Raw genomic sequence first — 230,686 nt, 5'->3', positions numbered from 1 at the left:
TGGAGGTATCAGAAGTGCGAATGCTGACATAAGTAACGATAAAGCGGGTGAAAAGCCCGCTCGCCGGAAGACCAAGGGTTCCTGTCCAACGTTAATCGGGGCAGGGTGAGTCGACCCCTAAGGCGAGGCCGAAAGGCGTAGTCGATGGGAAACAGGTTAATATTCCTGTACTTGGTGTTACTGCGAAGGGGGGACGGAGAAGGCTATGTCAGCCGGGCGACGGTTGTCCCGGTTTAAGCATGTAGGCGGAGGTTCCAGGTAAATCCGGTACCTTGTTAACGCTGAGGTGTGATGACGAGGCACTACGGTGCTGAAGTGATAAATGCCCTGCTTCCAGGAAAAGCCTCTAAGCATCAGGTAACACGAAATCGTACCCCAAACCGACACAGGTGGTCAGGTAGAGAATACCAAGGCGCTTGAGAGAACTCGGGTGAAGGAACTAGGCAAAATGGTGCCGTAACTTCGGGAGAAGGCACGCTGATGTGTAGGTGAAGTCCCTGCGGACGGAGCTGAAATCAGTCGAAGATACCAGCTGGCTGCAACTGTTTATTAAAAACACAGCACTGTGCAAACACGAAAGTGGACGTATACGGTGTGACGCCTGCCCGGTGCCGGAAGGTTAATTGATGGGGTTAGCGGCAACGCGAAGCTCTTGATCGAAGCCCCGGTAAACGGCGGCCGTAACTATAACGGTCCTAAGGTAGCGAAATTCCTTGTCGGGTAAGTTCCGACCTGCACGAATGGCGTAATGATGGCCAGGCTGTCTCCACCCGAGACTCAGTGAAATTGAACTCGCTGTGAAGATGCAGTGTACCCGCGGCAAGACGGAAAGACCCCGTGAACCTTTACTATAGCTTGACACTGAACACTGGTCCTTGATGTGTAGGATAGGTGGGAGGCTTTGAAGCGTGGACGCCAGTCTGCGTGGAGCCAACCTTGAAATACCACCCTTTAATGGCTGGTGTTCTAACGTAGACCCGTAATCCGGGTTGCGGACAGTGTCTGGTGGGTAGTTTGACTGGGGCGGTCTCCTCCCAAAGAGTAACGGAGGAGCACGAAGGTTGGCTAATCCTGGTCGGACATCAGGAGGTTAGTGCAATGGCATAAGCCAGCTTGACTGCGAGCGTGACGGCGCGAGCAGGTGCGAAAGCAGGTCATAGTGATCCGGTGGTTCTGAATGGAAGGGCCATCGCTCAACGGATAAAAGGTACTCCGGGGATAACAGGCTGATACCGCCCAAGAGTTCATATCGACGGCGGTGTTTGGCACCTCGATGTCGGCTCATCACATCCTGGGGCTGAAGTAGGTCCCAAGGGTATGGCTGTTCGCCATTTAAAGTGGTACGCGAGCTGGGTTTAGAACGTCGTGAGACAGTTCGGTCCCTATCTGCCGTGGGCGCTGGAGAATTGAGGGGGGCTGCTCCTAGTACGAGAGGACCGGAGTGGACGCATCACTGGTGTTCGGGTTGTCATGCCAATGGCACTGCCCGGTAGCTAAATGCGGAAAAGATAAGTGCTGAAAGCATCTAAGCACGAAACTTGCCCCGAGATGAGTTCTCCCTGAGACTTTAAGTCTCCTGAAGGAACGTTGAAGACTACGACGTTGATAGGTCGGGTGTGTAAGCGCAGCGATGCGTTGAGCTAACCGATACTAATGAACCGTGAGGCTTAACCTTACAACGCCGAAGCTGTTTCGGCGAAGAGACAGACACGATTTTCAGCCTGATACAGATTAACAGAATTTGCCTGGCGGCTTTAGCGCGGTGGTCCCACCTGACCCCATGCCGAACTCAGAAGTGAAACGCCGTAGCGCCGATGGTAGTGTGGGGTCTCCCCATGTGAGAGTAGGGAACTGCCAGGCATCAATCAGAAAGAACCCCGTACCGGAAGGTGCGGGGTTTTTTGCTTTGTGCACGGAAAAACATGCCGGATGGCGGCTTCCCCTTATCCGGCCTACAATTGTTAAAAGATTTTAACAATGGTGCCGCTTTGACTCGTCCTTTTGATTACCAACAAGATTTTGCAAATATAAATTTTCGCGAACATCCCGAACGGTATCAGGTTGGCCGGGGTGAGCAGGGCGTATTGATGGTCGAGCCTTATAAAAGCGAAATCCTTCCACACTGGCGTTTTAAAAATTCCGAAGTCGCAGCGCGTTCGGCACAAGAGATATACGCTCTCTTTGAAGAGTACCGCAGTAAAAACGATTTTGTAGGCATGGATATGGCGCGTAAATTCATACAAATGGGCTATACCCGCGCCCGGCGATACGCGAATCATAAGGGCGGTAAAAAGTATGATGCGGAACGACAAGTCAAACCCCTCGATCACGATCCAGTGAAAGCAGAAGCAGCCGCAGTCTTCAAAAAGTGGTGGGATAAAATTCGTGCAGACGAAGATTACTTGCAGCGAAAAAAGGCCCACCAGCAGTCCTGGGGATAATTACTGCGTCCGCTAATAATTAGATAGCTGATCGAGTTCACAAAACGCAATGAAACATATTGGAAACATTTTATTTACCTAACGATTCGTTTTAAATCCGGTTTTACTGTTTGTGGGCAAAGGCCCGCAATGTGAGACAGGGGATATTAAAATGACAGAAACCGTAGCCAGTGCAGATACGGATAACACCAATTTGGCAGGTAAGGATACTCGCCGTCGGGTTTGGGCAATCGTTGGGGCCTCATCAGGAAACCTTGTAGAGTGGTTTGACTTTTACGTCTATTCATTTTGTTCACTCTACTTTGCGCATATCTTTTTCCCGTCAGGGAACACCACAACTCAGCTTTTGCAAACCGCAGGCGTTTTTGCCGCCGGGTTCCTGATGCGCCCTATCGGTGGATGGCTATTCGGCAGGATCGCGGACAGGAAAGGGCGCAAGACATCCATGCTCATCTCTGTATGCATGATGTGCGTCGGCTCGCTGGTGATTGCCTGCCTGCCCGGTTATGAGACTATCGGAACATGGGCACCGGCGTTGTTGTTGCTGGCACGTCTGTTCCAGGGGCTATCCGTCGGTGGCGAATATGGCACCAGTGCGACATACATGAGCGAAGTGGCTGTTGAAGGGCGCAAAGGTTTCTATGCATCATTCCAGTATGTAACCCTCATTGGCGGACAGCTACTGGCGTTACTGGTTGTGGTGATCCTTCAACAGATCCTTAGCGATGAAGATTTACGCGCCTGGGGCTGGCGCATTCCGTTTGCCCTGGGGGCAGCCCTGGCGGTTGTGGCGCTGTGGCTACGCCGTCAGCTTGATGAAACCTCCCGACAGGAGGTCAGGGCGCTGAAAGAAGCTGGTTCGATGAAAGGGCTGTGGCGTAACCGCAAAGCATTTTTGATGGTATTAGGCTTTACCGCCGCAGGCTCGCTAAGCTTCTATACCTTCACCACCTATATGCAAAAATATCTGGTCAACACTACGGGCATGCATGCAAACGTTGCGAGTGTCGTCATGACGGTGGCGTTACTGGTCTTTATGCTCATCCAGCCGATTGTCGGCGCGCTGTCGGACAAAATTGGTCGCCGTACCTCCATGCTGATCTTTGGCGGCATGCTCACCCTGGGTACCGTTCCGCTTTTGACGGCGCTACAGCATACAACCTCTCCGTATGCCGCTTTCGCTTTAATCATGGTGGCGCTCATTATTATCAGTTTTTACACGGCAATCAGTGGCATTTTGAAAGCGGAAATGTTTCCCGCACAGGTGAGGGCGCTGGGCGTAGGCCTCTCTTATGCGGTCGCGAATGCCCTGTTCGGCGGTTCGGCGGAGTATGTCGCGCTATCGCTTAAGTCGTGGGGCAGTGAAACGACCTTCTTCTGGTATGTCACCGTAATGGGAGCGCTGGCGTTTATTGTCTCGCTGATGCTGCATCGCAAAGGAAAAGGTATCCGCCTTTAATAATGTGCCATCTGCCAGACGGCGTAGCCGGTTGTTGCGCCGGCTACGTCCCACGCAAAATCTTTCCAGCTCCAGCCACTTCCCGAGGGGCGGCTATCCCAAAGTTCTTTTGATGCCCCCAGGCTGATGGAGAACATCAGGCCTATTGTGGCACTTCGATCCCTGCTATAACCCTGGTGCAGCGCATACTCATTACCCGCAGCGGACATCATTGCAGACGCCAGAAAGTGCTGAGCTTTATCCTGACCCGACCAGTTATCATTAGCCATATGGCTGCAACCTGTCAGCAAAAGAGGGATTATCAGGCAAGGCGTACGCATTAACAGGCTCCATAAAAAAGCCCCGTCGATGACAGGGCTCGTGTATTACAGAATGCGGCTGATGAGGCGATCGATACGGATCCGACGTAGACGGCGAATCAGCTTGCGAACTTTCACCGGGTAATCAGCGATGCTTTGCAGATCGCGATAATGACGAACCACTGTGGTATGCGTGCGTATAAGCTCCAGCTCACGATCGCGTTTTGCGGCTAACGCATGCTGAGGATCGTGAATAAGAATGGCGTTTTCCAAATCCAGACGCCAGGCGCGTGGGTTCAGGTTATTACCGGTCAGCAGCATCCACTCGTCATCAACCCACATTCCTTTGAGATGATAACTGTTATCTTCATCTTTCCAGAGGCGCACGACGAGCTGGTCCGTGTTCACATAGTACTGTAAACGGCTCAGAAAGCGGCGCAGGTTAATCTCATAGAGATAAGGCAGTGCGCCGATGATCTTGAAAGGCTGATCTTCCGGAATGAAAAAGTCGTTTGCCGTTTTATCCCCGACAATGATTTCCACTTTTTTACCATCACGCAGCAACTGAATGATATTACGCACCAGAACGGCGGGAAGGTTGAAGTAAGGGGTGCAGATGGTGAGCTTATGCTCCGCGCACGGCATCAAATGGAAGATAGTCTTGTTCAGGAGGCTGGATTTACCCAGGCCTACCAGAGGCGTAACGGACAGTTCTTCATTATTGGCATCACCCTGGAAACGATAAACCGCATCGCGCAGCTCCTGGCGGAAGGAGCGAACGTCGTTTTTGATTTCCGGGCTTTTCGGGCGATGAGGATCGTCAAGACGGTGCACACCCCGGCCATGAACCAGGTTTTTATCAACCCAGTTGAACATGATGTCGGTCATCTGCGGATTACGGATAAGATGGTAGCGATCGTAACGGTATTTATCGAGCTGATGGAGATACACATCATTCAGACTGGCGCCGCTATAAAGGACGCTGTCATCAATGATAAATCCTTTAAAATGAAGAACGCCAAGCGCTTCACGGGTATTCACCGGTACGCCATATACCGGTATATCAATACCCGGATTTTCCTGGGCCATGCGGCAATACCAGTCAGCATTGGTATTCGAGGCAGCCGCACCAATACGGCCACGCTGAGCACGGTGCCAGTCAACCAGCACGCGAACATCCAGTTCCGGACGCTGACGTTTCGCTTCATAGAGCGCGTTCAGGATCGCACGCCCACCTTCATCTTGTTCAAGATAGAGCGCCACAATGCAAATACGTCGCGTAGCGCTGGCAATCTTTTCAAGAAGCGTCTCCCGGAAATGAGCGGGAGCATAAAAGAACTCTACATCATCAACTGACTGAGAAATCTTCGGTAGTTGAGCAAGGTGTTGTTGATGTTTATTACGCTTAAATTTTGACAACATCACAGTGCGTTTCTTCTCTGTTCATTGAAGGGTTGTCTGTACCAGGCAAACAACATAAGCGGACAATGATACCCCAGTGCCGGGAAAAGTGGGTAACATTTCCAGCAGCTTACTCTTGTTTATCCGTCGAAGTCAGGCTGAGGGACAAAGAGACAATGCCTTCATCCAGCTGGATATCAACGTCAAAACCGAGCTTCCGCGCCAGGGTCACCATACCCCGATTATTTGGCATAGTAATGCCATTGAGCCGTGACAATCCGTGATCGCGCGTATAACCAATGAGTTTTTCGAGCAGCCGTCTGCCCAAACCCAAACCTTTAAGATCGGAACGCACCAGTACGGCAAACTCCGCATCCACGTTATCCGGGTCGGAAATGGCACGCGTCACGCCGAGGATCTCCTCTCCCTCTGCGGAACGGCGGACCGCCACAATCGCCATTTCTCGATCGTAGTCGATCTGGGTCATATTGGCTAAATCGTCGTGGGTAAATTCATTAATTTCGCTGAAATAGCGATAGTACAAATCTTCTTTCGTCACCTGCGAGATGAACGCTCGCAGCAGCGGCTCGTCTTCCGGCAGGATAGGGCGAAACAGTGCCCGCTCTCCATTTTTCATCTCCACCCACTCTTCCAGATGGAGAGGATAAGGACGAATGGCGAGACGGCTTTCCCGTTCACCGACAAATGGCGCAATTTCCAGCGTCACGTCGAGGGCAGTGAAGTCATTTCCGGAAGCGAGGAGCGGGTGGATGTCCAGGCGCTGGATCTCCGCACAGTCAACAATGAGGTTGGAGACCTTCACCAGAAACTGGCTTAACCCGGCGATATCAAGCGGCCTCAGAGCGCTTCTGCCGCGGATTTTTTTACTTTTGATGGCCTGAATAACCAAATAACGCGCCAGGTTCATGTTTAGAGGTGGAAGCGCGACAGCCGCTTGTTCTTCTGGCCGCCATTCAACGCCGCCTTCACCCAGCATAATGAGTGGACCAAAAACCGGATCGTGTTCGACGACCACGCGCAGCTCCTGCGCACCTGCTCGGTTAGCCATGCTCTGCACCAGCAGGCCGTGGATCCGGGCCTGTGGCCACGTCATTTTAACGCGATCGATAATGGCATCCGCGGCCTGTTGTACTTCTGTCGCGGTGCGCAGATACAGCATGACGCCCTGAACATCCGATTTGTGCGGAATATCGGGGGAGCGCAGCTTCAGCGCGACCGGATAGCCAATCTGCTCAGCGATATGTACCGCCTCAGCGCTGTCACCGGCAATCCAGGTCGGCAGTGTTTGCATCCCATAGCTGCCAAGAATGGGTTGCACTTCATGCGTATCAAGCGAAGTGGCGCCCTCTTCGATGGCCTGTTGCAATAAACTGTGTACGTCCACCGAATTTGCTGTGAGGTTGCCCGGTAGGGCAGGCGTTTCACGCAGCTGCTTCTGGTTGCGGCGGTACTCAACCATATGCATAAACGCGGTTATGGTGCCCTCTGGCGTACGGTAGGTTGGCAACCCGGCTTCACTAAACAGACGTCGCGCTTCCTGCGAGGAGAACTCGCCGCACCAGTTGGTCAGCAGGGTGACGTATTTGCCGCGCGGATGCTTTCGGACAGCCTCAATCAGCGTTCGTGCACTTTCGCTGCCTGGCGCAACCGCGCTGGGCGAATGGATAATCATCAGCGCATCAAAGTCCTGGCTATCCAGCAAAATCGTGATCGCCTTAATGTAACGATCGCTGCTGGCATCATCGCGCAAATCGAGGGGATTATCGGGAACAACGCTTCCCGGTAACGCGTCCCGCAGGCGCTGGAGCGTCTCTTCACCCAGCGTGGCTAGCTTGCCGTTGCGTAGCCAGAGCTCGTCCAGCGCCAGGGCGGCGGGAGCGGCTCCGTTGCTGACAATCATCAGCTTTTCACCGCGCAGGGGACGCATGTGGCTCAACGTTTCGACGGCGGAAAAAAGCTCGTGCGTATCCTGTACCCGCAGTAAACCGGCGCGCTGGATCGCTGCATCCCATGCGGGATCCATCCCGGAATGGGAATGCAGCAGGCGCTGAGCCGCGGGGCTGCGCCCGCTTTTGATGACCAGAATCGGTTTATTACGCGATGCGCTACGCGACGCCGACACAAAACGACGGGCGTCGCTCAGGTGTTCAAGGTAGAGCAGGATAGCGCTGGTTTTGCTGTCACGCGCCAGGAAATCCAGCAGCTCATCGACGTCAATGTCCAGGCTGTCGCCGAGGGCGATGAAATAGGAAAAGCCCATCTCACGCTGCTGCGCCCAGTCGAGGATGGTATTGGATACCGCTGCCGACTGTGAAATAAAGGCCAGTTTGCCTTTACGGATCGGAACCGGGGAAAAACTGGCATTCAGCCCTTGCCAGGGCGCAAGCAGACCGAGGCTATTTGGACCAAGAATGCGCATCTGGTAGCGGCTGGCGCAGGCCAGCAGTTCGGGCTGCTGTTCAGGAGGCGAGGAAAGAATAATGCAGGTTTTACAGCCTTTCTGACCGAGCGACTCAAGCAATTCGAGGTTTCGTTTCGCATGCGTACAGAGCACGGCGAGGTCGGGAACAAACGGTAAACTTTGCACGTCCGGCCATGCCAGCACCCCCTGTACCGCTTTATAAGCGGGCGTAACGGGCATGACCGGGCCGTTAAACCCGCCAGCCAGCAGGTTACGCATCATCAGATACCCTGCGCGGTCCGGTTTTATCGAGGCGCCAATAACGGCAATGGATTTCGGACGGAGTAGCGCTTCTAACCCTCTCTGGCTCATGCAGGCCTCCTGTGAATGCAAGCGACCTGATGATTTTAAACGCTTTCTGTCTCTGTTGCTGTGACGCTACCCTTATGAACGGTTTTTCCTGCCAGATAACGTTCGCGGAAGCAGGAGAAGTGGGAGCTTAATGCGCTGGCCGCCTGGGTATCGCCCGCCAGATCCAGTAGCGCAATGGCGACTTCAGCGGTGCAATATTGACCCTCGGCATGCGCTTCTCGTAAGCGATAGGCCGAAACGCGCGACAGATCGACGGAAATCACCGGCAGCGCATCAAGATAAGGGCTTTTGCGAAACATCTTTCTTGCTTCGGTCCAGGTGCCGTCGAGCATAATAAACAGCGGCGGCTTACCGGATGGTGGCGCCGTAAGCACCTGGCGTTGTTCGCCTGCATATGATGCCGGGAAAACGACCATGGGCTGATAGTCCGGGTTTGCCACCAGGTCAAGCAGAGCCTGAGGTGGCTCAGTGCGCGACCACTGAAACGCTGCGGTATTGGGCAGAATATCGGCGATCAAACGCCCCGTGTTGCTGGGCTTCATCGGTTCGGTATCGAACATGACCAGACAAAAACGGCTTTTAGCCTCGCTCGGTGCAAGCGTTTCGCACAGACACACTTTCAGCGGTAAAAGGCAGCGCTGGCAGCGGCGAATACGATTGCCTCGGGCCAGAAAAGGGCGGGTTGCGCGCGCAAGGCGCTCGGCGCGTAATTGAAGTACAGCGTTATCAGTCATGGGCGAAAAGGCAGGAAAAACCCCATTTTCGCAGAGGAGAGAACGGGGCACAAGATGTGCCCCGTGAATGTTACAGGGATTCGTTTAACCAGCTGTCGAAAGGCGCCTTCGGTACTGCACCATTGAGCATGTCGATCACTTCCCCATTTTTGAAAATCATAATGGTTGGAATGCTGCGAATGCGAAAACGGGCGCTGAGTTCACGTTCCGCTTCGGTATTCACTTTAACAAAACGCATTTTCCCGCTGCGCTCTTCAGCCACGTCTTCGAAGATGGGCGCAAAGTTACGGCAGGGGCCGCACCACGGTGCCCAGAAATCGACCACAACCGGCAGATCGTCCTTGAGGAGTTTGTCCAGCGTAGCACCCGTCGCGTTAATGACATCGCCATCAAATAATTCGTGGCCACAACGCCCGCATTTCGCACCGTCATCCATCCGATCGTCCGGAATGCGGTTTAAAGCCTGACAGTTGGCACATACGGTATTCATAACTAACCTCTGATAGAGCCGTGGAACAACGGCAGAACGCCGATAATGTTTCTGATATGTTACATATTATCAGTGAGCCTGTATAAATCGACAACGCGTTTTATTCAATGGGAACAATAGTCACAGGCTTTTGTACGAAATTATGGCTATGAGCTTGCACATCGGGTAATCTGCGCGCTTCGCGCAGCGCTGGTGGAGAAAAGCATGAACGACGAAATGAAAAACAAAAGCGGCAAGGTCAAAGTGATGTATGTCCGCAGTGATGATGACTCTGATAAACGCACCCAAAATCCGCGTACCGGAAAAGGTGGCGGGCGTCCGGCGTCTTCTCGTGCAGACGGTGGCCGTCGCCCCGCCCGCGATGACAGAAATAACCGCGGCGATGACCGCAAACGTGATGACCGTAAGCGTGACGATCGCAAACGCGATGATTTTGTCCGCGACGGTGGATCGCCATGGCGTACCGTTTCTCGCGCGCCCGGTGAAGAGGCGACCGAAAAAGCCGATCACGGCGGTATCAGCGGAAAAAGCTTTATCGATCCGGAAGTGCTGCGTCGTCAGCGTGCGGAAGAAACCCGTGTATATGGCGAGAACGCCTGTCAGGCCCTGTTCCAGAGCCGCCCGGAGTGTATCGTTCGCGCATGGTTTATCCAGAGCGTGACCCCGCGCTTTAAAGAAGCGCTGCGCTGGATGGCGGCGAACCGTAAAGCCTACCACGTGGTTGACGATGCCGAGCTGACAAAAGCGTCCGGGACTGAACACCACGGCGGCGTCTGCTTCCTGATCAAAAAACGTAACGGCACCACCGTGCAGCAGTGGGTCAGCCAGGCGGATGCCGATGACTGTGTGCTGGCGCTGGAAGATGTGGGTAACCCGCATAACCTGGGCGCTATGATGCGTAGCTGCGCGCACTTTGGCGTGAAAGGCGTTCTGTTGCAGGATGCCGCGCTGCTGGAATCCGGTGCGGCAATCCGTACCGCGGAAGGCGGTGCTGAGCATGTTCAGCCGATCACCGGCGACAGCGTGCTGGAGGCTCTTGAGCAATTCCGTAACGCGGGCTACACCATTGTCACCACCTCAAGCCGTGCCGCTACGCCGCTGTTTAAAGCGACGTTGCCGCGCAAAATGGTACTGGTGTTAGGTCAGGAGCGCGATGGTCTGTCTGATGCGGCACTCTCCAGCGCTGACATGAGCGTTTCTATCGACGGCACTGGCAACGTTGAAAGCCTGAACGTATCCGTTGCGACCGGCGTGCTGCTGGCCGAATGGTGGCGTCAGAACAAAGCATAAGCCTTTTATGTGCCGGGCCTGACCCGGCACATTCAAACCCTACTCACTCTCTGCCGGTAACACAGGCATCCAGTCAATCGGCTTTTCGCCACGCTTTTCCAGCCACTCATTCGTCAGAACAAAATGGTTACTGCCAAAGAAACCGCGATGCGCAGACAGCGGCGACGGGTGCGGTGCCTTCAGTACGTGATGACGCTGACGATCGATAATCGCCCCTTTCTTTTGGGCATGTGAACCCCAGAGTAAAAACACGACGCCTTCACGATGCTCATTGATCAGGCTGATAACCTTATCGGTAAAGGTTTCCCATCCCAGACTGGCGTGGGAGTGTGCCTGACCCGCCCGGACGGTTAATACGGTATTCAGCAACAGAACGCCCTGGCGCGCCCAGCTTTCCAGATAACCGTGATTAGGGCGGGTGAAACCCGGAATCGTTCCTTCCAGCTCTTTATACATATTCAGCAGAGAAGGGGGAATGGCCACGCCCGGACGCACGGAAAATGCCAGTCCGTGAGCCTGCCCGGGACCATGGTACGGATCCTGCCCCAGTATAACCACCTTCACGTCGCTCAGTTCGGTGTAGCGAAAGGCGTTAAATACATCTTTCTGCGGTGGATAAATTGTCTGGCCGGCCTGCCGTTCAGCCGCAACGGTACTGAGGGTATTAATAAAATAGGGCTGCTGCTTCTCTTCTGCCAGCACGTCATGCCAGGTTAAAGGTGTTGTCATCTCGCTCTCCTGCGAATTTCATTCTCTGCCTAGCTTACCTGCTAATGCCTGGTGAGCAAAATTACCCGCGGAAAAGCGGCTAAGTGTCTCAATTTATGTTGAAAACCAGGCAGGGTAAGTTGAATTGGTAAATCATTAAAATTGATCTAAAACAAAAAATTCAGACCACACTCTTTATGTGGTTAGTGATTTTGTTGATTTAAATCAATAAATCACCCGGGTCTGAATGTTATATATACACACAACAAACAATGGTTTTACCAATTGGCCGCAAAAGGCCAGCATCAGTTAATGTAGCCTAAGGGAGGCAACACATGATTACAGGTATCCAGATTACTAAAGCTGCAAATGACGATCTGCTGAACTCTTTCTGGCTGCTGGACAGCGAGAAAAACGAAGCGCGCTGTGTAGTAGCGAAAGCAGGTTTTGCGGAAGACGAAATCGTTCCGGTGAGCAAACTGGGCGAAATTGAATACCGTGAAATTCCAATGCAAGTGCAACCAGAAGTGCGCGTGGAAGGTGGTCAGCACCTGAACGTTAACGTCCTGCGTCGTGAAACGCTGATGGATGCTGTTGAGAACCCAGAAAAATACCCGCAGCTGACCATCCGTGTGTCTGGCTATGCGGTGCGTTTCAACTCTCTGACTCCGGAACAGCAGCGCGACGTTATCGCCCGTACCTTTACTGAAAGCCTGTAAGGTTTCAGCTTCGGGGGTGGAATAAAAAAGCCGGGAATGTCCCGGCTTTTTTTTACTCTTCAGTTTTTGTCTCTGGCGCAGCAGAACTTGGCTTACGGCGCTTACCAATATTTTTGGTATCGCGGTGGCGCTGCTTCACGCGCGGCTTCTCTTTTTCTTTCTCTTTTCTCTCAGCACGTTTCGCGAGCGCTTTCTTAGACGGTTTACCCGTCATTTTTTCACTCGGTGCACGTGTCGTCGGACGAAGTTCGTCAATCACACGAGCTTTTAGCGGCTCATCAACGTAGCGGCCAATTTTTTGGAGCAGCAGATGGTCGTGCGCTTCTACCAGAGAAATAGCAATCCCTTTGCGGCCCGCACGGCCGGTACGACCAATACGGTGCAGGTAAGTATCACCGCTGCGCGGCATATCAAAGTTGATCACATGGCTCACGTCCGGGATGTCGATCCCGCGCGCGGCAACGTCGGTTGCAACCAGCACATTCACGCGACCATCGGTCAGGCGCTTAATCCCTTCGGTACGCTTAACCTGTGCCATTTCACCTTCGAGATAGCAGTTGTTGATGCCAGCGTTGCGCAGCATTTCTGCCAGCTCATGCACGCGCTCGCGTTTACGTACGAAGACGATGGTACGGGTTGCTTCTTCCTGCTTCAGCAGATGTTTCAGCAACTCAACCTTATGCTCAAGGTTATCTGCGCGGTAGTACCACTGGTGGATCTTCTTACGCTCACGCGTCGATGGCGTAGCGGACACTTCCACCGGATCTTCCAGCAGACGTTCGGCGAAATCTTTAATGGCATCCCCTTCAAGGGTTGCCGAGAACAGCATTGTCTGGTTACGCCAGCGCGTTTCACCCGCGATGTGTTCGATATCCTGGGCAAAGCCCATGTCCAGCATGCGGTCAGCTTCATCGAGAATCAGCGTTTCCACCGCCCGGCAGTCGAAGTTCTCTTCTTTTATGTATTGCAGCAGACGGCCTGTCGTCGCGACAACGATATCCTGGTTTTCGCTGAACACTTCGGCGTGGTTCATATACGCTACGCCGCCAGTGATGGTCGCGATATCCAGATGGGTGTTCGCCGCCAGCTCACGCGCGTGTTCGGCAACCTGCATCGCCAGTTCACGGGTCGGGGTCAGGATCAAAATGCGCGGCGGCCCTGATTTTTTACGCGGAAAATCGAGCAAATGCTGCAACACAGGCAGCAAGTAGGCTGCTGTCTTCCCCGTGCCGGTTGGCGCAGAACCGAGCACATCGCGGCCCTCAAGCGCAGGCGGAATGGCCGCGGCCTGAATGGCGGTCGGGCGTGTAAAGCCTTTACTCTCAAGAGCATTGAGCAGGCTTTCATCGAGTTCAAGTTCGGAAAAAGTCGTTACAGTCATGTTCTACCTCTGTGTGGGGCGCTGATTATAGACGTTACGGCTGTAATCTTCATCTGTTTGTATGGATATCGCTTTTCGACCACTTCGCTTTCCCCTATGCTACTCCAGTTTCACACAGAAGGTTGCCCTGACATGTCTCAACTCAAAGCGCAGTTGCGCCGCGATGGTTTTACGTTTAAACAATTTTTTGTGGCGCACGATCGTTGCGCAATGAAAGTCGGTACAGACGGTATTTTACTGGGTGCATGGGCCCCTGTCGCAGGTGTAAAACGCATTCTGGATATTGGTACGGGCAGCGGACTTCAGGCGCTGATGCTGGCGCAGCGTACAGAAGAACACGTCACTATCGACGCCGTTGAGCTTGATCCTCAGGCGGCCCAGCAGGCAAGCGAAAACGCTGCCGATTCTCCGTGGGCAGAACGGATCAGGGTGGAATGCGCCGATGTCCTGACCTGGGCACCGGAGCAGACTGCGCGTTACGATTTGATCGTCAGCAATCCGCCGTATTTCACGCCAGGTGTGGAGTGTGGAACGCCGGAACGCGAGCAGGCACGTTACACCGGCTCGCTCGATCACAAGGCGCTACTGACCAGCGCGGCGGAACTCATCTCGGAAGAGGGATTTTTCTGCGTGGTCTTGCCCGAAAGCACGGGTAACACCTTCATTGAGATCGCTCGGGATATCGGCTGGAGTTTGCATCTTCGTACCGATATTTCGGATACGGAAGGTCGCTTACCGCACCGTGTGTTGCTGGCGCTCTCGCCGAAAGAGGGGGAGTGCTTTACCGACAGGATGGTTATTCGCGGGCCAGACCAGCGTTATTCCGAAGATTACACTGCCCTGACCCAGGCCTTTTATCTGTTTATGTGAACCTGCGGCGTCAACACCGACGGGCCGGACGTTTCCAGCGGGTCGGGATAGTCCAGCGTATAATGCAGGCCACGACTCTCTTTGCGCATCATCGCACAGCGTACAATCAGCTCGGCAACCTGCACAAGGTTGCGCAGCTCCAGCAGATTATTGGAAACGCGGAAGTTGGCGTAATATTCATCAATTTCCTGCTGCAACATCATGATGCGGCGTAACGCGCGTTCCAGACGCTTCGTTGTGCGTACAATCCCGACATAATCCCACATGAGAAGCCGCAGCTCGTGCCAGTTATGCTGGATAACCACCAGTTCGTCCGGGTTCTCTACCCGACTTTCATCCCATGCTGGCAGGTGCGTTGTTGGACGTGCATAGGGCATGCGTTTGGTTATATCTTCCGCAGCCGACCACCCATACACAAGACACTCCAGCAATGAGTTTGATGCCATGCGATTCGCACCATGCAGGCCGGTGTAACTGACCTCGCCGATCGCATACAAACCATCCACGTCGGTACGACCATGATCGTCAACCATCACCCCGCCACAGGTATAGTGGGCGGCAGGCACAATCGGCACCGGATCGCGGGTTAAATCGATACCCAGACTCAGCAGCTTTTCATAAATCATCGGGAAGTGCTGGCGAATAAAGTCTGCCGGTTTATGGCTAATGTCCAGATACATACAGTCCACGCCAAGCCGCTTCATCTCGTGGTCAATGGCGCGGGCCACGATATCCCGCGGGGCAAGTTCACCTCGGGGGTCGAAGTCCGGCATAAACCTGGAACCGTCCGGTCGCTTGAGATACGCGCCTTCGCCGCGCAACGCTTCAGTTAACAGGAAGTTACGTGCCTGCGGGTGGAACAGGGCGGTAGGATGGAACTGATTAAACTCCATATTCGCTACGCGGCAGCCTGCGCGCCAGGCCATGGCGATACCGTCTCCGGAGGCGATATCCGGGTTAGTCGTGTACTGGTAAACCTTGGAGGCGCCGCCGGTCGCCAGCACAACGGCTTTAGCCTGGCAGGTTTCCACCTTCTCTTTATTCCGATTCCACACCCATGCGCCGACAACACGGCGCGTGCCGGGCAGGCCAATTTTATCGGAAATAATCAGGTCGACGGCGTTACTGCGCTCCAGCACCCGAATATTAGGATGGCTGAGGGCTTTGCTGACCAGCGTGGTTTCAACCGCTTTTCCTGTTGCATCAGCAGCGTGCAGAATACGGCGATGGCTGTGCCCGCCTTCACGGGTCAGATGATAGCTCTCTTCACCATTAGGCTGAACCTGCGTATCAAACAGCACGCCCTGGTCGATAAGCCATTGCACGCAGTGGCGGGCATTGCTGGCGACAAACTCTGCGGCATGCTCATCCACGATCCCGGCACCGGCAATCAGAGTGTCTTCTACGTGTGAGGCAATGCTGTCCGTTTCATCAAACACGGCGGCAATACCGCCTTGTGCATAGAAGGTGGAACCTTCGCTCATCGGCCCTTTACTCAGCACGATTACGTTCTGATGTTCCGCCAGGCGCAGCGCGAGGGAGAGGCCAGCAGCACCGCTGCCGATAATCAGTACATCACAATGGAGTTCAGGCGTTGTATTCATGATGTTTGTTTAATTTACTAAACATGGTCTGGGCAGAATAGCATTGTGATGCGAGTTATCGCACGTTTTTTTTGAAGCGTGTTGCAATGACTAAACGGATGGCCGGAAGTTAAATCATCGCTAAATGACTGGAATTATTTTGCGAAGCAGATCGTTAGCTTCAGATTTTGTGGTGAAATAAAGCCTGTGTTGCGTTACTCTTCTGACGATAAAGTTAATGATTCTTGTCAGAAAGCGGGTGCGTATCGTGAACAGACTTATAATGAGAGAAAATGAACGGTCTGCGGCGCGATGAACAAAAACAAAGGCGTTACGGAACTTATTGAAGAACAGACGCTCTAATTCGGTGCTTGCTCAAAGTGCAATGTTGTTAGAGTGGCGTTTCGATAACGCGTGGAATTTGGTTTGGGGAGACATTACCTCGGATGAGCGAGCAGTTAACGGACCAGGTCCTGGTTGAACGGGTCCAGAAGGGAGATCAGAAAGCTTTTAACCTACTGGTGGTGCGCTACCAGCATAAGGTAGCGAGTCTGGTTTCCCGCTATGTGCCGTCAGGCGATGTTCCTGATGTGGTACAAGAGTCTTTTATTAAGGCCTATCGCGCGCTGGATTCATTCCGGGGGGATAGTGCTTTTTATACCTGGCTGTATCGTATTGCAGTCAATACGGCTAAGAATTATTTGGTTGCTCAGGGGCGTCGTCCGCCTTCAAGTGATGTTGACGCTATCGATGCAGAAAACTTCGAAAGTGGCGGCGCGCTGAAAGAAATTTCGAACCCTGAGAACTTAATGTTGTCAGAAGAACTGAGACAAATCGTTTTTCGCACGATCGAGTCGCTCCCGGAAGATTTACGCATGGCAATTACGTTACGGGAGCTGGATGGCCTAAGCTATGAAGAGATAGCCGCCATCATGGATTGTCCGGTCGGCACGGTTCGTTCACGAATTTTCCGTGCGCGAGAAGCCATTGATAATAAAGTTCAACCGCTTATCAGGCGTTGACGATAGCGGGATACTGGAAAAGGTATTAGGCATGCAGAAAGAAAAACTTTCCGCTTTAATGGATGGTGAAATGCTGGATAGTGAGCTGCTCGATGAGTTGTCTCATTCTCCCGAAATGCAACAGACCTGGGAGAACTATCATCTTATCCGCGACACTCTGCGGGGTGATACCAGCGATGTTCTCCATTTCGATATCTCAGCACGCGTTATGGCGGCCATTGAGAACGAACCTGTTCATCAGACCACGCCGCTTATTCCTGAAGCGCAGCCTGCACCTCACCAATGGCAGAAAATGCCGTTCTGGCACAAGGTGCGTCCATGGGCCAGCCAGCTCACCCAGATGGGAGTCGCTGCGTGTGTATCGCTTGCAGTTATCGTTGGGGTCCAGCACTATAATACCCAGTCTGAAGCCAGTCAGCAGCCTGAAGCGCCAGTGTTCAATACGCTGCCGATGATGGGTAAAGCCAGTCCGGTTAGCCTGGGCGTACCGGCAGATGCCTCCGCAAGCGGCGGACAGCAACAGCAGGTACAGGAGCAGCGTCGTCGCATTAATGCGATGTTGCAGGATTACGAGTTGCAGCGTCGTCTGCACTCCGAGCAGCTTCAGTTTGAGCAGGCCCAAACCCAGCAGGCTGCTGTGCAGGTGCCAGGAAACCAAACTTTAGGAACGCAATCGCAGTAATGAAGCAACTTTGGTTCGCCATGTCTTTGATGGCGGGTAGCCTGTTCTTCTCTGCTAACGCCTCGGCTGATGTTTCATCCGGGGCGTTGTTGCAGCAAATGAATCTGGCCAGCCAGTCACTCAATTACGAGTTGGCATTTATTAGCATCAATAAGCAGGGTGTCGAATCGTTACGCTATCGTCACGCCCGTCTTGATAATCAGCCGCTCGCCCAGCTTTTACAGATGGATGGCCCGCGTCGGGAAGTGGTCCAGCGTGGGAACGAAATCAGCTATTTCGAGCCAGGCCTTGAGCCGTTTACGCTCAATGGTGACTACATCGTTGATTCCCTGCCATCGCTCATTTACACCGATTTTAAACGTCTCGCCCCCTACTATGATTTTATCTCAGTGGGGCGAACGCGTATTGCCGACAGGTTGTGCGAAGTGATCCGCGTAGTCGCGCGGGATGGGACACGTTACAGCTATATCGTCTGGATTGACGCAGAGACGAAGCTGCCGATGCGCGTTGATCTTCTCGATCGCGACGGTGAAACGCTGGAGCAGTTCCGCGTGATCTCCTTCGACGTGAACGGTCAGGTTGGCAACAGTATGCAGAATCTGGCCAAAGCCAGCCTGCCGCCTTTGCTTTCCGTACCTGCCGGCGATTCTGTCAATTTCAACTGGGTACCTTCCTGGATCCCGCAAGGATTCAGCGAAGTATCCAGCAGCCGTCGCCAGCTGCCGACTATCGAAACACCGGTTGAGTCGCGCCTCTATTCCGATGGGCTATTTAGCTTCTCGGTGAATATCAATCGCGCTACGGCGAACAGTTCCGAACAGATGCTCCGTACCGGTCGCCGGACGGTTAGCACGACGGTACGCGATAATGCGGAAATTACCATTGTTGGTGAATTACCGCCGCCAACAGCAAAACGTATTTCAGACAGCATTAAATTCAGGGCTGCGCAATGATTAAAGAGTGGGCGACGGTCGTATCCTGGCAGGATGGCGTAGCGCTTGTCAGCTGTGACGTTAAAGCATCATGCAGCAGCTGCGCTTCGCGAGCCGGTTGCGGCAGCCGCGTATTGAATAAGCTGGGGCCGCAAACGTCGCACACTATTGCTGTGTCGAGCGATCAGCCGCTGGTGGCAGGGCAAAAAGTGGAGCTCGGCATCGCTGAAGGCAGCCTGCTCACTTCCGCCATACTGGTTTACCTCTCTCCGCTCGCCGGACTGTTTGTGATGGGCGGGGTTTTCCAGATGCTGTTCGGCACAGATTTGGCCGCCATGTGCGGTGCCGCCTTGGGCGGTGTGGGCGGGTTCTGGCTTGCTAAAGGCGTTTCCCCAAGGCTTACCGCCCGGGAAGCCTGGCAGCCCGTCATTCTCAGCGTTGCACTGGCACCCGACCAACTTCGTGTTGAGACGCTCTCTTCTGAGGCCCGGTGATCTGCCGGGCTTTATTATTATTTACATCGCAATAAAGTAAACGCCGTCTCTTCGCGCTATACCTGACTCTAAGTGCATTTCCAGCAGACGAGGTTGTAGTGTAGAATGCTGCGTTTTCGCACTGAAAAACGTCAGGCTAAGAACAGCGGCCTCCAGGAATTCGTAAGGCATAATTATTTAACTATATGAAGAACATACGTAACTTTTCGATCATTGCTCACATTGACCACGGTAAGTCGACGCTGTCTGACCGTATTATCCAGATTTGCGGTGGCCTGTCTGATCGTGAAATGGCAGCCCAGGTTCTGGACTCCATGGACCTGGAACGCGAACGCGGTATTACCATTAAAGCCCAGAGCGTGACGCTCGACTATAAGGCTTCCGATGGTGAAACCTACCAGCTGAACTTTATCGACACCCCAGGGCACGTTGACTTCTCTTATGAAGTGTCACGCTCGCTGGCGGCCTGCGAAGGCGCGCTGCTGGTGGTGGATGCCGGGCAGGGCGTAGAGGCCCAGACGCTGGCAAACTGCTATACCGCCATGGAAATGGATCTCGAAGTGGTGCCGGTTCTGAATAAAATCGACCTGCCAGCCGCCGATCCTGAGCGCGTAGCGGAAGAAATTGAAGACATCGTCGGTATCGATGCGACCGATGCAGTGCGCTGCTCGGCAAAAACCGGCGTAGGTGTTCCGGATGTACTGGAACGTCTGGTGCGTGACATTCCGCCGCCGGAAGGTGACCCGGATGCGCCGCTCCAGGCGCTGATCATCGACTCCTGGTTTGATAACTACCTGGGCGTTGTCTCGCTGGTGCGTATTAAAAACGGCACCATGCGTAAAGGCGACAAAATCAAGGTCATGAGCACCGGGCAGGTCTACAACGCTGACCGCCTCGGCATCTTCACGCCAAAACAGGTTGACCGTACCGAACTGAAATGCGGCGAAGTGGGTTGGCTGGTCTGTGCAATTAAAGACATCCTCGGTGCGCCAGTGGGCGATACCCTGACCGGCGCACGTAACCCGGCAGATAAAGCGCTGCCAGGCTTCAAAAAGGTGAAACCGCAGGTTTATGCGGGTCTGTTCCCGGTCAGCTCCGACGATTACGAAAACTTCCGCGATGCGCTCGGAAAGCTGAGCCTCAACGATGCTTCCCTGTTCTATGAGCCAGAAAGCTCAACGGCGCTGGGCTTCGGCTTCCGCTGTGGCTTCCTCGGTCTGCTGCACATGGAGATCATTCAGGAACGTCTGGAGCGTGAATACGATCTGGATCTGATCACCACCGCCCCGACGGTTGTCTACGAAGTAGAAACCACGTCGAAAGAGGTCATCTACGTCGACAGCCCTTCCAAGCTCCCGCCGCTGAATAATATTCAGGAACTGCGCGAGCCTATCGCAGAGTGTCACATGCTGCTGCCGCAGGAGTTCCTCGGCAACGTGATCACCCTGTGTATTGAGAAGCGTGGCGTGCAGACCAACATGGTGTACCACGGTAACCAGGTGGCGCTGACCTATGAAATTCCGATGGCGGAAGTGGTGCTCGACTTCTTCGACCGTCTGAAGTCTACCTCCCGTGGCTATGCGTCACTGGACTACAACTTCAAACGCTTCCAGGCCTCGAACATGGTTCGCGTGGACGTGCTGATCAACGGCGAGCGAGTTGATGCCCTGGCGCTGATCACCCACAACGATAACGCACCGTACCGTGGTCGTGAGCTGGTTGAGAAGATGAAAGAGCTGATCCCGCGTCAGCAGTTTGACATTGCGATTCAGGCGGCCATTGGTAACCACATCATTGCCCGTTCAACCGTGAAGCAGCTGCGTAAAAACGTTCTGGCTAAGTGCTACGGCGGCGACGTCAGCCGTAAGAAAAAGCTGTTGCAGAAGCAGAAAGAAGGTAAGAAGCGTATGAAGCAGGTCGGTAACGTTGAGCTGCCGCAGGAAGCATTCCTTGCCATCCTTCATGTTGGTAAAGACGGAAACGGTAAATAACCTTAAGGAGTTGGCATGGCGAACATGTTTGCCCTGATCCTGGTCATCGCTACCCTGGTAACAGGTCTGTTATGGTGCCTGGATAAGTTTATCTTCGCCCCAAAACGCCGTGAACGTCAGGCTGCCGCGCAGGCAGCCACGGGCGATACGCTGGACGCGAAAACCCTGAAAAAAGTCGGCCCAAAACCGGGCTGGCTGGAAACAGGGGCATCGGTCTTCCCGGTGCTGGCGATTGTGCTGGTGGTGCGTTCATTTATCTATGAACCGTTCCAGATCCCGTCAGGATCGATGATGCCAACGCTGCTGATCGGTGATTTCATTCTGGTTGAGAAGTTTGCCTATGGCATCAAAGATCCGATCTACCAGAAAACGCTGATCGAAACGGGTCATCCGAAACGTGGCGACATCGTGGTGTTTAAATATCCGGAAGATCCACGGCTGGATTATATTAAACGCGCGGTAGGTCTGCCGGGCGATAAAGTAACCTACGATCCGATAGCGAAGGAAGTGAGGATTCAGCCAGGCTGTAGCTCTGGAACTGCATGTGAAAATGCGCTGCCAGTCACTTACTCCAACGTTGAGCCAGGTGATTTTGTGCAGACCTTCGCCCGCCGTAATGGCGGTGAAGCGACCAGCGGATTCTTCCAGGTGCCAAAAGGTGAAACCAAAGAGAACGGTATTCGTCTGGTTGAACGCAAAGAGACGCTGGGCGATGTCACTCACCGCATTCTGACTGTGCCAATCGCACAGGACCAGCTGGCAATGTACTACCAGCAGCCGGGCCAGCAGCTGGCGACCTGGATTGTGCCGCCGGGACATTACTTCATGATGGGTGATAACCGCGATAACTCCGCGGACAGCCGTTACTGGGGCTTTGTGCCTGAAGCGAATCTGGTCGGTAAAGCAACCGCTATCTGGATGAGTTTCGAGAAGCAGGAAGGCGAGTGGCCGACCGGCGTTCGCCTGAATCGTATTGGCGGAATTCATTAATTTTTGTCAAAAATAACACGTAGCGGCTTTTATTCGCCGCTACGTGAATTATTTCAGCGATAAATCTCTTTGAACTAACGACATCCCCTGTCGTTGCGTATAGAATATTCCCCCGAAGTTTAAGGTTGGCCCTGCAAGGGTGCCACGGCACACGAAACCGCGTTGGTTTTCTCAGGTCGGTTTCGTGTGCTGCATTTTTGACGCATTCATTTATTGGTATCGCATGAACCCCATCGTAATTAATCGGCTTCAACGGAAGCTGGGCTACACTTTTCATCATCAGGAGTTGTTGCAACAGGCATTAACCCATCGCAGTGCCAGCAGCAAACATAATGAGCGTCTCGAGTTTTTAGGCGACTCTATTTTAAGTTTCGTGATTGCAAATGCGCTTTATCATCGTTTTCCGCGTGTGGATGAAGGTGATATGAGCCGCATGCGCGCCACGCTGGTGCGTGGCAACACCCTCGCTGAAATCGCACGCGAGTTTGAGCTGGGTGAGTGTCTGCGTCTGGGGCCGGGTGAGCTGAAAAGTGGTGGGTTCCGTCGTGAATCCATTCTTGCCGATACGGTCGAGGCTTTAATCGGTGGCGTGTTCCTGGACAGCGATATCCAGACCGTAGAAAAGATGATCCTGAACTGGTATCAGACCCGTCTGGACGAAATCAGCCCGGGCGATAAACAAAAAGATCCGAAAACGCGTCTGCAAGAATATTTGCAGGGTCGTCACCTCCCGCTGCCATCCTATCTGGTGGTGCAGGTACGTGGCGAAGCGCACGATCAGGAATTTACCATCCATTGCCAGGTCAGTGGCCTGAGTGAACCGGTGGTCGGCACGGGTTCAAGCCGTCGTAAGGCTGAACAGGCTGCCGCCGAACAGGCGTTAAAAATGCTGGAGCTGGAATGAGCGAAGAAAAAACGTATTGCGGATTTATTGCCATCGTCGGACGTCCGAACGTTGGCAAATCCACCCTGTTGAATAATCTGCTTGGACAGAAGATTTCCATTACCTCACGTAAGGCGCAGACCACGCGTCACCGCATCGTCGGTATCCATACTGAAGGCGCGTATCAGGCGATCTACGTCGATACCCCGGGCCTGCACATGGAAGAGAAGCGTGCCATCAACCGTCTGATGAACAAGGCGGCGAGCAGCTCCATTGGCGATGTAGAGCTGGTGATTTTCGTTGTGGAAGGCACCCGCTGGACGCCGGACGACGAAATGGTCCTGAACAAGCTGCGTGACGGCAAAACGCCGGTGATCCTCGCGGTCAATAAAGTGGACAACGTGCAGGAAAAAGCCGATCTGCTGCCGCATCTGCAATGGCTGGGCAGCCAGATGAACTTCCTGGACATCGTCCCGCTGTCTGCGGAAACGGGTCTGAACGTCGATACCATCGCGGGCATCGTGCGTAAACATCTGCCGGAAGCGACTCATCACTTCCCGGAAGACTACATCACCGATCGCTCTCAGCGTTTTATGGCGTCTGAAATCATCCGTGAGAAGCTGATGCGTTTCCTGGGCGCTGAACTGCCGTACTCTGTGACGGTGGAGATCGAGCGTTTCCAGAGCAACGAGCGTGGCGGCTACGATATTAACGGTCTGATCCTCGTTGAGCGTGAAGGTCAGAAGAAGATGGTGATCGGCAATAAAGGTGCCAAGATCAAAACTATCGGAATCGAAGCCCGTAAAGACATGATGGACATGTTTGAAGCACCGGTTCACCTGGAACTGTGGGTGAAAGTGAAATCTGGCTGGGCCGATGATGAGCGTGCGCTGCGCAGCCTCGGTTACGGCGAAGATCAGTAACCTAAGACGACGAGCATATGGATGGATGGCAGCGCGCCTTTGTCCTGCATAGTCGTCCCTGGAGCGAAACCAGCCTGATGCTGGACGTCTTCACGGAAGAGTCCGGTCGCGTGCGCCTTGTTGCCAAAGGCGCACGTTCCAGACGTTCTAATCTGAAAGGTGCCTTGCAGCCTTTCACCCCGCTGCTGGTCCGCTTTGGCGGGCGAGGGGAAGTCAAAACCCTGCGCAGTGCTGAAGCCGTCTCCCTGGCGCTTCCTCTTTCTGGTATCACGCTCTACAGCGGTTTGTATGTCAACGAACTCATTTCACGGGTTCTTGAACATGAGACCCGCTTCTCTGAACTTTTCTTTGATTACCTGCACTGTATTCAGGCACTTGCTGGCGCAACCGGCACCCCTGAGCCTGTGCTGCGTCGTTTCGAACTGGCGCTGCTGGGGCACCTTGGTTACGGCGTTGATTTTCTGCACTGTGCGGGGAGCGGGGACGAGGTAGAAGACACTATGACCTACCGCTATCGTGAGGAAAAGGGCTTTATTGCCAGTGTCGTCGTCGATAACAGCACTTTTACCGGGCGCCAGCTCAGAGCACTGTATGAACGCGAGTTCCCGGACGCCGACACCCTGCGTGCGGCAAAACGCTTTACCCGAATCGCGCTCAAGCCGTATCTTGGGGGCAAACCTTTAAAGAGCCGCGAATTATTCAGGCAGTTTATGCCGAAACGCTAATGTTTTACCCCTCACCCCAGCCCTCTCCCGGAGGGAGAGGGAGAAGGTAAATGACCAAAAATACCGAGGATTGTCATGGCTGAATTACTGTTAGGCGTCAATATCGATCACATCGCCACGTTACGTAATGCACGCGGTACCGCGTATCCCGATCCGGTTCAGGCGGCATTTATCGCTGAGCAGGCTGGCGCCGACGGCATTACCGTCCACCTGCGTGAAGATCGTCGCCACATCACTGACCGCGACGTGCGCATCTTGCGTCAGACGCTGGACACCCGCATGAACCTGGAGATGGCGGTGACAGAAGAGATGCTGGCGATTGCCTGCGAGACCAAACCGCATTTCTGCTGCCTGGTGCCGGAAAAGCGTCAGGAAGTGACCACCGAAGGCGGTCTCGATGTGGCCGGGCAGCTCGACAAAATGCGCGATGCCTGCAAACGCCTGGCGGATGCCGGTATCCTGGTATCTTTATTTATCGACGCTGATTTCACCCAGATTAAAGCCGCTGCCGACGTGGGTGCGCCATATATTGAAATTCACACCGGCTGCTATGCCGATGCCGAAAACGACGCAGCGCAGGCGAAAGAGCTGGAGCGAATCGCCAAAGCGGCAACCTACGCCGCGAGCCTGGGACTGAAGGTGAACGCCGGACACGGCCTGACCTATCATAACGTAAAAGCCATTGCTGCCCTGCCGGAAATGCATGAGCTGAACATTGGCCACGCCATTATTGGTCGTGCGGTGATGAGCGGCCTGAAAGAGGCGGTGTCCGAGATGAAGCGCCTGATGCTGGAAGCGCGTCAGTAATGGCTATTCTGGGCTTAGGCACCGACATCGTTGAAATAGCCCGCATTGAAGCGGTGATCGCCCGCAGCGGCGATCGCCTCGCAAGACGCGTGCTGAGCGATAACGAATGGGCTATCTGGGAGGCGCATCAACAGCCGGTGCGCTTTCTGGCAAAGCGCTTCGCGGTAAAAGAGGCGGCGGCGAAAGCGTTCGGCACGGGCATTCGTAACGGCCTGGCGTTCAACCAGTTTGAAGTGTTTAACGATGAGCTGGGTAAGCCACGTCTGCGTTTATGGGGCGAGGCGCTTAAGCTGGCGGAAAAGCTGGGCGTGGCGCACATGCACGTAACGCTTGCAGATGAACGCCACTATGCCTGTGCGACGGTGATTATTGAGAGTTAAATTTTGTCCGCATGGTGCATCAGGACAAACTTATCCCACAACTGTTCTTCATTCTCGACGTGTGCCGGATCTTTTAAGATCGTATTGGGAATTGGGCACACCTTCTGGCAGGTCGGCGTTTCATAGTGGCCGATGCATTCGGTGCAGCGGTCGCTGTTAATCTCATAAATGCTGTCGCCCATCGAAATCGCCTGGTTCGGGCATTCGGGTTCGCACATATCGCAGTTGATGCATTTTTTGGTGATTAACAGCGCCATCAGGAAATTCTCAGAAACATCACAAACAGGGCGGGCATTATACGCTCATTCGTTGTTCAAACCAGTTTTTTTACCAGCTCTTCGCTGTGACGAATACGCTCTGGCGCACGCTCCAGATCCTGCTGAACCAGCGCCATAAACAGCAGGTCCGTCAGCATCATCTGCGCACTCGTCGACGAAATCGCCGCGCTGCGAGTGGCCTGTTCCTCGGCAATGGTATACAGGCAGCGGGTTGCCCGTTGCTGAAGCGCATTCGGGCTAAAACCGGTAATCGCCAGAATTTTTCCTCCTACGCGCAGGGCTTCGTCAGTGGCCATATTAATTTCACGTCGCTTGCCGGAATAGGAGATGGCCAGCAGTAAATCGTCAGGATCCATGGCCTGCACGGTCGCCAGCAGCGCGTGCATATCCTGTTCAACGATGGCGTTATAGCCGATTTTTGTCAGCTTCCAGCCAAAGTTACGCGCAACCAGTCCGGAGGCGCCGATCCCGGTCAACACAATACGCCGCGCGTCGCGAAGCATGGCTACGCTTTCCAGCAGCTTCTCTTCCGTGTTTACATCCAGCGTGGCATGCATTGCCGCCACGTTCTCCTTGATCAGCTTTTCGCCCACCAGACGCATCGGATCGTCGCCACGGATCTGGTTATGCACCGGCATTGACTGCGGATTCGGGTTGCTCACCAGTGCTTCACTGATCGCCAGCTTTAGCGCCGGAAAGCCCTTATAGCCTATTTTCTGGGCGAATTTCACCACGCTCGACTGGCTTACCCCGGCTTCGCCTGCCAGCTGCTGGGAGCTGAGGTGTCGCGCGCGATCGGGCTGAGAAAGTAAAAAATCCGCCAGCTTTTTATCACTCTGGGCAAACCCTGCGTAGCGCTGACGAATACGAATTAAACAGTTCATACGGTCTCCTGGCGAAAATGTGATTACCCGCGCAAATACGAATTTTGCTCGCCTGAATGAATTTTATATTCCATTATAGTGCGTTTATTATGAATTAAAAATTCCAGAGGTAAATAACATGAATCTTGGCTCTCTTGTTTCTGAAACGCGTAACCCGCAAACCATGGATCTTGATGCACTGTCCACGCTGGAGCTGGTAAACCGCTTTAATCAACAGGATACCCTCGTCGCGCTGGCAGTCAAAGAGACATTGCCTGAGGTAGCAAAAGCCGTAGACGCCGCTGCCGACGCTCTCAAAGCAGGAGGACGCATTATTTATATGGGAGCGGGAACCAGCGGGCGCCTCGGGGTGCTGGATGCCTCAGAATGTCCGCCGACTTTTGGCGTTCCGCACGGGCTGGTCGTTGGCCTGATTGCCGGTGGCCCCGGCGCGCTGCTGAAAGCGGTAGAAGGGGCAGAAGACAATAAACAGCTTGGGGAAGATGATCTCAGGGCGCTAAACCTGACCGCGCAGGATCTGGTGGTCGGGCTGGCGGCTTCTGGTCGTACGCCGTACGTCATTGGTGGACTGGAATATGCCAGACAGACCGGGTGCACCACAGTGGCCATCTCCTGTAACCCGGGCTCGCCGATTGCGCAGGTGGCCGCCATTGCCATCTCTCCGGTCGTCGGGCCGGAAGCGCTCACCGGCTCCACACGGCTGAAGTCGGGTACCGCGCAGAAGCTGGTGCTCAATATGATCTCCACCGGCGCGATGGTGAAATTTGGCAAGGTCTACCAAAACCTGATGGTGGATATGCAGGCCACTAACATCAAGCTGGTGGACAGAGCGTGTCGCATGGTGATGGAAGCGACAGGCGCCAGTCGTGAAGAGGCGGAAAAGGTGCTTCAGCAGACCGATCACGATGTAAAACCCGCCATTCTGATGATATTAACCGGGCTGGATGCAGCCGCGGCCAGAGCCAGACTCGAAGCCCATCACGGGTTTTTACGGGCGGCATTAGAACACCAATAAGAGGCGTGTATGGACAAAACAGCAGCGCTCGCCAGCGACATCCTGCTCGGGATCGGTGGGGAAAAAAATATTCAGCGTCTTGAGAACTGTATGACGCGTGTTCGCGTCGAGGTGCATAACGACGAACAGCTTGATTTGACGCGCCTTAAGCAGCTTCCCGGCGTGAGCGGGTACGTTAAGCAGGGGCAACAGCACCAGTTGATTGTCGGTCCGGGCAAAGCGGCGCAGGTGGTTGATGCCATGCGCGCCCTGATGACGGTCGGTGAAACGGCTCCCGCCTTTGACGATGCGGAACGCACCAAAGCGCAGGCGAAAGCCAAATACAAAGCCCCTATGAGCGATGCGCTGCGCCAACTGGCTAACGTCTTTATTCCGCTGATCCCGGCGTTTATCGCGTCGGGGTTGATCACCGGGATTATCAATATCCTTAAGCGTCCGGATATTGTCGGGGATTTTGCCACGCAGTATCCGAACCTGCTGGGTATTCTGGCTATTTTCGGCAGCGCGGTGTTTGCCATCATGAACATTCTGGTGGGGGTGAATACCGCCAAAGTGTTCGGCGGCTCGCTGGCGATGGGCGGCGTGATGGCCGGGATCCTCTCCAGCCCGCAGCTGGCGCAGATTACGCTGTTTGGCGAGGCGCTTCAGCCTGGCCGCGGCGGGGTGATTGCCGTGCTGCTGGTGGTCATTCTGATGTGCTGGATCGAGAAAAAGCTGCGCGCGGTGCTGCCAGGCTCGATTGAGCTGATCCTCAACCCGCTGCTGACCACATTGATTACCGGGAGCGTGGCGATTGTGGCGCTGCAACCGTTAGGCGGCGCTATCTCTGAAGCCATCGCCCACGGCGCGTCTCTGGCTATCGATCGCGGTGGGTTATTGGTGGGGGCTGTGCTGTCCGGAACCTTCCTGCCGTTAGTGCTGACCGGTCTGCATCAGGGGCTAGTGCCGATTCACGTCGAACTGGTACAGGCGCACGGCTATAACGCCCTGCTGCCGATCCTGTCGATGGCGGGCGTTGGGCAGGTCGGCGCGGCCATCGCGGTGCTGATGAAAACCCGCAACGCACGTCTGAAAAAGGTCATTAAAGGGGCGTTGCCGGTCGGGTTGCTCGGTATCGGCGAGCCGCTGATTTTCGGCGTTACGCTGCCGCTGGGCAAGCCGTTCCTGGCCGCCTGTCTCGGTGGCGCGGTGGGCGGGGCGTTGATTAGCTACTGGAAAGTGGCGACCGTTATCACCTTCGGGATTTCCGGTTTACCGCTGGCATTAACCATCGTGACCGGAAAAGTGATGCTCTATCTGTTAGGCTATCTGGTAGCGGTGATCGCCGGGTTCCTGTTTACCTGGCTATTAGGATTCAACGACCCAGAGGAGTAAGGTTTGGCAAATCACGAGCGTCGCGTTGTCTTTTTTGATCTGGATGGAACGCTGCATCAGCAGGATATGTTCGGCACCTTTATGCGCTATCTGCTGCGGCGCCAGCCCCTTAACGCGTTGCTGGTATTGCCCCTGTTACCCGTTATTGGCATCGCGCTACTGGTGAAAGGCCGTTCAGCGCGCTGGCCGATGAGCCTGCTGCTCTGGGGATGCACGTTTGGTCATAGCGAAGCGCGTCTTAAGCAGCTTGAACAGGATTTTGCCCACTGGTTTCGCGGGCACGTCGCCGCGTTTCCCGTGGTCCAGGCGCGCCTGACCAGCTATCTCGACGCCAACGATGCCGATATCTGGCTGATTACCGGCTCCCCGCAGACGCTGGTGGAGCAGGTCTATTATGATACGCCCTGGCTGCCGCGCGTAAACCTTATCGCCACGCAGATCGCGCGCGGCTACGGCGGCTGGGTGCTCACCCTGCGTTGCCTCGGACATGAAAAAGTGGTGCAGCTGGAGAAACGCATCGGTACGCCGCTGCGTCTGTACAGCGGCTACAGCGACAGCAAGCAGGACAACCCGCTGCTCTATTTTTGCCAGCACCGCTGGCGCGTCACGCCTCTGGGCGAACTTCAGCAACTCGAATAGTCTTATCTGTACCGGCTGTGTATAATGCCGCCCGCTTTTCGACTGGAGTATCAGCCCTTGTCCAACCCTGAACACAATCATGAATACTGGATGCGCCACGCGCTGGCGCTGGCTCAGCGTGCCTGGGAAGAGGGCGAAGTTCCCGTGGGCGCGGTGCTGGTCCATAACAATCAGGTAATTGGTGAAGGGTGGAACCGTCCGATTGGCCGTCACGATCCTACCGCGCATGCTGAAATTATGGCGCTGCGTCAGGGTGGACTGGTGCTGCAAAACTATCGTCTGCTTGATACCACTCTGTACGTCACCCTTGAACCGTGCGTGATGTGCTCCGGGGCGATGGTGCATAGCCGAATCGGTACGCTGGTGTTTGGCGCGCGGGATGAAAAAACGGGCGCTGCTGGTTCACTGATGGACGTGCTTGGGCATCCGGGGATGAACCACCAGGTGAAAACTATCGGCGGGGTACTTGCACCAGAATGTTCGGGTCTGTTAAGTGACTTTTTTCGAATGCGTCGGCTGCAGAAAAAGCAACAAAAGGCAGAATTGAAACCGCAGGGTGATTAAGCTCGTCCGGTGCGACCACCGGATAGCTTTCAGCCAGCTGTTGCGCCTCGGCCGCCTCTTTTTCTTTCTCCAGCAGATATCCCACCAGGCTTATCTGATACTTACGAATATTTTCCACGTAGGCATACGCTTCATGCCCGCGCGCATAGCCGTACGTCAGCTTCTGGTACCACTGTTTCTGGCTAAGCAGCGGCAGGCGCAGTTTTACATCTGACCAGCTGTCCGGGTTACCTTTGGTTTTTGCCGTCAGCGTCCGCGCGTCGAGCATATGGGCATAACCCATGTTATAGGCGGCCAGCGCAAACCAGATCCGCTCCCCTTCAGGAACCGTCTCCGGCACTTTCGCCATCATATCCTGTAAATATTGCGCGCCGCCGCTGATGCTCTGTTCCGCATCGGTTCGATCGCTAATGCCGAGGCTCTGCGCGGTATTTTTGGTCAGCATCATCAACCCGCGCACGCCCGTGGGGGAGGTGGCCTGAGCATCCCAGTGCGATTCCTGGTAGGAAATTGCCGCCAGTAACTTCCAGTCAATCTCCTGAGCGTACTTCTCGAACAGCGGTTGCAGGTCCGGCAGCACGCTATCCACCGCGCGCAGGAAGGAGCGGGTGTCAACGTAATCAAAATCGTCACCGTGACCGAGATATTTCTCTTCCAGACGCGCCAGGGTGCCGTCTTCATTGATGGAATTAAAGAAATCGAGCATAGCCGCAGAGACGGTTTGATCGTCGTCTAACTGGGTAAACCAGGTTACCGGCTGTTCATCGGTCACATCCAGCGCCACGGCGATTTCAGGATGAACGCGCTGGAAAAGGCTGATCGCCACCGAATCAGCAATGGTATAGGCCAGCTTTTTATCTTTTACCTGCTCCAGCAATTCGGTAGTGCCGAGTTTAGGATCGACCGTCCAGCTGAGGTTCGGGTATTTTTTCTCTTTCAACGCCCGCAGATCGTCAATCACCACATGGCCCGGCGCGATGGTCAATTGCTGGTCGGTAATGTCGGCCAGTGAGCGCGGGCGCAAGCTACCCACACGATAAACCACCTGCTGCGACACAGAGTAATAGGTCGGGCCCGGCTGATAATTTTTGCTGCGTTCGCTGTTGTACACCAGACCTGCGGCGAGAATATCGGCACGGTCATGGTCTAAATCATCAAACAGCTGGTTGATGTTCTGCCGCACGGTGACTTTCAGCTTCACGCCCAGATAGTCCGCAAACAGCTGTGCCAGTTCGTAATCAAGACCAATGGTTTTACCGTTGATATCGTCGTATATAAGCGGAGAGGAGAGGGTACTGACGCGCAACTCCCCCCGCTCCTGAATGGCGGCGATACGGTTTTCGGCTTTGCCGAACCAGGGGATAGACGGCCAGAGGGCCACTGCCAGCAGCAACGTAACAATGCCGATGAGCAGATAATTAATCTTTAATTTTTTCAATTAGTTAATTCTCTGCGACGCCGGTTGCCTCAGTGTGCTGTAGTCATGTTAAGAGTAGAGTTTGCCATTGATTGAGCGGCATTTTGCGCAAAGTAGCGCCAGTTGGCAACCAATTAGAGAGACAGGTCACATCTATTGTTAAACAAAAAGGATGATTTTATTTCGACGCAAACGGTTTCGTCGGCGCTCAGGATTCTCTATAATGACGCCCGTTTTCCCCCCTTGCGCACACTGTAAGCGCCCCGGCGCTTCGAAGACGAGAGACTTATGATGGAAATTCTGCGTGGTTCGCCTGCACTGTCTGCCTTCCGTATTAATAAACTGCTGGCACGTTTTCAGGCGGCCGACCTTCCGGTAAGCAATATTTACGCTGAGTATGTCCATTTTGCTGACCTGAATGCCCCCCTGAATGCAGAGGAGCGCGTACAGCTGGAACGTCTGCTTAAATATGGCCCAAGCCTGAGCAGCCATACGCCGACCGGCAAATTAATCCTCGCCACGCCACGTCCTGGCACCATCTCCCCCTGGTCTTCCAAAGCCACCGACATCGCTCACAACTGCGGCCTGAGCCAGATTAACCGTCTGGAGCGCGGCGTGGCGTACTATGTGGAAGCGTCAACCCTGAGCGACGCGCAGTGGCAGGCCGTCACGGCGGAGCTGCACGACCGCATGATGGAGAGCGTGTTTGACTCTCTGGATGATGCGCAGAAACTGTTCTCCCACCATCAGCCTGCGCCGGTACAGAGCGTGGATCTGCTGGGGCAGGGGCGTCAGGCGCTGATCGACGCAAACCTGCGTCTTGGTCTGGCACTCGCAGATGATGAAATCGACTACCTTCAGGATGCATTCGTTAAGCTGAATCGCAACCCGAACGACATCGAACTGTATATGTTCGCGCAGGCCAACTCCGAGCACTGCCGCCACAAAATTTTCAACGCCGACTGGATTATCGACGGCGAACAGCAGCCGAAGTCGCTGTTCAAAATGATCAAAAACACCATGGAGCAAACGCCTGACCACGTGCTGTCTGCCTATAAAGACAACGCCGCGGTGATGGAAGGTTCCGAGGTGGGCCGCTTCTTCGCCGACCGCGAAGCAGGGCGCTATGACTTCCACCAGGAGCCTGCGCATATCCTGATGAAAGTGGAAACCCACAACCACCCGACGGCCATCTCTCCGTGGCCGGGTGCGGCGACCGGCTCCGGCGGTGAAATCCGTGACGAAGGTGCGACCGGTCGCGGCGCGAAACCAAAAGCGGGTCTGGTCGGTTTCTCCGTTTCCAACCTGCGTATCCCGGGCTTTGAACAGCCGTGGGAAGAAGATTTCGGCAAGCCAGAGCGCATTGTGACCGCGCTGGATATCATGACCGAAGGCCCGCTGGGCGGCGCGGCGTTCAACAATGAATTTGGTCGTCCGGCGCTGAACGGTTACTTCCGTACCTACGAAGAGAAAGTGGACAGCCACAACGGCGAAGAGCTGCGCGGCTACCACAAACCCATCATGCTGGCGGGCGGGATCGGCAACATTCGCGCCGATCACGTGCAAAAAGGTGAGATCGTCGTGGGCGCGAAGCTGATCGTGCTCGGCGGCCCGGCCATGAACATTGGTCTGGGCGGTGGTGCAGCCTCGTCTATGGCTTCCGGCCAGTCTGATGCGGATCTCGACTTCGCGTCCGTGCAGCGCGACAACCCGGAAATGGAGCGCCGCTGTCAGGAAGTGATCGACCGCTGCTGGCAGCTCGGCGATGCCAACCCGATTCTGTTTATCCACGACGTGGGCGCGGGTGGGCTCTCTAACGCCATGCCTGAGCTGGTGAGCGACGGCGGTCGCGGCGGGCGCTTCAACCTGCGCGATATCCTGAGCGATGAGCCAGGCATGAGCCCGCTGGAAATCTGGTGTAACGAATCCCAGGAGCGCTACGTGCTGGCGGTTGCTGCCGATCAGCTGCCGCTGTTTGACGAGCTGTGCCGCCGCGAGCGCGCGCCGTATGCCGTCATCGGTGAAGCGACCGAAGAGCAGCACCTGACTCTCAGTGATACCCATTTCGACAACCAGCCGATCGATCTGCCGCTCGACGTGCTTCTCGGCAAAACGCCGAAGATGACCCGCGACGTTACAACCCGCAAAGCGGCGGGTAAAGCGCTGGATCGTCAGGGCATTATTGTGGCGGAAGCGGTTAACCGCGTGCTGCACCTGCCTGCGGTGGCGGAGAAAACCTTCCTGGTCACCATCGGCGACCGTACCGTGACCGGTATGGTGTCACGCGATCAGATGGTCGGCCCGTGGCAGATCCCGGTCGCTAACTGCGCCGTGACCACCGCGAGCCTCGACAGCTACTACGGCGAAGCGATGGCGCTGGGTGAACGCACCCCGGTGGCTCTGCTGGACTTCGCCGCTTCTGCCCGTCTGGCGGTCGGTGAAGCGCTGACCAATATCGCCGCGACGCAGATTGGCGACATCAAACGCATCAAACTTTCCGCGAACTGGATGGCCGCTGCCGGTCACCCTGGCGAAGACGCGGGCCTGTACGAAGCGGTAAAAGCGGTGGGTGAAGAGCTGTGTCCTGCGCTCGGCCTGACCATTCCGGTGGGTAAAGACTCCATGTCGATGAAAACCCGCTGGCAGGAAGGCAGCGAGCAGCGCGAGATGACTTCGCCTCTGTCGCTGGTGATCACCGCGTTTGCGCGCGTGGAAGACGTGCGTCATACCGTTACGCCGCAGCTTTCCACTGAAGATAACGCCCTGCTGTTGATTGACCTCGGCAAAGGCCATAACGCGCTGGGTGCCACCGCGCTGGCACAGGTTTATCGCCAGCTCGGCGAAAAGCCAGCCGACGTGCGGGACGTAGCACAGTTGAAAGGCTTCTACGACGCAATTCAGGCGCTGGTGGCGCAGCGTAAGCTGCTGGCCTACCACGATCGTTCCGATGGCGGCCTGCTAGTGACGCTGGCAGAGATGGCCTTCACCGGCCACTGCGGCGTTGAAGCAAACATTGCAACGCTTGGCGAAGACCGCCTGGCGGCGCTGTTTAACGAAGAGCTTGGCGCGGTCATTCAGGTACGCGCCGCAGATCGCGACGCGGTGGAAGCGATTCTGGCGCAGCACGGTCTGGCAGACTGCGTGCACTATCTCGGTAAAGCGGTGCAGGGCGACCGCTTCGTGATTGAAGCCGACGGCCACCCGGTGTTCAGCGAAAGCCGCACCACGTTGCGTATGTGGTGGGCGGAAACCACCTGGCAGATGCAGCGCCTGCGTGACAACCCGGAATGTGCCGATCAGGAGCATAACGCGAAGGCGAACGACAACGATCCTGGCCTGAACGTGAAGCTCACCTTCGACATCAACGAAGACATTGCCGCGCCGTACATTGCGACCGGTGCGCGTCCTAAAGTGGCCGTGCTGCGCGAACAGGGCGTTAACTCCCACGTTGAGATGGCAGCGGCCTTCCACCGGGCGGGCTTTGACGCCATCGACGTCCACATGAGCGACCTGCTGGCAGGGCGTACCGGGCTGGATGATTTCCAGGCACTGGTAGCCTGCGGGGGGTTCTCCTACGGTGACGTGCTGGGCGCGGGCGAAGGCTGGGCGAAGTCCATCCTGTTCAACAGCCGCGTACGTGACGAGTTTGAAACCTTCTTCCACCGTCCGCAGACGCTGGCGCTGGGGGTGTGTAACGGCTGCCAGATGATGTCTAACCTGCGCGAGCTGATCCCGGGCAGCGAAGCCTGGCCGCGCTTTGTGCGTAACCAGTCTGACCGCTTTGAAGCGCGCTTCAGCCTGGTAGAAGTAACCCAAAGCCCGTCCCTGCTGTTGCAGGGGATGGTCGGTTCGCAGATGCCAATCGCGGTTTCGCACGGTGAAGGTCAGGTTGAAGTCCGTGATGCGGCGCACCTGGCTCAGCTTGAAAGCAAAGGACTGGTGGCGCTGCGCTTTGTTGATAACTTTGGCAAGGTCACCGAAACCTATCCGGCTAACCCGAACGGTTCGGCAAATGGCATTACCGCGGTCACCAGCGAAAGCGGTCGGGTGACGATTATGATGCCGCACCCGGAGCGTGTCTTCCGTACCGTGAGCAACTCCTGGCACCCGGAAAACTGGGGCGAGGACAGCCCGTGGATGCGCATTTTCCGCAACGCACGTAAACAACTAGGTTAAGTTTCAACGCCCTGACTGTAGGCCCGGTAAGCGCGAGCGCCACCGGGCTTTTTTGTCTCTGTCGCAAAATCGCGACAACTCTCTGGTCTGAGTGTCTCCAAAAGGAGACATTTAACCTGTTGATTTATATGCGGCAGGACAGGTTCCCGTTAAGGTGTTGCTTAATAGCGACACTTAGCCTGAAAATCATTCACGTAACAATCAATACGTTTTGATAATAAAAATATTACTAATCATAAGGATAGCATTAAGTTTTGCAATCTGGCACGCATGTTGCATAATAGTAACCAGTGGCTCATTCACCTTCTTATGTCAGCCCCTTCGGGACGTGCTACATAAACTTCGAATGACGCACAAAAAGGTGCCTGCCGTCCAACTACTGATTATTGCAATGCTTTATCAGGCCAGGGCGAAACGTCGAGTTAGGCACCGCCTTATTCCATGACAAAGCCGGGTTTTTACCCGGCTTTGTTGTATCTGAAGGGCAGACTCAGTTACGCTCTCCTCAAACCCGGATGAAGAGAGTAATGTGTTGAAACGCTGGCCCGCTTTCCCTCGCTCCCTGCGACAGCTCGTTATGATGGCCTTCCTGCTGATCCTGCTACCTTTGCTGGTTCTGGCCTGGCAGGCCTGGCAAAGCCTGAACGCGTTAAGTGCACAGGCGGCCCTGACTAACCGCACCACGCTTATTGATGCTCGCCGTAGCGAGGCGATGACCAACGCCGCGCTTGAGATGGAGCGTAGCTATCGCCAGTACTGCGTGCTTGACGATCGCACGCTGGAGAGGGTCTATCAGAACCAGCGTAAACGCTACAGCGAAATGCTGGACGCCCACGCCGGGGTGCTGCCAGATGACAAACTCTATCAGGCGCTGCGTCAGGATCTGAACGATCTGGCGCAGCTCCAGTGCAAAAACAGCGGTCCTGATGCCGCCGCCGCCGCCCGACTTGAAGCCTTCGCGAACGCCAATACGGAGATGGTTCAGTCCACCCGTACGGTTATCTTTTCCCGTGGTCAGCAGCTCCAGCAGGAGATTGCCGAGCGCGGCCAGTTCTTCGGCTGGCAGGCGCTGGTGCTGTTCCTCGTCAGCCTGGGGCTGGTGCTGCTCTTTACCCGCATGATCATCGGCCCCGTGAAGGGGATCCAGCGGATGATTAACCGCCTGGGGGAGGGTAAATCTCTCGGGGATACGGTCGTTTTTAAAGGCCCGCGCGAGCTGCGCTCGGTCGGTCAACGCATCATCTGGCTTTCAGAGCGCCTGGCGTGGCTGGAATCGCAGCGCCACCAGTTCCTGCGCCATATCTCACACGAACTCAAAACGCCGCTGGCCAGCATGCGTGAAGGTACGGAACTGCTGGCCGACGAAGTGGCGGGGCCGTTAACCCCTGAGCAAAAAGAGATCGTGGCGATTCTGGATGCCAGCAGCCGCAATTTACAAAAGCTTATTGAACAACTGCTGGACTATAACCGCAAGCTGGCGGATGGTGCTGTGGTGCTTGAAAGCGTTGAGATTGAACCGCTGGTGGACATGGTGATCTCCGCCCATAGCCTGCCAGCAAGAGCTAAAATGATGCATACCCAGGTGGAACTCAACGCGCCAGCCTGTCTTGCAGAACCGATGCTGTTAATGAGCGTACTGGATAATCTTTATTCCAATGCGGTGCACTATGGTACTGAATCCGGTACCATTTATATCAGAAGCAATAACAACGGTTCGCGGGTATTTATTGACGTAGCGAATACCGGAAGCCCGATTCCGGATGATGAAAAAACGATGATCTTTGAACCCTTCTTCCAGGGGAGTCATCAGCGAAAAGGTGCGGTAAAAGGAAGTGGTCTGGGGCTGAGTATTGCCCGCGACTGCATACGACGCATGCAGGGTGAGCTTAACATCGTGAGTGATGAACGCGCCGATGTCTGTTTTCGTATCGAACTGCCTCTTGAGCCGGAAAAATCAATGAAATGAATAACAACCTGGTGAGTATGTCACACGTCTTTTACCGCGCACTGCGCGCGGTGTTTTCCAGCAAAAATGTGCGCCTCAGCCTGCCCTGCTTACTGCTGGCAGGCTGTGTAACCCATGCACCGAAAAGTGCAATTAGCCACAAACAGGAAGATAAATGGCCGCAAAAACAGCTGGCTGATTTCCTTTCGACACGTTGCGATGATATCTGGAGCCTGTCGGGGCGTGATGTTGAATCCAATCCTCTGTTCTGGCTGCGCGGAATAGACTGCGCCCAGCGGCTGGCGCCCGCCGAGGCCCGTGCCCAGGCGGCGATGCTGGTGGACGATACCTGGCAGGACGCGTTTAAACGCGGGATCGTGATGGCGGATGCCAGAATCACGCCTGTCGAACGCCGCGCCAACGTGACGCGGCTGGATACTTACGTGATCAATATTCCCCCGCAGGTGCGCCCGGTCTATCAGCTCTGGCGGGATGGACAAACCCTGCAATTACAGCTGTCTGAAGAGCGTTTCCGCTACAGCAAATTGCAGCAGTCAAGCGACAGCGAGCTTGATGCGCTTCGCCAGCAGCAGGAGTCGCTGCGCGAGCAGCTGGAAACCACCACCCGCAAGCTCGAAAATCTGACCGATATCGAAAGACAGCTCTCGACGCGTAAGCCGGCAGGCAGCTATCTGCCTGATGGGTCGAAAGGCAACTCTGCCACGACGCCAGACAGTGAGACGCCGAAACAAGAGGATGTGAAGCCATGACAAGCCGTAAACCTGCCCATCTGTTACTGGTGGATGACGATCCCGGGCTGTTAAAGCTGCTGGGGATGCGTCTGGTCAGCGAAGGCTACAGCGTGGTCACCGCTGAAAGCGGGCAGGAGGGGCTGAAGGTGCTCAGCCGTGAGAAAATCGATCTGGTGATCAGCGATTTGCGCATGGATGAAATGGATGGCCTGCAACTGTTCACGGAGATCCAGAAGCAGCAGCCCGGGATGCCGGTGATTATCCTCACCGCTCACGGATCTATTCCTGATGCGGTGGCCGCGACGCAGCAGGGGGTATTCAGCTTCCTCACCAAACCGGTGGATAAAGACGCCCTCTATAAAGCGATCGACAGCGCCCTTGAGCACGCAGCGCCATCCGGCGACGACGCCTGGCGTGAATCCATCGTGACGCGTAGCCCTGTAATGCTGCGCCTGCTGGAACAGGCGCGGATGGTGGCGCAATCCGACGTTAGCGTGCTGATCAACGGCCAGAGCGGGACCGGGAAAGAGATCCTCGCCCAGGCGATCCACAACGCCAGCCCGCGCAGTAAAAATGCTTTTATTGCCATTAACTGTGGCGCGTTGCCGGAACAGCTGCTCGAATCAGAGCTCTTCGGCCATGCCCGCGGCGCCTTTACCGGCGCGGTGAGCAGCCGTGAAGGGCTGTTCCAGGCGGCTGAGGGAGGCACGCTGTTCCTTGATGAAATTGGCGATATGCCCGCGCCGCTGCAGGTCAAATTGCTGCGCGTGTTGCAGGAGCGGAAAGTACGTCCGCTCGGCAGCAACCGCGATATCGATATCAACGTGCGTATTATTTCCGCCACCCACCGTGATTTACCCAAGGTGATGGCGCGCAACGAGTTCCGCGAAGATCTCTACTATCGACTGAATGTCGTCAACCTGAAAATCCCGGCGCTGGCCGAGCGTGCGGAAGATATCCCGCTGCTGGCAAATCACCTTTTGCGCCAGGCCGCTGACCGCCACAAACCGTTTGTGCGCGCGTTCTCCACCGATGCGATGAAACGCCTGATGACCGCAAGCTGGCCGGGTAACGTACGCCAGCTGGTGAACGTGATTGAGCAGTGCGTGGCGCTGACGTCATCGCCGGTGATCAGCGATGCGCTGGTGGAGCAGGCGCTCGAGGGGGAAAACACGGCCTTACCGACGTTTGCGGAAGCGCGAAATCAGTTCGAGCTGAACTATCTGCGCAAGCTGCTGCAAATCACCAAAGGCAACGTGACCCACGCGGCGCGCATGGCCGGGCGTAACCGTACCGAGTTCTATAAATTGCTCTCACGCCACGAGCTGGAAGCGAACGATTTTAAAGAGTAATACCGCAAAATTCGCCTGAATATGATACTGTGAGCAACCGATTACGAGGCTGCTTACTGGCAAGAGTTTAAGGACCCACCATGAAAAAAATTGATGCGATTATTAAACCTTTCAAACTGGATGATGTACGTGAAGCGCTGGCAGAAGTAGGCATCACCGGGATGACCGTAACTGAAGTGAAAGGTTTTGGTCGTCAGAAGGGCCACACCGAGCTATACCGTGGCGCAGAGTACATGGTGGACTTTCTGCCGAAAGTGAAAATCGAGATCGTGGTGAGCGATGATATCGTCGATACCTGTGTGGATACCATCATCCGCACGGCGCAGACCGGTAAAATTGGCGACGGGAAAATCTTCGTCTTTGACGTGGCGCGCGTGATCCGTATCCGTACCGGCGAAGAAGACGACGCGGCGATTTAACATTCTTGCCGGGTGGCGCTGCGCTTACCCGGCCTACAGAACCCTTCGCAGGTCCGTGCAAGCGCAGCGCCGCCGGGCGATTACAGCACTTTATGCGGGCCGAAACATTCGTAATGAATGTTGTCTTTGTTCATGCCCAGGTCTACCAGCTGCTTCGCGGCATACTGCATAAACGCTACCGGCCCACACACGTAGAACTGCATCCCCGGTGCGCTAAACGCCCCTTCGTGCTGCCCTAAATTCATCAGGCCTTCGCTGTCAAAACGTGCCGCTGCGCGGTCAGCTTCCGTGGGTAAACGATACCAGGTATGCGCGGTAAAGTGTGGCAGACCCGCTCCGAGCGCTTTCACTTCATCTGCAAAGGCGTGCACATCACCGTTTTCGGCCGCGTGGAACCAGTTAACCTGCGCGCTGTGGTTTGATTTTGCCAGCGTATCCAGCATCGCCAGCATTGGCGTTTGACCAACACCTGCGGAAATCAGCGTCACCGGGGTACCCGATTCCACCGCCATAAAGAAATCACCCGCTGGCGCGGCCAGATGAACGATATCACCCACGCTGGCGACGTTATGCAGCCAGCTGGATACCTGACCGCCTTCCTCACGTTTAACCGCAATGCGATAGCCTTTGCCGTCTGGCTTGCGGGTCAGGGAGTACTGGCGAATCTCCTGGTGCGGGAAGCCTTCAGGCTTCAGCCAGACGCCCAGATACTGCCCCGGCTGGTAATCGGCAACTGGCTGGCCGTCCACCGGCTCAAACTCAAAGCTGGTGATCAGTGCGCTGCGCGGGGTTTTCTCAACGATGCGGAAAGCACGCGTGCCTTCCCAGCCGCCATTCTTGCTGGCGTTTTCGCTGTAGATCTGCGCTTCACGGTTGATGAACACGTTTGCCAGCACGCCGTATGCCTTACCCCAGGCATCCAGCACTTCCTGGCCCGGGCTGAACATTTCGTCCAGGGTTGCCAGCAGGTGACTGCCCACGATGTTGTACTGCTCAGGTTTGATCTGGAAGCTGGTGTGCTTCTGCGCGATTTTTTCCACCGCAGGCAGCAGAGCCGGCAGGTTTTCGATGTTGCTGGCATAGGCGGCAATAGCGTTAAACAGCGCTTCGCGCTGATCGCCGTTACGCTGGTTGCTCATGTTGAAAATCTCTTTGAGCTCCGGGTTATGCGCGAACATGCGATCGTAGAAATGAGCGGTCAGTTTAGGACCCGTTTCAACCAGCAGGGGGATTGTGGCTTTCACGGTAGCGATGGTTTGGGGGTCGAGCATAGCAGCTTCCTTCTGATGTTACTTTAATGATGTATTTTATATGCATCTTATAAAAATACCCCTGCAATGTAAATGGTTCTTTGCATCGTGAAAAATATGCATCACAAAGCTGAAAAGAAATCCGTTGAAAATGGCGAGAGCTTTATTGCTCAAACCCTTGCGTGGCGTGGAGGTAAACGTTTGCGTAAAATCGTTTGTCAAGACCTGTTATCGCAGAACTATTCAGTTATACTGTTGCCCGTCGTCCAACAGGACTGCCTTTTCAGGCCAAAAATTTACTTGTTAGCTGAGTCAGGAGATGCGGATGTTAAAGCGTGAAATGAACATTGCCGATTATGATGCCGAACTGTGGCAGGCTATGGAGCAGGAAAAAGTACGTCAGGAAGAGCACATCGAACTGATCGCCTCCGAAAACTACACCAGCCCGCGCGTGATGCAGGCGCAGGGTTCTCAGCTGACCAACAAATATGCTGAAGGTTATCCGGGCAAGCGCTACTACGGCGGTTGCGAATACGTTGATATCGTTGAGCAACTGGCGATTGACCGTGCGAAAGAACTCTTTGGCGCTGACTACGCGAACGTCCAGCCGCACTCTGGCTCTCAGGCTAACTTCGCTGTTTACACCGCGCTGTTGCAGCCGGGCGATACCGTTCTGGGTATGAACCTGGCGCAGGGCGGCCACCTGACTCACGGCTCTCCGGTTAACTTCTCTGGCAAACTGTACAACATCATCCCTTACGGTATTGATGAGTCCGGTAAAATTGACTACGAAGACATGGCGAAGCAGGCCAAAGAGCACAAGCCGAAGATGATCATCGGTGGCTTCTCTGCTTACTCCGGCATCGTTGACTGGGCAAAAATGCGTGAAATCGCTGACAGCATCGGCGCGTACCTGTTCGTCGACATGGCGCACGTTGCCGGTCTGATTGCCGCTGGCGTTTACCCGAACCCGGTTCCACATGCGCACGTTGTGACCACCACCACCCACAAAACCCTGGCGGGTCCACGCGGTGGCCTGATCCTGGCGAAAGGCGGTGACGAAGAGCTGTACAAAAAGCTGAACTCCGCCGTGTTCCCAAGCGCCCAGGGCGGCCCGCTGATGCACGTTATCGCCGCGAAAGCCGTCGCGCTGAAAGAAGCGATGGAGCCAGAGTTCAAGGTTTACCAGCAGCAGGTTGCTAAAAACGCCAAAGCGATGGTGGAAGTGTTCCTGAACCGTGGTTACAAAGTGGTGTCCGGCGGGACTGAAAACCACCTGTTCCTGCTGGATCTTGTCGACAAGAACCTGACCGGTAAAGAAGCTGACGCAGCCTTGGGCCGCGCCAACATCACCGTGAACAAAAACAGCGTGCCAAACGATCCGAAGAGCCCGTTCGTGACTTCCGGTATCCGTATCGGTTCTCCGGCCGTAACTCGCCGTGGCTTTAAAGAAGCGGAAGTGAAAGAGCTGGCGGGCTGGATGTGTGACGTTCTGGACAACATCAATGACGACGCGGTTATCGAGCGCGTTAAAGGTAAAGTGCTGGACATCTGCGCACGCTTCCCGGTGTACGCATAATTTTCTGCGTTTCAGAACTGAAAAAGGCCGCTCATGCGGCCTTTTTTTATGGGCTAACGTCGGTCGAGGGAGATGGCCCCCGGCCCGGTAATCGCCAGCAAAATAAAGGCGCCAGCGATACTCACATTTTTATAGAAGTTAATCATATTTGGCAGGACCGCATCGCCCGTCATATCCCAGTAGTGGTGTCCAATCACCGCCGTTCCCAGCGTATAGAAGACAAAGATCACCGCGAGGGGGCGGGTAAAAAAGCCCAGAACGATCAGAATCGCGGCGGGGATTTCCATTACCACCGCAATAATCGCGGCCAGCATGGGCATGGGGGCGCCGAGCGACGTCATGTACTGAACGGTGCCGCTAAACCCCGTCAGCTTGGGATAACCGAAAATAATAAACAGGACTACGATAGCAATGCGGGCAATTAAAAGCAGGAGAGAACGAGAGGATCCGAAATCGAAATAACGTAAGCTGTTCATGGCAAACGACCTCTTCAGGCGATGTCTTATAAACGTAATACAGTTTTACCGCTCTCGCCATACGCTGTACGGCTGGTGATGATGTTAATTTTTAGTTAATTTATAGCGCGCTAACGACTTGCTAAAGTCAGGGATTAACGCCAGACTATCGCCTCCATTTCGGGAGGGATTCATGGTCTTGCATTCCACGCGCTGGCTGGCGCTCAGCTATTTCACCTATTTCTTTAGTTACGGTATTTTTTTGCCTTTCTGGAGCGTCTGGCTCAAGGGAATTGGTCTGACGCCTGAGACCATCGGCATCCTGCTGGGCGCGGGGCTGGTGGCGCGTTTCCTGGGTAGCCTGCTGATTGCGCCCCGCGTCAGCGATCCCTCCTTACTGATTAAAGCGGTGCGAATTCTGGCCCTGCTGACGCTGGTCTTTGCGGCCTGCTTCTGGGTCAGCCACCAGTTTGCCTGGCTGATGGTGGTGATGGTTGGCTTTAATCTGTTCTTCTCCCCGCTGGTGCCGCTGACGGATGCCCTGGCGAACACCTGGCAAAAGCAGATCACCATGGACTATGGCCGCGTGCGCCTGTGGGGATCGATTGCCTTCGTGATCGGCTCTGCGCTGGTCGGGAAACTGGTCAGCCTCTATGACTATCGCGCCATTCTGGCCCTGTTAACGCTCGGCATCGCCTCGATGCTGCTCGGTATGTTGCTGCGTCCGTCGGTGATGCCGCAGGGCGAAAGCCGCCATCAGGAGAGCGCTGGCTGGCCCGCCTGGCGCTCGCTGGTGGCGCAAAGCTGGCGTTTCCTGGCCTGCGTCTGTCTGCTTCAGGGGGCGCATGCGGCCTATTACGGCTTCAGCGCCATCTACTGGCAGGGGGCGGGCTACTCGGCTTCTGCGGTAGGCTACCTGTGGTCGCTCGGCGTGGTAGCGGAGGTCATTATCTTCGCGCTGAGCCAAAAACTGTTCCGTCGTTTCGGGGCGCGTGACCTGCTGCTGCTTTCCGCCGTTTGCGGCGTAGCGCGCTGGGGCATCATGGGCTGGACGACGGAGCTGCCGTGGCTGATTGTGGCGCAAATTCTGCACTGCGGAACCTTCACCGTCTGCCATTTGGCGGCGATGCGCTATATCGCGGCGCGAGAGGGTGGGGACGTTATTCGTCTTCAGGCAGTCTATTCAGCGGTGGCGATGGGCGGCAGTATTGCGGTGATGACCGTATTTGCCGGTTTCCTCTATCAGCACCTGGGCCACGGTGTGTTCTGGGTGATGGCGCTGGTCGCTTTACCGGCCATCGTCATCCGCCCTAAAGTCGCTGCTCGCACGTAACTAAGATTCGAGCATAACGCGAATATGTTCCTGCTGCTGCGTGTTCAGGGTCTCAACGGCATGAATGAGCGGCGGCGAGAACAGCGGCAGGGCGGTTGGATAAGGCGTAATAACCAGCGCCGCCTCGCGGGGGGCGCCCTCCTTCTTAAACGCTTCCAGGCTAAGATAACGAATATTGAGCGGCAGCAGCGTTAGCTCGCGAAGCTGCTGCTCAATTAACTCCTCGCAGGCTTTATCTTCCCCCGTTAACAGGACCACCTGTTTTTCATGAAGATCGGTTTCCTGCATCAGCCAGGCACCAAAAATCACCGCCACCAGAGCCATCTCTTCACCGGAGAATCGTAGGCCAAATTCGGCTTCCAGCTCAAACAGCGCCTCTTTAGTGGTGCGCAGCAGCCGGGGGTATAGACGGTGGATCTCTTCCGGCAGACTGTTGTCGATGCCGATGTCAAATAAGGAGCGGTCCAGCGCCTGAGCCAGATGAATATACAGCTGATCGGTCAGCCCTTGCTCATCGCTGAAGTTCATCCCGGTTTGCGCCCGGAAACGGGCAATCATACGCACGATGGCCCGACGCAGGCGCTGATCCTGCTGGTGTTTATCCAGTACCGGGTCGGGTGTGCGGAGCATCATAAACAGCAGCGCCAGGAACAGCTGTTCATCACTGTGCGTTCCCTGCGGGACGCGCCGTTTCCAGTGACGGACAATTTCCTGCGCCGTAAAGTATTCCCCTCTCGATTGCGTCCAGCTGCGCTGAACGGGTGAAAACTCCGGCGTATTGCCCAGATGATGCTGAATAAGACAATATTGCAGATAAAGCTGTAAAAACTGTACGTCGCGGGACTCAAACTGGCGCTGAAGCTTGCGCGCGCAAAAGTTGATAAGCGCCCGAAGGTTCGCATCGTCATAAAGCGGGCGGGCAATGCCGTGCTGTTTGAGCGCGGTTTTTAAGGCAGGGGTAAACTGTTGGGCGACAAAATGTGGACACAGCCGAAGCGCCCTGCGCAGCCAGTGCAGCAGGCACAAACGCTGATTCAGGGCGGAGCCCTCAATACGGTAGCAACCGTCATGGTGCGTGACGATATCAAGCCGATGATAGCGCTGGATTTCATCGCGCGTCTCGGCTATATCTTGCCGTGCCAGGACGTCGTCCACGCCGTTGGCAGCGATTATGCTCTGTGCGGTGACGGCAGCATCGGGCAGGTAAAGCATCAAAAGCACCTGGCAACGGCGCTGCGAACTGGAAAGCACAGATGGAATTTCAAGCGTCGTCATCATCTGTCGGGTATCCAGTGTGAATGTTTGATAAGAATAGCTAAAGGATGGGCGCTGAAAAGCGCGCCGGCAGGCCTTTCATTCAGGATTGCTGGCGAACATCACAGAATTTTTGACGTGAGGAATTGATGCAAACAGTTAAACAAAGCGTGACAGCGTTATTTTTGGCGGTTATCACCTCCGCCGCCAGCGCACATCCTCACAGCTTTATCAGCCTGAAAACCGAACTGGTGACGGACGGCACACAGCTTAGCGGCCTGAAGATGCGCTGGACGATGGATGAAATCACCTCCGCCGACCTGCTGTACGATGCCGGAAACGCAAAGCCCGGCGACGAGATCTGGAAAAAGCTGGCGGCGGAAGTCATGGCCAACGTGCTGGGTCAGCACTACTTCACCGAGTTCTGGCACAACGGACAAAAGGTGAAATTTCTTAACCGTCCCACGGAGTACGGTATGACCCGCGACGGCCATCAGGCGGTGCTGACGTTTATCCTTCCGCTGGCGCACCCTCAGCCGCTGGCCGGGCAGAAGTACAGGTTTTCCACGTTTGACCCAACCTACTATGTCGATATGCATTACGCCCAGGACAGCGACGTACAGTTGCCAGAAATATTGCAAAAAAGCTGCAAAATTGCCGTGCACACGCCGACGCCCAGTGAAGAGACGCTGAACTTTGCCGTTTCCCTTGATAAAGAAGATGCGCCTCCAGAAGACATGGAATTAGGAAAACAGTTTGCGCAGGAGGTGACGTTACAATGTCAGTGATCTCCTCCCCCGTCAGTAAGCCGCGTCGCTGGCTGCACCTCTGGCCTCTGGCGCTCTTTTTGCTGTTAGCGTCTGGCGGAGCGCTCTGGTTGTGGCAGGCATGGCCGCAGGTGATGATGAAAAGTATCTTCTGGCAGCGGGAAGTTAATCAGCAGATGAGCGGGCTGCTGAAAGCCGTGGCGGAAAATCCGTCCAAAGCGGGCGGCTCTCTTCTGGCGTTCAGCTTTATCTATGGCGTGCTACATGCCCTGGGGCCGGGGCACGGCAAAATCGTCATCACGACCTGGCTTGCCACCCATCCGTCGAAGCTGAAATCGAGTATCGGCCTGACGCTGGCTTCCTCGTTACTTCAGGGCGGTGTGGCAATTGCGCTGGTCGTGGTCGTCCTTTCGCTGCTACAGCTCCCAGCCCGCCAGCTGCATATGAGCAGCTTCTGGCTGGAGAAGGGAAGTTACGCGCTGGTAGGCGTGTTGGGGCTGATCCTCTGCCTGAGGGCGCTGAAAAAATTGCGCGCGTTGCTGCAAAAACCAAAATTCAAAATCTTTACGCCGCATCAACTTCACCATGAAAACTGCGGGTGCGGGCATCAGCATCTCCCGACGCAGGAACAATTACAGAATGGTGACGACTGGCGTGCGCGCCTGATGATTGTTCTCTCAATGGGGATGCGTCCGTGCTCGGGCGCAATCATGGTGCTGTTGTTCAGCAAAGTGATAGGTGTATTTGGCTGGGGCATGATCTCGGCGCTGGCGATGGCGGCGGGAACATCTCTGACTATCTCTTCGTTAGCCTTGCTGGTGCACAGCTTCCGTCAGCTGGCGGTAAAACTCAGCGGCAATAAAACGCCGGTATTGTGGCGACAGGTTGGCTGGACGACGCTTGCGCTGGCGGGCGGGGTGATTCTGCTGGTGGCTGCGGTCACGATGTGGATGAGCGCGGTGCCGGTGGGAAGGGGGTTGCGGCCTTTTTAGCCATACCTGAGGGGTTTGTAGGCCCGGTAAGCGTAGCGCCACCGGGCTTAACAGACTGGATTAACGCTTCAGCGCATCGCTCAGTTCTTCACGCATGTTTGCCAGCATGGCTTTAACAACGCGCGGGTTACCTGCAACGATGTTGCCGGTAGACATATAGTTATGGCCGCCGGTGAAGTCACAAACAATCGCGCCAGCTTCACGTGCGATCAGCTCGCCCGCCGCGAAGTCCCACGGCTTCAGTGACAGCTCAAAGTAACCGTCAACGCGGCCGGTCGCCACGTAGGCCAGATCCAGTGCAGCAGAGCCGGTGCGACGGAAGTCCGCGCATTCGGTGAACAGTTTGCCGAGGATATTCATATAAGTGGTTGCGTGCTGCTTCGCCTTGAACGGGAAGCCGGTCGCCAGAATCGTGCCGTCCAGATCGCGTGCATTGCTGCAGCGCAGACGGTAGCCGTTCAGCTGCGCGCCCTGACCGCGTGTCGCGGTGAACAGTTCGTTACGCATTGGATCGTAAACAACGGCGACTTCAGTACGGCCTTTGATGCGTACTGCGATAGAAACTGAGAAGTGTGGCAGGCGTTTAACGAAGTTGGTAGTGCCATCCAGTGGATCGATAACCCATTGAACATCCTGATCGGTACCTTCATGTTCACCGCTTTCTTCGGTGATGATGGTGTGCTGCGGGTAAGATTTGCGGATCGTTTCGATAATAATCGCTTCGGCGGCTTTATCGACGTTAGTCACGAAATCATTGCTGCCTTTCTGGCTGGTTTCTACGGAGTCTGGGGTTTCGTAGTGTTTGGCAATTACATTACCCGCCTTGCGCGCTGCGCGCACGGCGATGGTCAGCATCGGATGCATCGGTCTCTCTCACTGGATGTTAAAGAACAGGAAAATCGGCGCAGAGTATAGCAGCGGGATCGGATTATGTCTCTCGTTTATGATAATATGCCCGAATATTCTTCAGACACTGAATCCAGACATCTAAAAATTATGCTGCAAAACATTCGAATCGTGCTGGTCGAAACATCGCACACCGGCAACATGGGCTCTGTGGCCCGCGCTATGAAAACCATGGGCTTAACGAACCTGTGGCTGGTTAATCCGCTGGTGAAACCAGACTCTCAGGCTATTGCGCTGGCGGCCGGCGCCAGCGACGTGATAGGGAATGCACAGATTGTGGACACCCTGGACGAAGCCCTGGCCGGTTGCAGTCTGGTGGTGGGGACCAGCGCGCGCTCCCGTACGCTGCCCTGGCCGATGCTGGACCCGCGCGAATGCGGCCTGAAAAGTATCTCAGAAGCGGAACAGGCGCCGGTTGCGCTGGTGTTTGGTCGTGAACGCGTTGGCCTGACCAACGAGGAACTACAGAAGTGTCACTACCACGTGGCGATTGCCGCAAACCCGGAATACAGCTCGCTGAACCTGGCGATGGCGGTGCAGGTGATTGCCTACGAAGTGCGCATGGCATGGCTGGCGACGCAGGAAAAACCGGTCGAACCTAAAGAAGAGACGGCCTACCCGCTGGTGGACGATCTGGAGCGCTTCTACGGCCACCTGGAGCAGACGCTGCTCTCTACCGGCTTTATCCGTGAAGGCCATCCAGGGCAGGTGATGAACAAGCTGCGCCGTATGTTCACCCGGGCGCGCCCGGAAAGCCAGGAGCTGAACATCCTGCGCGGGATCCTGGCGTCGATTGAGCAGAAGAATAAAGAGTAGTGCCGTGTGTTCGCCGGGTGGCGCTTCGCTTACCCGGCCTACAAAGCCCGTAGGCCCGTGCAAGCGCAGCGCCGCCGGGCAAAAAATACGGCACAGAAGGTTAAATACCTGACTAAAACAGTCAAGTAAATAGTTGACCAATTTAGTCAGGAATGTCAGACTTGGCCCTGCTATGCAATACCCCCATTTTACAATAAAAAACCCCGGGCAGGGGCGAGTTTGAGGTTAAGTAAGACATGAGACTGACATCTAAAGGGCGTTATGCCGTGACCGCGATGCTGGACGTTGCGCTCAACTCCGAAGCGGGCCCGGTTCCGTTGGCTGATATTTCTGAACGACAGGGGATCTCCCTCTCTTATCTGGAACAGCTGTTCTCCAGACTGCGTAAAAATGGACTGGTGTCCAGCGTTCGTGGCCCGGGCGGCGGTTATCTGCTGGGTAAAGACGCGGGCAGTATTGCGGTTGGCGAAGTGATTAGCGCAGTTGACGAATCCGTTGACGCGACCCGTTGCCAGGGCAAAGGCGGCTGTCAGGGCGGCGATAAATGCCTGACCCACGCGCTGTGGCGCGATCTGAGCGACCGTCTGACCGGCTTCTTGAATAACATCACCCTGGGTGAGCTGGTTAATAACCAGGAAGTTCTGGATGTTTCTGGTCGTCAGCACAGTCAGGATTCACAACGCAGCACCCGCACGCAGGACGCCATCGACGTTAAACTGCGCGCGTAATTAAAAAGATAAGTATTCAGAATCAGGCCGGGGTGGTCACACCCCGCGTACTCGGTCGTACATCCAGCCGGTTGCCTGATTCCTTGCATTGAAGCGATGTACGGAGTTTATAGAGCAATGAAATTACCGATTTATCTCGACTACTCCGCAACCACGCCGGTGGACCCGCGTGTTGCCGAGAAAATGATGCAGTGTCTGACCCTGGACGGAAACTTTGGTAACCCAGCTTCCCGTTCACACCGTTTTGGCTGGCATGCTGAAGAGGCGGTTGATATCGCCCGTAATCAGATTGCTGACCTGGTCGGTGCCGACCCGCGTGAAATTGTTTTCACCTCCGGTGCGACCGAATCCGACAACCTGGCGATCAAAGGTGCAGCCAACTTTTATCAGAAAAAAGGCAAGCACATCATCACCAGCAAAACCGAACACAAAGCCGTGCTGGACACCTGCCGTCAGCTGGAGCGTGAAGGGTTCGAAGTGACTTACCTGGCGCCGCAGAGCAACGGGATCATCGACCTGAAAGAGCTCGAAGCGGCGATGCGTGATGACACCATTCTGGTTTCCATCATGCACGTTAACAACGAAATCGGTGTTGTGCAGGACATCGCCACCATCGGCGAAATGTGCCGTGCGCGCGGCATCATCTACCACGTGGATGCGACCCAGAGCGTGGGCAAACTGCCTATCGACCTGAGCCAGCTGAAAGTGGACCTGATGTCCTTCTCCGGCCACAAAATCTATGGCCCGAAAGGGATCGGCGCGCTGTACGTTCGTCGTAAGCCACGTATCCGCATTGAAGCACAGATGCACGGCGGCGGTCACGAGCGCGGCATGCGTTCCGGTACGCTGCCTGTTCACCAGATCGTGGGGATGGGCGAAGCGTATCGCATCGCGAAAGAAGAGATGGAAAGCGAGATGGCACGCCTGCGTACACTGCGTAACCGTCTGTGGGACGGCGTGAAGGATATGGAAGAAGTCTATCTGAACGGCGATCTCGAGCAGGGCGCGCCGAACATCCTCAACGTCAGCTTCAACTATGTTGAAGGCGAGTCGCTGATCATGGCGCTGAAAGACCTGGCCGTTTCTTCCGGTTCTGCCTGTACGTCTGCAAGCCTGGAGCCATCCTACGTGCTGCGTGCGCTGGGCATGACTGACGAGCTGGCACACAGCTCTATCCGTTTCTCTTTAGGTCGTTTCACTACCGAAGAAGAGATTGACTACACCATCAAACTGGTCCGTAACTCCATCGGCCGTCTGCGCGACCTTTCTCCACTGTGGGAAATGTTCAAGCAGGGCGTGGATCTGAACAGCATTGAATGGTCACATCACTAATCGGTACATAAGGAGAATTCAATCATGGCATACAGCGAAAAAGTTATCGATCATTACGAGAACCCGCGCAACGTTGGCTCTTTTGACAACAGCGACGAATCTGTCGGTAGCGGTATGGTTGGCGCGCCAGCGTGTGGCGACGTGATGAAGTTGCAGATTAAAGTCAACAATGAAGGTATCATTGAAGACGCGCGCTTCAAGACCTACGGCTGCGGTTCTGCTATCGCCTCCAGCTCCCTGGTCACCGAGTGGGTGAAGGGCAAGTCTCTGGACGAAGCACAGGCAATCAAAAACACGGACATTGCTGAAGAACTCGAACTGCCGCCGGTGAAAATTCACTGTTCAATTCTGGCAGAAGACGCGATCAAAGCCGCCATTGCGGATTACAAAAGCAAACGTGAAGCAAAATAATTGAGGTTTGAGTATGTCGATTACCCTTAGCGACAGCGCTGCCGCGCGAGTAAGCTCTTTTCTGGCGAACCGTGGTAAAGGCTTTGGCCTGCGACTGGGCGTACGTACCTCCGGCTGTTCTGGTATGGCTTACGTACTGGAGTTTGTTGACGAACCGGCGTCTGATGACACCGTGTTTGAAGACAAGGGCGTGAAGGTGGTGGTCGATGGCAAAAGCCTGCAATTTCTCAACGGCACTCAGCTGGACTTTGTAAAAGAAGGCCTGAACGAAGGGTTCAAATTTACGAACCCGAACGTCAAAGACGAGTGTGGTTGCGGCGAAAGCTTCCACGTTTAACCGCGTTCCGCTGTTATACCGATTAATTCGTGTTGCAGAAAGGCGGCAAGCGAGTGAATCCCCGGGAGCTTACTTAAGTAAGTGACTGGGGTGAACGAGCGCAGACAACGCATCTGCAGCGCGAAGTAAGAAGGTATAACCCCACCGTGGCTTTGCTGCGCGTGGGGTTTGTTCTAACAGGCTACCCCTGAGATTGTTATGGATTACTTCACTCTCTTCGGACTACCCGCTCAATACCCGATTGATCTCCAGGCGCTGACGATCCGTTTTCAGGATCTCCAGCGTCAGTACCATCCGGATAAATTCGCCAGCGGGACGCAGGCAGAGCAGCTGGCTGCGGTATCACACTCCGCAACCATCAACCAGGCCTGGCAAACGCTGCGTCATCCGCTGGCGCGTGCAGAATATCTGCTCTCGCTCCACGGTTTTGATCTGGCGAGCGAACAGCATACCGTGCGCGACACCGCGTTTCTGATGGAGCAGCTGGAGCTTCGCGAAGAGCTGGATGAAATTGAACAGGCTAAAGACGAAGCGCGTCTGGAACGTTTTCTCCAGCGCGTAAAGGGCATGTTCGATACCCGCCATCAGCAGATGGTTGAGCAACTGAACAACGAGACCTGGGACGTGGCGGCAGACACTGTGCGCAAACTCCGTTTTCTCGATAAACTGCGAAGCAGTGCTGAACAACTCGAAGAAAAGCTGCTCGATTTTTAATTTCGGAAGCAATTATGGCCTTATTACAAATTAGTGAGCCAGGCTTAAGCGCCGCACCGCACCAGCGTCGTCTGGCGGTCGGTATTGACCTGGGCACCACCAATTCTCTCGTGGCGACCGTGCGTAGCGGCCAGGCGGAAACGCTGGCTGACGAGCAGGGCCGCCATCTGCTGCCTTCCGTGGTCCACTACCAGCAGCAGGGTCACGCTGTCGGCTTTGATGCCCGCGCCAATGCCGCGCGCGATCCGGCTAACACCATCAGCTCGGCTAAGCGCATGATGGGCCGCTCGCTGGCGGATATCCAGACCCGTTATCCGCATCTGCCGTACCAGTTACAGGCCAGCGAAAACGGCCTGCCGATGATTGCGACATCTGCCGGTCTGCTGAACCCGATTCGTGTTTCTGCTGACATCCTCAAAGCGCTGGCGGCGCGCGCGACGGCGACGCTCGGTGGCGATCTGGACGGCGTGGTAATCACCGTTCCGGCCTACTTCGACGATGCACAGCGTCAGGGCACCAAAGACGCCGCGCGTCTGGCGGGCCTGCACGTGCTGCGTCTGCTGAACGAACCGACAGCGGCAGCCATTGCCTACGGCCTCGATTCCGGTCAGGAAGGGGTGATTGCGGTTTACGATCTCGGCGGCGGGACGTTTGATATCTCTATCCTGCGCTTAAGCCGCGGTGTGTTCGAAGTGCTGGCCACCGGCGGGGATTCCGCGCTCGGCGGCGATGACTTCGACCATCTGCTGGCGGACTACATCCGCGAGCAGGCGGGCATCAGCGATCGCAGCGATGCGCGCGTCCAGCGTGAACTGCTGGATGCGGCCATCGACGCCAAAATCGCCCTGAGCGATGCGCAGTCCGTCAGCGTGGACGTCGCAGGCTGGCAGGGTGAGATCACCCGCGACCAGTTCAGCGAACTGATTGCGCCTCTGGTTAAGCGTACCCTGCTGGCCTGCCGTCGCGCATTGAAAGATGCGGGCGTTGAGGCTAACGAGGTGCTGGAAGTGGTCATGGTTGGCGGCTCAACCCGCGTGCCGCTGGTACGTGAGCGCGTAGGGGAATTCTTTGGCCGCACGCCGCTGACCTCTATCGACCCGGACAAAGTGGTTGCCGTGGGTGCCGCTATCCAGGCCGATATCCTGGTCGGCAACAAGCCGGACAGCGAAATGCTGTTGCTGGACGTCATCCCGCTGTCTCTGGGTTTAGAAACCATGGGCGGCCTGGTGGAGAAAGTCATTCCCCGTAACACCACCATTCCGGTGGCGCGCGCGCAGGAGTTTACGACCTTCAAAGACGGCCAGACCGCGATGTCCATCCACGTGATGCAGGGCGAGCGCGAGCTGGTGCAGGACTGCCGCTCTCTGGCGCGCTTTGCGCTGCGCGGAATTCCGGCGCTGCCGGCGGGCGGGGCGCATATTCGCGTCACCTTCCAGGTGGATGCGGACGGTCTCCTGAGCGTGACGGCGATGGAAAAATCCACCGGCGTCGAATCGTCCATTCAGGTGAAGCCGTCCTACGGCCTGACCGATGGCGAAATCGCCTCCATGATTCAGGACTCAATGAGCTACGCCGAGCAGGATGTGAAGGCGCGTATGCTGGCGGAACAAAAAGTGGAAGCCGCACGCGTGCTGGAAAGTCTGAACGGCGCGCTCGCTGCCGACGCCGCGCTGTTAAGCGCCGCTGAGCGTCAGGTGATTGATGACGCTGCCGCGCGCTTAAGCGCCGTGGCCGAAGGCAATGACGCTGACGCGATAGAAGAAGCCATTAAAAACGTTGATAAACAAACCCAGGACTTCGCTGCTCGCCGCATGGACAAATCTGTCCGCGTCGCGCTGAAAGGCCAGTCCGTGGACGAGGTTTAATATGCCAAAGATTGTAATTTTGCCTCATGCGGACCTCTGTCCGGATGGTGCTGTTCTGGAAGCGAAGACCGGCGAAACCATTCTCGATGTAGCCCTGCGTGCAGGTATCGAAGTGGAACACGCCTGTGAAAAATCCTGTGCCTGCACAACCTGCCACTGCATCGTGCGTGAAGGTTTTGACTCTCTTGCCGAGAGCACCGAAGACGAAGACGACATGCTGGATAAAGCATGGGGTCTGGAGCCAGACAGCCGCTTAAGCTGCCAGGCTGCGGTGACCGATGAAGATCTGGTCGTGGAGTTCCCACGCTACACCATCAACCACGCACGCGAGCATTGATATGGGACTGAAGTGGACAGACAGCCGTGAAATCGGCGAAGCGCTCTACGACGCGAACCCGGATCTCGATCCGAAGACCGTACGATTCACCGACATGCACCAGTGGATCTGCGATTTAGAGGATTTCGACGATGATCCAAACGCATCCAATGAAAAAATTCTGGAGGCGATTCTGTTAGTCTGGTTAGATGAAGCAGAATAAATAACAAAACGGGCTGCCTTCAGGCGGCCCGTTTGCTAGTTGCTAATAAGGAAAAATAAAATGACCGAAGCGATGAAGATTACGCTCTCGAATCAGCCTGCCGACGCGCGCTGGGGCGAGAAAGCCACCTGGAGCATTAATAACGACGGCATTACCCTGCACCTGACGGGCAACGATGATTTGGGCCTGATCCAGCGCGCCGCGCGTAAAATTGACGGCCTTGGCATTAAGCATGTCACTCTGGCTGGCGAAGGCTGGGACACCGACCGCAGCTGGGCTTTCTGGGCGGGTTACAAAGGGCCGAAAGGCACCCGTAAAATTGAGTGGGCGAACCTCGATGAAGCCGGTCAGAAAGAGCTGGAAAGCCGCCTGAAAATTATCGACTGGGTGCGCGACACCATCAACGCCCCGGCGGAAGAGTTGGGGCCTGAGCAGCTGGCGCAGCGCGCGGTTGACCTGCTGTGCGGCGTGGCGGACGACAAGATGTCCTACCGCATCACCAAAGGTGAAGACCTGCGCGAACAAAATTACATGGGTATCCACACCGTGGGTCGTGGCTCCGAGCGTCCTCCGGTCCTGCTGGCGCTGGATTACAACCCAACCGGCGATAAAGAAGCGCCGGTCTTTGCCTGTCTGGTCGGGAAAGGTATCACCTTCGATACCGGCGGTTACAGCCTGAAGCAGAGCGCGTTCATGGACTCCATGAAGTCCGACATGGGTGGCGCGGCGACCATTACCGGCGCGCTGGCGTTCGCCATCACCCGTGGTCTGAACAAGCGCGTGAAGCTCTACCTGTGCTGCGCGGATAACATGGTGAGTGGCAACGCCTTCAAGCTGGGCGACATCATTCGCTACCGCAACGGTAAAAATGTTGAGGTGATGAACACCGATGCCGAAGGCCGTCTGGTGCTGGCCGATGGCCTGATCGACGCCTCTGCGCAGAAGCCGGAGCTGATTATCGACATGGCGACCCTGACCGGCGCGGCGAAAACTGCCCTTGGCAACGATTACCATGCGCTGTTCAGCTTCGACGACAAGCTGGCCGCTCGCCTGCTGGCCAGCGCGGCGGCGGAAAACGAGCCGTTCTGGCGTCTGCCGCTGGCCGAGTTCCACCGCAGCCAGCTGCCGTCTAACTTCGCCGAGCTGAACAACACCGCGAGCGCGGCGTACCCGGCGGGAGCCAGCACAGCAGCAGGCTTCCTGTCTCACTTCGTTGAGAACTACCATGAAGGCTGGCTGCACATTGACTGCTCCGCAACCTACCGTAAAGCGGCGGTTGAGCAGTGGTCCGCAGGCGCAACCGGTCTGGGTGTGCGTACCGTGGCGAACCTGCTGACGGCTGAGTGATCTTTTTTGCCGGGTGGCGCTACGCTTACCCGGCCTACAAAACCCGTAGGCCCGTGCAAGCGTTGCGCCGCCGGGCAATTGTGAAGTAGCCAAACTATGTCAGAAACCAAAAACGAATTAGAAACCCTGCTGGAGCAGGCGGCGACCGAGCCCGCCCACCGTCCGGCCTTTTTCCGCACGCTGCTGGAATCCACCGTCTGGGTGCCGGGCACCGCCGCGGAAGGGGAGCAGGTTGTCGAAGACAGCGCGCTGGATCTGCTGCACTGGGAGAAAGACGACGGCACGTCGGTGATCCCGTTCTTTACCTCGCTCGAGGCCTTGCAGGAAGCGGTAGAAGACGAACAGGCGTTCGTGGTGATGCCGGTGCGCACGCTGTTCGAAATGACCCTGGGGCAGACGCTGTTCCTCAACGCCAAACTGCCGACAGGGAAAGAGTTCACTCCGCGTGAAATCAGCCATCTGATTGGTGACGAGGGCAACCCGCTCAGCACCCAGGAGGTGCTGGAAGGGGGCGAAACGCTGCTACTGTCTGAAGTGGCCGAGCCGCCCGCGCAGATGATTGACTCCCTGACCACGCTGTTTAAAACCATCAAGCCCGTAAAACGCGCGTTCCTCTGCTCCATCAAAGAGAGCGCTGACGAAAAGCCTGTTCTGCTGATTGGAATTGAGGCCGATGGCGATATCGACGAGATCATCCAGGCGGCGGGAAGCGTAGCGACCGACACGCTCCCGGGCGATGAGCCGATTGATATCTGTCAGGTGAAGAAAGGTGAGCAGGGCATCAGCCACTTTATTACCGAGCACATCACTCCGTTCTACGAGCGTCGCTGGGGCGGCTTCCTGCGCGATCTCAAGACCAACCGCATTATCTGATTACGGCGGGGTGACCTTCACCCCGTTGCTTCCAGCAACAGTAAATCCATCAGCAGCACCAGATTCGACTCAAACGACGTCACCCCTGCGGCTTCGGCGGCGAAATGTACCGCTTCGTCATAGAGGGCAAAATGCACGTCGGCCATACCTGCCAGCGTATTGGCCGACGCGCGGGTAAACGCGACGATCGTCATGCCGACGTTTTTGGCGATCCGCGCTTTATCCAGCACCTGCTCCGTTTCGCCGCTGCGCGAAACGGCAATAAATACCTGATAGCGTGCGGCGTTGCTGAGAAAAATATTCCGGCTGTCCCCCGGTCCGGAGATGAACGCGGTTTTTCCCAGCACCTGCAACTTCTTGGTCAGGTACTCGGCAAAAAGATATGAAAACCCGGCGCCGTAGAGAAAGAAGCTCTCTTTCTGGCGCAGCAGGCTGGCAAACTGCTGGCGTTTGTCCTGGGTAACCCACTGGAAGGTCTGCTGATAGTTGGCAATAAACCGGGCAAAAAGCGCGGGCATTTCTGCATGTTGCGCAGACTGTACGGTGATATGCGGCGTGTCAGAAAGCAGCTGCTTGCAGTGCCAGATAAACTCGCTAAATCCGCTGAAGCCCAGCTTCTGGCACAGCCGCATAATCGTCGCGGTGGAAACAAATGTCGCCAGCGCCAGCTCGCGCACCGTGATATTGCCCACCAGCAGCGGATGCTCAGTGAGGTGGGCGAGGACGCGATACTCCGCGCGGGTCAGTGACGACCCGCGTGTTAACAGCGTTGCCAGGCGGTTATCCATTATTTCGCCGGTTCTACCGGCAGATCGTCCCGTGCACCCCATTCACTCCAGGCGCCGTCATACAGCGTCACGTCATTCGCGCCAAGGGTTGCCAGCGCCAGGATCACCACGCAGGCCGTCACGCCGGAGCCGCAGCTGGCAATAACCGGACGATGCAAATCCACGCCCTGACGTTCAAAAATGGCACGCAATTCATCGGTGGTTTTCAGCTCGCCTTCAAACACCAGATCGCCCCACGGCACGTTCAGCGCCCCCGGGATATGTCCGCGCTTCAGCCCCGGACGCGGTTCATCCGCTTTTGCATTGAAGCGCGGAGCAGGACGGGCATCGACGATTTGCGCCGTTTTTTCATGGCTCACGACCAGCACGTCGGTCAGGCGTTTCACCACGTGTGCGTCGAACGTGGCATCGAATTCGCCTTCCGGCAGCGTCACGTCGCCCTGCTGAAGCGGCAGCTCGTCGCGCTTCCAGCCCGCAAGCCCGCCCGCCAGAATCGACACTTTTTCCACGCCGAAGTTTTTCAGCATCCACCACGCCCGCGGGGCGGAGAAGAGGTTACCCTCATCGTAAACAACGAGGTGTTTGTCTTTGCTGATGCCGAGCTCGCGCATCGCCACGGAAAACGCTTCCGGACGAGGCAGCATGTGCGGCAGGGGAGAGGTGTGATCGGAGAGGGCTTCGATATCGAAAAAAACCGCGCCAGGCAGGTGCCCTGCGCGATATTCAGCGGGAACGTCACGATGCTCCTGGCCCGGAGGGGCCATGCGCGCGTCGATAATCTGAACTTCCGGGTCGTCGCCGTGCTCAATCAGCCAGTCGGCGGCGACAAAATATGAGGTGGACATGGTTGCCTCCATTCTTTTCCGTAAAAAAGGATTGTCGGTGTTTTTTCTGACACCGACAAGTTAACCACGTTCAACTCGCGAGCAAGCCCCTATTTTTTCACCGCTTCACCGTCCTGCCATGCCTTTTGCAGCGCTGGCCAGTAGTCGCGGTTGGCTTCGATCATCTCATCCAGAATCGCTTTTGCGTGCTCCATGGTCGGCACGGTGCGGTTCAGGGTAAACGCCTGCAACGCTTTCTCGTAGCTGCCTTCGATGGTTGCCTCCACCAGCAGCTGTTCAGAAGCGAGCTGCTGTTGCAGGAGCGTCTGGTGGAACAACGGCACCTGACCCACGCGGACAGGCTCCGGCCCTTCGGAGGTGATATAGGCAGGTACTTCCACCACCGCATCGTACGGCAGATTGGTAATCGCCCCGCGGTTTTCCATCATCACCAGATGACGTTGGCGCAGGTTGAATGCCAGCGAGCAGGCGACATCGACGATAAATTCGCCGTGAACACCTACGTGGAAGGCGTCCGGTAAGATCCCGCTGCGCTGATACTCTTCGGCGGCGGCAAACAGCTTTTTCTCACGTCCGTTCATCACTTCGTTGGCACGGGTATAGTCCGGGTTCTGATGCTCCACAATCTGGTTCGGCATCAGGTAGTACTGTAGATACGGGTTCGGCAGGTACTCCGGGAAGTTATCCATAATCGGCTTGATGTTGCGCCAGGTTTTCACCCATGACGGATCCGAGTGCTGCGGGTCGGTTTTGGCCGCGTCTTCCGTCAGCAGGCCAAACTTCGCGATATGTTTACGCAGCTCCGGCAGTTTGTCCTCGCCGTCCACCAGCACGCGGGTAAACCAGCCGAAGTGGTTGAGGCCAAAATAGTCCACCTCCAGTTTATGACGGTCCACGCCCAGAATGGCGCCCATATTGCGCATCGCGGCGACAGGCATATCGCAGATGTTCAGCACGCGTGCGTTGGGGCGCAGGCGACGCACGCCCTCAGCGACGATCGCCGCCGGGTTGGAGTAGTTCACGATCCACGCTTTCTCGTGCGCGTAGCGTTCCACCCTATCGATCAGCTCTACCATCGGCAGGATCGTACGCAGGCCATATGCCAGCCCGCCGGGTCCGCAGGTTTCCTGGCCGACCACTCCGTGGCGCAGCGGAATTTTTTCATCCTGCTCGCGCATTTTGTACTGTCCGACGCGCATCTGAGCAAAAACAAAATGCGCGCCGCTGAAGGCCACTTCCGGATCGCTGGTGACCGTGAATTTGATGCTCTGGCTGTGGTCGCGAATGACCTTTTCCACTACGGGCGCAATGGTGTTCTGGCGCGCCTCGTCGATGTCATACAGGCGAATCTCTGCCAGGGGGAAATCGTGCAGGCGTACCATCAGGCTTTTCACTATACCTGGCGTGTAGGTGCTGCCGCCGCCGGCAATCGACAGAATGAATGGGGGTGTTAACATCTTTAGCTCCTTTCAGAGAAACGTCTCAACGGCTTCTCGCATTTTTTTGACATGCAGCCCGTAGACCACCTGAACGTTGTTACCTTGTTTGATAATCCCTTTCGCGCCGGTCGCTTTCAGGCGCGGTTCGTCGATGATGGCGACGTCCTTCACCGTGACGCGTAAGCGGGTGTAGCAGTTATCAACCACCTGAATGTTTTCCCGACCGCCCAGACCGACGACGATCGATTCGCCCAGCCCGTCGTTATTTCCCTTCGCCTGGTATTCCTGTTTGCTGTAGAGGCGCGTCTCCCGATCGTCATCTTCACGACCGGGCGTTTTCATGTTGAAACGCAGGATCAGGAAGCGGAACACCACGAAATAAAGGGCGAACATGATCAGCCCGACCACGATGTACATGGGCCAGTTGGACTTTTCCGTGCCGAGCGGCAGGTTGTAGAGGATAAAATCGATAATTCCGTTGGCGCCGATGGCGTGAACGCCAAACAGGGTGAACAGCATCATGCCAATGCCGGTCAGCACCGCATGCACCACGAACAACAGCGGGGCGACAAACAGGAAAGAGAACTCGATCGGCTCGGTTACGCCGACCAGCAGCGAGGTCAGCGCCGCCGGGATCAGAATGGCTTTCGCAATCGCTTTACGCTCTGGCTTCGCGGTCATGTACATCGCCAGCGCGGCGGCGGGAAGGCCGAACATCTTGCTGATGCCGCGAGCATCCCACACCACGGTGCTGCTGAGCTGCTTCACGTCCGGGCAGGCCATCTCGGCGAAGTAGATATTGCGCGCGCCCTGGTAAGCCGTACCGCACACCTCCTGCGTACCGCCCAGTTCGGTATACAGGAACGGCGTATAGACCAGATGATGCAGGCCCGTCGGCACCAGAATGCGTTCAAGGAAACCGTAGATCGCCACCCCAAACGGACCGGACCCTTTGATCGCCAGCGCCAGGGCGCTTATTCCATGCTGTGCGTACGGCCAGAGTTCGCTCATGACCACGCCGAGCAGCATAGAGACTGGCAACATCACAATCGCGACAAAGCAGTGGCCGGAGTATATCGCCATCGCGCCGTTAAACTGGACACCGGAATATTTGTTGTACAGATAACCGGAGAGCGCCCCGGTCAGGATCCCGGCGAAAACGCCCATCTCCAGCACCTGGACGCCCAGTACCATACTTTGTCCGGCGGCTTTCATCTGCTCCGCAGGGGCCAGTTCTCCCTGAAGCTGTAACGTCACGTTCATGGCATTGATAAACACGATAAAAGTCACCAGCCCAATCAGCGCCGCGTAGCCTTTGTCTCGGGTTGCCAGGCCAATGGGGATCCCGACGGCAAACACCAGCGCCAGGTTGACCAGCACCGACACGGCAGATTTGGCGATCAGCTGGCCGACACTCTGGATCAGCGGATGGCCGAGAAACGGCAGGTACTCGGCCAGATTGCCGTTACCCAGCACATTCCCAAAGGCGATAAACAGACCGACGATAGGTAAGATAAGTACAGGTCCGTAAAGTGATTTTCCGAAATTTTGTAGGGCGTTCACGGCTCGTTTCATGGCTTTCTCTCTTATTGAACCGCGCACTCGGGGTGCGTCATGGTCATAAAACTAGCAGGCATGATGCGAGCTTATCCAGCTATCTTCTTGTTTTAAAAACAAATGACGCGAAAGGTAACATGTTACGTTACGCTGTGTGATCGCGGTTCCACCCTCGCATGCGAGTACGATGCCATTCTGCGAGGCGCTTTCCAGATTATAAAATTGGACTTTTTGTATTAACGAAACTTGCGGATAATACTTATCCGGACGACGACCAACAGGCCCTTCAGGCCAGGGACATAGGATGAAACCGTTTCGCTTAGCTGCGATCTCTCTCGCGCTGCTCACCACCTTTACGCTTGCCGGCTGTGATAACAGCGATGACAAACCTCAGGCCGCTGCCCCCGCAGCGTCTACCACATCAGAACAGAAAACCCCGGCAAAACCGGATCCTGAAAAGCTGGCTGAGCTGGCCGCGCAGAGTCAGGGTAAGGCGTTGACGCTGCTGGATGCCTCTGAAGTGCAACTCGACGGTGCTGCGACACTGGTTCTGACCTTCTCTGTACCGCTGGATCCCAGCCAGGATTTTGCGAAAACGGTGCATGTGGTGGATAAAAAAAGTGGCAAAGTGGACGGCGCCTGGGAACTGGCCCCCAATCTGAAAGAGCTGCGCCTGCGCCATCTGGAGCCGAATCGTAATCTGGTCGTCACCGTCGAGCGTAATTTGCTGGCGCTGAACAAAGCGACATTCGGCATTGACTATGAAAAAGCGATCACCACCCGGGATGTTGAACCGACGGTCGGATTCGCCAGCCGCGGATCGCTGCTGCCGGGTAAAGTGGTGGAAGGGTTGCCGGTGATGGCGCTCAACGTCAACAATGTGGACGTGAACTTCTACCGCGTTAAGCCGGAGTCGCTGGCCTCGTTTGTCAGCCAGTGGGAGTACCGTAACTCGCTGACCAACTGGGAATCTGACAACCTGCTGAAGATGGCGGAACTGGTCTACACCGGCCGTTTCGACCTCAACCCGGCGCGCAACACGCGTGAAAAACTGCTCCTGCCGCTCAAAGATATTAAGCCGCTCCAGCAGTCTGGCGTCTATATCGCCGTGATGAATCAGGCTGGTCACTATAACTACAGTAACGCCGCGACGCTCTTTACCTTAAGTGATATTGGGCTGTCCGCTCACCGTTATCATAACCGCCTGGACATCTTCACCCAGAGTCTTGAAAACGGTGCGGCGCAGTCAGGCGTGACCATTACCCTTCTGAACGATAAAGGACAGACCCTGGCCGAGGCGAACAGCGACGCCGATGGTCATGCGAAACTGGAAACCGATAAAGAAGCCGCGCTGATCCTGGCCAGTAAAGATGGCCAGACCACGCTTCTTGACCTCAAACTTCCGGCGCTGGATCTGGCGGAGTTTGATATCGCCGGTAACCCGGGTTACAGCAAACAGTTCTTTATGTTTGGCCCGCGCGATCTCTATCGTCCGGGTGAAACGGTGATCCTTAACGGCCTGCTTCGCGACAGCGATGGCAAACCGCTTCCCGAGCAGCCGGTAAAACTTGACGTGCTGCGTCCGGACGGCCAGGTAGCGCGTACGGTCGTTGTGCAACCTGAGAACGGCCTTTATCGCTTCAACTATTCGCTTGATAGCGGCGCCCAGACCGGCATGTGGCATATTCGCGCGAATACGGGCGATAACCAGCAGCGCATGTGGGATTTCCACGTCGAAGATTTTATGCCTGAGCGTATGGCGCTGAATCTGACCGGGCAAAAAACGCCGGTTTCCCCGCAGGAGGATGTGGACTTTAACGTTGTGGGCTATTACCTGTATGGCGCGCCGGCTAACGGTAATTCTCTGCAAGGCCAGCTTTTCCTGCGTCCGCTACGTGACGCGGTGCCTGCACTGCCTGGCTTCCAGTTCGGTGATATTGCCGAGGAGAACCTGAGCCGCAGCCTGGATGAAGTGCAGCTTACGCTGGACGAACAGGGGCGCGGACAGGTTACCACCGAAAGCCAGTGGAAAGAGGTGCACTCGCCGCTGCAACTGATTTTGCAAGCCAGCCTGCTGGAATCAGGCGGGCGTCCGGTAACGCGACGCGCCGAGCAGGCTATCTGGCCTGCGGCTGAACTTCCGGGGATCCGCCCACAGTTCGCCAGCAAGGCCGTGTACGACTACCGCACCGATACCACCGTCAACCAGCCGATTGTTGATGAGAACGGCAACGCCAGCTTTGACATCGTCTATGCCGATGCCAGCGGTGCGAAAAAAGCGGTATCTGGTCTGCAGGTGCGTCTGGTCCGTGAGCGTCGCGACTACTTCTGGAACTGGTCCGAGAGCGAGGGCTGGCAGTCTCAGTTTGATCAAAAAGATCTGGTTGAGGGCGAGCAGGAACTTAACCTCAAGGCCGATGAAACCGGTAAAGTCACCTTCCCGGTGGAGTGGGGCTCATACCGTCTGGAAGTGAAAGCCCCTGATAGCATGGTCAGCAGCGTGCGCTTCTGGGCGGGGTACAGCTGGCAGGATAACAGCGATGGCACGGGTGCTGCACGCCCGGATCGTGTGACGCTGAAACTGGACAAGCCATCCTATCAGCCAGGCGATACCATCCAACTGCACATCGCCGCGCCGGCCGCAGGCAAGGGCTATGCAATGATCGAATCCAGCGAAGGGCCACTGTGGTGGAAAGAGATCGACGTACCGGTTAACGGTCTGGATCTCGCCATTCCGGTGGATAAGGCCTGGAAACGTCACGATCTCTACCTCAGCACGCTGGTGGTTCGTCCTGGCGATAAATCTAAATCCGCCACGCCAAAACGCGCGGTTGGTCTGCTGCATCTGCCAATGGGGGACGAAAATCGTCGCCTGAGCATCGCACTTGATAACCCACAAAAAATGCGTCCGAACCAGACGCTTTCTGTGAAAGTGAAAGCCAGCGTAAAAGAGGGGGCTGTGCCACAGAAGGTGAACGTGCTGGTCTCGGCTGTTGATAGCGGCGTGCTGAACATTACCGACTACGTCACGCCGGATCCGTGGGAAGCTTTCTTCGGTCAGAAGCGCTATGGCGCGGACATCTATGATGTTTACGGCCAGGTGATTGAAGGTCAGGGACGTCTTGCCGCACTGCGCTTTGGCGGAGACGGCGATGAACTGAAACGCGGCGGTAAGCCACCGGTGAACCATGTCACCATTATTGCTCAGCAGGCGCAGCCGGTTACGCTTGATGCCAACGGTGAAGGCACCATCACGCTGCCGATCGGTGATTTCAACGGCGAACTGCGCCTGATGGCGCAGGCCTGGACGGAAGACGATTTCGGCAGCAGCGAAAGCAAAATCATTGTGGCGGCTCCGATTATCACCGAGCTTAACACGCCGCGATTCCTCGCAAGTGGCGATACCTCTCGCCTGACGCTGGACCTGACCAACCTTACTGACCAGCCGCAAACGCTGAACATTGCGTTAACCGCAACCGGTAAGGTGTCGCTCGAAGGTGCTCAGCCAGAGCCGGTTAAGCTGCCGCCTGGCGCTCGTAGCACTCTGTTTATTCCGGTGCGCGCGCTGGAAGGCTATGGCGATGGTGAAGTAACTGCTCAGGTGACGGGGCTTCAGCTCCCTGGTGAGACGTTTGCGCCGCAGCAGAAGAGCTGGAAAATTGGTGTACGCCCCGCATTCCCGGCGCAAACGGTGAATACGGGCACGATGCTGAACCCTGGCGAATCCTGGAGCGCGCCAGCACAGCATATCGACGGTTTCTCGCCTGCCACGCTACAGGGACAGCTATTGCTCAGCGGTAAACCACCTTTGAACCTGGCGCGCTACATTCGTGAACTTCAGGCCTATCCATACGGATGTCTTGAGCAGACCACCAGCGGCCTGTTCCCGTCCCTCTACACCAACGCGGCACAGCTTACGGCGTTGGGCATTAAAGGCGACACCGACGATAAACGCCGTGCGGCCATTGATATCGGCATCTCCCGTCTGCTGCAAATGCAGCGTGACGATGGCGGTTTTGCCTTGTGGGATAAAAACGGCCCGGAAGAGTACTGGCTGACCGCCTATGTTACGGATTTCCTGGTGCGGGCAGGGGAGCAGGGTTACAGCGTGCCTGCCGAGGCGGTGAATAACGCCAACAGCCGACTGCTGCGCTATTTACAGGATCCGGGGATGATGTCCATCCGCTACAGCGACGACACCCAGGCCAGCAAATTTGCTGTCCAGGCGTATGCTTCGCTGGTGCTGGCTCGTCAGCAAAAAGCGCCGCTCGGTGCACTGCGTGAAATCTGGGAGCGTCACGCTCAGGCCGCTTCCGGGCTTCCGTTGATGCAGCTGGGCATGGCACTCAAACTGATGGGGGATACACCGCGCAGCCAGCAGGCGCTGGATCTGGCTCTCAAAACACCCCGTAACGACAGCCGAAACTGGATGGCGGATTACGGCAGCCAGCTGCGTGATAATGCCCTGATGCTCTCCCTGCTGGAAGAGTACAAGCTGCTGCCGGATGCGCAAAACAGGCTGTTGAACGCGTTATCTGAAGACGCGTTCAGCCAGCGCTGGCTGTCAACCCAGGAGAGCAATGCGCTGTTCCTGGCTGGACGTTCACTGCAAACCTTGTCAGGCGCGTGGCAGGCAACGACCACCCTCTCTGAACAGACCCAGAGCAGTGATAAAGCGCAGGTAGAAAACCTGAACGGCGACCAGCCTGGTGCCTTGCAGGTGACGAATACCGGCACGACGCCGCTGTGGGTACGACTGGACACTACTGGCTATCCGGAGTATGCGCCCCAGCCATCTTCTCACGTCTTGCAGATTGAACGTCATATCCTGTCGACAGACGGCAGCAGCAAGTCGCTCTCTTCACTTAAGAGCGGTGAGCTGGTTCTGGTGTGGCTGGAAGTGAAGGCAAGCCAGAACGTACCGGATGCGCTGGTGGTGGATCTGCTCCCGGCAGGTCTGGAGCTGGAAAACCAGAATCTGGCGAGCAGCAGCGCCAGCTTGCAGGACAGCGGCAGTGAAGTGCAAAACCTGCTGAATCAGATGCAACAGTCTGATATTCAGCACATGGAATTCCGCGACGATCGCTTTGTGGCCGCCGTGCCGGTCAATGAAGGTCAGCCGGTCACGCTGGTTTACCTGGCCCGTGCCGTTACGCCGGGAACCTACCAGGTGCCTGTTCCTATGGTCGAGTCCATGTATGTTCCGCAGTGGCGGGCAACGGGGGCGGCCAGTGGCCCGCTGATCGTTGTTCCGTAAGATGCAGATAGCACGCCTGATTCGCTCCCGCTGGCTGTGGCTTGCGGGAGCGCTTCTCTTTTTAGGGGGGCTGATTGTCGCCGCTGACCGCGTGTGGCCGTTGCCCCTGAAAGAGGTCAACCCTGCGCGAGTGGTGGTGGATGAGCAGGGTGTTCCGTTGTGGCGTTTTGCCGACAGCGAAGGCATCTGGCGCTATCCGGTTACCATTGAAGAGGTTTCCCCACGCTATCTTGAGGCGCTGATCCAGTATGAAGATCGCTGGTTCTGGGATCACCCTGGCGTCAATCCGCTTTCTATACTGCGTGCCGCCTGGCAGGATCTCACCGCCGGGAGAGTGGTTTCTGGCGGGAGCACGCTTACCATGCAGGTGGCACGTCTTCTAGATCCGCATCCGCGTACCTTTGGCGGTAAAATTCGTCAGCTGTGGCGGGCGATGCAGCTGGAGTGGCATCTCTCCAAGCGTGAAATCCTGACGCTGTATCTCAACCGTGCCCCGTTTGGCGGCACGTTGCAAGGCGTGGGCGCGGCAAGCTGGACTTATCTTGGCAAACCGCCGTCTCAGCTGAGCTATTCCGACGCGGCGCTGCTGGCTGTACTGCCACAGGCACCCAGCCGTCTGCGCCCCGACCGCTGGCCGGAACGTGCCGAAGCGGCGCGGAACAAAGTGCTCGACCGCATGCTGACTCAGGGCGTCTGGTCTGAGAAGCAGGTGAAAGAGTCCCGTGAAGAGCCGGTCTGGCTGGCCCCCCGGCAGATGCCGCAGCTGGCGCCGCTCTTTTCCCGCATGATGTTGAGTAAAAGCCGCGACACAAAAATAGTCACCACGCTGGATGCAGCTTTGCAACGACAGCTTGAAGAGCTGGCAATGAACTGGAAATCGCGCCTGCCTGCCCGCAGTTCACTGGCGATGATCGTCGTGGATCATACATCCATGAAAGTGCGTGGCTGGGTAGGCTCGGTAGATATCAATGATGACAGTCGCTTTAGTCACGTGGATATGGTCAATGCGATCCGATCGCCGGGATCGGTCCTCAAGCCATTCATCTATGGCATGGCGCTGGACGATGGCCTGATCCATCCCGCTTCGTTATTACAGGATGTTCCAAGAAAAACGGGGGATTATCGCCCCGGCAACTTTGACAGCGGTTTCCATGGGCCGGTCAGCATGAGCGAAGCCCTGGTGCGTTCCCTCAACCTGCCTGCGGTGCAGGTACTGGAAGCGTACGGCCCAAAACGTTTTGCAGGCATGCTGAGCAACGCGGGATTACCGCTCATACTCCCCGCGGGGGCGCAGCCCAACCTCTCCCTGATCCTGGGGGGCGCAGGCGCACGCCTGGCTGATATCGCTGCCGCCTACAGTGCCTTTGCGCGGCAGGGGCAGGCGGGCCGGTTGCGTTTACAGCCGGGAGATCCGCTGATCGAACGTCCGCTGCTGTCGCAGGGGGCGGCGTGGATCATTCGTCGCATTCTCGCCAGTGAAGCACAGCCCCTGCCGGACAGTGCGCTGCCCCAGGTTGCGCCGCTGGCGTGGAAAACGGGCACCAGTTACGGCTACCGGGATGCCTGGGCCATCGGGCTGAACGCCCGGTATGTCATTGGAATCTGGACCGGACGTCCGGACGGCACGCCCGTTGCCGGGCAGTTTGGTTTCGCCAGCGCAGTTCCGCTCCTGAATCAGGTCAATAACATGCTTCAGTCCCGCTCGATGGTAGATGAAGCCCGTCTGCCGCGCGATCCGCGTCCTGCAAGCGTAGGACGGGGCGTGATTTGCTGGCCGGGGGGCCAGTCCCTGCCTGAAGGGAACGAAAACTGTCGGCGTCGGCTGTCAACCTGGCTGCTGGAAGGCAGTGAACCGCCTACGCTGCTGCTGCCGGAACAAGAGGGTATTCGCGGGATCCGTTTCCCGGTCTGGCTGGATAAAGAAGGCAAACGCGTCGCAGCGGATTGTCCTGATGCGACAGAAAAAGTGCTGGATGTCTGGCCGCTGCCGCTGGAGCCCTGGCTGCCTGCTGCCGAAAAACGGGCTGCTCGTCTCCCCGCCCGTTCAGCGATTTGCCCTCCGCTGGATAACCATAATGCGGCGCCGCTGATGTTGTCAGGCGTCAGAGAAGGGGCGGTAATTAAACGTCTTCCGGGTGAGAAAAACATGACCCTGTTCGTTTCAACCAGCGGCGGGGAGGGGCAACGATGGTGGTTTTTGAATGGAGAACCGCTGGACGGACATCAGAAGAATTATTCACTGCAATTATATTTACCGGGTAAATATCAGTTAGTTGTATTAGATGAAACCGGACAAACGGCGACGGTCAATTTTGAGTTAGATCGCTAAGTGTTACTCCTCAAGAGTTAGCTTGATAATTATCAATATCCGTTCCTGAAAAAAAACGAGAATGCGTTTTTATTTTAAGGAACGAGCAATGGAAAAAAATAAACATCAGGGAGAGGGGACTATTCCCGCCATATCCCGGCGTCAGTTTATTCAGGCAGGATCGGCGCTCGCCGCTCTGCCTTTTGTCGTCAAAACCGGCAAAGTACAGGCACAGGGCGCGGCGGTTTCAGACACTACGCCTGAAGAAAAAGTGGTGCAAACCTGTAGTACGTTTGACTGCGGCGGCAAGTGTGATATTCGTGCTCACGTCAGTGAGGGCGTTGTGACCCGAATTTCTACGCGTCCGGATAACGCGTTGGATCCGCAAATGCCCATAATGCGCGCCTGCGTGCGTGGCCGGGCTTATCGGAAATTTGTTTACCATCCCGATCGACTGAAATACCCAATGAAACGTGTAGGGAAACGTGGCGAAGGAAAATTCGAGCGTATTACCTGGGATGAAGCCACCACCCTTATTGCGAATCAATTAAAAACTATTACGCAAAAATACGGTGCGGCTTCACGCTATGTTCATGTGGGCACCGCTGTGTCCGGCGGGACTTTTTCCGGCGATAAAATGGTTCGTCGTCTGCTCAACTTAACCGGCGGCTATCTCGAAAGCTATCACTCTGTCAGTATGGGTAACACGGCGGCAGCAACGCCGTATACCTATGGCACCGCTGCCAGCGGCAGCTCTCTTGACACGCTGCTGGACACCAAACTGGTCATCCTCTGGGGACATAACCCGACGGAAACGATCTTTGGTCACAGCAACCACTTCTACCAGAAGATGAAGCAAAACGGCACTCGCTTTATTGTTGTCGACCCTCGCTATTCCGATACGGTTTCCTCCCTGGCCGATCAGTGGATCCCGCTGCTTCCCACCACGGACAACGCCCTGATGGACGCGATGATGTATGTGATCGTCACGGAGAACCTGCACGATCGCGACTTTATTCAGCGCTACACCCTGGGCTTTGACGAAGACACTATGCCAGAAGGCGTTCCGGCCAATGAATCCCTGATGGCTTACCTTAGCGGCGCAAAAGATGGCGTGGCGAAAACGCCCGAGTGGGCAGAGAAAATCACCCACGTGCCTGCACAAACAATTCGGCAACTGGCGCGCGACTACGCAACCACCAAACCCGCTGCGCTGATCCAGGGCTGGGGACCGCAGCGTCATAACTGCGGCGAGCGCACCGCGCGCGGCTCGACGTTGCTGGCTACGCTCACGGGTAACGTCGGGGTGAAAGGCGGTTGGGCAGCGGGCTATGGCGGCTGCGCAAACCGGAAATTTGCCGCCGGACCAGAAATGCCGGACAACCCGGTCAAAGCCAAAATATCGGTGATGAACTGGGTGCAGGCCGCCGACGATGCCTCTCAGGTCACCGCGGACGTCGGCCTGAAGGATGCCGAAAAGCTGGACAGCAATATCCGCATCCTGTTCTCGCTGGCGGGAAATTATCTGGCTAACCAGAACCCGGATCTTCATCAGGCAACCCGTGTCCTGGAAGACGAGTCGAAAATCGAGTTTATCGTCGCAAGCGATCTGTTTATGACGCCGAGCGCCCGATACGCCGACCTTCTTTTGCCGGAAACCAGCTTTATGGAACGCTGGAATATCGGCGAAACCTGGGGCACGGCAAGCTATCTGATCCTGTCAGAAAAGCTCATTGAACCTGAATTTGAACGCCGTTCAGACTACGACTGGCTGCGGGAGGTCGCCGCTAAGCTTGGCGTCGAACCCGCGTTCAGTGAAGGGCGTGACGAAAAAGCGTGGATTGAGCACATCTGGGAGCAGACGCGTCTTTCCATGCCTGACGAAAACCTGCCGGACTTCGCGACGCTACAGAAGACGCGTCAGCACCTTTTCAAAAGCGCGCCGTTCGTCGCCTTTGAAGACAATATTCGCGATCCGCTGAATCATCCGTTCCCGACGCCGTCCGGAAAAATTGAGATCTTCTCGAAGCGTCTGTACGACATGCATCACCCGGAAATTCCGGCGCTGTCGCACTACGTGCCTGCCCATGAAGGGCCGGAAGACGCGCTGGCGAAACGCTTCCCGCTCCAGCTGATTACCTGGAAAGGAAAAAACCGCGCTAACTCCACCCAGTACGCCAACCCGTGGTTAATTGAGGCGCAGCAGCAAAAGCTGTGGATCAACCCGCAGGATGCGCAAAATCGCGGCATTGCGCAGGGAGATACCGTGCGTATTCATAACGCGCGCGGCATTTGCGAGATCCCGGCGGAGGTCACGCCGCGCATCATTCCAGGCGTTGTGGCCATGCAGGCGGGTGCCTGGTGGCAGCCGGACGAGCAGGGTATTGATAAGGGCGGCTGCGCGAACGTGCTCAGTTCCGCACGTATTACCGCGCTTGCGAAAGGGAATTCCCATCAAACCATGCTGGTGGAGGTAGCTAAAGCATGAGTCAGTTTAAACATTACGCACCGGTAAGCGACAAACAGCTGGGTTTTTATATCGACTCTTCTCGCTGCTCGGGCTGCAAAGCATGTCAGGTAGCGTGCAAAGATAAAAACAACCTTGAGGTCGGACGTCGTTTCCGTCGCGTGTACGAAGTTAATGGCGGGAGCTTTATCCCGACCGGGCAGGGTGGCGTCAGCAATAACGTTTTTGCCTACACGCTCTCTATCTCCTGTAACCACTGTGCCGACCCAATCTGCACCAAAAACTGTCCGACCACTGCGATGCATAAGCGTCCGGGGGACGGTATTGTGCGCGTAGATACTGATAAGTGCGTCGGCTGCGGCTACTGCGCGTGGTCATGCCCTTACGGCGCGCCACAGCTCAACGAGCAGACCGGGCAGATGTCCAAATGTGATTTCTGCGTGGATCTACAGGCGAAGGGGGAACAGCCTGTCTGTGTGGCAACCTGTCCTCTCGAAGCGATTAAATTCGGGCCGATTGATGAACTGCGGGCGAAGTATGGTGCGGTCTGTGATGTGAAAGGCTTGCCTGATTCCTCCATCACCAAACCGAACCTGGTGATCAAAGCGCATCAGGGCGCAGAGAAAGAGGGGAAACGTCATGCATGAGTTACCGCTGCTGATTTTTACGCTGTTCCTGCAAGGATCGGTTGGCGTTACGCTGTGGCTGGCCTTCGGAAGCACGCAACGCAGCGCGCTGCTGCCGGCTGCCGGAGCGTTTGTGCTGGCCAGCCTCGGTCTGCTCGCCTCCGCGTTGCACATGGGCTATCCACTTAATGCGTTCAACGCGCTGCGTCACGTATCCAGCTCCTGGCTGAGCCGTGAGATTATCTTTGCCAGTCTTTATCTTGCGGCACTTGGCCTCGCAACGCTGCTGATGTTTGTCAAAAAACCAGGCTGGAAGCCGCTGTTGGTTGTGGCAGGTCTTGTCGGGCTGGTAGATGTGTTCTGCATGGCGCAGATCTACATGCATGCATCCGTGGTGACGTGGCATCACATTAATACCCTGGTGCTGTTTATCGGTTCGGTGGGAATTATCGGTTCAGCCTGCATGGCCGTTGGGGCACGTTCCCAGACTCGCGTGCGAACGGCGATTGTCATTATCACGCTGCTGGTGATTGCACGTCTGGTGATGCAGCCCGTCTGGCTGGCAGATATTACGGCTATGGACAACACCGTTGTGACGTTCCCACACGCACCGTTACAAATGCTGGAGCAACTGCGAACCGTGCATCTGCTGAGCTGGTGCGTTTCCGTTGCGGGTATGCTGTGCTTTGCTGCGGGCGGCTTAAAAGCGGCGCGAGGCACAATGCTGTTGGGCAGCGCCTTGCTGATTGTGGGTGAGCTGATGCTGCGCTTTGTTTTCTTCAGTATTGGCTGATGGGCGGATTAACCTTTGCCCCGGCGATGGACGTGACGCATGCGTGCGTCCGTCGCCGTTTTCGCCACTCTTCCTGCTGCGCCTGCGCGGACGTCTGTCCCGTGCAGGCTTTTTCTTTTACCGACACCGGCGTCTCGGTTGATGACAGCCGCTGTATTGAATGCGGTGACTGCCTGTTTGTCTGCCCCGCTGTAGCCATCACCGGCATCACGCCGCGAAAACGTTTTCTGTGTGGCGATACGCTTGTTGGGCCTTTTACTGACCGTGCGCCAGGGGTGAATGAGCTTCTGCTGTGGCACGCGCAGCACCACGTTCGTTTTATCAGTATCGACGCGGAGCAGAATCCTGACTGGTTGCTGGCGATTGCCCGGCTGAATCTGGCGCTTCGTCGACGTGGTGAAGCAGCGTGGGCGTTTAAACATATACCCGTCAACGAGGTAAATACCGCCCGGCGTGCGCTGATGCACGTTCCCCGTGAGGATGTCCGGGTCTGTTGCGTCGTGCCCGGTCAGCGTGAGCTGCGCAGGGCGTTTTCTGCGTTTAGCGAGGCAGAGATAACTCTCGATACCGAATCCTGCGTACTCTGCGGCGCGTGCTGGCGGAGTTGTACGGAAAACGCGATTCGGTTTGAGAACGCTGAACTGGTCGTGGAAACCGGACGCTGTACGGGGTGTGGCGGCTGCGAAGCGGTATGCCAGCATGCGGCGATAAACGTGACGCAAACAGACGGGACAGCGAAAAGCGTGACCATACCGGCATATGAAGCCGTTTGTTTGACGTGCCACCGGCATTTCTGGTCATTTAGTTCTGATGAAAAGCAGTGTCCGCTCTGTTTTCACCATCAGTACGGCATGCGAAATACGAGCTGTTGCTAATCTTCGTCTCATTTTAAAAAAATGTTATGCATAACCATAGGCAATGGCGCTATTGCTCTTTATAATCCGCGCCACACCATACTCAGGTATGCAAAAACAACAGAACATTTTACAGAGGTTATCAATGGCTATTGAACGTACTTTTTCCATCATCAAACCAAACGCGGTGGCAAAAAACGTTATTGGCAGCATCTTCGCTCGCTTTGAATCAGCAGGGTTTAAGATCGTTGGCACCAAAATGCTGCACCTGACCGTTGAACAGGCTCGCGGTTTCTACGCTGAGCACGAAGGTCGCCCATTCTTTGACGGTCTGGTCGAGTTCATGACTTCTGGCCCAATCGTGGTATCCGTACTGGAAGGCGAAAACGCGGTACAGCGTCACCGCGATCTGCTGGGTGCAACCAACCCGGACAACGCGCTGGCAGGTACTCTGCGCGCTGACTACGCAGACAGCTTCACCGAGAACGGCACCCACGGTTCCGACTCTGTTGAATCTGCTGCGCGCGAAATCGCGTTCTTCTTTGCAGAAGGCGAAGTGTGCCCGCGCACTCGCTAATAATTTCGTAAATGCCGCGTGCAAACGTGGCATCCCTGCGCCAGACTTTGTACAATGCAACGCCCCGGACGAGCAGACTGCTTACCGGGGCGTTTCTTTTCAACCCACCAAGGGCCACAACGTGTAACAACGAGGCCGGAAAAAATTATGTCTGAATTAGTGAATACCTCCGAAGTCGCCATTCCTGCGGTTCCCAATAAAAATGGAAAAATTAACCTATTGGACCTGAACCGTCAGCAGATGCGCGAGTTCTTTAAAGAGATGGGCGAGAAGCCGTTTCGTGCCGATCAGGTCATGAAATGGATGTACCACTATTGCAGCGACAACTTTGATGACATGACGGACATCAACAAAGTGCTGCGCAATAAGCTTAAAGAAGTGGCGGAAATCCGCGCACCGGAAGTGGTGGAAGAGCAGCGCTCTTCAGATGGCACTATCAAGTGGGCCATTGCCGTTGGCGATCAGCGTGTTGAAACCGTGTATATCCCGGAAGACGATCGCGCCACGCTGTGCGTCTCTTCTCAGGTGGGCTGTGCGCTGGAGTGTAAATTCTGCTCTACGGCGCAGCAGGGCTTTAACCGTAACCTGCGCGTATCGGAAATTATCGGCCAGGTCTGGCGTGCCGCGAAAATCGTGGGTGCAGCGAAAGTCACCGGTACACGTCCAATCACCAACGTGGTGATGATGGGGATGGGTGAACCGCTGCTCAACCTGACCAACGTCGTTCCGGCGATGGAAATCATGCTCGACGATTTCGGTTTTGGTCTGTCCAAGCGCCGCGTTACGCTCTCTACTTCCGGCGTTGTGCCTGCGCTGGACAAACTGGGTGACATGATTGACGTTGCGCTGGCCATCTCCCTTCACGCGCCAAACGACGCCATCCGTGACGAAATTGTGCCGATCAACAAAAAGTACAATATCGAAACTTTCCTGGCTGGCGTGCGCCGTTACCTGGAGAAATCCAACGCTAACCAGGGCCGCGTGACCATTGAATACGTGATGCTGGATCATGTTAACGACGGTACCGAGCATGCACATGAGCTGGCTGAACTGCTGAAAGATACGCCATGTAAGATCAACCTGATCCCATGGAACCCGTTCCCGGGCGCGCCGTATGGCCGTAGCTCGAACAGCCGTATCGATCGCTTCTCAAAAGTGCTGATGGAGTATGGTTTCACCACCATCGTACGTAAAACGCGTGGCGACGATATCGACGCAGCCTGTGGTCAGCTGGCGGGTGACGTTATTGACCGTACCAAACGTACGCTGCGTAAGCGTATGCAGGGTGAGTCAATCGCGGTTAAAACCGTCTGATTATTATGCAGACACGGCGCATTTTTTGCGCCGTGAAGCATTAATTTACTGAATAACCAGCCACAATCATCACGACTGATTAATAATTACGGTGCGTTTCATACGACTTTCGGGCAGTATGTAACGACGTAACAACAGTTTAGCGTGAAGGCCTGCCAGCGCTGTCATCTGCGGCCCGACAGTCTTATACTGTTTGTTCCAGGTTAACTGACCTAAAGTTTCGCGGTGCGGGTGGCATTGTGACTCACCGGCACCTGAACCCTTATTTTCACGTACCAGTAGTTGTAGCGAATGAATACTGAAGCCACTCACGATCAAAATGCAGCACTCTCCACTGGCGTTCGTCTTCGCAACGCCCGTGAACAACTCGGACTTAGCCAGCAAGCCGTTGCAGAACGCCTGTGCCTGAAGGTTTCCACCGTTCGCGACATTGAAGAAGATAAGGCACCCGCCGATCTGGCTTCAACGTTTCTGCGCGGTTATATCCGTTCTTACGCCAAACTGGTTCATATTCCTGAAGACGAATTACTGCCGATGATGGAGAAGCAGGCGCCTGTGCGTGCGGCAAAAGTTGCGCCGATGCAGAGCTTCTCTCTGGGCAAACGTCGTAAAAAACGCGATGGCTGGCTGATGAGCTTTACCTGGCTGGTCCTGTTCGTGGTTGTCGGCCTGACGGGCGCATGGTGGTGGCAAAACCACAAAGCGCAACAGGAAGAGATCACCACCATGGCCGATCAGTCCTCCGCTGAGCTTAATCAGTCTGGTACTAACGGCGCGCAAAGCGTGCCGCTGAGCACCGAAGGGGCTGCGACCTCCAGCGAACCTCAGTCGGCAGCAACCAGCACGCCTGCAACCGAGCCAGCGGCGACGCCAGAAGCGACGGCGAATACCGCACCGGCCACCCAGGCCCAGGATCAGAACGCGGTCGTATCACCTTCTCAGGCCAATGTTGATACCGCCCCTGCGGCAACGGCACCGGCAGATAACACCGCGGCGTCACTGCCAACTGACCCGGCTGGCACGGCGGCACCTGCCGTTGACCCGAATGCGCTGGTGATGAATTTCACGGCTGATTGCTGGCTGGAAGTGACTGACGCGACAGGTAAAAAGCTGTTCAGCGGCCTGCAACGTAAAGATGGCACGTTAAATCTAACGGGCCAGGCACCATACAAGCTTAAAATCGGCGCACCGGCAGCGGTACAGATCCAGTATCAAGGAAAACCTGTCGATCTGAGCCGCTTTATCAGAACTAACCAGGTTGCGCGTCTTACCGTTAATGCCGAACAATCAGCAGCACAGTAACAGACGGGCAATGCGGGAGATTTTACATGCATAACCAGGCTCCTATTCAACGTAGAAAATCGAAACGGATTTACGTTGGGAACGTGCCAATCGGCGATGGGGCGCCTATCGCCGTCCAGTCGATGACCAATACGCGTACTACAGATGTAGAAGCGACGGTTAATCAAATCAAAGCATTAGAACGCGTCGGCGCGGACATTGTTCGCGTCTCAGTGCCGACCATGGACGCCGCTGAGGCGTTCAAACTGATCAAGCAGCAGGTGAGCGTTCCGCTGGTTGCCGATATTCACTTCGATTACCGTATCGCGCTGAAAGTCGCTGAATACGGTGTCGATTGTCTGCGTATTAACCCAGGCAACATCGGCAACGAAGAGCGCATTCGCATGGTGGTTGACTGCGCCCGCGACAAAAACATTCCAATCCGTATCGGCGTAAACGCTGGCTCTCTGGAAAAAGATCTCCAGGAAAAGTATGGTGAGCCGACGCCACAGGCGCTGCTCGAATCCGCCATGCGTCACGTCGATCATCTGGATCGCCTTAACTTCGATCAGTTCAAAGTGAGCGTGAAAGCGTCTGACGTCTTCCTGGCCGTTGAATCGTATCGTCTGCTGGCAAAACAGATCGATCAGCCGCTGCACCTTGGCATCACCGAGGCGGGCGGTCTGCGCAGCGGTTCGGTAAAATCGGCAATTGGTCTCGGCCTGCTGCTCTCTGAAGGCATCGGTGACACGTTACGCGTCTCCCTGGCCGCCGATCCGGTGGAAGAGATCAAAGTCGGTTTCGACATCCTGAAATCACTGCGTATCCGCGCGCGTGGGATCAACTTCATTGCCTGCCCAACCTGTTCACGTCAGGAGTTTGACGTGATCGGCACCGTCAATGCCCTGGAGCAGAGACTGGAAGACATCATCACCCCGATGGACGTTTCCATCATCGGCTGCGTGGTGAACGGTCCGGGTGAAGCGCTGGTGTCCACGCTGGGCGTTACCGGCGGTAACAAGAAAAGTGGTCTCTATGAAGATGGCGTTCGTAAAGATCGTCTGGATAATAGTGATATGATCGACCAGCTCGAAGCCCGCATTCGCGCAAAAGCGACGATGATGGACGAAGCGCAGCGCATCAGCGTTCAGCAGGTTGAAAAATAACGTGATGGGAAGCAGGCTGCTTCCCATGTATGATTGAACCCATTCTTTGGGTTCTTTTTTGTATATAGAAAGAGAATAAACGTGGCAAAAAACATTCAAGCCATCCGCGGCATGAACGATTATCTGCCTGGCGAAACCGCCATCTGGCAGCGCATTGAAGGCACACTGAAGCAGGTGCTCGGCAGCTACGGTTACAGCGAAATTCGTTTGCCGATTGTAGAGCAGACCCCGTTATTCAAACGCGCGATCGGCGAAGTAACCGACGTGGTTGAAAAAGAGATGTATACCTTTGAGGACCGCAACGGCGACAGCCTGACCCTGCGTCCTGAGGGGACGGCGGGTTGCGTACGCGCCGGCATCGAACATGGTCTCCTGTACAATCAGGAGCAGCGCCTGTGGTATATCGGCCCGATGTTCCGCCACGAACGTCCGCAAAAAGGCCGCTACCGTCAGTTCAACCAGCTTGGCGTGGAAGTGTTTGGTCTGCAAGGACCAGATATCGATGCCGAACTGATTATGCTGACTGCCCGCTGGTGGCGTGCGCTCGGTATTTCTGAGCACGTATCCCTGGAGCTGAACTCTATCGGTTCTCTGGAAGCGCGTGCGAACTATCGCGATGCGCTGGTGGCGTTCCTGGAACAACACAAAGAGAAGCTCGACGAAGACTGTAAGCGTCGTATGTACAGCAACCCGCTGCGCGTACTCGATTCCAAAAATCCTGACGTACAGGCGCTGCTGAACGATGCGCCAGCGCTGGGTGACTACCTGGATGAGGATTCCCGCGAACACTTTGCTGGCCTGTGCAAGCTGCTTGAAGCGGCGGGCATTGCTTATACCGTTAACCAGCGTCTGGTGCGCGGTCTGGACTACTACAACCGCACCGTATTTGAGTGGGTCACCACCAGCCTCGGTTCGCAGGGCACCGTCTGTGCTGGCGGTCGTTATGACGGACTGGTCGAGCAACTGGGTGGTCGCGCAGCACCGGCTGTAGGCTTCGCGATGGGCCTTGAGCGACTTGTTTTGCTGGTTCAGGCAGTTAATCCGGAATTTAAAGCCGATCCTGTTGTCGATATATACCTGGTGGCCTCAGGTGCGGATACGCAGTCTGCGGCGATGCAGCTTGCCGAACGCGTGCGCGATGCGCTGCCGGACGTAAAGCTGATGACCAACCACGGCGGCGGCAACTTTAAAAAACAGTTTGCTCGTGCCGATAAGTGGGGCGCAAGTATTGCACTGGTGCTGGGTGAGTCCGAAGTGGCCAACGGCGAAGTGGTGGTTAAAGACCTGCGCTCTGGTGAGCAAACTACGGTAACGCAGGATGGCGTTGCGGCGCACTTGCGCACTCTATTGGGCTAAGGAGAAGGACTGCGTGGAAATGTACGAGAACGAACACGACCAGGTTGATGCGGTTAAACGCTTCTTTGCTGAAAACGGCAAGGCACTGGTTGTAGGGGTTATTTTAGGTGTTGGTGCGCTGGTTGGCTGGCGTTACTGGAACAATCATCAGGCTGACTCTGCTCGCGGTTCATCCCTGAACTACGAAAACACCGTTAGCGCAATCCGTGCCGATCAGCCGCAAACGCTGACGGCTGCGGAGAAATTTGCCGCTGACAACAAAAACACCTACGGTGCGCTGGCTGCGCTGGAAGTGGCTCAGCAGTATGTTGATAAAAACGAACTGGACAAAGCCGCTGCGCAACTGTCTCAGGGGCTTGCTGCTGCTAGTGACGAAAATCTGAAAGCGGTGATCAATCTGCGCCTGGCACGTATTCAGGTTCAGCAGAAAAAAGCCGACGACGCGCTGAAAACGCTTGATACCATCAAAGGTGATGGCTTTGCCGCTATTGTCGCCGATCTTCGCGGTGAAGCACTGCTGAGTAAGGGTGATAAAGCGGGCGCGCGTAAAGCGTGGCAAGCTGGCGTGGATAGTAAAGCTTCACCTGCGCTGAGCGAAATGATGCAGATGAAAATAAATAATTTGTCCGTCTGAGAGGGACCCAATGCAATTGCGTAAATTACTTCTGCCAGGACTGCTTTCTGTTACGTTATTGAGTGGTTGTTCACTGTTCAGTGGCGAAGAAGACGTTGTCAAAATGTCCCCGCTGCCGACGGTTGAAAACCAGTTCACTCCGTCCACCGCCTGGGACACCTCCGTGGGTGATGGTATTGGCGATTTTTATTCCAACCTGCACCCGGCATTTGCTGACGGCGTGGTCTATGCGGCCGATCGCAAAGGCACCGTTAAAGCGCTGAACGCTGATGACGGAAAAGAAGTGTGGTCCATTAACCTGGCGGAAAAAGACGGCTGGTTCTCCCGTAAACCTGCGCTGCTTTCTGGCGGCCTGACCGTTGCTGGCGGTCACGTGTATGTGGGCAGCGAAAAAGCGCAGGTTTACGCGCTGAATGCCAGCGACGGTTCGGTTGCATGGCAGACCAGCGTTGCCGGTGAATCCTTGTCACGTCCGGTTGTCAGCGACGGCCTGGTGTTGATCCATACCAGCAACGGCCAGTTGCAGGCGCTGAACGAAGCCGATGGTCTGGTAAAATGGACGGTTAACCTGGATATGCCAGCGCTGTCTCTGCGTGGTGAATCTGCTCCGGCGACTGCATTTGGCGCCGCCATTGTGGGTGGTGACAACGGTCGTGTCAGCGCAGTACTGATGCAGCAGGGCCAGATGATCTGGCAGCAGCGTATTTCCCAGGCGACCGGTTCAACTGAAATCGACCGTCTGAGTGACGTGGACACCACGCCGGTCATCGTTGACGGTGTGGTTTACGCGCTGGCGTATAACGGCAACCTGACGGCGCTGGACCTGCGTAGCGGTCAGATCATGTGGAAACGTGAGCTGGGTTCCGTGAACGATTTCATTGTCGACGGCAACCGTATTTATATGGTGGATCAGAACGACCGTCTGCTGGCGCTGAGCACCGAAGGTGGCGTGACGCTGTGGACGCAGAGCGATCTGCTGCACCGTCTGCTGACCGCACCGGCACTGTATAACGGCAGCCTGGTGGTGGGCGACAGCGAAGGCTATATGCACTGGATCGATCCAGAGAATGGCCGCTTCGTGGCGCAGCAGAAAGTGGACGGCTCAGGCTTCCTGACCGACCCGGTTGTGGCTGACGGCAAACTGCTGATTCAGGCAAAAGACGGCACGCTGTACGCGATCACGCGTTAATTACACGGCGGTTGTAGTATACTAAACGGCTCCTGTTCACTCAGGAGCCGTTTTGACATTTTTAAAAACGCTGCGAAAGCGACGTTATTTTGAATTTTATGAGGCTTCAAACATGGTACCTGTGGTCGCGCTTGTCGGGCGCCCTAACGTTGGAAAATCCACTCTTTTTAACCGTTTAACACGCACCCGTGATGCGCTGGTTGCGGATTTCCCGGGGCTGACGCGTGACCGTAAGTACGGTCGTGCAGAGGTGGAAGGACGCGAGTTCATCTGTATCGATACCGGGGGTATTGACGGTACGGAAGACGGCGTAGAAACCCGCATGGCAGAGCAATCTCTGCTGGCTATCGAAGAAGCGGATGTGGTTCTGTTTATGGTGGATGCGCGCGCTGGCCTGATGCCCGCGGATTCTGCTATCGCTAAACATCTGCGTTCACGCGAAAAGCCAACCTTCCTGGTGGCGAACAAAACTGACGGTATCGATGCCGATCAGGCCGTTGCGGATTTCTGGTCTTTAGGTCTGGGTGATATTTATCCTATCGCGGCCTCGCATGGCCGTGGCGTCACCAGCCTGCTGGAAACCGTTCTGCTGCCGTGGGTTGATGAAGTAAACCCGCCGGAAGAGGTGGACGAAGACGCCGAATACTGGGCACAGTTTGAAGCCGGAGAGGAAGGCGAGGAAGAGCCGGAAGATGACTTCAACCCGCAGGATCTGCCGATTAAGCTGGCTATCGTTGGTCGCCCAAACGTAGGTAAGTCTACGCTTACTAACCGTATTCTGGGCGAAGAGCGCGTGGTGGTTTACGACATGCCAGGCACAACGCGCGACAGCATTTACATTCCAATGCAGCGCGATGAACGTGAGTACGTACTTATCGACACAGCAGGGGTGCGTAAGCGCGGGAAAATCACCGATGTAGTGGAAAAATTCTCGGTGATCAAAACCCTTCAGGCGATTGAAGACGCCAACGTGGTGCTGCTGGTTATTGACGCACGTGAAGGTATCTCCGATCAGGATCTCTCTCTGCTCGGCTTTATCCTTAATAGTGGGCGCTCACTGGTTATCGTCGTCAACAAGTGGGATGGCCTGAGCAATGAAGTACGCGAACAGGTGAAAGAGACGCTGGACTTCCGTCTGGGCTTTATCGACTTTGCCCGCGTTCACTTCATCTCTGCCCTGCACGGCAGCGGCGTAGGCAACCTGTTCGAATCCGTTCGTGAAGCCTATGACAGCTCTACCCGCCGCCAGAGCACGGCGATGCTGACCCGTATCATGAACATGGCTGCTGAAGACCACCAACCGCCGCTGGTGCGTGGCCGTCGCGTGAAGCTGAAATATGCCCACGCCGGGGGGTATAACCCGCCTATCGTGGTGATCCACGGTAACCAGGTGAAAGACCTGCCGGACTCCTACAAACGCTACCTGATGAACTACTTCCGTAAGTCGCTGGACGTGATGGGTACGCCTATCCGTATTCAGTTCAAGGAAGGGGAAAACCCGTTTGCGAATAAACGTAATACCCTGACGCCGAACCAGATGCGTAAGCGTAAGCGTTTGATTAAGCACATTAAGAAAAGCAAATAATTCTTACCGAACTCACTAAAACCCGCGCCTGTCGCGGGTTTTTTTCGCTCATTCAAAAGGTCTGCCTTCCCTGTGTGATGTCAATCACTATTCGCTTTTAACCATGTTTATATCTAAGAAAGTAGACAATCGTCGAATTTTCATCTTAAAGTCCAGGGTTCGGTACTAGACAAAACTAGCGCCTGGTTATCAAATGGTTAACCAACATTTCGCCGCATGTAAAAAATCGATCGGATACGTAACCGTTCGGCGTACATGCTGGTGTTTACAAGCACGACACATACCTTTCGGGAGAATTATGCAATCCTCTGTTAATCAAAAAGAGAGCCGAACCTTCTTCGGCCATCCTTATCCGCTCGGTTCGCTGTTCTTCACCGAGATGTGGGAGCGTTTCTCGTTTTACGGTATTCGCCCGCTATTGATCCTGTTTATGGCCGCCACCGTGTACGACGGGGGGATGGGCCTGGCGCGTGAAAACGCCTCGGCGATTGTCGGCATCTTCGCGGGCACCATGTACCTCGCCGCACTGCCGGGCGGCTGGCTGGCGGATAACTGGCTCGGCCAGCAGCGGGCCGTCTGGTACGGTTCGATTTTGATTGCGCTTGGGCACCTGTCGATTGCCCTGTCGGCCATTATGGGCGACAACCTGTTCTTCATCGGCCTGATGTTCATCGTACTCGGCTCCGGCCTGTTCAAGACCTGTATCTCGGTCATGGTCGGTACCCTCTACAAAAAGGGCGATGCGCGTCGTGACGGCGGTTTCTCGCTGTTCTATATGGGCATCAACATGGGCTCGTTCATTGCTCCTCTGATTTCCGGCTGGCTGATTAAAACCCACGGCTGGCACTGGGGCTTTGGTATCGGCGGTATCGGGATGCTGGTCGCCCTGATTATCTTCCGCGTGTTTGCCGTTCCGGCCATGAAGCGCTACGACAGCGAAGTCGGTCTGGACTCCACCTGGAACAGTCCAGTAGTGAAACGTAACGGCGTGGGTGCCTGGCTGCTGGCGCTGGCTGTGGGTGTTGCAATCATCGTCACGTTGATTGCCCAGGGCGTGATTGTGATTAATCCGGTCGCGGTGGCCAGCGTGCTGGTATATGTGATTGCCGCCTCCGTCGCGCTCTACTTCATCTACCTGTTCATCTTCGCCGGGCTGAATCGCAAAGAGCGCGCAAGGCTGCTGGTATGCTTTATTCTGCTGGTATCCGCCGCGTTCTTCTGGTCCGCGTTCGAGCAGAAGCCAACCTCCTTCAACCTGTTCGCCAACGACTACACTAACCGCATGATCGGTGATTTTGAGATCCCGGCGGTGTGGTTCCAGTCGATTAATGCCCTGTTCATCATTCTGCTGGCACCGGTATTTAGCTGGGCATGGCCGAAGCTGGCGAGCAATAATATTCGCCCGAGCAGTATCACCAAGTTCGTGATCGGTATTTTGTGCGCGGCTGCGGGCTTCGGCCTGATGATGCTGGCGGCACAGAACGTGCTGAGCAACGGTGGAGCAGGGGTTTCTCCGTTCTGGCTGGTGGGCAGTATCCTGATGCTGACGCTCGGGGAACTGTGCCTGAGTCCGATTGGTCTGGCAACCATGACCCTGCTGGCGCCGGAAAGAATGCGCGGTCAGATGATGGGCCTGTGGTTCTGCGCCAGTGCGCTGGGTAACCTGGCTGCGGGCCTGATTGGTGGTCACGTGAAGGCCGACCAGCTGGATATGCTGCCAGACCTCTTTGCCCGTTGCTCCATCGCGCTGTTGATTTGTGCTGCGGTGCTGATCGTCCTCATTGTTCCGGTGCGTCGCATGCTGGAAAATGTGCAGACAAAACCGGCTACCGAAGCCTGATACTATTCAGCCTGCCGGGGCAGTTATCCAGCCCCGGCCCAACTCAACAGGAGAGAGCATGTCGATAACCTGTCCGGATTGCCACGCAGCGCTCGAGCCGCAAAACGGTATCGCGCACTGCGACAGCTGCAATAACGATATTCCCCTCGAAGCGCGCTGCCCTGATTGCCATCAACCGCTTCAGGTACTCAAGGCCTGCGGTGCGGTGGATTACTTTTGCCAGAACGGCCACGGTCTTATCTCTAAAAAACGCGTGGAGTTTGTTCGGGCTGAAGGTTAATCGCACACGCAGCCTTCACCTTTCTGCCACAGTTCCACCAGCGACTCGGGTGCTTCCTGCTCGGGTACCAGCACGATGATATCGGCGTAGTGCGCCTGATTTTGGCCGGTCCAGATAATCTGGATGCGGAAATAGCGCTGGTCACCTCTGCCGGGGGAAGAGGCTTGCCCGGGCGGCTGGCCGCGCGGAAAAGCCTGCTCCAGAATGCTCACCAGGCGCTGGCGCTGGGCCTCATTAAGCGAGGAGAGCGCAATGGTGCGCTGGCCGCTCAGCTTAGGGATAAAAGCGACGCCGCCTTCCCGGGCCAGCTCAACCACGGCGTCATCCGTCAGTTCCGGAACCTGCATTTAAAGCACTCCTACCTGTTCCCAGGCTTGTTTTATAGCCGCCCCAACGTCGCTACCGGAGCGTTTCTCGCCGTGCGCTATCGTCAGTTTTGCAAAGGCATCAAAATCCGCATCCTGTGCCAGGTTGCGATCGCAAACCGTGTCGTACCAGGCATAACCCGCTTTTTCCCAGGCGTAGCCACCGATCGCCGTTGCGGCCAGGTAAAACGCGCGGTTGGGGATACCGGAGTTAAGGTGTACGCCGCCGTTATCCTCGCGCGTTTTGATGAAATCTTTCATATGCCCGGGCTGCGGATCTTTACCGAGCAGCGGATCGTTATAGGCCGTGCCGGGTTCAGACATGGAGCGAAGCCCTTTCCCGTTGATGCCCTCCGCCAGCAGCCCTTCACCAATCAGCCAGTCTGCTTTATCGGCGGTTTGCTTAAGATGGTATTGCTTCACCAGCGAACCGAACACGTCGGATAACGACTCATTCAGCGCGCCCGATTGTTCAAAGTAGATGAGTCCGGCTTCGGTCTCCGTCACGCCGTGGCTAAGCTCATGCGCTACCACGTCGATGGCAATGGTAAAGCGGTTGAAGATTTCCCCGTCGCCATCGCCAAAGACCATCTGCTGGCCGTTCCAGAAGGCGTTTTGATACTCACGGCCATAGTGCACGGTGCCGGTGAGGATCAGCCCTTTGTTATCGAGCGAATCGCGCTGATATTCTTTCCAGAAGAAATCATGGGTAATACCCAGATAATCGTACGCTTCATCCACCGCCACATCTCCGTTGGAGGGCTGGCCTTCATAGCGTACCTGGGTACCCGGCAGCTCCTGGGTCTGTTTCGCATCGTAGATGTCACGCTCAAGCTGACCGGCTTTATTCACATGCGGCGCGGCGGGTTTGCCCGGCATATGGGCCATCAGCGTCTGGACGTGGGTTAAGGTCTGACGGGCGCAGCGCTGCTGCGGCTCAGAACCGCTTTCGATAATACGGCGAAGAATATACGGAGGGATGACGCTATGTAGATGGGGCATGCTGCTCTCCTTATTAAAAAAGGCAATAGCAGCAGTATAGTTTGTAACCGGCGAAGATTTATCCGCTTTTACGCTGACGCGTTTTTTTCACCGGTTTGATCTCTTTCACTTCACTCTCGACCCAGCCGTCAGAAAGCCGGGTGGTGAGCACATCCCCTGCTTTAACCTGCTTCGTCTGCTTCAGCACTTTGCCGTCCGTCGCGGTGGTCACGCTATAGCCGCGGGCCAGCGTGGAGAGTGGGCTGACGGCTTCCAGATGGGTGACCGCATTGCCAAAACGCTCGCGGGTGGCGCTCAGGCGTGAGCGGATATTTTCCGCGAGGCGGAACTCAAGCTGCTGGATCCGCGTTTGTGCGCGATAAATCTTTGGCTGCGGATTCTGCTGGTTCAGACGCTGAGTCGTGCGCTGCTGGCGCGATATCGCTTTCTTAAGCTGGTTATCCAGCGCGAAGTTCATCCGCTGACGCAGACGCTCCAGTACGGTTTGCTGACGCGCCAGACGCAATTGCGGATGCTGCTGTTGCAGACGATGATGAAGCTGGGTAAAGCGGCGGGTACGGTTGGCGAGGAAGTAGTCCATCGCCATCTCCAGGCGCTGCTGCCCGTTCTGGATCTGGCGCAGCAGCTCCTGCTGATTACGGCTGACCACCTCTGCCGCCGCGGACGGCGTGGGCGCGCGTAAATCCGCGACAAAATCGGCTATCGTCACATCCGTTTCATGGCCGACGGCGCTCACCACAGGGATAAGGCTGGCAAAGATTGCCCGCGCCACGCGCTCGTCGTTAAAGCTCCACAGGTCTTCCAGCGAGCCGCCGCCGCGCCCGACGATCAGGACATCGCACTCCTGACGCGCATTCGCCAGCTCAATCGCGCGCACGATCTGCCCCGGCGCATCGTCACCCTGAACGGCAGTTGGGTAGATAATGACGGGCAGGGAAGGGTCACGGCGCTTCAGGACGTGCAAAATATCGTGCAGCGCCGCGCCGGTTTTCGAGGTGATAACTCCAACACATTGGGCAGGTGAGGGCAGGGGCTTTTTAAACTGCTGGTCAAACAATCCCTCAGCCGAAAGCATGGCTTTTAACTGCTCGTACTTCTGCTGCAACAAGCCTTCACCAGCGGGCTGCATGCTCTCGACGATAATCTGATAATCGCCGCGCGGCTCATACAGGGTAATGTTGGCGCGAACCAGAACCTGCTGGCCATGCTGAGGGCGGAACGTCACGCGACGATTGCTGTTGCGGAACATCGCGCAGCGCACCTGAGCGGTGTCGTCTTTTAGCGTAAAGTACCAGTGACCGGAAGCAGGCTGCGTGAAGTTAGAGATTTCACCGCTGATCCAGACCTGTCCCATTTCCTGCTCAAGCAGCAAACGCACCGTCTGATTAAGGCGGCTGACAGTATAAATTGAGGGGGATTGAGAGGATAACATGTGAGCGGGATCAAATTCTAAATCAGCAAGTTATTCAGTCGATAGTAACCTGCTGAGAGGCGATCGCAAGCATTTTTTTCAAAAAAGTGTAGATGCAATCGGTTACGCTCTGTATAATGCCACGGCAATATTTAACCACCCAGGTCAGAGATATTGCCCATGCTACGTATCGCTAAAGAAGCACTGACGTTTGACGACGTCCTCCTCGTTCCCGCTCATTCCACCGTTCTGCCGAATACTGCCGACCTCAGCACGCAGTTGACGAAAACCATTCGTCTGAACATTCCTATGCTCTCCGCAGCAATGGACACCGTGACTGAAGCGCGTCTGGCTATCGCTTTGGCACAGGAAGGCGGCATTGGCTTTATCCACAAAAACATGTCTATCGAGCGTCAGGCGGAAGAAGTTCGCCGCGTGAAGAAACATGAATCCGGTATCGTGTCCGATCCTCAGACCGTTCTGCCAACCACCACCCTGCACGAAGTGAAAGCGCTAACCGAGCGTAACGGCTTTGCAGGTTACCCGGTTGTGACCGAAGACAACGAGCTGGTGGGCATCATCACCGGTCGTGATGTGCGTTTCGTGACTGACCTGAACCAGCCTGTCAGCGTCTATATGACGCCAAAAGAGCGCCTGGTGACCGTTCGCGAAGGCGAAACCCGCGACGTGGTGCTGGCGAAAATGCACGAAAAACGTGTTGAGAAAGCGCTGGTTGTGGATGCGAACTTCCACCTGCGTGGCATGATCACCGTTAAAGATTTCCAGAAAGCAGAACGTAAACCGAACGCCTGTAAAGACGAGCATGGCCGTCTGCGCGTCGGCGCTGCGGTTGGCGCGGGCGCAGGTAACGAAGAGCGCGTTGACGCGCTGGTTGCCGCGGGCGTTGACGTGCTGCTGATTGACTCCTCACACGGCCACTCCGAAGGCGTTCTGCAACGTATTCGTGAAACCCGTGCTAAATACCCGGATCTCCAGATCATCGGCGGTAACGTGGCTACGGGCGCAGGTGCTCGCGCACTGGCGGAAGCCGGTTGCAGCGCGGTGAAAGTGGGTATCGGCCCTGGCTCTATCTGTACTACCCGTATCGTCACCGGCGTGGGCGTTCCGCAGATCACCGCGGTGTCTGACGCGGTTGAAGCGCTGGAAGGCACCGGTATTCCGGTTATCGCGGACGGCGGTATCCGCTTCTCTGGCGACATCGCCAAAGCGATCGCCGCAGGTGCCGCAGCCGTGATGGTGGGCTCCATGCTGGCCGGTACCGAAGAATCCCCGGGCGAAATCGAACTCTACCAGGGCCGTTCTTACAAATCCTACCGCGGTATGGGCTCCCTGGGCGCGATGTCCAAAGGTTCCTCCGACCGTTACTTCCAGACCGATAACGCCGCTGACAAACTGGTACCGGAAGGCATCGAAGGCCGCGTGGCCTATAAAGGCCGTCTGAAAGAGATCATCCACCAGCAGATGGGCGGCCTGCGTTCCTGTATGGGGCTGACCGGCTGTGGTACCATTGACCTGCTGCGTACCAAAGCGGAATTCGTACGCATCAGCGGTGCGGGTATCCAGGAGAGCCACGTGCACGACGTGACGATCACCAAAGAGTCCCCGAACTACCGTCTGGGATCATGATTTTCTTCGCCCGACCTCGTGTCGGGCGATTTATTTAATCTGTTTCACTTGCCTCGGAATTAGCGTCAATGACGGAAAACATTCATAAACATCGCATCCTCATCCTCGATTTTGGTTCTCAGTACACTCAACTGGTGGCGCGTCGCGTGCGTGAGCTGGGCGTTTACTGTGAACTGTGGGCGTGGGATGTTACGGAAGCACAGATTCGCGAGTTCAATCCAAGCGGCATCATCCTGTCCGGCGGCCCGGAGAGCACCACCGAAGAGAACAGCCCGCGCGCGCCGCAGTACGTATTCGAAGCGGGCGTACCGGTGTTCGGCGTGTGCTACGGCATGCAGACTATGGCGATGCAGCTGGGCGGCCACGTAGAAGGCTCTAACGAGCGTGAGTTCGGCTACGCGCAGGTAGAAGTCGTCACCGACAGCGCGCTGGTGCGCGGTATCGAAGACTCCCTGACCGCAGACGGCAAACCGCTGCTGGACGTGTGGATGAGCCACGGCGACAAAGTCACCGCTATCCCGTCGGACTTCGTGACCGTAGCCAGCACCGAAAGCTGCCCGTTCGCGATTATGGCGAACGAAGAAAAACGCTTCTACGGCGTGCAGTTCCACCCGGAAGTGACTCACACCCGTCAGGGTATGCGCATGCTGGAGCGCTTCGTGCGTGATATCTGCCAGTGTGAAGCCCTGTGGACCCCGGCAAAAATCATCGACGACGCCGTGGAGCGTATCCGCCAGCAGGTTGGTGATGACAAAGTGATCCTCGGCCTCTCCGGCGGCGTGGACTCCTCCGTGACCGCGATGCTGCTGCACCGCGCCATCGGCAAAAACCTGACCTGCGTCTTCGTGGACAACGGCCTGCTGCGTCTGAACGAAGCCCAGCAGGTCATGGACATGTTCGGCGACCACTTCGGTCTGAACATCGTTCACGTGGAAGGCGAGCAGCGCTTCCTGGACGCGCTGAAAGGCGAGAACGATCCGGAAGCGAAACGTAAAATCATCGGCCGCGTATTCGTGGAAGTGTTCGACGAAGAAGCGCTGAAGCTGGAAGACGTGAAATGGCTGGCGCAGGGCACTATCTACCCTGACGTGATCGAATCCGCCGCCTCCGCAACCGGTAAAGCACACGTCATCAAATCTCACCACAACGTGGGCGGCCTGCCGAAAGAGATGAAGATGGGCCTGGTTGAACCACTGCGTGAGCTGTTCAAAGACGAAGTGCGTAAGATCGGTCTGGAACTGGGTCTGCCGTACGACATGCTCTACCGTCACCCATTCCCGGGCCCGGGCCTCGGCGTACGCGTGCTGGGCGAAGTGAAGAAAGAGTACTGCGACCTGCTGCGTCGCGCGGACGCGATCTTCATTGAAGAGCTGCACAAGGCTGACCTGTACAACAAGGTTAGCCAGGCGTTCACCGTGTTCCTGCCGGTTCGCTCCGTCGGCGTGATGGGCGATGGCCGCAAGTACGACTGGGTTGTCTCCCTGCGTGCGGTTGAAACCATCGACTTCATGACTGCGCACTGGGCGCACCTGCCGTATGACTTCTTAGGCCGCGTGTCTAACCGCATCATCAACGAAGTGAACGGCATTTCCCGCGTGGTGTATGACATCAGCGGCAAGCCACCGGCGACGATCGAGTGGGAGTAAGCCCATAACCTTTCCTGCGAAGTTATAAGCAGGTAAGACTGATAAAACCCTCTGTTTACAGAGGGTTTTTCTTTTGTAACTGATATCCGAACGGGACGTGAATTATTGGCTCATCTGTCGGGATCCACGGCAGCCGATACTGCGTCGCCATGCCCCTGGCGCCTGACCATACTGACGCTTAAAGCTGCGGTTGAAGGACTGCTGAGAGTCAAAGCCCAGCGCGATCGCCACGTTCAGAATCGGTTCATCGCTTTGGGCTAAGCGCTCAACCGATTTTTGCAGCTTTTGCGCGCGAATATATTCGGCGAGAGGGGAGCCGGTATGTTCTTTGAAGATCCGCTGGAGATGCCATTTCGAATAGCCGGCTCGCCTGGAGACGGTTTCAATGTCCAGACGGCTATCAAGGTTGTTGTCGATCCAGTCGAGCAAATCGTGAATGAATGCACCCGTGTTCATCTTGCTTCCCCCTACGCCACGCATTAAAAGCATCTTTGTTTGTTGCACTTAAAGGTGGCCCGTTTTGAAATTAATTGCAAGTTTTATTGTTACATTTAAACCCCTTCTAAAAACCCGTGATTTACCTTCGCCGCAAATAGCACATAAAGTGCAACAATTATTCTTGCACTTAATTAAGCGCCTTCCTACAATCGCCGCGATAGTGTATTCGCAACTGTTACAGTTTTGTGGCGATGAACGACACAAATGGCCTTAAGCCAGACCGGACAAAGGAAGTGGCGCGGCGCCTCCCGCTGCGTCTTGCCCGGCGGCTACAATAACCGGAATAAAAATAATGAGCCTGCAAAAAACCTGGGGTTACTTTCATCTGAGCGCGACGGGGGTGGTTTTACTCTCCGCGCTTCTCGTCGGGTGCGATGACAGTGTCGCACAAAATGCTGCACCGCAAGCGCCCGTCGTCAGCGCAGCTGACGTGGTGGTGAAATCCATTAGCCAGTGGGACAGCTTTAACGGTCGTATTGAAGCGGTGGAAAGCGTTCAGCTGCGCCCACGCGTCTCCGGCTACATTGATAAAGTGAATTACACCGACGGCCAGGAGGTGAAAAAGGGCGAGGTGCTGTTCACGATTGATGACCGAACCTATCGCGCGGCGCTGGAACAGGCGCAGGCGAACCTGGCGAGAGCCAAAACGCAGGCCAGCCTGGCGCGAAGCGAGGCTAACCGTACCGATAAATTAGTCAATACCAACGTGGTATCCCGTGAAGAGTGGGAGCAGCGCCGTTCCGCCGCTACCCAGGCGCAGGCCGATATTCGCGCGGCGCAGGCGGCGGTTGATGCCGCGCAGCTCAACCTCGACTTCACCAAAGTGACCGCGCCTATCGACGGTCGCGCCAGCCGGGCGCTGATCACCAGCGGTAACCTGGTGACTGCGGGTGACAGCGCCAGCGTGCTCACCACCCTGGTCTCACAGAAGACGGTTTACGTCTACTTCGACGTGGACGAGTCCACCTATCTTCACTATCAGAACCTGGCCCGCAGCGGGCAGGGGGCGTCCAGTCACCACACGGCGCTGCCGGTGGAGATTGGTCTGACGGGTGAGGAGGGCTATCCCCATCAGGGCAAAGTGGATTTCCTGGATAACCAGCTCACGCCGAGTACCGGTACAATCCGCATGCGCGCGCTGCTGGATAACTCACAGCGTCAGTTCACGCCGGGACTCTTCGCACGCGTGCGCCTGCCGGGCAGTGCGGAATTTAAAGCCACGCTTGTTGACGATAAGGCGGTGCTGACCGATCAGGATCGTAAGTATGTTTATGTCGTTGATAAAGACGGGAAAGCGCAGCGCCGCGATATTACGCCGGGGCGTCTGGCCGACGGTTTACGTATCGTACAGCAGGGGCTTAATCCCGGGGATAAAGTCATCGTCGATGGTTTACAAAAAGTGTTTATGCCGGGTATGCCGGTTAACGCGAAAACCGTTGCCATGACCGCCAGCGCCGCCCTCAACTGATCCCTTACCTGAGAATCCAATCCATGGACTTTTCCCGTTTTTTCATCGACAGGCCGATTTTTGCCGCCGTACTGTCGATTCTGATTTTTATCACAGGATTAATCGCCATCCCGCTGCTGCCGGTGAGCGAATATCCTGATGTCGTGCCGCCAAGCGTGCAGGTGCGCGCCGAGTACCCGGGCGCCAACCCGAAAGTGATTGCCGAAACCGTGGCGACGCCGCTGGAAGAGGCGATCAACGGCGTTGAAAACATGATGTACATGAAATCCGTCGCGGGCTCCGACGGCGTGCTGGTGACTACCGTCACCTTCCGTCCGGGTACCGACCCGGATCAGGCGCAGGTACAGGTGCAAAACCGCGTTGCACAGGCCGAAGCGCGTCTGCCGGAAGACGTTCGGCGTCTGGGCATTACGACTCAGAAACAGTCGCCAACGCTGACGCTGGTGGTGCATCTCTTTTCGCCTGGCGGTAAGTACGATTCACTGTATATGCGTAACTACGCCACGCTGAAGGTGAAGGACGAGCTGGCGCGTCTGCCCGGCGTGGGTCAGATCCAGATTTTCGGCTCGGGTGAATACGCGATGCGCGTCTGGCTGGATCCAAACAAGGTGGCGGCGCGCGGACTGACGGCCTCGGACGTGGTGACGGCGATGCAGGAGCAAAACGTACAGGTCTCCGCCGGGCAGCTTGGCGCCGAGCCGCTGCCGAAAGAGAGCGATTTCCTGATCTCCATTAACGCCCAGGGCCGTCTGCATACCGAAGAAGAGTTTGGCAATATTGTCCTGAAAACAACGCAGGACGGCACGGTCGTCCGCCTGCGCGACGTGGCGCGTATCGAGATGGGTTCCGGCAGCTATGCGCTGCGCTCCCAGCTGAACAATAAAGACGCGGTCGGGATTGGTATCTTCCAGTCACCAGGGGCAAACGCCATCGATCTGTCTAACGCGGTGCGCGCCAAAATGGACGAACTGTCCACCCGTTTCCCGGACGATATGAAGTGGGCGGCACCTTACGACCCAACGGTATTTGTGCGCGACTCGATCCGTGCGGTTGTACAAACGCTGCTGGAAGCGGTGGTGCTGGTCGTGCTGGTGGTGATCCTGTTCCTGCAAACCTGGCGCGCGTCGATCATCCCGCTGATCGCGGTGCCGGTATCGGTGGTGGGTACCTTCAGCATTCTTTACCTGCTGGGCTTCTCGCTGAATACCCTGAGCCTGTTCGGGCTGGTGCTGGCCATCGGTATCGTGGTGGATGATGCCATCGTGGTGGTGGAGAACGTCGAGCGAAATATCGAAGAGGGGCTCGCCCCGCTTGCGGCGGCGCATCAGGCGATGCGTGAAGTGTCCGGGCCGATTATCGCCATTGCGCTGGTGCTGTGTGCAGTGTTTGTGCCGATGGCGTTCCTCTCTGGCGTGACCGGCCAGTTCTACAAACAGTTTGCGGTAACGATAGCCATTTCCACGGTGATCTCCGCGATCAACTCGCTGACGCTTTCTCCGGCGCTGGCCGCGCTGCTGTTGAAGCCGCATGGTGCCCCGAAAGATTTCCCGACCCGGCTTATCGATCGTCTGTTCGGCTGGATTTTCCGTCCGTTTAACCGCTTTTTCCATCGCAGCTCGACCGGCTATCAGGGACTGGTAGGGAAAACGCTTGGCCGACGCGGTGCAGTGTTTGCGGTTTATTTGCTGCTGCTTTGTGCCGCGGGTGTGATGTTTAAAGTCGTACCCGGCGGGTTTATTCCGACGCAGGATAAACTGTACCTGATCGGCGGCGTGAAAATGCCGGAAGGCTCGTCGCTGGCGCGTACCGATGCGGTGATCCGCAAAATGAGCGAAATCGGGATGAATACCGAAGGCGTGGATTATGCGGTCGCGTTTCCTGGCCTGAACGCGCTCCAGTTCACCAATACGCCGAACACCGGAACGGTCTTCTTTGGCCTGAAGCCGTTCGACCAGCGTAAACATACTGCGGCGGAAATTAACGCGGAGATCAATGCGAAAATCGCTCAAATCCAGCAGGGCTTTGGCTTCTCGATTCTGCCGCCGCCGATTTTAGGGCTGGGTCAAGGGTCCGGTTATTCCCTGTATATTCAGGATCGTGCTGGTCTGGGCTATGGCGCGCTGCAAAACGCGGTGAACACCATGTCCGGGGCGATTATGCAGACGCCGGGTATGCATTTCCCAATCTCAACCTACCAGGCTAACGTTCCGCAGCTGGATGTGCAGGTTGACCGTGATAAAGCGAAAGCGCAGGGCGTATCGCTTACCGATCTTTTCGGCACGCTGCAAACCTATCTGGGCTCGTCATATGTAAACGACTTTAACCAGTTTGGACGGACCTGGCGCGTAATGGCACAGGCCGACGGGCAGTTCCGCGACAGCGTGGAAGATATCGCGAATTTACGCACACGCAATGACCAGGGCGAAATGGTGCCGATTGGCAGTATGGTGAAAATCACGACCACCTACGGGCCGGACCCGGTGATCCGCTACAATGGTTACCCGGCGGCGGATCTTATTGGTGATGCTGACCCGCGCGTGCTCTCTTCCGCGCAGGCGATGACGCAGCTGGACGCCATGTCTAAGCAGATCCTGCCGAACGGGATGAATATTGAATGGACGGACCTGAGTTTCCAGCAGGCCACCCAGGGCAATACGGCGCTGATCGTCTTCCCGGTCGCGGTGCTGCTGGCGTTCCTGGTGCTGGCGGCGCTGTATGAAAGCTGGACGCTGCCGCTGGCGGTGATCCTTATCGTGCCGATGACGATGCTCTCCGCGCTGTTCGGCGTCTGGCTGACCGGGGGCGATAACAACGTCTTCGTGCAGGTGGGGCTGGTCGTGCTGATGGGGCTGGCCTGTAAAAACGCGATACTTATCGTGGAGTTTGCCCGCGAGCTGGAAATTCAGGGCAAAGGCATCATGGAGGCTGCGCTGGAGGCGTGCCGCCTGCGTTTACGCCCGATTGTAATGACCTCTATCGCCTTTATTGCCGGGACCATTCCACTGATCCTAGGTCACGGGGCAGGGGCAGAAGTCCGCGGCGTCACCGGGATCACCGTCTTCTCCGGGATGCTGGGCGTGACGCTGTTTGGTCTGTTCCTGACGCCGGTCTTTTACGTGACGCTGCGTAAATTCGTGACGCGCGGCAAAGCGGAAAGAGAGGTGTTGCCTGCGTAGGACGTAGCAGATAACAAAAAGCCGCCTTCATTGTGAAGGCGGCTTTTTTTCGCAATCCGTCAGGATTAAGGCGCTTTTTTATGCTGCGTACAGAGTTCCGGCACCGGATCGCACCCGCTGGTATCGGCTTTTTTCACCTCTTCCAGCGCGCTGGCGACGGTATGGCGCGCTAAAACCGCTAACGAAGCCTGCTCCGCTTCATCAGCGATTGATTTGAAGTACCAGCAGGCGTTGGCGCTGACCACACAGCGGGCCGGGACGTCAGGACGGGACGCCCACAGCTTTTTATCTTCAGTGACGGAAAGGTAGATATCACGCAGGGTGATCTCTTCAGCCGGGCGGCCAAGGTGAATAGAGCCGTTGCGGCCAAGCGTGGAGACGATAATGCCGTCCCGGGCGAGAGGAACCATTAATTTGCGGATAAAGCTCGGATTCGCTTCCAGGCCGTAAGCCAGGATTGCACTCGTCGAACGTTCACCCGATTGCTCCGCCATCGCTACGCTGAGAACCATCTGCAAAGCTGTCGGGAAGCGGTAATCTAACATTTTTCTGTCCTGGGTTGCGGTGAATCTTGTTCTTTTTGGCACCGCAGAGGTGAATAATCAGTAAGTAACAATATAACAAATACGGTAATTTTATTGAAGCAATCTGCGGCATACGGGAAGTAACGCTGCGCTGACACATGTCAGGACGTGTAGCGCCGGGTTTACGTTCATGCGAACGCCGGATTCGGGAAATCAACGGTCACCATAAGACCACCTTCGGCTGACGTACTCAGATTGACCCTGCCGTTGTGTTGCTGCGTAACGGCTTTGACGATGGCAAGCCCCAGTCCACTCCCGCTTTGGGTCTGATTAGGATCGCGGAAAAATCTGTCGAACACGCGCTCCCGCAGTTCAACCGGGATACCGGGGCCCGCGTCTGAGACGCGCAGTTGAGCGGACTTATCACGCGATTGCAGTTGTACCTCAATGCGTCCACCCTCAGGGCTGTACTTCACGGCATTCTCAATTAAATTGTCGATCAGCGACACCAGACGTTCCCGAATGCCTGCGACATGGATTTCATCGTCGGCGAAGAATTCAAACTCAATCCCGCGTGCCGATGCCAGCGGCTCCAGTGCGGCCATTCGCTCCTGAATAAGCGTTGTCAGCGGCACAGGCTCCATTACCGTGTCGATGTGCGCTTCGCTGTGCTTCATCAGCAGAAGCTGATTGACGAGACGAGCAGCACGGCTATTGCTGCGAACAATGCCTGCAAGCAGCTCCTGCTGGCTTTCGCTGATGACCCAGGACTGCAGCGCCTCGACGTTGATTCGCATCGCGGCCAGCGGCGTACGCAGCTCGTGCGCGGCATCGGCAATAAACACCCTTTCCCTTTCGGCGCTTTCCCGCACCCTGGCGAGAAACTCATTAATCGCGTCCACCGTCTGGCGCAGCTCCCTGTGCCTGGGAACGGCTTTTAAGGGAGAGAGATCGTCTGGCGTGCGCAATGAAATTTCATTCACTACCCTGTTCCAGGGGCGCATCGCGATGCGGATTGACAACCACGCGGGAAACAGAAGAAAAGGGATGCATACCAGCAGCGGCATGACGTAATAGCCGCGCGAGTTCAGGTAGATAAAGAAATTCCAGCTGCCAGCCGGGGTGAAAAGGGTGACTTCAACGTCGGACCGCGCGGATTTGAGCGTGCGGCTCGTCCAGGTGTGGTCTCCAGTCCGGACGCGCTGCATTTCCCCCAGGCGGCTATTTTTCACCTCCGTTGGCGCGCCACGCGAAGAAAAAATAATCTCATTATGCTTGCGAACGATCAGGTTGATAGCGAGCTCCGGATCTTCACCGCCGCCATAACCCTCCCGCAGCGCCTTGCTGAACGCGGCCAGCACCTCATTACGCGCCTGCGGCCTATCCTCCATGCTCTCAACCAGGGAAAAGAGGGTTTCGTAAGTCTCACTGCCCGTGAGTATTGGAGGGCTGCGCAGGTCCTCCAGCAAAATGAAGGTTAAAAAAAGACACCACAGTAACGTAAGCAGCAGCATCTGGGCGACCAGCATTCGCCTGACCAGCGTAGGGAGCCTGAGGCGGTACCAAAAATTACGCATCAGCCTGCCGCCTTCTGAACCGGTACGGTATCAATGACGTACCCTACGCCCCGCACCGTTCGCACAAAGCCATCGCCAATTTTTCGCCGCAGGTTACCCATATGCACGTCGAGCGCGTTGCTGAGATTTTCTTTCGTGCCGAATATCCTCTCTTCCAGATACCGCCGCGTAAGCACGCGATCGGCGCGCAGCATTAACGTTTCAAGCAGCGCATATTCGCTTGCCGTCAGCTCAACGTGGCGTGCGCTCACCGTTACGCGACGCGTCGGAATATGAAGCGACAAACCGCGAATTTCTATTGCCTCATTTTCAAAACCGTAACTGCGTCGCGCAAGGGCTCTCACGCGTGCCAGCAGCTCGGCGAGAACAAAAGGTTTGACCAGATAATCGTCCGCGCCCGCGTCCAGCCCGCACAGGCGGTCCTGCAGCGTGCCTCGCGCCGTTAGGATAATGACGGGGATCCCCCGGAGCTGCTGACGCAGACGCGTCATCAGGCTCATGCCATCGCCATCGGGCAGCCCCAGGTCGAGCAGGATAAGCTCCGGCACGCAGAGCTCAAGCTGATGCAGCGCATCCTCTTTCCGGCGTACCCATATGACATCAAATCCTTGATCTGCAAGGGCGAAACGTACGCCGTTGCCGAGATCCAGGTCGTCTTCAATTAGTAGAATTTTCACAAAGGTAACGGTATCAGCAGTGGATGAAGAACAGCTTAAGAAAAAAACGGTATCAGGAAATCATTCAGCTTTACAGAACCAGCACGTGCTTCAGCGTTTCTTCATTTTCGGCTCATAAGAACCTTAGGGAGGGTATTCAGAATGAGCGCGCTGGCGTTTAACACCGCCTGAATCGTAACCATCTGAATCCAAAAGGGCTTCTTTAATGAGAAACTGCAAACTGCGTCACAGGTTCCCCCGTTCACTCATCGGTCGCAGCGTGAAAAGCATCCTGTCGGGGGCCGTCCTGGCGTTACTGGCTACCCCGGCGCTGGCGGCCGGGCAGCGCCAGGGCAACGTTTTAACCCTGGGGGGCGGCGTGGATGTTGCGCCACGCTATTCCGGTTCGGATAAGAGCCGCGTTACTGCGGCTCAGGTGGTTGATTACGCGATGGCAAATGGGTTCTTTATCAGTACCACCCGCGGGCTCGGCTACGGCAACCGCGTTGGCAACCTGGATTACAGCGCTGCGCTGAGCTATCGCGCAGGACGTAAGGATCGCGACGTAAGCAGCGATTCAATCGCCTCCGGCAGCGACGACCTGCGAGGAATGGGTGACATTAAAGGCTCAGCTATCGTTGTGCCAGGGCTGGGGTACAGGGTGACTGACTGGCTGACCGTGCAGTTGCAGGCAGAGGTCCCGGTTTCTGAGAGAGACAATGGTGAAGCTGTGCATTTCGGTATTGCCAGCCCGCTCTATACATCTCCGAAAAATGCGTTAACGCTGGCGCTGACCGGTAGCTGGGGATCCAGTAAGTATGTGCAAACCTACTACGGGGTGAATGCCGCCCAGTCGGCCGCATCGGGTTTTGCCCGACACGATGCCGGATCGGGAATATATGCGTATTCGCTGAATCTGGACTGGACCCATAAGCTTACCTCCCGCTGGAGCCTGCTTGCCGCAGCTGGCGTTACGCAGCTGACGGGAGAGGCGGGCGATAGCCCCATTGTTCAGCGAAAAACGTCTCCTGTGGGAAGTTTGAAGGTGACGTATAGCTTCTGATGGTTCAGTGAGGGCGAAGGCGCGTTTGTGACAAAACCGCACATAACCCCGTTACAGGAGCCGGAAGTACATAAAGCCCGTAGGATGGCGTGGCCCGAAGTCGGACCGTTCATCATGCGGGCTTTTTTATCAGTGTTGACCCGATAACGCCTGTTCAATCGTACGGGTAACGACGTCCGGCTGGCTGACCATCGATACATGGCTTGCCGCTACCTCCGTGGTGTTGGCGTTGATTTTCTTCGCCATTGCGCGCTCAAGCTCAGGATTGATCATCCGGTCATTTTTGCTGATCACATACCAGCTCGGTTTGTCATGCCAGGCGGCATGCGCGACTTTCTCCCCAAACGCATCGGCCTTAATAGGGTTTTGCGTCGCGGCAATCACGCTGCACTCAACGTCCTTCACGTCAGGGGCAAAATTCTCGCTGACCGCTTTTGTCGGCAGATATAAATACCCCTCTGACGTTTTAGCGAGGCTGGCGCTCCCTGGCGGAGCAGGATAACTGTCTGCCAGATCTGCGGTCGACTGGCCGGAATCCGGCGCAAAAGCGGCAACGTAAACCAGAGACTTCACCCGCGCATTATTGCCCGCTTCGCTGATTACCGACCCGCCCCAGGAGTGCCCGACCAGTACAACGTCGCCATGAGCCCGGGCGATAGCACGCTGCGTGGCGGCGACATCATCTTTCAGAGACGTGAGCGGAAGTTGTACCGCAATGACCTCGGTATGGTGTTTTTGCAGCCGGGTAATCACCTTATTCCAGCTGCTGCCGTCGGCAAACGCCCCGTGCACCAGCACCACGCTGGCTTTCTTCTCTGCCAGCGCGCTGGTGGAAACCGCCAGCAGCGCCGCTGTTAATACAGACAATGCTTTCATAACAGGCTCCTTAAAAGTGGTGAACCGCGGCGTGTGGCGGCACGGTGAATTCAACGGTTTTATGGTCGATGGGCTTATGCGTCGGGTCGGCAACGATGATGGTTACCTTGTGTTTCCCGGCGGGCAGCCCGACCAGGATCACCGGCTCGCCGCTGGTATCAGCCCAGTGCCAGGGCGCGTCATCCACCACAACGTGAATATGGCCGATACGCGGAGTGACTTTCAGCGCGTCGGGTCCAAATACAGGTTCAATGCGCAGGTTTTCGACGCGGTACTGAATAAAGACCGCACCTTTACTCAGCGGTCCCGCCAGCGGTGGGTCGACGATCAGTTTTGCTGGCGGCTGGGGTTTTTCCTGCGGCGCTACGGCGGCCGGGCCATTAACATCAGCAGCGCTCAGGCCATCTAACGGTGCGGCCAGTGCGCCAGCAAAGGACGTCAGCGCAAATACAGGAAGCAGGAAATATCGACGAATCATCTGTGTCTCTCCTCATCAGTTTATTATGGCGAGGGACACAGAAGACCATTTTTATGTATCGGGGATATTTGCTTTTGCGGGCGTTTTGTACCGGTTTGTCAGCGTAGCGCTCGGGATACAGTGCGATACAGTTTGTCTGCCTGGAGCGAACACGCTTTAGCGCTCGGGCGAATCCACTACGAGGCCTGATTGCTGCGACTGAATTTTGTCCTGATGGTGATACCAGGCGCCAATGGAGGAATAAACAAAGCGGCCAAAGAAAAACAGGAAACTGATGAGCAGTATGATGCGGGTCATCCGGGTGTTAAATCGATGTCGTTTTCGCATACGCGTAGCCTGACTCACTTTCTTTTCCTGAGTATACCCTTTTGGGCGATACGGCTATTAAGGCACAGCCGCAAGTCGGGGTCAATTCAGCGATATGTAAAATACCGTCAATGCTTACATTAATTTATGTTATTAAAAACAACGCTTTTATTTATCGCATTGATAATTACAGGAAAAATATTCAAATAAAACGTAAGAAATGTTTATTCAGATAAATTAATTTGATTTAGGTCAACGGTATCTCGTCGTTGATATTTAAAATCCCACCTCCACTGTGCTTGCCAGGAATTTTCCGGGCATCGTGTACGTCAGGTTGGATGCCTGTCTTCATTTACCCTCTGGAGCGCAAGGGTTGTAAACGAGCATCTATGAATATTCACCACATCCTGAAGCAAAATAAAGACCGCTGGTGGGCACTTCCTCTTATATTACCCGTCGTGTTACTCCCGGTGCTTAGTGTGGCTAATACCTTAACGCAGCTGGGCGACGGTATCGTTGCGCTCTATTATCTCCCGCTCTCCTTTCTGCTGACGCTGATGTTGTTCTTTGGCCTGGAAGCCCTTCCCGGAGTGGTAGTGTCGCTGTTTTTACGTTATTACCCGTCCGTTGGGCTGTTTGAAACCGTGACCGGCATTCTGCATTTTATCGTTCCCCTAGTGCTCAGCTGGGGCGGTTACCGTGTGTTTGCGCCCCGACGCAATATGACCGCTTACGGTGACATACGCCTGATGGGGCAACGTATCTTCTGGCAGGTGTTTTGCCCGGCAACGCTTTTTCTGGTGCTATTTCAGTTTGCGGTTTATCTCGGGGTCTATGAGAGCCGCCAGAGCCTTGCAGGATTGAATCCCCTCAATATTCGGACCCTTATTAACTATCAGGGGCTGCTGGTGAGCGGGCTGACGGGTGTGCCGCTAAGCTACCTGCTGATCCGCCTGATACGTCATCCGCGCTATTTCAAGGGACTGATGTCCCAGCTCCGCACGCAAATAGACAAAAAGGTGACGGCCGTTGAGTTTGTGGTGTGGTTTTTAGCTCTGGGAGGGTTGCTGGCTATGCTGCTGCTGCCCATGAATGAAAACAGTTCCATTTTCAGCACCAACTACACTTTGTCACTGCTGATGCCCGTGATGCTCTGGGGGGCGATGCGCTTTGGCTACAAGCTGATGTCAATCATCTGGACGCCGGTCCTGCTGGTGTCGATTCACTTTTTTTATCACTACATTCCGGTGCAGGGGGGTTATGGCATTCAGCTGGCGATCACCTCATCCAGCTATCTGGTCTTTTCCTTCGTTGTGACGTACATGTCGATGCTGGCGACACGCCAGCGGACCATCAATATTCGCTCCCGCAGTCAGGCTTTTCTCGATCCGGTGGTGCATATGCCCAACCTGCGGGCGCTGTCGCGCGAGCTGGCCAGTCATCCGTGGTCAGCGCTCTGTTTACTGCGCGTGCCCGAGCTGGAGGTACTGGGACGCAATTACGGCGTACTGCTACGGATCCAGTATAAACAGCAGCTGGCGCAATGGATAAATGGCACCCTTCAGCCAAAAGAGCAAGTCTATCACCTCACCGGATATGACATGGCGGTGCGACTGGAGGCGGAGTCGCATCAACAGCGCATTGAGACGCTGGACGAGCATATTAAGCAGTTTGTTTTTATCTGGGATGGTATGCCGGTGCAGCCTCAGGTTGGCGTGAGCTACTGCTATGTACGCTCACCCGTCAATCACCTCTATCTGGTGCTGGGGGAACTGGGCATCGTGGCTGACCTCTCCCTCTCAACGAATCACCCGGAAAACCTTCAGCAGCGCGGGGCTGTTCACTTGCAGCGTAGCCTGAAAGATAAGGTGGCGATGATGAGCCGTTTGCAGACAGCGCTGGAGCAGAACGCTTTTAGCCTGTTAGTTCAGCCCGTTCGCGGCCTGCGCGGCGATCATTACCACGAAGTGCTGCTGCGAATGCGTGATGATAACGGGGCGCTGATCTTTCCCGAGCAGTTCCTGCCCATAGCACAGGAGTTTGGTTTATCGTCGCGTGTCGATTTATGGGTACTGGAGCGTACGTTGAGTTTCCTGGCACAGCACCGCCAGCGTTTGCCGGGCCAGCGCTTTGCCATCAACCTCGCACCTTCTACCGTCTACCGGGCGCAGTTCCCGCTTGAAGTGAGCCGCCTGTTAGCCAGATATGCCGTTGAAGCATGGCAGCTGATCTTTGAAGTGACCGAAAGTAGCGCCTTTGGTCATGCGGATCTGGCGGCATCCACCCTCAGGCAATTGCAAAAAATGGGAATACGGATCGCCATTGATGATTTTGGCACCGGCTACGCCAGCTATGCGCGGTTAAAAAGCGTGGACGCCGACATTCTCAAAATCGACGGCGGCTTTATTCGCAATATTGTCAGCAACAGCCTGGATTACCAGATCGTGGCATCCATTTGCCATCTGGCCCGGATGAAGAAAATGCTGGTGGTGGCAGAATGTGTGGAAACAGAAGAGATACGTAGCGCGGTGCACGCGCTAGGTATCGATTATGTGCAGGGCTACTTAATTGGGTTGCCAGTTGAGCTTGATACGTTGCTCGAAACACAGCCTTCTCAGGAGAGCGCCTTAGCCGTTACGCTGCCGCCTCAGAACTCTCTTCTTCAATCTTCAACAGCCAGCCGGTGACCGCTTCCCAGTACTGCTGCTCTTTTTCCAGATCCAGCAGCACCAGCGCGTTCTGGCTAAACCAGTCGTGCGGGAAGCTCAGCGTCCAGTGATAGTCATCCGTTTTAAGCTTCAGTGTCGGCGGTGTGGTGGTCGCCTGCCGCTGATTATTGAGCAGCACGCCCAGGCGCAGAAGCTGAATGAGTGGCAGGAACTGCTTTTTCTTAAATAGCGTAAAGCGCGGCAGATCGTCGAGCTTGATGGCTTTGCGGTGATAGCGCACCAGCGTCGCCATCATGGTTTGCTGCTCCTGGTTGAAGCCAGGCAGATCGCTATTTTGCAGAATATAGGCTGAATGGCGATGCATTCCGCTGTGGTTTATGTTCAGCCCCACCTCATGCAGCATCGCGGCCCATTTTAACAGCGCGGCCAGCTGCGGATGCGCCAGCTTTGGATTCTGCTCCTCCCACTGCTCGTACATCTGAACCGTGGTTTCCAGCACCCGTTTCGCCTGTTCGCGGTCGATATTGTACTGGTTGGCAAGGCTCTGCGCGGTGCGGCTGCGAATATCCTGATGACGGAAACGGCCTTCCATCTCATACAGCACACCTTCGCGCAGGGCGCCGTCAGAGAGGCGCAGCTCTTTGATCGCCAGCGCGTCAAACACGCCGCAGAGGATCGCCAGCCCCGGTACGAACACCGCTTTACGCTCGTCGGACAAGCCCGGCAGACTCAGGGCGTCGAAGCTCTTGTGCTTAAGCACCTCTTCGGTGAGTTTCACCAGGCGCTCAGGCGTAATAAACCCGTCCTTTTCACCCATCGCCAGCAGCACTTCATGGGCCGCTTTAATCGACCCCGATGCGCCCAGCGCCACGTTCCAGCCCTGAATACGATACTGCCAGGCCAGATTTTCCAGTTTTTGCACAGCGGCCATGCGCGCGCGCTGGAAGTTTTCGCGGGTGATGACGCCGCCCGGAAAATACATTTGCGCGAAGCTGACGCAGCCCATACGGCGGCTTTCAACCAGACGCGGCTCGAAATCTTCGCCAATCACCAGTTCGGTTGAGCCTCCGCCGATATCAATCACCAGCTTGCGGCCTTTTTCCGGCTGCGTATGCTCCACGCCCATAAAAATCAGGCGCGCTTCTTCGTTACCAGAGATGATCTCAATCGGGTAGGGGATAACCTTTTCCGCGCGCTTAAGAAATTCCGGCGCGTTCAGCGCCTGGCGTAGCGTATGCGTCCCGACGATGCAAACGCTGGACGGCGAAAAGCCTTGCAGACGTTCTGCGAACAGCGACAGGCAGTTAAGCCCGCGCTCCATTGCCTCTTCGCTCAGCATGTTACGCGCGTCGAGCCCATCGGCCAGATGCACGCGCTGCTTCAGACGACCGATGATCTGCATCGCGCCATCCACCTCGCGGGCGATGACCATATGGAAACTGTTTGAGCCAAGATCGACCGCAGCGAACTCCTGCGGGCGTGGGGTATTATCGTTTATTGGCATAGGTTAATCGGGTTGCTCAAGTGATTTGATGTAATCGTAAATCGCCAGCTGCGACCGCACTTTACGGCGATTGCCGCGCGGTACATAGCGATTACTGAGTTCTTTGTCGATATAACGTGCTTTCACCGTATCGCTGAACAGGATCTCGATAATGTCCAGGATACGCTGCTTCAGGCGAGGATCCAGCAGCGGTGCCGCCACTTCAATACGGTAATCAATGTTACGCGTCATCCAGTCGGCGGACGAGAGGTATACGCGCTTATCACCGGCGTTATCGAAAATATAGACGCGATCGTGTTCAAGATAGCGATCCACAATGCTGATCACGCGGATGTTGTCGCTGATGCCTTCCAGTTCCGGAATGAGCGAGCACATGCCGCGAATGAGCAGATTTACCGGAACGCCGGAGCTGGAGGCCGCATACAGGCGATCCACCAGGCCTTTGTCCACCAGATTGTTGAGCTTCAGCGTGATGCCGGACGACAAGCCGTTCTGCGCATTGGCAATCTCTTTGTCGATCATATCGTACAGCAGGCGCCGTGAGTTCTGCGGTGACACCAGCAGATAATCGAAGCTCACCGGGCGGTACGGGTTCTCAATGAAGTTGAACACCCGACGCACTTCGTTGGTGATGCGGGCATCGGCAGTCAGCAGTGAATAGTCGGTGTAAATACGCGCGGTTTTCTCGTTAAAGTTCCCGGTACCGATATGGGCGTAGCGCACCACATCGTCGCCCTCTTTACGGGAGATCAGGAACAACTTGGCGTGAATTTTCAGCCCCGGCGCGGAGAAGATGACGTGCACGCCCGCTTCCGTCAGTCGGCGCGCCCAGTGGATGTTGGCCTCTTCGTCGAAGCGAGCCTGGAGCTCAACCACCACGGTCACTTTCTTGCCGTTGTGCGCTGCGTGGATCATCGCATCGATGATGCGGGAATCTTTCGCCACGCGATAAATGTTGATTTTAATCGCCAGCACGTTCGGATCGAACGAGGCCTGACGCAGCAATTCCAGCACGTGTTCAAAGGTGTGATACGGATAGTAGAGCAGCACATCCCGCTCGCGGATGGCATCGAACCCGTTGCGGAATTTATCGAACCAGATATGGCGCAGGCGCGGCAGCGGTTTGTTTACCAGATTGGCTTTGCCGACGTTCGGGAAGCCAATGAAATCTTTAAAGTTGTGGTAACGCCCACCGGGGATTATGGAGTCGTAGCGGGAGATGGTCAGCTTATCGCGCAGCATCTCCACCATCGCGTCCGGCATATCGCGCTGATAGACAAAACGCACCGGCTCTGCCGTCAGGCGCTGCTTGAGGCTGGAAGACATCAGCTCCATCAGGCTGGCCTCCATCTCATGCACCAAATCGTACTCGGCGTCACGGGTCATCTTCATCGAGTAGGCGTTGAGCGCGTCGTAATCGAAGAAACCTTTGAAGATATCGTCCAGACAGTAGCGCAGAATGTTATCCAGCAGGATCATCGGCTTACGTCGGCGCGGGGTTTCCGGCGGCAGATTTACAAAGCGCGGGACTTTATCAGACGGTATTTCCAGCAGCGCGTAGTTAATGGTCTCACCACGAATGATTTCTACCGCCAGATAGGTGTAATCATCTTTCAGGAACTGCACCAGATCGGTTTCACGGTTGATCAGAATCGGGGTGATATGCTGGCGCAGATAGTGTTTGAAATAGTGGCGCAGCCAGTTTTGCTGATTCGCGGAGAGCTGGCGTTCGTTGATCAGGAAGATTTGGTTGCGTGCCATTTCCAGCAGCAGCTCGTTATAGAGGCCATCAAATTCCTGATCGGCTTTCATGACGCGAGACTGGATTTTTCCAAGCAGATGCCGCGAGTGGGAGTTTAAGCCCTGTTCTTCGCTGATGATGATTCGGCGTTTTAGTTCGGCGAAGCGAACCTTGTAGAACTCATCCAGATTGTTGGAATAGATGCCTAAAAAACGCATACGCTCAATCAGCGGGTTACTTTTATCGGCCGCTTCCTGAAGTACACGTTCGTTGAATGCTAACCAGCTTAGCTCTTTCTCGATATATAACTTTTCCTGACCCATTACAGCTCACACTCCAGTTCAATCACAGGACGTGGTAAATCCGTCTCGTCCTTATTATGGCGAGCATTTCCACGATATGTCCAACAGTGCCAGAAAAGTATGACAGTTATTTTTTTTGTTGGGGATTTTAGGGGGTTGGAGAAGGGGATATCGGGTAATGCAATATGTAGGTCGGGTAAGCGCAGCGCCACCCGACAGAACAAACTACTCTTCAGCCGCATGACCCTGCGGGGGCAACTTCACGCCGTCCAGCCAGGCGGCACCGTCGCGCATCTCAAGACGGCCGTCAACAAACCAGCTTACCACCAGCGGATAAATGGCGTGTTCCTGAGCCTGTACACGTTCCGTCACGTCGTCTTCGTTGTCACCGTCAAAGACCGGTACTTTTGCCTGCAAAATGACCGGACCGCCGTCCAGCTCGTCGGTAACGAAATGCACGGAGGTCCCATGCTCCTCATCGCCGTTCTCCAGCACCTGACGATGGGTATGCAGGCCAGGATATTTCGGCAGAAGAGAAGGGTGAATATTCAGCAAACGTCCGTTGTAATGCGCGACGAAGGCCGGGCTCAGGATACGCATGTAGCCCGCCAGCACCACCACGTCAGGCGCGTAGGCGTCAATCTCCTGCACCAGCTCACGGTCAAAGGCTTCACGCCCGGCGAACTGGCTGGCTTCCAGCGCGTGCGCAGGAATGTTCGCTTCCCGCGCGCGCTCAAGGCCGAACGCATCGGCCTTGTTGCTGAATACTGCCCGAATGGTGCCATTGATTTTCTTCTGTTTGCAGGCGTCTATGATTGCCTGCAAATTGCTTCCGTTGCCGGAAATGAGCACCACGATGTTTTTCATTCAATGACCACACGCTGTTCGGAATCGGAAGCTTTAATCGTACCGATTTTCCACGCGTTTTCACCTTTTTCTGTCAGCAGCTTAACCGCTTTATCCGCTGCGCTGGCGGGCAGGGCGATAACCATACCTACGCCGCAGTTAAAGGTGCGGTACATTTCATGCTCGCTCACATTGCCTGCGGTTTGCAGCCAGTTGAAGACGGACGGCCACTGCCATGAGGAGGCGTCGATCACCGCCTGGGTATTGTCCGGCAGCACGCGCGGAATGTTTTCCCAGAAGCCGCCGCCGGTAAGGTGAGCGATGGCGTGCACGTCAACGTTCTCAATCAGCTCCAGCACGTTTTTCACGTAGATGCGGGTCGGGGCCAGCAGGTGATCGGCCAGCGGTTTGCCGTCCAGCTCGGTGGTCAGCGGGTCGCAACCGCTCACTTCGAGGATCTTACGCACCAGAGAGTAGCCGTTGGAGTGCGGACCGCTGGAGGCCAGCGCAACCAGCACATCGCCGTCAGCCACTTTGCTGCCGTCGATAATTTCTGATTTTTCTACCACGCCGACGCAGAAGCCTGCGACGTCATAATCTTCACCGTGATACATGCCAGGCATTTCTGCGGTTTCACCGCCGACCAGCGCACAGCCGGATTGCAGACAGCCTTCGGCGATACCGTTAATGACGCTGGCTGCGGTATCCACATCCAGCTTGCCGGTCGCGTAGTAATCCAGGAAGAACAGCGGCTCAGCGCCCTGTACCACCAGGTCGTTGACGCACATCGCCACCAGATCAATACCAATCGTATCGTGACGCTTAAGATCCATCGCCAGGCGCAGTTTTGTACCGACACCATCCGTACCCGAGACCAGCACAGGTTCACGATATTTTTGCGGCAGCGCGCACAGTGCGCCGAATCCACCCAGGCCACCCATCACTTCCGGGCGGCGGGTTTTTTTCACCACACCTTTGATTCGGTCAACCAGCGCATTACCTGCGTCAATATCAACACCGGCATCTTTGTAGCTGAGAGAAGTTTTGTTGGTCACGGCTTAAATCCCCACGCGATTGCATAGCTAGTAAGAAAAATCGGCGCAATTCTAACAGTCCAGGCAAACGTTTGCGAGCCTATTCTCGGCGCGGGGATCTTTTTTTCTGTGCGGACTGTCCAGGGCAACAAACTTGACTCCGTTCACGAAAATGAAACCGGTTTCGGCGATCTGCTTGCAACGGCTATCCCCTTTGCACATCATCAAAATGAAACCGGTTTCTGTAACTGTTTTTGCAGAAAATAACGCAGAATGAGGGAAAGCGAATGTCAGGATTTAAAGCAGGTTTTCTGTGGGGTGGGGCCGTTGCGGCGCACCAGCTTGAAGGCGGCTGGAAAGAGGGCGGCAAGGGCGTGAGCGTTGCCGATGTCATGACGGCAGGCGCCCACGGGGTACCGCGTGAAATCACCAACGGCGTGCTGGAGAGGAAAAATTACCCAAACCACGAAGCCATCGACTTTTACCACCGCTATAAAGAAGACATCAAACTCTTTGCCGAGATGGGGTTCAAATGCTTCCGCACCTCCATTGCCTGGACGCGTATCTTCCCGAAAGGCGACGAGCTGGAGCCGAACGAAGCGGGACTCAAATTCTATGACGATCTTTTCGACGAGTGCCTGAAGCACGGCATCGAGCCGGTGATCACGCTTTCCCACTTCGAGATGCCTTTCCACCTCGTAACGGAATACGGCGGCTGGCGTAACCGTAAGCTGATCGACTTCTTTGTCCGCTTCGCGAAGGTCGTTTTTGAGCGCTATCAGCATAAAGTGAAGTACTGGATGACCTTTAACGAGATCAATAACCAGGCCAACTTTCATGAAGACTTTGCGCCGTTTACCAACTCCGGGCTGAAATATGCGCCGGGAGAAGATCGCGAGCCGGTGATGTTCCAGGCGGCGCACTATGAGCTGGTGGCCAGCGCCCTGGCGGTGAAAGCGGGGCGCAAGATCAACCCATCACTGCACATCGGCTGCATGATTGCCATGTGCCCCATCTATCCGCTGACCTGTGCCCCGGACGACATGATGATGGCGATGAACGCCATGCATCGCCGCTACTGGTTCACCGACGTTCACGTGCGCGGCAAGTATCCGCAGCATCTGCTCAACTACTTTGAACGTCGCGGCTTCGCGCTGGATATCACCGAAGAAGATAAAGTGGCGCTGACGCAGGGCTGCGTGGATTACATCGGGTTCAGCTACTATATGTCGTTCGCCACCAAAGCGACGGCGGATAATCCGACGCTGGATTATGACGAGAGCAAGAGCCTGGTTTCTAACCCGTACGTGCAGAAATCGGACTGGGGCTGGCAGATCGATCCTGTCGGGCTGCGCTACTCTCTGAACTGGTTCTGGGATCACTATCAGCTGCCGCTGTTTATTGTGGAAAACGGCTTTGGCGCGATCGACGTGCAGGAGAGCGACGGCACGGTGAACGACCAGTACCGCATCGACTACCTTTCCGCCCACATCCGCGAGATGAAAAAAGCGGTGGTGGAAGACGGCGTGGATCTGATGGGCTATACCCCGTGGGGCTGTATCGACCTGGTCTCTGCCGGCACTGGCGAGATGAAGAAACGCTACGGCTTTATCTTTGTCGATAAAGATAACGAAGGTAACGGCACGCTGAACCGCAGCAAGAAGAAATCGTTCGACTGGTATAAGCAGGTGATTGCGAGCAACGGCGATAACCTGTAATTGTCGGGTGGCGCTTACACTTACCCGACCTACACTACACGTAGGCCCGCGTAAGCGCAGCGCCACCGGGCAAGACCCCGCACCCAAACCGGAGCCCAGCCTCCGGCTTTTTTGTTTTTGATTGATGTACATCAAGCAACATGGGTATGGCGCAATCCGAAAAAAGCGGTATAATCCCGCGATTTTTTTGCGGATGCCACCTCAGAGGAGAAAGAGAATGAAGATTGTGGAAGTGAAACACCCACTCGTTAAACACAAGTTGGGCCTGATGCGTGAGCATGACATCAGCACGAAGCGTTTTCGCGAACTGGCTTCTGAAGTGGGTAGCCTGCTGACCTACGAAGCGACCTCTGATCTGGAAACGGAAAAAGTGACCATCGAAGGCTGGAACGGCCCGGTACAGGTTGAGCAGATCAAAGGTAAAAAAATTACCGTGGTGCCAATCCTGCGTGCGGGTCTGGGCATGATGGAAGGCGTGCTGGAGCACGTCCCAAGCGCGCGTATCAGCGTGGTGGGTATCTACCGTAACGAAGAGACGCTTGAGCCGGTCCCATACTTCCAGAAGCTGGTCTCTAACATTGATGAGCGTATGGCGCTGGTAGTTGACCCGATGCTGGCGACCGGTGGTTCGATGATCGCCACCATTGACCTGCTGAAACAAGCAGGCTGCAGCAGCATCAAAGTGCTGGTACTGGTCGCGGCGCCGGAAGGTATCGCGGCGCTGGAAAAAGCGCACCCGGACGTTGAACTCTATACCGCGTCTGTCGACCAGGGACTGAACGAGCACGGGTACATCATCCCGGGGCTCGGCGATGCCGGCGATAAGATTTTTGGGACTAAATAATCGAATAACGATAAAGAAGCCGACTTTGATAGTCGGCTTTTTTTTGAATAAAAACCAACAATGACACTCAGAGGAAAACACTATGACGCGCCGTGCTATCGGGGTGAGTGAAAGACCGCCGCTTTTACAGACAATCCCGCTTAGTTTGCAGCACCTGTTCGCCATGTTTGGCGCAACCGTGCTGGTGCCAATCCTGTTTCACATTAACCCGGCTACCGTGCTGCTGTTTAACGGCATCGGTACGCTGCTTTACCTCTTCATCTGTAAAGGCAAAATCCCGGCCTATCTCGGGTCGAGCTTCGCGTTTATCTCCCCGGTACTGCTGTTGCTGCCGCTGGGTTACGAGGTCGCGCTGGGCGGCTTTATCATGTGCGGCGTGCTGTTCTGCCTGGTCTCCTTCATTGTGAAGAAAGCGGGTACCGGCTGGCTGGACGTGATGTTCCCGCCTGCGGCAATGGGGGCAATCGTTGCCGTCATCGGCCTGGAACTGGCGGGTGTCGCGGCGAACATGGCTGGGCTGCTGCCTGCGGACGGTCAGTCACCGGATTCTAAAACCATTATTATTTCGCTGGTGACGCTGGGCGTGACGGTTTTCGGTTCCGTCCTGTTCCGCGGCTTTATGGCGATTATCCCGATCCTGATCGGCGTGCTGGCGGGTTACGCGCTCTCCTTCGTGATGGGCGTTGTGGATACCACACCGATTGCCGAGGCACACTGGTTCGCGCTGCCGACCTTCTACACCCCACGCTTCGAATGGTTTGCTATCTTCACCATTCTGCCTGCTGCACTGGTGGTGATTGCTGAGCACGTTGGCCACCTGGTGGTGACGGCGAACATCGTGAAGCGTGACCTGATCCGCGACCCGGGCCTGCATCGCTCCATGTTTGCCAACGGTTTCTCCACCATCATCTCCGGTTTCTTCGGCTCCACGCCTAACACCACTTACGGGGAGAACATCGGCGTAATGGCGATCACCCGCGTCTACAGCACCTGGGTTATCGGCGGCGCGGCGATCATCGCTATTCTGCTCTCCTGCGTCGGCAAACTGGCGGCGGCGATCCAGATTATCCCGGTTCCGGTGATGGGCGGCGTTTCCCTGCTGCTTTACGGGGTGATCGGTGCGTCCGGTATTCGCGTGCTGATTGAATCCAAAGTGGATTACAGCAAGGCGCAGAACCTGATCCTGACCTCCGTTATCCTGATCATCGGCGTGAGCGGCGCGAAGGTGCACATCGGCGCGGCAGAGCTGAAGGGGATGGCGCTGGCGACCATCGTCGGCGTGGGCCTGAGCCTGATTTTCAAGCTGATCTCGGTCATTCGTCCGGAAGAAGAAATCCTGGACGCTGACGATAGCGAAAAAGCACCACATTGATCCTTTAACCGGGCGGACGATCCGCCCGGTTCTCTCCTTGCTGGTTCCGTGTTAAACTCCATTCCGATTTTATGTAAGATCTCTGGTTGAGGTATTTCTGAACGGACCGGCACAGCTCTCTCTGCCACTTTATCTCCCTGACGACGAAACTTTCGCGAGTTTCTGGCCGGGTGATAACCCCTCTTTACTGGCTGCACTGCAAAACGTGCTGCGCCAGGAACACAGCGGATACATCTATATCTGGTCACGCGAAGGCGCGGGACGCAGCCACCTGCTGCATGCCGCCTGTGCGGAACTTTCGGCGCGCGGTGACGCGGTAGGCTATGTGCCGCTGGATAAACGCACCTGGTTTGTGCCTGAAGTGCTGGAGGGCATGGAACATCTCTCCCTGGTCTGCATCGATAATATTGAATGCGTGGCGGGAGACGAGCCGTGGGAAATGGCGATCTTTAACCTCTACAACCGCATTCTGGAGTCGGGCAAAACCCGGCTGCTGATCACCGGCGATCGTCCGCCGCGTCAGCTCAATCTGGGGCTGCCGGATCTGGCGTCTCGTCTGGACTGGGGGCAAATCTACAAGCTGCAACCGCTGTCGGATGAAGACAAACTCCAGGCACTTCAGTTGCGCGCCAGACTGCGCGGATTTGAACTGCCGGAAGACGTAGGGCGCTTCCTGCTCAAGCGTCTGGATCGGGAGATGCGCACGCTCTTTGATACGCTCGATCAGCTCGATCGCGCCTCCATCACCGCCCAGCGCAAGCTGACCATTCCGTTTGTGAAAGATATTCTTAAGCTGTAGTTATGCCGGGTGGCGGCTGCGCCTTACCCGGCCTACATATGGCACCCGTAGGCCCGGTAAGCGCAGCGCCACCGGGCTAAAGATCCCCCATCAGGTGCTCAACCAGCAGCGGAATCGGTCTTCCCGACGCCACGCTTCTGCCGTTCTCACGCCACAGCGCCGTCCCGCTGATATCCAGATGTGCCCATGGGATCGCCGGCGGACAGAAGTGATGCAGCAGCCACGCCGCCGAGGCGCTTATCGCTGCATTGTTAGTCGGTGTGTTGCACAGATCGGCAATCGCGCTGTCGATCTGCTTTTTCAGCCGTGCGTCCAGCGGCAGAGACCACACCTCGTCACCGCTCCGTTTTCCTGCCTGCGTCAACGCGGCGCGCAGCGGTTCATCCTGGGTCATCAGCCCGCTCAGCTCATACCCCAGCGCTTTCACCACTGCGCCCGTCAAAGTCGCCATATCAATGATGTAGCGGGCCTGCGGGTACCGCTGGCTGGCCCAGGCAATGGCGTCAGCCAGCACCAGCCGGCCCTCGGCATCGGTATTATTGATTTCAACGGTGGTGCCGTTACAGGCTGTTGCCACCGTGCCGGGCTGCATGGCGTCGGGGCCGATGGCGTTTTCCGCCAGCGCCAGCACGCCCATGATGCGCACGGGTAATTTCAGCTCCGCAACGGTCAGCATCAGCCCCAGTATGTTGGCCGCGCCGCACATGTCATATTTCATGGTGTACATGCCCGCGCCTTCCTTCAGCCACAGGCCGCCGGTGTCAAAGGTAATGCCTTTTCCCACGTAGCAGCGCATCGGGCCGTCGTTGGCACCATCATAATGAATAGCCAGCAGACGCGGCGGGCAGGTCGCCCCTTTGCCAACGGCGTGCAGCAGTCCAAGACCCTGCTCAGCAATATCTTTTTCGTTCAGCACCTCGCAGCGCAGGGCAGGGCTGGCGGCACACAGTTTTTGCGCCTCTTCCACCACAAACTGCGGCGTGCAGCGGTCGGACGGCATATCCGCCAGACGTCGCGCCGCGATCATGCCGAGCGCAATGGCCTGCTGCTTGCGGAAGGTCGTCTCCAGCTTCGCCTGCTGTTCCGGCAGGCAGAGGGCAGTGATGCAGGTAAGACGCACCGCTTCGTCCGTCTTCTTCAGCTTCAGGTCACTGAGCCTGTGCGCCTGATTAAAGAGAAAACGCAGCACCTGCGCCAGCACCACATCGTCGATATCCGTCACGTCCAGCACGAGTTCGGCGCTGGCGGGGGCGGTAAGCAGCGGTCGCAGGGCGGTGAGCAACCCTTCGGTCAGGGCGTCATGCCATAGCGCGTCCGGCAACAGAGTAATGCGCGCAAACGGCGCGCAGCCAAAGCGCGTGTCCGCGACGGTGCTCTGCTGGCGCATTTCAGCGATAAGAGCGCTATCCGGTAACAGGGAACTGTCAGCGCGCGCAATCAAATGGCTGTTCGGCTTCGCGTCTGAAAGCGCGTTGATAAACTGGTAAGTGATCATCATGATTCCTCAATCGGCGCGCGGATCCGTGCGGCATAGGCCTGCATCCACTCCTCATCTACCGCGTGATAGTGCGTTTTCTCCCGCAGGCGTTCAGTACGAAAAACGGTGAGGGGCTGGCGAGCCGTCGCCACCACGAACGAGAAGGTTTTTATGTTAGTCGCGGCGCCAAATTCTCCTTTGCTGTTCATGCACACCACGGAGAGATCGCCCGCGCGACCGAAGCGCGACATCAGCTTGTCTTCCAGTTCGAATACGACTGAATCCGCCGCCTGCTGCGGCGTCATCCCTTGCGCCATCCGGCGAACGATTTCGTAGCTGGTACAGCCCTTCATCAGGTCTTCACCTACGCCTGTGGCGGTGGCCGCGCCGGTTTCGCTGTCGCAGTAAAAGCCGGAGCCGATGATGGGTGAGTCACCGAGGCGACCGCGTTTTTTCATAAACAGGCCACTGGTGGAGGTGGCGACGCTCATCGAACCCTGTTTATCAAGGCCAATGATGCCGACGGTGTCATGTCCGTCGTAGGGGCTTAACCCCTTATCCAGCGTTTCGCGGCAGCGCTTGCGGTAGTGCTGCATGGCGCGATCCGTGAGCATAGTTTTGTCGGCAAAGCCCTGGCTCAGCGCCCATTCGCGCGCGCCCTGGCCGACCAGCAGGCTGTTATAGCGCTGACGGCTGAGCGCGTGCGCCACGCGCACCGGGTTGGCCATATCCACCAGATTCCCCACGGCACCGAACGCCAGCGTGTCGCCGTCCATATAGGCCGCGTCCAGCTCTACCTCGCCGTTCTCGGTCGGCAGGCCACCGTAGCCGACGGATTTATACAGCGGAAAGTCTTCCACGGCAGCGACGGCATCGACCACCGCCGAAGCGACCGGTTTTCCCGCCGCCAGGGCAGACGCGGATTCCGTTACCCCTTCAAGTGCCATTCGCCAGGTTGCGATAATTCCCCACATGCTTTACTCCTGTTTTGCAAGGGTGGTGTCGGGTTGCGTAGCGGTAGTCAGCTCCGCGGCGCGGTACTGTTTATCCACGATACGCATGAAAGGCAGGTACAGCATGGCGCCAATCAGCAGGTTGATCAGCTGCATCACGCTGCCGCTCAGGTGCCCGGTGACGATAAAGCCGCTGATAACCGGCGGCAGCGTCCAGGGAATAAACACCCCGGTGGTGACGGCGACCGCGCCAATTTTCATCGCCGCATACTGCACGGTGACCAGCACCAGCGGCACCAGATTAAACGGGATGAGCATGATCGGGTTCATGATCACCGGCAGGCCAAACAGGATCGGTTCGTTGATGTTAAACACCGAGGCACCCGCACCGAGGCGCGCCACCTCTCGCATGTTTTTGCTGCGGGCGAAAATCAACATCGCAATCACCAGCGACAGCGTGGCCCCCGCGCCGCCCATCCAGATCATGTCAAAAAACTGTTCGGTGATGATGTGCGGCGGCGTCGTTCCCGCCTGGATCGCGGCGATGTTGTCGGTCTGGTTTTCCATCCACAGCGGGCGAATAATGCCGTTGATCATCGAACCGGAGTTAATGCCCACTGACCACAGAATGGTGATACTGAATACGGTCATCAGCGCACCGAAATAAGAGGTGCCGTAGTGGCGCACCGGGGTGGCAACCACTTCATAAATAAACTGGTGGATGGTGTGGTAGTGGGTGTTTTCAAATATGATGCGGATAATAAGCACCAGAATCATCACCAGCAGGGCCGGGATCAGCGCCGCGAACGACTCCTGCACCGCCGGAGGTACGCCGTCCGGCATTTTAATGACCAGCTTTTTGCGCTTCAGCCAGCAGAACAGTTCCGTCCACAGCAGGGAACCGATCATCGCCACAAACAACCCTTTGCTGCCAATCCACTCCACCGGCATCACGGTAATGCCGCCGTTTTCCGCCACTTTGATAAAGGGCGTCAGGATCAGGAAGGCGACCAGCGCCAGGATGCCGCAGGAGATGCGGTCCTCGCCATAGTGCTCAGCCAGGCGGTAGGCCACCAGGAAGCTGATAAACAGCGACATGGTTGAGAATACCGCGTTGAATGGAATCTCTATAATCGCACTCCAGCTCTCACCAAAGGCCTGAGACATAAACTGCTGATAGGCCTGATTCGGGAAGGAGGAGATCACCAGCAGGATGGAGCCGACGATGATAAACGGCATGAATGAAACGTAGGCCCCACGAATGGCCCCAAGATGACGCTGCTGGGCCGTTTTCGCCGCCAGCGGCATCAGTTTTGCTTCAAGAAATCCCAGAACATTGTTCATTGTGAACTCCGTACAAGATTGAGAGGTGTTGTTTATGTTATGTCTGTGGATTATCAGTGAAGCGCGGCGAGCGAAAGGTGAAATCGGTCACAAAGCATTCGCTGTTCTACTATAAATCTCATAAGATTAGTTGCGGAGAGAGACGCGATGGAAATCAAACTGCATGCTAACGCCACCACCACACCGCGTATCCGTCGCTATCTTCAGCAGTCGGATAAAAGCGACAGAGAGCTAGCTGTTGAACTGGGGATCTCGGTCACCACCGTCAGGCGCTGGCGCAACCGCGACCAGGTTTCGGATAACCACACAACGCCAAAAGTGATACACAAAGCATTGAGACAAGAGCAGGCGGCACTGATAAATGCCCTGCGGGATATCACTGGGGCACCGCTGGATGAACTGCTGCTGCTGGTGAATGACGGACTCGGGATCGCCGTTTCCCGCGCGACCCTGAACCGCTACCTCAAACCGGCTTCGGTAAGACAAAAGGGGGCGTCGTTGCAGGGCAAAAAGGCACTGAAGGCCGGTATCATGCCGCAGAAGCTACTTCTGCATCATCAGCCGCTATCGCTGCATATGGACGACGGTGGGGAGCAACACCTGCTCTGGGCGCGTGAACCCGTCAGCGGCTGGTGCTACGCCCGGCTTTATGCCGGTGTCTCGCCGCAGTTGCTGACCCGCTGGACGAACGAGGTGCTGGCTGCATGTCCGGCTGATATTCAATCTATTGAGACTTTTGGGCTAGAAGTGAACTTGCCGGAGCATAACGTCACCGTAAAAGTGCATTCACAGTATTATCTTGCCCTTCAGGTCACCGTGCCGTTACGTGAGATCATTCCGCGCGTGAATAGTGAACCGGCGGGAGAACTGTTGATCCAGTTGTGTGAATTTTTCAACCGGGGAAAAGCGCAGAAAAAGCTGGGGGAGAGTACGCCGCAGGCGTTTCTGGAAGCGCTGCGGCGTAACGATTAGAGGATCCCGAGTACGTCTTCCGGCGGACGGCCGATACGCGCCTTGCCGTTCGCCACGACAATCGGGCGCTCAATCAGCTTTGGATTGTCGACCATCGCCTGAATCAGCCGATCTTCAGTGAGACTGGTATCGTTCAGATTGAGCGATTTATACAGATCTTCTTTCTGACGCATCAGCTCGCGTGCGCTGCCCATGTTCAGCATCTTCAGCAGCTGGCGGATCGTCTGCGCGTCCGGGGGCGTCTCCAGATACAACACCACTTCCGGATCGATGTCGTTAGACTTCAGCAAATTCAGAGTCTCGCGGCTCTTGGAGCAGCGAGGGTTATGGTAAATTTTTACCGCGACTGTCATGACTTCTCCTTTATTACATCTTCTCGTACGGCTTAAAGCGTTGTTGCAGGCCACGCAGCTGGTCGATTCGCGCATCGTAGCGGGCCTGTTGCAGGCTACCGAGCTTCACCTGTGAGCTGGCGCTGCTTAGCAGGGATATGGCCTGATCGAGGCGCCCCGCCAGCGCCAGACCTTCCGCACGCGCGGCCAGCTCCTGATCGCGATTACCCAGTTGCCCCTGGGCCTGGGCGAGCAGCTCCCAGCCGTTCTGGTCATCTTTATTGTTAAAGGTATAGCGGTTCAGAATGGTCACCGCCTCGCCGGGCTGGCCGCCCTGTAAGTAGGCGTTCGCCAGGTTAAGTTGCAATACCGGATTGTTGCGAATGTCTTTCGCCCCTTTCAGACGGTTGATCGCATCGGTCGCTTTTTTCTGTCCTAAATCGATATCGGTTGCGAGGTCGAGATACCACGGATTGTCAGGCGCCGACGCCAGCAGCGGCTGTAGCGCTTTACGCGCTTCATCGTACTTGCTGGCCTCCATCGCCTGGAGTGCCTGACCATACTGCGCGGCGTTCTTCTCGCGCACGTTGCCTTTCGCCAGCGCGTCCAGCAGATCGCTGGTGAGCTGATTACGTCCGGAGTTGTACATGCCAAGCGTTCTCACTTTGGCCATGTAGAAATCCTGCGAGGACTGCACGACGACCGGACGCATCTGGTTAGCACGGTTACGCGCATCCGAGAGACGGCTTTCCGGCAACGGGTGGGTCAACAGAATTTCAGGCGGGCGCGACGAGTAGCGTGCCTGGTCGAGCAGTTTTTCCAGGAAGCTCGGCATGGCCTGCGGGTCAAAGCCGGAACGCTGTAAAACCTGAATGCCGATGCGGTCTGCTTCCTGCTCGTTCTGCTGGGTAAAGCTGATCATCCCCTGACGCGTCCCCGCCAGCGTCCCGGTAAGCGCCGCCATCCCGGCCTGCGGGCTGGCCATCGCCAGCAGAATAGAGCCCAGCGCGCCCACCCAGGTCAGAGGGGCGTTACGCTTCTGATCTTCCATCGCACGCGCCAGATGGCGCTGGGTGACGTGCGAAATTTCGTGCGCCATGACGGACGCCAGCTGGCTTTCGTTATCGGAATAACGGAACAACGCCGAATGCAGCACCACGTTCCCGCCAAAGAAGGCGAAGGCGTTGATTTCGTCGTTATTGATTAAATAGAAGTGGAAGGGCGTTTTTACCGAGTCTGCGTGCGCCACCAGTCGCATCCCCAGACCGTTGATGTACTGCACCAGCAAAGGGTCGTTAATCAGCGGAGCACTGCCGCGCAGCTGGCGTACGTAATAATCACCCATCTGCATCTCCTGCCCGATGGAGAGCGTGCTTCCTGCCGTGGTGCCCATGTCCGGCAATGAATCGGACGAGTCAGCGAAAGTGGGCAACACCTGACCCACCGTCACGGCGGCAATCAGTGTCGCAACCAGTGTTTTTCTCAACTGCCTGAACATAACCACTGTCCTGTATGTTGGATGTGCTAATTTGACCGATGAACCCGCATAACGTTCATCTCCGCTGCTCTGCGAGTGTAGCCGTGTTAAGAGATGAAGAAAATCCCATTCATCAGGGTTTTGCGAAACCTGACAGTGAAACAAAAAGGAAAGTCTTTTTTGTGACAGTTAGATACAATTCACCGTCTCACTCCCGCCATTCGATTCAGGGAAGGGTTGTATGCTCGAAATGTTAATGCAGTGGTATCGGCGTCGGTTTAGCGATCCGGAAGCCATTGCTTTGCTGGTCATTCTGGTTGCCGGATTCGGTATCCTGTTCTTCTTTAGTGGCCTGTTGGCACCGCTTCTGGTGGCGATTGTGCTGGCGTATCTGCTGGAGTGGCCCACCGCGCGTCTGGAACATATCGGCTGTTCCCGACGCTGGGCGACCAGCATTGTTCTGGTGCTGTTTGTCGGCATTCTGCTGCTGATGTCCTTCGTGGTGATGCCCATCGCCTGGCAACAGGGGATCTACCTGATCCGCGACATGCCCGGCATGCTGAATAAACTTTCTGATTTTGCCGCCACGCTGCCGCGCCGCTATCCTGCGCTGATGGACGCCGGGATCATCGATGCGATGGCCGAAAACATGCGCGCCCGCATCATGACCATGGGTGACTCGGTGGTGAAATACTCTCTGGCCTCGCTGGTGGGGTTGCTGACGCTGGCGGTTTACCTTGTTCTCGTGCCGCTAATGGTGTTTTTCCTGGTCAAAGATAAAGAGCAGATGCTGAATGCGGTGCGCCGCGTGCTGCCGCGCAATCGCGGTCTCGCAGGACAGGTCTGGCAGGAGATGAACCAGCAAATCACCAACTATATTCGCGGCAAAGTGCTGGAGATGATTGTGGTGGGCGTGGCGACCTGGATTGGCTTCGTGATTTTCGGGCTGAACTACTCGCTGCTGCTGGCGGTGTTGGTCGGATTCTCGGTTCTGATCCCGTATATCGGCGCGTTTGTGGTGACCATTCCGGTAGTCGGTGTGGCGCTGTTCCAGTTTGGTCTGGGTACGGAGTTCTGGAGCTGTTTCGCCGTATACCTGATTATTCAGGGACTGGACGGGAACCTGCTGGTACCGGTGCTGTTCTCAGAAGCAGTTAACCTGCATCCGTTGGTGATTATCCTGTCAGTGGTGATTTTCGGCGGGCTGTGGGGATTCTGGGGCGTGTTCTTCGCCATTCCGCTGGCGACGCTGATTAAAGCCGTGGTCCACGCGTGGCCGGATGTGCCGGCGGTGGAAGAGAAGTAGATTTAGTGCGGGCTGATGCCCTCACCCAACCCTCTCCCACGGGGCTGAGGGATCCCCAGTAATTTTTTTATGCAGAAGCAATAAAGTTGCTTTCTAAATGGCTGAGGGCTGTCAGCGATGCTCTGGTCCGGCTGTAAATCGCTGAGGCGTTTGCCTTCCGGCCGGGGCGAGGCGCAGGGATGCGCCGAGAGGGCGGCTTTACAGGGACGTTGCCTCCGCCCGTACCCGATAAGCCGGAAGGAATAAGCCGAGGGCACCGCGAAGCGGCGATTTACCGCCGGGAGCCCGGGTCGCCAGGGTGGTGGCGACTGAGCCACCCTGGCACGTTCACCGGTCATGTCGTTACAGAGTAGCAAGGAACATAAAGTGAACGGAATGACCACCACCGCCGTATGTTCCCCTCACCCTAACCCTCTCCCCGGAGGGGCGAGGGGATTGCTCAGTGCTCGCATTAATTTGTGGGGAACCCTCAGCCCACGGGGAGAGGGGGCAAACACTAAAAACGGCAACCTGGGTTGCCGTTTTGCTGTTTATCAGGCGCTTTGTTTCAGCCAGTTCAACACCACGTCGTGGTGGTTGCTGGTTTTGAAATCATCAAACACGTGCTCAACTTTACCGTCAGCGTCAATCAGGAAGCTGATGCGGTGAATACCGTCGTACGTTTTGCCCATAAAGGACTTCTCACCCCAGACGCCAAACTGCTCGCAAACCTGGTGGTCTTCATCGGAAAGCAGCGTGAAGTTCAGCAGCTCTTTTTCCGCAAAACGTGACAGCTTCTCTGGTTTATCGGTGCTGATGCCCAGCACTTCCACACCGACCTTTTTCAACTCATCCATGTTGTCGCGTAAACCGCAGGCCTGTACGGTACAGCCCGGGGTCATGGCTTTCGGGTAGAAATAGACCAGAACACGCTGTCCCTGGAAGTCGGTCAAATTTACTTGCTCGCCGTCTTGATCCGGTAAGCTAAATTTCGGTGCGATATCACCGGCTTTCAGTGGGTTCATTACTCAACTCCATCCTGTTCGTGCTGCGAATAATCGACGACGCTTATACTGCCTTGCGCGTGTAATTCTGTACAGAGGGCTTTGAACGCTTGCTCGATATTTGACGCATCCTGCGAGGCAGGGCTGTGGGCGGTAATTTGAATAAACAGCGTCGGGATGGCGTTTTCATCGCCAGGCTGCGTGCGGGAAACCAGTTCGGCAATGTTCATCTGATGGCTGTCAAACAGTGCCGTAAAACGTTCAATCAGATGAGGTGAATCAGGCACTTCAACCTGTACCCAGACTGTGGCAGGCAGAGCCGGACGCGGGCGCGCGGTGGTGCGCTTCATCACAATCAGTAAATCCAGCTCTGCGCCTTTCAGCGGCAGGGTAGATTCGATGAGGGTAATGGCATTCCATGTTCCGGAAAGCAGCATGATGAACGTGAACTCTTCGCCAAGCATAGCCAGCCGGCTGTCTTCGATATTGCAGCCGCAGCTGCTCACGTGGCGAGTGATGGTATTCACGATACCCGGCCTGTCAGCACCCAGCGCAGTGATAACCAGGTAATGTTGTGATGAGGTTGTCAAACCTGTTCTTCCTTTGCGTGGTTAAGTCTTCCTAAGGAAAGCATAAAAAAAACATGCATACAACCGCCTGAGAGCCTCAGGTCGCTTGCTTTTATTACAGTTCCAAACGTAACATTGAGGCTCTTGTTCGCACAGAGGATGGCTCATGTTCACGGGAAGTATTGTCGCGCTTGTTACACCGATGGATGAAAAAGGTAATGTCTGCCGGTCAAGCATGAAGAAGCTCATTGATTACCATGTCGCCAATGGAACCTCGGCGATCGTTTCGGTAGGGACTACCGGTGAATCCGCCACGCTGAGCCACGAAGAGCACGGCGATGTTGTGATGCTGACCCTGGAACTGGCGGACGGGCGTATTCCGGTCATCGCGGGTACGGGCGCAAACGCAACGGCAGAGGCCATTAGCCTGACTCAGCGTTTTAACGACAGCGGCATTGTTGGCTGTCTGACGGTGACCCCTTACTACAACCGCCCAACTCAGGAAGGTTTGTTCCAGCATTTCAAAGCCATCGCTGAACATACTGACTTGCCACAAATTCTGTATAATGTGCCGTCCCGTACCGGTTGCGATATGCTGCCGGAAACCGTTGGCCGTCTCTCGAAAGTAAAAAATATTATCGGGATTAAAGAGGCGACAGGGAACTTAAGCCGCGTTCATCAGATCAAAGAGCTGGTTTCAGACGACTTTATCCTGTTGAGCGGTGATGATGCGACCGCACTGGACTTTATGCAGCTCGGTGGTAACGGCGTTATTTCCGTGACGGCGAACGTGGCGGCGCGTGATATGGCTGACATGTGCAAACTGGCCGCAGCCGGTCACTTTGATGAAGCTCGCGTGATTAATCAGCGTCTGATGCCGTTGCATAATAAATTATTTGTCGAACCCAATCCGATCCCAGTGAAATGGGCATGTAAGGAGTTGGGGCTTGTAGCAACCGACACGCTGCGTCTGCCAATGACACTGATTACCGACCATGGTCGTGAAATTGTCGCTGGCGCGCTGAAGCATGCCGGTTTGCTGTAAAGTTTAGGGAGATTTGATGGCTTATTCAGTACAGAAGTCGCGCCTGGCCAAGGTTGCGGGTGTTTCGCTTGTTATGCTCCTCGCTGCCTGTAGTTCAGACTCGCGCTACAAGCGCCAGGTGAGCGGTGATGAATCCTATCTGGATGCGCCGCCGCTTGCTGAACTTCACGCGCCTGCCGGCATGATCCTGCCGATCCAGAACGGTGATTATAATATTCCGGTTACCAACGGCAGCGGCCTGGTGGGTAAAGCGCTCGATATTCGTCCGCCAGCTCAGCCTCTGGCGCTGGTGAGTGGCGCGCGCACGCAGTTCACCGGTGATACAGCTTCTCTGCTGGTGGAAAGCGCACGCGGTACCACGCTGTGGCCGCAGGTTGTGAGCGTCATTCAGTCGAAAAACTATACGATTGATAAACGCGACGACGCCAGCCAGACCTTAACCACCGACTGGATTGAGTGGAACCGTCTCGATGAAGACCAGCAGTATCGTGGTCGTTATCAAGTCTCCGTTAAGCCGCAGGGTTATCAGCAGGCGGTTACCGTTAAGCTGTTGAATCTTGAGCAGGCAGGTAAACCGGTTGCCGATCCGTCCGCCATGCAGCGCTACAGTACCGAAATGCTGAACGTGATTGCAGCGGGTCTGGATAAGAACGCTGCTGATGCCGCAAACGCCGCGCAGAACCGTAACGGCTCAACGTTTGACGTGCAGAGCGGTGCAGACGATACCGGCCTGCCAATGCTGGTGGTGCGTGCGCCGTTTAACCAGACCTGGCAGCGTCTGCCAGCCACGCTGGAAAAAGTGGGCATGAAGGTGACCGACAGCACCCGTTCAACGGGCAGCATCACAGCGACCTATAAGCCGCTGTCTGAAAGTGCCTGGCAGGAGCTGGGGGCAAGCGATCCACAGTTGCCTTCCGGTGACTACAAAATCCAGGTCGGCGACCTCGATAACCGCAGCAGCCTGCAGTTTATCGATCCGAAAGGACACACGCTGACCCAGGCGCAGAACGATGCGCTGGTCGCTGCCTTCCAGGCCGCATTCAGCAAATAATAGTGAGGGCTGGTTAATCCAGCCCTTTTTATTTTCGTGCCACGCAAACGTGTGCGTGGCATAATATGGCCAGTTTTGAATACAAATCATCACACCAGGAGTAATGAAGATGCAGAAGCAAGCTGAGTTGTATCGTGGCAAAGCGAAAACCGTATACAGCACGGAAAACCCGGATCTGTTGGTGCTCGAATTCCGCAATGATACGTCAGCAGGAGACGGCGCACGCATTGAGCAGTTCGATCGTAAGGGCATGGTGAACAACAAGTTCAACCACTTCATTATGACCAAACTGGCCGAAGCCGGTATCCCGACTCAGATGGAAGCGTTGTTGTCCGATACGGAATGTCTGGTAAAAAAACTGGATATGGTGCCGGTTGAGTGCGTGATCCGTAACCGTGCCGCAGGCTCCCTGGTGAAGCGTCTGGGCATTGAAGAGGGTATCGAACTGAATCCACCGCTGTTCGATCTGTTCCTGAAAAACGACGCCATGCATGACCCGATGGTCAACGAATCCTACTGTGAAACCTTCGGCTGGGTCAGCAAAGAGAACCTGGCGCGCATGCAGGAACTGACCTACAAAGCCAACGACGTGCTGAAAAAGCTGTTTGATGACGCGGGCCTGATCCTGGTCGACTTCAAGCTGGAGTTCGGTCTGTACAAAGGCGAAGTGGTGCTGGGCGACGAGTTCTCTCCTGACGGCAGCCGCCTGTGGGACAAAGAGACGCTGGATAAAATGGACAAAGACCGTTTCCGCCAGAGTCTGGGTGGCGTGGTCGAAGCGTACGAAGCGGTTGCTCACCGTTTAGGCGTTAAGCTCGACTAAACTGCGCATTTGCCAAAGGATGTTGGCATCCTTTGGCGTCTTATCCTTGTTTACTATGGTAATCCTTTCATTAACCGCCTACGATCATAGCTATTATAAATGGAATAGTTCGAGGTGTTTATGCGCTGGCAAGGGCGTCGTGAAAGTGACAACGTAGAAGACAGACGCAGCAGTGGTGGCGGTGGGCCGTCTATGGGCGGGCCAGGTTTCCGGTTACCCAGCGGCAAGGGCGGTATTATTCTGCTGGTCGTCGTGCTGGTAGCGGGCTACTACGGTGTCGACCTGACCGGTTTGATGACCGGTGAAACCGGGCAACAGCAGCAGTATTCTCAGCGCTCCATCAGCCCGAATGAAGATGAAGCGGCGAAATTTACTTCCGTTATTCTCGCGACGACTGAAGATACCTGGGGTCAGCAGTTCGAGAAAATGGGGCGGACTTATCAGCCGCCAAAACTGGTGATGTACCGGGGAGCAACCCGCACGGGCTGCGGCACCGGGCAGTCCGTTATGGGGCCGTTCTACTGCCCGGCGGACAGCACCGTCTATATCGATCTCTCCTTCTATGACGACATGAAAAGCAAGCTGGGCGCCGACGGCGATTTTGCCCAGGGCTACGTGATCGCGCATGAAGTCGGCCACCATGTGCAGAAGCTCCTCGGCATTGAACCTAAAGTGCGTCAGATGCAGCAGAATGCGTCTCAGGCGGAGGTGAATCATCTCTCCGTACGCATGGAGCTTCAGGCCGACTGCTTCGCTGGCGTCTGGGGACATAGCATGCAGCAGCAGGGCGTGCTGGAAACAGGCGATCTGGAAGAGGCCCTGAATGCCGCACAGGCGATTGGTGACGATCGCTTGCAGCAGCAAAGCCAGGGGCGCGTTGTGCCGGACAGCTTTACCCATGGCACCTCAGAGCAGCGCTACAGCTGGTTTAAGCGTGGCTTTGACAGCGGCAACCCGTCGCAGTGTAATACCTTCGGCAAAGCTATGTGATGTTGGGGGTTGAACAGCTGGTTAACCAGCTTCAGCGTACCGGGCACCGCCGGCTGGTGGTGCTTAGCGGCGATGAAGCGTGGACGTTGAGCCAGGCGACCATCCTGCGCGATACGTTACCAGGAGACTGGCTGTGGCTGGAGGAAAACCCCTTTAAGGCCATCAGCGGCCTGCTGGGACGTGAATATCTGCACGCCGTTTTTGACGCGCGTCGCGGGTTTGACGTCTCGGCCTTCGCCGCCCTCAGCGGGACCCTGCGCGCCGGAAGCCTTCTGGTGCTGCTGGTGCCGCCGTTCTCCGTCTGGGCTAACAGGCCCGACGCGGATTCTCTACGCTGGAGCGACAGCGCCGAGCCGATCGCCACCCCGCACTTTGTTTACCATTTTTGCCGGACGCTGGCCGCCGATTCAGATGCTATCGTCTGGCATCAACATCGTCCGCTGTGCCTTCCCGTTGCGCCAGATTTACCCGCCTGGCAGCCCGCCAGCGGTGAACCGCAGCGCGAGCAGGCTGCGATCCTCGACGCGCTTCTGACCATGCCTGCTGGCGTGGCTGCCGTGACGGCCCCGCGCGGACGAGGAAAGTCCGCCCTGGCGGGCATGTTGCTCAACGGCATTCAGGGTAGTGCTGTAGTGACCGCACCGGCAAAAGGGGCGACGGATGTCATCGCGCGTTTCGCCGGGGAACATTTTCACTTTATGGCCCCGGATGCGCTGCTGGCCTCCACAACAGAAGCTGACTGGCTGATTGTCGATGAGGCGGCCGCCATCCCCGGCCCGCTGCTCGAGAAACTGACGATGCGCTTTTCCCGCGTGTTGTTGACCACTACGGTGCAGGGTTATGAAGGCACGGGCAGGGGATTCCTGCTGAAGTTCTGCGCCCGGTTCAGCGGTCTGCGGCGATATACCTTATCAACCCCTGTACGCTGGGCTGCCGGATGTCCTCTTGAGCGAATCGTGGCGAACGCGCTGCTGTTCGACGATGCGCTTATCGATCGCAAACCGGCAGGGGAGGTAAGTTTAACGTCGCTGGAGCCCGGGGTGTGGGAGAGCGATCCGGCGCGCGGGGCAGGCGTGTATGAACTGCTGTGTGCCGCGCACTACCGGACGTCACCCCTCGATTTACGCCGGATGATGGACGCCCCCGGCCAGCACTTTGCTGTTGCTCAGGCGGGCGCGGAGATCGCTGGCGCGCTCTGGCTGGTGGAGGAGGGCGGCTTATCCCCAGAGCTTAGTCGCGCGGTGTGGGCGGGATTTCGTCGGCCGCGTGGAAATCTGGTGGCACAGTCGCTGGCTGCCCACGGCGGATCGCCTCTCGCGGCGACGCTGAAAGGCCGACGCGTCAGCCGTATTGCGGTTCATCCTCATCGCCAGCGGGAAGGCATCGGCCAGGGGCTGATCCGCAGTGCCAGCGGAGAAGATTATCTCTCGGTCAGCTTTGGCTATACCGACGAGCTGTGGCGTTTCTGGCGGCAGTGCGGGTTTGTGCTGGTGCGAATGGGCAGCCACCGGGAGGCCAGCAGCGGGTGCTATACGGCGATGGCGTTGCTGCCGCTGAGCGAGGCGGGGCATCAGCTCTGCGAAGAGGCGCATCAGCGTTTATGTCGTGATATGCGCGTCCTGTCGGCCTGGAATGGCGAAAAGATCCCGGTGATGGATGCATGGGAAGCTACCCTTAATAGTGACGACTGGCTGGAGCTGGCGGGGTTTGCCTTTGCGCACCGGGCGTTTTCAACCTCGGTTGCGGCGCTAACGCGATTGTTGTTTGCCGTGGATATGCCGCTCCCGGCGCTGCGTGGGAAAATGGAAGGGAATACGCACGATTTCGGGCGCAAAGCGTTGCTGGCGAAGCTACGCGAGGAAACCGCTCACGCGCTTGAAAGGCTTGATTACTCTCGTAGCCAGCGGCTGAAAGCCGACATTTTGCAATGGCAATTTTTTCAATGACTTCTTCAGTAAAGTGGCATGGTCATTACCCCGCAGAGGCGTAAAATCCTGCTTAACAATTAAGGAGATCGCCATGAAACATGACCATTTTGTTGTGCAAAGCCCGGATACACCTGCTAAACAGCTACTGCTTCTGTTTCATGGCGTGGGCGACAATGCCGTCAATATGGGACAGATTGGCAGCTGGTTTGCACCCGTTTTCCCACACGCGCTGATCGTCAGTATCGGCGGCGTGGAGCCCTGCGGTCCGGACGGGCGGCAGTGGTTTTCCGTCGAGGGCGTGACGGAGGAAAATCGTCAGGCACGTATTGATGCCGTTATGCCAGCCTTTATCGATACCGTGCGTTACTGGCAGCAGCAGAGCGGCGTAGGTGCCAATGCAACAGCGCTGATTGGCTTCTCTCAGGGCTCAATCATGTCGCTGGAAAGCGTAAAAGCGCAGCCCGGACTGGTGTCCCGCGTGATTGCCTTCAATGGGCGTTTTGCGACGTTACCGCAAAGCGCGACCACGCAGACCACGATCCATCTCATTCATGGGGGTGAAGACCGGGTAATTGAGCTTTCGCATGCGGTTGCGGCCCAGGACGCGCTGATGCGTGAAGGCGGGGATGTGACGCTGGATATCGTGGACGATCTGGGGCATGCCATTGACGATCGCAGCATGCAGTTCGCGCTCGATCATCTGCGTTATACCGTACCGAAGCACTACTTTGATGAAGCGCTCAGCGGCGGTAAGCCGAATGACGATGATATCGTCGAGTTTATGTGAGGTTTCCCCTCTCCTTAGGGAGAGGGAAAACAGAGCGATTACTTCTTCTGGTCCTTCTTCGGCCAGTCGTCTTCATCGTCCCACTTGTCGTTAAAATCACGGTGCGGCGGAAGATCCGGTTTGTTGGCAAGGAACTTTTTGTGGTCAACGCGCTTGAGATCTTTAATCACGTTAAGCAGCACGCCTACCAGAAACACCAACACCAGAATCCACCAGTACTTTGAAAGCCAGTCCATTCGCTAATCCTCTTTAAGCACCCGTCAGGCGACGAGCTGCTCCATAATACGTTGATACATGCGGGCCAGCAGTTGTAAATCGGCAGCGTTCACGCATTCATTGATTTTGTGAATCGTCGCGTTAACCGGACCCAGTTCGACAACCTGTGCGCCCATGCGGGCGATAAAGCGTCCGTCAGACGTGCCGCCCGTTGTCAGCAGCTGTGGCTTAATCTCATTATAGTGCGCGATGGCGTTCACTACCGCATCCACCAGTTTACCGCGCTGCGTCAGGAACGGCTGGCCAGACAGCCACCAGTCGAGGGTATAGCGCAGCTGGTATTTTTCGAGCATCGCAATCACGCGTGCTTTGATCATCTCGTCGGTCAGTTCGGTGCTGAAGCGGAAGTTAAACTGGACGAAGAGATCGCCGGGAATGACGTTGTTGCTGCCGGTGCCGGCCTTGATGTTGGCTATCTGCATGCTGGTTGGCGGGAAAAATTCGTTGCCTTTATCCCATTCAATGCCCACCAGTTCGTTCAGCATCGGCGCGGCGCGGTGTACCGGGTTATCCGCCAGGTGCGGATAGGCAACATGGCCCTGCACGCCATGAATGGTCAAATTGCAGGTCAGGGATCCACGGCGGCCATTTTTCACCACATCGCCCACCACTTCGGTACTGGACGGTTCGCCCACCAGACAGTAGTCCAGACGTTCATTGCGCGCCATCAGCGCCTCAACGACCTTCACGGTGCCGTTGTGGGCGCTGGCTTCTTCATCGGAGGTAATCAAAAACGCAAGACGGTTTTTATGGTTCGGATGCTGGGCGACGAAACGCTCTGCCGCCACGACCATCGCAGCCAGGGAACCTTTCATATCCGCAGCGCCGCGTCCGAAAAGCATGCCGTCGCGGATGGTTGGCTCAAAAGGCGGGTTGATCCAGCGGTCTGCGTCGCCTGCGGGAACTACGTCGGTATGTCCGGCAAACGCCAGCGTCTCCCCCTGACCGCGCCATGCCCAGAAGTTCTGCGTATCGCCAAAATCCATGTGCTCGACGGTAAAACCGATGGCACGCAGGCGCTCAATCATTAATGCCTGACAACCTGCGTCGTCCGGGCTAAGGGAAGGACGGCGAATAAGCTGCTGAGTCAGCTCAATGACCGGGCATGACATAGACTACACCTCAACGAATAAATCTGAATAAAGGGTTTCACTGAAACCCAGCAGCATAGGCTGACCTGGCTTGCAGAGCAATGGGCGTTTGATGATTGCCGGCATTTCAAGCATCAGTTTGGCTGCGCTGTCGGCGTTGTTGATCGTGGCCCGGAGAGATTCATCCAGTTTTCGCCAGGTGGTCCCGCGGGTGTTCAGCAGCGCTTCCCAGCCCAGTTCATTGATGGCGGAATGGAGAAACGCAGGGTCAAGCCCGTCGGCACGGTAATCATGGAAGCGATAGTCGATGTTGTGTGCTTCCAGCCAGCGGCGGGCTTTTTTAATCGTATCGCAATTCTTAATGCCGTACATCACAACCATAGTGAATCCTTTTGTTCTTGTGTGGGTTAAATGTTCAATATTTTCGAAGATATATCCTTAAGTGGAATATAACATATTCGGAATTTTTCGTGATTTACAATTCTCCATAATTCAACGAACAGCTGTACGCTGAATAGTGTTCCATCTTTTAAGCATAGTTGTCCACTCTGTATAAATTGCCAATAAACTCAGGGGGAAATTAAAAATGCTGTCATTTTTCTGACTATTTCAAAATATTGCTGTGGGTCACATAAAATTTACCCGGCAACGCTCATAGTGATCCTAAACCTACTAGCACAGCGGGGCTCAATCACAGCAATCGGTTAAAGTGACTTCACAATGATGATACGTTTTCGTAGAATGCACATAATAATAAGAGAGGTTGTTATGATTGAACATGAACTGGGGAACTGGAAAGATTTTATCGAAGGCATGCTTCGTAAATGAATTTCCGGTAAGAAATGCAAGAGCACTTAATTAACTAAAATAACCATAGTGTGAAAGAATCACACAATAAAAAGGCGGCCTGTAAAGCCGCCTTTTTTTATTTCAACGGGTTATTCCGGCTTATCCTTCAGCGGGAAACGACGGCGTATCAGCACAAAGAACAGCGGTACGAAATAGATAGCCAGAATCGTCGCGGAAATCATTCCCCCCATAACGCCCGTTCCCACCGCGTGCTGGCTGCTGGAGCCTGCGCCGGAGCTGGTGGCCATCGGCAGGACGCCAAACACAAACGCCAGAGAAGTCATCAGGATCGGGCGCAGGCGCTGACGACAGGCGTGCAGCGTGGCGGCCATCAGTTCGTGACCTTTGGCATTCATCTCATTGGCAAATTCGACGATCAGAATGGCGTTTTTCGCCGACAATCCGATTACGGTGAGGAGTCCGACCTGGAAATAGACATCGTTTTCCAGGCCACGCATCCAGGTTGCCAGCAGCGCGCCGATGACCCCGAGAGGCACCACCAGCATTACCGAGAACGGCACTGACCAGCTTTCATACAACGCCGCCAGGCAGAGGAACACTACCAGCAACGAAAGGGCATACAGGGCAGGCGCCTGCGCGCCGGAAAGCCGTTCCTGGTAGGACATCGCCGTCCACTCCAGGCCAAAGCCGGTCGGTAACTGCTGAACTAGTTTTTCCATAATGTCCATTGCAGTACCGGTACTGACGCCAGGCGCGGCTTCACCGACAATCTCCAGCGCCGAATAGCCGTTGTAACGCTCCAGACGCGGCGAACCGGTCTCCCAGCGTGACGTCGCAAACGCCGAGAACGGCACCATGCCGCCGGTGTTATTGCGCACATACCAGCGGTTGATATCGTCCGGCAGCATGCGGTATTTGGCAGCAGACTGAACGTAGACCTTTTTCACGCGACCGCGATCCATAAAGTCATTCACGTAGCTTGAGCCCCATGCCGTTTGCAGGGTGTCGTTAATGTCGTCGATGGAGACGCCCAGCGCCTGCGCTTTACGCTGGTCGATATCCACCTGTAGCTGAGGGCTGTCATCCAGACCGTTATGACGAACGCGGGTAAGCTGCGGATCTTTCCCGGCCAGCTCGAGCAGTTTATCGCGAGCTGCCATCAACGCGTCATGCCCGGCACCCGCGTGATCCTGAAGCTCCATATCAAATCCGGCTGAGCTGCCCAGGCCACTGATAGCGGGCGGGCTGCTGGCGAAAACGCGCGCTTCCTTGATTTTGTTGAACGCTTTAGTTGCACGTTCAATGATGGCAAAGGAGGAGCCGCTATCGCTGTCGCGCTGGTCCCAGTCTTTCAGGCGCACAAACATACGCGCCACATTCTGCCCGTTACCGCCAGGGCCAGAGCCGACGGTGGAGAAGACGGAGACCACGTTATCCTTCTCCTGAGTATGGAAGTAGTTCTCAACCTTCTGCACCACTTTCAGGGTCTGCTGCTGGGTCGAGCCGCTCGGTAACTGTACGGAGGTGATAAACATGCCGCGATCTTCCAGCGGCAGGAACGAGGTTGGCAGCCGCAGGAATAAGAAGACCATGCCGCCGAGCAGCAGGACATAGACCACCATCCAGCGCACGCTGCGGTGCAGTACTTTACCCACGCCCGCTTCATAGCGCGCCGCATTTCGGTTAAACATGCGGTTAAACCAGCCGAAGAAGCCTTTTTGACCGTGGTGTTCGCCCTTATGCAGCGGTTTGAGCAGCGTCGAGCACAGAGCAGGGGTAAGGATCATCGCCACCAGTACGGAGAGCACCATCGCAGAGACGATGGTGATCGAGAACTGGCGATAAATCGCGCCCGTAGTGCCGCCAAAAAACGCCATCGGGATAAATACCGCCGACAGCACCATGGCGATACCGACCAGCGCACCCTGAATTTGTCCCATCGATTTGCGCGTGGCCTCGCGGGGCGAAAGCCCTTCCTCGCTCATGATGCGCTCGACGTTTTCCACCACCACGATGGCATCATCCACCAGCAGGCCGATGGCCAGCACCATGGCAAACATGGTCAGGGTGTTGATGCTGTAACCGAAGGCATACAGCACCGCAAAGGTTCCCAGCAACACCACCGGCACCGCAATGGTGGGGATCAGCGTGGCGCGGAAGTTTTGCAGGAACAGGTACATCACGAGGAACACCAGCGCGATAGCTTCGAGCAGGGTTTTCACCACATCTTCGATGGAGGCTTTTACGAATGAGGTGGTTTCGTAGGCGACTTTGTACTCCAGTCCGTGCGGGAAGTAATGCGACAGCTCATCCAGACGCTCTAACACCCGCTGCGCGGTCGCCATTTCGTTAGCGCCGGAGGCCAGTTTCACCCCCAGGCCGGACGCAGCATTGCCGTTAAAGCGGCTCAGGTAGTCATATTTTTCCGCCCCCATTTCCACGGTGGCGACATCCCCCAGACGCACTTCCGAACCGTCCTGATTCACGCGCAGAGTGATATTGCGGAACTGTTCAGGCGTCTGGAGCAGCGACTGGGAGTTGATGGTGGCGTTAAGCGCCTGGTTATCCACGGACGGCGTACCACCGAGCTGCCCCACGGCAATCTGAGCGTTCTGCGATTCGATGGCGTCGGTGACATCTTTGGCGGTCATCTGCACGCTGTTCAGCTTGTTGGGATCCAGCCAGATACGCATGGAATACTGCGAGCCGTAGGCGTCGATATCACCCACGCCGTTGATACGGCTGAGCGGGTCCTGAATATTACTGGCGACGTAGTCCGCGATGTCCTGCTTATCCATCGAGCCATCGGTTGAAACAAACGCGATGGTCAAAATATTGGTGTCACCGGTCTTACGCACGGTCACCCCCTGGTTCTGCACCGCCTGAGGCAGTTTACGCAGGGCCGATTGCAGCTGGTTTTGCACCTGCTGCACCGCTTCGTCCGGATCCGTGCCCGCCGTAAAGCTCAGGGTTACCGTCGCCTGGCCCGTGGCGCTGCTCTGCGAGGACATGTACATCAGGTTATCAAGACCCGTCATGTTCTGCTCGATAACCTGCGTGACGGTATTTTCCAGCGTCTGTGCCGAGGCGCCAGGGTAGTTCGCCGTGATACGCACGTTAGGGGGGGCGAGGTCGGGGTATTGCTCAACAGGAAGGGAAGTAATCGCCAGGACACCCGTCAGACACAACAGGATTGCTAGCACCCAGGCAAAAATGGGGCGATCGATGAAAAAATTCGCCATTAAAATGTGACCTCGTTTTGCTGCACGTCATTATTGTTTATTGCCCGCCTAACTTTAGCGGTAAGGCCCAGGTCAAACGTGGAGAAATAAAGGAGATAATGTAAATTATCATGCGCTTTTTTCAGCGCGCCTTCTTTCCCGCTATTTTTCAGCCTGCGCCGCAGGTGTCCGGAACGTCACGCTGACCTGTGTACCGCCCTGTGGCGGCTGAGAAAAGTGTAATGTTCCGCCGAGCCGTCCCGCGCGTTCGCGCATGATATTCAGCCCGTAATGCCCCGGCGGTTCACTGACGTCGCCGATACCAATACCGTTGTCGCGGATCGTGACCGTGTGAGTACCGTCCGCGGTGGTGACGCAGCTGACCACAATCTCGCTGGCGTCGGCATGTTTAATCGCATTCAGCACTGCCTCACGCACAATCTGTAAGAGGTGCACCTGTTTTTGCGCGTCCAGCGCAAGCGATGAGAGACGGCAGTCGAGCACCAGCTTCGCGCTGGTCTGGCTTTGCAAACCGTCGAGAGACTCCTGTAGCGCGGCAGGAAGATTGGCGTGGTTGAGCGTCAGGCGGAAGGTGGTGAGCAGCTCGCGTAGCTGATGCCAGGCGTTATTCAGCTCGCGGGAGAAGTCCGTAATGATGGTCTGCGCCGGGGCATTGTCGCCCGGCACGGCATGCTTCAGCAGCGTAAGCTGAATACGCAAATAGGAGAGCACCTGCGCCAGCGAATCATGCAACTCGCGCGCGATGGTGGCGCGCTCTTCCATCAGCAGCAACTGCTGATAATGTTTCTGCGCCTGATTGAAATAGAGTCCCCGGCCCAGCATCGTCGCCACGCTTTCCATGAGCGGCAGCGGAACATCCCCGGTCGCGCTTTGCCAGCGCAGTTCGCCGTACAGGGTGTCCTGCATTAATACCGGTAAATTGTGCATTTTCTCGCCCGGGGACTCCTGTCCTTCGTAAAGCTGCCAGTCGTCACTGGTGCGCAATTGCAGGTAATTCATCTGCGTATAGTCATGCACAATTTGCAAAATATGCCGGAAGCAGTGGCTGTCTATCTGCCCGGTATTCAACGCCTGTGAGCATTTGAACAGCATTTCAAGCTGCTGATGCGCTTCATTCAGGTGGCGGGTTTTTTCGGCAACGGAGTGCTCCAGGGAACGGTACAGGGTGTGTAATTCCGCCGACATATGGTTGAAGGCGCGGGAAAGCTGGCCCAGCTCGTTGGGAAGCATAATATCCGGCGCGGGGGTATCGAACTGCCCCTGTTCGATACGCTCGCTCGCTGCCACCAGATTATTCAGCGGCAGCACAACCTGACGGCGGATGCGCCGCAGGGTCATCACCGCCAGCAGCAGGATGCCCAGGCCGCCCGTCAGCGACATGAAAATCACCAGCTGTATCTTATGTTCGGTGTAGTGCTGTAGCGCCAGCACAAAGGTATCTATCCGGCCCACAAAATCCTCTATGTGGCTCTGATACCACCCGGTATCGCCGCTGGCGATACGCGTGTCCATCTCCTGCCAGCCAAGCTGCAACTGCTGGTAACGCTGTTTGACGTCCTCTGGCACATACCAGCGGTTTAGCTTCTGCAACGCAGGCGCGCTCAGCGTTTTCTGCCAGACCGCGCGGTGCTCTGCCAGTGACGGGCTGGCGCGCTGCATTTCGTAGCCCAGGCGGTAGCTCTGCATGCGCAGCGATCCGGCGATGTTAATCGCCTCGGCGTCACGCTGGCTGCTGGCGAGTGTAACCAGCGCAATGGCGCTGATCAGAACGGACAAGACAATCATCGAAAAGAAAGCCCGAGCCAGGCTTCCCGATACGGGGCGTTTAACGGTCACTCATCAGCTTCCTGAATTAAATTGATCTGCCACAGGTTCACTGGAAATAGTTCGCCTTCCTGGGCATTTGAACATTGCGTCGCCATGCCGCTGTGGGTAAATACGATAACAATAAAAAGAATAAGGTTATTGAACCAAAAACAGGTGTTGTTATGAATCGTTTTATTATGGCCAACGCTCAACAGTGTATCGGTTGTCGCGCCTGCGAAGTTGCCTGTGTGATGGCGCACAACGGGGAGCAGCACGCGCTGAGCGAGCGCCATTTTCATCCCCGCATTACGGTCCTTACCTCTGGCTTGCGAAAAAGCCCAGTGACCTGCCACCACTGTGAAAATGCGCCCTGCGCGCAAAGCTGCCCGAACGGAGCCATCACGCAACACAGCGACAGCGTACAGGTCAATCAACAAAAATGCATTGGCTGTAAAGCCTGCGTGGTGGCCTGCCCGTTTGGCACGATGGACATGCTGATCACCCCGCTTGAAAACGACAGCGTAAAGGCCTCGGCGCACAAATGCGACCTCTGCCTGGAAAGGCCGCAAGGCCCGGCCTGCGTTGAAAACTGCCCGGCGGAGGTGCTTACGCTCGCCACCCCAGCCGTGCTGGATAAGCTGGTTAAACAGCGCCGACAGCGCAGCGCAAGGCTGGACGCGCTGCCGTGGCACAGCGAGGCGGTTCAATCAGCCCCTCCGCAAACCAAACGGCAACAGATGCAAAACACCCCGGCGCGCGGTGAGCCGGATAAGCTCAGCCCCGACGCGCGCGCCGGCCATTTTAACGAGATCTACTTGCCGTTTCGCCCGGAACAGGCGCAGCGCGAAGCATCCCGGTGCCTGAAATGTGGCGACCACAGCATTTGCGAGTGGACCTGCCCGCTGCATAACCATATTCCGCAGTGGATTGAGCGGATCAGGGCGGGGGATATCATCGGTGCGGCTGAGCTTTCTCACCAGACTAACTGTTTACCGGAAATTACCGGCCGCGTCTGTCCACAGGATCGATTATGTGAAGGCGCCTGCACCCTGCGGGATGCGTCAGGGGCGGTAACCATCGGTAATATCGAACGATATATCTCGGATCGGGCGCTGGCGATGGGCTGGACGCCGGACGTCAGCCACGTTAAACCGGTCGGTAAGCGCGTCGCCATCATCGGTGCCGGTCCGGCAGGGCTGGCCTGTGCCGACGTACTGGTGCGCAGCGGCATCGGTGTGACGGTCTACGATCGCCATCCAGAAATCGGCGGATTGCTGACCTTTGGTATTCCGGCCTTCAAGCTGGATAAATCCCTGTTAGCGCGGCGCAGAGAGATATTCAGCGCGATGGGTATCCGCTTCGAGCTGAACTGCGAGGTGGGAAAAGACGTGTCGATGGTCCAACTGCAAAACGACTACGATGCCCTGTTCATCGGCGTAGGGACCTATCGTTCCATGAAAGCAGGTATCCCTCATGAAGACGCGCCGGGCGTGTACGACGCGCTGCCGTTTTTAGTGGCGAACACGCGGAACGTGATGGGCCTTGATCCTGCCGCAGACGAGCCGTTTATCGACACGCAGGGGTTAAACGTGGTGGTGCTGGGCGGGGGCGATACGGCGATGGACTGCGTGCGCACCGCGCTGCGACATGGCGCGGCGAAAGTAACCTGCGCCTATCGGCGGGACGAGGCCAACATGCCGGGCTCAAAGAAAGAGGTTAAAAACGCGAAAGAAGAGGGCGCGGCGTTTGAATTTAATGTCCAGCCGGTTGAGCTCACGCTGGATGACGACGGGAAGGTCAAGGGTATCCGGATGCTGCGCACCCGTCTGGGCGAGCCGGATGCGCAGGGGCGGCGTCGTCCTGTCCCGGTGGCGGGCAGTGAGTTTGTCATGCCAGCGGATGCGGTGATCATGGCGTTTGGGTTTAATCCGCACGCCATGCCGTGGCTTCAGGCGCAGGGCGTCGAAACCGACGACTGGGGGCGCATCAGGGCCTCCGTGGAGAGCCGTTATCGTTACCAGACCTCGAATCCGCAGATTTTTGCTGGCGGTGATGCGGTACGTGGTGCGGATCTGGTGGTCACCGCGATGGCGGAAGGGCGCCATGCCGCGCAGGGGATCATGGACTGGCTTGGCGTGCCGCCGCGCAACATGCATTAACGCAGACGGGCGACAAAGCGGGCATCACGGCGTAGTATAAACAGACTCATTTTGCCGTGGAGCCCGTATGTCCCTGAACATTACCGTTATTAAAGACAAAATCCTTTCTGAAAATTACTTTGTCCTGCGTAACATCACTTACGATCTCACCCGTAAGAGCGGGGACGTCATTCGCCATAAACGCGAAGTCTACGACCGGGGCAATGGTGCAACCATTCTGCTGTATAACCGTGAAAAGCAAAGCGTGGTGCTGATCCGCCAGTTTCGCATCGCGACATGGGTCAATGGCAACGCGGACGGACGTCTGATTGAAACCTGTGCAGGTCTGCTGGACGACGATGAGCCGGAAGTGTGTATCCGCAAAGAAGCCATTGAAGAGACGGGCTTTGAGGTGGGGGCGGTGCAGAAAGTCTTTGAGCTGTTTATGTCCCCTGGCGGGGTTACCGAGCTGGTTCACTTCTTCATTGCGGAGTACACCGATGCCCAGCGCACGCACCGGGGCGGTGGCGTGGACGATGAAGACATTGAAGTGCTGGAAATGCCTTTCGCTCAGGCTGTCGACATGGTGAAAAGCGGCGAGATCCGCGACGGTAAAGCGGTGATCCTGTTGCAGTATCTGCAAACCAGCGGTTTGATGAATGCTGCGTCGGTAGCGTGATAAGTTGTATTTCAGATAAATCTATCCGATAAATCCGATTGAGCCAGCCCGCCCAGGGCACGAAGATACGCCCCAGATTGACCTATTCGTTTCCGGGGCTGTGCCGTTCATGCGCTACTGCGTTATTTTTCTCTTCTTCATTTGCGTGCTTCCCGCACCTTTGGTGTGGGCTGCGCCTGCGCAGCAGTCTTTTTCAGACTGGCAGGTGACCTGCAATAACCAGAATTTCTGCGTAGCGCGCAACACCGGCGAGCATCGCGGTCTGGTCATGACGCTGAGCCGCAGTGCGGGGGCAAAAACGGACGCCAGCCTGCGCATCGATCTCGGCGGTCTTTCGACGCCTCCGGTGAAAGAGCCTGACATTGCCCCGCGCCTGCTGCTCGACAATGTGCCGCTTCAGCTCACGTCGCAACACTGGCAGTTAACCCCCTGGCATCTTAAAACAGACGATACGGGCACCATCACCACGTTTCTGAAAACCATTCAGGAGGGGCAGGCGCTGACCCTGCGCGGGGGGAAGCAGACAATCTCTCTGGCCGGTCTGAAAGCGGCGCTGCTGTTTATTGATGCCCAGCAAAAACGCGTCGGAAGTGAAACGGCATGGATTAAAAAAGGAGATAGTCCACCGCTGAGCGTGCCGCCTGCGCCGGCATTAAAAAAGGTGGCAGTGGTGAACCCCACGCCAACGCCGCTGACGCATAACGAACTTAACGATCTGCTGGATTACGGTACCTGGCGCATGAACCACAGCCAGTGCTCCCTCGATCCGAACCGGCGTGAAGTGCGCGTGACCGCGTTGACCGATGACAAAGCGCTGATGATCATCAGCTGTGAGGCGGGGGCGTACAACACCGTCGATCTGGCGTGGCTGGTGTCGCGTAAAAAACCGTTTGCTGCCAGAAGCGTGAGATTGCGCCTGCCGTTTACCCCTTCCAGCCAGAGTAGCGACATGGAGCTGATGAATGCCAGCTTCGATGAAAAAACGCGCGAGCTGACCACGCTGGCACTGGGACGCGGGATTGGCGACTGTGGGATCCAGACCCGCTGGCGTTTTAACGGCCAGCGCTTCCGCCTGGTGCGCTACGCGGAAGAGCCAAGCTGCGATAACTGGAATGGGCCAGATGCCTGGCCCACGCTGTGGATCACAAGGTAGGGCGCTGTCGCTTACCCGGCCTACGTTTTAGCGATTTGTAGGCCCGGTAAGTCGTAGCTGCCACCGGGCACGAAGACGGCACTACAGCACGCTCAGCGCCTTCTCCACCACGTTCTCAACGGTAAAGCCGAAGTACGGGAACAGCTTATCGGCCGGGGCGGATTCACCGTAACCCTTCATGCCGACAATCGCCCCTTTCAGACCCACATATTTGTACCAGTAGTCGGCAATGCCAGCTTCAACCGCCACGCGCGCCGCGACGTTTGAAGGCAACACCGATTCGCGGTACGCCTCATCCTGGGCATCAAAGATATCCGTTGAAGGCAGGGAAACCACGCGCACCGCGTGACCCTCGGCGGTCAGTTTCTCGGCCGCTTTTACCGTGATTTCCACCTCTGAACCGGTGGCAATCAGGATCACGTCCGGTTTACCGCCGCTGTCTTTCAGGATGTACCCGCCGCGGGCGATATTTTTCACCTGCTCCGGCGTGCGCTCGATCTGCGCCAGGTTCTGGCGCGACAGGATCAGCGCTGTGGGTCCGTTATGGCGCTCTACGGCCAGCTTCCAGCCCACAGCCGCTTCAACCTGATCGCACGGACGCCAGGTACTGAAGTTTGGCGTCAGGCGCAGGCTCGCCAGCTGCTCTACCGCCTGGTGCGTCGGCCCATCTTCACCCAGTCCGATGGAGTCGTGGGTATACACCATGATTTGCCGCGCCTTCATCAGGGCCGCCATACGCGCCGCGTTACGGGCATATTCGACAAACATCAGGAAGGTGGCGGTGTACGGCACGAAGCCGCCATGGTGGGCGATACCGTTGGCAATGGCGGTCATCCCGAACTCGCGCACGCCGTAGTGGATATAGTTTCCGGCAATGTCTTCCTTCAGGGATTTAGAGCCAGACCAGATGGTGAGGTTACTTGGCGCCAGATCCGCCGAGCCGCCCAGCAGTTCGGGCAGGACAGGGCCAATCGCGTTCAGGGTGTTTTGTGACGCCTTACGGGTGGCAATTTTCGCCGGGTTAGATTGCAGGTTTTCAATCAGCGCCTGAGTTTTCTCTTCCCAGTCTTCCGGCAGGCCACCGCTCATGCGGCGGTTAAATTCGGCCGCCAGCTCTGGATACGCTTTTTTGTAGGCAGCAAACTTCTCGTTCCAGGCCTGCTGCGCTTTTTCACCTGTTTCGCGAGCATCCCAGGCCCTGTAGATCTCTTTTGGGATCTCAAAGGCCGGGTGTTTCCAGCCCAGTTTCTGGCGGGTCAGCGCCACTTCCTCTTCACCCAGCGCCGCGCCGTGCGCCTCTTCTTTACCCGCTTTGTTCGGCGAGCCGAAGCCGATGGTGGTGCGGCAGACGATCAGGGACGGTTTGTCCTTTACGCTCTGCGCTTCCTGAATCGCTTTTTTCACCGCCTCAGGATCGTGACCGTCGATTTCGTGCACCACGTGCCAGTGATAGGCTTCAAAGCGTTTTGCCGTGTCGTCGGTAAACCAGCCCTCGGTTTCCCCGTCAATGGAGATACCGTTGTGATCGTAGAAGCCAATCAGCTTGCCCAGCCCCAGGGTGCCCGCCAGCGAGCAGACCTCGTGGGAGATCCCCTCCATCAGGCAGCCATCACCCATAAAGACATAGGTGTAGTGATCGACAATCTCGTGGTCGGGCTGGTTGAACTGCGCGGCCAGCGTACGCTCTGCAATCGCCAGGCCGACGGCATTCGCCAGCCCCTGTCCCAGCGGGCCGGTAGTGGTTTCAACACCCGGCGTATAGCCGATCTCCGGGTGGCCCGGCGTTTTGGAGTGCAGCTGGCGGAAGTTTTTTAACTCCTCAAGCGGCAGGTCGTAGCCGGAAAGGTGCAGCAGGCTGTAGAGCAGCATCGAGGCGTGACCGTTGGAGAGAATAAAACGGTCGCGATCGTACCAGGTCGGATCGGTCGGGTTGTGCTTCAGGAAGTCGTTCCACAGCACTTCGGCAATATCAGCCATACCCATGGGGGCGCCAGGGTGGCCGGAATTGGCTTTTTGTACGGCATCCATGCTGAGGGCGCGAATGGCGTTGGCGAGCTCTTTACGGGACATAGTTCACTCCGTGGCAAGGTTAAAGTTTGGCGGCGAGAAGATCTTCGAGTTTGCGCTGGTCGACGGCGAACTGGCGGATGCCATCTGCCAGTTTTTCCAAGGCCATTGGATCCTGATTGTGCTCCCAGCGGAATTCCGCTTCGGTCATGGGTTTCGGTTTGGGCAGAACGGTAGAGGTCGGTACCAGCTTGCGGATCACCGTCTCTTCACTCTCCTGAAGCTTTTTCAGCAGGTCAGGAGAGATGGTCAGACGGTCACAGCCCGCGAGCGCCAGGATCTGCTCGGTGCGGCGGAAGCTGGCCCCCATCACGATGGTCTCGTAGCGATGCTGCTTGTAATAATCGTAGATATTACGCACCGATTTTACGCCAGGATCTTCTTCCACCACGTACGGATCCATTGGCTGTTTCGCCTGATACCAGTCGTAGATACGCCCGACAAACGGTGAAATCAGGAACACGCCCGCTTCGGCGCAGGCACGCGCCTGGGCGAAGGAGAACAGTAGCGTCAGGTTGCAGTGGATCCCCTCTTTCTCCAGCACTTCCGCCGCGCGGATGCCTTCCCAGGTAGACGCAAGCTTGATCAGAATGCGTGACTTATCGATCCCCTGCTCCTGGTAGAGTTCCACTATGCGGCGGGCCTTGTTAATGCTTTTTTCCTGGTCGAACGAGAGCCGGGCGTCCACTTCGGTAGAGACGCGTCCCGGTATGCTTTTAAGAATTTCCGCACCGATATTGACCGCCAGCTTGTCGCTGGCTTCGGCGACCTGCTGTTCCTGCGTTTTCCCGCGCTGTTTGCCGTAGGCAAGGGCGTCATCAATCAGATGACTAAAGTGCGCAAGACCGGCCGCCTTGAGTAGCAGAGAGGGATTGGTGGTCGCGTCTTCCGGCTGGTAGTGACGAATCGACTCGATGTCGCCGCTGTCTGCAACCACGGTGGTAAATTGTTTGATGCCGTCTAGCTGGTTCATAATTACTCCTTGGAAATAAAAGAGTTAGTCGAGTGCGTTAGTTCACACTTCTGAGAAAATCATGATGGACTTAACAAAAAAGCATAGCAGACGGGGGAGGCATTGCTTTCTGAGACGGGTAACATGGCTGTTATAAATTGATAACAATTTTTATTCTGCAATGGTGAGAGTTTGGCAGCCTTCAAAGTTTAGGAGCCTGCCTGCGGCGATACTATGCGGCACACCAGGGTGTGCATAGGAACGTCGACATCACCCTTTTTGACCGAAACGTGAAAGGAATAACAAGATGGATGATCAGTTAAAACAAAGCGCTCTCGATTTTCACGAGTTTCCTGTTCCGGGTAAAATCCAGGTATCCCCGACCAAACCGCTGGCGACCCAGCGCGATCTGGCGCTGGCCTACTCGCCGGGCGTGGCTGCTCCGTGCCTGGAAATCGAAAAAGATCCGCTGGCAGCGTACAAATACACCGCGCGCGGTAACCTGGTGGCCGTTATCTCTAACGGTACGGCGGTGCTGGGGTTAGGGAACATCGGTGCGCTGGCTGGTAAGCCGGTGATGGAAGGGAAAGGCGTTCTGTTTAAGAAATTTGCCGGTATCGACGTCTTCGATATCGAAGTGGACGAACTGGATCCGGATAAATTCATCAACGTGGTGGCGGCGCTGGAGCCGACCTTCGGCGGCATCAACCTGGAAGACATCAAAGCGCCGGAATGTTTCTATATCGAGCAGAAGCTGCGCGAGCGTATGAACATTCCCGTGTTCCATGACGACCAGCACGGCACGGCGATTATCAGTACCGCCGCCATTCTGAACGGCCTGCGCGTGGTAGAGAAAAATCTCTCCGACGTGCGCATGGTGGTCTCCGGCGCAGGCGCCGCGGCCATCGCCTGTATGAACCTGCTGGTGGCGCTGGGCATGCAGAAGCATAATATTGTGGTCTGCGACTCCAAGGGCGTGATCTACAAAGACCGCGAGCCAAACATGGCGGAAACCAAGGCGGCCTATGCGGTGGAAGACGACGGCAAGCGCACGCTTGAAGACGTGATTGACGGTGCTGACATTTTCCTCGGCTGTTCAGGCCCGAAAGTGCTGACCCAGGAGATGGTGCAGAAGATGGCGCGCGCGCCAATGATCCTGGCTCTGGCGAACCCGGAGCCGGAAATTCTGCCGCCGCTGGCGAAGGCGGTGCGTGAAGACGCTATCATCTGCACCGGACGTTCGGACTACCCGAACCAGGTGAACAACGTGCTCTGCTTCCCGTTCATCTTCCGCGGGGCGCTGGACGTCGGCGCTACGGCGATCAACGAAGAGATGAAGCTGGCTGCCGTTCATGCTATCGCAGAGCTGGCGCACGCCGAGCAGAGCGAAGTGGTGGCCTCCGCCTACGGCGATCAGGATCTGAGCTTCGGCCCCGACTACATCATCCCTAAACCATTTGACCCGCGTCTGATCGTGAAGATCGCGCCAGCGGTGGCCAAAGCGGCGATGGACTCCGGCGTGGCGACGCGGCCGATTGAAGATTTCGATGCCTACGTCGATAAACTCACCGAGTTCGTTTACAAAACCAACCTGTTTATGAAGCCGATCTTCTCCCAGGCGCGCGCCGACGCGAAGCGCGTGGTGCTGGCGGAAGGGGAAGAGGCGCGCGTGCTGCATGCCACGCAGGAGCTGATCACCTTAGGGCTGGCGAAACCGATCCTGATTGGTCGTCCGAGCGTGATCGAGATGCGTATTCAGAAGCTCGGCCTGCAAATAAAGCCGGGCGTGGACTTTGAGATCGTTAACAACGAATCCGATCCGCGCTTCAAAGAGTACTGGAACGAATACTATTCGATCATGAAGCGTCGCGGGATCACCCAGGAGCAGGCGCAGCGGGCGGTGATCAGCAACACCACGGTGATCGGCGCGATCATGGTTCATCGCGGTGAGGCGGATGCGCTGATCTGCGGCACCATCGGCGAGTACCATGAGCATTTCAGCGTGGTACAGGAGATCTTCGGCTATCGCGAGGGCGTCCATACTGCCGGCGCAATGAACGCGCTGCTGCTGCCAAGCGGTAACACCTTTATCGCCGATACCTACGTCAACGACGATCCCTCCCCGGACGAACTGGCGGAAATCACCGTGATGGCGGCGGAAACCGTGCGCCGCTTTGGTATCGAGCCGAAAGTGGCGCTGCTGTCGCACTCAAACTTCGGGTCATCCAAATCCGCGGCGGCGTGCAAAATGCGCCAGACGCTGGACCTGGTGCGCGAGCGTGCGCCGGAGCTGATGATCGACGGCGAGATGCACGGCGACGCCGCGCTGGTGGAGAGTATTCGTAATGAACGTATGCCGGACAGCCCGCTGAAAGGCTCGGCGAACGTGCTGATTATGCCGAACGTGGAAGCGGCGCGTATCAGCTACAACCTGCTGCGCGTGTCGAGTTCTGAAGGTGTGACCGTCGGGCCGGTACTGATGGGGGTGTCAAAACCGGTACATGTGTTAACGCCGATTGCCTCCGTGCGTCGTATCGTCAACATGGTGGCGCTGGCGGTGGTTGAGGCACAGACGCAGCCGCTGTAATTTATTGCCCTCGCCCCTCACCCTAACCCTCTCCCCATAGGGGAGAGGGGACTGCTCTGAGCCGTCTTTTCACCCTCGCCCCTTTGGGGAGAGGGCCGGGGTGAGGGGTAAGGGTTAAACCCAGTCCCGAACCTTAATAAACTCACTCAAGGCAGCCTCCGGGCTGCCTTCTTTTGGCGCGTAGCTGTATTCCCAGCGCACCAGCGGCGGCATCGACATCAGAATGGACTCCGTGCGCCCGCCGGTTTGCAGGCCAAACAGCGTCCCGCGATCCCACACCAGATTAAACTCCACATAGCGCCCGCGACGGTAGAGCTGGAACTCACGCTCGCGCACGCCGTAGTCGGTGTCTTTGCGGCGTTCGACAATCGGAAGATAGGCGTCGGTAAAGCCTTCACCCACCGCGCGCATAAAGCTGAACGCGGTATCAAAATCCGGCGTGTTGAGATCGTCAAAGAACAGCCCGCCGATGCCGCGCTGCTCGTCGCGATGCTTCAGATAGAAATAATCATCGCACCACTTTTTGTATTTCGGGTAAACGTCTTCGCCAAACGGCAGGCAGAGGTCGCGCGCGGTGGTGTGCCAGTGCACGGCGTCCTCTTTAAAGCCATAGTAAGGCGTTAAGTCGAAACCGCCGCCAAACCACCAGACCGGATCGGCTCCCGGTTTTTCCGCGATGAAAAAGCGCACGTTGGCGTGGCTGGTTGGCACAAACGGGTTATGCGGATGCACCACCAGCGATACGCCCATCGCCTCGAAGCTGCGGCCCGCCAGTTCAGGCCGATGCGCCGTGGCGGACGCTGGCATTGCATCACCGTGGACGTGGGAGAAGTTGACCCCGGCCTGTTCAAAAATACCGCCGTTACGCAGCACGCGGCTGCGCCCGCCGCCGCCCGCTTCGCGCTGCCAGGTGTCTTCCTGGAATTCACCGCCGTCTGCGGCGGTCAGTTTCTGGCAAATCGCGTCCTGGAGCTGCATCAGGAAAGTTTTGACCAGCTGTGCATTCGGTTTCATCAACGTTTCCTGGAGTGCGCTTTTTGATTATCGAACCAGTTGAAATAACTGATGACCCCGGAGGCGATGGCGTTCGCGATCTTCTGACGAAACGCCTTAGTGCCGAGTAAACGCTCTTCTTCCGGGTTGGTAATGAACGAGGTTTCCACCAGCACGGACGGAATAGACGGTGACTTCAGCACCACAAACGCGGCCTGCTCGGTGCTTTTACTGTGCAGACGGTGCACGGGCTTAATCCGTTTGAGGATATGCGAGCCGAGCGTCAGGCTGTTTTTGATGGTATCGGTCTGCACGAGATCGAACAGAACCTGCTGCAACAGATGGTCTTTGTCGGTGGCTTTTTTCCCGGCCACTTCATCCGCCCGGTTTTCGCGATCGGAGAGGTATTTCGCCATGGCGCTACTGGCGCCACGGTTGGAGAGCGCAAATACCGAGGCGCCTGCGGCGGAAGGGTTTGTGAAGCCATCCGCGTGAATGGACATAAACAGGTCTGCGCCGTGCTTGTGGGCAATCTCCACGCGATCGTACAGCGGGATAAACGTGTCGCCCGTGCGCGTCAGGCGGGCGTCAATACCGTTGCTGCGTAAAATTGCGCGCACATTTTTTGCAATTGCCAGCACGACGTGTTTTTCTTTCGACCCGTTTCGGCCAATGGCGCCGGTGTCGATCCCGCCGTGGCCCGGATCGAGCATGACCAGACGCTTTGCGCCAGCTTTTTTGGTTTTCGGCTTGCTGTGTCCGTTACTGGTTTTAAGCGTGCTCTCTTCTTTTGCCTGAGCCTGCTTTGCGATACCCGATAACGTTAAGGCCGCCAGCCCCGCTTTGAGAACCTGACGACGCGATGTGAGTGCTTTTAATGGTTTGAATGTGCTCATGCGGCCTGAATTGTAAAAATTGGGGTCCTGGTGTTATATCGTATCGTGTTTCCCGTTACGACAGTCCTTATTGAGAATTGTTTTACTTTTCATTTCAATACGTGACAAAGTGACATTATGCCAAATTTTGGCGAGTTTTTCCCCGGTTATTGGCTAAACGCCCTGTTCACGCCATAATCACTGTTTTTAAACCCGAAAAGGCGGTTAATACCATGGAGATACGCGTTTTTCGCCAGGAAGATTTCGAAGAGGTGATCACCCTTTGGGAGCGCTGCGATCTGCTGCGTCCGTGGAACGATCCGGAAATGGACATCGAACGGAAGGTGAATCACGACGTCAGTCTGTTTCTGGTCGCTGAGGTCAACGGCGAAGTGGTCGGGACGGTGATGGGTGGGTACGACGGCCACCGCGGCTCGGCCTACTATCTGGGCGTGCACCCGGAATACCGCGCGCGCGGCATCGCCAACGCGCTGCTTAACCGTCTGGAAAAGAAACTGATCGCCCGTGGCTGCCCGAAAATCCAGATTATGGTCCGGGAAGATAACGACGTGGTGCTGGGCATGTATGAACGTCTGGGCTACGAGCACGCGGATGTACTGACGCTGGGTAAGCGCCTGATCGAAGATGAAGAGTACTGAGTTCCACCCTGGCGACTACGACGTTCACGGTCGTCTGCGTCTGCCTTTTTTGTTCTGGTGCGTTCTGCTGTTGCAGGCCCGCACCTGGGTGCTGTTCGTGATGGCTGGCGCGTCGCGCGGGCAGGGCGATACGTTACTGAATCTCTTTTATCCCGATCACGATGCGTTCTGGCTGGGGTTACTGCCGGGCGTACCGGCGGTCCTGGCGTTTCTGTGCAGCGGACGGCGGCAAGCCATTCCTCGCTTCTGGCGCGCGCTTCGCTGGCTGTTGATCCTGGCGCAGTTTGTGCTCCTGGTCTGGCAACCCGTGCTCTGGCTGTACGGCGAGCCGCTTTCCGGTATCGGGATTGCACTGGTGGTGGCGGATATTGTCGCGCTGCTGTGGCTGGTCACGAATCCCCGTTTACGCGCCTGTTTTACGCAAGAGCCAGATTAAAACGGCACTTTTTGTCGATACTGCACTCCAACAAGCGTTGATTTACTACGTAAGGACGTCTCAATGAAATCGCTGCGTTTACTTTTATGCGCTCTCCCGCTGGCGTTAACCGGCTGTTCCACGCTCTCATCCATCAACTGGTCTGCGGCCTATCCGTGGAACTGGTTTGGATCCTCAATGGAAGTGACCGAGCAGGGCGTGGGCAAAATCACCGCCTCGACGGCGCTGGATCAGGATGCCATTCAGGATGCCATCGGCAGTGATTATCGCCTGCGCAGCGGCATGAAAACCGAGAACGGCAACATCGTGCGCTATTTCGAAGCGTTGAAAGATGACAAGGTGGCAATGGTCATCAACGGCGATAAAGGTACGGTCAACCGCATTGCGGTGATGGATGAAGAGATCCCGACCTCAGGTGGCGTGATGGTGGGAACGCCGTTTGGCGAACTCTATCAGAAAGCGTTTGGCCACTGCGCCAGTGTGCCATCGGAGGAGAGTGTGGCGGTCGAGTGTAAGGCCGACGGCAGCCAGCATATTAGCTATGTGTTCAGCGGCACCTGGAACGGTCCGGAAGGGTTAATGCCGTCTGACGACACCCTGAAAAAGTGGAAAGTGAGCAAAATTATCTGGCAGCAGTAATTTGCGCCTGAGCAAGCCGCCTCGCTGAAATCCGGGTATAATAGCCGCCATCAATGCCACGCTGTCGTGGCATCTTTATTTCAGGAGGAGCGATGTCTCAGGTTCAGAGTGGCATTTTGCCAGAACATTGCCGGGCGGCGATTTGGATTGAAGCCAACGTCAAAGGGGACGTGGATGCCCTGCGCGCGGCCAGCAAAGTTTTCGTTGATAAACTGGCCACCTTCCAGGCCAAATTCCCCGAAGCCCATCTGGGCGCGGTGGTCGCCTTTGGCAGCACCGTCTGGCGTCATCTGAGCGGCGGCGAAGGCGCAGAAGAGCTGAAAGACTTTATTCCTTATGGCAAAGGTCTTGCGCCCGCCACCCAGTATGACGTTCTGATCCATATCCTCTCCCTGCGTCACGACGTGAACTTTTCTGTCGCTCAGGCTGCGATTGAGGCCTTTGGTGACAGTATCGACGTGCAGGAAGAGATCCACGGTTTCCGCTGGGTGGAAGAGCGCGATTTGAGCGGCTTCGTCGACGGCACCGAAAACCCGGCCGGGGAAGAGACGCGTCGCGAGGTGGCTGTAATCAAGGATGGCGTGGACGCGGGCGGCAGCTATGTGTTCGTCCAGCGCTGGGAGCATAACCTCAGGCAGCTTAACCGCATGAGCGTGCATGACCAGGAGATGATGATTGGCCGTACCAAAGATGCCAATGAAGAGATTGACGGCGATGCGCGTCCGGTCACTTCCCACCTGTCCCGCGTTGACCTTAAAGAAGACGGTAAGGGGCTGAAGATTGTTCGCCAGAGCCTGCCGTACGGCACCGCGAGCGGTAAGCACGGCCTGTACTTCTGCGCTTACTGCGCACGCCTCTACAACATCGAACAGCAGCTGCTGAGCATGTTTGGCGATACCGACGGTAAGCGTGACGCCATGCTGCGCTTCACCCGCCCGGTGACCGGCGGCTACTACTTTGCGCCGTCCGTTGAGCGCCTGCTGGCGTTGTAAATCGCTCTCCATTCGTAGGCCGGGTAAGCGTGAGCGCCACCCGGCAATTTCTCCCGCACCTCTTATTCCCTTTTCTGCTTCTAAATCACCAAACGGTATATAAAACCGTTACTCCTTTAGACTCCGTTATAAATATTATGACTATAAGATAGTCATCACATTTATAAGGGTGCGCAATGGCCGTTACTGTACTGAAAAAAGGATCGCTGGCACTGGCAGGTTTACTGCTGGTGGCGCAGGCGCAGGCAACCGAGTTGCTGAACAGTTCTTATGATGTTTCGCGCGAGCTGTTTGCCGCCCTTAATCCCGCATTTGAACAGCAGTGGGCGAAAGAGAACAACGGCGACAAGCTGACCATCAAGCAGTCGCACGCTGGCTCATCTAAGCAGGCGCTGGCCATTTTGCAGGGGCTGAAAGCGGACGTGGTGACCTACAACCAGGTCACGGACGTGCAGATCCTGCACGACAAAGGCAAACTGATCCCGGCGAACTGGCAAAGCCGCCTGCCGAACAACAGTTCGCCATTTTACTCCACCATGGGCTTCCTGGTGCGCAAGGGCAACCCGAAGAACATCCACGACTGGAAAGACCTGGTGCGTTCAGACGTAAAGCTGATCTTCCCGAATCCGAAAACCTCCGGCAACGCACGTTACACCTACCTGGCGGCGTGGGGCGCGGCGGACAAAGCTGACGGTAACGATAAAGCGAAAACCGAACAGTTTATGACCCAGTTCCTGAAAAACGTCGAGGTGTTTGATACCGGCGGTCGTGGCGCAACCACCACCTTCGCCGAGCGCGGGCTGGGCGACGTACTGATCAGCTTTGAATCCGAAGTGAACAATATTCGTAAACAGTACGAAGCGCAGGGCTTCGAAGTGGTTATCCCGAAAACGAACATTCTGGCCGAGTTCCCGGTGGCGTGGGTGGATAAAAACGTTAAGGCTAACGGCACAGAAAAGGCGGCGAAAGCCTACCTGAACTATCTGTACAGCCCGCAGGCGCAGACCGTTATCACCGACTACTACTACCGTGTCAACAACCCGGACGTGATGAGCAAGCTGAAAGACAAATTCCCGCAGACCGAGCTGTTCCGCGTGGAAGATCATTTCGGCGCCTGGCCTGAGGTCATGAGAACGCATTTTGTCAGCGGCGGTGAGTTGGACAAACTGCTGGCAGCGGGGCGTAAGTAATGTTTGCAGTGTCCTCCAGACGTGTGCTGCCGGGCTTTACCTTAAGCCTCGGGACCAGCCTGCTGTTCGTCTGTCTGATTTTGTTATTACCGCTCAGCGCGCTGGTGATGCAGCTCGCTGAGATGAGCTGGTCCCAGTACTGGGAAGTGATTACTAACCCGCAGGTGGTGGCGGCCTACAAGGTCACCCTGCTGTCTGCGTTCGTGGCCTCGATTTTTAACGGCGTGTTTGGCCTGCTGATGGCGTGGATCTTAACTCGCTATCGCTTCCCGGGCCGCACCCTGCTCGACGCGCTGATGGATCTGCCGTTTGCCCTGCCGACGGCGGTTGCCGGTTTGACGCTGGCGTCGCTCTTCTCCGTGAACGGGTTTTACGGTGAGTGGCTGGCGAAGTTTGATATCAAAGTGACCTATACCTGGCTCGGTATCGCGGTGGCCATGGCCTTTACCAGCATCCCGTTTGTGGTACGTACCGTGCAGCCGGTGCTGGAAGAGTTAGGACCCGAATACGAAGAGGCCGCAGAAACGCTCGGCGCCACGCGCTGGCAGAGTTTTCGCAAGGTCGTGCTGCCGGAACTCTCTCCGGCGTTGCTGGCGGGTATTGCGCTCTCCTTTACCCGCAGCCTCGGTGAATTTGGCGCGGTCATTTTTATCGCCGGGAACATCGCGTGGAAAACCGAAGTGACCTCGCTGATGATTTTTGTCCGTTTGCAGGAGTTTGATTATCCGGCCGCGAGTGCGATTGCCTCGGTGATCCTTGCTGCGTCGCTGCTACTGCTGTTCTCGATTAACACTCTGCAAAGTCGCTTTGGTCGACGTGTGGTAGGTCACTGATGGCGGAAGTTACGCAATTGAAGCGCTATGACGCGCCCCGCATCAACTGGGGCAAATGGTTTCTGATTGGTACCGGCGTGCTGGTCTCCGCATTCATTCTCGTTGTGCCGATGGTGTACATCTTCGTCCAGGCCTTCAGCAAAGGGATTATGCCCGCGCTGCAAAACCTGGCCGATCCGGACATGCTCCACGCCATCTGGCTGACGGTCATGATTGCCCTGATCACCGTCCCGGTGAATCTGGTGTTTGGCGTATTGCTGGCCTGGCTGGTAACGCGCTTTAACTTCCCGGGGCGTCAGCTGCTGCTGACCCTGCTGGATATCCCGTTTGCGGTGTCACCGGTGGTGGCGGGTCTGGTTTATCTGCTCTTCTACGGTTCCAATGGCCCGCTGGGCGGCTGGCTGGATGAACACGACCTGCAGATCATGTTCGCCTGGCCGGGGATGGTGCTGGTGACCGTCTTTGTCACCTGTCCGTTCGTGGTACGCGAGCTGGTGCCGGTGATGCTCAGCCAGGGCAGCCATGAAGATGAAGCCGCGGTGCTGCTCGGCGCTTCCGGCTGGCAGATGTTCCGCCGCGTCACGCTGCCGAATATCCGCTGGGCACTGCTTTACGGCGTGGTGCTGACTAATGCCCGTGCGATTGGTGAGTTTGGTGCGGTGTCGGTGGTATCCGGCTCGATTCGCGGCGAAACCCTGTCGCTGCCGTTACAGATTGAATTACTGGAACAGGACTACAACACCGTCGGTTCCTTTACTGCCGCAGCGTTACTGACGCTGATGGCGATTTTGACCCTGTTTTTGAAGAGTGTGGTGCAGTGGCGTTTAGAGAATCAGGAAAAACGTCAGCATCAGGAGGGAAATCATGAGCATTGAGATTGCCAATATTAAGAAGTCTTTTGGTCGCACCCAGGTGCTGAATGATATCTCGCTGGATATCCCTTCCGGACAAATGGTGGCGCTGCTGGGACCGTCTGGCTCCGGTAAAACCACGCTGCTGCGTATTATCGCCGGGCTTGAGCACCAGACCAGCGGACATATCCGCTTCCACGGTACGGACGTAAGCCGTTTGCATGCCCGCGACCGTAAAGTGGGTTTTGTATTCCAGCACTACGCCCTGTTCCGCCACATGACGGTATTCGACAACATCGCGTTTGGTTTGACCGTACTGCCGCGTCGTGAGCGTCCGAATGCGGCCGCCATCAAAGCGAAAGTGACCAAACTGCTGGAGATGGTGCAGCTGGCTCATCTGGCGGACCGCTTCCCGGCACAGCTTTCTGGCGGGCAGAAACAGCGCGTGGCGCTGGCGCGTGCGTTAGCCGTGGAACCGCAAATCCTGCTGCTGGACGAACCGTTTGGCGCGCTGGATGCGCAGGTGCGTAAAGAGCTCCGCCGCTGGCTGCGTCAGCTTCATGAGGAACTCCAGTTCACCAGCGTTTTCGTGACCCACGATCAGGAAGAGGCGATGGAAGTAGCCGACCGCGTGGTGGTGATGAGTCAGGGCAACATTGAGCAGGTTGACGAGCCAGAGCAACTCTGGCGTGAACCGGCGACCCGCTTTGTGCTGGAGTTTATGGGGGAAGTAAACCGCCTTCAGGGTACTATTCGCGGCGGTCAGTTCCACGTTGGCGCGCACCGCTGGCCGCTGGGGTATACCTCCGCGCACCAGGGGCCGGTGGATCTGTTCCTGCGCCCGTGGGAAGTGGACGTCAGCCGCCGTACCAGCCTGGACTCACCGCTTCCGGTGCAGGTGCTGGAAGCTAGCCCTAAAGGTCACTACACCCAATTAGTGGTACAGCCCCTGGGCTGGTACACCGAGCCGCTGACCGTGGTTATGCGTGACGACGAGCCGCCGCACCGGGGGGAACGCCTGTTTGTGGGGCTGCAACACGCGCGCATTTATCACGGCAACGAGCGCATCGAGACGCGCGAGGATATTGCTCTGGCGGAGTCAGCCTGATAGGTTATTGAGTATGTTTTTCGCCCGGTGGCGTGATGCTTACCGGGCTTTTTATTGAGTAAAAAACGTGAATACACTCGAACACACCATCGGCAACACACCTCTGGTCAAACTTCAGCGCATGGGGTGTGACAACGGCAGCGAAATCTGGGTCAAACTTGAAGGCAATAACCCGGCGGGGTCGGTGAAAGACCGGGCGGCGCTGTCGATGATTGTTCAGGCCGAAAAGCGCGGCGAAATAAAGCCCGGCGACGTGCTGATCGAAGCCACCAGCGGTAACACCGGTATCGCACTGGCGATGATAGCCGCCCTGAAAGGCTATCGTATGACGCTGCTGATGCCGGATAACATGAGCCAGGAGCGCCGTGCCGCCATGCGTGCCTACGGGGCCGAGCTGATTCTGGTGAGCAAAGAGCAGGGTATGGAAGGGGCGCGAGATTTAGCGTTAGCGATGGCGGAGCGCGGGGAAGGCAAGCTGCTCGACCAGTTTAATAACCCGGACAACCCGTACGCGCACTACACCACCACCGGCCCGGAAATCTGGCAGCAAACCGGCGGGCGCATCACCCACTTTGTCTCCAGCATGGGGACCACGGGCACGATCACCGGTGTGTCACGTTTTTTGCGCGAGCAGGAGCAGCCGGTGACGATTGTCGGCCTCCAGCCGGAAGAGGGAAGCAGTATTCCGGGCATTCGCCGCTGGCCCGCGGAGTATATGCCGGGCATCTTTAATGCGCAGCTTGTGGACCAGGTGCTGGATATTCATCAGCGCGAGGCGGAAAATACCATGCGTGAGCTGGCCGTGCGTGAAGGCATCTTCTGCGGCGTCAGTTCGGGTGGCGCGGTAGCGGGGGCGATTCGGGTGGCTAAGGCAAACCCGGGTGCAGTAGTGGTAGCGATTATTTGCGATCGCGGCGATCGCTACCTGTCGACCGGCGTCTTTGGTGAAGAGAGTTATTCGCAGGGGGCGGGGATTTAAGCGTCATGGAGATGATTTTATTCCGGGATAACACCCGGGCGCAGCAAACCGATATTGTCGCCGTTCAGTCGCAGGTGGTGTACGGCAGTGTGGGAAACAGCATCGCGGTGCCAAATATTCGCACCCATCGACTGAACGTTACCGCCGTGCCGACGGTGCTGTTCAGCAATACGCCGCACTACGACACCTTCTACGGCGGGGTGATCCCGGACGAGTGGTTCAGCGGCTACCTGAAGGCGCTGGAAGAGCGCGAGATCCTGCGCGAGCTAAAAGCGGTCACTACCGGCTATATGGGCAGCGCCAGCCAGATCGTGCTGCTGGCGCAGTGGCTGAAGGCGATCAAAGTGCAACATCCCGATCTGCTGGTGCTGGTCGACCCGGTAATCGGAGACATCGACAGCGGGATGTACGTGAAGCCGGATATTCCTGAAGCCTACCGTGAGCACCTGCTCCCGCTGGCCCAGGGCATTACGCCCAACGTGTTTGAGCTGGAAGTGCTGAGCGGCAAACCGTGCCGTACGCCGGAGAGCGCCATTGCCGCCGCGCAGGGGCTGCTGTCTGACACGCTTAAATGGGTGGCGATCACCAGCGCGCCAGTGGCTGACGATCCGCAAAATATCCACGTCGTGCTGGTGAGCGAGGAGGGCGTTACCGTAAGCGCACACCCGCGCGTTGAGACGGACCTGAAAGGGACGGGGGATCTGTTCTGTTCGGAGCTGGTGAGCGGTATCGTCGGCGGTAAAACCGTGGCCGACGCCATTCGCATGGCGGGCGACAGGGTGACTGACGTGATGATCTATACGCAGTCGAAAGGCTACGACGAGCTTATTCTGCCTGCATAAACAAAAATGGCGCCCGAAGGCGCCATTTTACCGTGCGGCAAGAATTACTTCTTGATGCGGATAACCGGGGTTTCACCCACGGTAACGCTGCCAGACAGTTTGATCAGCTCTTTGATTTCGTCCATGTTGGAGATAACAACCGGAGTCAGGGTAGACTTCGCTTTTTCTTCCAGCAGTGGCAGATCGAATTCAATTACAGGGTCGCCAACTTTAACACGCTGGCCTTCTTCCGCGATACGTTTGAAGCCTTCGCCTTTCAGTTCAACGGTGTCGATACCGAAGTGAACGAACAGTTCGATACCGCTATCTGATTCGATAGAGAACGCATGGTTGGTTTCAAAAATCTTACCAATGGTACCGTCAACTGGAGCAACCATTTTGTTGCCAGTTGGTTTGATAGCAATGCCATCACCAACGATTTTCTCAGCAAACACTACATCCGGCACGTCTTCGATATTGACGATCTCGCCGGAGAGCGGAGCAACAATCTCAATAGTTCCGGAGTCGCTATTGCTTTTGTCACCGAACAGTTTACTAAATAAACCCATTAGACTTATCTCCTAAGCAGTAATTTGGGCCGCATCTCGTGGATTAGCAGATTGTTTTTTCTTCAATGAACTTGTTAACCAGCGTCATTAACTCGTCCGTTGTCGGTTGAGCAAGAGCCTGCTCTGCTAATACCTTCGCATCTTCGAAGTTCGTGTTACGGATAATCTTCTTGATGCGCGGGATGGAAATGGCGCTCATAGAGAATTCGTCCAGACCCATACCCAGCAACAGAAGTGTAGCACGTTCGTCGCCTGCAAGCTCACCACACATGCCAGTCCATTTACCTTCTGCATGAGAAGCATCAATAACTTGCTTGATCAAATTCAGTACAGACGGCGACATTGGCTGGTAGAGATGTGAAATCATATCATTACCACGGTCAACTGCCAGGGTGTACTGCGTTAAATCATTGGTACCGATACTAAAGAAATCAACTTCTTTGGCTAAATGACGTGCAATGGTCGCGGCTGCCGGTGTTTCCACCATCACGCCGATCTCGATTGACTCGTCAAATGCTTTACCTTCGTCACGCAGTTCCTGCTTGTAGATTTCAATCTCTTTCTTCAGTGCACGCACTTCTTCAACAGAGATGATCATCGGGAACATGATGCGCAGCTTACCGAAAGCGGATGCACGCAGGATAGCGCGAACCTGGTCACGCAGGATCTCTTTGCGATCCATGGCGATACGTACGGCACGCCAGCCCAGGAACGGGTTCTCTTCTTTCGGGAAGTTCATGTACGGCAGCTCTTTGTCGCCACCGATATCCATGGTGCGGACGATAACGGCCTGCGAGCCGCACGCTTCCGCAACCGCTTTGTACGCTGCAAACTGCTCTTCTTCCGTTGGCAGGGCGTCGCGGTCCATGAACAGGAATTCAGTACGATACAGACCTACACCTTCCGCACCGTTGCGCTCAGCGCCGTCAACGTCACGTACGGTACCGATGTTAGCGCACACTTCAACCTGATGGCCGTCCAGCGTGATGGCTGGCAGATCTTTCAGTTTAGCGAGTTCCGCTTTCTCGGTAGCAACCTGCTCCTGAACGGAACGCAGCTGCTCGATCACATCGTTAGTTGGGTTGACGTAAACCACGTTGTTTACGGCATCCAGAATCAGATAGTCGTCGTTTTTCACCTGCGAGGTGACGCTACCGGTACCCACGATGGCTGGCAGCTCCAGAGAACGCGCCATGATAGAGGTGTGGGAGGTACGTCCACCTGCATCAGTAATGAAACCCAGCACCTTGTTCAGGTTCAGCTGTGCGGTTTCAGACGGGGTCAGGTCAGCGGCAACCAGGATGACTTCGTCCTGAATCGCGCTCAGATCGATGATGGCCAGACCCAGGATGTTGCGCAGCAGGCGCTTACCGATGTCACGTACGTCAGCCGCACGCTCTTTCAGGTATTCATCGTCCAGTTCTTCCAGGGCAGTTGCCTGACCTTCGATAACTTCATGCGCAGCCGCGTCGGCCGTCATGCCTTTATCTTTAATCAGGGCTATGATTTCCTGCTCCAGCTCCTCATCTTCGAGCAGCATAATGTGCCCTTCGAAGATGGCTTCTTTTTCTTCACCGAAAGTTTCGCCAGCTTTAGTTTTAATCGCTTCCAGTTGCGCAGATGCCTTGGCACGACCGCTCAGAAAACGTTCAACTTCCTGATCAACCTTGTCGGCAGAAATTTTTTTCCGGTCAATGACGATTTCGTCTTCTTTCAGCAGCAATGCTTTGCCGAAAGCGATACCCGGGGATGCTAAAATGCCTGAAATCATAACCCTACCTTACTTGTGACTGATATTGAAAAGAACCCGGTAAACTTACTCGAGTTCAGCCATCAGCTTAACCAGATGCTCAACTGCTTTCTGCTCGTCTTCACCTTCAGCGGAGATGGTAACAACGGTACCCTGAGTCAGACCCAGAGTTTGCAGCTTGAACAGGCTTTTTGCGCTAGCGCTTTTGCCGTTGGAAGTCACAGTGATTTCAGAAGTGAAGCCTTTCGCTTCTTTAACAAACTGAGCAGCAGGGCGGGTGTGCAGACCGTTCGGAGCGGTAATGGTAACTTCTTGCTGGAACATTGTATTTCCCCAACTTATAGGTTTAGTGTTGTGGAACTAAAGTCTAGCCTGGCGACTTAACTTTAGCCTGTATAGTTAGCGCTGACGTTTCAATCGTCATTAAACATTATGCAGTGAAAGCAAGACTTGAACCAAATCATAAAATCGATTCAGCAGCGCTATTTCGTTCACCGATTAATTTCGCGCATCAAAATAATTGCTGGTTTAAATACCAGACCCAACGGGGTGAAGCAATGCCAGGAGGGGTAAAACTTTGAAGCAGGCCACAAAAAAGCACCTGAAAAGGTGCTTTTTTACGCGTTTTTAACATACTGGCATCACTGTTGCAGTTCTTTCTCTGTGAACAGATCGGCAAACAGTGCTGTGCTTAAGTAACGCTCACCCGAAGACGGTAGGATAACCACAATATTCTTGTTGGTAAAGGTTTCGTCTTCCAGCAGTTTGAGAGCTGCAGCAACCGCCGCACCGGAAGAGATACCCGCCAGAATGCCTTCCTCGTCCATCAGGCGACGCGCCGTGGAGATGGCTTCTTCATTGGTGATTGCGACCACTTTATCGATCAGCTTCAGATCGAGGTTGCCTGGAATAAAGCCAGCGCCGATACCCTGGATTTTGTGCGGACCTGGTTTGATCTCTTCGCCTGCCAGCGCCTGAGCGATAACCGGAGAGTCGGTTGGCTCAACGGCAACGGTAATCAGATCTTTTTTACCTTTCGTGCCTTTAATATAGCGAGACACCCCGGTCAGCGTACCGCCGGTGCCTACGCCGGAGATAAACACATCAACCTGACCGTCGGTATCTTCCCAGATTTCCGGGCCGGTTGTTTTCTCATGAATTTCCGGGTTGGCCGGGTTGCTGAACTGCTGGAGCAGCAGATACTTTGCAGGATCGCTGGCGACGATTTCTTCGGCCTTCTGAATCGCGCCCTTCATGCCTTTCGCGCCTTCCGTGAGGACCAGATTCGCACCCAACGCTTTCAGCAGCTTACGGCGCTCAATACTCATGGTTTCAGGCATAGTCAGCGTCAGCTTATAGCCGCGCGCCGCCGCAACATAGGCCAGGGCGATACCGGTATTGCCGCTGGTGGGTTCAACCAGCTCAACGCCAGGTTTCAGCACGCCACGCTTTTCAGCATCCCAAATCATATTCGCACCGATACGGCATTTAACGCTGAAGCTTGGGTTACGAGATTCCACCTTCGCCAGAATGCGTCCATTACCGATACGGTTCAGTCGAACCAGGGGCGTATGACCGATAGTCAGCGAGTTGTCTTCATAAATCTTACTCATGGCCTGTCCTTAACTGTATGAAATTGGGATACCGACCCAGCATACCTGTTGAACAGGTATGGGGAAGTAAGGAAATCGCATATCTATATGCTGCAAGGAAATAATGGGGATCAGTATGGAATAAGGGGCGGCATAAGCCACCCCTCTTTTACACATTTTTGCATTACTTCCATAACGCGTGCTTAGCACGGTAGCAGTCCACCCACATCGCCGTCGCGCCGCAAACGGCAACGGGCATGATGAACAGATTCAGGAAAGGGATCATGGTGAACAGGCTGGTAAGGGCACCAAACTGCATATTGGCAACCTTCTGAGTGCGCAGGGCAGTGCGCATCTCTTTAAACGGCACTTTGTGGTTATCGAACGGATAATCACAGTACTGGATAGCAAGCATCCAGGCGCTGAACAGGAACCACAGCACGGGTGCGACCGTCTGGCCGATCCCGGGTACAAAATAAAGGATGAGCAGCACAATCGCCCGCGGCAGGTACCACGCAAACTTCTGCCATTCGCGCTTCATGATGCGGGGGACATCTTTCACGATCCCCAGTACGCCCGTGTCAGGCGGCGCCGCACCGGTCAGGCGCGCTTCCAGCTGTTCGGCCAGCAGACCGTTGAACGGCGCGGCTATCCAGTTAGCTATCGTCGAAAAGAAATAGCCGAAAACCAGCAGCACGGAGATAACCGCAATCGGCCAGAGCAGGTAGTCCAACCACTGTAACCAGTCCGGCACATAGCTCATCAGGGAAGGGATCCAGCTTTCCAGTCTGGTGAACAGCCACCAGAACGCGCCCCCCATCAGAATAATGTTGATCAGTAACGGCAAAACAACGAAGCGTCGAATGCCCGGCAGGGAGACCAGTTTCCAGCCCTGAGAAAAGTACCAGACCCCGCTACGTGGGGCAGAAGAAGATGTTGAAACCATACCAGGCTGTACTCCTTTTTACACAACCAGTGGAATTGCCCGCCTATATTATCCAGTTACGGGCCAATGACCAGTTCGGAAATGTTCGAAAAACCAGCAAAAAGCACGATTTAGTTCATCTTTATGCTGTGAATGCTCTGCATACACTTGCACTTGACGTAAACGGCAAATACTCTTAGTGAGTAAATGTTTGCCGTGGTGGCAAGGTGTTAGAACAACAGAGAATATAATGATGCAGGATTTGCGTCTGATATTAATCATTGTTGGCGCGATCGCCATAATCGCTTTACTGGTACATGGTTTCTGGACCAGCCGTAAAGAGCGTTCCTCTATGTTTCGCGATCGTCCACTGAAGCGCATGAAGTCCAGTCGCGAAGACGATGACGTTGAAGACGACATCGACGGTCTTGACGACGACGGCGTGGGTGAAGTTCGTGTTCATCGGGTCAATACTGCGCCCGGCGCAGCGCATGGAGAGCATGAAGCTCCCCGCGCTCCGCAGCACCAGTATCAACCACCGTATGCCTCTGCCCAGCCGCGCCAGCCAGCGCCGCCGCCAGTGGAAGAACCTGTTCGTTATCCGTCGCAGCAGCCTGTGCAACAGCAGCCCGTTGCGCCACAGCCTGTACAGCAGCAACCTGTGCAACAGCCTGCACAGCCAGTGCATCAGCCACAGCCAGTGCAACAGCCGCAGCCGGTAGAACAACCGCAGCCGCAGCCGCAGCCTGAACCGCCTGCGCCACAGCCCGCTCCGCGCGTTGAGCCAGAGCCGGTTGCAGAGCCAGAACCGGTTGTTGAAAAGCCGCAGCGTAAAGAAGCGGTAATCATCATGAATGTGGCTGCTCATCATGGCACCCATCTGAACGGTGACGTGCTGCTTAACAGCATCCAACAGGCAGGCTTCAAGTTCGGCGACATGAATATTTTCCATCGCCACCTGAGTCCTGACGGCAGCGGTCCGGCGCTGTTCAGCCTGGCCAATATGGTCAATCCAGGCACGTTTGACCCGGAAATGACCGGTGATTTCGTCACGCCTGGGGTTACGATCTTTATGCAGGTGCCGTCCTACGGTGACGAGCTGCAAAACTTTAAGCTGATGCTACAGTCCGCTCAGCACATCGCCGACGAAGTGGGCGGTGTGGTGCTCGACGATCAGCGTCGTATGATGACGCCGCAGAAACTGCGCGAATATCAGGACCGCATCCGCGAAGTTAAGGAAGCTAACGCGTAATCGTCGCGTTTACTTCAACTCCTCCTCAACCCCCGCCTGTCGGGGGTTTTTCTCATTGATGGTGCGATATGGACTCAATCGAACAACAACTTACTGAACTGCGAACCACGCTTCGCCATCATGAATATCTCTATCATGTTATGGACGCACCGGAAGTGCCGGATGCAGAATATGACCGCCTGATGCGTGAACTGCGCGAGCTGGAAGCGCAGCACCCCGAACTGATTACGCCCGATTCCCCAACGCAGCGCGTCGGCGCGGAACCGCTGGGTGCTTTCAGCCAGGTGCGCCACGAAGTGCCGATGCTGTCGCTGGATAACGTGTTTGATGAAGAGAGTTTTCTGGCTTTCAACAAGCGCGTGCAGGATCGCCTGAAGAGCGTCGACAATCTTAGCTGGTGCTGCGAGCTAAAACTGGATGGTCTGGCCGTCAGCATTCTTTATGAGAACGGCGTGATGGTACGTGCCGCAACGCGCGGCGACGGCACCACCGGGGAAGACATCACCACCAATGTGCGCACCATTCGTGCGATCCCGCTGAAGCTGCGTGGCGATAACATTCCTGAGCGGCTGGAAGTGCGCGGGGAAGTTTTCCTTCCGCAGGCGGGGTTTGAGAAGATCAATGAAGAAGCGCGTCGTACCGGGGGTAAAGTGTTTGCAAACCCGCGTAACGCGGCGGCAGGTTCGCTGCGCCAGCTCGATCCGCGTATCACCGCGAAGCGACCGCTTACTTTCTTCTGCTACGGCGTCGGGATCCTGGAAGGCGGTGACCTGCCGGATACCCACCTGGGTCGTTTAATGCAGTTCAAAGAGTGGGGTTTGCCGGTAAGCAACCGCGTGCAGCTTTGCGACTCTGCAGAGGCGGTGCTGGCGTTCTATCACAAGGTTGAAGAAGATCGTCCCACGCTTGGGTTTGATATTGATGGCGTAGTGATCAAGGTTAACTCCCTGGCATTGCAGGAACAGTTGGGTTTTGTTGCCCGGGCGCCACGCTGGGCAGTGGCCTTTAAGTTCCCGGCGCAGGAGCAGATGACCTTCGTTCGCGACGTGGAATTTCAGGTAGGACGTACGGGTGCGATTACGCCTGTGGCGCGTCTGGAGCCTGTGCAGGTGGCTGGCGTGCTGGTCAGTAACGCTACGCTGCATAACGCCGATGAAATTGCCCGTCTGGGGCTGCGAATTGGTGACAAAGTGGTGATTCGCCGCGCGGGCGATGTGATCCCGCAGGTGGTTAACGTAGTGGAATCAGAACGTCCTGCCGATACCCGTGCCATCGAGTTTCCTGCCCATTGTCCGGTATGTGGTTCGGACGTTGAGCGCGTGGAAGGTGAAGCGGTAACGCGCTGTACGGGCGGGTTAATCTGCGGCGCGCAGCGTAAAGAGTCCCTGAAGCACTTTGTCTCCCGCCGGGCGATGGACGTCGACGGAATGGGTGACAAGATCATCGACCAGTTAGTTGAGAAAGAGTATGTCCATACGCCAGCGGACCTCTTTACCCTGACGGCAGGTAAGCTGACCGGTCTTGATCGTATGGGGCCGAAATCTGCCCAGAACGTGGTCAATGCGCTTGAGGCGGCCAAAAATACTACCTTTGCCCGTTTCCTTTACGCGCTAGGCATTCGTGAAGTCGGAGAGGCGACGGCGGCAGGGCTGGCGGCGTATTTCGGCACGCTGGAGGCTCTTGAGAAAGCCACCATCGACGAACTACAGAAAGTCCCTGACGTTGGTATAGTGGTCGCTACCCACGTCTTCAACTTCTTCGCCGAAGAGAGCAACCGTGAAGTGATCGGTAAATTACTGGAACAGGGCATTCACTGGCCCGCACCGGTAGTGGTTAATGCAGAAGAGATCGACAGCCCGTTTGCCGGTAAAACGGTGGTGCTGACCGGCAGTCTGAGTCAGCTTTCACGCGATGACGCGAAAGCGCGCCTGGTGGCGCTTGGGGCAAAAGTGGCGGGAAGCGTGTCAAAGAAAACCGACCTGGTGATCGCCGGGGAAGCGGCCGGTTCGAAGCTGGCAAAAGCGCAGGAGCTCGGCATCGAGGTGATCGATGAAGCGGAAATGATGCGCCTGTTAGGAGAGTGATGTGGAAAAAGAGCAGCTCGTTGAGATCGCCAATACGGAGATGCCGTTCGGTAAATATAAGGGCCGCAGGCTGATTGATTTACCGGAAGAATATCTGCTGTGGTTTGCCCGTAAGGATGAGTTTCCTGCCGGGCGTCTTGGCGAGCTGATGGCTATCACATTACTGATCAAAACAGAGGGGCTGACCCAGCTGGTGCAGCCCCTGAAACGTCCTTAAACTTTCGCGGCGCGGGTCTCTTCCTGCGCCAGCTTTTCAGTCTGTGCCTTGTAACGCCGCGCCAGTACCGCACACACCATCAGCTGGATCTGATGGAAAATCATCAGCGGCAGTACCATCATCCCAATGACCGACGTCGGGAACAGAATATTGGCCATCGGGATCCCGTTGGCCAGGCTCTTTTTCGATCCACAGAATACGATGGTGATTTCATCGGCCTTATTGAAGCCGCATTTGCGGGCCACAAAGACGTTAACCGCGATCACAATTGTCAGCAGAACAATGCTTACCACCACAATAAACAGCAGCGATCCTGCGCCCACCCTGTGCCAGATGCCGTTCACCACGGCTTCGCTGAAGGCCGTGTAAACCACCAGCAGAATGGAGCTTTGGTCCGTTTTCCCGATCCATTTTTTGTGTTTCGCCACAAACGCCCCAATCCAGGGGCGGGATAAGTGTCCGAGCACAAACGGCAGTAGCAGTTGCAGACAAATTTTACCCACCTGCTCCAGATTACCTTCTGCACCATGCATGTTCATCAGCAGACCGACCAGCAGCGGTGAAACAAAGATCCCGAGCAGGCTGGAAGCCGAAGCAGAACATACCGCCGCCGCGACGTTGCCGCCCGCCAGCGAGGTAAAGGCAATAGCAGACTGCACGGTGGCCGGCAAAATGCACAGATAAAGGAAACCGGTATAGAGTGCCGGATCGACATTCACCGGCGCCCACCAGGCAAACAGCACGCCCAGAACAGGGAAGAGGATAAAGGTGCTGCACATTACCCAGAGGTGCAGTCGCCAGTGGCTACCGCCTGCAATAATGGCTTCCCGGGAGAGTTTGGCGCCATGCATAAAGAACAACAGGGCAATGGCTGCCGTGGTCAGCCCTTCAATGACCGGAACGAAACCGCCCCGCGCCGGGAAGAACGAGGCCAGCAAGACGACACCAATCAGGGTCAGCGTAAACGGATCAAGGATACGAAAAAGTTTCATAATCACTCCTGAAAACAGATGCCGCTATTGTGCTTTCTTCCCTTTGAGAAATAAAATTGATTTATTGCATCCATTCATGAATTAAATAGATGAATTATTCACTACGTCAGCTTCGTGTTTTCGTCACCGTCGCGCAGGCCCACAGCTTCAGTCGGGCAGGGGAGATGATTGGCCTCAGCCAGTCGGCGGTGAGCCATAGCGTGAAAGAGCTGGAAACTCAAACCGGCGTGAAACTGCTCGACCGCACGACGCGCGAAGTGGTGCTCACCGAAGCGGGACATCAGCTGGCAACGCGTCTGGAAAGGCTGCTGGATGAACTGAACAGTACGCTGAGGGACGTCGGACGGCTTGGACAACAGCTTTCCGGTACCGTGAGAGTGGCGGCGAGCCAGACGATTTCGGCGCATCTTATTCCCCAATGCATCGCTGAAAGTAATCACCGCTATCCGGATATCGATTTTGTTTTGCACGACAGGCCGCAGCAGTGGGTACTGGAAAGTATTCGTCAGGGGGATGTAGATTTCGGGATTGTTATCGATCCCGGAGCGGTAAGCGACCTGGAATGTGAAGTGGTACTCTCGGAACCCTTTTTATTGCTCTGCCGCGATGATGATCCTCTGGCATCGCTGTCGCAGGTGGCCTGGCAAGCCTTACAGGGGGCAAACCTGGTGTTACAGGATTATGCATCAGGTAGCCGCCCGCTGATAGATGCCGCACTGGCCGCACAGGGCGTAAAGGCAACCATTGTGCAGGAGATTGGGCATCCTGCCACGCTCTTCCCGATGGTCGAAGCGGGGATTGGCATCAGCGTTCTGCCTGCGCTGGCGCTGCCACTGCCGCAAGGAAGTCGTTTAACGGTGAAGCGTTTCCTGCCCTGCATTGAACGCCAGCTGATGCTGGTACGCCGTAAAAACAGGTCTCTTTCCGGAGCGGCTCATGCCTGCTGGGATGTGGTGCGTATGCAGGCCAGGCGTCTGATGGAGGCCCGCACGCGCGATCCACTTTTTAACGAAACCAATGATCAGATATAGATATCAATCTGATGTTCTGCGGAGGGTTTATTGACGCCTTCCGCCACGGCCTGACCGTTTTCCTGTTTTGGCATCGCCTCTTCTGCCTGCTGACGCTGCAATTGCGCCAGCTGTGCCTGCAACATAGCCAGCTGAGATTCGAGCAATTCTTGCTGCTTTTGCTTTTCTTCCGCTGTGGCATCACCCATGGCGACTTCTTTAAGTTGCTGAGTGACTTTCGTTATCTGTTTGGTCAGACGGGTGATCTGGGAAGCAATGTCGTTTCCGCCGGAGCTGTTATCTACGCTGCCGATTTCCATCGCCGACAGAGAAACGGGCTTAAGAGTTGTCATATTGAGATCCTTTTCGCCATAAAATAGAGGTATCGGCAAAGAAGGCGTGAGCTTGAGTAAAACAAGCGGTTTGGCTGCAATGGGGATGTGCTATATCGCAGATAGCAAAAAAGCGCCTTTAGGGCGCTTTTTTACATTGGTGGGTCGTGCAGGATTCGAACCTGCGACCAATTGATTAAAAGTCAACTGCTCTACCAACTGAGCTAACGACCCGAAATGGTGGGCGATGACGGGCTCGAACCGCCGACCCCCTCCGTGTAAAGGAGATGCTCTACCAACTGAGCTAATCGCCCATTTCGGAACTGCTACGATAAGGTGAGAATGGTGGGCGATGACGGGCTCGAACCGCCGACCCCCTCCGTGTAAAGGAGATGCTCTACCAACTGAGCTAATCGCCCAATCTCAATTCTTATCTACACTGCGAGTCTACCGAAGTAGATGGTGGGTGATGACGGGCTCGAACCGCCGACCCCCTCCGTGTAAAGGAGATGCTCTACCAACTGAGCTAATCACCCCCGCTGTGTGGAGTCGCATTATAGGGAGAGTTGAAAATGAGTCAACGCATTTTCTAAAGTTTTTATTCGTTCGTCGTAAAATTAGTCAAAACGATCGCAAAACGGACTGTGGTGCATGATTTCTAAACAAAAACAGCAATCTCGAACCGGATAAAGTGATCGACATTGAGGAATCGGCCCACAGTGATAGAATATTGCCCATTGTTTTCTTCCCAGGATTTGCCGATTACCGGCATCTTTATAACGTAAGGCCATTTCATGAAAATCAAAACTCGCTTCGCGCCGAGCCCGACAGGCTATCTGCATGTCGGTGGTGCACGTACTGCTCTCTACTCCTGGCTTTTCGCACGCCACAACAAAGGTGAGTTTGTGCTGCGTATTGAAGACACCGACCTGGAGCGCTCAACGCCGGAAGCAATTGAAGCCATTATGGATGGGATGAACTGGCTGAATCTGGAGTGGGACGAAGGCCCATACTTCCAGACCAAACGTTTTGACCGCTATAACGCCGTAATTGACGAGATGCTGGTCGCAGGCACGGCCTATAAGTGTTACTGCTCAAGGGAGCGTCTGGATGCGCTGCGCGAAGAGCAAATGGCAAAAGGCGAAAAACCGCGTTATGACGGTCGTTGCCGTCATGACCACAGCGAGCATGCTGCTGATGAGCCTTGCGTAGTGCGTTTTGCTAACCCGCAGGATGGCTCTGTTATCTTTGATGACCAGATCCGTGGCCCGATCGAATTCAGCAACCAGGAGCTGGATGACCTCATCATTCGTCGTACTGACGGCTCGCCAACCTATAACTTCTGCGTGGTTGTGGACGACTGGGATATGGAAATCACTCACGTGATCCGTGGTGAAGACCATATCAATAACACCCCGCGTCAGATCAACATTCTGAAAGCGCTGAACGCGCCTGTACCGGTGTATGCGCACGTATCGATGATCAACGGTGACGACGGTAAAAAGCTGTCCAAACGTCATGGCGCGGTGAGCGTGATGCAGTACCGTGATGACGGCTATCTGCCGGAAGCGCTACTGAACTATCTGGTGCGTCTGGGCTGGGCTCATGGTGACCAGGAGATCTTCAGCCGCGAAGAGATGATCGAGCTTTTCTCTCTGAACTCGGTAAGCAAATCAGCCAGCGCGTTCAACACTGACAAACTGCTGTGGCTGAACCATCACTACATCAATACCATGCAGCCAGAGTATGTGGCGACTTATCTGCAATGGCACATTGAGCAGGCAAACATCGATACCCGTACGGGCCCTGAACTGGCGGATCTGGTGAAGCTGCTTGGCGAGCGTTGCAAAACGCTGAAAGAGATCGCCGAGAGCTGCCGCTACTTTTATGAAGAGTTTGACGCGTTCGACGCCGATGCGGCCAAGAAACACCTGCGTCCGGTTGCGCGTCAGCCGCTGGAAGTGGTGCGAGATAAACTCGAAGCCATTACCGAATGGACTGCAGAAAATGTTCACCACGCGATTCAGGCAACCGCTGATGAGTTGGAAATTGGCATGGGTAAAGTCGGTATGCCGCTGCGCGTTGCGGTGACGGGGGCAGGCCAGTCTCCGGCGCTGGACGTGACCGTTCATGCCATTGGCAAATCACGTAGCGTTGCGCGTATCAACAAGGCGCTGGGCTTTATTGCTGAGCGCGAAAGCCAGCAGTAATGCTCGTGAAATACAAATAACGGCAGGGTTACCTGCCGTTTTTTATGTCTGTTATTCAGCAATACCAAGACGCGTGAGAAAACCCTGCAAACCTTCGCGAGCGAGCAGCTTGTGCAAACGTTCCTGTTCGACAGTTGTCATGTTTTCCAGCGAGTCGATAATTTGTGGAAGCAGGCTGGATGAGGTCGCCACGCAATAGAGTGAAGGGCTTTCTGCCACATGGTAAACAGCCCGACTGTTACGAATGGCGGGAAGGCTAATGATGTGCTCCTTAACGTGCGCATCAATACATATCACCCTCGCTCTTCCGCCTTTTACACCGTTGATACCCTCCGTTTTCCATCCTTTCTGTCGTATCCAGCGATTAACGGTTTGTCGGGCGACGCCCAGACTGTCCGCCAGCTCTTCCGTGGTCATTTTGCTGCGTAATCTTTTCATATTAGCGTTGGTCGCGAATCCCTAAGCGTTGTAACAATCCGGTAATCCCTTCCCGCAGTAACAGAGATGTCATCTGCTTTTGCTCATCCGGCGTCATTTCATTCGCCAGCGTCAGGAGCAGGGCGTGAAGCGAGCCTTCGTGGTACGCCTTTTCTGGCATTTCCGGCGACTCTGTTACCCTGCGTGCGCTGCGAATAAAGTCGCGCACTTTTTCATTGACGTGTACCAGACGCGCCTTGCCGCCCTGAACGCCTGGTTTTGGCGATGTAATCCAACCCTCTTTGCGTACCCATTTATTGATGGTCTGTCGGCTATAGCCAGTCAGCAGGGCTAACTCTTCTGGCGTCATTCGTTCCTTGATCATACAATTTCCTGAATATCTGTGGGGTTAATTAGTGGTTCATTTTATAGCACCGTTTTACGTGAAAACGTGACAAGCTTAACTCCTGGCTGCGAGCAGACTCGCAAAGTGATTCATTTGCATGATTTTTCGGCGGTTGAAAGGCTGAGGTTGAATTTGCCGTTGACACTGTACGGCGGAATTCATATTATGCCGCCCGTCAACATGACAGCTTTACGATGGGGCTATAGCTCAGCTGGGAGAGCGCCTGCATGGCATGCAGGAGGTCAGCGGTTCGATCCCGCTTAGCTCCACCAAACTCTGAACCCAACAGAGTACGGTAGGTAAAGTAACATGTGGGGCTATAGCTCAGCTGGGAGAGCGCTTGCATGGCATGCAAGAGGTCAGCGGTTCGATCCCGCTTAGCTCCACCAAAATTTAAACCCTCGTCGTCAGACGGGGGTTTTTTATATCTTGTAAAATATTTAGACTGTTTTTGTTGCAATTAACGTCATTTTCTATACCTCACCTCAATCCAAATCAATAAATAAGTCCATAAATAGACCTAAACTTGATTCGTCCAATTAATAAACCTATTATCGATCCGGTCAATAAGACGATGGTTAAATAGATTACCCGGATTAATGAATAGAAAAATTTACAATAATGTAAAAATATTTATGATTGCCCTGGCGCTAAGCCTGATTGCGATCCCCTTTTCCCGTTATATCTCTCCGCGCGCTATCGTTAACGAAAATGATGTTTATTTAGCGTGGCTGCCCTTAAGCGCCATGCTCGCCATCGTGTTGTTATTTGGACGACGGGCAATCATTCCTTTGTTGCTAAGTTTTAGTGTTACTAATGCTTATTGCTTTGATTTAGCCCCGCTACAATCTATCGTTTTATTATGTTGTCAGACGTTTTCCGTCTTCGCCGCCTGTGGCGTTATCCGTTTGATGCTGGGCAAGCGCTGGCGCCACAGCATGCCGAATAAGTACATTGGTATACGTATTTTATGGCTCGGATTTATGGTGCCTGTGGGCATCAAATTATCGATGTATCTGGCGGGGTATTTATTTGATTTCCCGGTAACAATCTCCTCCTATTTCGGCGAAGGCTCTGCAATTTATAACGTTATCGATATTCAGAGTCTGATTTGCGCCGCCCTGATTTTCACCATGATGTTCTATTATCCATTAAGAATGATTATTAATCCTCGCTATGCCCGAACATTCTGGCGGCGAAGCGTGAAGCCCCTCTTTTGCAACAAAAAAGCGTTATTTATCGTTGTGTGGCTGATGCTGTTGGTCTCAATGATCGCTATTTTATGCGCGCCTTTTGAGTCGCAGTTTATTGCGGGTTATTTGATGCCGACCGTTTTCATTCTTTTTACCCTGGGTATTGGTCGTTTGAGCTATGCGCTCATCTCTTTATTCTGGGCAGCCTCAGCGCTCATGTTGTTGACCTATAATTATAATTTTCTCAATGGCGTTGAATCGGGCCACTCGCTCTCCTTTATTCTGTCGGTACTCATCTCTTTCGCTATCTGCCTGCTTTACATGTCGCAGATCTATCAGAAAAGTGAATGGCTGAAACAGGGGTGGCAGGATAGGGCGCTTACCGATCCGCTCACCGGTCTGCCTAACATTCGTGCGCTGGAAGTTTTTCTACAGCATCATCCTGAGGCCAAAGTCTGCTGCTTGCGTCTGGATAATCTGGAATTCCTGAGCCGTCACTACGGCATCCTCATGCGCGTGCACTGTAAAAAGATGATCACCGCGTCGCTGCAGCCGTTATTGCAAAAAGACGAGAAGCTCTTCCAGTTACCAGGCAGTGAACTGATGTTGGTCTTGCTGGGACCGGGCACGGCTGAACGTCTGCAATTTATGGTTGACCATCTGAACAGCCGTAAAATTATCTGGAACAAGACTGAGCTCGACATTGAGTTTGGTGCCTCCTGGGGGGAAGTGCCAAATGGAGAAAGCGTGCATCACACGCTGGGTCAGTTGAGCTGGCTGTCCGAGCAGTCCTGTTCCGGGCATAACGTCCTTGCGTTAACCAACAGTCTGGATGATGTTTCTGGTCATACGACTGACAGGGTGCTAATGCTGGCCCGTATAAAACGCGCCCTTGATATCGGTGGTCTCCATCTTTACGCGCAGCCAATTCACAACGCGCGCGGAGAAGGGTACTTTGAAATCCTTTCGCGTCTTGAAAGTGATGGTGAGATCATCACCCCTGACCGCTTTATTCCGCTGATTGCTCAGTTCAACCTGAGCCACCGATTCGACCTGAACGTGGTGGAAAAATTGCTGATGTGGATGCGCAGTCATCCATCCGGACGGGCCGGAACGCGGTTCTCCGTTAATCTGATGCCGCTGACGCTGATGCAGAACGAGATTGCAACTGAGATCATCGCGCTTTTTGAACGCTACGCCGTTGCACCGCAAGATATCGTCATTGAGATCACCGAGGAACAGGCTTTCTCTGACTCGGGAAGCAGCATCAACAATATCCAGCAGCTGCGGGATTATGGCTTCCGCATTGCTATCGATGACTTTGGTACCGGCTATGCCAACTTTGAGCGCCTGAAGCGACTGGAGGCCGATATCATTAAGATCGATGGCTGCTTCGTGAAAGATATCTGCACCGACAGCATGGATGCGATGATCGTGCAGTCCATTTGCAACATGGCAAAAACGAAATCGCTTTGTGTGGTGGCTGAATATGTGGAATCGGCTGAACAACGCGAGATGTTGCTGCGATACGGCGTTGATTATTTGCAGGGCTATTTGATTGGTAAACCACTGCCCCTGACGGCGCTGGAGACATAAAAAAACCGGGAGCGATGGCTCCCGGTTTTCATTGAGCGGTATGGATTACAGCACCAATGCTGCGATAGAGGCAGACAGGACGCTCACCAGCGTTGAACCGTAAACCAGCTTCAGGCCAAAGCGAGAAACGACGTTACCTTGCTCTTCGTTCAGGCCTTTAATCGCACCAGCGATAATACCGATGGAAGAGAAGTTCGCGAAGGAGACCAGGAAGACGGACAGGATCCCTTCCGCACGCGGGGAGAGCGTGCTGGCAATCTTCTGAAGATCCATCATCGCCACGAATTCATTGGATACCAGTTTCGTTGCCATGATACTGCCCACCTGCAACGCTTCGTGAGCGGGCACACCCATTACCCAGGCGACCGGGTAGAAGATATAGCCCAGAATACCCTGGAACGAAATACCAAGTACGGCCGCAAACAGGGCGTTCAGCGCAGCGATCAGTGCGATAAAGCCAATCAGCATCGCGGCAACGATAATCGCAACCTTGAAACCCGCCAGAATGTATTCACCCAGCATTTCGAAGAAGCTCTGTCCCTCGTGCAGGTTTGACATCTGAATGTTCTCTTCGCTGGCATCCACGCGGTACGGGTTAATCAGCGAAAGAACAATAAAGGTGCTGAACATATTCAGAACCAGCGCTGCAACCACGTATTTAGGTTCCAGCATAGTCATATACGCGCCCACGATAGACATGGAAACGGTAGACATTGCTGTCGCCGCCATGGTGTACATGCGGTTACGGGACATCTTGCCGAGGATATCTTTATACGCAATGAAGTTCTCAGACTGACCCAGGATCAGCGAGCTGACTGCGTTAAAGGATTCCAGCTTGCCCATGCCATTAACTTTCGATAACAGGAAGCCGATTGCACGGATAACTACCGGCAGAACACGAATGTGCTGGAGGATCCCGATCAGGGCAGAGATGAAGACGATAGGGCAGAGCACTTTCAGGAAGAAGAAGGCCAAACCCTGATCGTTCATGTTGCCAAAGACAAAGTTAGTCCCGTCGTTGGCAAATCCGAGCAGTTTTTCGAACATTTCGGAGAAGCCTTTCACGAAGCCGAGGCCTACGTTGGAGTTCAGGAAGAACCACGCAAGTAAAACTTCAATGACCAGCAGCTGGACAACATAGCGAATACGAATATTTTTGCGGTCAGTGCTGACCAGCAATGCGAGTGCAGTAACGACAACGAGTGCCAGGACAAAATGAAGGACGCGGTCCATATTTGCTCCAAATATGAGGCAGGTTTAATTTCCGTGCACATTCTATGTAACAAGCACAAAGAAAACGAGATCAAGCCCACACTATAGTTACATCCTGTGACGAGTCTCAAAAATAGTGATCAACAATACATTTTTGTTATGTTAGGTAAATGAGTGAAAAATTAAGTTTGTGTGCTACGCTTCACAAATGTCTGCGCATTTTCACATTCTGTGACCTTGCTCCACCTGCCTGTCCATTGTCCCTGGCTATCAGAGTAATCATGTTAACCATTACAAATGAACTTGATAATCATTCTCATTTTGATAGCATAAAACATAGCACAGGCTATATTTCCAGAGGCAGAAATGACGAATAGTCGCGTAGAGAGTAGCAGCGGCAGGGCGGCACGCAAGCTGCGGTTCGCATTAATGGGACCTGCATTCATTGCCGCGATTGGCTACATCGATCCGGGTAATTTTGCGACCAATATTCAGGCCGGGGCCAGTTTCGGCTATAAGCTGCTGTGGGTTGTGGTGTGGGCCAACCTGATGGCGATGCTGATTCAGATGCTTTCCGCGAAGCTGGGTATTGCCACCGGGAAAAACCTGGCGGAGCAAATCCGCGATCACTATCCGCGTCCGGCGGTATGGTTTTACTGGGTCCAGGCGGAAATTATCGCCATGGCCACCGATCTCGCCGAGTTTATCGGGGCGGCGATCGGCTTTAAGCTTATTCTGGGCGTCTCCCTGCTACAGGGCGCCGTGCTGACCGGTATCGCCACGTTCCTTATTTTGATGCTCCAGAGGCGGGGACAAAAACCGCTGGAGAAAGTCATCGGCGGCCTGCTGCTGTTCGTCGCTGCCGCCTATATTGTTGAGCTGATTTTCTCCCAGCCGAATCTGGTGCAGTTGACGAAAGGGATGGTGATCCCGTCGTTACCCACCTCTGAAGCCGTATTTCTGGCCGCCGGGGTGCTGGGGGCGACCATTATGCCGCACGTAATTTATCTGCACTCTTCTTTAACCCAAAATCTGCACGGCGGGACGAGTAAAGAGCGCTACTCCGCCTCGAAATGGGATGTGGCAATTGCGATGACCATTGCCGGATTTGTGAATCTGGCGATGATGGCGACTGCCGCCGCCGCGTTTCACTTTAACGGGCATACCGGGGTTGCCGATCTCGACCAGGCGTACCTGACGCTGGAGCCGTTGCTGAGCCATGCCGCTGCCACTATTTTTGGTTTAAGCCTGGTTGCTGCGGGACTTTCCTCTACGGTTGTGGGGACACTGGCCGGGCAGGTGGTGATGCAGGGGTTCGTACGTTTCCATATTCCACTGTGGGTTCGCCGTTCGGTAACGATGCTGCCTTCCTTTATTGTAATTCTGATGGGGCTGGATCCGACCCGCATTCTGGTGATGAGTCAGGTGCTGCTGAGTTTCGGTATTGCGCTGGCGCTGGTGCCGCTACTGATATTCACCAGCAACAAATCGCTGATGGGCGATCTGGTGAATTCGACGTGGGTGAAACGCGCCGGGTGGGCCATTGTGGTCGTGGTGGTGGCGTTAAACATGTGGTTGCTGATAGGCACAGCAGCAGGCCTGTAAAAGAAAAAGGAGCCGTGAGGCTCCTTTTAGCTGTTAATGGTGATGGCCGTGACCATGGCCTCTGCCTTTTCCGTGACCCCTGCCGCCGCGGCGGTCGTCACGATCGTTCCAGCCTTCGCGGTAGCCGCGCTCGTAGGCCTTACGCTTATCCCAGCCACGGTGATAGCCGTTATCGTGTTTCCACCAGCGGTTTTTACGCCACTCATAATGTCGGTGCCAGTAGTCACGGTCGCGCCAGTAGCCACCGTCCCAGTATCTGCCGTAGTCATCACGATCGCCAATTTGTAATTTAATCGATGGCAACAGGGTGATTTCGCCCGCATTGGCGACCAGCGGGGCCGAAGCCAGTAGTACCGCTGCAAGAATCAGTGACCTGAACATACTCTTCTCCTTCACGATCGGGGCCGCTGTGCGACCTGTTAACGCAATTTTACGAGTTGGTAAACATTCGTTTCATCGCCTCAACTCCTAAATCATGAACGAGAGCACTTTTTGCTAAAAGTGTTTTTAATTTGAACTGGACAGGATCGCTTCTATCGTCTTCAGCTCTTCTGCGGAGAAATGACGATTTTCAAGCATGCCTGCAGCATCATCAATTTGTCCGGTTTTGCTTGCGCCGATGAGCACGGATGTCACCGCATCGTGGCGCAGGATCCAGGCCAGTGCCATTTGCGAAAGCTTTTGCCCCCGTTTTTCCGCCAGCGTATTCAGCTTGCGTACCTTTTCCAGCTTTTTGTCGGTGACCTGTTCCGGATTAAGGAACTTACTGCCGCTTGCTGCGCGAGAATCTGCCGGGATGCCGTTCAGATAGCGATCGGTCAACTGTCCGCCCGCCAGGGGAGAGAAGGGGATACATCCCACCCCATTTTGCTGCAACACGTCCAGCAACCCCTCTTCAGGCGCACGTTCAAACATGGAGTACTTCGGCTGGTGGATTAGACAGGACGTGCCCAGATCCTCCAGTATTTCAATCGCCTGCCGCGCCAGTTCCGCCGGGTAGTTGGACAGGCCGATGTACAGTGCTTTGCCCTGGCGCACCACATGGTCAAGCGCTTTCATCGTTTCACGCAGCGGCGTTTGTGGATCGGGGCGGTGATGATAGAAGATATCAACGTACTCCAGCCCCATACGCCTGAGGCTCTGGTCCAGGCTGGAAATCAGATATTTACGCGAGCCCCAGTCGCCGTAAGGCCCGTCCCACATGGTGTAGCCCGCTTTGGTGGAGATGATTAGCTCATCGCGCCAGGGCAGGAAATCCTCCTGCAGGATGCGCCCGAAGTTGCGTTCGGCTGAACCAGGAGGTGGGCCGTAATTATTGGCAAGGTCAAAATGTGTAATACCCAAATCGAAGGCGCGCTGTAAAAGTTGACGGCTGTTTTCGAGCAGCGTCGCGTCGCCAAAATTATGCCAAAGCCCCAGCGAGATGGCGGGAAACTTGAGGCCGCTTTGTCCACAGCGGCGATATTGCATTGTCTGGTAACGATTTTTGTCAGGTTGATAACCCATGAGCGAGACCTCTGGCGCTGGAAAGAAAAATCAGTGTATGCGTTTACACTAACCTGAAGAAAATGAGCATAGCTCAGCTTTTTTCGTAAAGCATTCTTTCCAGCTCCTGATTGTCGGCAATTCTGGACACCCTTCACGCTTATTTAATACTCAGAGTGAGGTCAACGTCAGAAGGACACCTATAATATGCGTACCCCCTATTGCGTCGCCGATTACCTGCTGGACCGACTAACAGATTGCGGTGCCGATCATCTGTTTGGCGTGCCGGGCGACTATAACCTGCAGTTTCTCGACCATGTGATAGACAGCCCGGACATCTGCTGGGTGGGCTGTGCCAACGAGCTGAACGCGTCTTACGCCGCAGACGGCTATGCCCGCTGTAAGGGATTTGCTGCACTCCTGACGACTTTCGGCGTTGGGGAGTTAAGCGCCATGAACGGTGTGGCGGGCAGCTTTGCCGAACATGTCCCCGTGCTCCATATTGTGGGGGCTCCGGGTATGGCGGCGCAGCAGCGAGGAGAGTTACTGCACCACACCTTAGGCGACGGCGAGTTCCGCCATTTCTACCACATGAGCGAACCCATCACCGTTGCACAGGCGGTGCTTACCGAACAAAACGCCTGCTATGAAATTGACAGAGTCCTGACCACCATGCTGCGGGAGCGCCGTCCGGGCTACCTGATGCTGCCCGCCGATGTGGCGAAAAAAGCCGCTACGCCCCCTGTAAGCGCTCTCACTCTTAACTCCGCACCGGCCGATTCAGCCTGCATGCAAGCGTTCCGTGAGGCTGCCGAAAAGCATTTGTCAACGAGCAAACGCACCGCGCTGTTAGCGGACTTCCTGGTGCTGCGCCACGGTTTGCGCGCGGCCCTTCAGACGTGGGTGAAAGAGGTGCCGATGGCACACGCCACCATGCTGATGGGCAAGGGCATTTTTGACGAACGACAGAGCGGTTTTTATGGCACCTACAGCGGATCGGCGAGCGCCGCAGCGGTCAAAGAGGCAATCGAGGGGGCTGATACGGTGCTGTGCATTGGCACGCGCTTTACCGATACGCTCACAGCCGGGTTTACCCACCAGCTGACGCCAGATCAGACGATAGAGGTTCAGCCCCACGCGTCCCGCGTCGGCGACGTCTGGTTTACGGGTATCCCGATGAGGGAGGCCATTGAAACGCTGACAGCGCTGTGTAAAACGCATGTGCGTGATACGCGAGCGCCATCGGATCACAGCAGCTCTTCTTTCCCCACTATCGAAGGGGCGCTGACTCAGGAGAGCTTCTGGCGTACCCTGCAAACGTTTATTCGCCCCGGAGACATTATTCTGGCTGACCAGGGGACGTCTGCTTTCGGCGCTATCGATCTGCGTTTACCGGCAGACGTGAACTTTATCGTCCAGCCGCTTTGGGGATCGATCGGCTACACGCTCGCGGCGGCGTTTGGCGCGCAAACAGCGTGTCCGAACCGACGCGTGATTGTCCTGACGGGTGACGGTGCCGCGCAGTTGACCATTCAGGAGCTGGGCTCGATGCTGCGCGACAAGCAGCACCCGATTATTCTGGTGCTTAACAATGAGGGATACACGGTTGAGAGAGCCATCCACGGGCCGGAGCAGCGCTATAACGATATTGCCCTCTGGAACTGGACGCAGATCCCGCAGGCGCTGAGCCTGGCGCCAGAGGCAGAATGCTGGCGCGTCAGCGAAGCGGAAACACTGGCGGAGGTGCTGGATAAAGTAGCACACCACGAGCGACTATCGCTGATCGAGGTGATGCTGCCGAAAGCCGATATTCCGCCGCTGCTGAGCGCGCTGACCAAAGCGCTGGAGGCGCGCAATAACGCCTGATTACCTGTCGTTTCGCCATGCCATCAACATCGGTTTGCCCGCCAGCAGGAGCCAGGCGGGCAACATCACGATACAAAGGAGCGGCAGAAGCGTGGTATCCGGCACCACAACGGCCGCCATAAACAGACTCAGCCATGCATCGCGCGTTACCACCAGTACCAGCCCCAGAATGGAGCAGGAGACGGTAATCGCCGCAGGGACAGCGTCGACGTGCTCATGCAGCATCAGCCCCAGCGCGACGCCAACAAATACCGCCGGGAAGATCCGACCTCCCCGGAAACCACAGGCTGCAGCGATCACCAGCGCCGCCAGTTTTACCAGCGCGAACAGCAGATAATCGGAGACGCTAAAGACCTGGCTGAAGGCCAGTTGCTGCATCTCGTCCAGACCCTTAAACAGCGTAACCGTCCCGCCGATAGCGCCTAAAACGCCCAGAATAAAACCGCCCATACCCAGAATCAGCACCGGATGCTTCAGCCTGTGCATCAGACGATGCAGGCGCGGAAGACACCACACTGCGATCATTCCCAGCGCAATGGCTATCGCGACGACGACGGCACCGCTGACAATATCGGTGAGTTGCATCTGGCCATAGTGGGGGATGGGGAGTGAAAAATGGGGATGGAAAAACAGGCTGGTTGTGAGGGCCCCTGCTGCTGCGGCCATCAGTGGCGCAAAGAGTTTATCCCACAGCGGCACATCATTGTCGCTGCTGAGCGTTTGCGAAAAGATGAGCGCAGCCGCTATTGGGGTACCAAACAGTGCCCCGATGGTACCGGCGGAAGCCAGAATCGTCCAGTCCAGCGCGCCAACGCGCGGGAAAAGACGCGCTCCCAGAAAGACCGCCAGCGCGATATTAACCGCCATAATGGGATGTTCAGGCCCGAGGCTTACGCCGCCCGCAAGACCGATAATCAGCGCGATAACAAGCCCCGGCAGAGCAGAGGGAGATACTGGCGCACCAATCAAGGGTTCCAGTGCCGGGTCCGGCCCGGCATGGCCCGGGCTATAGCGGATCACCAGACCTACGGCAATTCCGGTCAGGGTCAGCATCATCATGATCCACCCTGGCGAGTCAGTGCTGATGCCAAGTTTAACCGGCAGCGCGGTCCATAAAATCGTTTGCAGCACTGCCGCTACTTTCATGACGACGATGAGCACAAGGCTCGACGCTACGCCAATAATTAGCGCCGGGACAGCCAATAACAGCATGGTTCTGGCTCGCGGATGGAGCATGATGATTTCCTTGTACAAAACGGCTTAACGTTACTTTGCACAATCAGCATTGTGGCAATAGTGCAAAAGGTGCTGAAACGGTAAAGTTATTATGTGACGAAGATCGATAATCCATGGGCAGTCACCTTCTGGTCGTTGTTGTTATCACGCCTTGAATTTACAGTGTCCCAAAGATTTATTCTGACTTTAGCGGAGCAGTAGAAGAATGACAAAGTATGCTTTGGTAGGTGATGTAGGCGGCACCAACGCGCGCCTTGCCCTGTGCGATGTAAACAGCGGTGAAATTTCTCAGGCGAAAACCTATTCAGGGCTGGATTACCCAAGCCTGGAAGCGGTAGTTCGCGTCTATCTTGAAGAGCATAAAGTGAGCGTTGAAGACGGTTGTATCGCCATCGCCTGTCCGATCACCGGCGACTGGGTGGCGATGACCAACCACACGTGGGCCTTTTCAATTGCCGAAATGCGGAAAAACCTCGGCTTCTCGCACCTTGAAATTATCAACGATTTCACTGCGGTTTCCATGGCTATCCCAATGCTTAAACCTGAGCATCTGATTCAGTTCGGCGGTACGGCCCCGGTTGAAGGCAAACCCATTGCTGTTTACGGCGCCGGAACCGGTCTGGGGGTGGCGCACCTGGTCCACGTCGACAAACGCTGGGTGAGCCTGCCGGGTGAGGGCGGTCACGTGGATTTTGCGCCGAACAGCGAAGAAGAGGGCATTATTCTTGAGGAGCTACGCGCCGAGATTGGTCACGTGTCGGCCGAGCGCGTGCTTTCTGGCCCGGGTCTGGTGAACCTGTATCGGGCGATTGTAAAATCAGACGGACGTCTGCCGGAAAATCTGCAGCCTAAAGATGTGACCGAACGCGCGCTGGCCGACAGCTGTATTGACTGCCGTCGTGCTTTGTCGTTGTTCTGCGTCATTATGGGGCGTTTCGGCGGCAACCTGGCCCTGAATCTCGGCACCTTTGGCGGTGTCTATATTGCGGGCGGGATCGTGCCGCGCTTCCTCGATTTCTTTACCGCCTCCGGTTTCCGTGGTGGCTTTGAAGACAAAGGCCGCTTCAAAAGTTACGTGCAGGACATTCCGGTTTACCTGATTGTCCACGACAATCCGGGCTTGCTTGGCTCCGGGGCGCATCTGCGTCAGGTACTTGGCCAGATCCTCTGACATCCGTCTCCCTCTCCTGCGGGAGAGGGAACGCGCTACAGGTGCATGAGCTGGCGGAACGCTTTCACTCTGCTGCGGCTTACCGGCACCTGAAAATCCAGATCCTTCAGACGCAAAATATAGGTGTTATTAAACCAGGGTTCGATCTCGCGGATCTTGTTCAGGTTGACGCAGAACGAGCGGTGGCAGCGGAAGAAGTGCGCTGCCGGGAGTTTGTTGCAAAATTCGGTGATGTTCATCGCCATTACGTAGGCCTCACGCCGCGTATAGACAAACGTCATTTTTTCGTGCGCTTCAGCATAGTAAATATCGTCGACAGGCGTGACGATGATCCGTTCGTCCTTCACCAGATTAATGGTGTCGTTTTCCCGCGCTACCGGATTGGCACTGGCGGGCAGCGACTGCTGCTGCCATGCGGCTTCCAGCTTATGCAGCATGCTGATAATACGCGACTCCTGATACGGCTTGAGAATATAGTCAAACGCCTCCAGCTCGAAGGCTTCCACGGCATGCTCTTTCCACGCGGTGACAAACACAATAAACGGCTTGTGGGCGAACTGATTGATATTTTGCGCCAGCAGAACGCCGTCCAGAGACGGAATATTAATATCGAGAAAAATCGCGTCGACCCGGTTATGCTGCAAAAATTTCAGCACGTCCAGGCCATCCTCAAAACAGCCAACAATCTCCATCTGGCTGTGGGTTTTGATAAGCCAGCTCAACTCCTGCTGAGCCAGAATTTCATCTTCTACGATGATGACTTTCATCTGTTACTCCGGCCTACGGCAACAAGGATATGGGGGCATTAACGGGCGTTCGTTCGTTCGGAACATAAAAAGCAATCTCGGTGCCCGGCTCAAGGCGGTGAATGTGCAGCCCGTCACCGTACAGCAGCTTGACCCGGTGGTGCACGTTCAGCAGCCCGATTTTATTTCCCGGCATTTCGTTTGATTCGACGCGCTCGATAACTTTCGGATCGATGCCGTGTCCGGTATCGCGCACGGCGATTCGCACGCGGTTACCGCTTTCCGTCACGCTAATCGTGACCACGCCTTTTCCTTTACACGGCTGAATGCCGTGAACAATAGCGTTTTCCACCAGCGGCTGGATCAGCAGGCTTGGAATCACGCAGTTGACCTCTTCATCAATATCGTAAATGACCGTCAGCTTATCGCCAAAGCGTGCCTGCTCAATCGCGATGTAATCCTTGATTTGATACAGCTCTTTTTTGATGTCGATCTGCTCGTCGTCTTTTAACTCAATGTTGTAGCGCAGATAGCGCGACAGATTAAAAATCAGCTGCCGCGCGGTATCCGGATTAAGACGAATGGAAGAGGAGATAGCATTCAGCGCGTTAAACAGGAAATGGGGATTGATCTTGCTTTGCAGGGCACGCAGCTCTGCCTTATTTGCCATCTCGCGCAACTGCTCCGCACGCGAAACTTCGAGTTGGGTGGAGATGATCTGCGACAGGCCAATCGCCATCTCCTGGAGCGAGGAGGTGATTTGGTGCGCATGGCAGTAGTAAATTTTCAGCGTCCCCGTGACCACGCCTTTTTCCCACAGCGGGATCACCAGCATTGAGTGGATCTCTGGCGTCCGGTGGGCTTCATCATTGTTTTTAATGATGATTTTTCCGTAGTTAATCGCCTGTCTGGTGGTCGGGCTGATGGTATCGTCGCTGTCGCGATAATTGTGCTCACCGACGCCAACATAGGCCAGCACGTGGTCAATATTGGTGATGGCGACCGCATCGGCGTGAATATCCCGGCGGATGATATCGCAAACCTGACGTAAAGATTCGGTGTTAACGTGTCGGAAAAGCGGCAGCGTTTTGTTGGCAATATCCAGTGCCAGCTTCGCCTGACGCGCGGCGCTGGCCTCTTTTTCGCCTTCCACGCTTTGCACCAGCAGCACGATAAAGCCTATACAGACGCTCCCGAGGATCATCGGAATACCGATCTTCGAGACGATATCCAGCCCCAGCGCAGTGGTCGGTGCCCAGACGACGACCAGGATCATGGTCAGCGTTTCGCAGACCATCCCCGCGATAATCCCCGCACGCCAGTGCTGTTTTTTCGGGATTTTGCGGTTAATCCAGCCGGAGAGTACCCCGGCAATAATGCTGGTGATAAAGCAGGGGACTGCCGTCACGCCGCCAATATCAATCAGGTATCGATGGGTGCCGGCGATAATGCCTGTGATAATCCCGACCCAGGGACCAAAGAGGATCCCGCCAGACATGACGGCGATGATGCGCACGTTCACCAGCGAGCCTTCTACCGGCACGCCGGACCAGGTGCTGAACAGGGCAAACATCGAAAAGATAAACGTAACGGCCAGCAGCTCTTTTGGCGAGTGGGCAGATTTATGCAACAGTTCGCGAAACAAGCGGATGCGGATAAGGAAAAAGAGACAGATCAGCATTAATGCCGCGCGGTCGAACACCGCCAGGAGCATATTGAAGATTTCGTGCACGGTCAGGCCTGGGAAAACGGGAAAAATCTATGATAGAAAACATAGGGCCAGATGACCAGCTATCCATCAGATTTATCAAATGGGGAAAAACCATAATTCTCAAAGGGGATTGCTGGCTTTTGACTGAAAGTCGCTGCTTTTTCGTTTGGGGAGAAGCGTCAGGTAACGATACTGAAAATATCGTGTTAAATCGCAGCGCTTAAAACTGCCTGTTCACGATAAGAGTTCCGCTTTTCACTGCAATCGCATTCCCGTTTTAGCGCAATATATTGTTTTGCCGTTATCCCCTCGACAGCGTCTTTTTCTTCAGGTTATTTTCTAAGCATGCCACACGGGTGGCAGCGTCGCTCGGACGGTCCGGGCGCTAACGTGACTCTGAGGAATCTATGGCTGAATTCAGTCCTGAACGCCGTTTTACGCGTATCGATCGTCTCCCCCCTTATGTTTTCAATATCACTGCTGAACTGAAAATGGCTGCGCGTCGGCGCGGTGAAGACATTATCGATTTCAGTATGGGTAACCCTGACGGCCCAACGCCGCCGCATATCGTTGAGAAACTCTGCACAGTTGCCCAGCGTCCCGATACCCATGGGTATTCAACCTCACGCGGCATTCCACGCTTGCGTCGGGCGATCTCCCGCTGGTATCAGGATCGTTATCAGGTGGATATCGATCCTGAAAGCGAAGCGATTGTGACCATTGGCTCCAAAGAGGGGCTGGCCCACCTGATGCTGGCGACGCTCGATCACGGCGATACCGTCCTGGTGCCGAATCCGAGCTACCCAATTCATATTTATGGGGCGGTGATTGCTGGCGCGCAGGTGCGTTCTGTTCCACTGGTGGAAGGCGTCGACTTCTTCAACGAGCTGGAACGGGCGATTCGTGAAAGCTATCCGAAGCCGAAAATGATGATCCTCGGTTTCCCGTCCAACCCAACGGCACAATGCGTCGAACTCGAATTCTTTGAGAAAGTGGTCGCGCTGGCTAAGCGTTACGACGTGCTGGTAGTACACGATCTCGCCTATGCTGATATCGTTTATGATGGCTGGAAAGCGCCGTCAATTATGCAGGTACCGGGTGCCCGTGATGTGGCGGTTGAGTTTTTCACCCTGTCGAAAAGCTACAACATGGCGGGCTGGCGAATTGGATTTATGGTGGGAAACAAAACGCTGGTGAGCGCCCTGGCGCGTATTAAAAGTTACCATGACTATGGTACGTTTACGCCATTGCAGGTCGCGGCCATCGCGGCGCTGGAAGGGGATCAGCAGTGCGTGCTTGATATTGCCGCCCAGTACAAGCGCCGCCGTGATGTGCTGGTAAAAGGGCTTCACGAAGCGGGCTGGATGGTTGAAATGCCTAAAGCTTCCATGTACGTCTGGGCGAAAATCCCCGAGCCGTATGCGGCGATGGGATCTCTGGAATTTGCCAAAAAACTGCTTCAGGACGCGAAGGTTTGCGTTTCTCCAGGCATTGGCTTTGGTGACTACGGTGACACGCATGTGCGTTTCGCGCTGATCGAAAACAGCGACCGTATCCGTCAGGCTGTGCGGGGGATTAAAAGCATGTTCCGCGCGGATGGCCTGCTCGCAGTGAAGAGCGTCGTGGAACAACCCGAGTCGTAACGGACACCAAAAAAACAGGCGCCAACGGCGCCTGTTTTTTTGACTGCATTTTCTTAACTAGATCATCAGAGCAAACGTTCCGGCCCAAACTAAAACAATAACCGAAATGCCCATAAAGAAATATTTCACGTTTCATCGCTCCGCGTATCTTCCGGTACGCATTAAAAAAACAGAGTCCAACTGAGTATAGAGAGTTGAAATCATGCGAAAGGGGAAATCGGAATTATCCCGTTACGTCGCTAACTTCAGCTCTGAATTCTGTGCTTTCCTGTCGCCAGACGGCGCTAATGTACGCCTAAATTTCAGGAGTGACAAGAGGCATTTTTTTAAATAATTTCCGATACTTACGAGTGTCGTGGAACGGCGACAGTTTGATTTCGGTACGCAATAAATGCCTGTTGAGCGACGGTCGAAAAAAGCCGTTACGCACTGCGATTACAGGTGCTTGAAAAGGTTAGTTTCTTAGCGAAACTAACCTTCGAAAGGGGTTAGATATAAAGTGAGGCTTCGCCCAGAGGGCGGGTTTTAAAGCGGCGGTGCATCCACAGATACTGCTCAGGTGCTCGCATAATCTCAAACTCAATCACCTTATTGATAAAGGTCGCGGCTTCACTCTCATCCTCAGGATAGTTCGCCATCTCCGGTGAGATATGCAGACGATAGCCTGACTTATCCGCTTTTCTGACCATGGTCACCGTTAACATCGAGGCGCCAGAGAGACGTGAAATCACAAAGGTACCGTTCGTCGTAGCGACATCTTTAACCGCAAAGAAAGGGGCAAAGCTGCTGCCTTTAGGGCCGTAATCCTGGTCCGGGGCAAACCAGACGGCTTCACCTTTTTTCAGGGCGCCAACCATACCGCGCAGATTGTTACGGCTGATCATCGCCTTATTTGAACGCATGCGGCCCCGCGTTTGTACCCATTCCATCAGTGCGCTGTTATGCGGGCGATAGGTTGCCATCATCGGCTGACAAAGACCCATAACGCGGCCGCCCAGCTCAAGCGACATAAAATGCACACCCACAACCATCACGCCGCGTTTTTGCATCTGGGCATGTTTGAGGTTATCCAGACCTTCAACGTCAAACCATTTACGGACACGCTCGTCTGGCCAGAACCAGGCCATACCGGTTTCAAGCAACGCCATACCGATAGATTTAAAGTTTTCAGCGATCAGCGTTTCACGCTGCTGCGCGTTGTAATGCGGAAAGCAAAGTTCAAGATTTTTTCGGGCAATGGACTCGCGACGCTTAAGAAAGTGACGCGATGCGCTGCCGAGCTTCGAACCCAGGAAGCGAATCACGGGATAAGGAAGCTGGACCAGCAGCCAAAGTACGCCAAGGCCGAACCATGTAAACCAGTAGCGCGGGTGCAGAAACGCCCGCTGAAATTTGGATTGAGACAAAATAGTGGAACCTTTGTAAAGCCTGTGAAGGTAGCGCAGACTTCGCGATACCACGTGCCATTGAGACCGTAGGACGAGGTCATGGTTGAAGGCTTTACCGTTCTTTACGACGTTGCCTGGCCATTGCTGACTTGGGTGGGCGGCTTAATGTAGCACCGTTATACATTATGAGCTATTACTCGTTTTTGCTTAAAAAAGCGGCAATTGCAAAGCGGATTGATAAATCAGGGATTATAGGGGGAAATTAAAAGTGTCCCCTGCAGGAATCGAACCTGCAACTAGCCCTTAGGAGGGGCTCGTTATATCCATTTAACTAAGGGGACGAAGCGGCAAGAGTATAGCGTTATTTACACTTCTCGTTAAGCGCATTGCCGCCTGACTGGTCAAAGAGTCACCGTTCACGCCGATTTTTCGGCAGTTTTATCCTTTTTTTCCTGAGCCTTAAGTTCGGCCTTACGCTTGTTGGACATGTCGTTACGGATTTGCGCATGGCTCAGCAGTGCAAAGATAAAGGTTCCGCCACAAATGTTGCCTGCGAGAGTAGGCAGGGCGAACGGCCAGAAAAAGTCGCTCCAGTGGAGTGTGCCGTTAAATACCAGATAAAGGATTTCAACGGTCCCGACAACAATGTGCGTGGTATCGGCGAGTGCGATAAGCCAGGTCATCAGGATAATCACCACGATTTTCGCGCTGCCCGCTGACGGGAACATCCAGACCATAGTGGCGATGATCCAGCCGGAGATAATGGCATTAGAGAACATTTCAACCGGCGTATTTTTCATTACGTCCATGCCAATCTTCACGAATGCGTCGCGGGTCGGTTCATCAAAAATTGGCATATACTCGAAGGCCCAGGCTGCAACGCCCGTACCGATCAGGTTCCCCAGCAGCACGACGCTCCAGAGGCGCATCAGTAAACCAAAATTACCAAGGGTCGGATTTTGCATGACGGGCAGTACGGCAGTGACGGTGTTCTCCGTGAAAAGCTGCTGTCGCGCCATAATGACGATAATAAAGCCGAACGTGTAGCCTAAATTCTCCAGCAAAAAACCGCCCGGCACGCCTTCCAGCTGAACGTGAAATATACCTTTAGCGAGCAGAGAGGCACCCATCGACAGACCGGCTGCGATGGCCGACCACAGCAGGGCCATTGCGTCACGCTCCATCTCCTTTTCGCCATCCTGGCGAATATGCTCATGAATGGCCATGGCACGCGACGGCAGGCGATCCTCATCGACTTCTATCTCTTCTCCCCGGTCTTTCTCCTCACTTTCAATCTCATGTTCCTCATTGTTCTCGCCAATTTTTTCTTCGTTAATATCTTTCATAACTGCTCCTTCGGGGTAATCGCTCATTTAAGCGTAGCGGCTTTTGGCGCCTTGCCCGTGGGGAAGCTCTTAAATTGCTGAAAATGGCAATAAAGGTGAGACATCTCTTTCAAAGCCAATATAAAATTGCCAGCGAAACGAATTCTTAAAGACAGGCTATGCTGAAATTAGCGTGATGACGCGAGCGGGTCGTCATTGTCCTCGTAGACATCGGTAAGCGTGCTGTTACAATCACTTGCACGTTTCAGGCGGAGCCTCACAGGCTCCGTCACAGATGGCATTCAACGATAGCCATATTGAACAGGGAGAAATATATGAAGCTTCGGCTGTCGGCGCTTGCGCTGGGCGTAACGATGCTTGTGGGCTGCGCCAGCTCTGGCGAGCAAACGGGACGCTCCGATCCTCTCGAAGGATTTAACCGTTCAATGTACAACTTTAACTATAATGTGCTGGATCCATATCTGGTTCGTCCGGTTGCCGTGGCATGGCGTGACTACGTTCCGCAGCCAGCGCGTAACGGGCTGAGCAACTTTACCAGTAACCTGGAAGAGCCAGCGGTGATGGTGAACTACTTCCTCCAGGGCGACCCGTATCAGGGGATGGTGCATTTCACCCGTTTCTTCCTGAACTCTCTGCTGGGTATGGGCGGCTTAATAGATGTCGCAGGCATGGCGAACCCGAAATTACAGCGTGAACAGCCGCATCGTTTCGGCAGTACACTGGGGCATTATGGCGTAGGTTATGGGCCGTATGTGCACCTGCCATTCTACGGCAGCTTTACCGTGCGTGATGATGGCGGCGATATGGTGGATACGCTGTATCCGGTGCTGTCATGGCTCACCTGGCCGCTGTCGATTGGTAAATGGACCGTGGAAGGGATTGAAACGCGTGCGCAACTGCTGGACTCTGACGGTCTGCTGCGTCAGTCTTCCGATCCGTACATCATGGTCCGCGAGGCCTATTTCCAGAACCATGACTTTATTGCCAACGGCGGTAAGCTGAAGCCGGAAGATAATCCGAACGCGAAAGCCATCGAGAACGAATTAAAAGATATCGATTCGGAATAAATAAAAAAGGTGAGCGATGCTCACCTTTTTTAATCGTGTTGGGATTAGAACGCGTAGTTGAAGTTGGTACCAAACAGCCAGGCTTTACCTTCAGAGGTAAACTCGTAAGGGCCTTCCTGGAAGGTCACTTTCTGTCCATGCATGTACGACACGCCCGCGTCGATAGAGGCATTCTCGTTGAACGCGTAGGTTGCCCCCGCACTTACCCAGAAACGGTCCTGATCCGGAATGGAGATAGAACGCTTATCTGCCGGTACCGGGCTGTCATCAAATGCCACGCCGGTACGGAACGTCCAGTTGTCATCCATATAATAGGTCGTACCAAGTGCGATACGGTAAGCATCGTGGAAGCTTTCGTCTTTATAGAACAGCGTCTGGCCGTTGCTGCCGGTGGCTTTCAGCTCCTGGAACTGGCTCCAGCTGGTATACGCGAGGCTATAGTGAATAGCCCACTGCGGCGCAACGCGGTTATAACCTGACACTTCCCACATTTCTGGCAGATGCAGTGACAGTGAACCCGGTACGGTTTGATTCGAGGTACCCCATGGAATGGTGGTGCCTGCACCCGGCACCATACCGTTGACTGGGCTCAGGATGCCGCTTTTGTAATCGCCATCGAAGTCAATCTTCACTTCTGAGCGGTAGGTCAGACCCCAGCGGTTGTTTTTATCCAGTTCATACAGGATACCGGCGTTCCAGCCGTAACCCCACTCGTCACCTTTCAGGCTGGCAATTTTATTGCTGTTTTTCGGCAGCGCAGCAGTTTGCTCCCCGGAATAACGCTCGATTTTTGCATCAGCGTAGACAGCATCAAAGCCCAGACCAAAGCTCCAGTTATCGTTCAGACGATATGCGCCGCTCAGGTTAAGGTTCAGGGTCGTCAGGTCGGTTTTACCGCCGTATTCCCCGGCCGGGTAGTTGTTATTGAACTCCGTTGCCAGGCCATAGTTAGAGGTGACAGAGGCACCCCAACCAAACTGTTCATTGATTGGCGCAACAAAGTGCAGGTTAGGCACCCACGCCGTTGGTGCAATGTTATCCGCCTTCAGATCTGCGCCGGTATACTGAGATTTGCCAGAAATGTTGACATCAGGATCGATGTAAACCGCACCGGCAGAGAAGGTAGGGCGATCAAACATCATGATAAGCGCCGGGTTACGGCTTGCGTTGCCTGCGTCATCGGCAATCGCACCTTCCCCGGAATACGCACGGCCAAGGCCAGAGGAAGAAAATTCGTTTAACTGGAAGCCCGCTGACCAGGCGGACGTTGAGACGATTGCCACTGCAACTGCTAAAGCAGTTTGTTTGAACAGGGTTTTCTGGCTCATGACCATAACCTCATTGAGTTATTTTTATTCAATAATTGTTACATACCGTAACAGGAGCGCGAAGTGTAGGGTCTGAGGTATGACATACAAATCAGACCAGTGGCGAGAGTATAGGTCTGACCAGCTGGGATGTTGCAAGTTTGTTTATTAATATTTTCAAACATGTTTCATGAAACGAGATCTGGTTGGCAAAATTGTGACCAGTACGATTCATCCGAAAAGGTGAATTTTGTTTTAGATCATTTTTTAGTGTGATATTGCTCACTTATCCGGTTTTGCGCCATTAACGGCTGGAGGGGGCTCGTCCGGGGGCGTAAAATAGTCGCATCGTGTTTATCTCGCGCGCTGCGCGAATACAGAGGAAATTGAGCTATGAGTAAATGCAGTGCTGATGAAACCCCGGTTTGCTGCTGTATGGATGTTGGCACCATTATGGACAACACCGATTGCACCGCCTCTTACAGCCGCGTATTCCCTAACTGCGCTGAAGCGGAAGAGACGCTGGCCGCGCTGAGCAAGCGTGCGCGTGAAGTCGAATCCGATCCATGTGAAATCAAATCTACCTTCACGGAAGTGGAAGGCGGCGTACAGCTGGATATCGACTTTGTGTTCGCCTGCGAGGCAGAAACGCTGATCTTCCAGCTGGGCCTGCGTTAATTCCTGCGGTCTGGTGCCCTCACCCCAACCCTCTCCCACGGGAGAGGGCGCAAACACTAAAAACGGTAACCTACGGGTTACCGTTTTGCTTTTACCCTGGGCATTTTCTTTTTCTTCTCTGTGCCTTAGCTCGCAATTTTTCGCTTCCCCGATTGGCTCAATGTAAAAAAATAGTTAAGACTATTATCAGGTCAGACCACTTAATGTGCGCGCAAAATTTTTTTACAGGGGAGTGTTATGAGTCAGGCATTACCGCTTATCACCCGACACGGTGACCGCATCGCCATTGTCAGCGGGTTACGTACGCCGTTTGCACGTCAGGCAACCGCGTTTCACGGTATACCGGCTGTCGATCTGGGAAAAATGGTGGTGGGGGAGATGCTGGCTCGCAGCGAGATCCCGCCAGAGGTTATTGAGCAACTGGTTTTCGGCCAGGTGGTACAGATGCCGGAAGCACCCAATATCGCGCGTGAAATCGTGCTGGGTACCGGCATGAATGTTCATACCGACGCCTACAGCGTCAGCCGCGCCTGCGCTACCAGTTTCCAGGCGGTGGCGAACGTGGCGGAAAGCCTGATGGCGGGGACCATTCGCGCGGGGATCGCCGGCGGCGCGGATTCCTCCTCCGTGCTGCCCATCGGCGTCAGCAAACAGCTGGCCCGCATCCTCGTGGATGCCAACAAAGCTCGCACTACCGGTGCAAAGCTTAAACTCTTCTCGCGTTTACGCCTGCGCGACCTCATGCCCGTGCCACCTGCCGTTGCTGAATACTCCACCGGCCTGCGCATGGGCGATACAGCCGAGCAGATGGCAAAAACCTATGGTATTACCCGCGAACAGCAGGATGCGCTGGCGCATCGCTCGCATCAGCTGGCAGCGAAAGCCTGGTCGGAGGGCAAACTGACCAACGAAGTGATGACCGCCTATGTACCGCCTTACCGGGAACCGCTCGCGGAAGATAACAACATTCGCGGCACCTCAACCCTGGCAGATTACGCAAAACTGCGCCCGGCCTTTGACCGTAAACATGGCACCGTTACGGCGGCCAACAGTACGCCGCTGACGGACGGTGCCGCCGCCGTGATCCTGATGACGGAATCCCGGGCGAAAGAGCTGGGCATCACACCGCTGGGCTATTTGCGCAGCTACGCCTTTACCGCCATCGATGTCTGGCAGGACATGCTGCTCGGACCGGCCTGGTCCACGCCGCTGGCGCTGGAGCGCGCGGGGCTAACGCTCTCCGATCTCACGTTAATTGATATGCACGAAGCCTTTGCCGCACAAACGCTGGCAAACGTGCAGCTTATGGCGAGCGAACGTTTTGCCCGCGACGTGCTGGGCCGCGCACATGCCACAGGCGAAGTGGATCAAAGTAAATTCAATGTGCAGGGTGGCTCCATTGCTTACGGTCATCCGTTTGCAGCGACCGGGGCGAGAATGATTACCCAGACGTTGCACGAACTGCGTCGCCGTGGCGGCGGCTTTGGTCTCGTCACCGCCTGTGCGGCGGGCGGCCTGGGCGCAGCAATGGTTCTGGAGGCTGAATAATGGAAACGACATCTGCATTTAACCTTGTTGTTCGCCTTGATAACGTGGCCGTTATCACCATTGATGTGCCCGACGAAAAAATGAATACCCTGAAGGCGGAGTTCGGCGTTCAGGTGCGTGCGATGCTCAGACAGATCCGCGAAAACAAAGCGATACGTGGCCTGGTATTTATCTCGGCAAAGCCGGATAACTTTATTGCCGGGGCCGATATCAACATGATTGCCCGGGCGACAAGCGCTCAGGAAGCAGAAGATCTGGCGCGTCAGGGGCAGCAGGTGATGGCGGAGATCCATGCGCTGTCGATACCCGTTGTCGCTGCGATCCACGGGGCTTGCCTGGGCGGCGGGCTTGAGCTGGCGCTGGCCTGCCACAGTCGCATCTGTACCGACGATGCGAAAACCGTACTCGGACTGCCTGAAGTACAGCTTGGATTGCTGCCCGGTTCAGGTGGCACGCAGCGCTTGCCGCGGCTGGTGGGCGTCAGTACTGCGCTGGAGATGATTTTAACCGGTAAACAGCTGCGCGCCCGTCAGGCGTTAAAGGCGGGTCTGGTTGATGAGGTCGTTCCGCACGCAATCTTGCTTGAGGCTGCCGTTGAGCGGGCGCTGAAAGGTCGTCAGGCGAAACGCCCCCTGCCGGTGCGTGAGCGTATCCTCGCCGGGCCGCTGGGGCGCACGCTGCTGTTTAATATGGTGGGTAAAAAAACCGAGCAAAAAACCAGAGGGAATTATCCGGCAGCGACGCGCATTCTGAAGGTGATTGAAACCGGTTTATCCCAGGGCAGCAGCAGCGGTTATGCCGCGGAAGCTAAAGCGTTTGGCGAGCTGGCGATGACGCCGCAGTCGCAGGCGCTGCGCGGCATTTTCTTTGCCAGCACGGAGGTTAAAAAAGATCCGGGCAGTGAAGCTGAACCGGCTCCGCTGTGCGCCGTTGGGGTTTTGGGTGGTGGGCTGATGGGCGGCGGCATCGCGTTTGTCACCGCCAGCAAAGGCAAATTGCCCGTACGTATCAAAGATATCAATCCTCAGGGCATCAACCACGCGTTGCAGTACAGCTGGCAGAACCTTGATCGCAAAGTGAAACGCCGCCATATCAAGGCCAGCGATCGCGATAAAACCCTCGCGATGATCACTGGCGCCACCGACTACAGTGGGTTTGCACACCGCGATCTGGTGATTGAAGCCGTGTTCGAAGATCTGGCCCTTAAGCAGCAGATGGTAGCGGACGTTGAACAGCATTGCGCGCCGCACACCATTTTCGCGTCAAACACCTCGTCTTTGCCGATCGGCGACATCGCGGCGAAAGCCATGCGCCCGGAGCAGGTGATAGGGCTGCACTATTTCAGTCCTGTCGAAAAAATGCCGCTGGTGGAGGTTATCCCTCATGCCACAACCAGCCCGCAAACTATTGCCACCGTGGTGAAGCTGGCGAAAAAACAGGGCAAAACTCCTGTTGTGGTCGCGGACAAAGCCGGCTTCTACGTCAACCGCATTCTGGCGCCGTATATTAACGAAGCGATGCGGTTGCTGACGGAAGGGGAGAAAATTGAGCACGTCGATGACGCCCTGGTGAAGTTTGGTTTCCCCGTCGGCCCAATCCAACTTTTGGATGAGGTAGGAATTGATACGGGGACTAAAATTATCCCTGTGCTGGAAGCGGCTTATGGCGATCGTTTTGCGCCGCCTGCAAACTTTGTTTCTGCAATTTTGAAGGACGATCGCAAAGGCAGAAAAAATGAACGCGGTTTCTATCTTTACGCCGCGAAAGGGCGTAAAAGCAAGAAACAGGTCGACCCTTCGGTTTATGCGCTTATTCCTGTCACGGGTCAGGGAAAACTGTCGGCGGTTCAGTGTGCTGAGCGCTGCGTGATGATGATGCTCAATGAAGCGGCGCGCTGCTTTGGTGAGCAGGTGATCAAAAGCGCGCGCGACGGCGACATCGGTGCCGTGTTTGGTATCGGTTTTCCGCCATTCCTTGGCGGCCCGTTCCGGTATATGGATACCCTCGGGGCGGGTGAAGTGGTTGCGATCCTGCAACGTCTGGCCTCTCAATACGGTCCACGGTTTACACCTTGTGACGAATTATTGCAGATGGCGGAACGGGGTCAGACATTCTGGCCCGCAAGGGAAACTGATTGCGTAAACTGAAGTCAAAGAAGGGTAAATCCTGAGGTGATGGAACCTGTTCTGGCGAAATTGTAAACAGAGATTGACTATACTTACGCCATTGAGGTAAAAAACAGCGTTTCATTCACCGAATGGATCAGGCACAATGCCCGGCCATCGGGTTTTCTACCTCAGAGCATTAATCGCGGGTAGTTAACGCCGGTGATTCTGGTTAACAAAAGCGGTGCAATATGCAAGTTTTTATCATGCGTCACGGCGACGCGGCACTCGATGCCGCCAGTGACTCAGTACGTCCTTTAACCGTCTGTGGCTGCGACGAATCCCGTCAGATGGCGACATGGCTTAAAGGTCAAAAAGTGGACATTGAACGCGTTCTGGTGAGTCCGTTCCTGCGGGCAGAACAGACGCTGGATGTGGTAGGGGAGTGTATGAACCTGCCATCCAGTGTGGATGTTCTCCCTGAACTCACGCCGTGTGGCGATGTTGGCCTTGTCAGTGCTTACCTTCAGGCGCTGTGCAACGAAGGTGTCGCTTCCGCACTGGTCATTTCCCACCTGCCGCTGGTCGGCTATCTGGTATCTGAGCTGTGCCCGGGCGAAACGCCGCCGATGTTCACAACGTCCGCCATTGCCAACGTCACCCTCGACGAAACCGGCAAAGGGGTCTTTAACTGGCAAATGAGTCCATGCAACCTGAAGATGGCTAAAGCCATCTGACGTGACGTGCGATATGGCGGGGTGCCGCGTGCCTCCCGCCATCCTGTCAGGGCAACTCTGGCGGCTGCCACTCCTCAACTTCAATCAACACCAGCAATGCGGCATCTCCGCCGTACTCTTTTGGTGCCTGATGAAAAGCCATTACGTGCGGATGCTGAGCCAGCCACAGCGGCGTCTGTTGTTTGAGAATATGTTTGCCGTGACCGTGCATCACGCAGGCGCAAAAAACATGCTCGCGTCGGCACGCCGCGATCAACGCCCCTAGCTCCTGCTTCGCCTGCATCTGGGTCAACCCGTGCAGATCGAGGAACAGCTCCGGCGAGTAATCTCCCCGGCGTAATTTTTTCAGTTCAAAATGGCTGACGTCTTCGCGCACGTATTTCACCGCGCCCTGCGTATTTAGCAGCGGCTGAAACTCATCTGAAAAATAGTGGCTGTTATCGGCCTGCTCCTGAAGCAACCGTTTGACCGGAACCTCGCTGATTTTTTTACGCTGCGGGCGATGGACAATGGTGTCGTGCGTGATTTTACGCGTCCCGGTCATCAGCTGACGGAAGAGAGCCTGATCCTCCTCGCTGAGCGATGTTTTCTTTTTCATTCGTCATTCTCATCTCGTATTTCCGATAGTGTACCCGACTAAACGCATTTTTTAACCTCAAGCGACACGCGTCATTGCTGATTTATCGCCGTCTTCATGGCAAACTAGCCGCCGAAAATTATGCAAGCATGCCCTGGAGGAAAGAGTGGATAAAATTTTTGTCGATGAAGCAGTAAACGAGCTGCATACCATACAGGACATGTTGCGCTGGTCGGTTAGCCGCTTCAGCGCCGCCAATATCTGGTACGGACACGGCACCGATAACCCGTGGGATGAGGCCGTCCAGCTGGTGCTGCCGTCACTCTACCTGCCGCTGGATATTCCGGAAGACATGCGCACCGCGCGCCTGACCTCCAGTGAAAAACACCGCATCGTTGAGCGCGTGATCCGTCGCGTGAACGAGCGTATTCCGGTGGCTTACCTGACCAACAAAGCCTGGTTCTGCGGCCATGAGTTCTATGTTGATGAGCGTGTGCTGGTGCCGCGTTCGCCGATTGGCGAGCTGATCAACAACCACTTTGACGGCCTGATTAACCATCAGCCGCAGCACATACTTGATATGTGCACCGGCAGCGGCTGCATCGCGATTGCCTGCGCGTACGCCTTCCCGGAAGCGGAAGTGGACGCCGTCGATATCTCCACCGACGCGCTGGCCGTCACCGAACATAACATTGAAGAGCACGGCTTGATCCATCACGTCACGCCTATCCGCTCTGACCTGTTCCGCGACCTGCCGACGCTGCAATACGACCTGATCGTCACCAATCCACCGTACGTGGATGCCGAAGACATGTCCGATCTGCCGAACGAGTACCGTCACGAGCCGGAGCTGGGCCTGGCGTCAGGCTCTGACGGGCTGAAGCTGACCCGCCGCATCCTGGCCTGCGCGCCGGATTATCTGACCGACGATGGCGTTCTGATTTGTGAAGTGGGTAACAGCATGGTACATCTGATAGAGCAGTACCCGGATGTGCCGTTCACCTGGCTTGAGTTCGACAACGGCGGTGACGGCGTCTTTATGCTGACCAAAACGCAACTGCTTGATGCACGCGAATACTTCAGCATTTACAAAGATTAATCCAGCGGGCTTCGGCCCGTTTCACAACGCTCAAACACAAACAACAACATCGGAGCCGTGATGGCAGGAAACAGTATTGGACAGGTATTCCGTGTGACCACCTTTGGCGAGTCGCACGGTCTGGCACTGGGTTGTATCGTTGATGGCGTCCCGCCAGGCATCGAACTGACCGAAGCCGATTTACAGCATGACCTTGACCGTCGTCGTCCGGGTACCTCTCGCTACACCACGCAGCGTCGCGAGCCGGACCAGGTCAAAATTCTCTCCGGCGTTTTTGAAGGCCGTACCACCGGGACCAGCATTGGTCTGCTGATTGAAAACACCGATCAGCGCTCCCAGGACTACGGCGCGATTAAAGACGTCTTCCGTCCGGGCCACGCCGACTATACCTACGAACAAAAATATGGCTTTCGCGACTATCGCGGCGGCGGACGTTCTTCCGCGCGTGAAACCGCGATGCGCGTGGCGGCAGGTGCGATTGCCAAAAAATATCTCCAGCAGAAATTCGGCATCGTTATCCGCGGCTGTCTGACCCAGATGGGCGACATTCCGCTGGCAATCAAAGACTGGGATCAGGTAGAACTTAACCCGTTCTTCTGCGCCGATGCCGACAAGCTGGACGCGCTGGACGAGCTGATGCGTGGCCTGAAAAAAGAGGGCGACTCCATTGGTGCGAAAGTCACCGTGGTGGCCGACGGTGTGCCGGCTGGCTGGGGCGAGCCGGTATTTGACCGCCTCGACGCTGACATCGCCCACGCGCTGATGAGCATCAACGCGGTGAAAGGCGTTGAAATCGGCGACGGTTTTGACGTGGTTAAGCTTCGCGGCAGCCAGAACCGCGACGAAATCACGAAGGCGGGTTTCCAGAGCAACCATGCGGGCGGCATTCTGGGCGGCATCAGCAGCGGGCAGCAAATTATTGCCAATATCGCGCTGAAGCCAACGTCCAGCATTACCGTGCCGGGCCACACGATTAACCGCTCAGGCGATGAAGTAGAGATGATCACCAAAGGACGGCACGATCCATGCGTGGGGATCCGCGCGGTACCGATCGCAGAAGCGATGCTGGCGATCGTGCTGATGGATCACTTCCTGCGCCAGCGCGCGCAGAATGCGGATGTGACGACCACCATTCCACGCTGGTAACTATGAAAAAAACCGCAATCGCTCTGCTGGCGCTGCTGGCCAGTGGAGCAAGCCTGGCCGCCACGCCGTGGCAGAAAATCACCCACCCGGTAGCGGGAAGCGCGCAGTCCATTGGCGCTTTCTCCAATGGGTGTATCGTCGGCGCGCAGGAACTTCCGCTGCAGTCGGACACCTATCAGGTGATGCGCACCGACCAGCGCCGTTACTTCGGCCATCCTGACCTGGTACTGTTTATTCAGCGTCTTGGCAACCAGGTGCATAACCTGGGGCTGGGGACGATGCTGATTGGCGATATGGGGATGCCTGCAGGTGGTCGCTTCAACGGCGGTCACGCCAGCCACCAGACCGGACTGGATGTGGACATCTTCCTGCAACTGCCGAAAACGCGCTGGAGCTCAGCGCAGCTGCTGAAACCGCAGGCGCTGGATCTGGTCTCGGCCGACGGTAAACGGGTCGTAGCCTCGCGCTGGTCGCCGGAAATTTCCAGCATGATTAAACTGGCGGCAGAGGATAACGACGTCACACGGATCTTTGTTAACCCGGCCATCAAGCAGCAGCTTTGCCTGGATGCGGGAACGGATCGCGACTGGCTGCGTAAAGTGCGCCCGTGGTTCCAGCACCGGGCGCATATGCATGTTCGCCTGCGCTGCCCGGCGAACAGCCTGGAATGTGAAGATCAGCCGCTGCCACCGCCTGGCGATGGTTGTGGTTACGAACTGCAAAGCTGGTTTGAACCGGCCAAGCCTGGAACCTCTAAGCCTGAGAAGAAGACACCGCCTCCGTTGCCGCCTTCCTGCCAGGCGCTACTGGATGAGCATGTACTTTAATGGATAATTTCGTCGATCTGTTTATGGTGTCACCGCTGCTGCTGGCGGTGCTCTTTTTTGTTGCGATGTTAGCCGGATTTATCGATGCCCTGGCGGGCGGTGGCGGGTTGCTCACCGTTCCGGCGCTGCTGGCGGCAGGCATGAGCCCTGCCCAGGCGCTTGCCACCAACAAACTCCAGGCATGCGGCGGTTCGCTCTCCTCATCGCTCTACTTTGTTCGGCGCAAAGTGGTGAATCTCGCCGATCAGAAGCTCAATATCCTGATGACGTTTATTGGCTCGACGGCGGGCGCGCTGCTGGTCCAGCACGTACAGTCCGACATTCTGCGCCAGATCCTGCCGATTCTGGTTATCTGTATTGGCCTCTATTTCTTACTGATGCCAAAGCTCGGCGAGGAAGACCGGGCGCGGCGACTGCACGGCCTGCCGTTTGCGCTGATTGCCGGTGGCTGCGTCGGTTTTTACGACGGCTTCTTTGGTCCGGGAGCAGGCTCGTTTTACGCGCTGGCATTCGTGACGCTGGCCGGGTTCAACCTCGCCAAATCCACCGCCCACGCCAAAGTCCTCAACGCAACCTCCAACGTTGGCGGTCTGCTGCTGTTTATCATTGGCGGCAAGGTTATCTGGGCTACCGGATTTGTGATGATGGCGGGGCAGTTTTTGGGCGCGCGCGCAGGCTCGCGTCTGGTATTAAGCAAAGGGCAAAAGCTGATCCGCCCGATGATTGTTGTTGTATCGGCGGTGATGAGCGCCAAACTTCTTTATGACAGCCATGGACAGGAGATCCTCACCTGGTTGGGGATGAACTAATGAACAGTACGCATAAATACGAACAGCTGATTGAGATCTTCGACAGCTGTTTTGCTGATGATTTTAATACCCGTCTGATTAAAGGCGACGACGAACCGATCTATCTTCCTGCTGATGACCAGGTTTCATACAACCGCATCGTCTTTGCCCACGGCTTTTACGCCAGCGGTTTGCACGAGATTTCGCACTGGTGCATCGCGGGGAAAGCGCGTCGCGAGCTGGTGGACTTTGGTTACTGGTACTGCCCGGACGGGCGCGACGCCGCCACCCAGGGGCAGTTCGAAGATGTGGAGGTGAAACCGCAGGCGCTGGAGTGGCTGTTCTGCGTGGCGGCGGGTTTCCCGTTCAACGTCAGCTGTGACAACCTTGAAGGCGACTTCGAGCCAGACCGTATCGTCTTCCAGCGCCGCGTGCATGCGCAGGTGATGGAATATCTTGAGAAAGGCATCCCGGAACGTCCGGCACGCCTGATCGAGGCTTTACAAAATTATTACCATACGCCGGAGATCACGGCGGAATGCTTCCCGTGGCCGGAAGATTTATAACAGAGGAAAGAAGATGATCGCAGAATTTGAATCACGCATTCTGGCGTTAATTGATGACATGGTGGAACACGCCAGCGATGATGAGCTGTTCGCCAGCGGTTATCTGCGTGGTCACCTGACGCTGGCGGTAGCCGCGCTGGAAGCCGGGGACGATCACTCTGCCGACGCCGTTCACGCGGAAGTTACTCGCAGCCTTGAAAAAGCCATTCTGGCCGGGGAACTGTCTCCACGCGACCAGTCTTTAGTGCTGGGCATGTGGGACAATTTGTTCCAGCAGGCTAAACGCTAAGTTGCCGCCTTCTCTTCCCTCTCCCTTTTGGGGAGAGGGCCAGGGTGAGGGCACCAGACCGCACCCTACTTAACCCTTTTCCCCTTCAGCAATTTCCGCACCCACAGTCGGTTCGGATTCAGCCCCGCGAGCGTAACCCTGTCCAGCGGAACCGGCTCATCGCTCATTTGCGCGGCTAGCACTTCAGCCAGCAATGGCGCGGAGCATAATCCCCGCGAGCCTAAGCCACCCAACATAAACAGTTCCGGATAAACGGGCGCACTTACCGCCGTTTCTTTGTTGTCTGCAAGATCCTGATAGACTTCAAGCGTGGCGTCATAGTCCGGCACGTTTCCCGCCATCGGCAGGTGATCGCGGGTAGCGCAGCGTACGCCGCAGCGCGCCTGACCCTCACTGACATCAACCTCTTTCGCCCACGACGCATTCGGGAAACAGTCGAGCAGGCGCTGGCGGTTTTGCTGCTGATCCGCTTCGCTGTACTGCATATCTGTTTCACCGCGATGATAGCTGGCACCGATGCAGTGATGGCCGTTGGACGGATTTTGCGGCGTCGCGTAGCCGTCGTAACACAGCACCTGACGCAGTTTGCTCAGTTCGGGCGCGGTCGGGATATGGCTCACCTGGCCGCCGACTGGATAAACCGGCAATGACGCTGTCTGGGTAAACTGAGTGATGTGATGTCCGTTGGCCAGCACAACGCTGGCATGCTGCGACGCTTTGCCGTCAGCAAAACGCAGTTCCCAGTGCGCAGTGCGGCTTAGCGATTGAACCTTATGGGCATAATGCACTGTCAACCCACGCGACTGCCCGAGGGCTATCGCCGCAGAAGTCAGTTCAGCCGGACATAGCCAGCCGCCGAGTGGATACTGAATTCCGCCGCAGCCGGTGTCGACGCCAGCGGTCTCAGCAACCTGCTGAGCCGTCACGGCATGGGCGATGGTTTCCGGCAGCCCCAGCGACAACATTTGGGTGATTTTCTGTTGGCTCTTCTCATCCCAGCCCAACTGCGTCACACCGCACCAGTCGTGGTCGAACGCAACCGGCAGGCTATCGTAAAGGCGACGAGCAAACGTAAACGCAGCCGGGAAGAACTGGAACAGTGCGGGATCGTGTGAACTTAATAAGGGATAAAGCGCGCCCTGACGGTTGCCTGATGCACCCATCGCCGGTGCCTCGTCAGCGCAGTAGAGCGTCACCTGCCAGCCACGGTGCAGCAGAGCCAGTGAGAGCAGGGCGCTGGCAATACCTCCGCCCACAATGGCGACCTCACGCGACGCACTGGGGCGGCGAGCAAACCAGGGTGCCTGTGCCGGGATCGCCAGATCCTGCTCCATCACCCCCACCAGCATGTCGCGTTTGCGGCCAAAGCCTTTGGTTTTCCGCATGGTAAACCCCGCCTCCTGCAACCCACGGCGGACAAAGCCCGCCGAGGTGAAGGTGGCAAGCGTCGCGCCCGGGCGTGCCAGACGTGCCATTGCGCTGAACAGGTGCGGACTCCACATGTCAGGGTTTTTGGCGGGCGCAAAACCGTCCAGGAACCAGGCGTCCACTTTCTGATGCATTGAGTCATCGAGCTTATCGGTCAGGTCGTTAATGTCGCCAAGCCACAGGTCGAGCGTGACGCGTCCGTCGTCCAGAATCAGACGATGACAGCCGCCGATAGCCGGTGGCCACTGGGCCTGAAGCTGTTCCGCCCAGTGGGCAAGCTCCGGCCAGCGCTGATGGGCAAGCCGCAGATCGTGTGCGGTAAGCGGAAATTTTTCGAAACTGATGAAATGTAATCTTTGTAAGGTAGCCTCGGGGTGTGCAGCGCGAAACTGGTCGAAGGCCTGCCAGAGGGTCAAAAAATTCAGCCCGGTGCCGAAACCGCTCTCCGCGACGACAAACAGGCTGCGCGGATGCTCAGGGAAGCGGGTGCTGAGATGATTTCCTTCGAGGAAGACATAGCGCGTCTCTTCCAGTCCGTTATCATTAGAAAAGTAGACGTCATCAAAATCTCGGGAAACAGGTGTACCCTCAGCGTTGAATTCTAGGTTGGCAGGTTGTATGGCGTTTTGTTTCACGTAAGTTACTCGTCCGACAGGCAGTGGCACGATCTTAGCGATGTGAGCCCATCGGTGCAAATTTCCACAGAAAATCGCTGATCGGACTTGTTCGGCGTACAAGTGTACGCTATTGTGCGACTCGAAACTTTTTATAGTGCGACTTACAGAGGTATTGAATGAAACGTGCAGTGATTACTGGCCTGGGCATCGTTTCCAGCATCGGTAATAACCAGCAGGAAGTCCTGGCATCTCTGCGTGAAGGACGCTCCGGGATCACTTTCTCTGAAGAGTTTAAAGATTCTGGAATGCGTAGCCACGTATGGGGTAACGTTAAACTGGATACCACCGGTTTAATTGACCGTAAAGTGGTTCGTTTCATGAACGATGCCTCTATCTACGCCTATCTTTCCATGCAGGAAGCGATCAAGGATTCTGGTCTGAGCGAAGACGCTTACCAGAACAACCCACGCGTGGGCCTGATTGCAGGCTCCGGCGGTTCCTCTAAAGCTCAGGTGTTCGGTGCTGACGCCATGCGCAGCCCGCGCGGCCTGAAAGCGGTCGGTCCATATGTTGTGACCAAAGCCATGGGTTCAGCGGTTTCCGCGTGCCTGGCAACGCCGTTCAAAATCCACGGTGTGAACTACTCCATCAGCTCCGCATGTGCGACCTCCGCACACTGTATCGGTAATGCGGTTGAGCAGATCCAGCTGGGCAAACAGGACATCGTATTTGCTGGCGGTGGCGAAGAGCTGGGCTGGGAAATGGCCTGTGAGTTCGACGCGATGGGCGCACTGTCCACCAAATACAACGAAACGCCAGACAAAGCATCCCGTACCTATGATGCACACCGCGACGGTTTTGTTATCGCTGGCGGCGGCGGTATGGTTGTGGTTGAAGAGCTGGAACACGCGCTGGCGCGTGGCGCGCACATCTACGCTGAGATCGTGGGCTACGGCGCAACGTCTGACGGCGCTGACATGGTTGCTCCATCCGGCGAAGGCGCGGTGCGCTGCATGAAGATGGCGATGCACGGCGTTGATACCCCAATCGACTACCTGAACTCCCACGGCACCTCAACGCCGGTAGGTGACGTGAAAGAGCTGGGTGCGATCCGTGAAGTGTTCGGCGACAACAGTCCGGCGATCTCTGCAACCAAAGCCATGACCGGTCACTCTCTGGGTGCGGCGGGCGTGCAGGAAGCGATCTACTCTCTGCTGATGCTGGAAAACGGCTTTATCGCGCCAAGCATCAACATCGACGAGATGGACGAGCAGGCGGCAGGCCTGAACATCGTGACCGAAACCACCGAACGTGAGCTGACGACCGTTATGTCCAACAGCTTCGGTTTCGGCGGCACCAACGCCACGCTGGTGATGCGTAAGCTGAAAGCGTAAGCGTTTGAAGATATAGTAGAAGGGAGCCACGCGGCTCCCTTTTTTTTTGCCTGAACACGGAGTTATGCATGAAGGCTGTTACCCCTGAGAAGAGCGCTCCTTCCGGGAACCTTTCCCTTTTCCGCATCGCCTTTGCGGTGTTTCTGACCTACATGACCGTTGGTCTGCCGCTGCCGGTGATCCCCTTGTTCGTTCACCAGGAGCTGGGCTATGGCAACACCATGGTCGGTATTGCGGTGGGCATTCAGTTTTTAGCGACGGTATTAACCCGGGGCTACGCCGGTCGCCTCGCGGATCAGCACGGCGCAAAACGCTCGGCGTTGCAGGGCATGTTTGCCTGCGGGCTGGCGGGGGGAGCCTGGCTGCTGGCGGCGCTGTTGCCGATAGATGCAGCGTATAAATTCGCGCTGCTGATGGCAGGGCGCCTGATCCTCGGCTTTGGCGAAAGCCAGCTGCTGACCGGCACCCTGACCTGGGGAATGGGGCTGGTGGGACCTGCGCGTTCCGGAAAAGTGATGTCCTGGAACGGGATGGCGATTTACGGCGCGCTGGCGGCAGGCGCACCACTGGGGCTGCTGATCCACAGCCAGTTTGGTTTTGCGGTGCTGGCAGGCACCACCATGGTATTACCGCTGCTGGCGTGGGCGTTTAACGGTTCGGTGCGCAAGGTGCCCGCCCATAAAGGCGAGCGTCCTTCGCTGTGGAGCGTGGTGGGGCAAATCTGGCAACCGGGGCTTGGGCTGGCGCTTCAGGGAGTGGGCTTTGCGGTTATCGGTACCTTCGTCTCCCTCTATTTCATGAGCCGCGGCTGGGCGATGGCGGGCTTTACGCTGACGGCCTTTGGCGGCGCGTTTGTATTGATGCGCGTGCTGTTTGGCTGGATGCCGGATCGCTTTGGCGGCGTGAAGGTGGCGGTGGCGTCACTGGTCATTGAGACCGTGGGTCTGGTACTGCTCTGGCAGGCGCCGTCCGCATCCGTTGCGCTGCTGGGTGCGGCGTTAACCGGCTGCGGCTGCTCACTGATCTTCCCGGCGCTGGGCGTTGAAGTGGTTAAGCGCGTGGCTCCGCAGGTGCGCGGCACGGCGCTGGGCGGCTATGCGGCGTTTCAGGATATCTCTTACGGCATCACCGGGCCGCTGGCGGGGCTGCTTGCAACGTCGTTTGGCTATCCTTCCGTATTTCTCGCCGGTGCGGTGTCAGCGGTGGTGGGGATTGTGGTGACGCTGGTGGCGTTTCGCAGGTCGTAGTTTTTGCCCGGTGGCGCTCCGCTTACCGGGCCTACAACCGCGCGAACCGTAGGCCGGGTAAGGCGTAGCCGCCACCCGGCAGTTTTAAGCAACCAGCCAGAAAATCGCCAGCGCAATCAGCAACGCGATAAACATCAATCCCGGACGGGCAGAAAGCGTCTTGAACGTGTCAACAACGGGGGCAAACAGCGGGTTGTAGATCGGCTGAATGTTTCTTACCTCCGGCACGCCGCCTTCCCGCTCGGCGCGGCGAACGAAGATCTGATTCAGTAAATCCTGTACCTGCGCGGTGGTCAGCACCGTTTGCGGTGTCGCCTGCCAGCTCTGCTGGGCGTAATCCCGGATCATATCGAACTCGTGCGGTTCCAGCGGTTGTTTCAGTGCCGCCTGTACGCTGTGCAGGGTCGGAGCGCTCTGGGTGCTGAGCGTCTGACGCGCCTGGAGCCAGGTGACCAGATGGGTAAACTGTTTTGCCGGGATCATCTCGCCCGCTTTCACACCGGAAAGTTCCAGCATGGATTGCCAGATAAGCTTTGTCGGTTCGCCGGTGGCGGCAGCCAGCTTAGTGACCATCTGCTTGAGCGTATTATGCTCCGCAGGCTGTAATGGCCGCTCTGTAGACGGGCGCTGTTGCGGCTGCGGGATAGAAAGCTGATTGCTTTGCAGCAGGGTCAACACGGTTTTCAGCTGTTCCGGCGAAAGCTGGCTCAGGGCGGTATGACCGTATTGCTGACGGATAAAATCACTCACCGCCTGACGATTATTCCCCTGGCCCAACAGCTCGGTCAGCTGCGAGATAATCTGGCGGGTAGTATGTTGCTGCTGTGCGCTGGTAAGACGCTGGTTCAGGTTTTGTTCGGCGGCAGGGAAATGGCGCGACTGTAGCGGCGCATCGTTTCTGACGCCCAAATCGTGCTTAACGCCGGCCCATACCTCTGCGTTTTGCTGTGAGGTCAACGCAATAAGACGCGTGATAAGACGCTCCAGTACGGTGCGTTGCTGCGTGGAGAGCGGTTGTTCGCCTGGCGTGTTGGGCGTTACGGGGCCTTCACCCGGAGGGCGCGGAGGCGTACCTGAAATGGGCTGCATCGTCAAAAATCCTTAAAGTCAAACTCTGCGTAACCGGGCGGAGATATATGCCCGGCGGCGAGATTATGGCACACTTGGCAGGTTTACTTCCTCTCAAACAGGTACTCAGACGTGAAAATCCTCGTTGATGAAAATATGCCTTACGCCCGTGAGCTGTTCAGCCGCCTGGGTGAGGTTAAGGCTGTCCCTGGTCGCCCGATTCCGGTCAGCGAACTGGACGATGCAGACGCCCTGATGGTGCGCTCGGTGACCAAAGTAAATGAGGCGCTGCTCACCGGCAAAGGGGTTAAATTTGTCGGGACGGCAACGGCCGGGACCGATCATGTGGATGACCAGTGGCTTAAGCAGGCGGGGATTGGTTTTTCCGCGGCACCAGGCTGTAACGCCATTGCCGTCGTGGAATATGTATTCTCCTCGCTATTGATGCTGGCCGAGCGCGATGGTTTTGCGCTGAAAGACCGCACCGTCGGGATTGTGGGTGTGGGCAACGTGGGCGGACGTCTGCAAAAGCGTCTGGAAGCCTGGGGCATCCGCACTCTGCTGTGCGATCCGCCGCGTAAGGATAACGGCGATGAGGGCGATTTCCGCACGCTGGATGAGCTGGTCGACGAGTGCGACGTCATCACCTTCCATACGCCGCTCTTTAAAGAAGGGCCGTACAAGACTCTGCACCTGGCCGACGAAAAGCTGATCCGCCGTCTGAAGGCTGGCACTATTCTGATAAATGCCTGCCGGGGACCGGTGGTGGATAACGCGGCGCTGCTGACATGTCTCGACGAGGGTCAAGATCTTAGCGTCGTACTGGACGTCTGGGAGCCAGAGCCGGATCTCAACGTCGCATTGCTGAATAAGGTGGACGTGGGTACCGCGCATATCGCGGGTTATACCCTTGAAGGCAAAGCGCGTGGCACAACCCAGGTGTTTGAGGCTTACAGCGCCTTTATCGGCCATCCGCAGCAGGTAGCGCTGGATACGCTGCTGCCCGCCCCGGAATTTGGTCGCATTACCCTTCATGGACCGCTGGATGAGGCAACGCTGAAAAGACTGGTGCATTTGGTGTATGATGTGCGCCGCGATGACGCGCTGCTGCGTAAAGTGGCGGGTATTCCGGGTGAGTTTGACAAGCTGCGCAAAAATTACCTTGAGCGCCGCGAGTGGTCCTCCCTGTATGTGATGTGCGATGACGCCCCCGCGGCGGCGCTGTTGCATCAGCTGGGATTTAACGCCGTTCACCACCCGGCACGTTAATGTCTTCTTAATGCTCCCTGTCGGATATTCCGGCAGGGACGCTTTTTTATTTCTGGAGTAAACCACCATGTCTGAAGGCTGGAACATTGCCATTTTGGGTGCCACTGGCGCCGTGGGCGAAGCCCTGCTTGAAACCCTTGCTGAGCGTCAGTTCCCGGTGGGCGACATTTACGCGCTGGCGCGTACCGACAGCGCAGGAGAACATCTGCGTTTCGGCGGGAAATCCGTGATGGTGCAGGATGCCGCCGCGTTTGACTGGACACAGGCTCAGCTGGCGTTTTTTGCCGCAGGTGCGGAAGCCACGGCATCCTACATTGAAGAAGCGACCAATTCAGGCTGTCTGGTGATCGACCTGAGCGGTCTGTTCTCCCTGGAGCCGGATGTGCCGTTGGTGGTGCCGGACGTCAACCCGTTTGTGCTGGCTGACTACCGCAACCGCAATATCATTGCAGTACCGCACAGCCTCACCAGCCAGCTGCTGACCGCGCTGAAGCCGCTGATCGACGACGGTGGCCTGTCGCGTATTTCCGTGACCAGCCTGCTGTCAGCCTCCGCTAACGGCAAAAAAGCCGTAGACGCACTGGCAGGGCAGAGCGCGAAGCTGCTGAACGGTATCCCGATCGACGAAGATGATTTCTTTGGCCGCCAGCTGGCGTTCAACATGCTGCCGCTGCTGCCGGATCGTGAAGGTTCGGTGCGGGAAGAGCGTCGTATCGTCGATGAAGCACGCAAAATTCTGCAGGATGACGGTCTGATGATCTCCGCGAACGTCGTGCAGTCTCCGGTCTTTTACGGCCATGCGCAGATGGTCGGGTTTGAAGCCCTGCGTCCGCTGGCGGCTGAAGAAGCCCGCGACGCGTTTGGCCGCGGAGAGGACCTTGTCCTGTCCGAAGAGAGTGAATTCCCGACGCAGGTGGGCGACGCTACCGGCAGCGCGCATCTCTCTGTGGGCTGCGTGCGTAACGATTACGGTATGCCTGAGCAGGTGCAGTTCTGGTCCGTTGCCGACAACGTGCGTTTTGGCGGCGCGCTGATGGCGGTCAAAATCGCGGAAAAACTGGTGCAGGAGTATCTGTACTGATGTCAGATGTGGAACAAAAGCCGGTCCACAGAATTGCCCTCGGCATTGAATACGATGGCAGTAAATACTATGGCTGGCAGCGGCAGAATGAGGTGCGCAGCGTCCAGGAGAAGCTGGAGAAAGCGCTCTCTCAGGTGGCGAATGAACCGATAAGCGTCTTCTGTGCGGGCCGCACCGATGCCGGCGTTCACGGCACGGGGCAGGTGGTGCATTTTGACACCACCGCCGTGCGCAAAGACGCGGCCTGGACGCTGGGTGTAAATGCGAATTTGCCTGGTGACATTGCCGTGCGTTGGGTGAAAGCTGTGCCGGATGATTTTCACGCGCGTTTCAGTGCGACGGCGCGGCGCTACCGTTATGTCATCTACAACCAGCGCCTGCGCCCGGCGGTGTTAAGCCAGGGCGTGACGCATTTTTATGAACCGCTGGATGCAGAACGTATGCAGCGTGCGGCGCAGTGTCTGATTGGAGAGAATGATTTTACGTCGTTTCGTGCGGTGCAGTGTCAGTCCCGTACGCCGTGGCGTAACGTCATGCACATTAACGTCAGTCGTTATGGCGCGTATGTGGTGGTGGATATCAAAGCCAATGCCTTTGTACATCATATGGTGCGGAATATTGTAGGCAGCCTGATGGAAGTGGGCGCCGGACACCAGCCGGAGAGCTGGATTGCAGAACTGCTGGCAGCGAAGGACAGAACGCTTGCGGCAGCAACGGCGAAAGCGGAAGGTCTGTATCTGGTTTCGGTGGATTACCCGGACCGGTTCGACCTGCCAAAACCGCCAATGGGCCCGCTGTTTTTAGCGGACTAAACAAAGGCGCAATTAGGGCTTAGACAATATGGACGTAATACGTTTTCTGATTGATTTCATCCTGCACATTGATGTTCACCTGGCGGAGCTGGTCGCGCAGTACGGCGTCTGGGTATACGCCATTCTGTTCCTCATTCTGTTCTGTGAAACCGGCCTTGTGGTTACGCCGTTCCTGCCGGGAGATTCACTGCTGTTCGTGTCGGGCGCGTTATCCGCACTGCCAACGAATGACCTGAATGTCCACCTGATGGTCGTCCTGATGATCATCGCCGCGATTATTGGTGATGCGGTCAACTACACTATCGGGCGGGTGTTTGGCGAGCGGTTGTTCAGTAATCCGGACTCGAAGATTTTCCGCCGCAGTTATTTAGATAAGACCCATGCGTTCTATGAGCGCCATGGCGGTAAAACCATTATCCTTGCCCGTTTTGTGCCTATTGTGCGCACATTTGCACCGTTTGTGGCGGGAATGGGTCACATGTCCTATCGTCATTTTGCCATGTACAACGTGGTGGGCGCGCTGCTGTGGGTACTGCTGTTTACCTATGCGGGCTACCTGTTTGGCGATCTGCCGGTGGTTCAGGAAAACCTTAAGTTACTGATTGTAGCGATTATTGTGCTTTCCGTTCTGCCGGGTGTGATCGAAATTATTCGTCACAAACGCGCGGCGGCAAAACAAGCGAAGTAAATGCACGCTGGCGGTTCGACCACTTTTTTATCCAAAGTTTCGGGCTGTTATGTTTTAATGTGCAACATTCATGGTCTGTTGGAGGCAAAAATGGCATTATTCGCCTCTTACAGCAAAACTGGCATACGACCAGGTTCAGGCAGAAAGGTTATCAATGAGCTGGATTGAACGAATTAAAAGCAACATTACCCCAACGCGTAAAGCGAGCATTCCTGAAGGGGTATGGACGAAGTGTGATAGCTGCGGCCAGGTTCTGTATCGCGCAGAGCTGGAACGCAATCTTGAGGTGTGTCCGAAGTGTGACCACCATATGCGTATGTCGGCGCGCAACCGCCTGCATAGCCTGCTGGACGAAGGTTCTCTGGTAGAACTGGGCAGCGAACTGGAGCCAAAAGATGTGCTTAAGTTCCGCGACTCCAAAAAATACAAAGATCGTCTGGCCTCTGCACAGAAAGAGACCGGCGAGAAAGACGCGCTGATCGTCATGAAAGGCACCCTGCATGAGATGCCGGTGGTTGCCGCCGCGTTTGAGTTCGCCTTTATGGGCGGCTCAATGGGCTCTGTTGTTGGTGCGCGTTTCGTGCGTGCCGTTGAGCAGGCGCTGGAAGACAACTGCCCGCTGATCTGCTTCTCTGCCTCCGGTGGCGCACGAATGCAGGAAGCGCTGATGTCCCTGATGCAGATGGCGAAAACCTCTGCCGCGCTGGCGAAAATGCAGGAGCGCGGTCTGCCGTACATCTCGGTACTGACCGACCCAACCATGGGCGGCGTTTCTGCAAGCTTCGCGATGCTGGGCGACCTGAACATCGCTGAGCCAAAAGCGCTGATCGGCTTTGCCGGTCCTCGCGTTATCGAGCAGACCGTACGTGAGAAACTGCCGCCGGGCTTCCAGCGCAGTGAGTTCCTCATTGAGAAGGGTGCTATCGACATGATCGTCCGCCGCCCGGAGATGCGCCTCAAACTGGCAAGCGTCCTGGCGAAGCTGATGAATCTGCCGTCGCCGAGCCCGGACGAGCCGCGCGAAGGCGTGGTGGTACCGGATCAGGAACCCGAGGCCTGATAACTGAAAAGGGCAGGGCCAAATGGCGCTGCCCTTTTGCTTTCTAAACCGTTAATGACAACCGGGCATCATGGAAAATAAAAGCATTCCTCAAGCCACGTCGCCCCTGGCCGCGTGGCTTTCTTATCTGGAAAACCTGCACAGTAAAACTATCGACATGGGCCTTGAGCGCGTAAGCCAGGTTGCCGCGCGCCTTGACGTGCTGAAACCTGCGCCTTTCGTGTTTACCGTGGCCGGCACTAACGGTAAAGGCACCACCTGCCGTACGCTGGAATCTGTCCTGATGGCAGCCGGTTATAAGGTAGGCGTTTACAGCTCGCCGCACCTGGTGCGCTACACCGAGCGCGTGCGGGTGCAAAACACCGAGCTGGCCGAATCGGCCCATACGGCGTCGTTTGCCGCTATCGAAGCCGCGCGCGGCGATACCTCATTAACCTATTTCGAATACGGCACCCTGTCGGCGCTGTGGCTGTTTAAGCAGGCGCAGCTGGACGTGGTGATCCTGGAAGTGGGGCTGGGCGGGCGTCTGGATGCCACCAATATGGTAGATGCGGATGTCGCCGTCGTCACCAGCATCGCGCTGGATCACACCGACTGGCTGGGGCCCGACCGCGAAAGCATTGGCCGTGAGAAGGCCGGTATTTTCCGGGCCAATAAGCCTGCCGTGGTTGGCGAACCGGACATGCCGCATACCATCGCTGAAGTGGCGAAAGAGAAGGGTGCTCGACTGCTGCGTCGCGGCGTGGACTGGCAGTATGAGGTGCAGGACAACGGCTGGCGCTTCAGCGATGCGCAGGGCGTGCTGGAGAATCTGCCGCTGCCGCAGGTGCCACAGCCTAACGCGGCGACTGCGCTGGCAGCCCTGCGCGCCAGCGGATTAGCGGTAAGCGAGCAGGCAATCCGCGATGGCATTCAGAACGCACTGTTACCGGGACGTTTTCAGATTGTGAGTGAGTCACCGCGTCTGATTCTGGATGTTGCACATAACCCGCATGCGGCGGCGTACCTCGCAGGACGTCTCAAATCGTTACCAAAAACCGGGCGCGTGCTGGCGGTTATCGGTATGCTTCATGATAAAGATATCGGCGGCACGCTGGCCTGCATGGAGAGTGTGGTCGATAGCTGGTATTGTGCTCCTCTGGAAGGGCCGCGCGGCGCGACTGCTGAGCAGTTGATGGAACATCTCGGCAAAGGCGAAATCTACAGCAGTGTGGTTTCGGCCTGGCGTGCCGCGATGGCGGAGGCTAAACCAGAAGATACCGTGCTGGCGTGTGGGTCATTCCACACGGTGGCACATGTCATGGAAGTGATGGACGCGGGGAGAACCGGTGGCGAGTAAGTTTCAGAACCGTTTAACAGGAACCATTGTGCTGGTCGCGCTCGGGGTGATTATTCTCCCGGGATTGCTCGACGGGCAGAAAAAGCATTACCAGGATGAATTTGCGGCCATTCCGCTGGTACCCAAACCGGGCGATCGCGACGAGCCCGATATGCTGCCAGCGGCAACGCAGGCGCTGCCAGCCCAGCCGCCTGAAGGCGCAGCGGAAGAGGTGCGCGCAGGTGATGCAGCCGCGCCGTCTCTTGATCCGTCGCGTCTGGCCGCGAATAACAACGTTGAAATCGATCCTGTACCGGTAGAGCAACCCAAACCGGTTGAAAAACCGAAGCCGGTAGAGAAAACGCAGCCTAAACCGCAGCGTGACAAAGCCGACGAGCAGCTGGCTGCGGCAACGGAAACGCCGCCACCGGCCAAACAGACCCAGCAGGAGGCCGCCCCTACGGGTAAAGCCTATGTCGTTCAGCTTGGTGCATTGAAAAATGCAGATAAGGTCAATGAGATTGTGAGTAAACTGCGCGGCGCGGGATACCGTGTTTATACTTCACCCACCACGCCGGTACAGGGTAAAATTACCCGTATCCTCGTGGGGCCGGATGCGTCTAAAGATAAGCTCAAAGGTTCGCTTGGCGAACTGAAGCAGATCTCCGGCCTGAGCGGTGTGGTGATGAACTACAGCGCAAACTGATAAGGCTCCCCTCACCCCGGCCCTCTCCCCAAAGGGGAGAGGGTGCAAATAATTCCCTCTCCCCTTTGGGGAGAGGGTTAGGGTGAGGGGGAGAAAGCAGACGTCCACAGAGACGTCAGGCGGAGGGGCGTTGAGCATTTTTTCAGCGCCTTTTTTATTTACGCGTGGGAAGGAAATCCCTACGCAAACGTTTTCTTTTTCTGTTAGAATTCGCCCCGAACTGGATGACAGGGCGTTTAATCGTGGGACACATATGGTCTGGATTGATTACGCCATCATTGCGGTGATTGGTTTTTCCTGTCTGGTTAGCCTGATCCGTGGCTTTGTTCGTGAAGCGTTATCGCTGGTAACCTGGGGTTGTGCTTTCTTTGTTGCCAGTCATTACTACACTTACCTGTCTGTCTGGTTCACGGGCTTTGAAGATGAACTGGTCCGAAACGGAATCGCCATCGCGGTGCTGTTTATCGCGACGCTGATTGTCGGCGCTATCGTCAATTACGTGATAGGTCAGTTGGTCGAGAAAACCGGTCTGTCAGGAACGGACAGGGTGCTCGGCATCTGTTTCGGCGCGTTGCGAGGCGTGCTCATTGTGGCCGCGATCCTGTTCTTCCTGGATACCTTTACCGGGTTCTCCAAAAGTGAAGACTGGCAAAAATCGCAGCTCATTCCGGAGTTCAGCTTCATCATCAGATGGTTCTTTGACTATCTGCAAAGCTCGTCGAGTTTCTTGCCCAGGGCATAAACCCTGAGATGTGGCTTAACGAGGAAAAGACGAATGTGCGGTATTGTCGGTATCGCCGGTTTCATGCCGGTAAACCAGTCGATTTATGACGCGTTAACGGTGCTTCAGCACCGTGGGCAGGATGCTGCGGGTATCATCACCATTGATGCAAACAACTGCTTCCGTTTACGCAAGGCGAACGGCCTGGTAAACGATGTGTTTGAAGCCCGCCATATGCAGCGTCTGCAAGGTAATATGGGGATCGGTCACGTTCGTTATCCTACTGCTGGTAGTTCCAGCGCCTCTGAGGCTCAGCCTTTTTACGTTAACTCCCCGTATGGCATCACGCTTGCCCACAATGGCAATCTGACCAATGCCCACGAGCTGCGTAAAAAGCTGTTTGAAGAGAAACGTCGCCACATTAATACCACCTCTGATTCTGAAATCCTGCTCAATATCTTTGCCAGCGAGCTGGATAACTTCCGCCATTATCCGCTGGAAGCAGACAACATTTTTGCCGCCGTTGCCGCGACTAATCGCCAGATCCGTGGCGCGTACGCTTGCGTGGCGATGATTATCGGTCACGGCATGGTGGCCTTCCGCGATCCAAACGGCATTCGCCCGCTGGTGCTCGGCAAACGTGACCTCGGCGATGGCCGTTCCGAGTACATGGTTGCCTCCGAAAGCGTGGCGCTGGACACGCTGGGCTTCGAATTCCTGCGTGATGTCGCGCCAGGCGAAGCGGTCTACATCACCGAGAAGGGCCAGCTGTTTACCCGCCAGTGCGCCGACAACCCGGTGAGCAACCCGTGCCTGTTCGAATACGTTTACTTCGCGCGTCCGGACTCGTTCATCGACAAAATTTCCGTTTACAGCGCGCGCGTCAACATGGGGACGAAGCTGGGCGAGAAGATTGCCCGCGAGTGGGACGATCTCGACATCGACGTCGTGATCCCAATCCCTGAAACCTCTTGTGATATCGCGCTGGAAATTGCCCGTATTCTGGACAAGCCGTACCGTCAGGGCTTCGTGAAAAACCGCTACGTTGGCCGCACCTTTATCATGCCGGGCCAGCAGCTGCGTCGTAAGTCCGTACGTCGTAAGCTAAACGCTAACCGTGCCGAGTTCCGCGACAAGAATGTGCTGCTGGTGGACGACTCCATTGTGCGCGGCACGACGTCTGAGCAGATCATCGAGATGGCGCGTGAGGCCGGGGCGAAGAAAGTATATCTCGCCTCCGCAGCGCCGGAAATTCGCTTCCCGAACGTGTATGGCATTGATATGCCAACCGCTAATGAGCTGATTGCGCATGGCCGTGAAGTGGATGAGATTCGCCAGATCATCGGGGCCGACGGCCTGATTTTCCAGGATCTGAACGATCTGATCGACGCGGTGCGCGCCGAGAACCCGGATATTCAGCAGTTCGAATGCTCGGTATTCAATGGGATCTACGTGACAAAAGACGTAGACCAGCAGTATCTCGACTACCTTGATTCTCTGCGTAACGACGATGCGAAAGCCGTCCAGCTGCAAAACGATCTCGAAAGCTTAGAGATGCACAACGAAGGTTGATGCTCCGGCAAGTGAGGGCGAATGCCCTCACTTGCAACTCCCCGTAAAATCCTGCACAGTCAGCCCTGAAATCAGCAAGGGCAAAAATCATGAAACGACTCATTGTAGGGATCAGCGGTGCCAGCGGCGCGATTTATGGCGTCCGGCTGTTACAGGTGCTGCGTGACGTTGCTGGCGTAGAAACCCATCTGGTGATGAGCCAGGCGGCGCGTCAGACCCTCTCTCTTGAAACCGATCTCTCTCTGCGCGACGTTCAGGCGCTGGCTGATGTTGTCCACGATGCCCGCGATATCGCCGCCAGCATCTCTTCGGGCTCGTTTAAAACGGCCGGCATGGTTATTTTGCCCTGTTCGATTAAAACCCTCTCCGGTATCGTAAACAGCTATACCGACACGCTGGTGACGCGTGCGGCGGACGTGGTGCTGAAAGAGCGTCGTCCTCTGGTGCTCTGCGTGCGGGAAACGCCGCTGCACCTGGGACATCTGCGTTTAATGACGCAGGCAGCCGAACTGGGAGCTGTGATAATGCCGCCGGTCCCCGCGTTCTATCATCGTCCGCAAACGCTGGACGATGTCATCAACCAGACCGTTAACCGCGTGCTGGATCAGTTCGATATAGACCTGCCGGAAGATCTCTTTACCCGCTGGCAGGGGGCGTGAGGCTGTGCACAAACAAGGTGCATGAAATGACTGTTTGCCCTGTTTCAGGGCAAAACTGCAACCGCGATCATATCCTCGACATTTAATTCGCTTTTTCCCTTTTTCTCTTTCCGGTTCGTTCGGCAGACCTGCTATCTTTCACCATTAAGGCAGTATCGCAACGTTTTATTAACATATTTAACGTCGTAGTTTTAACCCGACGACAATGTGGCATAAGACCTGCAAGAGCAGCCTGCAACACAACACACAACATAAACCATAATAAAATCACGGTTCTTGAGGGTAAATGTATGAAGAAGACGGTTCTGGCTCTGTCTTTGCTCGTGGGCTTGAGTGCAGCAGCAAGTAGCTATGCAGCGCTACCACAGACAGTTCGTATCGGTACAGACGCAACCTACGCGCCTTTCTCCTCCAAGGATGCGAAAGGCGACTTCGTGGGGTTTGATATCGATCTGGGAAATGAGATGTGCAAACGCATGGAAGTGAAATGCACATGGGTGGGCAGTGACTTTGACGCGCTGATCCCGTCGCTGAAAGCCAAGAAAATTGATGCCATTATCTCTTCTCTCTCCATCACGGAAAAACGTCAGCAGGAGATCGCCTTCTCAGAGAAGCTCTACGCTGCCGACTCACGTTTGATTGCCGCGAAAGGCTCGCCAATCCAGCCGACCATCGACTCGCTGAAAGGCAAACATGTTGGCGTGCTTCAGGGCTCGACCCAGGAAGGTTACGCCAATGCTAACTGGCGCGAGAAAGGCGTCGATGTGGTCGCTTACCAGAACCAGGATCTGATCTACTCTGACCTGGCGGCAGGCCGTCTGGATGCCGCGTTTCAGGATGAAGTCGCCGCGAGCGAAGGCTTCCTGAAACAGCCTGCGGGTAAAGAGTACGCCTTTGCCGGCCCGTCGGTGAAAGACAAAAAATACTTTGGCGACGGCACCGGTATTGGTCTGCGTAAGGATGATACCGAGCTGAAAGCCGCCTTCGACAACGCGTTTAATGAGCTGCGTAAAGACGGTACCTACGACAAACTGGCGAAGAAATACTTTGATTTCAACGTCTACGGTGATTAATACCTGAATGAGATGCACTGATGTGGTGCATCTTTAGGGGAAGTGTTCCAGTATGGTGCAAGCAATGCACCATATTGGACCGCCGTGTGCATAGTTAAGCATTTTAAATGCAAAAATTCCCGTTCAGAGGCATTAATCTTTGCCTGAGTGAGGGGATTAATGGCACATTAACGGCACCCCGTAGTCGTAAAATCTCGTATTTAGACAGTTTGTTGAGGACAGATATGAAAAAACTGGTGTTGTCACTTTCTCTGGTACTGGCCTTTTCCAGCGCCACCGCAGCATTCGCAGCCATTCCGCAGAAAATTCGTATTGGGACTGACCCAACCTACGCGCCTTTCGAATCGAAAAATGCGAAGGGGGAACTGGTCGGTTTTGACATCGATCTGGCTAACGAGCTGTGCAAACGCATTAAAGCGCAATGTACCTACGTTGAAAACCCGCTGGACGCGCTAATCCCGTCCCTGAAAGCGAAAAAAATTGACGTGATCATGTCCTCCCTGTCTATCACCGAAAAACGTCAGCAGGAGATTGCCTTCACGGACAAACTCTATGCGGCGGACTCACGTCTGGTGGTGGCGAAATCTTCTGACATTCAGCCAACCCTTGAATCTCTGAAGGGCAAACGCGTGGGCGTGTTGCAGGGTACGACGCAGGAAACCTACGGTAACGAGCACTGGGCGCCAAAGGGGATTGAAATTGTCTCTTACCAGGGCCAGGAAAACATCTACGCAGACCTGACGGCAGGCCGTATTGACGCGGCATTCCAGGATGAAGTGGCGGCAAGCGAAGGCTTCCTGAAACAGCCTGTGGGTAAAGATTACAAGTTCGGGGGGCCGTCCATTAAGGACGAAAAACTCTTTGGCGTTGGTACCGGTATGGGCCTGCGGAAAGAAGACAACGAACTGCGTGAAGCCCTGAACAAAGCGTTCGCCGAGATGCGCGCGGACGGCACTTACGACAAGCTGGCGAAAAAGTACTTCGATTTTAATGTTTACGGCGGCTAATCGCCCCGTCTGATAACGTGCGGCCCCTCCCGTTGCGGGAGGGGAAAAGACACGGTTCCACCACTCACGAGACGACAGGGCACGCGGTATGCTGTACGGATTTTCTGGCGTTATTTTACAGGGCGCGCTTGTCACCCTTGAGCTGGCTATCAGCTCCGTGGTGCTGGCGGTGCTGATAGGCCTGGCGGGCGCGGGGGCAAAGTTATCCGCCAACAGACCGCTGGCGCTGATATTTGAAGGCTATACCACGCTGATTCGCGGCGTGCCTGACCTGGTGCTGATGCTGCTGATCTTTTATGGCCTGCAAATCGCACTTAACGGCGTCACGGATGCCATCGGCATGGATCAGATCGATATCGACCCGATGGTGGCCGGTATTATTACCCTTGGTTTTATCTACGGTGCTTATTTCACTGAGACCTTTCGCGGCGCTTACATGGCCGTGCCGAAAGGGCACATTGAAGCGGCGACCGCCTACGGTTTTACCTCCTCACAAACGTTTCGCCGGATCATGTTCCCGGCCATGATGCGCTACGCGCTGCCGGGCATCGGTAACAACTGGCAGGTTATTCTCAAGGCAACGGCGCTGGTCTCCCTGCTGGGTCTGGAAGATGTGGTGAAGGCCACGCAGCTGGCGGGTAAAAGCACCTGGGAACCGTTCTATTTTGCGGTAGTCTGCGGCGTAATCTATCTGGTCTTTACGACCGTCTCCAATGGTGTGCTGCTTCTGCTCGAACGTCGCTACTCCGTGGGTGTGAAGAGGGCTGACCTGTGATTGAGATTATTCAGGAGTACTGGAAATCCCTGCTGTGGACGGATGGCTACCGCTTTACTGGCGTGGCGATCACGCTGTGGCTGCTGATCTCCTCGGTGGTCATGGGCGGCATTCTGGCGGTGTTTCTCGCCATTGGCCGCGTGTCGAACAATAAATTTATCCAGTTTCCGATCTGGCTGTTCACCTACGTGTTTCGCGGTACGCCGCTGTACGTGCAGCTGCTGGTGTTCTATTCCGGAATGTACACGCTGGAGATCGTGAAAGGCACCGAGATGCTGAACGCGTTCTTCCGCAGCGGTCTGAACTGTACGGTGCTGGCGCTGACCCTTAATACCTGCGCTTATACCACCGAAATCTTCGCCGGGGCCATTCGTTCCGTGCCGCACGGTGAGATTGAGGCGGCGCGCGCGTACGGCTTCTCGTCCGTGAAGCTCTATCGCTGTATTATTCTGCCTTCAGCGCTGCGCATTGCGCTGCCGGCGTACAGCAACGAAGTGATTTTAATGCTGCATTCGACGGCACTGGCGTTTACCGCCACGGTGCCGGATCTGTTAAAGATTGCCCGCGATATTAACTCTGCCACCTACCAGCCGTTTACGGCGTTTGGTATTGCGGCAGTGCTCTATTTGATCATTTCTTACGTCCTGATCAGCCTGTTCCGTAAGGCTGAAAAACGCTGGTTGCAGCATATAAAACCGTCGACGCACTGAGAATTTATGATGGCTGAGAACAAATTAAACGTAATTGATTTGCACAAGCGCTACGGCGAACATGAAGTGCTGAAAGGGGTGTCGCTGGAGGCTAACGCGGGCGACGTGATCAGTATTATCGGCTCATCAGGTTCGGGTAAAAGTACCTTCCTGCGCTGCATCAACTTCCTCGAAAAGCCGAGCGAAGGATCGATTGTGGTGAGCGGACAGAACATCAACATGGTCCGTGATAAAGACGGTCAGCTTAAAGTGGCGGATAAAAACCAGCTGCGCCTGCTGCGTACGCGTCTGACAATGGTATTCCAGCACTTCAATCTCTGGAGCCACATGACGGTGCTGGAGAACGTGATGGAAGCGCCGGTTCAGGTGCTCGGCTTAAGCAAGCAGGAAGCCCGCGAGCGTGCGGTGAAATACCTGGCGAAAGTGGGGATCGACGAGCGGCAGCAGATCAAATATCCGGTGCACCTGTCAGGGGGACAGCAGCAGCGTGTTTCCATCGCCCGCGCGCTGGCGATGGAGCCGGAAGTATTGCTGTTTGACGAACCGACTTCCGCGCTGGACCCGGAACTCGTTGGCGAAGTGCTGCGCATCATGCAGAAGCTGGCGGAAGAGGGCAAAACGATGGTGGTTGTGACGCACGAGATGGGCTTCGCCCGTAACGTTTCTAACCACGTTATCTTCCTGCATCAGGGCAAGATTGAGGAGCAGGGGCATCCGGACGAAGTGCTGGCGAACCCGCAAAGCCCGCGTTTGCAGCAGTTCCTGAAAGGCTCGTTGAAGTAATCTTTCGCCTTTCTCCCTCTCCCTGTGGGAGAGGGACGGGGTGAGGGCATCAGCCCCAGAGCCGCCCAATTGCCCGGTGGCGCTTCGCTTTCCGGGCCTACAAAAACCGTAGGCCGGGCAAACGCAGTGTCGCCCGGCATTCAGACCGCACCACACTCCAGCCGATACACCCAGTCGTCATACCGTACGCCGTTAATCTCGTACGCCTTCTCCAGTACCTGCGTGCGCACAAAACCTGCTTTCTCAAGAACCCGCACCGACCCAACGTTATCCGCCAGCACGTACGCGTTTATCGCCTTCACGCCCGTCTGGTTAAATGCATACTCACACACCGCCCGCAGCGCCTCGCTGGCAATGCCTTTTCCCTGCGCGTCAGGCACAACCGTGTAGCCAATATCCGCCTCTTCACGGTTCGCCGCACTGATTTGCAGGCCGATATCCCCGAGCGGCGTAACGTCGTTATGCAGACGGATCACAAAGACATGCTCCGCCATCAGGCGCGCGGCAAATACGCGGCGCGTCTCTTTTTCAGGCATGATAGCGGCCATATAGCGCATGATGTTGGGGTCTTCGCGCAGAGAGCGAAAGAACGCCCAGTCAGAAGGTTCGAAAGGGGTGAGGTGAAGCCGGGTTGTGGTGATGGTTGCCATAGTTACGCCATATCATCCAGAGATGGCGTATAACTCTAACATATTCACTGCACCACATCCCCCAGCGCCTCTTCCAGGTCATACCAGCGGAACGTAAATCCTGCCGCTTCCAGCCGTTTTGGCAGCGCGCGCTGGCCGCCCAGCACCAGCACCGAAGATTCGCCCATCAACAGCCGAATCGCCGTCGCAGGCACGCGCAGTACCGCCGGGCGATGCAGGGCATGACCCAGGGCGTGAGCAAACTGTTCATTACGTACGGGGTAGGGAGATACCATGTTAAACGGCCCGCGCAGGTCGTTATCCAGCAGCCAGAGAATACCGTTGACCATATCGTCGATATGGATCCACGCCAGATACTGACGACCGTTGCCGATGGGCCCGCCAAGCCCCATTTTAAACGGCGGCAACATTTTACCGAGAATACCGCCTTTCGGAGCAAGCACCACGCCGGTGCGCAGCAGGCAGACGCGGGTGTTATCGCTCTGCGCCCCGCAGGCGATACGCTCCCACTGGGCGCAGAGTTTATGGGTAAACTCGTTGTGCGGCGGCTCTTCTTCGGTCACCACCACTTCACCAAGATCGCCATAGTAGCCTGTTGCAGAGCCGGAAATCAGCACCGAGGGCGGCATCTCGCTGTTACGAATCAGCTCAACCAGCTTTTCAGTCATGTTCCAGCGGCTGCTGCATAAACGCTGTTTTTGCTCTTCGGTCCAGCGTTTATCGGCGATTGGTTCGCCTGCAAGGTTGATGACGGCGTCAAAGCCGTTCAGATCCTGCCTTTCCGCCAGGCCTTTCCAGATCTCAACGCCGGTGCCCAGCACCTGGCGCGCTTTCTCCGGGCTGCGCGTGACCACGGTAATGTCGTGATGCAACGCCTGCAAACGTGGAATGAGATGGCGACCAATCAGCCCCGTACCGCCGGTGAGCAGGATCTTCATACAACCTCCAGGTTTACGCCTGGCGCTGCCAGCTTAACGTCATGGAGACGGAGTCGGCGTAGCGCAGGGCGTGAAGTTTATCGATCTCCACTTCAGCATAAGTGACCCAGTGGTGTTCGCGTGCGATGTCGAGCACATCCTGAGTTAATTTTTCCAGTAGCGCAAAACGGTTGTTCTCAACGTACTGGATGATGCTTTTGGTGATCGTGCGATAGTTCAGCGCGTCATTGATGTCTTCGCTGGCGCGCGCCTTGTCTGCCGGGTAATGGATCACGACATTCACCACGATATCCTGGCGATTCGCGATCTCCTCCTCTTTGATACCAATGAATGTGCGTAAGCGTAGGTTTTTTATACGAATAATAGCGTCATGCTGGGACATTGCAGGTCTTCTCCGTGTCAGTATTTTTACCTCATCATACATGAGGAGAACACCTGCACCCAACGGGGCACAGGCTCAAATCTGATGGATTTTTTGCATGGCGCGTTCGGTTGCCGGGCGGGTCCGGATGCGCTCAAACCAGTTGTTAACCGCCGGATAAGTGGCCAGGTCGATCCGGTGGCGTTCATGGGTGTTGATCCACGGCCAGCAGGCGATATCTGCGATGCTGTAATGCTCACCTCCCAGCCACGGTGATTTTTCCAGCCGACGGTTCAGGACCCCGTACAGGCGCTGGGTTTCGACCTGATATCGCTCAATGGCGTAAGGGATCGTCTGCGGCGCATAGGCGGTAAAGTGATGATTCTGCCCCAGCATCGGCCCCAGGCCGCTCGACTGCCAGAATAACCATTGCAGCGTGTGATGACGCTCGCGCAACTCCCCGCTCAGGAGCTTGCCGGTTTTCTCTGCCAAATAAAGCAAAATCTCTCCGGACTCAAACAGGCTTAACGGTTTGCCCCCGTCAGAAGGCAGGTTATCAATGATGGCCGGAATTTTATTGTTGGGCGAGATGGCCAGAAAAACGGGGCGGAACTGATCGCCTTTGCTGATATCCACGCGAATGATCCGGTAGTCCAGTTCGGCTTCTTCAAGAAAGAGGGTGATCTTATGGCCATTAGGGGTGGGGGCATAATAGAGATCTATCATTCTCAACTCCTGTCAGTGCGAATAGTGTTGCCATGAAAAATCAGTATAGGTGCTTGTTGTAAATCGTGAGTTTTCATCAAGTGACAGCGAGGCAAAGAGATTATATGTTGAGTGAAAACCGATCAGCCGATGAGGATGTTATGAGCCAGCCTGTAATAACGTTGTGGTCCGATGCGAACTTTTTTTCTCCTTATGTCATGAGCGTTTATGTGGCGCTGGCAGAAAAGGGGCTAACTTTTAGTCTGAAAACCGTTGACCTGGACAGCGGCGAACATCTGCAACCTCAGTGGCAGGGCTACGCGCTCACCCGCCGTGTCCCTGTGCTGGAGATTGACGGTTTTGAGTTGAGTGAATCCTCAGCGATTGACGAGTACCTTGAAGACCGCTTTGCCCCACCAGAGTGGGAACGCATCTATCCTCACGATCTGCAAAAGCGCGCCCGCGCCCGCCAGATCCAGGCGTGGCTGCGTAGCGACCTGGTGCCGATTCGCACAGAACGCTCCACGGACGTGGTGTTCGCTGGCGTCAAAAAGCCCGCCCTCAGCGAGGAAGGCTTATCCAGCGCCCGGAAGCTGATTGATACCGCGTCATCGCTGCTGTCACAGGGTAACCCAAACCTGTTTGGCGAGTGGTGTATTGCCGACACCGATCTGGCGCTGATGCTCAATCGCCTGATCCTCAACGGCGATGACGTCCCACAGCTACTGGTGGATTACGCCACATTCCAGTGGCAACGCGCGTCGGTACAGCGCTATCTGGCACTCTCTGCTAAGCGCGCGGGCTGATAAGACGGGGCGCTTGAGGTATGATAGGGGCAGTCTGAATTCCCGAGGAGTAACTGATGAAACTGATGTTTGCGTCGGATATTCATGGATCGCTGCCCGCGACCGAACGCGTGTTATCTCTGTTTGCCCAAAGCGGGGCGCAATGGCTGGTGATCCTGGGCGATGTGTTAAACCACGGCCCACGCAATGCGTTGCCGGAAGGGTATGCTCCCGCGCAGGTGGCGGAAAAACTTAATCATTTTGCCTCGCGCATTATCGCCGTTCGCGGCAACTGCGACAGCGAAGTTGACCAGATGCTGCTGCAATTTCCCATCACCGCTCCCTGGCAACAGGTGTTGATGGAAAACAGCCGTTTGTTCCTGACCCACGGGCACCTGTTCGGCCCGGATAACCTGCCGTCACTCGCCGCTGGCGATGTCCTGGTTTATGGTCATACTCATATTCCGGTGGCGGAAAAACGCGGGGCGTTTTACCACTTTAACCCCGGGTCTGTCAGCATTCCTAAAGGCGGTAACCCGGCAAGCTACGGCATGTATGAAGACGGGACATTAAGCGTTATCGCACTTAATGATCAGCAAGTTATTGCGCAGATAGCGATTAATCCGTAAGTTACACCACAACTGCAAACGCGCCGAAAGAGCGCTTAGACGAGAAGGTTTCCCGATGGTGGAGCAGAATCATTTGGCAAGTACTGAGTGGGTTGACATTGTCAGCGAAGAGAATGAAGTGATCGCGCAGGCCAGCCGCGAACAAATGCGTGCGGAGCGTCTGCGTCACCGCGCGACGTACATCGTTGTTCATGACGGCATGGGCAAGATTCTGGTCCAGCGTCGCACCGACACCAAAGATTTTCTTCCTGGTATGCTGGATGCCACAGCGGGTGGCGTCGTGCAGGCCGATGAAGTATTGCTGGATTCCGCGCGTCGTGAAGCGGAAGAAGAGTTAGGTATCGCTGGCGTGCCGTTTGCCGAGCACGGACAGTTTTATTTCGAAGATGAGCATTGTCGCGTCTGGGGCGGGCTGTTTAGCTGCGTTTCCCACGGACCTTTCGCCTTGCAGGAAGAGGAAGTGAGCGAAGTGTGCTGGATGACGCCGGAAGAGATCACCGCGCGTTGCGACGAATTCACGCCGGATTCCCTTAAAGCACTGGCGCTGTGGATGACCCGCAACGCCAAAAACGAATCCGCTAAACCGGAAAATAAGCCGGAAAAAGAGGAAGAGGCTGAGTAAGCCTTAACAGCTTTCCCGCAGACACAGGCTGGACGCGATGGGTTTATGGTCGCGCCAGTCTCCGTCATTCAGACGTTCCAGTAACGCTTTCCCGGCTTCAATCCCAATCTTGCGGTGCGGTACTGCCATCGTCGTCAGCGGCGGCTGACAGACGCGGCTGACGTCGCTGTCGCCAAAACCTACGACCGCCAGATCGTCCGGCACCTTGATGCGCCGACGCTGGCACTCATATAGCGCGCCGCAGGCCAGTTCATCTGATACGCACACCAGCGCATCCAGCTCCGGCCACGCCAGCAGAAACTCCGGCAATTGTGCCGCACCGGTGGAAAAGCTCGGCGGCATGGCGGCATTAATCACTCTGTTTGGCGACAGGTGGTGGCGCAGCATCGCCTTGTACCAGCCCTGCAAATGCTGCTGAAAAATCCACTGCTCCTGGTTAGCGCACAGCAGGCCGATATTCTGGTAGCCGCGCTGAATCACCATTTCGGTAAGTTCATACATGGCGGCGACGTTATCAATCCCGATATTCATATCAATAGGATCGGCACGCATTGCACCCATTTCCATCACCGGGATAGAGGCGTTTTTTAGCCAGTGTCGCACGGTATCGGAGTGCTCGACGCTGAGCAGTATCGCCGCGGCGATGTTCGAGGCCAGCAGCGTTTCAAGCAGTTTCTCTTCCTGTTCAAGACGATGCTGAGATTCCGCCAGCATAATCTGATATCCGGCTGGCTGGAGCACCTGCTGTAGCCCGGCGAACATCTCGGAACAGCCAGCTTCGGAAAGATTGGGTACTACCATCGCAATCGTCCATGACGATGCCGATGCCAGTGCGCTGGCGGCAAGATTGGGCATGTAACCCAGCTCCTGCACCGCGGCTTCAATTTTTTCACGCAGTTTATCGGAAACCTGTTCGGGCGTGCGGAGGGCACGGGAAACAGTCATCGTGCCTACGCCGGCAAGCTGCGCGACATCCGCGAGCGTTACTTTTCCGGTACTGCGCCGTTTTCGGGTTAAAGACATACATCTTCCTGCTGACAGGACGCGATTTAGTTTCATCCTTCATTTTACGTGACAGGCAGTATACGCCTTAAATCCCTTTTTTTGCTGTGATTTCGCACCAGGATAGCAATTTGATAGCGCTATCACAGTTCTGCATGTTAGTCGTTGGTAGCGCTATCTTTGTGATCGCGATCGCAGTCATTAATTGATGGGTTGAATAGAGTTTGCCCATGTCTGGTCTTTAGCGGGAGTGAAAAATGCTCAAAAAGTGGATATATGATACAACCATCATCCTACAGGATAGCGTTGAAAGCTGGCCCCAGGCGCTGGAACTGTGCGCGAAACCGCTGCTGAATTTGCAGGTCATTGCGCCGGAATATGTCACGGCTATCATTGAGCAGCATCACAGGTTAGGTCCCTACTATGTGCTGGCTCCTGGGCTGGCAATGCCACATGCGCGACCGGAAGAAGGGGCGAAAGGACTTGGCCTGTCATTATTAAAACTGAAACAGGGCGTCTCATTTGGTGCTGGTGAGTTTGACCCCGTCGATGTGATTGTGATGCTGGCGGCGCCGGACAAACATAGCCATATCGAAATGATCTCCGCCTTAGCAGAATTATTTTCCAGCGACGAAGATATGGCTGAATTACATCGGGCGAATACGCTGGAGGAGATAAAAACCGTTATCAATCGCTTCTGATTTAATTATTTAATCCGATTCATCTCAACATTACGCGTCAGCGTGATGGGGCGTACTCTACTCAAAAAAGGGGATAACAATGAAAATTATGGCTATTTGCGGCTCCGGCCTGGGCAGCAGTTTTATGGTCGAAATGAATATTAAAAAGGTGCTCAAAAAACTGGAAATTGAGGCAGAGGTTGAACACTCCGATCTCTCCTCGGCCACGCCGGGCGCGGCGGACCTGTTTGTAATGGCGAAAGACATTGCCGCCAGCGCCAGCGTGCCGGAAAGCCAGCTGGTGGTGATCAACAATATTATCGATATCAACGAACTCGAAGCGCAGCTGCGCGCTTGGTTCGAAAGACAATAATCCTGAAAAGGCGAGGTGGATATGTTTATCCTTGAAACGCTGAATTTCGTTGTTGATATTTT

Annotated in this window: 209 protein-coding genes, 7 tRNA genes and 2 rRNA genes (2 of these 218 running past the window's edge); 137 read left to right on the top strand and 81 right to left on the bottom strand. The window is 55.7% G+C overall.

What is annotated here, in order from left to right; translation table 11 throughout:
- The 4 genes from ACQG11_RS03270 to ACQG11_RS03255 form a co-directional block, all read left to right on the top strand.
- Positions 1–1,675: ribosomal RNA gene (locus ACQG11_RS03270) — 23S ribosomal RNA — on the top strand (it extends 1,231 nt beyond the left edge of the window).
- A 69-nt stretch (positions 1,676–1,744) separates the two neighbouring features.
- Positions 1,745–1,860 (top strand): 5S ribosomal RNA (gene rrf / locus ACQG11_RS03265).
- Between the two features lie 128 nt (positions 1,861–1,988).
- Positions 1,989–2,441: a DUF4385 domain-containing protein gene (locus tag ACQG11_RS03260; RefSeq protein ID WP_032622345.1), complete on the top strand. Its 453-nt coding sequence runs from the start codon at positions 1,989–1,991 to the stop codon at positions 2,439–2,441.
- Between the two features lie 151 nt (positions 2,442–2,592).
- Positions 2,593–3,900, top strand: coding sequence for an MFS family transporter (locus tag ACQG11_RS03255; RefSeq protein ID WP_023300743.1), 1,308 nt, complete (start codon positions 2,593–2,595; stop codon positions 3,898–3,900).
- Here ACQG11_RS03255 and ACQG11_RS03250 read toward each other — a convergent pair.
- The 5 genes from ACQG11_RS03250 to trxC form a co-directional block, all read right to left on the bottom strand.
- Complete coding sequence (locus ACQG11_RS03250) at positions 3,897–4,220, bottom strand: YfiM family lipoprotein (RefSeq protein WP_022649053.1); 324 nt, start codon at positions 4,218–4,220, stop codon at positions 3,897–3,899. The two genes, ACQG11_RS03255 and ACQG11_RS03250, sit on opposite strands and share 4 nt — an antisense overlap.
- A 45-nt stretch (positions 4,221–4,265) precedes the next feature.
- Positions 4,266–5,621, bottom strand: coding sequence for a CDP-diacylglycerol--serine O-phosphatidyltransferase (gene pssA, locus ACQG11_RS03245; RefSeq protein WP_023306731.1), 1,356 nt, complete (start codon positions 5,619–5,621; stop codon positions 4,266–4,268).
- A 109-nt stretch (positions 5,622–5,730) separates the two neighbouring features.
- Positions 5,731–8,394, bottom strand: coding sequence for a bifunctional acetate--CoA ligase family protein/GNAT family N-acetyltransferase (locus tag ACQG11_RS03240; protein WP_426728173.1), 2,664 nt, complete (start codon positions 8,392–8,394; stop codon positions 5,731–5,733).
- A gap of 35 nt (positions 8,395–8,429) precedes the next feature.
- Complete coding sequence (gene tapT / locus ACQG11_RS03235; protein ID WP_022649050.1) at positions 8,430–9,128, bottom strand: tRNA-uridine aminocarboxypropyltransferase; 699 nt, start codon at positions 9,126–9,128, stop codon at positions 8,430–8,432.
- 70 nt (positions 9,129–9,198) lie between these two features.
- On the bottom strand, positions 9,199–9,618 hold the full coding sequence (gene trxC, locus ACQG11_RS03230; protein WP_003860733.1) for a thioredoxin TrxC: 420 nt from the start codon (positions 9,616–9,618) through the stop codon (positions 9,199–9,201).
- Positions 9,619–9,822: 204 nt separating this feature from the next.
- Here trxC and ACQG11_RS03225 point away from each other — a divergent pair, with 204 nt between their 5' ends.
- On the top strand, positions 9,823–10,908 hold the full coding sequence (locus ACQG11_RS03225) for a tRNA/rRNA methyltransferase (protein ID WP_023300740.1): 1,086 nt from the start codon (positions 9,823–9,825) through the stop codon (positions 10,906–10,908).
- Positions 10,909–10,947: 39 nt separating this feature from the next.
- Here ACQG11_RS03225 and ung read toward each other — a convergent pair whose 3' ends face one another.
- Positions 10,948–11,637 (bottom strand): uracil-DNA glycosylase, encoded by a 690-nt coding sequence (gene ung / locus ACQG11_RS03220; protein WP_003860729.1) that lies wholly within the window; start codon positions 11,635–11,637, stop codon positions 10,948–10,950.
- Positions 11,638–11,951: 314 nt separating this feature from the next.
- Here ung and grcA point away from each other — a divergent pair, with 314 nt between their 5' ends.
- Positions 11,952–12,335: an autonomous glycyl radical cofactor GrcA gene (gene grcA / locus ACQG11_RS03215; protein ID WP_022649048.1), complete on the top strand. Its 384-nt coding sequence runs from the start codon at positions 11,952–11,954 to the stop codon at positions 12,333–12,335.
- A 52-nt stretch (positions 12,336–12,387) separates the two neighbouring features.
- On the opposite strand, the gene srmB is transcribed toward grcA, so the two are convergent.
- Positions 12,388–13,716 (bottom strand): ATP-dependent RNA helicase SrmB, encoded by a 1,329-nt coding sequence (gene srmB / locus ACQG11_RS03210; RefSeq protein ID WP_022649047.1) that lies wholly within the window; start codon positions 13,714–13,716, stop codon positions 12,388–12,390.
- Positions 13,717–13,848: 132 nt separating this feature from the next.
- On the opposite strand from srmB, the gene trmN reads away from it, so the two are divergent.
- A complete protein-coding gene (gene trmN, locus ACQG11_RS03205) occupies positions 13,849–14,586 on the top strand; it encodes a tRNA(1)(Val) (adenine(37)-N(6))-methyltransferase TrmN (protein WP_426728172.1) in 738 nt (245 codons plus the stop codon).
- Here trmN and nadB read toward each other — a convergent pair.
- Entirely contained in the window at positions 14,571–16,190 is a 1,620-nt protein-coding gene (gene nadB, locus ACQG11_RS03200) for an L-aspartate oxidase (protein WP_022649045.1), read from the bottom strand. The two genes, trmN and nadB, sit on opposite strands and share 16 nt — an antisense overlap.
- A gap of 425 nt (positions 16,191–16,615) precedes the next feature.
- On the opposite strand from nadB, the gene rpoE reads away from it, so the two are divergent.
- The 11 genes from rpoE to acpS all read left to right on the top strand — a co-directional run bounded on the left by rpoE (position 16,616) and on the right by acpS (position 25,998).
- The gene (gene rpoE, locus ACQG11_RS03195) at positions 16,616–17,191 is read left to right on the top strand and encodes an RNA polymerase sigma factor RpoE (RefSeq protein ID WP_006176728.1); all 576 of its coding nucleotides are present in this window, start codon (positions 16,616–16,618) and stop codon (positions 17,189–17,191) included.
- 31 nt (positions 17,192–17,222) lie between these two features.
- The gene (gene rseA, locus ACQG11_RS03190) at positions 17,223–17,873 is read left to right on the top strand and encodes an anti-sigma-E factor RseA (protein ID WP_022649044.1); all 651 of its coding nucleotides are present in this window, start codon (positions 17,223–17,225) and stop codon (positions 17,871–17,873) included.
- The gene (gene rseB, locus ACQG11_RS03185; RefSeq protein WP_022649043.1) at positions 17,873–18,826 is read left to right on the top strand and encodes a sigma-E factor regulatory protein RseB; all 954 of its coding nucleotides are present in this window, start codon (positions 17,873–17,875) and stop codon (positions 18,824–18,826) included. Before rseA ends, rseB begins: the two co-directional genes overlap by 1 nt.
- Complete coding sequence (gene rseC / locus ACQG11_RS03180) at positions 18,823–19,299, top strand: SoxR-reducing system protein RseC (protein ID WP_022649042.1); 477 nt, start codon at positions 18,823–18,825, stop codon at positions 19,297–19,299. Before rseB ends, rseC begins: the two co-directional genes overlap by 4 nt.
- A 185-nt stretch (positions 19,300–19,484) precedes the next feature.
- Positions 19,485–21,290, top strand: coding sequence for a translation elongation factor 4 (gene lepA, locus ACQG11_RS03175; RefSeq protein ID WP_022649041.1), 1,806 nt, complete (start codon positions 19,485–19,487; stop codon positions 21,288–21,290).
- 15 nt (positions 21,291–21,305) lie between these two features.
- On the top strand, positions 21,306–22,280 hold the full coding sequence (lepB, locus tag ACQG11_RS03170; protein WP_022649040.1) for a signal peptidase I: 975 nt from the start codon (positions 21,306–21,308) through the stop codon (positions 22,278–22,280).
- Positions 22,281–22,503: 223 nt separating this feature from the next.
- The gene (gene rnc / locus ACQG11_RS03165; protein WP_023300736.1) at positions 22,504–23,184 is read left to right on the top strand and encodes a ribonuclease III; all 681 of its coding nucleotides are present in this window, start codon (positions 22,504–22,506) and stop codon (positions 23,182–23,184) included.
- Positions 23,181–24,086: a GTPase Era gene (gene era, locus ACQG11_RS03160; RefSeq protein ID WP_022649038.1), complete on the top strand. Its 906-nt coding sequence runs from the start codon at positions 23,181–23,183 to the stop codon at positions 24,084–24,086. The genes rnc and era overlap by 4 nt, the downstream gene beginning before the upstream one ends.
- Positions 24,087–24,103: 17 nt before the next feature.
- Positions 24,104–24,811: a DNA repair protein RecO gene (recO, locus tag ACQG11_RS03155; protein WP_015572142.1), complete on the top strand. Its 708-nt coding sequence runs from the start codon at positions 24,104–24,106 to the stop codon at positions 24,809–24,811.
- 75 nt (positions 24,812–24,886) lie between these two features.
- Positions 24,887–25,618: a pyridoxine 5'-phosphate synthase gene (pdxJ, locus tag ACQG11_RS03150; RefSeq protein WP_015572143.1), complete on the top strand. Its 732-nt coding sequence runs from the start codon at positions 24,887–24,889 to the stop codon at positions 25,616–25,618.
- Positions 25,618–25,998 carry a holo-ACP synthase gene (gene acpS / locus ACQG11_RS03145; protein WP_015572144.1) on the top strand — a complete coding sequence of 127 codons (381 nt, stop codon included), beginning with the start codon at positions 25,618–25,620 and terminating at the stop codon, positions 25,996–25,998. Before pdxJ ends, acpS begins: the two co-directional genes overlap by 1 nt.
- Here the strand turns inward: acpS and ACQG11_RS03140 are convergent.
- Entirely contained in the window at positions 25,995–26,255 is a 261-nt protein-coding gene (locus tag ACQG11_RS03140; RefSeq protein ID WP_023300734.1) for a YfhL family 4Fe-4S dicluster ferredoxin, read from the bottom strand. The genes acpS and ACQG11_RS03140 overlap by 4 nt on opposite strands.
- 56 nt (positions 26,256–26,311) lie before the next feature.
- Complete coding sequence (locus ACQG11_RS03135) at positions 26,312–27,160, bottom strand: MurR/RpiR family transcriptional regulator (protein ID WP_426728171.1); 849 nt, start codon at positions 27,158–27,160, stop codon at positions 26,312–26,314.
- A 118-nt stretch (positions 27,161–27,278) separates the two neighbouring features.
- Here ACQG11_RS03135 and murQ point away from each other — a divergent pair, with 118 nt between their 5' ends.
- Genes murQ through tadA form a run of 4 tightly spaced genes read left to right on the top strand, consistent with a single transcriptional unit; the run spans position 27,279 to position 30,752 of the window.
- On the top strand, positions 27,279–28,175 hold the full coding sequence (gene murQ, locus ACQG11_RS03130; protein ID WP_023306721.1) for an N-acetylmuramic acid 6-phosphate etherase: 897 nt from the start codon (positions 27,279–27,281) through the stop codon (positions 28,173–28,175).
- A gap of 9 nt (positions 28,176–28,184) precedes the next feature.
- On the top strand, positions 28,185–29,549 hold the full coding sequence (locus ACQG11_RS03125; RefSeq protein ID WP_069596826.1) for a PTS transporter subunit EIIC: 1,365 nt from the start codon (positions 28,185–28,187) through the stop codon (positions 29,547–29,549).
- Positions 29,550–29,552: 3 nt separating this feature from the next.
- Positions 29,553–30,188, top strand: a complete 636-nt coding sequence (yfhb, locus tag ACQG11_RS03120) for a phosphatidylglycerophosphatase C (protein WP_022649033.1) — start codon at positions 29,553–29,555, stop codon at positions 30,186–30,188.
- 24 nt (positions 30,189–30,212) lie between these two features.
- Positions 30,213–30,752 (top strand): tRNA adenosine(34) deaminase TadA, encoded by a 540-nt coding sequence (tadA, locus tag ACQG11_RS03115; RefSeq protein WP_023300729.1) that lies wholly within the window; start codon positions 30,213–30,215, stop codon positions 30,750–30,752.
- Here the strand turns inward: tadA and mltF are convergent.
- Positions 30,640–32,190 (bottom strand): membrane-bound lytic murein transglycosylase MltF, encoded by a 1,551-nt coding sequence (mltF, locus tag ACQG11_RS03110; protein WP_063150672.1) that lies wholly within the window; start codon positions 32,188–32,190, stop codon positions 30,640–30,642. The genes tadA and mltF overlap by 113 nt on opposite strands.
- 267 nt (positions 32,191–32,457) lie before the next feature.
- Between mltF and purL the strand changes: the two genes are divergently transcribed.
- The 5 genes from purL (at position 32,458) to glnB (ending at position 40,813) form a co-directional block, all read left to right on the top strand.
- The gene (gene purL / locus ACQG11_RS03105) at positions 32,458–36,345 is read left to right on the top strand and encodes a phosphoribosylformylglycinamidine synthase (RefSeq protein ID WP_032623753.1); all 3,888 of its coding nucleotides are present in this window, start codon (positions 32,458–32,460) and stop codon (positions 36,343–36,345) included.
- A 532-nt stretch (positions 36,346–36,877) separates the two neighbouring features.
- On the top strand, positions 36,878–38,311 hold the full coding sequence (gene qseE / locus ACQG11_RS03100) for a two component system sensor histidine kinase QseE/GlrK (protein ID WP_032622390.1): 1,434 nt from the start codon (positions 36,878–36,880) through the stop codon (positions 38,309–38,311).
- Complete coding sequence (qseG, locus tag ACQG11_RS03095) at positions 38,308–39,060, top strand: two-component system QseEF-associated lipoprotein QseG (RefSeq protein ID WP_032623754.1); 753 nt, start codon at positions 38,308–38,310, stop codon at positions 39,058–39,060. The genes qseE and qseG overlap by 4 nt, the downstream gene beginning before the upstream one ends.
- Positions 39,057–40,394: a two-component system response regulator GlrR gene (gene glrR / locus ACQG11_RS03090; RefSeq protein WP_015572150.1), complete on the top strand. Its 1,338-nt coding sequence runs from the start codon at positions 39,057–39,059 to the stop codon at positions 40,392–40,394. The genes qseG and glrR overlap by 4 nt, the downstream gene beginning before the upstream one ends.
- 80 nt (positions 40,395–40,474) lie before the next feature.
- Entirely contained in the window at positions 40,475–40,813 is a 339-nt protein-coding gene (glnB, locus tag ACQG11_RS03085) for a nitrogen regulatory protein P-II (RefSeq protein ID WP_003860685.1), read from the top strand.
- 80 nt (positions 40,814–40,893) lie between these two features.
- On the opposite strand, the gene hmpA is transcribed toward glnB, so the two are convergent.
- Positions 40,894–42,084, bottom strand: coding sequence for an NO-inducible flavohemoprotein (gene hmpA, locus ACQG11_RS03080; protein WP_426728170.1), 1,191 nt, complete (start codon positions 42,082–42,084; stop codon positions 40,894–40,896).
- 304 nt (positions 42,085–42,388) lie between these two features.
- Here hmpA and glyA point away from each other — a divergent pair, with 304 nt between their 5' ends.
- The gene (glyA, locus tag ACQG11_RS03075; RefSeq protein WP_003860678.1) at positions 42,389–43,642 is read left to right on the top strand and encodes a serine hydroxymethyltransferase; all 1,254 of its coding nucleotides are present in this window, start codon (positions 42,389–42,391) and stop codon (positions 43,640–43,642) included.
- Between the two features lie 53 nt (positions 43,643–43,695).
- Here the strand turns inward: glyA and ACQG11_RS03070 are convergent, their stop codons facing one another.
- A complete protein-coding gene (locus ACQG11_RS03070) occupies positions 43,696–44,118 on the bottom strand; it encodes a DoxX family protein (protein ID WP_038416512.1) in 423 nt (140 codons plus the stop codon).
- Between the two features lie 172 nt (positions 44,119–44,290).
- Here ACQG11_RS03070 and ACQG11_RS03065 point away from each other — a divergent pair, with 172 nt between their 5' ends.
- Entirely contained in the window at positions 44,291–45,430 is a 1,140-nt protein-coding gene (locus ACQG11_RS03065) for a 3-phenylpropionate MFS transporter (RefSeq protein WP_003860673.1), read from the top strand.
- On the opposite strand, the gene csiE is transcribed toward ACQG11_RS03065, so the two are convergent.
- Positions 45,431–46,708, bottom strand: a complete 1,278-nt coding sequence (gene csiE / locus ACQG11_RS03060; RefSeq protein WP_032623757.1) for a stationary phase inducible protein CsiE — start codon at positions 46,706–46,708, stop codon at positions 45,431–45,433.
- A gap of 125 nt (positions 46,709–46,833) precedes the next feature.
- Here csiE and ACQG11_RS03055 point away from each other — a divergent pair, with 125 nt between their 5' ends.
- On the top strand, positions 46,834–47,472 hold the full coding sequence (locus ACQG11_RS03055) for a DUF1007 family protein (RefSeq protein WP_022649022.1): 639 nt from the start codon (positions 46,834–46,836) through the stop codon (positions 47,470–47,472).
- Entirely contained in the window at positions 47,463–48,443 is a 981-nt protein-coding gene (locus ACQG11_RS03050) for a nickel/cobalt transporter (protein WP_426728169.1), read from the top strand. The genes ACQG11_RS03055 and ACQG11_RS03050 overlap by 10 nt, the downstream gene beginning before the upstream one ends.
- 60 nt (positions 48,444–48,503) lie before the next feature.
- Here ACQG11_RS03050 and suhB read toward each other — a convergent pair whose 3' ends face one another.
- On the bottom strand, positions 48,504–49,307 hold the full coding sequence (gene suhB, locus ACQG11_RS03045) for an inositol-1-monophosphatase (RefSeq protein WP_022649020.1): 804 nt from the start codon (positions 49,305–49,307) through the stop codon (positions 48,504–48,506).
- 132 nt (positions 49,308–49,439) lie between these two features.
- Between suhB and trmJ the strand changes: the two genes are divergently transcribed.
- The 11 genes from trmJ to sseB all read left to right on the top strand — a co-directional run bounded on the left by trmJ (position 49,440) and on the right by sseB (position 58,311).
- Positions 49,440–50,165 (top strand): tRNA (cytosine(32)/uridine(32)-2'-O)-methyltransferase TrmJ, encoded by a 726-nt coding sequence (gene trmJ, locus ACQG11_RS03040; RefSeq protein WP_015572157.1) that lies wholly within the window; start codon positions 49,440–49,442, stop codon positions 50,163–50,165.
- A 236-nt stretch (positions 50,166–50,401) separates the two neighbouring features.
- Positions 50,402–50,893, top strand: coding sequence for a Fe-S cluster assembly transcriptional regulator IscR (gene iscR, locus ACQG11_RS03035; RefSeq protein WP_003860665.1), 492 nt, complete (start codon positions 50,402–50,404; stop codon positions 50,891–50,893).
- 117 nt (positions 50,894–51,010) lie between these two features.
- On the top strand, positions 51,011–52,225 hold the full coding sequence (gene iscS / locus ACQG11_RS03030) for a cysteine desulfurase (protein ID WP_006176692.1): 1,215 nt from the start codon (positions 51,011–51,013) through the stop codon (positions 52,223–52,225).
- A gap of 24 nt (positions 52,226–52,249) precedes the next feature.
- Entirely contained in the window at positions 52,250–52,636 is a 387-nt protein-coding gene (gene iscU / locus ACQG11_RS03025) for a Fe-S cluster assembly scaffold IscU (RefSeq protein ID WP_003860661.1), read from the top strand.
- A gap of 13 nt (positions 52,637–52,649) precedes the next feature.
- Positions 52,650–52,973, top strand: a complete 324-nt coding sequence (iscA, locus tag ACQG11_RS03020; protein ID WP_003860659.1) for an iron-sulfur cluster assembly protein IscA — start codon at positions 52,650–52,652, stop codon at positions 52,971–52,973.
- Between the two features lie 198 nt (positions 52,974–53,171).
- Entirely contained in the window at positions 53,172–53,687 is a 516-nt protein-coding gene (gene hscB, locus ACQG11_RS03015; protein ID WP_022649017.1) for a co-chaperone HscB, read from the top strand.
- 14 nt (positions 53,688–53,701) lie between these two features.
- Positions 53,702–55,552, top strand: a complete 1,851-nt coding sequence (hscA, locus tag ACQG11_RS03010; protein ID WP_426728168.1) for a Fe-S protein assembly chaperone HscA — start codon at positions 53,702–53,704, stop codon at positions 55,550–55,552.
- A 1-nt stretch (position 55,553) separates the two neighbouring features.
- Positions 55,554–55,889, top strand: a complete 336-nt coding sequence (gene fdx / locus ACQG11_RS03005; protein WP_003860652.1) for an ISC system 2Fe-2S type ferredoxin — start codon at positions 55,554–55,556, stop codon at positions 55,887–55,889.
- 1 nt (position 55,890) lies between these two features.
- Positions 55,891–56,091, top strand: coding sequence for a Fe-S cluster assembly protein IscX (gene iscX, locus ACQG11_RS03000; RefSeq protein ID WP_003860650.1), 201 nt, complete (start codon positions 55,891–55,893; stop codon positions 56,089–56,091).
- A 60-nt stretch (positions 56,092–56,151) separates the two neighbouring features.
- Complete coding sequence (pepB, locus tag ACQG11_RS02995) at positions 56,152–57,438, top strand: aminopeptidase PepB (protein WP_426728167.1); 1,287 nt, start codon at positions 56,152–56,154, stop codon at positions 57,436–57,438.
- 96 nt (positions 57,439–57,534) lie between these two features.
- A complete protein-coding gene (sseB, locus tag ACQG11_RS02990; protein WP_032623766.1) occupies positions 57,535–58,311 on the top strand; it encodes an enhanced serine sensitivity protein SseB in 777 nt (258 codons plus the stop codon).
- A 17-nt stretch (positions 58,312–58,328) separates the two neighbouring features.
- Here sseB and ACQG11_RS02985 read toward each other — a convergent pair whose 3' ends face one another.
- From ACQG11_RS02985 to ACQG11_RS02970, 4 genes are all read right to left on the bottom strand, one after another.
- Positions 58,329–59,099, bottom strand: coding sequence for a MurR/RpiR family transcriptional regulator (locus ACQG11_RS02985; RefSeq protein WP_023306706.1), 771 nt, complete (start codon positions 59,097–59,099; stop codon positions 58,329–58,331).
- Complete coding sequence (gene sseA, locus ACQG11_RS02980) at positions 59,099–59,944, bottom strand: 3-mercaptopyruvate sulfurtransferase (protein ID WP_426728166.1); 846 nt, start codon at positions 59,942–59,944, stop codon at positions 59,099–59,101. Before sseA ends, ACQG11_RS02985 begins: the two co-directional genes overlap by 1 nt.
- Positions 59,945–60,033: 89 nt before the next feature.
- On the bottom strand, positions 60,034–61,401 hold the full coding sequence (locus ACQG11_RS02975; protein WP_426728165.1) for a 6-phospho-alpha-glucosidase: 1,368 nt from the start codon (positions 61,399–61,401) through the stop codon (positions 60,034–60,036).
- A gap of 12 nt (positions 61,402–61,413) precedes the next feature.
- A complete protein-coding gene (locus ACQG11_RS02970) occupies positions 61,414–62,958 on the bottom strand; it encodes a PTS transporter subunit EIIC (protein ID WP_038416508.1) in 1,545 nt (514 codons plus the stop codon).
- A gap of 286 nt (positions 62,959–63,244) precedes the next feature.
- On the opposite strand from ACQG11_RS02970, the gene ACQG11_RS02965 reads away from it, so the two are divergent.
- From ACQG11_RS02965 to ACQG11_RS02890, 16 genes are all read left to right on the top strand, one after another.
- The gene (locus tag ACQG11_RS02965; RefSeq protein ID WP_426728164.1) at positions 63,245–68,197 is read left to right on the top strand and encodes an alpha-2-macroglobulin family protein; all 4,953 of its coding nucleotides are present in this window, start codon (positions 63,245–63,247) and stop codon (positions 68,195–68,197) included.
- Position 68,198: 1 nt separating this feature from the next.
- Positions 68,199–70,526 carry a peptidoglycan glycosyltransferase PbpC gene (gene pbpC / locus ACQG11_RS02960; RefSeq protein ID WP_426728163.1) on the top strand — a complete coding sequence of 776 codons (2,328 nt, stop codon included), beginning with the start codon at positions 68,199–68,201 and terminating at the stop codon, positions 70,524–70,526.
- Positions 70,527–70,614: 88 nt separating this feature from the next.
- Positions 70,615–72,993 carry a DMSO/selenate family reductase complex A subunit gene (locus ACQG11_RS02955; RefSeq protein ID WP_426728162.1) on the top strand — a complete coding sequence of 793 codons (2,379 nt, stop codon included), beginning with the start codon at positions 70,615–70,617 and terminating at the stop codon, positions 72,991–72,993.
- Positions 72,990–73,619, top strand: a complete 630-nt coding sequence (locus tag ACQG11_RS02950) for a DMSO/selenate family reductase complex B subunit (RefSeq protein WP_022649006.1) — start codon at positions 72,990–72,992, stop codon at positions 73,617–73,619. Before ACQG11_RS02955 ends, ACQG11_RS02950 begins: the two co-directional genes overlap by 4 nt.
- Positions 73,612–74,391 (top strand): dimethyl sulfoxide reductase anchor subunit family protein, encoded by a 780-nt coding sequence (locus tag ACQG11_RS02945; RefSeq protein WP_022649005.1) that lies wholly within the window; start codon positions 73,612–73,614, stop codon positions 74,389–74,391. The genes ACQG11_RS02950 and ACQG11_RS02945 overlap by 8 nt, the downstream gene beginning before the upstream one ends.
- The gene (locus ACQG11_RS02940; protein WP_022649004.1) at positions 74,391–75,266 is read left to right on the top strand and encodes a 4Fe-4S binding protein; all 876 of its coding nucleotides are present in this window, start codon (positions 74,391–74,393) and stop codon (positions 75,264–75,266) included. The genes ACQG11_RS02945 and ACQG11_RS02940 overlap by 1 nt, the downstream gene beginning before the upstream one ends.
- A 124-nt stretch (positions 75,267–75,390) precedes the next feature.
- Complete coding sequence (ndk, locus tag ACQG11_RS02935) at positions 75,391–75,822, top strand: nucleoside-diphosphate kinase (protein WP_003860625.1); 432 nt, start codon at positions 75,391–75,393, stop codon at positions 75,820–75,822.
- Positions 75,823–75,969: 147 nt separating this feature from the next.
- Positions 75,970–77,136, top strand: coding sequence for a bifunctional tRNA (adenosine(37)-C2)-methyltransferase TrmG/ribosomal RNA large subunit methyltransferase RlmN (locus ACQG11_RS02930; protein WP_003860623.1), 1,167 nt, complete (start codon positions 75,970–75,972; stop codon positions 77,134–77,136).
- Positions 77,137–77,427: 291 nt separating this feature from the next.
- Positions 77,428–78,438: a cytoskeleton protein RodZ gene (gene rodZ, locus ACQG11_RS02925; protein ID WP_032623780.1), complete on the top strand. Its 1,011-nt coding sequence runs from the start codon at positions 77,428–77,430 to the stop codon at positions 78,436–78,438.
- A 26-nt stretch (positions 78,439–78,464) separates the two neighbouring features.
- Positions 78,465–79,583: a flavodoxin-dependent (E)-4-hydroxy-3-methylbut-2-enyl-diphosphate synthase gene (ispG, locus tag ACQG11_RS02920; protein ID WP_003860619.1), complete on the top strand. Its 1,119-nt coding sequence runs from the start codon at positions 78,465–78,467 to the stop codon at positions 79,581–79,583.
- A gap of 81 nt (positions 79,584–79,664) precedes the next feature.
- On the top strand, positions 79,665–80,939 hold the full coding sequence (hisS, locus tag ACQG11_RS02915) for a histidine--tRNA ligase (protein ID WP_022649001.1): 1,275 nt from the start codon (positions 79,665–79,667) through the stop codon (positions 80,937–80,939).
- Between the two features lie 13 nt (positions 80,940–80,952).
- On the top strand, positions 80,953–81,573 hold the full coding sequence (locus ACQG11_RS02910; RefSeq protein WP_032622338.1) for a YfgM family protein: 621 nt from the start codon (positions 80,953–80,955) through the stop codon (positions 81,571–81,573).
- A 10-nt stretch (positions 81,574–81,583) separates the two neighbouring features.
- Positions 81,584–82,762, top strand: coding sequence for an outer membrane protein assembly factor BamB (bamB, locus tag ACQG11_RS02905; RefSeq protein ID WP_022648999.1), 1,179 nt, complete (start codon positions 81,584–81,586; stop codon positions 82,760–82,762).
- A 112-nt stretch (positions 82,763–82,874) separates the two neighbouring features.
- The gene (gene der, locus ACQG11_RS02900; RefSeq protein WP_022648998.1) at positions 82,875–84,347 is read left to right on the top strand and encodes a ribosome biogenesis GTPase Der; all 1,473 of its coding nucleotides are present in this window, start codon (positions 82,875–82,877) and stop codon (positions 84,345–84,347) included.
- 298 nt (positions 84,348–84,645) lie between these two features.
- The gene (locus ACQG11_RS02895; protein ID WP_023306697.1) at positions 84,646–86,187 is read left to right on the top strand and encodes a peptide MFS transporter; all 1,542 of its coding nucleotides are present in this window, start codon (positions 84,646–84,648) and stop codon (positions 86,185–86,187) included.
- Between the two features lie 58 nt (positions 86,188–86,245).
- Positions 86,246–86,467, top strand: coding sequence for a zinc ribbon domain-containing protein (locus ACQG11_RS02890; RefSeq protein WP_023300707.1), 222 nt, complete (start codon positions 86,246–86,248; stop codon positions 86,465–86,467).
- On the opposite strand, the gene ACQG11_RS02885 is transcribed toward ACQG11_RS02890, so the two are convergent.
- From ACQG11_RS02885 to xseA, 3 genes are read right to left on the bottom strand one after another with little or no spacing between them, the layout of a single operon-like run.
- Positions 86,464–86,814, bottom strand: coding sequence for a protealysin inhibitor emfourin (locus tag ACQG11_RS02885; protein ID WP_023300706.1), 351 nt, complete (start codon positions 86,812–86,814; stop codon positions 86,464–86,466). The genes ACQG11_RS02890 and ACQG11_RS02885 overlap by 4 nt on opposite strands.
- Positions 86,815–87,834 (bottom strand): M4 family metallopeptidase, encoded by a 1,020-nt coding sequence (locus tag ACQG11_RS02880; RefSeq protein ID WP_023306696.1) that lies wholly within the window; start codon positions 87,832–87,834, stop codon positions 86,815–86,817.
- Positions 87,835–87,892: 58 nt separating this feature from the next.
- Positions 87,893–89,266: an exodeoxyribonuclease VII large subunit gene (xseA, locus tag ACQG11_RS02875; RefSeq protein WP_426728161.1), complete on the bottom strand. Its 1,374-nt coding sequence runs from the start codon at positions 89,264–89,266 to the stop codon at positions 87,893–87,895.
- A 159-nt stretch (positions 89,267–89,425) separates the two neighbouring features.
- Here xseA and guaB point away from each other — a divergent pair, with 159 nt between their 5' ends.
- On the top strand, positions 89,426–90,892 hold the full coding sequence (guaB, locus tag ACQG11_RS02870; RefSeq protein WP_003860601.1) for an IMP dehydrogenase: 1,467 nt from the start codon (positions 89,426–89,428) through the stop codon (positions 90,890–90,892).
- 68 nt (positions 90,893–90,960) lie between these two features.
- Positions 90,961–92,538: a glutamine-hydrolyzing GMP synthase gene (gene guaA / locus ACQG11_RS02865; protein ID WP_006811514.1), complete on the top strand. Its 1,578-nt coding sequence runs from the start codon at positions 90,961–90,963 to the stop codon at positions 92,536–92,538.
- Between the two features lie 102 nt (positions 92,539–92,640).
- On the opposite strand, the gene ACQG11_RS02860 is transcribed toward guaA, so the two are convergent.
- Entirely contained in the window at positions 92,641–92,994 is a 354-nt protein-coding gene (locus ACQG11_RS02860; protein ID WP_006811509.1) for a helix-turn-helix domain-containing protein, read from the bottom strand.
- Positions 92,995–93,328: 334 nt separating this feature from the next.
- Between ACQG11_RS02860 and ACQG11_RS02855 the strand changes: the two genes are divergently transcribed.
- On the top strand, positions 93,329–94,504 hold the full coding sequence (locus ACQG11_RS02855) for an efflux RND transporter periplasmic adaptor subunit (RefSeq protein ID WP_022648992.1): 1,176 nt from the start codon (positions 93,329–93,331) through the stop codon (positions 94,502–94,504).
- Between the two features lie 23 nt (positions 94,505–94,527).
- The gene (oqxB, locus tag ACQG11_RS02850; RefSeq protein WP_023300700.1) at positions 94,528–97,680 is read left to right on the top strand and encodes a multidrug efflux RND transporter permease subunit OqxB; all 3,153 of its coding nucleotides are present in this window, start codon (positions 94,528–94,530) and stop codon (positions 97,678–97,680) included.
- A gap of 65 nt (positions 97,681–97,745) precedes the next feature.
- Here oqxB and ACQG11_RS02845 read toward each other — a convergent pair whose 3' ends face one another.
- From ACQG11_RS02845 to ACQG11_RS02835, 3 genes are all read right to left on the bottom strand, one after another.
- Positions 97,746–98,225, bottom strand: coding sequence for an RrF2 family transcriptional regulator (locus ACQG11_RS02845; RefSeq protein WP_003860591.1), 480 nt, complete (start codon positions 98,223–98,225; stop codon positions 97,746–97,748).
- Positions 98,226–98,392: 167 nt separating this feature from the next.
- Positions 98,393–99,781: a sensor histidine kinase gene (locus ACQG11_RS02840; RefSeq protein ID WP_426728160.1), complete on the bottom strand. Its 1,389-nt coding sequence runs from the start codon at positions 99,779–99,781 to the stop codon at positions 98,393–98,395.
- Positions 99,781–100,458: a response regulator gene (locus tag ACQG11_RS02835; protein ID WP_038416495.1), complete on the bottom strand. Its 678-nt coding sequence runs from the start codon at positions 100,456–100,458 to the stop codon at positions 99,781–99,783. Before ACQG11_RS02835 ends, ACQG11_RS02840 begins: the two co-directional genes overlap by 1 nt.
- A gap of 205 nt (positions 100,459–100,663) precedes the next feature.
- Here ACQG11_RS02835 and ACQG11_RS02830 point away from each other — a divergent pair, with 205 nt between their 5' ends.
- Positions 100,664–101,500: a MipA/OmpV family protein gene (locus ACQG11_RS02830; protein WP_423398083.1), complete on the top strand. Its 837-nt coding sequence runs from the start codon at positions 100,664–100,666 to the stop codon at positions 101,498–101,500.
- Between the two features lie 129 nt (positions 101,501–101,629).
- Here ACQG11_RS02830 and ACQG11_RS02825 read toward each other — a convergent pair whose 3' ends face one another.
- The 3 genes from ACQG11_RS02825 to ACQG11_RS02815 form a co-directional block, all read right to left on the bottom strand.
- Positions 101,630–102,376 (bottom strand): alpha/beta fold hydrolase, encoded by a 747-nt coding sequence (locus ACQG11_RS02825; protein WP_423398084.1) that lies wholly within the window; start codon positions 102,374–102,376, stop codon positions 101,630–101,632.
- Between the two features lie 10 nt (positions 102,377–102,386).
- Positions 102,387–102,854, bottom strand: coding sequence for a DUF6130 family protein (locus ACQG11_RS02820; RefSeq protein ID WP_003860582.1), 468 nt, complete (start codon positions 102,852–102,854; stop codon positions 102,387–102,389).
- 156 nt (positions 102,855–103,010) lie between these two features.
- Positions 103,011–103,181 (bottom strand): YfgG family protein, encoded by a 171-nt coding sequence (locus ACQG11_RS02815; RefSeq protein ID WP_017383512.1) that lies wholly within the window; start codon positions 103,179–103,181, stop codon positions 103,011–103,013.
- A 368-nt stretch (positions 103,182–103,549) separates the two neighbouring features.
- On the opposite strand from ACQG11_RS02815, the gene ACQG11_RS02810 reads away from it, so the two are divergent.
- Positions 103,550–105,847, top strand: a complete 2,298-nt coding sequence (locus ACQG11_RS02810) for an EAL domain-containing protein (RefSeq protein ID WP_051979833.1) — start codon at positions 103,550–103,552, stop codon at positions 105,845–105,847.
- On the opposite strand, the gene ppx is transcribed toward ACQG11_RS02810, so the two are convergent.
- From ppx to purM, 4 genes are all read right to left on the bottom strand, one after another.
- Positions 105,795–107,333, bottom strand: a complete 1,539-nt coding sequence (gene ppx, locus ACQG11_RS02805) for an exopolyphosphatase (RefSeq protein ID WP_003860570.1) — start codon at positions 107,331–107,333, stop codon at positions 105,795–105,797. The two genes, ACQG11_RS02810 and ppx, sit on opposite strands and share 53 nt — an antisense overlap.
- Positions 107,334–107,336: 3 nt before the next feature.
- Complete coding sequence (gene ppk1, locus ACQG11_RS02800) at positions 107,337–109,397, bottom strand: polyphosphate kinase 1 (RefSeq protein WP_006811494.1); 2,061 nt, start codon at positions 109,395–109,397, stop codon at positions 107,337–107,339.
- 204 nt (positions 109,398–109,601) lie between these two features.
- Positions 109,602–110,243 (bottom strand): phosphoribosylglycinamide formyltransferase, encoded by a 642-nt coding sequence (gene purN, locus ACQG11_RS02795; protein ID WP_023300681.1) that lies wholly within the window; start codon positions 110,241–110,243, stop codon positions 109,602–109,604.
- Positions 110,240–111,277 carry a phosphoribosylformylglycinamidine cyclo-ligase gene (purM, locus tag ACQG11_RS02790; RefSeq protein WP_426728159.1) on the bottom strand — a complete coding sequence of 346 codons (1,038 nt, stop codon included), beginning with the start codon at positions 111,275–111,277 and terminating at the stop codon, positions 110,240–110,242. The genes purN and purM overlap by 4 nt, the downstream gene beginning before the upstream one ends.
- A 266-nt stretch (positions 111,278–111,543) precedes the next feature.
- Between purM and ACQG11_RS02785 the strand changes: the two genes are divergently transcribed.
- The 4 genes from ACQG11_RS02785 to ACQG11_RS02770 all read left to right on the top strand — a co-directional run bounded on the left by ACQG11_RS02785 (position 111,544) and on the right by ACQG11_RS02770 (position 115,989).
- Positions 111,544–112,974: a 6-phospho-beta-glucosidase gene (locus tag ACQG11_RS02785; RefSeq protein WP_423398086.1), complete on the top strand. Its 1,431-nt coding sequence runs from the start codon at positions 111,544–111,546 to the stop codon at positions 112,972–112,974.
- 217 nt (positions 112,975–113,191) lie between these two features.
- Positions 113,192–113,818: a uracil phosphoribosyltransferase gene (gene upp, locus ACQG11_RS02780; RefSeq protein ID WP_022648979.1), complete on the top strand. Its 627-nt coding sequence runs from the start codon at positions 113,192–113,194 to the stop codon at positions 113,816–113,818.
- 82 nt (positions 113,819–113,900) lie between these two features.
- Positions 113,901–115,190, top strand: coding sequence for a uracil permease (gene uraA / locus ACQG11_RS02775; RefSeq protein WP_022648978.1), 1,290 nt, complete (start codon positions 113,901–113,903; stop codon positions 115,188–115,190).
- Positions 115,191–115,287: 97 nt separating this feature from the next.
- Positions 115,288–115,989, top strand: coding sequence for a DnaA inactivator Hda (locus ACQG11_RS02770; protein WP_211482948.1), 702 nt, complete (start codon positions 115,288–115,290; stop codon positions 115,987–115,989).
- 76 nt (positions 115,990–116,065) lie between these two features.
- Here the strand turns inward: ACQG11_RS02770 and ACQG11_RS02765 are convergent, their stop codons facing one another.
- From ACQG11_RS02765 to celB, 3 genes are read right to left on the bottom strand one after another with little or no spacing between them, the layout of a single operon-like run.
- On the bottom strand, positions 116,066–117,484 hold the full coding sequence (locus ACQG11_RS02765) for a leucyl aminopeptidase family protein (RefSeq protein WP_426728879.1): 1,419 nt from the start codon (positions 117,482–117,484) through the stop codon (positions 116,066–116,068).
- The gene (locus tag ACQG11_RS02760; protein ID WP_336196158.1) at positions 117,484–118,440 is read right to left on the bottom strand and encodes a N(4)-(beta-N-acetylglucosaminyl)-L-asparaginase; all 957 of its coding nucleotides are present in this window, start codon (positions 118,438–118,440) and stop codon (positions 117,484–117,486) included. The genes ACQG11_RS02765 and ACQG11_RS02760 overlap by 1 nt, the downstream gene beginning before the upstream one ends.
- Before the next feature lie 3 nt (positions 118,441–118,443).
- Positions 118,444–119,763, bottom strand: coding sequence for a PTS cellobiose transporter subunit IIC (gene celB, locus ACQG11_RS02755; RefSeq protein WP_023306683.1), 1,320 nt, complete (start codon positions 119,761–119,763; stop codon positions 118,444–118,446).
- Between the two features lie 147 nt (positions 119,764–119,910).
- Here celB and ACQG11_RS02750 point away from each other — a divergent pair, with 147 nt between their 5' ends.
- Positions 119,911–120,735, top strand: coding sequence for an XRE family transcriptional regulator (locus tag ACQG11_RS02750; protein WP_426728158.1), 825 nt, complete (start codon positions 119,911–119,913; stop codon positions 120,733–120,735).
- Here the strand turns inward: ACQG11_RS02750 and arsC are convergent.
- Together arsC and bepA are read right to left on the bottom strand one after the other, a co-directional pair.
- Positions 120,732–121,088 carry an arsenate reductase (glutaredoxin) gene (arsC, locus tag ACQG11_RS02745; protein ID WP_193543638.1) on the bottom strand — a complete coding sequence of 119 codons (357 nt, stop codon included), beginning with the start codon at positions 121,086–121,088 and terminating at the stop codon, positions 120,732–120,734. The genes ACQG11_RS02750 and arsC overlap by 4 nt on opposite strands.
- Positions 121,089–121,101: 13 nt before the next feature.
- Positions 121,102–122,565 (bottom strand): beta-barrel assembly-enhancing protease, encoded by a 1,464-nt coding sequence (gene bepA, locus ACQG11_RS02740; RefSeq protein ID WP_426728157.1) that lies wholly within the window; start codon positions 122,563–122,565, stop codon positions 121,102–121,104.
- 220 nt (positions 122,566–122,785) lie between these two features.
- Here bepA and ACQG11_RS02735 point away from each other — a divergent pair, with 220 nt between their 5' ends.
- Positions 122,786–123,850: an AI-2E family transporter gene (locus ACQG11_RS02735; RefSeq protein ID WP_003860546.1), complete on the top strand. Its 1,065-nt coding sequence runs from the start codon at positions 122,786–122,788 to the stop codon at positions 123,848–123,850.
- A gap of 533 nt (positions 123,851–124,383) precedes the next feature.
- Here ACQG11_RS02735 and bcp read toward each other — a convergent pair.
- Both bcp and ACQG11_RS02725 read right to left on the bottom strand, forming a co-directional pair.
- Positions 124,384–124,854 (bottom strand): thioredoxin-dependent thiol peroxidase, encoded by a 471-nt coding sequence (gene bcp, locus ACQG11_RS02730; protein WP_022648972.1) that lies wholly within the window; start codon positions 124,852–124,854, stop codon positions 124,384–124,386.
- Positions 124,854–125,423, bottom strand: a complete 570-nt coding sequence (locus ACQG11_RS02725) for a glycine cleavage system transcriptional repressor (protein WP_000213743.1) — start codon at positions 125,421–125,423, stop codon at positions 124,854–124,856. The genes bcp and ACQG11_RS02725 overlap by 1 nt, the downstream gene beginning before the upstream one ends.
- Positions 125,424–125,568: 145 nt before the next feature.
- Here ACQG11_RS02725 and dapA point away from each other — a divergent pair, with 145 nt between their 5' ends.
- The 6 genes from dapA to ypfH all read left to right on the top strand — a co-directional run bounded on the left by dapA (position 125,569) and on the right by ypfH (position 132,026).
- Positions 125,569–126,447, top strand: a complete 879-nt coding sequence (gene dapA / locus ACQG11_RS02720; protein WP_426728156.1) for a 4-hydroxy-tetrahydrodipicolinate synthase — start codon at positions 125,569–125,571, stop codon at positions 126,445–126,447.
- 16 nt (positions 126,448–126,463) lie between these two features.
- Complete coding sequence (bamC, locus tag ACQG11_RS02715) at positions 126,464–127,498, top strand: outer membrane protein assembly factor BamC (RefSeq protein WP_022648971.1); 1,035 nt, start codon at positions 126,464–126,466, stop codon at positions 127,496–127,498.
- A gap of 109 nt (positions 127,499–127,607) precedes the next feature.
- Positions 127,608–128,321 carry a phosphoribosylaminoimidazolesuccinocarboxamide synthase gene (gene purC, locus ACQG11_RS02710; protein ID WP_001171626.1) on the top strand — a complete coding sequence of 238 codons (714 nt, stop codon included), beginning with the start codon at positions 127,608–127,610 and terminating at the stop codon, positions 128,319–128,321.
- Positions 128,322–128,441: 120 nt separating this feature from the next.
- Positions 128,442–129,311 carry a KPN_02809 family neutral zinc metallopeptidase gene (gene ypfJ / locus ACQG11_RS02705; RefSeq protein WP_022648970.1) on the top strand — a complete coding sequence of 290 codons (870 nt, stop codon included), beginning with the start codon at positions 128,442–128,444 and terminating at the stop codon, positions 129,309–129,311.
- On the top strand, positions 129,311–131,257 hold the full coding sequence (locus ACQG11_RS02700; protein ID WP_426728155.1) for a tRNA(Met) cytidine acetyltransferase TmcA: 1,947 nt from the start codon (positions 129,311–129,313) through the stop codon (positions 131,255–131,257). Before ypfJ ends, ACQG11_RS02700 begins: the two co-directional genes overlap by 1 nt.
- 73 nt (positions 131,258–131,330) lie before the next feature.
- A complete protein-coding gene (ypfH, locus tag ACQG11_RS02695) occupies positions 131,331–132,026 on the top strand; it encodes an esterase (protein WP_276350502.1) in 696 nt (231 codons plus the stop codon).
- 38 nt (positions 132,027–132,064) lie between these two features.
- On the opposite strand, the gene ACQG11_RS02690 is transcribed toward ypfH, so the two are convergent.
- The 3 genes from ACQG11_RS02690 to ACQG11_RS02680 are packed head-to-tail and all read right to left on the bottom strand — an operon-like array spanning position 132,065 to position 133,774.
- Complete coding sequence (locus tag ACQG11_RS02690; RefSeq protein WP_000383991.1) at positions 132,065–132,262, bottom strand: YpfN family protein; 198 nt, start codon at positions 132,260–132,262, stop codon at positions 132,065–132,067.
- Between the two features lie 24 nt (positions 132,263–132,286).
- The gene (dapE, locus tag ACQG11_RS02685) at positions 132,287–133,414 is read right to left on the bottom strand and encodes a succinyl-diaminopimelate desuccinylase (RefSeq protein WP_023306677.1); all 1,128 of its coding nucleotides are present in this window, start codon (positions 133,412–133,414) and stop codon (positions 132,287–132,289) included.
- 3 nt (positions 133,415–133,417) lie between these two features.
- Positions 133,418–133,774: an ArsC family reductase gene (locus tag ACQG11_RS02680; RefSeq protein WP_045309148.1), complete on the bottom strand. Its 357-nt coding sequence runs from the start codon at positions 133,772–133,774 to the stop codon at positions 133,418–133,420.
- Positions 133,775–134,161: 387 nt separating this feature from the next.
- Here ACQG11_RS02680 and ypfM point away from each other — a divergent pair, with 387 nt between their 5' ends.
- Positions 134,162–134,221 (top strand): protein YpfM, encoded by a 60-nt coding sequence (ypfM, locus tag ACQG11_RS02675; protein WP_100181659.1) that lies wholly within the window; start codon positions 134,162–134,164, stop codon positions 134,219–134,221.
- 110 nt (positions 134,222–134,331) lie between these two features.
- On the opposite strand, the gene acrD is transcribed toward ypfM, so the two are convergent.
- Both acrD and narQ read right to left on the bottom strand, forming a co-directional pair.
- A complete protein-coding gene (acrD, locus tag ACQG11_RS02670) occupies positions 134,332–137,445 on the bottom strand; it encodes a multidrug efflux RND transporter permease AcrD (RefSeq protein WP_022648965.1) in 3,114 nt (1,037 codons plus the stop codon).
- Positions 137,446–137,586: 141 nt separating this feature from the next.
- Positions 137,587–139,281, bottom strand: a complete 1,695-nt coding sequence (gene narQ / locus ACQG11_RS02665) for a nitrate/nitrite two-component system sensor histidine kinase NarQ (protein ID WP_426728154.1) — start codon at positions 139,279–139,281, stop codon at positions 137,587–137,589.
- Between the two features lie 152 nt (positions 139,282–139,433).
- On the opposite strand from narQ, the gene aegA reads away from it, so the two are divergent.
- The 3 genes from aegA to ACQG11_RS02650 all read left to right on the top strand — a co-directional run bounded on the left by aegA (position 139,434) and on the right by ACQG11_RS02650 (position 143,221).
- On the top strand, positions 139,434–141,410 hold the full coding sequence (gene aegA / locus ACQG11_RS02660) for a formate-dependent uric acid utilization protein AegA (protein WP_426728153.1): 1,977 nt from the start codon (positions 139,434–139,436) through the stop codon (positions 141,408–141,410).
- A gap of 67 nt (positions 141,411–141,477) precedes the next feature.
- A complete protein-coding gene (gene nudK, locus ACQG11_RS02655) occupies positions 141,478–142,068 on the top strand; it encodes a GDP-mannose pyrophosphatase NudK (protein ID WP_022648962.1) in 591 nt (196 codons plus the stop codon).
- A 109-nt stretch (positions 142,069–142,177) separates the two neighbouring features.
- Positions 142,178–143,221 (top strand): DUF1176 domain-containing protein, encoded by a 1,044-nt coding sequence (locus tag ACQG11_RS02650; protein ID WP_023306673.1) that lies wholly within the window; start codon positions 142,178–142,180, stop codon positions 143,219–143,221.
- Between the two features lie 81 nt (positions 143,222–143,302).
- Here ACQG11_RS02650 and tkt read toward each other — a convergent pair whose 3' ends face one another.
- Both tkt and tal read right to left on the bottom strand, forming a co-directional pair.
- The gene (tkt, locus tag ACQG11_RS02645) at positions 143,303–145,291 is read right to left on the bottom strand and encodes a transketolase (RefSeq protein WP_022648960.1); all 1,989 of its coding nucleotides are present in this window, start codon (positions 145,289–145,291) and stop codon (positions 143,303–143,305) included.
- Positions 145,292–145,310: 19 nt separating this feature from the next.
- Positions 145,311–146,261, bottom strand: coding sequence for a transaldolase (gene tal, locus ACQG11_RS02640; RefSeq protein WP_426728152.1), 951 nt, complete (start codon positions 146,259–146,261; stop codon positions 145,311–145,313).
- Between the two features lie 286 nt (positions 146,262–146,547).
- Between tal and maeB the strand changes: the two genes are divergently transcribed.
- A complete protein-coding gene (gene maeB / locus ACQG11_RS02635) occupies positions 146,548–148,827 on the top strand; it encodes an NADP-dependent oxaloacetate-decarboxylating malate dehydrogenase (RefSeq protein WP_023300666.1) in 2,280 nt (759 codons plus the stop codon).
- 114 nt (positions 148,828–148,941) lie between these two features.
- Here maeB and hemF read toward each other — a convergent pair whose 3' ends face one another.
- Complete coding sequence (hemF, locus tag ACQG11_RS02630; RefSeq protein WP_022648957.1) at positions 148,942–149,841, bottom strand: oxygen-dependent coproporphyrinogen oxidase; 900 nt, start codon at positions 149,839–149,841, stop codon at positions 148,942–148,944.
- Complete coding sequence (amiA, locus tag ACQG11_RS02625; RefSeq protein ID WP_023306670.1) at positions 149,841–150,716, bottom strand: N-acetylmuramoyl-L-alanine amidase AmiA; 876 nt, start codon at positions 150,714–150,716, stop codon at positions 149,841–149,843. Before amiA ends, hemF begins: the two co-directional genes overlap by 1 nt.
- 212 nt (positions 150,717–150,928) lie before the next feature.
- Here amiA and ACQG11_RS02620 point away from each other — a divergent pair, with 212 nt between their 5' ends.
- From ACQG11_RS02620 to pdxK, 10 genes are all read left to right on the top strand, one after another.
- Positions 150,929–151,354 (top strand): GNAT family acetyltransferase, encoded by a 426-nt coding sequence (locus ACQG11_RS02620; protein WP_003861292.1) that lies wholly within the window; start codon positions 150,929–150,931, stop codon positions 151,352–151,354.
- Complete coding sequence (locus ACQG11_RS02615; RefSeq protein WP_023300664.1) at positions 151,341–151,790, top strand: DUF2919 domain-containing protein; 450 nt, start codon at positions 151,341–151,343, stop codon at positions 151,788–151,790. The genes ACQG11_RS02620 and ACQG11_RS02615 overlap by 14 nt, the downstream gene beginning before the upstream one ends.
- Positions 151,791–151,853: 63 nt before the next feature.
- Complete coding sequence (locus ACQG11_RS02610) at positions 151,854–152,429, top strand: RpoE-regulated lipoprotein (RefSeq protein ID WP_193543918.1); 576 nt, start codon at positions 151,854–151,856, stop codon at positions 152,427–152,429.
- 92 nt (positions 152,430–152,521) lie between these two features.
- A complete protein-coding gene (locus ACQG11_RS02605; protein WP_426728151.1) occupies positions 152,522–153,421 on the top strand; it encodes a Dyp-type peroxidase in 900 nt (299 codons plus the stop codon).
- A gap of 176 nt (positions 153,422–153,597) precedes the next feature.
- Positions 153,598–154,611 carry a sulfate ABC transporter substrate-binding protein gene (locus ACQG11_RS02600; RefSeq protein WP_426728150.1) on the top strand — a complete coding sequence of 338 codons (1,014 nt, stop codon included), beginning with the start codon at positions 153,598–153,600 and terminating at the stop codon, positions 154,609–154,611.
- Positions 154,611–155,444, top strand: a complete 834-nt coding sequence (gene cysT / locus ACQG11_RS02595; protein ID WP_022648951.1) for a sulfate/thiosulfate ABC transporter permease CysT — start codon at positions 154,611–154,613, stop codon at positions 155,442–155,444. Before ACQG11_RS02600 ends, cysT begins: the two co-directional genes overlap by 1 nt.
- Positions 155,444–156,319 carry a sulfate/thiosulfate ABC transporter permease CysW gene (cysW, locus tag ACQG11_RS02590; protein ID WP_003861305.1) on the top strand — a complete coding sequence of 292 codons (876 nt, stop codon included), beginning with the start codon at positions 155,444–155,446 and terminating at the stop codon, positions 156,317–156,319. The genes cysT and cysW overlap by 1 nt, the downstream gene beginning before the upstream one ends.
- Positions 156,309–157,403 carry a sulfate/thiosulfate ABC transporter ATP-binding protein CysA gene (gene cysA / locus ACQG11_RS02585; protein ID WP_022648949.1) on the top strand — a complete coding sequence of 365 codons (1,095 nt, stop codon included), beginning with the start codon at positions 156,309–156,311 and terminating at the stop codon, positions 157,401–157,403. The genes cysW and cysA overlap by 11 nt, the downstream gene beginning before the upstream one ends.
- A gap of 67 nt (positions 157,404–157,470) precedes the next feature.
- Positions 157,471–158,382: a cysteine synthase CysM gene (gene cysM, locus ACQG11_RS02580; RefSeq protein WP_193543920.1), complete on the top strand. Its 912-nt coding sequence runs from the start codon at positions 157,471–157,473 to the stop codon at positions 158,380–158,382.
- Positions 158,383–158,387: 5 nt separating this feature from the next.
- Entirely contained in the window at positions 158,388–159,224 is an 837-nt protein-coding gene (gene pdxK, locus ACQG11_RS02575; RefSeq protein WP_022648947.1) for a pyridoxine/pyridoxal/pyridoxamine kinase, read from the top strand.
- Between the two features lie 44 nt (positions 159,225–159,268).
- On the opposite strand, the gene crr is transcribed toward pdxK, so the two are convergent.
- From crr to cysZ, 5 genes are all read right to left on the bottom strand, one after another.
- On the bottom strand, positions 159,269–159,772 hold the full coding sequence (crr, locus tag ACQG11_RS02570; protein WP_022648946.1) for a PTS glucose transporter subunit IIA: 504 nt from the start codon (positions 159,770–159,772) through the stop codon (positions 159,269–159,271).
- A 43-nt stretch (positions 159,773–159,815) separates the two neighbouring features.
- Positions 159,816–161,543, bottom strand: a complete 1,728-nt coding sequence (gene ptsI, locus ACQG11_RS02565) for a phosphoenolpyruvate-protein phosphotransferase PtsI (RefSeq protein WP_022648945.1) — start codon at positions 161,541–161,543, stop codon at positions 159,816–159,818.
- 45 nt (positions 161,544–161,588) lie between these two features.
- Positions 161,589–161,846, bottom strand: a complete 258-nt coding sequence (gene ptsH / locus ACQG11_RS02560) for a phosphocarrier protein Hpr (protein WP_000487600.1) — start codon at positions 161,844–161,846, stop codon at positions 161,589–161,591.
- Positions 161,847–162,163: 317 nt separating this feature from the next.
- Positions 162,164–163,135, bottom strand: coding sequence for a cysteine synthase A (gene cysK / locus ACQG11_RS02555; RefSeq protein WP_006811453.1), 972 nt, complete (start codon positions 163,133–163,135; stop codon positions 162,164–162,166).
- Positions 163,136–163,298: 163 nt separating this feature from the next.
- Positions 163,299–164,060 carry a sulfate transporter CysZ gene (cysZ, locus tag ACQG11_RS02550; RefSeq protein WP_022648944.1) on the bottom strand — a complete coding sequence of 254 codons (762 nt, stop codon included), beginning with the start codon at positions 164,058–164,060 and terminating at the stop codon, positions 163,299–163,301.
- Positions 164,061–164,289: 229 nt separating this feature from the next.
- Between cysZ and zipA the strand changes: the two genes are divergently transcribed.
- From zipA to ACQG11_RS02535, 3 genes are all read left to right on the top strand, one after another.
- Positions 164,290–165,291, top strand: coding sequence for a cell division protein ZipA (gene zipA, locus ACQG11_RS02545; RefSeq protein ID WP_426728149.1), 1,002 nt, complete (start codon positions 164,290–164,292; stop codon positions 165,289–165,291).
- Between the two features lie 68 nt (positions 165,292–165,359).
- Entirely contained in the window at positions 165,360–167,375 is a 2,016-nt protein-coding gene (gene ligA / locus ACQG11_RS02540; RefSeq protein WP_426728148.1) for an NAD-dependent DNA ligase LigA, read from the top strand.
- Between the two features lies 1 nt (position 167,376).
- Positions 167,377–167,592: a DUF3820 family protein gene (locus ACQG11_RS02535; protein ID WP_003861328.1), complete on the top strand. Its 216-nt coding sequence runs from the start codon at positions 167,377–167,379 to the stop codon at positions 167,590–167,592.
- Here the strand turns inward: ACQG11_RS02535 and ACQG11_RS02530 are convergent.
- Positions 167,589–168,584, bottom strand: coding sequence for a bile acid:sodium symporter family protein (locus tag ACQG11_RS02530; protein ID WP_022648941.1), 996 nt, complete (start codon positions 168,582–168,584; stop codon positions 167,589–167,591). The genes ACQG11_RS02535 and ACQG11_RS02530 overlap by 4 nt on opposite strands.
- An 89-nt stretch (positions 168,585–168,673) precedes the next feature.
- Between ACQG11_RS02530 and ACQG11_RS02525 the strand changes: the two genes are divergently transcribed.
- A complete protein-coding gene (locus tag ACQG11_RS02525; RefSeq protein ID WP_032676151.1) occupies positions 168,674–169,615 on the top strand; it encodes a LysR family transcriptional regulator in 942 nt (313 codons plus the stop codon).
- On the opposite strand, the gene ACQG11_RS02520 is transcribed toward ACQG11_RS02525, so the two are convergent.
- The 5 genes from ACQG11_RS02520 to ACQG11_RS02500 all read right to left on the bottom strand — a co-directional run bounded on the left by ACQG11_RS02520 (position 169,606) and on the right by ACQG11_RS02500 (position 170,462).
- Entirely contained in the window at positions 169,606–169,947 is a 342-nt protein-coding gene (locus tag ACQG11_RS02520) for a FlxA-like family protein (RefSeq protein WP_063138119.1), read from the bottom strand. The two genes, ACQG11_RS02525 and ACQG11_RS02520, sit on opposite strands and share 10 nt — an antisense overlap.
- 137 nt (positions 169,948–170,084) lie before the next feature.
- Positions 170,085–170,160: transfer RNA gene (locus ACQG11_RS02515), tRNA-Lys, on the bottom strand.
- A gap of 4 nt (positions 170,161–170,164) precedes the next feature.
- A tRNA-Val gene (locus ACQG11_RS02510) sits at positions 170,165–170,240 on the bottom strand.
- 29 nt (positions 170,241–170,269) lie between these two features.
- Positions 170,270–170,345 (bottom strand) — tRNA-Val (locus ACQG11_RS02505).
- A 41-nt stretch (positions 170,346–170,386) separates the two neighbouring features.
- A tRNA-Val gene (locus ACQG11_RS02500) sits at positions 170,387–170,462 on the bottom strand.
- Between the two features lie 258 nt (positions 170,463–170,720).
- Here ACQG11_RS02500 and gltX point away from each other — a divergent pair.
- Positions 170,721–172,136: a glutamate--tRNA ligase gene (gene gltX, locus ACQG11_RS02495; protein WP_022648938.1), complete on the top strand. Its 1,416-nt coding sequence runs from the start codon at positions 170,721–170,723 to the stop codon at positions 172,134–172,136.
- Between the two features lie 51 nt (positions 172,137–172,187).
- Here gltX and ACQG11_RS02490 read toward each other — a convergent pair whose 3' ends face one another.
- Positions 172,188–172,574 carry a YfeC-like transcriptional regulator gene (locus ACQG11_RS02490; protein WP_063163604.1) on the bottom strand — a complete coding sequence of 129 codons (387 nt, stop codon included), beginning with the start codon at positions 172,572–172,574 and terminating at the stop codon, positions 172,188–172,190.
- A 1-nt stretch (position 172,575) separates the two neighbouring features.
- On the bottom strand, positions 172,576–172,938 hold the full coding sequence (locus ACQG11_RS02485; protein WP_022648936.1) for a YfeC-like transcriptional regulator: 363 nt from the start codon (positions 172,936–172,938) through the stop codon (positions 172,576–172,578).
- A gap of 217 nt (positions 172,939–173,155) precedes the next feature.
- Between ACQG11_RS02485 and ACQG11_RS02480 the strand changes: the two genes are divergently transcribed.
- The 3 genes from ACQG11_RS02480 to ACQG11_RS02470 all read left to right on the top strand — a co-directional run bounded on the left by ACQG11_RS02480 (position 173,156) and on the right by ACQG11_RS02470 (position 175,748).
- Positions 173,156–173,231 (top strand) — tRNA-Ala (locus ACQG11_RS02480).
- Positions 173,232–173,272: 41 nt separating this feature from the next.
- Positions 173,273–173,348: transfer RNA gene (locus tag ACQG11_RS02475), tRNA-Ala, on the top strand.
- A gap of 210 nt (positions 173,349–173,558) precedes the next feature.
- The gene (locus ACQG11_RS02470; protein WP_400168829.1) at positions 173,559–175,748 is read left to right on the top strand and encodes an EAL domain-containing protein; all 2,190 of its coding nucleotides are present in this window, start codon (positions 173,559–173,561) and stop codon (positions 175,746–175,748) included.
- A gap of 45 nt (positions 175,749–175,793) precedes the next feature.
- Here ACQG11_RS02470 and nupC read toward each other — a convergent pair whose 3' ends face one another.
- Positions 175,794–176,981 carry a nucleoside permease NupC gene (gene nupC / locus ACQG11_RS02465; protein WP_022648934.1) on the bottom strand — a complete coding sequence of 396 codons (1,188 nt, stop codon included), beginning with the start codon at positions 176,979–176,981 and terminating at the stop codon, positions 175,794–175,796.
- A gap of 345 nt (positions 176,982–177,326) precedes the next feature.
- On the opposite strand from nupC, the gene ACQG11_RS02460 reads away from it, so the two are divergent.
- Positions 177,327–178,565 (top strand): Nramp family divalent metal transporter, encoded by a 1,239-nt coding sequence (locus tag ACQG11_RS02460; RefSeq protein ID WP_023300656.1) that lies wholly within the window; start codon positions 177,327–177,329, stop codon positions 178,563–178,565.
- A gap of 33 nt (positions 178,566–178,598) precedes the next feature.
- Here the strand turns inward: ACQG11_RS02460 and ypeC are convergent, their stop codons facing one another.
- Together ypeC and mgrA are read right to left on the bottom strand one after the other, a co-directional pair.
- Complete coding sequence (ypeC, locus tag ACQG11_RS02455; RefSeq protein WP_022648932.1) at positions 178,599–178,946, bottom strand: DUF2502 domain-containing protein YpeC; 348 nt, start codon at positions 178,944–178,946, stop codon at positions 178,599–178,601.
- A 126-nt stretch (positions 178,947–179,072) separates the two neighbouring features.
- Entirely contained in the window at positions 179,073–180,071 is a 999-nt protein-coding gene (gene mgrA / locus ACQG11_RS02450) for an L-glyceraldehyde 3-phosphate reductase (protein WP_426728147.1), read from the bottom strand.
- Between the two features lie 186 nt (positions 180,072–180,257).
- Between mgrA and ipdC the strand changes: the two genes are divergently transcribed.
- On the top strand, positions 180,258–181,916 hold the full coding sequence (gene ipdC, locus ACQG11_RS02445) for an indolepyruvate decarboxylase (RefSeq protein ID WP_426728146.1): 1,659 nt from the start codon (positions 180,258–180,260) through the stop codon (positions 181,914–181,916).
- Here ipdC and ACQG11_RS02440 read toward each other — a convergent pair whose 3' ends face one another.
- Entirely contained in the window at positions 181,917–183,152 is a 1,236-nt protein-coding gene (locus ACQG11_RS02440; protein ID WP_038416469.1) for an ion channel protein, read from the bottom strand.
- A 205-nt stretch (positions 183,153–183,357) separates the two neighbouring features.
- On the opposite strand from ACQG11_RS02440, the gene glk reads away from it, so the two are divergent.
- Positions 183,358–184,323, top strand: coding sequence for a glucokinase (gene glk / locus ACQG11_RS02435; RefSeq protein WP_022648928.1), 966 nt, complete (start codon positions 183,358–183,360; stop codon positions 184,321–184,323).
- Between the two features lie 35 nt (positions 184,324–184,358).
- On the opposite strand, the gene ACQG11_RS02430 is transcribed toward glk, so the two are convergent.
- Complete coding sequence (locus ACQG11_RS02430) at positions 184,359–185,090, bottom strand: LytR/AlgR family response regulator transcription factor (protein WP_023306659.1); 732 nt, start codon at positions 185,088–185,090, stop codon at positions 184,359–184,361.
- Between the two features lie 13 nt (positions 185,091–185,103).
- Positions 185,104–186,801, bottom strand: coding sequence for a sensor histidine kinase (locus ACQG11_RS02425; RefSeq protein WP_022648926.1), 1,698 nt, complete (start codon positions 186,799–186,801; stop codon positions 185,104–185,106).
- Between the two features lie 386 nt (positions 186,802–187,187).
- Between ACQG11_RS02425 and alaC the strand changes: the two genes are divergently transcribed.
- Positions 187,188–188,423 carry an alanine transaminase gene (gene alaC / locus ACQG11_RS02420; RefSeq protein WP_023300650.1) on the top strand — a complete coding sequence of 412 codons (1,236 nt, stop codon included), beginning with the start codon at positions 187,188–187,190 and terminating at the stop codon, positions 188,421–188,423.
- 57 nt (positions 188,424–188,480) lie between these two features.
- Here alaC and ypdK read toward each other — a convergent pair whose 3' ends face one another.
- From ypdK to ACQG11_RS02400, 4 genes are all read right to left on the bottom strand, one after another.
- A complete protein-coding gene (gene ypdK, locus ACQG11_RS02415; RefSeq protein WP_099458937.1) occupies positions 188,481–188,552 on the bottom strand; it encodes a membrane protein YpdK in 72 nt (23 codons plus the stop codon).
- 359 nt (positions 188,553–188,911) lie between these two features.
- The gene (gene lpxP, locus ACQG11_RS02410) at positions 188,912–189,832 is read right to left on the bottom strand and encodes a kdo(2)-lipid IV(A) palmitoleoyltransferase (protein WP_168713920.1); all 921 of its coding nucleotides are present in this window, start codon (positions 189,830–189,832) and stop codon (positions 188,912–188,914) included.
- Between the two features lie 248 nt (positions 189,833–190,080).
- A tRNA-Arg gene (locus ACQG11_RS02405) sits at positions 190,081–190,152 on the bottom strand.
- A 75-nt stretch (positions 190,153–190,227) separates the two neighbouring features.
- Positions 190,228–191,157 (bottom strand): formate/nitrite transporter family protein, encoded by a 930-nt coding sequence (locus tag ACQG11_RS02400; RefSeq protein ID WP_022648872.1) that lies wholly within the window; start codon positions 191,155–191,157, stop codon positions 190,228–190,230.
- Between the two features lie 314 nt (positions 191,158–191,471).
- Here ACQG11_RS02400 and mlaA point away from each other — a divergent pair, with 314 nt between their 5' ends.
- Positions 191,472–192,224: a phospholipid-binding lipoprotein MlaA gene (gene mlaA / locus ACQG11_RS02395; protein ID WP_022648871.1), complete on the top strand. Its 753-nt coding sequence runs from the start codon at positions 191,472–191,474 to the stop codon at positions 192,222–192,224.
- Positions 192,225–192,268: 44 nt separating this feature from the next.
- Here the strand turns inward: mlaA and fadL are convergent, their stop codons facing one another.
- Positions 192,269–193,552 carry a long-chain fatty acid transporter FadL gene (gene fadL / locus ACQG11_RS02390; protein WP_022648870.1) on the bottom strand — a complete coding sequence of 428 codons (1,284 nt, stop codon included), beginning with the start codon at positions 193,550–193,552 and terminating at the stop codon, positions 192,269–192,271.
- A 372-nt stretch (positions 193,553–193,924) separates the two neighbouring features.
- On the opposite strand from fadL, the gene ACQG11_RS02385 reads away from it, so the two are divergent.
- The 4 genes from ACQG11_RS02385 to sixA all read left to right on the top strand — a co-directional run bounded on the left by ACQG11_RS02385 (position 193,925) and on the right by sixA (position 198,599).
- A complete protein-coding gene (locus ACQG11_RS02385) occupies positions 193,925–194,209 on the top strand; it encodes a YfcZ/YiiS family protein (RefSeq protein WP_426728145.1) in 285 nt (94 codons plus the stop codon).
- Between the two features lie 237 nt (positions 194,210–194,446).
- Positions 194,447–195,757 carry an acetyl-CoA C-acyltransferase FadI gene (gene fadI / locus ACQG11_RS02380; protein ID WP_303756288.1) on the top strand — a complete coding sequence of 437 codons (1,311 nt, stop codon included), beginning with the start codon at positions 194,447–194,449 and terminating at the stop codon, positions 195,755–195,757.
- The gene (fadJ, locus tag ACQG11_RS02375; RefSeq protein ID WP_426728144.1) at positions 195,757–197,904 is read left to right on the top strand and encodes a fatty acid oxidation complex subunit alpha FadJ; all 2,148 of its coding nucleotides are present in this window, start codon (positions 195,757–195,759) and stop codon (positions 197,902–197,904) included. The genes fadI and fadJ overlap by 1 nt, the downstream gene beginning before the upstream one ends.
- Before the next feature lie 209 nt (positions 197,905–198,113).
- Entirely contained in the window at positions 198,114–198,599 is a 486-nt protein-coding gene (gene sixA / locus ACQG11_RS02370; RefSeq protein ID WP_003861375.1) for a phosphohistidine phosphatase SixA, read from the top strand.
- A 46-nt stretch (positions 198,600–198,645) separates the two neighbouring features.
- On the opposite strand, the gene smrB is transcribed toward sixA, so the two are convergent.
- On the bottom strand, positions 198,646–199,197 hold the full coding sequence (smrB, locus tag ACQG11_RS02365) for an endonuclease SmrB (RefSeq protein WP_022648866.1): 552 nt from the start codon (positions 199,195–199,197) through the stop codon (positions 198,646–198,648).
- Positions 199,198–199,342: 145 nt separating this feature from the next.
- Here smrB and prmB point away from each other — a divergent pair, with 145 nt between their 5' ends.
- Genes prmB through ACQG11_RS02335 form a run of 6 tightly spaced genes read left to right on the top strand, consistent with a single transcriptional unit; the run spans position 199,343 to position 203,891 of the window.
- Positions 199,343–200,275, top strand: coding sequence for a 50S ribosomal protein L3 N(5)-glutamine methyltransferase (gene prmB / locus ACQG11_RS02360; RefSeq protein WP_022648865.1), 933 nt, complete (start codon positions 199,343–199,345; stop codon positions 200,273–200,275).
- A 60-nt stretch (positions 200,276–200,335) separates the two neighbouring features.
- Positions 200,336–201,421: a chorismate synthase gene (gene aroC, locus ACQG11_RS02355; protein WP_023306656.1), complete on the top strand. Its 1,086-nt coding sequence runs from the start codon at positions 200,336–200,338 to the stop codon at positions 201,419–201,421.
- Positions 201,422–201,423: 2 nt separating this feature from the next.
- Positions 201,424–202,248, top strand: coding sequence for a penicillin-insensitive murein endopeptidase (gene mepA, locus ACQG11_RS02350; RefSeq protein ID WP_003861385.1), 825 nt, complete (start codon positions 201,424–201,426; stop codon positions 202,246–202,248).
- Positions 202,248–203,057 carry a sulfite exporter TauE/SafE family protein gene (locus ACQG11_RS02345; protein ID WP_022648863.1) on the top strand — a complete coding sequence of 270 codons (810 nt, stop codon included), beginning with the start codon at positions 202,248–202,250 and terminating at the stop codon, positions 203,055–203,057. Before mepA ends, ACQG11_RS02345 begins: the two co-directional genes overlap by 1 nt.
- Positions 203,057–203,602 (top strand): elongation factor P hydroxylase, encoded by a 546-nt coding sequence (locus tag ACQG11_RS02340; RefSeq protein WP_023300646.1) that lies wholly within the window; start codon positions 203,057–203,059, stop codon positions 203,600–203,602. The genes ACQG11_RS02345 and ACQG11_RS02340 overlap by 1 nt, the downstream gene beginning before the upstream one ends.
- Positions 203,603–203,615: 13 nt before the next feature.
- Complete coding sequence (locus ACQG11_RS02335) at positions 203,616–203,891, top strand: YfcL family protein (RefSeq protein ID WP_022648861.1); 276 nt, start codon at positions 203,616–203,618, stop codon at positions 203,889–203,891.
- Between the two features lie 65 nt (positions 203,892–203,956).
- Here the strand turns inward: ACQG11_RS02335 and mnmC are convergent, their stop codons facing one another.
- Positions 203,957–205,954 carry a bifunctional tRNA (5-methylaminomethyl-2-thiouridine)(34)-methyltransferase MnmD/FAD-dependent 5-carboxymethylaminomethyl-2-thiouridine(34) oxidoreductase MnmC gene (gene mnmC, locus ACQG11_RS02330; protein ID WP_023300645.1) on the bottom strand — a complete coding sequence of 666 codons (1,998 nt, stop codon included), beginning with the start codon at positions 205,952–205,954 and terminating at the stop codon, positions 203,957–203,959.
- Positions 205,955–206,112: 158 nt separating this feature from the next.
- Here mnmC and fabB point away from each other — a divergent pair, with 158 nt between their 5' ends.
- Together fabB and ACQG11_RS02320 are read left to right on the top strand one after the other, a co-directional pair.
- Positions 206,113–207,330 carry a beta-ketoacyl-ACP synthase I gene (fabB, locus tag ACQG11_RS02325; protein WP_022648859.1) on the top strand — a complete coding sequence of 406 codons (1,218 nt, stop codon included), beginning with the start codon at positions 206,113–206,115 and terminating at the stop codon, positions 207,328–207,330.
- A gap of 68 nt (positions 207,331–207,398) precedes the next feature.
- The gene (locus ACQG11_RS02320; RefSeq protein ID WP_426728143.1) at positions 207,399–208,577 is read left to right on the top strand and encodes an MFS transporter; all 1,179 of its coding nucleotides are present in this window, start codon (positions 207,399–207,401) and stop codon (positions 208,575–208,577) included.
- Positions 208,578–208,661: 84 nt separating this feature from the next.
- Here ACQG11_RS02320 and flk read toward each other — a convergent pair whose 3' ends face one another.
- Complete coding sequence (gene flk / locus ACQG11_RS02315) at positions 208,662–209,666, bottom strand: flagella biosynthesis regulator Flk (RefSeq protein WP_045621148.1); 1,005 nt, start codon at positions 209,664–209,666, stop codon at positions 208,662–208,664.
- 111 nt (positions 209,667–209,777) lie between these two features.
- Between flk and pdxB the strand changes: the two genes are divergently transcribed.
- The 15 genes from pdxB to hisP all read left to right on the top strand — a co-directional run bounded on the left by pdxB (position 209,778) and on the right by hisP (position 223,879).
- Positions 209,778–210,914, top strand: a complete 1,137-nt coding sequence (gene pdxB, locus ACQG11_RS02310) for a 4-phosphoerythronate dehydrogenase PdxB (protein WP_023306650.1) — start codon at positions 209,778–209,780, stop codon at positions 210,912–210,914.
- A gap of 67 nt (positions 210,915–210,981) precedes the next feature.
- Positions 210,982–211,995, top strand: a complete 1,014-nt coding sequence (locus ACQG11_RS02305) for an aspartate-semialdehyde dehydrogenase (protein ID WP_032623846.1) — start codon at positions 210,982–210,984, stop codon at positions 211,993–211,995.
- On the top strand, positions 211,995–212,807 hold the full coding sequence (gene truA / locus ACQG11_RS02300; protein WP_001286071.1) for a tRNA pseudouridine(38-40) synthase TruA: 813 nt from the start codon (positions 211,995–211,997) through the stop codon (positions 212,805–212,807). Before ACQG11_RS02305 ends, truA begins: the two co-directional genes overlap by 1 nt.
- Before the next feature lie 28 nt (positions 212,808–212,835).
- The gene (locus tag ACQG11_RS02295; protein WP_426728142.1) at positions 212,836–213,495 is read left to right on the top strand and encodes a DedA family protein; all 660 of its coding nucleotides are present in this window, start codon (positions 212,836–212,838) and stop codon (positions 213,493–213,495) included.
- A 154-nt stretch (positions 213,496–213,649) separates the two neighbouring features.
- Positions 213,650–214,555 carry an acetyl-CoA carboxylase, carboxyltransferase subunit beta gene (gene accD, locus ACQG11_RS02290; protein WP_022648854.1) on the top strand — a complete coding sequence of 302 codons (906 nt, stop codon included), beginning with the start codon at positions 213,650–213,652 and terminating at the stop codon, positions 214,553–214,555.
- A gap of 70 nt (positions 214,556–214,625) precedes the next feature.
- A complete protein-coding gene (gene folC, locus ACQG11_RS02285; RefSeq protein WP_426728141.1) occupies positions 214,626–215,894 on the top strand; it encodes a bifunctional tetrahydrofolate synthase/dihydrofolate synthase in 1,269 nt (422 codons plus the stop codon).
- Positions 215,884–216,579, top strand: a complete 696-nt coding sequence (gene dedD, locus ACQG11_RS02280) for a cell division protein DedD (RefSeq protein ID WP_017383444.1) — start codon at positions 215,884–215,886, stop codon at positions 216,577–216,579. Before folC ends, dedD begins: the two co-directional genes overlap by 11 nt.
- A 253-nt stretch (positions 216,580–216,832) precedes the next feature.
- A complete protein-coding gene (cvpA, locus tag ACQG11_RS02275; protein ID WP_000262116.1) occupies positions 216,833–217,321 on the top strand; it encodes a colicin V production protein in 489 nt (162 codons plus the stop codon).
- A gap of 33 nt (positions 217,322–217,354) precedes the next feature.
- Positions 217,355–218,872, top strand: a complete 1,518-nt coding sequence (gene purF / locus ACQG11_RS02270; protein WP_008502595.1) for an amidophosphoribosyltransferase — start codon at positions 217,355–217,357, stop codon at positions 218,870–218,872.
- Between the two features lie 89 nt (positions 218,873–218,961).
- Positions 218,962–219,531, top strand: coding sequence for a UbiX family flavin prenyltransferase (locus ACQG11_RS02265; RefSeq protein ID WP_015572254.1), 570 nt, complete (start codon positions 218,962–218,964; stop codon positions 219,529–219,531).
- Between the two features lie 290 nt (positions 219,532–219,821).
- Positions 219,822–220,604, top strand: coding sequence for a lysine/arginine/ornithine ABC transporter substrate-binding protein ArgT (argT, locus tag ACQG11_RS02260; protein WP_154123354.1), 783 nt, complete (start codon positions 219,822–219,824; stop codon positions 220,602–220,604).
- Between the two features lie 224 nt (positions 220,605–220,828).
- Positions 220,829–221,611 carry a histidine ABC transporter substrate-binding protein HisJ gene (gene hisJ / locus ACQG11_RS02255; RefSeq protein ID WP_003861421.1) on the top strand — a complete coding sequence of 261 codons (783 nt, stop codon included), beginning with the start codon at positions 220,829–220,831 and terminating at the stop codon, positions 221,609–221,611.
- Between the two features lie 88 nt (positions 221,612–221,699).
- Positions 221,700–222,386: a histidine ABC transporter permease HisQ gene (locus tag ACQG11_RS02250; protein WP_006811404.1), complete on the top strand. Its 687-nt coding sequence runs from the start codon at positions 221,700–221,702 to the stop codon at positions 222,384–222,386.
- The gene (locus ACQG11_RS02245; RefSeq protein ID WP_003861424.1) at positions 222,383–223,096 is read left to right on the top strand and encodes an ABC transporter permease; all 714 of its coding nucleotides are present in this window, start codon (positions 222,383–222,385) and stop codon (positions 223,094–223,096) included. The genes ACQG11_RS02250 and ACQG11_RS02245 overlap by 4 nt, the downstream gene beginning before the upstream one ends.
- Positions 223,097–223,105: 9 nt before the next feature.
- The gene (gene hisP / locus ACQG11_RS02240) at positions 223,106–223,879 is read left to right on the top strand and encodes a histidine ABC transporter ATP-binding protein HisP (RefSeq protein WP_003861426.1); all 774 of its coding nucleotides are present in this window, start codon (positions 223,106–223,108) and stop codon (positions 223,877–223,879) included.
- A 140-nt stretch (positions 223,880–224,019) separates the two neighbouring features.
- Here the strand turns inward: hisP and ACQG11_RS02235 are convergent, their stop codons facing one another.
- The 4 genes from ACQG11_RS02235 to yfcG all read right to left on the bottom strand — a co-directional run bounded on the left by ACQG11_RS02235 (position 224,020) and on the right by yfcG (position 226,554).
- Positions 224,020–224,529: a GNAT family N-acetyltransferase gene (locus tag ACQG11_RS02235; RefSeq protein WP_038416458.1), complete on the bottom strand. Its 510-nt coding sequence runs from the start codon at positions 224,527–224,529 to the stop codon at positions 224,020–224,022.
- A 44-nt stretch (positions 224,530–224,573) separates the two neighbouring features.
- On the bottom strand, positions 224,574–225,467 hold the full coding sequence (locus tag ACQG11_RS02230) for a TIGR01777 family oxidoreductase (protein ID WP_032623851.1): 894 nt from the start codon (positions 225,465–225,467) through the stop codon (positions 224,574–224,576).
- Positions 225,468–225,480: 13 nt separating this feature from the next.
- On the bottom strand, positions 225,481–225,849 hold the full coding sequence (gene folX / locus ACQG11_RS02225; RefSeq protein WP_003861432.1) for a dihydroneopterin triphosphate 2'-epimerase: 369 nt from the start codon (positions 225,847–225,849) through the stop codon (positions 225,481–225,483).
- Positions 225,850–225,924: 75 nt separating this feature from the next.
- Entirely contained in the window at positions 225,925–226,554 is a 630-nt protein-coding gene (yfcG, locus tag ACQG11_RS02220; protein WP_022648841.1) for a GSH-dependent disulfide bond oxidoreductase, read from the bottom strand.
- A gap of 140 nt (positions 226,555–226,694) precedes the next feature.
- On the opposite strand from yfcG, the gene yfcF reads away from it, so the two are divergent.
- The 3 genes from yfcF to yfcD are packed head-to-tail and all read left to right on the top strand — an operon-like array spanning position 226,695 to position 228,569.
- A complete protein-coding gene (gene yfcF / locus ACQG11_RS02215; protein ID WP_038416453.1) occupies positions 226,695–227,339 on the top strand; it encodes a glutathione transferase in 645 nt (214 codons plus the stop codon).
- A 56-nt stretch (positions 227,340–227,395) separates the two neighbouring features.
- Complete coding sequence (yfcE, locus tag ACQG11_RS02210) at positions 227,396–227,947, top strand: phosphodiesterase (RefSeq protein ID WP_023300633.1); 552 nt, start codon at positions 227,396–227,398, stop codon at positions 227,945–227,947.
- Positions 227,948–228,002: 55 nt separating this feature from the next.
- The gene (gene yfcD, locus ACQG11_RS02205) at positions 228,003–228,569 is read left to right on the top strand and encodes an NUDIX hydrolase YfcD (protein WP_023300632.1); all 567 of its coding nucleotides are present in this window, start codon (positions 228,003–228,005) and stop codon (positions 228,567–228,569) included.
- A gap of 3 nt (positions 228,570–228,572) precedes the next feature.
- On the opposite strand, the gene ACQG11_RS02200 is transcribed toward yfcD, so the two are convergent.
- On the bottom strand, positions 228,573–229,592 hold the full coding sequence (locus ACQG11_RS02200) for a LacI family DNA-binding transcriptional regulator (RefSeq protein ID WP_023300631.1): 1,020 nt from the start codon (positions 229,590–229,592) through the stop codon (positions 228,573–228,575).
- A gap of 236 nt (positions 229,593–229,828) precedes the next feature.
- Between ACQG11_RS02200 and ACQG11_RS02195 the strand changes: the two genes are divergently transcribed.
- The 3 genes from ACQG11_RS02195 to ACQG11_RS02185 all read left to right on the top strand — a co-directional run.
- Positions 229,829–230,272, top strand: coding sequence for a PTS sugar transporter subunit IIA (locus tag ACQG11_RS02195; protein WP_058677685.1), 444 nt, complete (start codon positions 229,829–229,831; stop codon positions 230,270–230,272).
- Between the two features lie 79 nt (positions 230,273–230,351).
- On the top strand, positions 230,352–230,624 hold the full coding sequence (locus ACQG11_RS02190; protein WP_003861447.1) for a PTS sugar transporter subunit IIB: 273 nt from the start codon (positions 230,352–230,354) through the stop codon (positions 230,622–230,624).
- Positions 230,625–230,645: 21 nt separating this feature from the next.
- Positions 230,646–230,686 carry the 5' portion of a PTS ascorbate transporter subunit IIC gene (locus tag ACQG11_RS02185; RefSeq protein ID WP_017383437.1) on the top strand. 1,351 nt of this gene lie beyond the right edge of the window, so only the first 41 of its 1,392 coding nucleotides appear in the window; the start codon lies at positions 230,646–230,648; the stop codon falls past the right edge of the window.

The organism is Enterobacter cloacae complex sp. 372C4 (assembly GCF_050030615.1).
Classification (GTDB): domain Bacteria; phylum Pseudomonadota; class Gammaproteobacteria; order Enterobacterales; family Enterobacteriaceae; genus Enterobacter; species Enterobacter intestinihominis.
This window is presented reverse-complemented; position numbering and strand designations above follow the sequence as displayed.

Bases quoted from the DNA above. Each gene is read 5' to 3' on its own strand.
- fadJ (WP_426728144.1), top strand. From the start codon at position 195,757: ATGGAAACGACATCTGCATTTAACCTTGTTGTTCGCCTTGATAACGTG.
- nupC (WP_022648934.1), bottom strand. From the start codon at position 176,981: ATGGACCGCGTCCTTCATTTTGTCCTGGCACTCGTTGTCGTTACTGCA.
- purN (WP_023300681.1), bottom strand. From the start codon at position 110,243: ATGAAAAACATCGTGGTGCTCATTTCCGGCAACGGAAGCAATTTGCAG.
- ACQG11_RS02190 (WP_003861447.1), top strand. From the start codon at position 230,352: ATGAAAATTATGGCTATTTGCGGCTCCGGCCTGGGCAGCAGTTTTATG.
- cvpA (WP_000262116.1), top strand. From the start codon at position 216,833: ATGGTCTGGATTGATTACGCCATCATTGCGGTGATTGGTTTTTCCTGT.
- trmJ (WP_015572157.1), top strand. From the start codon at position 49,440: ATGCTGCAAAACATTCGAATCGTGCTGGTCGAAACATCGCACACCGGC.
- guaB (WP_003860601.1), top strand. From the start codon at position 89,426: ATGCTACGTATCGCTAAAGAAGCACTGACGTTTGACGACGTCCTCCTC.
- hisJ (WP_003861421.1), top strand. From the start codon at position 220,829: ATGAAAAAACTGGTGTTGTCACTTTCTCTGGTACTGGCCTTTTCCAGC.
- ACQG11_RS02305 (WP_032623846.1), top strand. From the start codon at position 210,982: ATGTCTGAAGGCTGGAACATTGCCATTTTGGGTGCCACTGGCGCCGTG.
- oqxB (WP_023300700.1), top strand. From the start codon at position 94,528: ATGGACTTTTCCCGTTTTTTCATCGACAGGCCGATTTTTGCCGCCGTA.
- grcA (WP_022649048.1), top strand. From the start codon at position 11,952: ATGATTACAGGTATCCAGATTACTAAAGCTGCAAATGACGATCTGCTG.
- der (WP_022648998.1), top strand. From the start codon at position 82,875: ATGGTACCTGTGGTCGCGCTTGTCGGGCGCCCTAACGTTGGAAAATCC.
- bamC (WP_022648971.1), top strand. From the start codon at position 126,464: ATGGCTTATTCAGTACAGAAGTCGCGCCTGGCCAAGGTTGCGGGTGTT.
- glrR (WP_015572150.1), top strand. From the start codon at position 39,057: ATGACAAGCCGTAAACCTGCCCATCTGTTACTGGTGGATGACGATCCC.
- ACQG11_RS03050 (WP_426728169.1), top strand. From the start codon at position 47,463: ATGTCAGTGATCTCCTCCCCCGTCAGTAAGCCGCGTCGCTGGCTGCAC.
- ACQG11_RS02235 (WP_038416458.1), bottom strand. From the start codon at position 224,529: ATGGCAACCATCACCACAACCCGGCTTCACCTCACCCCTTTCGAACCT.
- ypfJ (WP_022648970.1), top strand. From the start codon at position 128,442: ATGCGCTGGCAAGGGCGTCGTGAAAGTGACAACGTAGAAGACAGACGC.
- dapE (WP_023306677.1), bottom strand. From the start codon at position 133,414: ATGTCATGCCCGGTCATTGAGCTGACTCAGCAGCTTATTCGCCGTCCT.
- glyA (WP_003860678.1), top strand. From the start codon at position 42,389: ATGTTAAAGCGTGAAATGAACATTGCCGATTATGATGCCGAACTGTGG.
- ACQG11_RS02845 (WP_003860591.1), bottom strand. From the start codon at position 98,225: ATGTTAGATTACCGCTTCCCGACAGCTTTGCAGATGGTTCTCAGCGTA.
- pbpC (WP_426728163.1), top strand. From the start codon at position 68,199: ATGCAGATAGCACGCCTGATTCGCTCCCGCTGGCTGTGGCTTGCGGGA.
- yfcF (WP_038416453.1), top strand. From the start codon at position 226,695: ATGAGCCAGCCTGTAATAACGTTGTGGTCCGATGCGAACTTTTTTTCT.
- nudK (WP_022648962.1), top strand. From the start codon at position 141,478: ATGTCCCTGAACATTACCGTTATTAAAGACAAAATCCTTTCTGAAAAT.
- ACQG11_RS02610 (WP_193543918.1), top strand. From the start codon at position 151,854: ATGAAATCGCTGCGTTTACTTTTATGCGCTCTCCCGCTGGCGTTAACC.
- lepB (WP_022649040.1), top strand. From the start codon at position 21,306: ATGGCGAACATGTTTGCCCTGATCCTGGTCATCGCTACCCTGGTAACA.
- ACQG11_RS02320 (WP_426728143.1), top strand. From the start codon at position 207,399: ATGAAGGCTGTTACCCCTGAGAAGAGCGCTCCTTCCGGGAACCTTTCC.
- bcp (WP_022648972.1), bottom strand. From the start codon at position 124,854: ATGAACCCACTGAAAGCCGGTGATATCGCACCGAAATTTAGCTTACCG.
- ACQG11_RS02525 (WP_032676151.1), top strand. From the start codon at position 168,674: ATGAATTATTCACTACGTCAGCTTCGTGTTTTCGTCACCGTCGCGCAG.
- upp (WP_022648979.1), top strand. From the start codon at position 113,192: ATGAAGATTGTGGAAGTGAAACACCCACTCGTTAAACACAAGTTGGGC.
- iscX (WP_003860650.1), top strand. From the start codon at position 55,891: ATGGGACTGAAGTGGACAGACAGCCGTGAAATCGGCGAAGCGCTCTAC.
- glk (WP_022648928.1), top strand. From the start codon at position 183,358: ATGACAAAGTATGCTTTGGTAGGTGATGTAGGCGGCACCAACGCGCGC.
- yfcE (WP_023300633.1), top strand. From the start codon at position 227,396: ATGAAACTGATGTTTGCGTCGGATATTCATGGATCGCTGCCCGCGACC.
- rseC (WP_022649042.1), top strand. From the start codon at position 18,823: ATGATTAAAGAGTGGGCGACGGTCGTATCCTGGCAGGATGGCGTAGCG.
- hscA (WP_426728168.1), top strand. From the start codon at position 53,702: ATGGCCTTATTACAAATTAGTGAGCCAGGCTTAAGCGCCGCACCGCAC.
- mepA (WP_003861385.1), top strand. From the start codon at position 201,424: ATGAAAAAAACCGCAATCGCTCTGCTGGCGCTGCTGGCCAGTGGAGCA.
- pdxJ (WP_015572143.1), top strand. From the start codon at position 24,887: ATGGCTGAATTACTGTTAGGCGTCAATATCGATCACATCGCCACGTTA.
- ACQG11_RS02470 (WP_400168829.1), top strand. From the start codon at position 173,559: ATGAATAGAAAAATTTACAATAATGTAAAAATATTTATGATTGCCCTG.
- ACQG11_RS02895 (WP_023306697.1), top strand. From the start codon at position 84,646: ATGCAATCCTCTGTTAATCAAAAAGAGAGCCGAACCTTCTTCGGCCAT.
- hemF (WP_022648957.1), bottom strand. From the start codon at position 149,841: ATGAAACCGAATGCACAGCTGGTCAAAACTTTCCTGATGCAGCTCCAG.
- ACQG11_RS02200 (WP_023300631.1), bottom strand. From the start codon at position 229,592: ATGTCTTTAACCCGAAAACGGCGCAGTACCGGAAAAGTAACGCTCGCG.
- ACQG11_RS02930 (WP_003860623.1), top strand. From the start codon at position 75,970: ATGTCTGAATTAGTGAATACCTCCGAAGTCGCCATTCCTGCGGTTCCC.
- cysZ (WP_022648944.1), bottom strand. From the start codon at position 164,060: ATGGTTTCAACATCTTCTTCTGCCCCACGTAGCGGGGTCTGGTACTTT.
- ACQG11_RS02690 (WP_000383991.1), bottom strand. From the start codon at position 132,262: ATGGACTGGCTTTCAAAGTACTGGTGGATTCTGGTGTTGGTGTTTCTG.
- pdxK (WP_022648947.1), top strand. From the start codon at position 158,388: ATGGAGATGATTTTATTCCGGGATAACACCCGGGCGCAGCAAACCGAT.
- smrB (WP_022648866.1), bottom strand. From the start codon at position 199,197: ATGAAAAAGAAAACATCGCTCAGCGAGGAGGATCAGGCTCTCTTCCGT.
- pepB (WP_426728167.1), top strand. From the start codon at position 56,152: ATGACCGAAGCGATGAAGATTACGCTCTCGAATCAGCCTGCCGACGCG.
- ligA (WP_426728148.1), top strand. From the start codon at position 165,360: ATGGACTCAATCGAACAACAACTTACTGAACTGCGAACCACGCTTCGC.
- tal (WP_426728152.1), bottom strand. From the start codon at position 146,261: ATGAACCAGCTAGACGGCATCAAACAATTTACCACCGTGGTTGCAGAC.
- ACQG11_RS02840 (WP_426728160.1), bottom strand. From the start codon at position 99,781: ATGCGTAATTTTTGGTACCGCCTCAGGCTCCCTACGCTGGTCAGGCGA.
- yfcG (WP_022648841.1), bottom strand. From the start codon at position 226,554: ATGATAGATCTCTATTATGCCCCCACCCCTAATGGCCATAAGATCACC.
- ptsI (WP_022648945.1), bottom strand. From the start codon at position 161,543: ATGATTTCAGGCATTTTAGCATCCCCGGGTATCGCTTTCGGCAAAGCA.
- guaA (WP_006811514.1), top strand. From the start codon at position 90,961: ATGACGGAAAACATTCATAAACATCGCATCCTCATCCTCGATTTTGGT.
- purL (WP_032623753.1), top strand. From the start codon at position 32,458: ATGATGGAAATTCTGCGTGGTTCGCCTGCACTGTCTGCCTTCCGTATT.
- ACQG11_RS03125 (WP_069596826.1), top strand. From the start codon at position 28,185: ATGGACAAAACAGCAGCGCTCGCCAGCGACATCCTGCTCGGGATCGGT.
- suhB (WP_022649020.1), bottom strand. From the start codon at position 49,307: ATGCATCCGATGCTGACCATCGCCGTGCGCGCAGCGCGCAAGGCGGGT.
- ACQG11_RS02700 (WP_426728155.1), top strand. From the start codon at position 129,311: ATGTTGGGGGTTGAACAGCTGGTTAACCAGCTTCAGCGTACCGGGCAC.
- ACQG11_RS02230 (WP_032623851.1), bottom strand. From the start codon at position 225,467: ATGAAGATCCTGCTCACCGGCGGTACGGGGCTGATTGGTCGCCATCTC.
- bamB (WP_022648999.1), top strand. From the start codon at position 81,584: ATGCAATTGCGTAAATTACTTCTGCCAGGACTGCTTTCTGTTACGTTA.
- ACQG11_RS02885 (WP_023300706.1), bottom strand. From the start codon at position 86,814: ATGCAGGTTCCGGAACTGACGGATGACGCCGTGGTTGAGCTGGCCCGG.
- ACQG11_RS02520 (WP_063138119.1), bottom strand. From the start codon at position 169,947: ATGACAACTCTTAAGCCCGTTTCTCTGTCGGCGATGGAAATCGGCAGC.
- ACQG11_RS02970 (WP_038416508.1), bottom strand. From the start codon at position 62,958: ATGAAACGAGCCGTGAACGCCCTACAAAATTTCGGAAAATCACTTTAC.
- ACQG11_RS02815 (WP_017383512.1), bottom strand. From the start codon at position 103,181: ATGCGAAAACGACATCGATTTAACACCCGGATGACCCGCATCATACTG.
- ppk1 (WP_006811494.1), bottom strand. From the start codon at position 109,397: ATGGGTCAGGAAAAGTTATATATCGAGAAAGAGCTAAGCTGGTTAGCA.
- era (WP_022649038.1), top strand. From the start codon at position 23,181: ATGAGCGAAGAAAAAACGTATTGCGGATTTATTGCCATCGTCGGACGT.
- ACQG11_RS02890 (WP_023300707.1), top strand. From the start codon at position 86,246: ATGTCGATAACCTGTCCGGATTGCCACGCAGCGCTCGAGCCGCAAAAC.
- crr (WP_022648946.1), bottom strand. From the start codon at position 159,772: ATGGGTTTATTTAGTAAACTGTTCGGTGACAAAAGCAATAGCGACTCC.
- tadA (WP_023300729.1), top strand. From the start codon at position 30,213: ATGCCGCCCGCTTTTCGACTGGAGTATCAGCCCTTGTCCAACCCTGAA.
- trmN (WP_426728172.1), top strand. From the start codon at position 13,849: ATGTCTCAACTCAAAGCGCAGTTGCGCCGCGATGGTTTTACGTTTAAA.
- ACQG11_RS02955 (WP_426728162.1), top strand. From the start codon at position 70,615: ATGGAAAAAAATAAACATCAGGGAGAGGGGACTATTCCCGCCATATCC.
- fadL (WP_022648870.1), bottom strand. From the start codon at position 193,552: ATGAGCCAGAAAACCCTGTTCAAACAAACTGCTTTAGCAGTTGCAGTG.
- cysA (WP_022648949.1), top strand. From the start codon at position 156,309: ATGAGCATTGAGATTGCCAATATTAAGAAGTCTTTTGGTCGCACCCAG.
- ACQG11_RS03055 (WP_022649022.1), top strand. From the start codon at position 46,834: ATGCAAACAGTTAAACAAAGCGTGACAGCGTTATTTTTGGCGGTTATC.
- ACQG11_RS02490 (WP_063163604.1), bottom strand. From the start codon at position 172,574: ATGAAAAGATTACGCAGCAAAATGACCACGGAAGAGCTGGCGGACAGT.
- hisP (WP_003861426.1), top strand. From the start codon at position 223,106: ATGGCTGAGAACAAATTAAACGTAATTGATTTGCACAAGCGCTACGGC.
- ACQG11_RS02820 (WP_003860582.1), bottom strand. From the start codon at position 102,854: ATGATTCGTCGATATTTCCTGCTTCCTGTATTTGCGCTGACGTCCTTT.
- arsC (WP_193543638.1), bottom strand. From the start codon at position 121,088: ATGACAGTCGCGGTAAAAATTTACCATAACCCTCGCTGCTCCAAGAGC.
- ACQG11_RS03135 (WP_426728171.1), bottom strand. From the start codon at position 27,160: ATGAACTGTTTAATTCGTATTCGTCAGCGCTACGCAGGGTTTGCCCAG.
- ACQG11_RS02430 (WP_023306659.1), bottom strand. From the start codon at position 185,090: ATGAAAGTCATCATCGTAGAAGATGAAATTCTGGCTCAGCAGGAGTTG.
- fdx (WP_003860652.1), top strand. From the start codon at position 55,554: ATGCCAAAGATTGTAATTTTGCCTCATGCGGACCTCTGTCCGGATGGT.
- ACQG11_RS03255 (WP_023300743.1), top strand. From the start codon at position 2,593: ATGACAGAAACCGTAGCCAGTGCAGATACGGATAACACCAATTTGGCA.
- ACQG11_RS02335 (WP_022648861.1), top strand. From the start codon at position 203,616: ATGATCGCAGAATTTGAATCACGCATTCTGGCGTTAATTGATGACATG.
- rpoE (WP_006176728.1), top strand. From the start codon at position 16,616: ATGAGCGAGCAGTTAACGGACCAGGTCCTGGTTGAACGGGTCCAGAAG.
- ACQG11_RS02615 (WP_023300664.1), top strand. From the start codon at position 151,341: ATGAAGAGTACTGAGTTCCACCCTGGCGACTACGACGTTCACGGTCGT.
- recO (WP_015572142.1), top strand. From the start codon at position 24,104: ATGGATGGATGGCAGCGCGCCTTTGTCCTGCATAGTCGTCCCTGGAGC.
- purF (WP_008502595.1), top strand. From the start codon at position 217,355: ATGTGCGGTATTGTCGGTATCGCCGGTTTCATGCCGGTAAACCAGTCG.
- hscB (WP_022649017.1), top strand. From the start codon at position 53,172: ATGGATTACTTCACTCTCTTCGGACTACCCGCTCAATACCCGATTGAT.
- ACQG11_RS02830 (WP_423398083.1), top strand. From the start codon at position 100,664: ATGAGAAACTGCAAACTGCGTCACAGGTTCCCCCGTTCACTCATCGGT.
- ppx (WP_003860570.1), bottom strand. From the start codon at position 107,333: ATGCCAATAAACGATAATACCCCACGCCCGCAGGAGTTCGCTGCGGTC.
- accD (WP_022648854.1), top strand. From the start codon at position 213,650: ATGAGCTGGATTGAACGAATTAAAAGCAACATTACCCCAACGCGTAAA.
- nadB (WP_022649045.1), bottom strand. From the start codon at position 16,190: ATGAATACAACGCCTGAACTCCATTGTGATGTACTGATTATCGGCAGC.
- srmB (WP_022649047.1), bottom strand. From the start codon at position 13,716: ATGACTGTAACGACTTTTTCCGAACTTGAACTCGATGAAAGCCTGCTC.
- ipdC (WP_426728146.1), top strand. From the start codon at position 180,258: ATGCGTACCCCCTATTGCGTCGCCGATTACCTGCTGGACCGACTAACA.
- ACQG11_RS02385 (WP_426728145.1), top strand. From the start codon at position 193,925: ATGAGTAAATGCAGTGCTGATGAAACCCCGGTTTGCTGCTGTATGGAT.
- ACQG11_RS03250 (WP_022649053.1), bottom strand. From the start codon at position 4,220: ATGCGTACGCCTTGCCTGATAATCCCTCTTTTGCTGACAGGTTGCAGC.
- iscA (WP_003860659.1), top strand. From the start codon at position 52,650: ATGTCGATTACCCTTAGCGACAGCGCTGCCGCGCGAGTAAGCTCTTTT.
- yfcD (WP_023300632.1), top strand. From the start codon at position 228,003: ATGGTGGAGCAGAATCATTTGGCAAGTACTGAGTGGGTTGACATTGTC.
- sseB (WP_032623766.1), top strand. From the start codon at position 57,535: ATGTCAGAAACCAAAAACGAATTAGAAACCCTGCTGGAGCAGGCGGCG.
- mlaA (WP_022648871.1), top strand. From the start codon at position 191,472: ATGAAGCTTCGGCTGTCGGCGCTTGCGCTGGGCGTAACGATGCTTGTG.
- folX (WP_003861432.1), bottom strand. From the start codon at position 225,849: ATGTCCCAGCATGACGCTATTATTCGTATAAAAAACCTACGCTTACGC.
- cysK (WP_006811453.1), bottom strand. From the start codon at position 163,135: ATGAGTAAGATTTATGAAGACAACTCGCTGACTATCGGTCATACGCCC.
- ACQG11_RS02250 (WP_006811404.1), top strand. From the start codon at position 221,700: ATGCTGTACGGATTTTCTGGCGTTATTTTACAGGGCGCGCTTGTCACC.
- xseA (WP_426728161.1), bottom strand. From the start codon at position 89,266: ATGTTATCCTCTCAATCCCCCTCAATTTATACTGTCAGCCGCCTTAAT.
- alaC (WP_023300650.1), top strand. From the start codon at position 187,188: ATGGCTGAATTCAGTCCTGAACGCCGTTTTACGCGTATCGATCGTCTC.
- tkt (WP_022648960.1), bottom strand. From the start codon at position 145,291: ATGTCCCGTAAAGAGCTCGCCAACGCCATTCGCGCCCTCAGCATGGAT.
- truA (WP_001286071.1), top strand. From the start codon at position 211,995: ATGTCAGATGTGGAACAAAAGCCGGTCCACAGAATTGCCCTCGGCATT.
- ACQG11_RS02785 (WP_423398086.1), top strand. From the start codon at position 111,544: ATGTCAGGATTTAAAGCAGGTTTTCTGTGGGGTGGGGCCGTTGCGGCG.
- celB (WP_023306683.1), bottom strand. From the start codon at position 119,763: ATGAACAATGTTCTGGGATTTCTTGAAGCAAAACTGATGCCGCTGGCG.
- bepA (WP_426728157.1), bottom strand. From the start codon at position 122,565: ATGTTCAGGCAGTTGAGAAAAACACTGGTTGCGACACTGATTGCCGCC.
- fadI (WP_303756288.1), top strand. From the start codon at position 194,447: ATGAGTCAGGCATTACCGCTTATCACCCGACACGGTGACCGCATCGCC.
- rodZ (WP_032623780.1), top strand. From the start codon at position 77,428: ATGAATACTGAAGCCACTCACGATCAAAATGCAGCACTCTCCACTGGC.
- gltX (WP_022648938.1), top strand. From the start codon at position 170,721: ATGAAAATCAAAACTCGCTTCGCGCCGAGCCCGACAGGCTATCTGCAT.
- ACQG11_RS02600 (WP_426728150.1), top strand. From the start codon at position 153,598: ATGGCCGTTACTGTACTGAAAAAAGGATCGCTGGCACTGGCAGGTTTA.
- qseG (WP_032623754.1), top strand. From the start codon at position 38,308: ATGAATAACAACCTGGTGAGTATGTCACACGTCTTTTACCGCGCACTG.
- ACQG11_RS02345 (WP_022648863.1), top strand. From the start codon at position 202,248: ATGGATAATTTCGTCGATCTGTTTATGGTGTCACCGCTGCTGCTGGCG.
- ACQG11_RS02760 (WP_336196158.1), bottom strand. From the start codon at position 118,440: ATGTGGGGAATTATCGCAACCTGGCGAATGGCACTTGAAGGGGTAACG.
- ACQG11_RS02650 (WP_023306673.1), top strand. From the start codon at position 142,178: ATGCGCTACTGCGTTATTTTTCTCTTCTTCATTTGCGTGCTTCCCGCA.
- ACQG11_RS03065 (WP_003860673.1), top strand. From the start codon at position 44,291: ATGGTCTTGCATTCCACGCGCTGGCTGGCGCTCAGCTATTTCACCTAT.
- ypfH (WP_276350502.1), top strand. From the start codon at position 131,331: ATGAAACATGACCATTTTGTTGTGCAAAGCCCGGATACACCTGCTAAA.
- ACQG11_RS02855 (WP_022648992.1), top strand. From the start codon at position 93,329: ATGAGCCTGCAAAAAACCTGGGGTTACTTTCATCTGAGCGCGACGGGG.
- zipA (WP_426728149.1), top strand. From the start codon at position 164,290: ATGATGCAGGATTTGCGTCTGATATTAATCATTGTTGGCGCGATCGCC.
- folC (WP_426728141.1), top strand. From the start codon at position 214,626: ATGGAAAATAAAAGCATTCCTCAAGCCACGTCGCCCCTGGCCGCGTGG.
- uraA (WP_022648978.1), top strand. From the start codon at position 113,901: ATGACGCGCCGTGCTATCGGGGTGAGTGAAAGACCGCCGCTTTTACAG.
- ACQG11_RS02195 (WP_058677685.1), top strand. From the start codon at position 229,829: ATGCTCAAAAAGTGGATATATGATACAACCATCATCCTACAGGATAGC.
- ACQG11_RS02460 (WP_023300656.1), top strand. From the start codon at position 177,327: ATGACGAATAGTCGCGTAGAGAGTAGCAGCGGCAGGGCGGCACGCAAG.
- ACQG11_RS02295 (WP_426728142.1), top strand. From the start codon at position 212,836: ATGGACGTAATACGTTTTCTGATTGATTTCATCCTGCACATTGATGTT.
- ACQG11_RS02340 (WP_023300646.1), top strand. From the start codon at position 203,057: ATGAACAGTACGCATAAATACGAACAGCTGATTGAGATCTTCGACAGC.
- lepA (WP_022649041.1), top strand. From the start codon at position 19,485: ATGAAGAACATACGTAACTTTTCGATCATTGCTCACATTGACCACGGT.
- ypeC (WP_022648932.1), bottom strand. From the start codon at position 178,946: ATGTTCAGGTCACTGATTCTTGCAGCGGTACTACTGGCTTCGGCCCCG.
- ACQG11_RS02265 (WP_015572254.1), top strand. From the start codon at position 218,962: ATGAAACGACTCATTGTAGGGATCAGCGGTGCCAGCGGCGCGATTTAT.
- sseA (WP_426728166.1), bottom strand. From the start codon at position 59,944: ATGTCCACCTCATATTTTGTCGCCGCCGACTGGCTGATTGAGCACGGC.
- ACQG11_RS02620 (WP_003861292.1), top strand. From the start codon at position 150,929: ATGGAGATACGCGTTTTTCGCCAGGAAGATTTCGAAGAGGTGATCACC.
- ptsH (WP_000487600.1), bottom strand. From the start codon at position 161,846: ATGTTCCAGCAAGAAGTTACCATTACCGCTCCGAACGGTCTGCACACC.
- trxC (WP_003860733.1), bottom strand. From the start codon at position 9,618: ATGAATACCGTATGTGCCAACTGTCAGGCTTTAAACCGCATTCCGGAC.
- ACQG11_RS02485 (WP_022648936.1), bottom strand. From the start codon at position 172,938: ATGATCAAGGAACGAATGACGCCAGAAGAGTTAGCCCTGCTGACTGGC.
- aroC (WP_023306656.1), top strand. From the start codon at position 200,336: ATGGCAGGAAACAGTATTGGACAGGTATTCCGTGTGACCACCTTTGGC.
- ACQG11_RS02440 (WP_038416469.1), bottom strand. From the start codon at position 183,152: ATGCTCCATCCGCGAGCCAGAACCATGCTGTTATTGGCTGTCCCGGCG.
- rnc (WP_023300736.1), top strand. From the start codon at position 22,504: ATGAACCCCATCGTAATTAATCGGCTTCAACGGAAGCTGGGCTACACT.
- ACQG11_RS02750 (WP_426728158.1), top strand. From the start codon at position 119,911: ATGGAAATCAAACTGCATGCTAACGCCACCACCACACCGCGTATCCGT.
- cysT (WP_022648951.1), top strand. From the start codon at position 154,611: ATGTTTGCAGTGTCCTCCAGACGTGTGCTGCCGGGCTTTACCTTAAGC.
- ACQG11_RS02975 (WP_426728165.1), bottom strand. From the start codon at position 61,401: ATGTTAACACCCCCATTCATTCTGTCGATTGCCGGCGGCGGCAGCACC.
- ACQG11_RS02810 (WP_051979833.1), top strand. From the start codon at position 103,550: ATGAATATTCACCACATCCTGAAGCAAAATAAAGACCGCTGGTGGGCA.
- iscR (WP_003860665.1), top strand. From the start codon at position 50,402: ATGAGACTGACATCTAAAGGGCGTTATGCCGTGACCGCGATGCTGGAC.
- ACQG11_RS02950 (WP_022649006.1), top strand. From the start codon at position 72,990: ATGAGTCAGTTTAAACATTACGCACCGGTAAGCGACAAACAGCTGGGT.
- amiA (WP_023306670.1), bottom strand. From the start codon at position 150,716: ATGAGCACATTCAAACCATTAAAAGCACTCACATCGCGTCGTCAGGTT.
- iscS (WP_006176692.1), top strand. From the start codon at position 51,011: ATGAAATTACCGATTTATCTCGACTACTCCGCAACCACGCCGGTGGAC.
- mgrA (WP_426728147.1), bottom strand. From the start codon at position 180,071: ATGGGTTATCAACCTGACAAAAATCGTTACCAGACAATGCAATATCGC.
- iscU (WP_003860661.1), top strand. From the start codon at position 52,250: ATGGCATACAGCGAAAAAGTTATCGATCATTACGAGAACCCGCGCAAC.
- ACQG11_RS02860 (WP_006811509.1), bottom strand. From the start codon at position 92,994: ATGAACACGGGTGCATTCATTCACGATTTGCTCGACTGGATCGACAAC.
- glnB (WP_003860685.1), top strand. From the start codon at position 40,475: ATGAAAAAAATTGATGCGATTATTAAACCTTTCAAACTGGATGATGTA.
- aegA (WP_426728153.1), top strand. From the start codon at position 139,434: ATGAATCGTTTTATTATGGCCAACGCTCAACAGTGTATCGGTTGTCGC.
- flk (WP_045621148.1), bottom strand. From the start codon at position 209,666: ATGCAGCCCATTTCAGGTACGCCTCCGCGCCCTCCGGGTGAAGGCCCC.
- ACQG11_RS02940 (WP_022649004.1), top strand. From the start codon at position 74,391: ATGGGCGGATTAACCTTTGCCCCGGCGATGGACGTGACGCATGCGTGC.
- ndk (WP_003860625.1), top strand. From the start codon at position 75,391: ATGGCTATTGAACGTACTTTTTCCATCATCAAACCAAACGCGGTGGCA.
- ispG (WP_003860619.1), top strand. From the start codon at position 78,465: ATGCATAACCAGGCTCCTATTCAACGTAGAAAATCGAAACGGATTTAC.
- ACQG11_RS02605 (WP_426728151.1), top strand. From the start codon at position 152,522: ATGTCTCAGGTTCAGAGTGGCATTTTGCCAGAACATTGCCGGGCGGCG.
- ung (WP_003860729.1), bottom strand. From the start codon at position 11,637: ATGACAACACCTTTAACCTGGCATGACGTGCTGGCAGAAGAGAAGCAG.
- maeB (WP_023300666.1), top strand. From the start codon at position 146,548: ATGGATGATCAGTTAAAACAAAGCGCTCTCGATTTTCACGAGTTTCCT.
- dapA (WP_426728156.1), top strand. From the start codon at position 125,569: ATGTTCACGGGAAGTATTGTCGCGCTTGTTACACCGATGGATGAAAAA.
- ACQG11_RS03225 (WP_023300740.1), top strand. From the start codon at position 9,823: ATGAACGACGAAATGAAAAACAAAAGCGGCAAGGTCAAAGTGATGTAT.
- ACQG11_RS02680 (WP_045309148.1), bottom strand. From the start codon at position 133,774: ATGGTTGTGATGTACGGCATTAAGAATTGCGATACGATTAAAAAAGCC.
- ACQG11_RS02530 (WP_022648941.1), bottom strand. From the start codon at position 168,584: ATGAAACTTTTTCGTATCCTTGATCCGTTTACGCTGACCCTGATTGGT.
- ACQG11_RS02825 (WP_423398084.1), bottom strand. From the start codon at position 102,376: ATGAAAGCATTGTCTGTATTAACAGCGGCGCTGCTGGCGGTTTCCACC.
- sixA (WP_003861375.1), top strand. From the start codon at position 198,114: ATGCAAGTTTTTATCATGCGTCACGGCGACGCGGCACTCGATGCCGCC.
- fabB (WP_022648859.1), top strand. From the start codon at position 206,113: ATGAAACGTGCAGTGATTACTGGCCTGGGCATCGTTTCCAGCATCGGT.
- hmpA (WP_426728170.1), bottom strand. From the start codon at position 42,084: ATGCTCGACCCCCAAACCATCGCTACCGTGAAAGCCACAATCCCCCTG.
- tapT (WP_022649050.1), bottom strand. From the start codon at position 9,128: ATGACTGATAACGCTGTACTTCAATTACGCGCCGAGCGCCTTGCGCGC.
- csiE (WP_032623757.1), bottom strand. From the start codon at position 46,708: ATGATGACGACGCTTGAAATTCCATCTGTGCTTTCCAGTTCGCAGCGC.
- ACQG11_RS03140 (WP_023300734.1), bottom strand. From the start codon at position 26,255: ATGGCGCTGTTAATCACCAAAAAATGCATCAACTGCGATATGTGCGAA.
- ACQG11_RS03240 (WP_426728173.1), bottom strand. From the start codon at position 8,394: ATGAGCCAGAGAGGGTTAGAAGCGCTACTCCGTCCGAAATCCATTGCC.
- cysW (WP_003861305.1), top strand. From the start codon at position 155,444: ATGGCGGAAGTTACGCAATTGAAGCGCTATGACGCGCCCCGCATCAAC.
- acpS (WP_015572144.1), top strand. From the start codon at position 25,618: ATGGCTATTCTGGGCTTAGGCACCGACATCGTTGAAATAGCCCGCATT.
- ACQG11_RS02400 (WP_022648872.1), bottom strand. From the start codon at position 191,157: ATGAAAGATATTAACGAAGAAAAAATTGGCGAGAACAATGAGGAACAT.
- ACQG11_RS02945 (WP_022649005.1), top strand. From the start codon at position 73,612: ATGCATGAGTTACCGCTGCTGATTTTTACGCTGTTCCTGCAAGGATCG.
- ACQG11_RS02735 (WP_003860546.1), top strand. From the start codon at position 122,786: ATGCTCGAAATGTTAATGCAGTGGTATCGGCGTCGGTTTAGCGATCCG.
- acrD (WP_022648965.1), bottom strand. From the start codon at position 137,445: ATGGCGAATTTTTTCATCGATCGCCCCATTTTTGCCTGGGTGCTAGCA.
- pssA (WP_023306731.1), bottom strand. From the start codon at position 5,621: ATGTTGTCAAAATTTAAGCGTAATAAACATCAACAACACCTTGCTCAA.
- ACQG11_RS02965 (WP_426728164.1), top strand. From the start codon at position 63,245: ATGAAACCGTTTCGCTTAGCTGCGATCTCTCTCGCGCTGCTCACCACC.
- ACQG11_RS02765 (WP_426728879.1), bottom strand. From the start codon at position 117,484: ATGATCACTTACCAGTTTATCAACGCGCTTTCAGACGCGAAGCCGAAC.
- purC (WP_001171626.1), top strand. From the start codon at position 127,608: ATGCAGAAGCAAGCTGAGTTGTATCGTGGCAAAGCGAAAACCGTATAC.
- rseA (WP_022649044.1), top strand. From the start codon at position 17,223: ATGCAGAAAGAAAAACTTTCCGCTTTAATGGATGGTGAAATGCTGGAT.
- murQ (WP_023306721.1), top strand. From the start codon at position 27,279: ATGAATCTTGGCTCTCTTGTTTCTGAAACGCGTAACCCGCAAACCATG.
- argT (WP_154123354.1), top strand. From the start codon at position 219,822: ATGAAGAAGACGGTTCTGGCTCTGTCTTTGCTCGTGGGCTTGAGTGCA.
- ACQG11_RS02985 (WP_023306706.1), bottom strand. From the start codon at position 59,099: ATGGATAACCGCCTGGCAACGCTGTTAACACGCGGGTCGTCACTGACC.
- ACQG11_RS03070 (WP_038416512.1), bottom strand. From the start codon at position 44,118: ATGAACAGCTTACGTTATTTCGATTTCGGATCCTCTCGTTCTCTCCTG.
- ACQG11_RS02880 (WP_023306696.1), bottom strand. From the start codon at position 87,834: ATGCCCCATCTACATAGCGTCATCCCTCCGTATATTCTTCGCCGTATT.
- rseB (WP_022649043.1), top strand. From the start codon at position 17,873: ATGAAGCAACTTTGGTTCGCCATGTCTTTGATGGCGGGTAGCCTGTTC.